General features: G+C 66.7%; 209 protein-coding genes, 4 tRNA genes and 3 pseudogenes (2 of these 216 running past the window's edge). 121 read left to right on the top strand and 95 right to left on the bottom strand.

Annotated features, from left to right (window positions below; translation table 11 throughout):
- A protein-coding gene (locus AC23D6_RS14730; RefSeq protein ID WP_487749966.1) for a DUF2269 family protein crosses the window boundary here: on the top strand, positions 1-252 show its 3' portion. 225 nt of this gene lie to the left of the window's left edge; the window shows 252 of its 477 coding nt (coding positions 226-477); the start codon falls outside the window, past its left edge; its stop codon occupies positions 250-252.
- Positions 253-381: 129 nt separating this feature from the next.
- Here the strand turns inward: AC23D6_RS14730 and AC23D6_RS14725 are convergent, their stop codons facing one another.
- The 3 genes from AC23D6_RS14725 to AC23D6_RS14715 form a co-directional block, all read right to left on the bottom strand.
- Positions 382-948, bottom strand: coding sequence for a cysteine hydrolase family protein (locus AC23D6_RS14725; RefSeq protein ID WP_487749965.1), 567 nt, complete (start codon positions 946-948; stop codon positions 382-384).
- A gap of 32 nt (positions 949-980) precedes the next feature.
- On the bottom strand, positions 981-1748 hold the full coding sequence (locus AC23D6_RS14720) for a DUF72 domain-containing protein (RefSeq protein WP_487749964.1): 768 nt from the start codon (positions 1746-1748) through the stop codon (positions 981-983).
- Between the two features lie 89 nt (positions 1749-1837).
- Entirely contained in the window at positions 1838-2110 is a 273-nt protein-coding gene (locus AC23D6_RS14715; protein WP_487749963.1) for a PQ-loop domain-containing transporter, read from the bottom strand.
- Between the two features lie 139 nt (positions 2111-2249).
- Here AC23D6_RS14715 and xth point away from each other — a divergent pair, with 139 nt between their 5' ends.
- Positions 2250-3041, top strand: a complete 792-nt coding sequence (gene xth / locus AC23D6_RS14710) for an exodeoxyribonuclease III (protein ID WP_487749962.1) — start codon at positions 2250-2252, stop codon at positions 3039-3041.
- 261 nt (positions 3042-3302) lie between these two features.
- On the opposite strand, the gene pdeM is transcribed toward xth, so the two are convergent.
- The 11 genes and pseudogenes from pdeM to AC23D6_RS14655 all read right to left on the bottom strand — a co-directional run bounded on the left by pdeM (position 3303) and on the right by AC23D6_RS14655 (position 14000).
- Positions 3303-3956 (bottom strand): ligase-associated DNA damage response endonuclease PdeM, encoded by a 654-nt coding sequence (gene pdeM / locus AC23D6_RS14705; protein ID WP_487749961.1) that lies wholly within the window; start codon positions 3954-3956, stop codon positions 3303-3305.
- Positions 3946-6408: a ligase-associated DNA damage response DEXH box helicase gene (locus AC23D6_RS14700; protein WP_487749960.1), complete on the bottom strand. Its 2463-nt coding sequence runs from the start codon at positions 6406-6408 to the stop codon at positions 3946-3948. Before AC23D6_RS14700 ends, pdeM begins: the two co-directional genes overlap by 11 nt.
- A complete protein-coding gene (locus AC23D6_RS14695; protein WP_487749959.1) occupies positions 6405-7997 on the bottom strand; it encodes an ATP-dependent DNA ligase in 1593 nt (530 codons plus the stop codon). The genes AC23D6_RS14700 and AC23D6_RS14695 overlap by 4 nt, the downstream gene beginning before the upstream one ends.
- Positions 7994-8995, bottom strand: a complete 1002-nt coding sequence (locus tag AC23D6_RS14690) for a ligase-associated DNA damage response exonuclease (RefSeq protein WP_487749958.1) — start codon at positions 8993-8995, stop codon at positions 7994-7996. The genes AC23D6_RS14695 and AC23D6_RS14690 overlap by 4 nt, the downstream gene beginning before the upstream one ends.
- A 53-nt stretch (positions 8996-9048) precedes the next feature.
- Entirely contained in the window at positions 9049-9654 is a 606-nt protein-coding gene (locus AC23D6_RS14685; protein WP_487749957.1) for a DNA-3-methyladenine glycosylase, read from the bottom strand.
- A gap of 127 nt (positions 9655-9781) precedes the next feature.
- Positions 9782-10138 (bottom strand): annotated as a pseudogene (locus AC23D6_RS14680) (excinuclease ABC subunit A); the annotation flags it as partial.
- Positions 10139-10232: 94 nt separating this feature from the next.
- The gene (locus AC23D6_RS14675; RefSeq protein WP_487749956.1) at positions 10233-11132 is read right to left on the bottom strand and encodes an NAD(P)H-hydrate dehydratase; all 900 of its coding nucleotides are present in this window, start codon (positions 11130-11132) and stop codon (positions 10233-10235) included.
- Between the two features lie 8 nt (positions 11133-11140).
- A complete protein-coding gene (locus tag AC23D6_RS14670) occupies positions 11141-11908 on the bottom strand; it encodes a histidine phosphatase family protein (protein WP_487749955.1) in 768 nt (255 codons plus the stop codon).
- A gap of 80 nt (positions 11909-11988) precedes the next feature.
- Complete coding sequence (locus AC23D6_RS14665; protein ID WP_487749954.1) at positions 11989-12939, bottom strand: NAD(P)/FAD-dependent oxidoreductase; 951 nt, start codon at positions 12937-12939, stop codon at positions 11989-11991.
- 3 nt (positions 12940-12942) lie between these two features.
- The gene (locus AC23D6_RS14660; RefSeq protein WP_487749953.1) at positions 12943-13671 is read right to left on the bottom strand and encodes an SOS response-associated peptidase; all 729 of its coding nucleotides are present in this window, start codon (positions 13669-13671) and stop codon (positions 12943-12945) included.
- A gap of 26 nt (positions 13672-13697) precedes the next feature.
- Positions 13698-14000, bottom strand: a complete 303-nt coding sequence (locus AC23D6_RS14655; protein WP_487749952.1) for a hypothetical protein — start codon at positions 13998-14000, stop codon at positions 13698-13700.
- 358 nt (positions 14001-14358) lie between these two features.
- Between AC23D6_RS14655 and rfbB the strand changes: the two genes are divergently transcribed.
- From rfbB to AC23D6_RS14630, 5 genes and pseudogenes are all read left to right on the top strand, one after another.
- Entirely contained in the window at positions 14359-15414 is a 1056-nt protein-coding gene (gene rfbB / locus AC23D6_RS14650; RefSeq protein WP_487749951.1) for a dTDP-glucose 4,6-dehydratase, read from the top strand.
- A 10-nt stretch (positions 15415-15424) separates the two neighbouring features.
- Positions 15425-16312 carry a glucose-1-phosphate thymidylyltransferase RfbA gene (gene rfbA / locus AC23D6_RS14645; RefSeq protein WP_487749950.1) on the top strand — a complete coding sequence of 296 codons (888 nt, stop codon included), beginning with the start codon at positions 15425-15427 and terminating at the stop codon, positions 16310-16312.
- Positions 16309-16866, top strand: coding sequence for a dTDP-4-dehydrorhamnose 3,5-epimerase (gene rfbC / locus AC23D6_RS14640; protein ID WP_487749949.1), 558 nt, complete (start codon positions 16309-16311; stop codon positions 16864-16866). The genes rfbA and rfbC overlap by 4 nt, the downstream gene beginning before the upstream one ends.
- Positions 16863-17750 (top strand): dTDP-4-dehydrorhamnose reductase, encoded by an 888-nt coding sequence (gene rfbD, locus AC23D6_RS14635; protein WP_487749948.1) that lies wholly within the window; start codon positions 16863-16865, stop codon positions 17748-17750. The genes rfbC and rfbD overlap by 4 nt, the downstream gene beginning before the upstream one ends.
- Before the next feature lie 449 nt (positions 17751-18199).
- Positions 18200-19819 (top strand): annotated as a pseudogene (locus tag AC23D6_RS14630) (alpha/beta hydrolase family protein).
- Between the two features lie 48 nt (positions 19820-19867).
- Here the strand turns inward: AC23D6_RS14630 and AC23D6_RS14625 are convergent.
- On the bottom strand, positions 19868-21679 hold the full coding sequence (locus AC23D6_RS14625; protein WP_487749947.1) for a peptide MFS transporter: 1812 nt from the start codon (positions 21677-21679) through the stop codon (positions 19868-19870).
- Positions 21680-21795: 116 nt separating this feature from the next.
- On the opposite strand from AC23D6_RS14625, the gene AC23D6_RS14620 reads away from it, so the two are divergent.
- The 3 genes from AC23D6_RS14620 (at position 21796) to AC23D6_RS14610 (ending at position 27262) form a co-directional block, all read left to right on the top strand.
- Entirely contained in the window at positions 21796-23784 is a 1989-nt protein-coding gene (locus tag AC23D6_RS14620; protein WP_487749946.1) for an OPT family oligopeptide transporter, read from the top strand.
- Positions 23785-23877: 93 nt separating this feature from the next.
- Positions 23878-25944 (top strand): dipeptidyl-peptidase 5, encoded by a 2067-nt coding sequence (locus AC23D6_RS14615; protein ID WP_487749945.1) that lies wholly within the window; start codon positions 23878-23880, stop codon positions 25942-25944.
- A gap of 61 nt (positions 25945-26005) precedes the next feature.
- Positions 26006-27262: a DUF819 family protein gene (locus AC23D6_RS14610; protein ID WP_487749944.1), complete on the top strand. Its 1257-nt coding sequence runs from the start codon at positions 26006-26008 to the stop codon at positions 27260-27262.
- A 142-nt stretch (positions 27263-27404) separates the two neighbouring features.
- Here AC23D6_RS14610 and AC23D6_RS14605 read toward each other — a convergent pair whose 3' ends face one another.
- The 10 genes from AC23D6_RS14605 to AC23D6_RS14560 all read right to left on the bottom strand — a co-directional run bounded on the left by AC23D6_RS14605 (position 27405) and on the right by AC23D6_RS14560 (position 37531).
- Complete coding sequence (locus AC23D6_RS14605) at positions 27405-27629, bottom strand: YbdD/YjiX family protein (protein WP_093490326.1); 225 nt, start codon at positions 27627-27629, stop codon at positions 27405-27407.
- A gap of 3 nt (positions 27630-27632) precedes the next feature.
- The gene (locus AC23D6_RS14600; RefSeq protein ID WP_487749943.1) at positions 27633-29720 is read right to left on the bottom strand and encodes a carbon starvation CstA family protein; all 2088 of its coding nucleotides are present in this window, start codon (positions 29718-29720) and stop codon (positions 27633-27635) included.
- 111 nt (positions 29721-29831) lie between these two features.
- A complete protein-coding gene (gene corA, locus AC23D6_RS14595; RefSeq protein WP_487749942.1) occupies positions 29832-30845 on the bottom strand; it encodes a magnesium/cobalt transporter CorA in 1014 nt (337 codons plus the stop codon).
- Between the two features lie 136 nt (positions 30846-30981).
- Positions 30982-33003 carry a glycoside hydrolase family 97 protein gene (locus AC23D6_RS14590; RefSeq protein WP_487749941.1) on the bottom strand — a complete coding sequence of 674 codons (2022 nt, stop codon included), beginning with the start codon at positions 33001-33003 and terminating at the stop codon, positions 30982-30984.
- A gap of 45 nt (positions 33004-33048) precedes the next feature.
- Positions 33049-34227: a lipoprotein N-acyltransferase Lnb domain-containing protein gene (locus tag AC23D6_RS14585; protein ID WP_487752649.1), complete on the bottom strand. Its 1179-nt coding sequence runs from the start codon at positions 34225-34227 to the stop codon at positions 33049-33051.
- Positions 34220-35095 carry a CorC family transporter gene (locus AC23D6_RS14580; protein WP_487749940.1) on the bottom strand — a complete coding sequence of 292 codons (876 nt, stop codon included), beginning with the start codon at positions 35093-35095 and terminating at the stop codon, positions 34220-34222. The genes AC23D6_RS14585 and AC23D6_RS14580 overlap by 8 nt, the downstream gene beginning before the upstream one ends.
- 39 nt (positions 35096-35134) lie before the next feature.
- Positions 35135-35713 carry a hypothetical protein gene (locus tag AC23D6_RS14575; protein ID WP_487749939.1) on the bottom strand — a complete coding sequence of 193 codons (579 nt, stop codon included), beginning with the start codon at positions 35711-35713 and terminating at the stop codon, positions 35135-35137.
- 2 nt (positions 35714-35715) lie between these two features.
- Complete coding sequence (gene ybeY, locus AC23D6_RS14570; RefSeq protein WP_093490333.1) at positions 35716-36204, bottom strand: rRNA maturation RNase YbeY; 489 nt, start codon at positions 36202-36204, stop codon at positions 35716-35718.
- Between the two features lie 24 nt (positions 36205-36228).
- Complete coding sequence (locus AC23D6_RS14565) at positions 36229-37212, bottom strand: PhoH family protein (protein WP_487749938.1); 984 nt, start codon at positions 37210-37212, stop codon at positions 36229-36231.
- A gap of 25 nt (positions 37213-37237) precedes the next feature.
- Positions 37238-37531 (bottom strand): hypothetical protein, encoded by a 294-nt coding sequence (locus tag AC23D6_RS14560; RefSeq protein ID WP_487749937.1) that lies wholly within the window; start codon positions 37529-37531, stop codon positions 37238-37240.
- 152 nt (positions 37532-37683) lie between these two features.
- Between AC23D6_RS14560 and AC23D6_RS14555 the strand changes: the two genes are divergently transcribed.
- The 5 genes from AC23D6_RS14555 to AC23D6_RS14535 are packed head-to-tail and all read left to right on the top strand — an operon-like array spanning position 37684 to position 41831.
- Positions 37684-38391: a TetR/AcrR family transcriptional regulator gene (locus AC23D6_RS14555; RefSeq protein WP_487749936.1), complete on the top strand. Its 708-nt coding sequence runs from the start codon at positions 37684-37686 to the stop codon at positions 38389-38391.
- Positions 38381-39340 (top strand): HlyD family secretion protein, encoded by a 960-nt coding sequence (locus AC23D6_RS14550; RefSeq protein ID WP_487749935.1) that lies wholly within the window; start codon positions 38381-38383, stop codon positions 39338-39340. Before AC23D6_RS14555 ends, AC23D6_RS14550 begins: the two co-directional genes overlap by 11 nt.
- Positions 39341-39353: 13 nt before the next feature.
- Positions 39354-40280: an ABC transporter ATP-binding protein gene (locus tag AC23D6_RS14545; protein ID WP_487752648.1), complete on the top strand. Its 927-nt coding sequence runs from the start codon at positions 39354-39356 to the stop codon at positions 40278-40280.
- Positions 40277-41362 (top strand): ABC transporter permease, encoded by a 1086-nt coding sequence (locus tag AC23D6_RS14540; protein WP_487749934.1) that lies wholly within the window; start codon positions 40277-40279, stop codon positions 41360-41362. The genes AC23D6_RS14545 and AC23D6_RS14540 overlap by 4 nt, the downstream gene beginning before the upstream one ends.
- Positions 41363-41399: 37 nt before the next feature.
- Positions 41400-41831, top strand: coding sequence for a hypothetical protein (locus AC23D6_RS14535; protein ID WP_487749933.1), 432 nt, complete (start codon positions 41400-41402; stop codon positions 41829-41831).
- 9 nt (positions 41832-41840) lie between these two features.
- Here the strand turns inward: AC23D6_RS14535 and miaB are convergent, their stop codons facing one another.
- The gene (gene miaB, locus AC23D6_RS14530; RefSeq protein WP_487749932.1) at positions 41841-43277 is read right to left on the bottom strand and encodes a tRNA (N6-isopentenyl adenosine(37)-C2)-methylthiotransferase MiaB; all 1437 of its coding nucleotides are present in this window, start codon (positions 43275-43277) and stop codon (positions 41841-41843) included.
- Positions 43278-43505: 228 nt separating this feature from the next.
- On the opposite strand from miaB, the gene AC23D6_RS14525 reads away from it, so the two are divergent.
- The 6 genes from AC23D6_RS14525 to AC23D6_RS14500 all read left to right on the top strand — a co-directional run bounded on the left by AC23D6_RS14525 (position 43506) and on the right by AC23D6_RS14500 (position 48504).
- A complete protein-coding gene (locus AC23D6_RS14525) occupies positions 43506-44402 on the top strand; it encodes a lytic transglycosylase domain-containing protein (protein WP_487749931.1) in 897 nt (298 codons plus the stop codon).
- A 166-nt stretch (positions 44403-44568) separates the two neighbouring features.
- Positions 44569-45180, top strand: coding sequence for a ubiquinol-cytochrome c reductase iron-sulfur subunit (petA, locus tag AC23D6_RS14520; RefSeq protein ID WP_487749930.1), 612 nt, complete (start codon positions 44569-44571; stop codon positions 45178-45180).
- 3 nt (positions 45181-45183) lie between these two features.
- The gene (locus AC23D6_RS14515; protein ID WP_487749929.1) at positions 45184-46443 is read left to right on the top strand and encodes a cytochrome b; all 1260 of its coding nucleotides are present in this window, start codon (positions 45184-45186) and stop codon (positions 46441-46443) included.
- Positions 46436-47182, top strand: a complete 747-nt coding sequence (locus tag AC23D6_RS14510) for a cytochrome c1 (RefSeq protein ID WP_487749928.1) — start codon at positions 46436-46438, stop codon at positions 47180-47182. Before AC23D6_RS14515 ends, AC23D6_RS14510 begins: the two co-directional genes overlap by 8 nt.
- Before the next feature lie 180 nt (positions 47183-47362).
- The gene (locus AC23D6_RS14505) at positions 47363-47998 is read left to right on the top strand and encodes a glutathione S-transferase N-terminal domain-containing protein (protein ID WP_093490343.1); all 636 of its coding nucleotides are present in this window, start codon (positions 47363-47365) and stop codon (positions 47996-47998) included.
- Positions 47999-48057: 59 nt separating this feature from the next.
- Positions 48058-48504, top strand: coding sequence for a ClpXP protease specificity-enhancing factor (locus tag AC23D6_RS14500; RefSeq protein ID WP_487749927.1), 447 nt, complete (start codon positions 48058-48060; stop codon positions 48502-48504).
- A gap of 21 nt (positions 48505-48525) precedes the next feature.
- On the opposite strand, the gene AC23D6_RS14495 is transcribed toward AC23D6_RS14500, so the two are convergent.
- Genes AC23D6_RS14495 through AC23D6_RS14485 form a run of 3 tightly spaced genes read right to left on the bottom strand, consistent with a single transcriptional unit; the run spans position 48526 to position 49996 of the window.
- Complete coding sequence (locus AC23D6_RS14495; RefSeq protein WP_487749926.1) at positions 48526-48867, bottom strand: DUF3301 domain-containing protein; 342 nt, start codon at positions 48865-48867, stop codon at positions 48526-48528.
- The gene (gene nadC, locus AC23D6_RS14490) at positions 48864-49730 is read right to left on the bottom strand and encodes a carboxylating nicotinate-nucleotide diphosphorylase (RefSeq protein WP_487749925.1); all 867 of its coding nucleotides are present in this window, start codon (positions 49728-49730) and stop codon (positions 48864-48866) included. The genes AC23D6_RS14495 and nadC overlap by 4 nt, the downstream gene beginning before the upstream one ends.
- A complete protein-coding gene (locus AC23D6_RS14485) occupies positions 49727-49996 on the bottom strand; it encodes a Trm112 family protein (protein ID WP_487749924.1) in 270 nt (89 codons plus the stop codon). Before AC23D6_RS14485 ends, nadC begins: the two co-directional genes overlap by 4 nt.
- Positions 49997-50062: 66 nt before the next feature.
- Between AC23D6_RS14485 and purE the strand changes: the two genes are divergently transcribed.
- Positions 50063-50572: a 5-(carboxyamino)imidazole ribonucleotide mutase gene (purE, locus tag AC23D6_RS14480; RefSeq protein ID WP_487749923.1), complete on the top strand. Its 510-nt coding sequence runs from the start codon at positions 50063-50065 to the stop codon at positions 50570-50572.
- A complete protein-coding gene (locus AC23D6_RS14475) occupies positions 50569-51711 on the top strand; it encodes a 5-(carboxyamino)imidazole ribonucleotide synthase (RefSeq protein ID WP_487749922.1) in 1143 nt (380 codons plus the stop codon). The genes purE and AC23D6_RS14475 overlap by 4 nt, the downstream gene beginning before the upstream one ends.
- 68 nt (positions 51712-51779) lie before the next feature.
- On the opposite strand, the gene AC23D6_RS14470 is transcribed toward AC23D6_RS14475, so the two are convergent.
- Together AC23D6_RS14470 and AC23D6_RS14465 are read right to left on the bottom strand one after the other, a co-directional pair.
- A complete protein-coding gene (locus AC23D6_RS14470) occupies positions 51780-52205 on the bottom strand; it encodes a hypothetical protein (protein ID WP_435305337.1) in 426 nt (141 codons plus the stop codon).
- A gap of 155 nt (positions 52206-52360) precedes the next feature.
- Positions 52361-52939: a superoxide dismutase gene (locus AC23D6_RS14465; protein WP_093300497.1), complete on the bottom strand. Its 579-nt coding sequence runs from the start codon at positions 52937-52939 to the stop codon at positions 52361-52363.
- Positions 52940-53096: 157 nt separating this feature from the next.
- Between AC23D6_RS14465 and grxD the strand changes: the two genes are divergently transcribed.
- From grxD to ppnN, 5 genes are all read left to right on the top strand, one after another.
- Positions 53097-53417 (top strand): Grx4 family monothiol glutaredoxin, encoded by a 321-nt coding sequence (gene grxD, locus AC23D6_RS14460; RefSeq protein ID WP_487749921.1) that lies wholly within the window; start codon positions 53097-53099, stop codon positions 53415-53417.
- Complete coding sequence (locus tag AC23D6_RS14455; RefSeq protein WP_487749920.1) at positions 53414-54160, top strand: SDR family NAD(P)-dependent oxidoreductase; 747 nt, start codon at positions 53414-53416, stop codon at positions 54158-54160. Before grxD ends, AC23D6_RS14455 begins: the two co-directional genes overlap by 4 nt.
- Entirely contained in the window at positions 54157-54759 is a 603-nt protein-coding gene (locus AC23D6_RS14450; RefSeq protein WP_487749919.1) for a YhgN family NAAT transporter, read from the top strand. Before AC23D6_RS14455 ends, AC23D6_RS14450 begins: the two co-directional genes overlap by 4 nt.
- 285 nt (positions 54760-55044) lie before the next feature.
- The gene (locus AC23D6_RS14445; RefSeq protein WP_487749918.1) at positions 55045-58434 is read left to right on the top strand and encodes a TonB-dependent receptor; all 3390 of its coding nucleotides are present in this window, start codon (positions 55045-55047) and stop codon (positions 58432-58434) included.
- Between the two features lie 125 nt (positions 58435-58559).
- Positions 58560-59942 carry a nucleotide 5'-monophosphate nucleosidase PpnN gene (gene ppnN, locus AC23D6_RS14440; RefSeq protein WP_487749917.1) on the top strand — a complete coding sequence of 461 codons (1383 nt, stop codon included), beginning with the start codon at positions 58560-58562 and terminating at the stop codon, positions 59940-59942.
- Positions 59943-59946: 4 nt separating this feature from the next.
- Here ppnN and AC23D6_RS14435 read toward each other — a convergent pair whose 3' ends face one another.
- Positions 59947-60990 carry a sensor histidine kinase gene (locus AC23D6_RS14435; protein ID WP_487749916.1) on the bottom strand — a complete coding sequence of 348 codons (1044 nt, stop codon included), beginning with the start codon at positions 60988-60990 and terminating at the stop codon, positions 59947-59949.
- 143 nt (positions 60991-61133) lie between these two features.
- Here AC23D6_RS14435 and AC23D6_RS14430 point away from each other — a divergent pair, with 143 nt between their 5' ends.
- The 6 genes from AC23D6_RS14430 to AC23D6_RS14405 are packed head-to-tail and all read left to right on the top strand — an operon-like array spanning position 61134 to position 67627.
- Positions 61134-61694, top strand: a complete 561-nt coding sequence (locus AC23D6_RS14430; RefSeq protein ID WP_487749915.1) for a GspH/FimT family pseudopilin — start codon at positions 61134-61136, stop codon at positions 61692-61694.
- Positions 61691-62188: a type IV pilus modification protein PilV gene (gene pilV / locus AC23D6_RS14425; RefSeq protein WP_487749914.1), complete on the top strand. Its 498-nt coding sequence runs from the start codon at positions 61691-61693 to the stop codon at positions 62186-62188. Before AC23D6_RS14430 ends, pilV begins: the two co-directional genes overlap by 4 nt.
- Complete coding sequence (locus AC23D6_RS14420; RefSeq protein WP_487749913.1) at positions 62185-63252, top strand: PilW family protein; 1068 nt, start codon at positions 62185-62187, stop codon at positions 63250-63252. Before pilV ends, AC23D6_RS14420 begins: the two co-directional genes overlap by 4 nt.
- Positions 63252-63803: a pilus assembly PilX family protein gene (locus AC23D6_RS14415; protein WP_487749912.1), complete on the top strand. Its 552-nt coding sequence runs from the start codon at positions 63252-63254 to the stop codon at positions 63801-63803. Before AC23D6_RS14420 ends, AC23D6_RS14415 begins: the two co-directional genes overlap by 1 nt.
- 21 nt (positions 63804-63824) lie before the next feature.
- The gene (locus tag AC23D6_RS14410) at positions 63825-67172 is read left to right on the top strand and encodes a pilus assembly protein (protein ID WP_487749911.1); all 3348 of its coding nucleotides are present in this window, start codon (positions 63825-63827) and stop codon (positions 67170-67172) included.
- 32 nt (positions 67173-67204) lie between these two features.
- Positions 67205-67627, top strand: coding sequence for a type IV pilin protein (locus tag AC23D6_RS14405; RefSeq protein WP_487749910.1), 423 nt, complete (start codon positions 67205-67207; stop codon positions 67625-67627).
- A gap of 59 nt (positions 67628-67686) precedes the next feature.
- Here the strand turns inward: AC23D6_RS14405 and AC23D6_RS14400 are convergent.
- Together AC23D6_RS14400 and AC23D6_RS14395 are read right to left on the bottom strand one after the other, a co-directional pair.
- Positions 67687-67763, bottom strand: a tRNA-Asn gene (locus AC23D6_RS14400).
- 106 nt (positions 67764-67869) lie between these two features.
- Positions 67870-68457, bottom strand: a complete 588-nt coding sequence (locus tag AC23D6_RS14395) for a GspH/FimT family pseudopilin (protein ID WP_487749909.1) — start codon at positions 68455-68457, stop codon at positions 67870-67872.
- Positions 68458-68609: 152 nt separating this feature from the next.
- Here AC23D6_RS14395 and uvrB point away from each other — a divergent pair, with 152 nt between their 5' ends.
- The 13 genes from uvrB to AC23D6_RS14330 all read left to right on the top strand — a co-directional run bounded on the left by uvrB (position 68610) and on the right by AC23D6_RS14330 (position 80646).
- The gene (uvrB, locus tag AC23D6_RS14390; protein WP_487749908.1) at positions 68610-70631 is read left to right on the top strand and encodes an excinuclease ABC subunit UvrB; all 2022 of its coding nucleotides are present in this window, start codon (positions 68610-68612) and stop codon (positions 70629-70631) included.
- A gap of 74 nt (positions 70632-70705) precedes the next feature.
- Positions 70706-70780: transfer RNA gene (locus tag AC23D6_RS14385), tRNA-Val, on the top strand.
- A 287-nt stretch (positions 70781-71067) separates the two neighbouring features.
- A complete protein-coding gene (gene thrS / locus AC23D6_RS14380) occupies positions 71068-72972 on the top strand; it encodes a threonine--tRNA ligase (protein WP_487749907.1) in 1905 nt (634 codons plus the stop codon).
- A gap of 50 nt (positions 72973-73022) precedes the next feature.
- Positions 73023-73547 (top strand): translation initiation factor IF-3, encoded by a 525-nt coding sequence (gene infC / locus AC23D6_RS14375; RefSeq protein WP_192311890.1) that lies wholly within the window; start codon positions 73023-73025, stop codon positions 73545-73547.
- A 320-nt stretch (positions 73548-73867) separates the two neighbouring features.
- On the top strand, positions 73868-74065 hold the full coding sequence (gene rpmI / locus AC23D6_RS14370; RefSeq protein ID WP_162110557.1) for a 50S ribosomal protein L35: 198 nt from the start codon (positions 73868-73870) through the stop codon (positions 74063-74065).
- A 10-nt stretch (positions 74066-74075) separates the two neighbouring features.
- A complete protein-coding gene (gene rplT, locus AC23D6_RS14365) occupies positions 74076-74435 on the top strand; it encodes a 50S ribosomal protein L20 (RefSeq protein ID WP_093300456.1) in 360 nt (119 codons plus the stop codon).
- A gap of 220 nt (positions 74436-74655) precedes the next feature.
- Positions 74656-75651: a phenylalanine--tRNA ligase subunit alpha gene (gene pheS / locus AC23D6_RS14360; protein ID WP_487749906.1), complete on the top strand. Its 996-nt coding sequence runs from the start codon at positions 74656-74658 to the stop codon at positions 75649-75651.
- 79 nt (positions 75652-75730) lie between these two features.
- Positions 75731-78118 (top strand): phenylalanine--tRNA ligase subunit beta, encoded by a 2388-nt coding sequence (gene pheT, locus AC23D6_RS14355; RefSeq protein ID WP_487749905.1) that lies wholly within the window; start codon positions 75731-75733, stop codon positions 78116-78118.
- Positions 78119-78174: 56 nt separating this feature from the next.
- Positions 78175-78474: an integration host factor subunit alpha gene (locus tag AC23D6_RS14350; protein ID WP_055936063.1), complete on the top strand. Its 300-nt coding sequence runs from the start codon at positions 78175-78177 to the stop codon at positions 78472-78474.
- Positions 78455-78811 carry a MerR family transcriptional regulator gene (locus tag AC23D6_RS14345; RefSeq protein ID WP_056878218.1) on the top strand — a complete coding sequence of 119 codons (357 nt, stop codon included), beginning with the start codon at positions 78455-78457 and terminating at the stop codon, positions 78809-78811. Before AC23D6_RS14350 ends, AC23D6_RS14345 begins: the two co-directional genes overlap by 20 nt.
- Before the next feature lie 73 nt (positions 78812-78884).
- Positions 78885-78961: transfer RNA gene (locus tag AC23D6_RS14340), tRNA-Pro, on the top strand.
- Between the two features lie 91 nt (positions 78962-79052).
- Positions 79053-79523: a cupin domain-containing protein gene (locus AC23D6_RS14335; protein WP_487749904.1), complete on the top strand. Its 471-nt coding sequence runs from the start codon at positions 79053-79055 to the stop codon at positions 79521-79523.
- A 94-nt stretch (positions 79524-79617) separates the two neighbouring features.
- Complete coding sequence (locus AC23D6_RS14330; protein WP_487752647.1) at positions 79618-80646, top strand: TraB/GumN family protein; 1029 nt, start codon at positions 79618-79620, stop codon at positions 80644-80646.
- A gap of 21 nt (positions 80647-80667) precedes the next feature.
- Here the strand turns inward: AC23D6_RS14330 and dxs are convergent, their stop codons facing one another.
- The 5 genes from dxs to AC23D6_RS14305 all read right to left on the bottom strand — a co-directional run bounded on the left by dxs (position 80668) and on the right by AC23D6_RS14305 (position 87466).
- Positions 80668-82575 carry a 1-deoxy-D-xylulose-5-phosphate synthase gene (dxs, locus tag AC23D6_RS14325; protein ID WP_487749903.1) on the bottom strand — a complete coding sequence of 636 codons (1908 nt, stop codon included), beginning with the start codon at positions 82573-82575 and terminating at the stop codon, positions 80668-80670.
- Between the two features lie 301 nt (positions 82576-82876).
- Entirely contained in the window at positions 82877-83530 is a 654-nt protein-coding gene (locus AC23D6_RS14320; protein ID WP_487749902.1) for an HNH endonuclease, read from the bottom strand.
- 91 nt (positions 83531-83621) lie between these two features.
- On the bottom strand, positions 83622-85415 hold the full coding sequence (locus AC23D6_RS14315; protein WP_487749901.1) for an acyl-CoA dehydrogenase C-terminal domain-containing protein: 1794 nt from the start codon (positions 85413-85415) through the stop codon (positions 83622-83624).
- A gap of 39 nt (positions 85416-85454) precedes the next feature.
- Entirely contained in the window at positions 85455-85928 is a 474-nt protein-coding gene (locus tag AC23D6_RS14310; RefSeq protein WP_487752646.1) for an LEA type 2 family protein, read from the bottom strand.
- An 86-nt stretch (positions 85929-86014) separates the two neighbouring features.
- Complete coding sequence (locus tag AC23D6_RS14305) at positions 86015-87466, bottom strand: glycoside hydrolase family 30 protein (RefSeq protein WP_487749900.1); 1452 nt, start codon at positions 87464-87466, stop codon at positions 86015-86017.
- Between the two features lie 219 nt (positions 87467-87685).
- On the opposite strand from AC23D6_RS14305, the gene AC23D6_RS14300 reads away from it, so the two are divergent.
- From AC23D6_RS14300 to AC23D6_RS14285, 4 genes are all read left to right on the top strand, one after another.
- Positions 87686-90460, top strand: a complete 2775-nt coding sequence (locus AC23D6_RS14300) for a TonB-dependent receptor (protein WP_487749899.1) — start codon at positions 87686-87688, stop codon at positions 90458-90460.
- Between the two features lie 129 nt (positions 90461-90589).
- Positions 90590-93130, top strand: coding sequence for a glycoside hydrolase family 3 protein (locus AC23D6_RS14295; protein WP_487749898.1), 2541 nt, complete (start codon positions 90590-90592; stop codon positions 93128-93130).
- A 121-nt stretch (positions 93131-93251) separates the two neighbouring features.
- On the top strand, positions 93252-94706 hold the full coding sequence (locus AC23D6_RS14290; protein ID WP_487749897.1) for an MFS transporter: 1455 nt from the start codon (positions 93252-93254) through the stop codon (positions 94704-94706).
- 152 nt (positions 94707-94858) lie between these two features.
- Entirely contained in the window at positions 94859-95953 is a 1095-nt protein-coding gene (locus AC23D6_RS14285; protein ID WP_487749896.1) for an alpha/beta hydrolase, read from the top strand.
- On the opposite strand, the gene AC23D6_RS14280 is transcribed toward AC23D6_RS14285, so the two are convergent.
- Positions 95904-96236: a hypothetical protein gene (locus AC23D6_RS14280; protein ID WP_487749895.1), complete on the bottom strand. Its 333-nt coding sequence runs from the start codon at positions 96234-96236 to the stop codon at positions 95904-95906. The genes AC23D6_RS14285 and AC23D6_RS14280 overlap by 50 nt on opposite strands.
- A gap of 194 nt (positions 96237-96430) precedes the next feature.
- Between AC23D6_RS14280 and AC23D6_RS14275 the strand changes: the two genes are divergently transcribed.
- On the top strand, positions 96431-96940 hold the full coding sequence (locus AC23D6_RS14275) for a Rid family hydrolase (protein WP_487749894.1): 510 nt from the start codon (positions 96431-96433) through the stop codon (positions 96938-96940).
- 16 nt (positions 96941-96956) lie between these two features.
- On the opposite strand, the gene AC23D6_RS14270 is transcribed toward AC23D6_RS14275, so the two are convergent.
- Positions 96957-97358, bottom strand: a complete 402-nt coding sequence (locus AC23D6_RS14270) for an antibiotic biosynthesis monooxygenase family protein (RefSeq protein WP_487749893.1) — start codon at positions 97356-97358, stop codon at positions 96957-96959.
- Between the two features lie 392 nt (positions 97359-97750).
- Positions 97751-98461 (bottom strand): rRNA pseudouridine synthase, encoded by a 711-nt coding sequence (locus tag AC23D6_RS14265; RefSeq protein ID WP_487749892.1) that lies wholly within the window; start codon positions 98459-98461, stop codon positions 97751-97753.
- 313 nt (positions 98462-98774) lie between these two features.
- Here AC23D6_RS14265 and AC23D6_RS14260 point away from each other — a divergent pair, with 313 nt between their 5' ends.
- From AC23D6_RS14260 to AC23D6_RS14170, 19 genes are all read left to right on the top strand, one after another.
- Positions 98775-100112, top strand: a complete 1338-nt coding sequence (locus AC23D6_RS14260) for a tyrosine-type recombinase/integrase (protein ID WP_487749891.1) — start codon at positions 98775-98777, stop codon at positions 100110-100112.
- On the top strand, positions 100099-100434 hold the full coding sequence (locus AC23D6_RS14255; RefSeq protein ID WP_487749890.1) for a hypothetical protein: 336 nt from the start codon (positions 100099-100101) through the stop codon (positions 100432-100434). Before AC23D6_RS14260 ends, AC23D6_RS14255 begins: the two co-directional genes overlap by 14 nt.
- A gap of 84 nt (positions 100435-100518) precedes the next feature.
- Complete coding sequence (locus tag AC23D6_RS14250) at positions 100519-100734, top strand: helix-turn-helix transcriptional regulator (protein ID WP_487749889.1); 216 nt, start codon at positions 100519-100521, stop codon at positions 100732-100734.
- An 82-nt stretch (positions 100735-100816) separates the two neighbouring features.
- Complete coding sequence (locus AC23D6_RS14245; protein WP_487749888.1) at positions 100817-101737, top strand: AAA family ATPase; 921 nt, start codon at positions 100817-100819, stop codon at positions 101735-101737.
- 120 nt (positions 101738-101857) lie between these two features.
- The gene (locus AC23D6_RS14240) at positions 101858-102073 is read left to right on the top strand and encodes a hypothetical protein (protein WP_487749887.1); all 216 of its coding nucleotides are present in this window, start codon (positions 101858-101860) and stop codon (positions 102071-102073) included.
- 10 nt (positions 102074-102083) lie between these two features.
- Positions 102084-102383, top strand: a complete 300-nt coding sequence (locus AC23D6_RS14235; RefSeq protein ID WP_487749886.1) for a hypothetical protein — start codon at positions 102084-102086, stop codon at positions 102381-102383.
- Between the two features lie 21 nt (positions 102384-102404).
- Positions 102405-103073, top strand: a complete 669-nt coding sequence (locus tag AC23D6_RS14230; RefSeq protein ID WP_487749885.1) for a hypothetical protein — start codon at positions 102405-102407, stop codon at positions 103071-103073.
- On the top strand, positions 103070-103690 hold the full coding sequence (locus tag AC23D6_RS14225) for a hypothetical protein (protein WP_487749884.1): 621 nt from the start codon (positions 103070-103072) through the stop codon (positions 103688-103690). Before AC23D6_RS14230 ends, AC23D6_RS14225 begins: the two co-directional genes overlap by 4 nt.
- Positions 103687-103971 (top strand): hypothetical protein, encoded by a 285-nt coding sequence (locus AC23D6_RS14220; protein ID WP_487749883.1) that lies wholly within the window; start codon positions 103687-103689, stop codon positions 103969-103971. The genes AC23D6_RS14225 and AC23D6_RS14220 overlap by 4 nt, the downstream gene beginning before the upstream one ends.
- A complete protein-coding gene (locus AC23D6_RS14215) occupies positions 103961-106453 on the top strand; it encodes a hypothetical protein (protein WP_487749882.1) in 2493 nt (830 codons plus the stop codon). The genes AC23D6_RS14220 and AC23D6_RS14215 overlap by 11 nt, the downstream gene beginning before the upstream one ends.
- Positions 106453-106875, top strand: coding sequence for a DUF5681 domain-containing protein (locus AC23D6_RS14210; protein WP_487749881.1), 423 nt, complete (start codon positions 106453-106455; stop codon positions 106873-106875). The genes AC23D6_RS14215 and AC23D6_RS14210 overlap by 1 nt, the downstream gene beginning before the upstream one ends.
- Positions 106872-107057 carry a hypothetical protein gene (locus tag AC23D6_RS14205; RefSeq protein ID WP_487749880.1) on the top strand — a complete coding sequence of 62 codons (186 nt, stop codon included), beginning with the start codon at positions 106872-106874 and terminating at the stop codon, positions 107055-107057. The genes AC23D6_RS14210 and AC23D6_RS14205 overlap by 4 nt, the downstream gene beginning before the upstream one ends.
- The gene (locus AC23D6_RS14200; RefSeq protein WP_487749879.1) at positions 107054-107233 is read left to right on the top strand and encodes a hypothetical protein; all 180 of its coding nucleotides are present in this window, start codon (positions 107054-107056) and stop codon (positions 107231-107233) included. The genes AC23D6_RS14205 and AC23D6_RS14200 overlap by 4 nt, the downstream gene beginning before the upstream one ends.
- A gap of 194 nt (positions 107234-107427) precedes the next feature.
- The gene (locus AC23D6_RS14195) at positions 107428-107907 is read left to right on the top strand and encodes a Panacea domain-containing protein (RefSeq protein WP_487749878.1); all 480 of its coding nucleotides are present in this window, start codon (positions 107428-107430) and stop codon (positions 107905-107907) included.
- Between the two features lie 10 nt (positions 107908-107917).
- On the top strand, positions 107918-108355 hold the full coding sequence (locus tag AC23D6_RS14190) for a hypothetical protein (protein ID WP_487749877.1): 438 nt from the start codon (positions 107918-107920) through the stop codon (positions 108353-108355).
- Positions 108356-108645: 290 nt separating this feature from the next.
- The gene (locus tag AC23D6_RS14185) at positions 108646-109260 is read left to right on the top strand and encodes a hypothetical protein (RefSeq protein WP_487749876.1); all 615 of its coding nucleotides are present in this window, start codon (positions 108646-108648) and stop codon (positions 109258-109260) included.
- 29 nt (positions 109261-109289) lie between these two features.
- Positions 109290-109910, top strand: a complete 621-nt coding sequence (locus tag AC23D6_RS14180; RefSeq protein ID WP_487749875.1) for a hypothetical protein — start codon at positions 109290-109292, stop codon at positions 109908-109910.
- Between the two features lie 68 nt (positions 109911-109978).
- Positions 109979-110311, top strand: a complete 333-nt coding sequence (locus tag AC23D6_RS14175) for a hypothetical protein (RefSeq protein WP_487749874.1) — start codon at positions 109979-109981, stop codon at positions 110309-110311.
- A gap of 158 nt (positions 110312-110469) precedes the next feature.
- The gene (locus AC23D6_RS14170) at positions 110470-111300 is read left to right on the top strand and encodes a hypothetical protein (RefSeq protein WP_487749873.1); all 831 of its coding nucleotides are present in this window, start codon (positions 110470-110472) and stop codon (positions 111298-111300) included.
- On the opposite strand, the gene AC23D6_RS14165 is transcribed toward AC23D6_RS14170, so the two are convergent.
- On the bottom strand, positions 111284-111565 hold the full coding sequence (locus tag AC23D6_RS14165) for a hypothetical protein (protein WP_487749872.1): 282 nt from the start codon (positions 111563-111565) through the stop codon (positions 111284-111286). The genes AC23D6_RS14170 and AC23D6_RS14165 overlap by 17 nt on opposite strands.
- A gap of 36 nt (positions 111566-111601) precedes the next feature.
- On the opposite strand from AC23D6_RS14165, the gene AC23D6_RS14160 reads away from it, so the two are divergent.
- A complete protein-coding gene (locus AC23D6_RS14160; protein WP_487749871.1) occupies positions 111602-112264 on the top strand; it encodes a hypothetical protein in 663 nt (220 codons plus the stop codon).
- Positions 112265-112744: 480 nt separating this feature from the next.
- Here the strand turns inward: AC23D6_RS14160 and AC23D6_RS14155 are convergent.
- Positions 112745-112820: transfer RNA gene (locus AC23D6_RS14155), tRNA-Phe, on the bottom strand.
- Positions 112821-113000: 180 nt separating this feature from the next.
- Between AC23D6_RS14155 and AC23D6_RS14150 the strand changes: the two genes are divergently transcribed.
- Complete coding sequence (locus AC23D6_RS14150) at positions 113001-113450, top strand: DUF6491 family protein (protein WP_487749870.1); 450 nt, start codon at positions 113001-113003, stop codon at positions 113448-113450.
- Between the two features lie 12 nt (positions 113451-113462).
- Here AC23D6_RS14150 and AC23D6_RS14145 read toward each other — a convergent pair whose 3' ends face one another.
- From AC23D6_RS14145 to ftsY, 3 genes are all read right to left on the bottom strand, one after another.
- Positions 113463-113732 (bottom strand): oxidative damage protection protein, encoded by a 270-nt coding sequence (locus AC23D6_RS14145; protein ID WP_056878239.1) that lies wholly within the window; start codon positions 113730-113732, stop codon positions 113463-113465.
- Between the two features lie 3 nt (positions 113733-113735).
- Positions 113736-114785, bottom strand: a complete 1050-nt coding sequence (gene mutY / locus AC23D6_RS14140; RefSeq protein ID WP_487749869.1) for an A/G-specific adenine glycosylase — start codon at positions 114783-114785, stop codon at positions 113736-113738.
- Positions 114786-114878: 93 nt separating this feature from the next.
- A complete protein-coding gene (ftsY, locus tag AC23D6_RS14135; protein WP_487749868.1) occupies positions 114879-116012 on the bottom strand; it encodes a signal recognition particle-docking protein FtsY in 1134 nt (377 codons plus the stop codon).
- Between the two features lie 123 nt (positions 116013-116135).
- Here ftsY and AC23D6_RS14130 point away from each other — a divergent pair, with 123 nt between their 5' ends.
- Positions 116136-116432 carry a hypothetical protein gene (locus AC23D6_RS14130; RefSeq protein ID WP_487749867.1) on the top strand — a complete coding sequence of 99 codons (297 nt, stop codon included), beginning with the start codon at positions 116136-116138 and terminating at the stop codon, positions 116430-116432.
- Positions 116433-116638: 206 nt separating this feature from the next.
- Here the strand turns inward: AC23D6_RS14130 and htpG are convergent, their stop codons facing one another.
- Positions 116639-118537 (bottom strand): molecular chaperone HtpG, encoded by a 1899-nt coding sequence (gene htpG / locus AC23D6_RS14125; protein ID WP_487749866.1) that lies wholly within the window; start codon positions 118535-118537, stop codon positions 116639-116641.
- A 141-nt stretch (positions 118538-118678) separates the two neighbouring features.
- Between htpG and rsmD the strand changes: the two genes are divergently transcribed.
- The 6 genes from rsmD (at position 118679) to AC23D6_RS14095 (ending at position 123401) form a co-directional block, all read left to right on the top strand.
- Entirely contained in the window at positions 118679-119323 is a 645-nt protein-coding gene (rsmD, locus tag AC23D6_RS14120; RefSeq protein ID WP_487749865.1) for a 16S rRNA (guanine(966)-N(2))-methyltransferase RsmD, read from the top strand.
- Positions 119320-119826, top strand: a complete 507-nt coding sequence (gene coaD, locus AC23D6_RS14115; protein WP_487749864.1) for a pantetheine-phosphate adenylyltransferase — start codon at positions 119320-119322, stop codon at positions 119824-119826. Before rsmD ends, coaD begins: the two co-directional genes overlap by 4 nt.
- Positions 119827-119870: 44 nt before the next feature.
- Positions 119871-120365, top strand: a complete 495-nt coding sequence (locus AC23D6_RS14110) for a hypothetical protein (protein WP_487749863.1) — start codon at positions 119871-119873, stop codon at positions 120363-120365.
- A gap of 83 nt (positions 120366-120448) precedes the next feature.
- A complete protein-coding gene (locus AC23D6_RS14105; protein WP_093300390.1) occupies positions 120449-120697 on the top strand; it encodes a YfhL family 4Fe-4S dicluster ferredoxin in 249 nt (82 codons plus the stop codon).
- A 75-nt stretch (positions 120698-120772) separates the two neighbouring features.
- Positions 120773-122491 carry a gamma-glutamyltransferase gene (gene ggt / locus AC23D6_RS14100; RefSeq protein WP_487752645.1) on the top strand — a complete coding sequence of 573 codons (1719 nt, stop codon included), beginning with the start codon at positions 120773-120775 and terminating at the stop codon, positions 122489-122491.
- A 19-nt stretch (positions 122492-122510) separates the two neighbouring features.
- The gene (locus tag AC23D6_RS14095) at positions 122511-123401 is read left to right on the top strand and encodes an MBL fold metallo-hydrolase (protein ID WP_487749862.1); all 891 of its coding nucleotides are present in this window, start codon (positions 122511-122513) and stop codon (positions 123399-123401) included.
- Between the two features lie 83 nt (positions 123402-123484).
- Here the strand turns inward: AC23D6_RS14095 and upp are convergent, their stop codons facing one another.
- On the bottom strand, positions 123485-124117 hold the full coding sequence (gene upp / locus AC23D6_RS14090) for a uracil phosphoribosyltransferase (RefSeq protein ID WP_093300383.1): 633 nt from the start codon (positions 124115-124117) through the stop codon (positions 123485-123487).
- Positions 124118-124229: 112 nt separating this feature from the next.
- The gene (locus AC23D6_RS14085; protein WP_487749861.1) at positions 124230-126605 is read right to left on the bottom strand and encodes a TonB-dependent receptor plug domain-containing protein; all 2376 of its coding nucleotides are present in this window, start codon (positions 126603-126605) and stop codon (positions 124230-124232) included.
- Positions 126606-126774: 169 nt separating this feature from the next.
- Here AC23D6_RS14085 and AC23D6_RS14080 point away from each other — a divergent pair, with 169 nt between their 5' ends.
- The 3 genes from AC23D6_RS14080 (at position 126775) to AC23D6_RS14070 (ending at position 130032) form a co-directional block, all read left to right on the top strand.
- On the top strand, positions 126775-127938 hold the full coding sequence (locus AC23D6_RS14080; protein ID WP_487749860.1) for a phytase: 1164 nt from the start codon (positions 126775-126777) through the stop codon (positions 127936-127938).
- 14 nt (positions 127939-127952) lie between these two features.
- On the top strand, positions 127953-129323 hold the full coding sequence (locus AC23D6_RS14075; RefSeq protein WP_487752644.1) for a purple acid phosphatase family protein: 1371 nt from the start codon (positions 127953-127955) through the stop codon (positions 129321-129323).
- Positions 129324-129429: 106 nt separating this feature from the next.
- Positions 129430-130032: an inorganic diphosphatase gene (locus AC23D6_RS14070; RefSeq protein WP_487749859.1), complete on the top strand. Its 603-nt coding sequence runs from the start codon at positions 129430-129432 to the stop codon at positions 130030-130032.
- 72 nt (positions 130033-130104) lie between these two features.
- Here the strand turns inward: AC23D6_RS14070 and AC23D6_RS14065 are convergent, their stop codons facing one another.
- A complete protein-coding gene (locus AC23D6_RS14065; protein ID WP_487749858.1) occupies positions 130105-131601 on the bottom strand; it encodes an aminotransferase class III-fold pyridoxal phosphate-dependent enzyme in 1497 nt (498 codons plus the stop codon).
- A gap of 117 nt (positions 131602-131718) precedes the next feature.
- Here AC23D6_RS14065 and AC23D6_RS14060 point away from each other — a divergent pair, with 117 nt between their 5' ends.
- The 6 genes from AC23D6_RS14060 (at position 131719) to secF (ending at position 137974) form a co-directional block, all read left to right on the top strand.
- On the top strand, positions 131719-132150 hold the full coding sequence (locus tag AC23D6_RS14060) for an Lrp/AsnC family transcriptional regulator (protein ID WP_093300369.1): 432 nt from the start codon (positions 131719-131721) through the stop codon (positions 132148-132150).
- Positions 132151-132209: 59 nt separating this feature from the next.
- A complete protein-coding gene (gene queA, locus AC23D6_RS14055; protein WP_487749857.1) occupies positions 132210-133244 on the top strand; it encodes a tRNA preQ1(34) S-adenosylmethionine ribosyltransferase-isomerase QueA in 1035 nt (344 codons plus the stop codon).
- Positions 133245-133389: 145 nt separating this feature from the next.
- The gene (gene tgt, locus AC23D6_RS14050; protein ID WP_487749856.1) at positions 133390-134529 is read left to right on the top strand and encodes a tRNA guanosine(34) transglycosylase Tgt; all 1140 of its coding nucleotides are present in this window, start codon (positions 133390-133392) and stop codon (positions 134527-134529) included.
- 138 nt (positions 134530-134667) lie between these two features.
- Positions 134668-135006: a preprotein translocase subunit YajC gene (gene yajC / locus AC23D6_RS14045; protein WP_487749855.1), complete on the top strand. Its 339-nt coding sequence runs from the start codon at positions 134668-134670 to the stop codon at positions 135004-135006.
- Positions 135007-135101: 95 nt separating this feature from the next.
- On the top strand, positions 135102-136979 hold the full coding sequence (gene secD / locus AC23D6_RS14040; protein ID WP_487749854.1) for a protein translocase subunit SecD: 1878 nt from the start codon (positions 135102-135104) through the stop codon (positions 136977-136979).
- A 17-nt stretch (positions 136980-136996) separates the two neighbouring features.
- Positions 136997-137974, top strand: a complete 978-nt coding sequence (gene secF, locus AC23D6_RS14035; RefSeq protein WP_487749853.1) for a protein translocase subunit SecF — start codon at positions 136997-136999, stop codon at positions 137972-137974.
- 231 nt (positions 137975-138205) lie between these two features.
- Here the strand turns inward: secF and AC23D6_RS14030 are convergent, their stop codons facing one another.
- Positions 138206-139027 carry an inositol monophosphatase family protein gene (locus tag AC23D6_RS14030; RefSeq protein WP_487749852.1) on the bottom strand — a complete coding sequence of 274 codons (822 nt, stop codon included), beginning with the start codon at positions 139025-139027 and terminating at the stop codon, positions 138206-138208.
- A gap of 94 nt (positions 139028-139121) precedes the next feature.
- Between AC23D6_RS14030 and AC23D6_RS14025 the strand changes: the two genes are divergently transcribed.
- From AC23D6_RS14025 to AC23D6_RS14015, 3 genes are all read left to right on the top strand, one after another.
- Positions 139122-139934: an RNA methyltransferase gene (locus AC23D6_RS14025; RefSeq protein WP_487749851.1), complete on the top strand. Its 813-nt coding sequence runs from the start codon at positions 139122-139124 to the stop codon at positions 139932-139934.
- Positions 139935-140017: 83 nt separating this feature from the next.
- Positions 140018-140926 (top strand): phosphate/phosphite/phosphonate ABC transporter substrate-binding protein, encoded by a 909-nt coding sequence (locus tag AC23D6_RS14020; RefSeq protein WP_487752643.1) that lies wholly within the window; start codon positions 140018-140020, stop codon positions 140924-140926.
- Positions 140923-143043, top strand: a complete 2121-nt coding sequence (locus AC23D6_RS14015) for a putative bifunctional diguanylate cyclase/phosphodiesterase (RefSeq protein ID WP_487749850.1) — start codon at positions 140923-140925, stop codon at positions 143041-143043. The genes AC23D6_RS14020 and AC23D6_RS14015 overlap by 4 nt, the downstream gene beginning before the upstream one ends.
- A 104-nt stretch (positions 143044-143147) precedes the next feature.
- Here AC23D6_RS14015 and AC23D6_RS14010 read toward each other — a convergent pair whose 3' ends face one another.
- A complete protein-coding gene (locus tag AC23D6_RS14010; RefSeq protein ID WP_487749849.1) occupies positions 143148-143774 on the bottom strand; it encodes an exopolysaccharide biosynthesis protein in 627 nt (208 codons plus the stop codon).
- Position 143775: 1 nt separating this feature from the next.
- Positions 143776-145116 (bottom strand): hemolysin family protein, encoded by a 1341-nt coding sequence (locus AC23D6_RS14005; protein ID WP_487749848.1) that lies wholly within the window; start codon positions 145114-145116, stop codon positions 143776-143778.
- A gap of 283 nt (positions 145117-145399) precedes the next feature.
- On the opposite strand from AC23D6_RS14005, the gene AC23D6_RS14000 reads away from it, so the two are divergent.
- Both AC23D6_RS14000 and AC23D6_RS13995 read left to right on the top strand, forming a co-directional pair.
- Positions 145400-146026: a DUF47 domain-containing protein gene (locus AC23D6_RS14000; protein ID WP_487749847.1), complete on the top strand. Its 627-nt coding sequence runs from the start codon at positions 145400-145402 to the stop codon at positions 146024-146026.
- Positions 146027-146038: 12 nt separating this feature from the next.
- On the top strand, positions 146039-147160 hold the full coding sequence (locus AC23D6_RS13995) for an anion permease (protein WP_487749846.1): 1122 nt from the start codon (positions 146039-146041) through the stop codon (positions 147158-147160).
- Between the two features lie 74 nt (positions 147161-147234).
- On the opposite strand, the gene AC23D6_RS13990 is transcribed toward AC23D6_RS13995, so the two are convergent.
- The gene (locus tag AC23D6_RS13990; RefSeq protein WP_487749845.1) at positions 147235-147645 is read right to left on the bottom strand and encodes a hypothetical protein; all 411 of its coding nucleotides are present in this window, start codon (positions 147643-147645) and stop codon (positions 147235-147237) included.
- Positions 147646-147686: 41 nt separating this feature from the next.
- On the opposite strand from AC23D6_RS13990, the gene AC23D6_RS13985 reads away from it, so the two are divergent.
- Positions 147687-148022, top strand: a complete 336-nt coding sequence (locus AC23D6_RS13985; RefSeq protein WP_487749844.1) for an MGMT family protein — start codon at positions 147687-147689, stop codon at positions 148020-148022.
- Between the two features lie 42 nt (positions 148023-148064).
- Complete coding sequence (locus tag AC23D6_RS13980) at positions 148065-148709, top strand: rhomboid family intramembrane serine protease (RefSeq protein WP_487749843.1); 645 nt, start codon at positions 148065-148067, stop codon at positions 148707-148709.
- Positions 148710-148770: 61 nt separating this feature from the next.
- On the opposite strand, the gene AC23D6_RS13975 is transcribed toward AC23D6_RS13980, so the two are convergent.
- Positions 148771-150792 (bottom strand): M13 family metallopeptidase, encoded by a 2022-nt coding sequence (locus AC23D6_RS13975; protein ID WP_487749842.1) that lies wholly within the window; start codon positions 150790-150792, stop codon positions 148771-148773.
- Between the two features lie 205 nt (positions 150793-150997).
- Positions 150998-153079, bottom strand: a complete 2082-nt coding sequence (locus AC23D6_RS13970; protein WP_487752642.1) for a M13 family metallopeptidase — start codon at positions 153077-153079, stop codon at positions 150998-151000.
- Positions 153080-153326: 247 nt separating this feature from the next.
- On the opposite strand from AC23D6_RS13970, the gene AC23D6_RS13965 reads away from it, so the two are divergent.
- Entirely contained in the window at positions 153327-154700 is a 1374-nt protein-coding gene (locus tag AC23D6_RS13965; RefSeq protein ID WP_487749841.1) for an MBL fold metallo-hydrolase RNA specificity domain-containing protein, read from the top strand.
- Between the two features lie 17 nt (positions 154701-154717).
- Here AC23D6_RS13965 and AC23D6_RS13960 read toward each other — a convergent pair whose 3' ends face one another.
- The 5 genes from AC23D6_RS13960 to AC23D6_RS13940 form a co-directional block, all read right to left on the bottom strand.
- Positions 154718-156427: a CHASE2 domain-containing protein gene (locus AC23D6_RS13960; RefSeq protein ID WP_487749840.1), complete on the bottom strand. Its 1710-nt coding sequence runs from the start codon at positions 156425-156427 to the stop codon at positions 154718-154720.
- A complete protein-coding gene (locus AC23D6_RS13955) occupies positions 156424-158073 on the bottom strand; it encodes a FecR family protein (RefSeq protein ID WP_487749839.1) in 1650 nt (549 codons plus the stop codon). Before AC23D6_RS13955 ends, AC23D6_RS13960 begins: the two co-directional genes overlap by 4 nt.
- Before the next feature lie 125 nt (positions 158074-158198).
- Complete coding sequence (locus tag AC23D6_RS13950; RefSeq protein ID WP_487749838.1) at positions 158199-159248, bottom strand: serine hydrolase domain-containing protein; 1050 nt, start codon at positions 159246-159248, stop codon at positions 158199-158201.
- Positions 159249-159298: 50 nt separating this feature from the next.
- On the bottom strand, positions 159299-160075 hold the full coding sequence (locus AC23D6_RS13945; protein ID WP_487749837.1) for a queuosine precursor transporter: 777 nt from the start codon (positions 160073-160075) through the stop codon (positions 159299-159301).
- Between the two features lie 3 nt (positions 160076-160078).
- Entirely contained in the window at positions 160079-160750 is a 672-nt protein-coding gene (locus AC23D6_RS13940; RefSeq protein WP_487749836.1) for a DUF502 domain-containing protein, read from the bottom strand.
- A 65-nt stretch (positions 160751-160815) separates the two neighbouring features.
- Between AC23D6_RS13940 and AC23D6_RS13935 the strand changes: the two genes are divergently transcribed.
- The gene (locus AC23D6_RS13935) at positions 160816-162150 is read left to right on the top strand and encodes a hypothetical protein (protein WP_487749835.1); all 1335 of its coding nucleotides are present in this window, start codon (positions 160816-160818) and stop codon (positions 162148-162150) included.
- A gap of 3 nt (positions 162151-162153) precedes the next feature.
- Here AC23D6_RS13935 and AC23D6_RS13930 read toward each other — a convergent pair whose 3' ends face one another.
- Both AC23D6_RS13930 and trxA read right to left on the bottom strand, forming a co-directional pair.
- A complete protein-coding gene (locus tag AC23D6_RS13930; RefSeq protein ID WP_487749834.1) occupies positions 162154-162618 on the bottom strand; it encodes a DUF4442 domain-containing protein in 465 nt (154 codons plus the stop codon).
- Between the two features lie 46 nt (positions 162619-162664).
- The gene (trxA, locus tag AC23D6_RS13925) at positions 162665-163519 is read right to left on the bottom strand and encodes a thioredoxin (protein ID WP_487749833.1); all 855 of its coding nucleotides are present in this window, start codon (positions 163517-163519) and stop codon (positions 162665-162667) included.
- 262 nt (positions 163520-163781) lie between these two features.
- Between trxA and AC23D6_RS13920 the strand changes: the two genes are divergently transcribed.
- Both AC23D6_RS13920 and AC23D6_RS13915 read left to right on the top strand, forming a co-directional pair.
- The gene (locus AC23D6_RS13920; protein WP_487749832.1) at positions 163782-164372 is read left to right on the top strand and encodes a hypothetical protein; all 591 of its coding nucleotides are present in this window, start codon (positions 163782-163784) and stop codon (positions 164370-164372) included.
- Positions 164373-164450: 78 nt separating this feature from the next.
- Positions 164451-165047 carry a DUF998 domain-containing protein gene (locus tag AC23D6_RS13915; RefSeq protein ID WP_487749831.1) on the top strand — a complete coding sequence of 199 codons (597 nt, stop codon included), beginning with the start codon at positions 164451-164453 and terminating at the stop codon, positions 165045-165047.
- Between the two features lie 21 nt (positions 165048-165068).
- Here the strand turns inward: AC23D6_RS13915 and AC23D6_RS13910 are convergent, their stop codons facing one another.
- Complete coding sequence (locus tag AC23D6_RS13910; RefSeq protein ID WP_487749830.1) at positions 165069-166379, bottom strand: amidohydrolase family protein; 1311 nt, start codon at positions 166377-166379, stop codon at positions 165069-165071.
- Between the two features lie 105 nt (positions 166380-166484).
- Between AC23D6_RS13910 and leuS the strand changes: the two genes are divergently transcribed.
- The 5 genes from leuS (at position 166485) to rsfS (ending at position 171941) form a co-directional block, all read left to right on the top strand.
- Complete coding sequence (gene leuS / locus AC23D6_RS13905) at positions 166485-169133, top strand: leucine--tRNA ligase (protein ID WP_487749829.1); 2649 nt, start codon at positions 166485-166487, stop codon at positions 169131-169133.
- Between the two features lie 90 nt (positions 169134-169223).
- Complete coding sequence (locus AC23D6_RS13900) at positions 169224-169769, top strand: LPS-assembly lipoprotein LptE (RefSeq protein WP_487749828.1); 546 nt, start codon at positions 169224-169226, stop codon at positions 169767-169769.
- Positions 169769-170803, top strand: a complete 1035-nt coding sequence (gene holA, locus AC23D6_RS13895) for a DNA polymerase III subunit delta (protein ID WP_487749827.1) — start codon at positions 169769-169771, stop codon at positions 170801-170803. The genes AC23D6_RS13900 and holA overlap by 1 nt, the downstream gene beginning before the upstream one ends.
- 12 nt (positions 170804-170815) lie before the next feature.
- On the top strand, positions 170816-171493 hold the full coding sequence (nadD, locus tag AC23D6_RS13890) for a nicotinate-nucleotide adenylyltransferase (RefSeq protein WP_487749826.1): 678 nt from the start codon (positions 170816-170818) through the stop codon (positions 171491-171493).
- A gap of 31 nt (positions 171494-171524) precedes the next feature.
- On the top strand, positions 171525-171941 hold the full coding sequence (gene rsfS / locus AC23D6_RS13885; RefSeq protein WP_056878289.1) for a ribosome silencing factor: 417 nt from the start codon (positions 171525-171527) through the stop codon (positions 171939-171941).
- 63 nt (positions 171942-172004) lie between these two features.
- Here the strand turns inward: rsfS and AC23D6_RS13880 are convergent, their stop codons facing one another.
- Complete coding sequence (locus AC23D6_RS13880; protein ID WP_487749825.1) at positions 172005-173540, bottom strand: alkaline phosphatase PhoX; 1536 nt, start codon at positions 173538-173540, stop codon at positions 172005-172007.
- Between the two features lie 122 nt (positions 173541-173662).
- On the opposite strand from AC23D6_RS13880, the gene rlmH reads away from it, so the two are divergent.
- Positions 173663-174133, top strand: coding sequence for a 23S rRNA (pseudouridine(1915)-N(3))-methyltransferase RlmH (rlmH, locus tag AC23D6_RS13875; protein WP_487749824.1), 471 nt, complete (start codon positions 173663-173665; stop codon positions 174131-174133).
- Positions 174134-174322: 189 nt separating this feature from the next.
- On the opposite strand, the gene AC23D6_RS13870 is transcribed toward rlmH, so the two are convergent.
- Positions 174323-174982: an energy transducer TonB gene (locus AC23D6_RS13870; RefSeq protein ID WP_487749823.1), complete on the bottom strand. Its 660-nt coding sequence runs from the start codon at positions 174980-174982 to the stop codon at positions 174323-174325.
- 211 nt (positions 174983-175193) lie between these two features.
- Complete coding sequence (locus AC23D6_RS13865; protein WP_487749822.1) at positions 175194-175937, bottom strand: SIMPL domain-containing protein; 744 nt, start codon at positions 175935-175937, stop codon at positions 175194-175196.
- Positions 175938-176098: 161 nt separating this feature from the next.
- Between AC23D6_RS13865 and AC23D6_RS13860 the strand changes: the two genes are divergently transcribed.
- From AC23D6_RS13860 to tldD, 4 genes are all read left to right on the top strand, one after another.
- Complete coding sequence (locus AC23D6_RS13860; protein WP_487749821.1) at positions 176099-176695, top strand: Maf family protein; 597 nt, start codon at positions 176099-176101, stop codon at positions 176693-176695.
- Positions 176696-176708: 13 nt separating this feature from the next.
- Complete coding sequence (gene rng / locus AC23D6_RS13855; RefSeq protein WP_487749820.1) at positions 176709-178202, top strand: ribonuclease G; 1494 nt, start codon at positions 176709-176711, stop codon at positions 178200-178202.
- A gap of 105 nt (positions 178203-178307) precedes the next feature.
- Entirely contained in the window at positions 178308-182138 is a 3831-nt protein-coding gene (locus AC23D6_RS13850; RefSeq protein ID WP_487749819.1) for a YhdP family protein, read from the top strand.
- A gap of 58 nt (positions 182139-182196) precedes the next feature.
- The gene (gene tldD, locus AC23D6_RS13845) at positions 182197-183639 is read left to right on the top strand and encodes a metalloprotease TldD (protein WP_487749818.1); all 1443 of its coding nucleotides are present in this window, start codon (positions 182197-182199) and stop codon (positions 183637-183639) included.
- 158 nt (positions 183640-183797) lie between these two features.
- Here tldD and yjgA read toward each other — a convergent pair whose 3' ends face one another.
- A complete protein-coding gene (gene yjgA, locus AC23D6_RS13840) occupies positions 183798-184343 on the bottom strand; it encodes a ribosome biogenesis factor YjgA (protein WP_487749817.1) in 546 nt (181 codons plus the stop codon).
- A gap of 96 nt (positions 184344-184439) precedes the next feature.
- Between yjgA and pmbA the strand changes: the two genes are divergently transcribed.
- Complete coding sequence (pmbA, locus tag AC23D6_RS13835; protein ID WP_487749816.1) at positions 184440-185798, top strand: metalloprotease PmbA; 1359 nt, start codon at positions 184440-184442, stop codon at positions 185796-185798.
- Between the two features lie 114 nt (positions 185799-185912).
- Entirely contained in the window at positions 185913-186290 is a 378-nt protein-coding gene (locus tag AC23D6_RS13830) for a DUF4870 domain-containing protein (RefSeq protein ID WP_487749815.1), read from the top strand.
- A gap of 69 nt (positions 186291-186359) precedes the next feature.
- Here AC23D6_RS13830 and AC23D6_RS13825 read toward each other — a convergent pair whose 3' ends face one another.
- From AC23D6_RS13825 to tilS, 3 genes are read right to left on the bottom strand one after another with little or no spacing between them, the layout of a single operon-like run.
- A complete protein-coding gene (locus tag AC23D6_RS13825; RefSeq protein WP_487749814.1) occupies positions 186360-187238 on the bottom strand; it encodes a polyprenyl synthetase family protein in 879 nt (292 codons plus the stop codon).
- On the bottom strand, positions 187228-187488 hold the full coding sequence (locus AC23D6_RS13820; RefSeq protein WP_487749813.1) for an exodeoxyribonuclease VII small subunit: 261 nt from the start codon (positions 187486-187488) through the stop codon (positions 187228-187230). The genes AC23D6_RS13825 and AC23D6_RS13820 overlap by 11 nt, the downstream gene beginning before the upstream one ends.
- A 44-nt stretch (positions 187489-187532) precedes the next feature.
- Positions 187533-188831, bottom strand: a complete 1299-nt coding sequence (tilS, locus tag AC23D6_RS13815) for a tRNA lysidine(34) synthetase TilS (protein ID WP_487749812.1) — start codon at positions 188829-188831, stop codon at positions 187533-187535.
- Positions 188832-188956: 125 nt separating this feature from the next.
- On the opposite strand from tilS, the gene AC23D6_RS13810 reads away from it, so the two are divergent.
- Positions 188957-189892: a GAF domain-containing protein gene (locus tag AC23D6_RS13810; protein ID WP_487749811.1), complete on the top strand. Its 936-nt coding sequence runs from the start codon at positions 188957-188959 to the stop codon at positions 189890-189892.
- Between the two features lie 5 nt (positions 189893-189897).
- Here AC23D6_RS13810 and AC23D6_RS13805 read toward each other — a convergent pair whose 3' ends face one another.
- Positions 189898-190086: a hypothetical protein gene (locus tag AC23D6_RS13805; protein ID WP_487749810.1), complete on the bottom strand. Its 189-nt coding sequence runs from the start codon at positions 190084-190086 to the stop codon at positions 189898-189900.
- Positions 190087-190200: 114 nt separating this feature from the next.
- Entirely contained in the window at positions 190201-190950 is a 750-nt protein-coding gene (locus AC23D6_RS13800; protein ID WP_487749809.1) for a tetratricopeptide repeat protein, read from the bottom strand.
- 225 nt (positions 190951-191175) lie between these two features.
- Here AC23D6_RS13800 and AC23D6_RS13795 point away from each other — a divergent pair, with 225 nt between their 5' ends.
- Positions 191176-193992, top strand: a complete 2817-nt coding sequence (locus tag AC23D6_RS13795; RefSeq protein WP_487749808.1) for a di-heme oxidoredictase family protein — start codon at positions 191176-191178, stop codon at positions 193990-193992.
- Between the two features lie 63 nt (positions 193993-194055).
- Here the strand turns inward: AC23D6_RS13795 and AC23D6_RS13790 are convergent, their stop codons facing one another.
- From AC23D6_RS13790 to AC23D6_RS13710, 17 genes are all read right to left on the bottom strand, one after another.
- Positions 194056-195015 (bottom strand): acetyl-CoA carboxylase carboxyltransferase subunit alpha, encoded by a 960-nt coding sequence (locus tag AC23D6_RS13790; RefSeq protein WP_487749807.1) that lies wholly within the window; start codon positions 195013-195015, stop codon positions 194056-194058.
- Positions 195016-195111: 96 nt separating this feature from the next.
- Positions 195112-198669, bottom strand: coding sequence for a DNA polymerase III subunit alpha (dnaE, locus tag AC23D6_RS13785; protein WP_487749806.1), 3558 nt, complete (start codon positions 198667-198669; stop codon positions 195112-195114).
- A gap of 161 nt (positions 198670-198830) precedes the next feature.
- Complete coding sequence (locus AC23D6_RS13780; protein ID WP_487749805.1) at positions 198831-199148, bottom strand: hypothetical protein; 318 nt, start codon at positions 199146-199148, stop codon at positions 198831-198833.
- Between the two features lie 137 nt (positions 199149-199285).
- Positions 199286-199891, bottom strand: a complete 606-nt coding sequence (gene rnhB, locus AC23D6_RS13775) for a ribonuclease HII (protein WP_487749804.1) — start codon at positions 199889-199891, stop codon at positions 199286-199288.
- A complete protein-coding gene (lpxB, locus tag AC23D6_RS13770) occupies positions 199888-201066 on the bottom strand; it encodes a lipid-A-disaccharide synthase (RefSeq protein ID WP_487749803.1) in 1179 nt (392 codons plus the stop codon). The genes rnhB and lpxB overlap by 4 nt, the downstream gene beginning before the upstream one ends.
- Positions 201066-201854: an acyl-ACP--UDP-N-acetylglucosamine O-acyltransferase gene (gene lpxA / locus AC23D6_RS13765; RefSeq protein WP_487749802.1), complete on the bottom strand. Its 789-nt coding sequence runs from the start codon at positions 201852-201854 to the stop codon at positions 201066-201068. Before lpxA ends, lpxB begins: the two co-directional genes overlap by 1 nt.
- Before the next feature lies 1 nt (position 201855).
- Complete coding sequence (gene fabZ / locus AC23D6_RS13760; RefSeq protein WP_487749801.1) at positions 201856-202311, bottom strand: 3-hydroxyacyl-ACP dehydratase FabZ; 456 nt, start codon at positions 202309-202311, stop codon at positions 201856-201858.
- Positions 202311-203330 carry a UDP-3-O-(3-hydroxymyristoyl)glucosamine N-acyltransferase gene (lpxD, locus tag AC23D6_RS13755; RefSeq protein WP_487749800.1) on the bottom strand — a complete coding sequence of 340 codons (1020 nt, stop codon included), beginning with the start codon at positions 203328-203330 and terminating at the stop codon, positions 202311-202313. Before lpxD ends, fabZ begins: the two co-directional genes overlap by 1 nt.
- Before the next feature lie 107 nt (positions 203331-203437).
- A complete protein-coding gene (bamA, locus tag AC23D6_RS13750) occupies positions 203438-205921 on the bottom strand; it encodes an outer membrane protein assembly factor BamA (RefSeq protein WP_487749799.1) in 2484 nt (827 codons plus the stop codon).
- Positions 205922-206040: 119 nt separating this feature from the next.
- The gene (gene rseP, locus AC23D6_RS13745; protein WP_487749798.1) at positions 206041-207402 is read right to left on the bottom strand and encodes an RIP metalloprotease RseP; all 1362 of its coding nucleotides are present in this window, start codon (positions 207400-207402) and stop codon (positions 206041-206043) included.
- A complete protein-coding gene (locus tag AC23D6_RS13740; RefSeq protein ID WP_487749797.1) occupies positions 207399-208604 on the bottom strand; it encodes a 1-deoxy-D-xylulose-5-phosphate reductoisomerase in 1206 nt (401 codons plus the stop codon). Before AC23D6_RS13740 ends, rseP begins: the two co-directional genes overlap by 4 nt.
- A gap of 2 nt (positions 208605-208606) precedes the next feature.
- Positions 208607-209458 (bottom strand): phosphatidate cytidylyltransferase, encoded by an 852-nt coding sequence (locus AC23D6_RS13735; protein ID WP_487749796.1) that lies wholly within the window; start codon positions 209456-209458, stop codon positions 208607-208609.
- Positions 209455-210213: a polyprenyl diphosphate synthase gene (gene uppS / locus AC23D6_RS13730; protein ID WP_487749795.1), complete on the bottom strand. Its 759-nt coding sequence runs from the start codon at positions 210211-210213 to the stop codon at positions 209455-209457. Before uppS ends, AC23D6_RS13735 begins: the two co-directional genes overlap by 4 nt.
- An 8-nt stretch (positions 210214-210221) precedes the next feature.
- Entirely contained in the window at positions 210222-210779 is a 558-nt protein-coding gene (gene frr / locus AC23D6_RS13725; RefSeq protein ID WP_487749794.1) for a ribosome recycling factor, read from the bottom strand.
- Positions 210780-210855: 76 nt separating this feature from the next.
- Positions 210856-211773, bottom strand: a complete 918-nt coding sequence (locus tag AC23D6_RS13720) for a cation diffusion facilitator family transporter (RefSeq protein WP_487749793.1) — start codon at positions 211771-211773, stop codon at positions 210856-210858.
- 52 nt (positions 211774-211825) lie between these two features.
- Positions 211826-212551 (bottom strand): UMP kinase, encoded by a 726-nt coding sequence (gene pyrH / locus AC23D6_RS13715; RefSeq protein ID WP_487749792.1) that lies wholly within the window; start codon positions 212549-212551, stop codon positions 211826-211828.
- Positions 212552-212606: 55 nt separating this feature from the next.
- The gene (locus AC23D6_RS13710) at positions 212607-212963 is read right to left on the bottom strand and encodes a cupin domain-containing protein (protein ID WP_487749791.1); all 357 of its coding nucleotides are present in this window, start codon (positions 212961-212963) and stop codon (positions 212607-212609) included.
- 64 nt (positions 212964-213027) lie between these two features.
- Here AC23D6_RS13710 and AC23D6_RS13705 point away from each other — a divergent pair, with 64 nt between their 5' ends.
- Positions 213028-213723 (top strand): AIM24 family protein, encoded by a 696-nt coding sequence (locus tag AC23D6_RS13705; protein ID WP_487749790.1) that lies wholly within the window; start codon positions 213028-213030, stop codon positions 213721-213723.
- Between the two features lie 15 nt (positions 213724-213738).
- Here the strand turns inward: AC23D6_RS13705 and AC23D6_RS13700 are convergent, their stop codons facing one another.
- The 3 genes from AC23D6_RS13700 to rpsB form a co-directional block, all read right to left on the bottom strand.
- The gene (locus tag AC23D6_RS13700; protein ID WP_487749789.1) at positions 213739-215238 is read right to left on the bottom strand and encodes an HDOD domain-containing protein; all 1500 of its coding nucleotides are present in this window, start codon (positions 215236-215238) and stop codon (positions 213739-213741) included.
- 211 nt (positions 215239-215449) lie between these two features.
- On the bottom strand, positions 215450-216328 hold the full coding sequence (tsf, locus tag AC23D6_RS13695; RefSeq protein WP_487749788.1) for a translation elongation factor Ts: 879 nt from the start codon (positions 216326-216328) through the stop codon (positions 215450-215452).
- A 197-nt stretch (positions 216329-216525) separates the two neighbouring features.
- Positions 216526-217329 carry a 30S ribosomal protein S2 gene (rpsB, locus tag AC23D6_RS13690; RefSeq protein ID WP_487749787.1) on the bottom strand — a complete coding sequence of 268 codons (804 nt, stop codon included), beginning with the start codon at positions 217327-217329 and terminating at the stop codon, positions 216526-216528.
- A 317-nt stretch (positions 217330-217646) separates the two neighbouring features.
- Here rpsB and map point away from each other — a divergent pair, with 317 nt between their 5' ends.
- The 6 genes and pseudogenes from map (at position 217647) to asnB (ending at position 225384) form a co-directional block, all read left to right on the top strand.
- Positions 217647-218423, top strand: coding sequence for a type I methionyl aminopeptidase (map, locus tag AC23D6_RS13685; protein ID WP_487749786.1), 777 nt, complete (start codon positions 217647-217649; stop codon positions 218421-218423).
- Positions 218424-218458: 35 nt separating this feature from the next.
- Positions 218459-221062 (top strand): [protein-PII] uridylyltransferase, encoded by a 2604-nt coding sequence (glnD, locus tag AC23D6_RS13680; RefSeq protein WP_487752641.1) that lies wholly within the window; start codon positions 218459-218461, stop codon positions 221060-221062.
- 47 nt (positions 221063-221109) lie between these two features.
- Positions 221110-221937 (top strand): annotated as a pseudogene (gene dapD / locus AC23D6_RS13675) (2,3,4,5-tetrahydropyridine-2,6-dicarboxylate N-succinyltransferase); the annotation flags it as partial.
- A 3-nt stretch (positions 221938-221940) separates the two neighbouring features.
- Positions 221941-222303 (top strand): Spx/MgsR family RNA polymerase-binding regulatory protein, encoded by a 363-nt coding sequence (locus tag AC23D6_RS13670; RefSeq protein ID WP_487749785.1) that lies wholly within the window; start codon positions 221941-221943, stop codon positions 222301-222303.
- Entirely contained in the window at positions 222300-223442 is a 1143-nt protein-coding gene (gene dapE, locus AC23D6_RS13665) for a succinyl-diaminopimelate desuccinylase (RefSeq protein ID WP_487749784.1), read from the top strand. The genes AC23D6_RS13670 and dapE overlap by 4 nt, the downstream gene beginning before the upstream one ends.
- A 253-nt stretch (positions 223443-223695) precedes the next feature.
- Positions 223696-225384: an asparagine synthase B gene (gene asnB / locus AC23D6_RS13660; protein WP_487749783.1), complete on the top strand. Its 1689-nt coding sequence runs from the start codon at positions 223696-223698 to the stop codon at positions 225382-225384.
- A 43-nt stretch (positions 225385-225427) separates the two neighbouring features.
- Here asnB and AC23D6_RS13655 read toward each other — a convergent pair whose 3' ends face one another.
- Positions 225428-227320: the 3' portion of a penicillin acylase family protein gene (locus AC23D6_RS13655; protein ID WP_487749782.1), read on the bottom strand. The gene runs 486 nt beyond the window's last position; only the last 1893 of its 2379 coding nucleotides appear in the window; the start codon falls outside the window, past its right edge; it ends in the stop codon at positions 225428-225430.

Below are 227320 nucleotides of genomic sequence, written 5' to 3'. Positions count from 1 at the left end.
CCGCTGACCACGCCGTGGCTCTACTGGTCGCTGGTGGCCTTCGGACTCGCCGCCCTGTGCTGGCTGCCGGTCGTCTGGCTGCAGATGCGCCTGCGCGACATCGCGAACGAGGCGGACAAGGCTGGCGAAGCGCTTCCCGCACGCTTCGGCGCCTATCTGGGCTGCTGGGCCGCCTTGGGCGTGCCGGCGCTGGTGTCATTCCTCGCGATCTTCTTCATGATGGTCGCCCGGCGCGTGCCTTTCATGCCGTAAAGCGGCGCCGGCCATCGGACCTCGCGGATTCACAGCCTCGTCAAATCGATGCGTCGATCATCAGATCGCGCCCGATGCGTCACCGACGCCACGAGGGTGCGGATAGGGCCGATGTCCCCTGCATCGGCCCTATCCTTTTTTCGGGAACAGCCCCCGCGTCCGGCGGCTACTCCCGACCTGCGCACCCAGTGACGCCGCCATCAGCGTCAGGGCACGCTGGTGGCGCTGCGGCGTGATGGCCGCGACCGCGTCGGTGGGGCACCACACTTCGAGCTCTCGCATGTTGGCGTCCTGCGCGGTGGCCAGGATGCAGGAATCGGTCGAGACCCCGGTGAGCACCAGGTGTCTGGCGCCGAGTTCGGAGAGCAGCAGGGGCAGCGGCGTCGCCAGGAATGCGGAATGCTTCGGCTTGAGGATGTAGTAGTGCCCGGCCTTGGGCGACAGCGTCGACGCGATTGCGGACGGTGCTCCCGGCAGGGTGCTGCAGTGTGCGACCAGATCCCGGAAGTCGCCCTGCCAATGAGCGAAGTTGTCGTTGATGTAGATGACCGGAGCGCCTACCCGGTCGAAGCGATCCCGCAACCGGGCGATGGCCGGCGCGATCGCCACCGCCTGCCTGGCCAGCCGCGCCCCGTGCTCGAAGGCGAAATGGTTGAACATGTCGATGATCAGCAGGGCGGGAGTGGAATGCGGCATGACGTTGCGTCTGGCGTGGATGGGCGAGCGGGTCAGTCGGTGGGCCGGGAGCGTCGCGCCGGCGCGGAAGACGCCAGGCCGAGCAGCGTCTGCAACAGGGCGGCGTCAGCCGTCGCGTGACCATGCGCGGTGTTGTCGAAGATGACCCAGGGGCGCGCGCGTGGCTCGAGTGCACGGATGTCCCGCGCGAATTCTTCCAGGCGCTCCCTGCCATAGGCGCTGTAGTACATGCGGGGCGATCCGTGCAGCCGCCAGTAGAACCAGGAGGGCGACGGCGACACCGGCGGCGGATGGATCGCCTGCGGATCGGCGATGACGCGCGCGGCATCGTGGCGGGCGAGCAGGGCGTCCAGCGATGGCGTCGCCCAGCTTGCATGACGGGGTTCGCAGGCCAGCCGCGCATCGGTGCGGGCCCGGAACATCCTCAGGAAGGTCGACACGGTACGCATGTCGAGCGCCAGGCTGGGAGGAAGCTGGAGCAGATAGCCACCGAGCCGGTGTCCCAACCCCGCGGTCTCTTCCAGGAAGCGATCCAGCAACGGTCCGACGCCGCGCAGTCTGGCTTCGTGCGAGATCGTTCTGGGCAGCTTGACCGAAAAGCGGAACGTCCGCGGCACGGCGGCGGCCCAGCGCGCGTAGGTCTCCCTGCGGTGTGGCCGATAGAACGAGGTATTGATCTCCACGACCGGAAAACGCGTGGCGTACCGCATCAATGCGCTGTCGCCCTCGCCGAACAGAGCGGCGTGCGTGCGCGGTACCGACCAGCCTGCGCAGCCAACGACGGCACTCCGAGTGCCCATGATCCCTCCGTCAACGACCCATCGTCAGTGAAATCGATCTGCGGTGAACGGAGAGTGCACCCGACGTTGGGGAGCTGACCGCGTAGCGCTCATTCCGCCTGATCTGGCGTGTGTCGGGCCGCCCGCTTGACGAGCCACTGGCCGACGATCGCCGTGACCAGCAGGCAGCTGTTGGTCACCGTGAACACCCAGTTCTCCAGCAATACCGAATAGACGACGAACAACGCGGAGGCGGTCGCCTGGCCCAGGAACAGCCAGGTGGATACGGCCTCCGTCTCGCGATGCCGCGCCTGCTTCACGATCTGCCGCACGAGGGTGGCGAGCAGGATGGCGGAAGCGAGCCAACCGATGGCGTCCACCATGCGAGCGATCTCCCGGTAGAGGTGATGCCGCCAGAGTGTGGGCATCGCAGGTCGGCACGTCGTGAAGGGGGACGGTCGGTTTCACGCCGGGGACATGGCCTAACGCCTAGCGTGGTGGCTTAGCTCCACGGACGCTGCCATGCCTCGCGCCAAGACCCTGAAACTGGCCACGTTCAACGTCAACGGCATCGGCACGCGCTTGGCGCACCTGCTGGCCTGGCTTGAGGCGGAAAAACCGGACGTCGTTGCGCTGCAGGAGCTCAAGGCCGTCGACAGCGCATTTCCTGCGCAGGCGATCGAAGACGCGGGATATGGCGCGATCTGGCAAGGACAGCGCAGCTGGAACGGCGTGGCCTTGCTCGGCCGCGGCGTGCAACCCGTCGAGTCGCGGCGTGGATTGCCGGGCGAGCCGAAAGACACGCAGAGCAGGTACCTGGAAGCGGCCGTGCATGGCATCGTGGTCGGTGCGCTCTATCTGCCGAATGGCAATCCACAGCCAGGGCCGAAGTTCGACTACAAACTGCGCTGGATGGCGCGTCTGCACCGGCATGCGCAAGGCTTGGTGAAGCTGCCTCACCCGGTCGTGCTGATGGGCGACTTCAACGTCATCCCCACCGACGACGATGTCTACGACCCGAAGGCGTGGCGGAAGGATGCCCTGATCCAGCCGGAGGTCCGCGAGGCCTACCAGCGGCTGCTGGCCCAGGGCTGGTGCGACGCGTTGAGGACGAAGGCGGGCGACGCGCGCATCTACACGTTCTGGGATTACTTCCGCCAGCACGCCGAGCGGGACCGCGGCCTGCGGATCGATCACCTGCTGCTCAACCCGCCGCTGGCCAAGCGGCTGAAGGACGCGGGCGTGGACCGATGGGTACGGCTGCAGGAGAAGGCCAGCGACCATGCGCCGACGTGGGTGACCATCTCGAAGTGAGCGTCGGACAATACGTCGCGCACGACGTCATGTGCGCCATGGCAGCCGCCGCACGAGATCCGCAGGCTGGGATGAAGCGAAGCGCGATCCTGGCAATTGTCCATGCACCGACACGCTGCGCGCGCCGGGTTCATCAACCCAGCCACGAGGATTCCGTCGAGGTTTCCGCCAAGCACTCCGTAGGCTGGGATGAAGCGAAGCGCAATCCCAGCGCTTGTCCATGCCCCGGCACGTTGCATGGCGTTGGATTCGCAACCCAGCCTATGGGCTTCGACCTCCGGGCGGTACCACGGCGACAAGGCCATCAAGGCATGCGACGGCCTGCTCGTTCTCTTCAGGAGGCGTGCAGGCGCCACCCGTGAACAGAGAGAAGGCCGGCAGAACGGTCTGCTGAGGCCGCAGGAGGAACGCGGGCCATCGGCCCGGAAGTCCCGGATAGCGGACGCGCGGATGGACGTGGCCGGCGATCACGTGCGCCCCAGCGCCCGGTGCATGCCGCAGGTGGAAGGGTGCTCGCTGGACGCCTTCCTCCAGCAGCGTCAGCTGCCAGGCCGCTGCATGCCGTGCGAGCTGGCGGTCGTGGTTGCCGGCGACCACCGAGATCGGCAAGTCCGCGTGCTGCATGCGCCAAGCCTGCCAGTCCTCGCGCCACGTGCCCTGCGCGGGACCATGGAGAAAGTCGCCGAGTACGCAGAGTTCGGTAGCGCCGGTACGCGCGAGCAACGCATGCAGGCGATTCAGATCGCTGCGCGTACCGCCGCGCGGCACCGCAATGCCGCCACGCCGCAAGGCCTCGCCCTTGCCCAGGTGCAGGTCCGCGATCAGCAACAGGCGTTCGCTTGGCCAGAACAGCGCACGGTCGGCGAGCAACTCCACCGTTTCTCCGGCGCGCTCCACGGTCAGGCTAGCGTGCATGCCGGCGCTCCAGCTGCTCCGCCGCGCGCCGCACGCGCACCTGCCAGTCCTCGGTACTGAGCTGGGCGCGCATGCCGTCGGCCCACAGGGGGAAGGCGAGGGGTGTCAGGCTCTCGGGGCGTTCCAGCGCGAACGTATGGTCGCGCAACCGCAGGAGCAAGCCTTCGAGGGTTGCGACCTGGAGATCTTCCTCGAGTGCTTCGCGCCGGGCCAGTTCCAGCAGCAGGTGGCCGGGGTCGTGCTGCGACAGCACGTCGAACAGCAGACCGCTCGATGCCTGCAACTGCCGGAGGCTGCGGGGCGTGCGGCCCGGCAACGAAGGCGGCAGCAGGCCAGCCACGCGTGCGATGCCACGGAACTGCCGTCGCGCCAGCTCGGCCAGATTGGCGCCCTGCGCCAGATCGTCGATCAGGCCGGCTGGCGTCAACAGTCCGTGCAGCAGGCCGGCATCCAGCGTGATCGGCACTTGGGCCGACAGCATGAAGCCAAGATCATTGGCGGACAGCGAGAACGTATTGGGCTGCCGTTGCCCGAGCCGCCACGCGAGCAACGCCGCCAGTCCCTCGTGGGCACGGCGTCCGGCGAAGGGAAACACGAACAGGTGCTGCCCATCGCGCCGCCGCACCAGTTCCGCCAGCAGTACGCCAGGGGCGGGAATGCGGCTGAGGCGGACCTGCACGGACAGGAGCGGCTGCAAGGCCTGCATCTCGGGCGACGTGGTGTCCTCCCCCAGGGTCGCCTGCACCTGCGCCGCCAGGCGCGAGGACAGCGGCATCCTGCCGCCCATCCAGCGCGGCACCACACCGTCGCCCTGCTTGACCAGGCGTACGTAGGCGGTCATGTCCTGCAGTTTCACCAATTCGAGCAGGCGGCCGGCGAAGCGGAAACGGTCGCCTGGACGCAACCGGCTCAGGAAGGCCTCCTCGACGGCGCCCAGTCCGCCACCGCGCAGGAAACGCACAGCCACGTTGCCGTCGCTGACGATGGTGCCCACGGACAGGCGGTGGCGCATCGCCACCTGCCGGTCGTAAACGCGATGCATGCCATCGGCGTCCCGCACGATCCGGCGATACTCGGGATAGTGCTCCAGCGCGCTACCACCCCGCACGACGAAGTCCAGCACCCGTTGCCAGGTGGCAGCATCGAGCGAGGCGAAGGCGTCGGTGGTGCGGACTTCATCGAGCAGATCGTGCGGACGGAAGCCGCCCCCCAGCGCGACGGTGACGCAGTGCTGCGCCAGCACGTCCAATGGCAGGCGCGGCGGCCGTCGCGTTTCCACCACGCCATCGGCGATCGCCGTGCGCGTCGCGGCGTACTCCGCCAGCTCCAGCGCGTGCGTGGGCACGCACACGACGTGGCCGGTCTCGCCAGGACGGTGGCGGGCCCGCCCCGCGCGCTGCAGCAAACGGGCCACGCCCTTGGGGCTGCCGACCTGGATCACCTGGTCGACCGAGGGAAAATCCACGCCCAAGTCGAGGCTCGAGGTGGCCACCACGCAGCGCAGCGTGGCATCGCGCAAACCGGTCTCGGCCTGCTGGCGGACGGTGGGGTCGAGCGAGCCGTGATGCAGCGCCAGCGTGCCGGGATCTTCCGGCCATACCGAGGCCAGCGCCTGATGCCAAAGCTCGGCATGCGCGCGCGTGTTGGTGAAAAGCAGGGTGGTGCGCACGACGAACAGCCGGTCGAGCACGCCGGCGAGTTCGCTCAGGCCAAGATGACCGCTCCATGGGAAGCGGGCGATGTCGCGCGGCAGCAGGGTTTCCAGCGTCATCGGCCTGGGTCGCGCCGCGGAGAGAACGCGGGTCGGCGCGCCCGGCGGCAGCAGCGCGCGGCAGGCTTCGTCGAGATTCCCGAGTGTCGCGGACAGGCCCCACGTGCGCAGACGGGGCGACCAGCGCCGCAGCCGCGCCAGCGCAAGCTGTGTCTGCACGCCACGCTTGCTGCCCATCAGTTCATGCCATTCGTCGACCACCACGCTGCGCAGGTCCGCGAACATGGGCGCCGTGTCGGGATAACCGAGCAACAACGAAAGGGATTCGGGGGTCGTCACCAGCACGTCCACCTTGCCGCCGCGTGCCAGCCGCTTGTCGCGCGCACTGGCGTCGCCCGTTCGTTGCGCCACGGTCCACGCCAGGCCCAGCGCATGCGAGACCTCGGTCAACGCGCGCGTGGTGTCCGTCGCTAGGGCACGCAACGGCGTGATCCACAGGACACGCAGGGGTCGAGCGGCTTTCGCCCGACCGCGTGACGGCGACGGCGAGGTGTCCACATGTTCCGCAAGCGCTTCGATCAGCGGGCCGCCGAAGGCCGCGAGGGTCTTGCCGCTGCCGGTGGGCGTATGGATGAGTCCGGATTCTCCCGCCAGATAATGGCGCCATGCCTCGCGCTGGAAGGGCAGTGGCTTCCATCCGCGTGCCGTGAACCAGTGCGTCAGGCGCTGGCGCGGCGTCATCGGGCCAGTGCCTTCAGCGTCTCCAGCCGATCGGCCTCGGCCGCAGGTTTGTCGTGGCGCCAGCGCAGGATGCGCGGGAAGCGCACGGCAATGCCGGATTTGTGCCGGCTGCTGAGGTTTACGCCCTCGAAGCCCAGCTCGAACACGTGCTGCGGGTCGACCGAGCGGACCGGGCCGAAGCGTTCGCGCGTGTGGGCGCGAATCCAGCGGTCGAGCGACAGGATCTCGTTGTCGTCGAGGCCGGAATACGCCTTGGCGACCGGCACCAGCTCGCCGGCCTCGTTCCACACGCCGAAGGTGTAGTCGGTGTACAGCGTGCTGCGGCGCCCATGCCCGGCTTGGGCGTACAACAGCACGGCATCGATGGTCAGCGGATCGATCTTCCACTTCCACCAGTCGCCGCGCCGACGCCCCGTACGATACGGCGACGCGCGGCGCTTCAGCATCAGTCCTTCCACACCACGCGCGCGCGAAGCGTCGCGCAGCACACCGGCGTCCTCCCACGTGGCGACCGCGACTTCCGGCGACATCTGCAGGCGCGGATCGCCGGCCGCGTCGATCAGTTCGCGCAGCCATTGCCGGCGCAGCGCCAGCGGGTGCTCGCGCAGATCCTCGCCGTCGAGCTCCATCAGGTCATAGGCCAGCAGGCGGGCGGGCGCGGCGGCGAGATGGCGGGCGCCAGGCTTGCGGCGCTGGATGCGCGTCTGCAACGCCGAAAACGGCAGGGGCGCGTCGCCGTCCTGCCAGGCCAGCAGTTCGCCATCGATGACGGCATCGCGTGGCAGCGCCAGGGCGGCCTCCTCGATTTCGGGAAAGCGCCCATCCAGGCGTTCTTCGCCCCGCGACCACAACGCAATCTCGCCGCGCCGGCGGATCAACTGGGCGCGGATGCCATCCCACTTCCACTCCAGCAGCCAGTCGCCGACATCGCCCAGTTGATCGGGCGCGACCTCCAGCGGCGATGCGAGGAAGAACGGATAGGGCTGCTCGCGATCGCTGTCGAGCGCCTCGTTCGACAACAGGGCGCCAAGGAATTCCGGCGTCGGTGGCCAGTCGCCCAGCATGCGCTGCGCCAGTACCGCGATGGGAACCCCGGACAGATCGGCGAGCGCTTGTTGCACCAGGCGCAGCGATACACCTACGCGCAGCGCGCCGGTCAGCAGCTTGTTGAACACCAGGCGTTCGTCATCGGGCAAGCCGCGCCAGGCCTCGATGATGGCGAGTCGCCGTGTCGCCGCATCCGCGCCGGCGACGGGCAGCAGGCGCCGTTCGATCCACACATGGAGGGGGACGTCGGCCTCCACGGTGCTGCCCTCGGGCAGCAGCAACGCCAGCGTTTCCGCCAGGTCCCCGACATGGGCGTAGCTCTCGTCGACCAGCCAGTCCGGCAAGCCCGCCACCTCGCCACCCCACAGGCGAAGCTCGCCACTGCCGGCGATGCGCCGGAGCTTGTTGCCCGACAGCAGCCACAGGCCCCAGGCCGCGTCCGCGGCCGGCACCTGCCGTACGTACGCGCTGATGGCGGCGCGCTTGTCCTGCGTGCCCGTGCTGTGCTCCAGCGCCTGGTAGAGCGCGGCGAACGCCTTCATTCTTCCGCTCCGAAGTCGGTCGCGAACGCATGCGCGTCCACGCCGCGCTCCCGCAACAGCCGGATCAGCGTGTCGGTGCTGCCATGGGTGGCGATGATGCGCTTGGCGCCGGTCGCTTCGATCGTTTCCAGCAACGCAGGCCAGTCGGCATGGTCCGACACGACGAAGCCGCGGTCGTAATTGCGACGACGGCGATTGCCGCGCAGGCGCATCCAGCCGGAGGCGAACCCGTGCTCGGCATCGCGAAAGCGCCGTACCCAGGTCGACCCCGCGGCCGACGGCGGCGCCATCACCAACCGGCCGGCGTAGTCCTTGCCCTTGGGCTGGTCCCCGACGGGCTCGGTCGCGATCATCTCGATGCCCGCCTCGCGATAGACGCGGGCGCCTGCCTCGATGGCGCCGTGGAGGAATACCGGGGGTTCGTCGAACCGCGCAAGCTCGGCGAGCAGGCGCTGCGCCTTGCCCAGCGCATAGACATACAGCAACGCAGGACGGCCGCGTTTCGCGCACGCGCGCCGCCACGCGACGATCCGTGCGACTTCCTCGTGCGTGTCGGGCCAGCGGTAGACGGGCAGGGCGAACGTGGCCTCGGTGATGAAGACATCGCAGCGCAAGACTTCGAACGGCGCACAGGTGGGGTCGGGCTGTCGCTTGTAATCGCCCGAGGCTACCCAGACCTGGTCATCGACCTCGATGCGGACCTGCGCCGAGCCGAGCACATGGCCTGCGGGGTGCAGCGACACGCGCGCCTCTCCCAGCTGGAATATGTCGCCATAGGCATGCGCATGCAGCATCTGCTCGCCCAGCCGCCAACGGAGCACCGGCAACCCCGCCGCGGTCGCGTGATAGACGCCCATGCCGATGCGCGCATGGTCGCCGTGCCCATGCGTGATCACCGCCGTGTCGACGGGCCGCCAGGGGTCGATGTAGAAGCGGCCTGCGGGGCAGTACATGCCCTCGGGGCGCAGGACGACCAAGTCCCTTGGAATCGAAGCCATGGCTGCGAGCCTGCGCAAGCGCGCATTCACGGCGAGTGAAGCGACGATGGAGGTCAGTCGTTGTGTGCCCCGACCTTCGGTCCACGCGACACATGCGGATGGCCGGGCACGTGCCAACGCCAGGGATGCTCGCGTGCCTTCGAGATGCCGACACGGGGCGTCGCCGCCGGATACGCCGGCGGGGGCACGCCGTCGTCGACGATCCAGATGCCGCGATCGGGGACGACCAGGTCCGCCCCGTTGAGTTCACCCGTGATCCCCAATGCCTGCGCCAGCCTGCCGGGTCCGCTGCCCAGTTCCACATCCCGGCGCGGATGCCGTCGCGCCACGCGTATCGCGTCGATGCACTGCACAGGTTCCATCGCACGCAACAGCACACCGAACCCCTGGCCTTCCTCGCCGCAGACGGTGTTCGCGCACCAATGGATTCCATAGCTGAAATAGACGTACAGGTGGCCGGCTTCGCCGAACATCGTGGCGTTCCGCGCCGTTTTGCCGCGCCAGGTATGCGCGGCGGGATCTTCGGAACCGCAATAGGCTTCGACTTCGACAATACGCCCGGCGCGCCCGTCGGCGCGGTGGATCACCTTGTTGAGCAGGAGCGGGGCCACGACCCTCGGATCCCTGCTATAAAACGCACGGGGAAGAGGCTGCGTCATGGTCGGTGGAATGATGCGGACCGTACGCACGGCCGCGGCAGGGGAGACAAGGCGCGACCCCCGGATGAGCGTGAACGTGCAAGGTACACGGGCGCTGTCGACACGCTGTCAACACAACGCATCATGCTCAGGTGCCCAGGGTGCGTCGCAAATAGGGGGCCGTGACGCTTTGCCTGACACGCGACACCCGGTCCGGCGTTCCCTCGGCGACGATGAGACCGCCCTGCTCGCCGGCACCGGGCCCCATGTCGATCACCCAGTCGCTGTCGGCCACCACCCGCATTTCATGCTCCACGACGATGACGGTGTTGCCGGCATCGACCAGGCCCTGCAACTGGATCATCAACCTGTCCACATCGGCGGGATGCAAACCGGTGGTCGGCTCATCGAGGATGTACAGCGTGTCGCCGCGGTGGCTGCGCTGCAGTTCGGTGGCCAGCTTGATGCGTTGCGCCTCGCCCCCCGACAGCTGGGTGGCCGGCTGAGATCCGCTCGCAGCTGTTCGGCGTTCTTGAGGTTGTGTTCCCTCGCGCCGCGCACGTGGATGAAGCCCTGGGCCGCCGCCGGCTTCCGCTTGCTCATGGCGGCGATTCTTCATGTGGCGGCGCGGATGTGTCGGGCTGGAACAGGTCCAGCAGGCGCGGCACCTCGCGCGACAACTCCCGTGCCAGGAAGCCCACGCGACCCACCGAACGCGCGAGCGCCTCGCCGGCTTGGCCATGCACGAACACACCCCACGCGGCGGCCTGTACCGCGGGCGCGCCGCGCGCCACCAGTCCGGCGATCACTCCGGCCAGCACATCCCCCGAGCCGGACGTACCCAGCCCGCTGCAGCCACCAGTATGCCGCCACAGGCGACCATCGGGCGCGGCAATCCACGTCTCCGGCCCCTTCAGTACCACGATGACGCCCGCGCGGGTGGCGAACCGGCGTGCGACATCCGCGGGGTGCGCCTGCACTTCTTCCAGCGGGGCATCGATCAGAGACGCCATCTCGCCGGCATGCGGGGTAAGCACCGGGGTCGAACGGAACGCGTGCGGCCGGCCGAAGGCCCCCAATGCGCCCGCATCCACGACCGCGGTGGTGTCAGACACGGCCGCCAGGCGCGCCACCAGCGCGTGCAGTTCGGAGGTGTCGTCCATGCCAGGACCGACCAACAACGCATCGCTCCGCGCGCACGCCGTCTCGAGCATCGGCGTGGACCCGCATGCGCCGGCAGCTGAGGTCGGAAGCGGCAGGACCTTGGCTTCAGGCAATGCCAGACCCAACGCCGGCGCGATCGCCGCAGGCACGCCCATCTGCAGCTTTCCCGCGCCGGCACGCAATGCCGCCTCGCCCGCCAGCAGCGCTGCGCCTGGTACGGTCGGCGAGCCGCCCACCACCAGCACGCGCCCGCGATCCTCCTTGCTCCGGGTCGCATCGGGATGAGGCAGCGGCCACTGCCGCAACAGCATGGCGTCGAGCGAGATTGCATTCATCGATCGGCTCATTTCGGCCCTGCCGGCGCATCCGCGGCGACGGTGACGGCGGCCGTCGCCTCCAGTTCCGGCGGCACGTAGTTCGCGCGCAGCAGACCGAAGCGCTCGCCCTGGTCGTCGGCACGAAAGCCATACTCGGTGACCGAGCAGTTGGGCACGTCGGCCAACCGGTCGATATCAAGGATGGCGCGCTCGTCCAGGCACTCGAGCAGATAGCGGAAGCAGTTGACGATCACCTGGTGCGCGACCACGACCACGCGATCGCCGACATGGTCGCGGCGGAGGACTTCGACCACGCTGCGAAGCCTGAGGATGACATCGCACCAGCTCTCGCCGCCGGGCGGGCGGAAGTAGAACTTGCCCACCAACGCACGTTGTTCGGCCAGTTCCGGAAACGTGCTGCGGATGCCCTGCACCGTGTAGCGGTCCAGAATGCCGAACTCCTTCTCGCGCAGCCGCTCGTCCACGATGATGTCGTCCGGCCCGGCATCGGCCATGCGTGCGACGGCCACGCAGGTTTGATGGGCGCGGACGAAAGGCGAACTCATGTAATGGGTGGGCCGTTCCGGTGCGGGCAGGTTGGCGAACCACTGCGCGAGGGCCTGCGCCTGGCGTTCTCCCAGCGTGGACAGCGGCGTGTCGGCGTCGCGATGCGCCAAGTCGATCAGCGTTGCGCCGTTCGACTCCGCCATGTCGCGCGCCACGTTGCCGGCGCTCTGCCCGTGCCGCACCACCCACAGGCGGGTGGGCCAATCGGTGTGCTGGAGTCGTGGCATCGGCAGTCCGGCTTTGTGACGAGCTCCGACGCTAACCCTCCCGCCGTGAAAATGCCGGCTACGCAGCCGGCAGTGATGCATCAGCGCGGTTGTGGCGGGAGTGCACGATGGACGGCGGTCGCGGCGATGGCCGCGTGGCCGAAGGCGACGGCGATCTGGTTGAGGTCCGTCACCACGTCACCGATCGCGTAGACCCCCTCGACGGACGTGCGCATGTGGTCGTCGGTGTCTATCTCGCCACTCGTGCGGAGATCGACCCCCGCCTGCCTCGCCAGATCTACGCGTCCTGGGGCGCCCATGGCCGCGTAGACCGTGTCGAAGACATGGCGGTTCGCCTCCGCATCGATCACCTCGCACGTATCGGCTTCGAACGACAGGTCGCGCAGTACGGGCAGGACCGGGATCGCCAGCGCGTCGGCCCTGCTGGCGAGCTCGACGGGCACGGCGGTGGGCGACGAGTGCGTGGGCACCACGGTGACGTGCGCGGAAAAGGCGCGCAGGAAACAGGCATGCCCGAGGGCCTTGTCCAGCGGGCCGACCACCGCGATGCGACGATCCGTTGCTTCGTAACCGTCGCAGATCGCGCACAGGCGAAGTCGCCCGGTTCGGATGGCGTCGGCACCGTCGCTTCCGGCGATCTCGGGCAGTTCATCCACCACGCCCGTCGCCAGGATGACCGTGCGCGCGCGCCATGCCGTCCTGCCGTCGCCGGCCTCCCAACCGTCCTCTGTGCGCCTGAGCGACCGGATCGTCGAGGGAAGAATGTCAGCCCCATACTCGGTCGCCTGCTGACGCAGGCGCAAGAGAAGTCCAGGACCGGAAACACCCTGCGGAAATCCCGGGCAGTTATGCGATTCGGGAATCCAGGCGGCGCGGCTGCGGCCATCATCGAAGACCACGACCGAGCGGTGGAATCGCCGCAGGTAGGTCGCCGCTGTCAGGCCCGCCGGTCCGCCACCGACGACGAGGCAATCCAGCACCGCCTCAACGCCCGTTTTCGCCACGGCAGCTACCGGCGAAGCCACGCCCACGCCTCACTCGTCGTCATCGATATCGTCCTCGGGCCATGCAGGGAGCTCCAGGACGGGATCATCCGGGTCCACGGGTTCAAGCAGCGTGTAGTCGTCGCGTTCGATGTCGCGAATGGCACGGGAGACGGGATAGCTTTCAAGCGAAGGTGTCTGCGCATGGCGCGCCAGGGCTGATGGCGTGCGGTAGCGCCCGGCCAGCCAGGCCAGCGCCTCCTGCGCTCCCAAGAAGACAGGACCATCTTGGGTCAGGGGCGGGGGAATCGATACGTTCGGTCCGGTGAGCAGCGCGAAGCTATGGAGAAAGGCGCCGCCTTCGCCCTCCCAGGTTTCCCAAAGCCCCGCTGCCAGCAGCGCAAGCCCATCGCGTCGCTGGATGAAGCGCGGCCATGCCGGCGTCCGTCGGCGGTCCCATTTGTAATAGCCGTTCAGGGGCACGACGCAGGGGCGCTCCTTCCATGCCTGCGAGAAAATGCGGCTTCTCGGCGCGCGCTCCAGCCGCGCCGTTACGGTCGTGTAGGGCGTCGCGGGCGCCTTGGACCAACGCGGCACCAGCCCCCATGTCATGTCGGCCACGCAGACTCGGCCGTGGACGTTGATGGCCAACACACGCGCCTCTTTCCCCTTGGCCACGTTGTAGCGGTCAGGACCGTCGACCAGGGCGGCAACGAGCACGGCGGGAAGCCCTGGCGGCAGTGAATCGGCGGATGCGATGGCCTGGGCGAAACGGCGCATGCAGGAAACGACGTCGATCGCCGCGATCAGGCACGGCCAAGCGCTTGCGCGCCAGCTTTCGTCCGGTGATGCGCCGTGGCGCGCACGAGGGCTAGTTGCCGGCACTGCGCCCAGCGGGCCGCCCACTCCTTGCCCTGTTCCAACGAGGGCACCGAAATCCGTGACGGGGGCTCGTCCTCGACATCGGTGCCGTGCAGCAGCGTCCTGACCACCCAGCCGTTGCCGGACGCCTCCACCTTCGCCACCGGAATTCCTCCGATGCACAGCGTCACGCGCTCGCCCTCGTCGCGCCAGAAGAAATCGGGGAGAAGCGTGGTGACGCCGGCCATCGAGCCGTCTCGTTGTCGATCGGCTGCACGCTAGTCCTCGCCCTGTGGACGGGATGTCAATCGGGCGGGGAGGCGGTTTTCGTCCCTCTGGGGCGGTGCTGCGAGGCGTCCTGCGATTCACGAGCCTGCCGGAATGACGAACTTAGACGCTAGAATTGGCGTGAAACAGCGTGGAAACAGAGGATTCGGTTCTTCTCCGCAGGTAAGGAAAAAGCGCACGACATTCAATACATATCTTTTAAAATCAATGTCTTGCGTGATTTTGGGTGACGGGTGTAGAGAGGCCTGAATACTTGGGCTTCTGGTGCAATTGGTCACACCACATTTGACATCAACACTATTGGACAGGAGCAGCAGCGTGCCGACATGGCTGGTCACCGGCGGAGCCGGTTTCATCGGGGGTAATTTCGTGCTGCGCGCCATCGCGCGCGGTGTCAAGGTCGTGAATTTGGACGCGCTCACCTACGCGGGCAATCTCGACACGCTGGCGTCGGTCGTGGACGACCCACGGCATGTCTTCGTGGAAGGCGATATCGGGGATCGCGCACTCGTTGCGCGCTTGTTGCACGAACACCGCCCGGATGCGGTGGTGAATTTCGCCGCGGAGAGCCACGTGGATCGTTCGATTGACGGACCGTCCGCCTTCATCCAGACAAATGTCGTCGGTACTCTTGGGCTGCTGGAGTCCGTGCGCGATTACTGGAAGGGTCTGGAAGGCAGCACGCGCGACGCGTTCCGCTTCCTGCACGTCTCCACCGACGAGGTCTACGGATCGCTGGGCGACACCGGCAAGTTCACCGAGACCACCCCGTACGCGCCGAACTCGCCCTATTCCGCGTCCAAGGCAGCGTCCGACCACCTCGTGCGCGCGTTCCACCACACGTATGGCCTGCCGGTCTTGACGACCAACTGCTCCAACAACTACGGGCCCTACCATTTTCCGGAAAAGCTCATTCCGCTGATCATCGCGCGCGCGCTCGCCGGAGAGCCGCTGCCGGTGTACGGCGACGGCAAGAACGTCCGCGATTGGCTGTTCGTCGGCGATCATTGCGAGGCCATTCGCACCGTGCTGGAGAAGGGGCGCGTGGGCGAGACTTACAACGTCGGCGGCAATGCCGAGAAGCAGAACCTGGACGTTGTTCACACGATCTGCGCCTTGCTCGATGCACGCGTGCCACGTGCCGACGGCCAGCCGCGCAGCAGCCAGATCACGTTCGTAGCGGATCGCCCGGGCCATGATCGCCGCTATGCGATCGATGCGTCCAAGCTGCGCGACGAGCTGGGCTGGGAGCCCGCGTACACGTTCGAGAAGGGCATCGCGGAAACGGTTGACTGGTACCTGGCGAACCAGGATTGGGTGAACCGCGTGTTGGACGGTAGCTACCGCCTCGAGCGCATCGGCACGGCCGCCTGAGATGACGACGATGACGACGCGCAAGGGCATCATCCTGGCCGGCGGTTCGGGCACGCGCCTGTACCCGTTGACGCAGGCGATCAGCAAGCAGCTGCTGCCGGTTTACGACAAGCCGATGATCTATTACCCGCTCAGCGTGCTGATGCTGGCGGGTATCCGCGAAGTGCTGGTGATCAACACACCGCATGAGCAGGCCTTGTTCAAGGCGCTGCTGGGCGACGGGTCGCAGTGGGGCATGGACATTCGCTACGCCGTGCAGCCGAGCCCCGACGGCCTGGCCCAGGCGTACCTGATCGGCAGGGAGTTCGTCGCCGGGCAACCGAGCTGCCTGGTGCTGGGCGACAACATCTTCTATGGACACGGATTCACCGAGCAGTTGCGACGCGCGGACGCGCGCCGCGATGGCGCCACCGTGTTCGGCTACTGGGTGAACGATCCGGAGCGCTACGGTGTCGCCGAGTTCAACGACGAGGGCCGTGTCATCGGCATCGAGGAGAAGCCGGTGAATCCACGTTCTAATTACGCGGTGACGGGCCTTTACTTCTACGACGGCCGTGCCAGCGACTACGCGGCGGAGCTGAAGCCCTCGCCCCGCGGCGAACTTGAGATCACCGATCTCAACCGTCGCTATTTGGAAGCCGGCACGCTGCATCTCGAGACCTTGGGGCGTGGGCACGCCTGGCTCGATACCGGCACGCACCAGTCCCTGCTCGAAGCATCCAACTTCATCGAGACCATCGAGGCCCGCCAGGGCTTGCGCGTCTGCTGCCCCGAAGAGATCGCATTCGGCAACGGCTGGATCGATGCTGCTCAGGTCGAACAGCTTGCCGCGCCGCTGGCGAAAAACGGTTATGGCCAGTACCTGCTCTCGCTGGCAAAGCGAGGCGTCGTGCGATGAAAGTAATCGAGACATCCCTGCGGGGCTGCGTCGTGATCGAGCCTGCGGTCTTCGGCGATGAGCGCGGCTTCTTCTTCGAAACCTGGAACGCGGAGCGCTACGGCCAGCACGGTCTTCCGACGGCTTTCGTCCAGAGCAATGTATCGTCCTCCGCGCGCGGCGTATTGCGCGGCCTGCACTATCAGTGGCCGAATCCGCAGGGCAAGCTGGTCAGCGTGCTGGAGGGTGAGGTGTACGACGTGGCCGTCGACATCCGTCGTGGGTCGCCGACCTTCGGGCAGTGGGCCGCCGTGATGCTGAGCGCCGAGAACAAGCGGCAGTTCTGGATTCCCGAAGGCTTCGCACACGGCTTTGCCGTCGTGTCCGAGCGGGCGGTATTCAGTTATCTGTGCACCGCGGTCTACGACAAGGCCGCCGATGCGGGCGTGCGATGGGACGATCCGGCCATCGGCATCGACTGGCCCGTGACCGAGCCGCAGTTGTCCGCCAAGGACGCGGTTGCGCCCCTGCTGGCGGACGTCGCGCCGGAGCGGCTGCCCCCGTATACGCCATGAAGTTCCTGATCTTCGGCGGCAATGGCCAGGTGGGGCATGCGTTGCGGCGCAGTCTTGCGCCGCTCGGCGACCTTGTCGTGACGACCCGCTCCGGTGAACTGCCCGAAGGCCTGCCGTGCGAAACAGCCGATTTCGACCAGCCCGCGTCATTGGGCGCCCTCGTGGATCGCCTGGCGCCGGACATCGTGGTCAATGCCGCGGCCTACACGGCGGTCGACAAGGCAGAGGACGACGCCGACGCGGCCTATCGCGCCAATGCCGAAGCGCCAGGCGTACTGGCACGCGCCTGCGTCGCGCGTGGGATCCCCTTCGTCCACTACTCGACCGACTATGTGTTCGACGGGCGGGGCACGCGGCCCTATCGCGAAGACGATCCCACGGCGCCCTTGGGCGTCTATGGCGCCAGCAAGCTGGCCGGTGAGGACGCGATCCGTGCCGCGGGTGGCCAGCACTTGATCCTGCGCACGGCGTGGGTCTACGGCCAGCACGGCCACAACTTCATGAAGACGATGCTGCGGCTCGGCGCCGATCGCGACGAGCTGCGCGTCGTTGCCGACCAGCGGGGCACACCCACGCCCGCGTCCCTGATCGCGGACGTGACGGCGGAATTGCTGCGCCTGCGGGATGCGCCATCGGGGACGTTCCACCTTACGTCCCGCGGCGAGACGACTTGGCATGGGTTCGCCGAAGCCATTTTCGAGGCGGCCGCAGCGCGCGGCCTGATCGCGCGCGCGCCGAAGGTGCTTCCGATCGACACAGCCGACTACCCGACGCGGGCCCAGCGCCCGGCTTATTCCTGCCTCGATGTCCGCAAGCTGGAAGCACGTCTGGGGCAAAGATTGCCGAATTGGGATGAAGTCTTGCACCAGCTGCTTTCGGGTTGATTGGACTGGGCCTGCACCACCGGTGCCAAGGCGTTGAATACAGAGCATCAGTGTGGAACGATGGCCGCCTGCTTGCCTGGGGAGGCACTATGCGGAAATGGACTTGCGTGGCCGCAACGGCCATGGCACTTGCGTTGTGTGTTGCCGTAGGCACGAATTCGGCCCGTGCGGCTGAGCTGGATCTGGATCCCTACATCCGCAAGGATGTATTCACCGATATCAAGTTGTCTCCGAACGGAGATTTCCTGGCCGCAACCGTGCAGCAGGAGGACAGGACTTCGTTGGTCGTGCTGCGTAGGAGCGACAACAAGGTCACGGGGTCGATATCTCTCGGTCGGCATAACCATGTGCACGATTTCTGGTGGGTGAATCCCGAGCGAGTAGTGTTCTCGGCTGCGCAGAAGTTGGGCATGCTGGACATGCCACAACTCACTGGCGAGCTTTTCGCAATGAATGCGGATGGCTCGAAGAAAGAGAATCTACTCGGCTATCGGGTCGAGAGTGCGGGTCCAGGAACGCGGATTCAGCCGAAGAAAGCGGGTTTCGTGGCGGGGTACCTCGTGGATACGCTCCCGGACGACGACCGCAACGTCGTGGTCATGGTGCGCCCCTTCGCGGAGCTGCCCTACACGACCGCGGAGTTGCTGGATGTGTACACGGGGCGGCGCACTGTGTTGGCGCGCTCTCCTGTGACGGAGGCCGACTTCTCTACGGATGGTCGCGGAGTGGTGCGGTTCGCCTATGGCAGGACGGTGAACAACGCTAATCAGCTTTACCTGCGGGCGGGTGAGGGGCAGGAATGGAAAATTCTCAACGATGAGGACGTTACCGAGCGCGTCGAACTACCCTTGGGATTCAGTGCGGATCAGCGAGTCGCATACCTGAGTGTGGAGCAGGCGAAGGGCGCCGATGCCATCGTAGCGCTGGATCTCGAGAGTGGTCAGCGGACCGAACTGCTGCGCAATCCCCGCGTCGATCCAGAGGAAACCCTCTATTCACGGGATGGGAAGGGCATTCCGGTCGCGGCGGTCTTTTGGGATGGCAAACCCAAGATCGAAATGCTTGACGGTCGTCATCCCGATGGTCGGCTGCTACGTAGCTTGCAAGAGGCGTTTCCGAACGACTACGTGCAGATCACGTCGACGACACGAGATGGCGCGTTGGCGCTCGTCGAGGTGTCTTCCGATACGAACCCGGGCGATTTCTACGTCTTCGACATCGCCGCCAAGAAGATGGATTAATTGTTGAGTCGCCGGAACTGGTTTGATCCGGAGCGGCTATCGCCCTCCCGTCCTGTCGAGATCAAGGCGCGAGACGGATTGCTTCTCCATGGGTATCTGACCGTACCCAAGGGCAGCACTGGCAAAGATCTCCCCATGATCGTGCACCCGCACGGTGGACCGTACGGGATTCGTGATCGATGGGGCTTCGACAGTGACGTGCAGATGCTGGCGGCCGCAGGATATGCGGTATTGCAGGTCAATTTTCGCGGCTCCGGAGGTTATGGACGCGCTTTCCGTCAAGCGGGCGCGCGCGAGTGGGGCCGAGCGATGCAGGACGATCTGACCGATGCGACCCGTTGGGCGATCCAGGCAGGCATAGCGGATGCCAGGAAGATCTGCATCTACGGCGCCAGCTATGGTGCCTACGCTGCGTTGATGGGCAAGGCGAAGGAGCCAGACCTCTATCGCTGTGCCGCAGGCAACGTGGGTGTTTACGATTTACCCATGATGCATACCCGCGGTGATACCCAAGAGCTCAAATGGGGTCGTACCTACCTGCGCGACTGGATCGGCGATGCTAAGGATTTAGCGCCCGCGTCGCCCACCAACATGGCGACCCGCATCAAGTCGCCCGTGTTCATGGCGGCCGGTGGTGAAGACGAGCGCGCACCGGTACAGCACACGGAACTCATGGAGCGTCGTCTCAAGGCCGCGGGCGTCCCAGTAGAAGCGGTTTACTACCGCACCGAAGGCCATGGCTACTACAAGGAAGAAAACCAGCGCGACTACTACACGAAGTTGCTGGCGTTCTTCAGTCGACACCTGGGCGGCGCGACCGCAAAGTAACCGCTGCGGTGGACGGGCGGCGACTCGCCCGTCCACGCGCGGCGCAGATCAATCCGCCGCGCGCATCGCCCGTCGCAACCAGGGCGATGCCAGCAGCGCGATCGCGGCGCAGCCTAGGCCGATCCACATCATCAGCCAGAACAGATCGGCGTAACCCGATGCGGCGCTGGCGATGTCGAATGCCGAGTCGTCCGGTATCTCCACGGCGGCGAGTTTGCCGAATTGCGCCGCCAGCGTTTCCGAGAACGCGGTGGCCAGCAGCCACATGCCCATCATCGAGCTCACCACGCGCGGCACCGACAGTTCGGTGACGGCGGCCAGGCTGACCGGTGCCAGGCACATCTCGCCGATTTCCAGCAGCAGGTAGGCCAGTACCAGCCACCACACGCTCGCGACCGCGCCGGTGTCGCCGACCTGCTGTGCCGCGAGCGCCAGCGGTATGAAGGACAGGCCGCCGAACAGCAAACCCAGCGCGCCTTTCACCGGTTTGGACGGATCCAGGCCGCGACGCCCCAGCGTCGACCACAGCCAGGCGAACACCGGCGCCAGCACCACCAGGAACAACGCGCCCAGGTACGTCAGCGAGCCGGCGGTCTGCTGCAGGACCAGCGAGTCGCGCAACACCAGCATGACCAACAGTGCGGCGCTGGCAAGGAACAACGCACGCGGCGGGCCAGGACGCGAACTGCGCTCCGACCAGCGTGTCGCGACCACGAACGACAGCGGCATCGCTGCCAGTGCCCAGGTGGACCACGGCGCACTGCCGATGAAGAGGCCGATGTTCGCCGCCAGGCTGTCCGACCAGACGACCACCGAGGCGGGCTGCACCAGCGACGGGAACAGGTCCTTGGTCAGCATGCGGTCGGTGAACATCACCCACGAGCCGTAGGTCTGCTCGTACAGGGTGAAGAACACTAGGCACATGAAGATCAATGCCATCAGCGACAGCATCTGCCGCCGCTGCACCGGCGTGCATTGGGTGGTGATGAACCAGGTGAACCACGCCAGCACCACGATCAGCACGAGCAACATCAGAGCCAGCGCGAGCGAGAACTCGCCGCCGAGCGCGAATGCGCCGTTCGCGGCCGCCCACATCAGCCAGGCCACGGGAAGCACGCCGGCGACGGCACCCACGTAGATGAGCCATTCGGGCGGAACGCCCAGCACTCGGGCGCGCAACGCAGCGGGTGAGAGAGGCTCGGCATGGCCGTGCAGGTAGCGTTGGCCCCACAGGAACATCGCCAGGCCCAGCAGCATGCCGATCCCCGCCGCGCCGAAGCCGTATTTCCAACCCAGCGTCTCGCCGAGGTAGCCGCAGACCAGCGAGGCCAGCAGCGCGCCGAGGTTGATGCCGGCGTAGAACAGGCTGAAGCCGCCGTCGCGACGCGGATCGCCGGCGGGATAGAGCCGGCCGACGATGCCGGTGATGTTGGGTTTCAGGAAGCCCACGCCCATGACGATCAGGGCCAGCGACAGGTACATCGTGCGCAGGGCGCCTTCGTCCCGAGTGATCACGCCGCCGTCCATGGTCGCCGCAGCGCCTTCCAAGGCCATGCCAGCGTGGCCGGCGACCAGCAGCAGGCCGCCGAAGACCACCGCCTTGCGCATGCCCAGCCAGCGGTCCGCCAGCACGCCGCCGATGATCGGTACGCAGTAGACCAGACCGCCGTAAGCGCCGATCAGGTCGTAACCCGCGCCATCGGTGAACAGGTGGTACTTGGTCAGGTACAGCAGCAGCAGCGCTTTCATCCCGTAGAACGAGAAGCGCTCCCACATTTCGGTGAAGAAGCAGACGTAGACGCCCTTAGGGTGGCCCAGGAAGTCGTCGCGGCCGGCGGCCACGGGGGCAGGGGAGTTCAAGGGCCGCTCCGGCATCGGAAAACCGGGCGAGTATAGGCGGCGCGCCGGTACCCTCGGCTGGACTTGCCGGGCAGCGGACGCTAGGTTGTCCGCTTTCTGCCATTCGGGAACGCGCCATGAGCTCGCCGGGGACCCCGCAACTTACCTTCCGCGCCGTCGTGCTGGCCATCGTGCTGGCCGTGGTGCTGTCCGCCGCCAACGCCTACCTGGGCCTGTTCGCTGGCCTGACCGTGGCGACCGCCATCCCGGCGGCCGTCGTCTCGATGGGCGTGCTGCGCCTGCTGGGCGGTGGCACGATTCTGGAGAACAACATCGTGCAGACCGGCGCGTCGGCCGGTTCGTCGATCGCGGCGGGCGTGATCTTCACCATCCCCGCGCTGATCATCCTGGGCTACTGGCAGGACTTCCAGTACTCCTGGGTGCTGGCGATCGCCGGCCTCGGCGGCCTGCTGGGCGTGCTGTTCTCGGTGCCGCTGCGTCGCTCGATGATCGTCGAGGAGCCGCTGCCGTTTCCCGAAGGCAAGGCCGCGGCCGAAGTGCTGAAGGCCGGCGAGAATCCGGGCCCGGGCCTGAAGATCCTCGCCTTCTCCGCCGCCATCGGCGCCGTGCTTAAAGTGGCCGCGCACAGCGGCATGCGCCTGATCCCGGACACCGCCGCGGGCGCAGGCTTCTTCGGCAAGTACCTTGGCTACATGGGCACCAACCTGTCGCCGGCGCTGCTTGGCGTGGGCTACATCGTGGGCCTGAACATCGGCATCGTGGTGCTGTCGGGCAGCATCCTGTCCTGGCACATCGCCATTCCGCTGTACCACATGTTCTTCCTGGGTACCGATCCCGCGCTGGCGCAGGGCATCGCGGGTGCGGGCGCCGAGGACGTGGCCGGCGCGATCTGGTCGGCGAAGATCCGTTATCTCGGCGTCGGCGCGATGCTGATCGGCGGCGTTTGGACGCTCTTCTCCCTGCGCAAGTCGCTGCTGTCGGGCGTGAAGAGCGGAATCGCCGCTGCGCGCGCGGGCTCGGGCGGCGCCGATGTCGCCGAGACCGAGCGCGACCTGCCGATGAAGTGGATGCTGGTGGCGCTGGTCGTGTTCGTCTTGCCGTTGCTGCTGCTGTACCAGGCCATCGTCGGCGTGTGGCACGTCAGCATCCCGATGGCGATCATCATGATCGTGGCCGGCTTCCTGTTCGTGTCCGTGTCGGCGTACCTGGCCGGCCTGGTGGGCTCGTCGAACAACCCGGTATCGGGCATCACCATCGCCACCATCCTGTTCGCCTCGGTGGTGCTGCTGTTGTTGTTGGGCGAGAGCGGTCGCATGGCGGTCGGTACCGGCGGCGCGCCGCTGGGTGCGGTGGCCGCGATCATGATCGGCGCGGTGGTGTGCTGCGCAGCGGCGGTGGGCGGCGACAACCTGCAGGACCTCAAGGCCGGTTACTTGGTCGGTGCCACGCCGTGGAAGCAGCAGCTGATGCTCGGCATCGGCGCATTCTCCTGCGCGTTGATCATGGCGCCGGTGCTGAACATCCTGTCCGAGGCCTACGGCATCGGTGCGCCTACGGCCGAGCATCCCAATCCGCTGTCGGCACCGCAGGCCACGCTGATGGCCTCGGTGGCCAAGGGCCTGTTCGGCGGCGAACTGCCGTGGGGCATCATCGGCATCGGTGCGGTGATCGGCGCGATCATCATCGCCATCGACGAGACCTTGAAAGCCAAGGGCAGCAGTTTCCGCGTGCCCGTGCTGGCCGCCGCGATCGGCATCTACCTGCCGCTGGAACTGATGGTGCCGATTTTCCTCGGCGGCTTGCTGGCCTACCTGGTCGAGAAGCGCCATGGCATGGTCGGCACGAAGGACGAGGAGGCGCGCGATCGCATCCACCGCCCCGGTACCCTGTTCGCCGCCGGCCTGATCACTGGCGAGGCGCTGATGGGCATCGCGGTCGGCATCGCCATCTACGTGTCGAAGGATCGCGACGTGCTGGTGCTGCCGGAAGCGTTCCAGCAGGGCGAGATCGTCGGTCTGGTGATCCTGGCGATCGTGGGTTGGCTGCTCTATCGCACTGGTGCGAAGTCGAAGGCGCTGGGCGACGTCGAGCCCGGCCCCCGTTAAGCCACTACACGGCGCAAGGGCGTGACTTCACGCCTTTGCGCCGCGGCGCGCTTAGCGCCTACCATCGGGGTTTTCCTGTTGCCGGAGCCCCGGATGAAGTTGAAATCCGCCCTGTTGCCCCTTTGCCTGCTGGCGGCCCTGCCGTCGCTGGCCGCTGCGCGCGGCCTCGACGTGCGCGATCTGCAGAAGCTCGACCGCGTGTCCTCGCCCGTGCTGTCGCCGGACGGGAGCACCGTGCTGTTCGCCAAGCGCGTGGTCGATGCGGAGGTGGTCAAGGCCAGCAGCAGCCTGTGGGTCCGCAACCTGCTGACCCGCGACATGGGGCCGCCGAAGCGCCTCACGCCGGAAGGCTGGAACGTCAACTCGCCCGCCTTCTCGCCGGACGGCAAGACGGTCTACTTCCTCAGCGGCAAGTCCGGCATCCAGCAGCTCTACTCCCTGCCGCTGGCCGGCGGCACGCCGCGGCAGCTGACCGCTTTCGCGCTCGACGTGGCCAGCTACAAGCTGTCGCCGGATGGCACGCGTGTGCTGTTCAGCACCGACACCTTCGCCGACTGCAAGGCGGATTTCGCGTGCACACAGAAGAAGCTCGATGCCACGGCCGCCAAGAAGAGCAGCGGCGTGGTCTACGACAAACTGTTCGTCCGCCACTGGGATACGTGGGCCGATGGTCGCCGCAGCCGCCTGTTCGTGGCGTCGCTGCCGGGCGCCAAGGCCAAGGCGGTGACCACCGCCACGTCGTTGACGGACAGCCTCGACGGCGACGCGCCGTCCAAGCCGTTCGGTGGCGCCGACGAGTACACGTGGTCGCCCGACGGCGCCTCGGTGGTCGCGGCCGTGCGCGTGGCGGGCAAGGGCGAAGCCTGGTCGACCAACTTCGACCTGTACAAGATCGCGGCCGATGGCAGCAGCGCACCGGTCAATCTGACCGCGGCGAATCCTGCCTGGGACACCGGCCCGGTGTTCAGTGCCGACGGCAAGACCCTGTACTACCGCGCGATGAAGCGCCCGGGCTTCGAAGCCGACCGCTTCGGCCTGATGGCGATGGACCTGGCCTCGAAGCAGGTGCGCGAAATCGCGCCTTCGTGGGATCGCTCTGCCGACGGCATTGTGCTGGCGAAGGATGGCGCGACGATCTACACCACCGCACAGGACATGGGCCAGCACCCGCTGTTCGCTGTCGACGTCGCCAATGGCGCGGTGAAGTCGGTCGTCGGTGAAGGCAGCATCTCCGCCTTCGATATCGCCGGCGATACGCTGGCGCTTACCCGCAACACGTTGAAGAGCGGCGACCAGCTGTTCACTATGACGCTGTCTGGCGCGCCGCTGCGTGCGATCACGCCGAGTGCGCAGGAAACCCTCGGCGATGTCAGCTTTGGCGACTTCGAACAGTTCAACTTCAAGGGCTGGAACAACGAGGCCGTGCACGGCTATGTGGTCAAGCCGCACGACTACGTCGAAGGCAAGAAATACCCGGTGGCCTTCCTGATCCACGGCGGCCCGCAGGGCAGCTTCGGCAACGGTTGGAGTTATCGCTGGAATCCGCAGACCTACGCCGGCCAGGGCTACGCGGTGGTGATGATCGATTTCCACGGGTCGACTGGCTACGGCCAGGCGTTCACCGATGCGATCAGCCAGCACTGGGGCGACCGCCCGCTGGAAGACCTGCAGAAGGGCTGGGCGGCCGCGCAGAAGCAGTACGCCTTCCTCGACGGCAAGAACGCGTGCGCGCTGGGCGCCAGCTACGGCGGCTACATGATCAACTGGATCGCCGGCAACTGGAACGAGCCGTGGAAGTGCCTGGTCAACCACGATGGCGTGTTCGACATCCGCTCGATGGGCTACGTGACCGAAGAATTGTGGTTCACCGAGTGGGAGAACGGCGGGACACCCTACGACGTCCCGAAGAACGTCGAGAAGTTCAACCCGGTCAACCACGTCGCCAACTGGCGCGTGCCCATGCTGGTCGTGCAGGGCGAGAAGGATTACCGCGTGCCGGTCGACCAGGGCTTGTCCACGTTTACCGCCCTGCAGCGCAAGGGCATCGACTCCAAGCTGCTGTACTTCCCCGACGAGAACCACTGGGTGCTGAAGCCGCAGAACAGCATCCTGTGGCACGACACCGTCAATGCGTGGCTGAAGCAGCATATCGGACGCTGAGGTGTTCCGGAAAGGGCCGGTCATGCCGGCCCTTTTCTTTGACTGAAGGAGAGACCCGACGATGGCGATCGAAGCCACCGAACCATCCACTGCGCTGATCCAGAACGACATCGTCCTGTTCGGCCTGATCGCCGCCACACTGGGCATGGTGTTCTGGACGTCCTCGCGCGAGACGGGCTTCTTCAAGAAGTTCTACACCTACGTGCCGGCGCTGTTGCTGTGCTACTTCATTCCCGGCATCTACAACAGCGTGGGTCTGATCGACGGCGGCGCCAGCAAGCTCTACAACCCGGTGGCCAGCCGTGTGCTGCTGCCCGCTGCGCTGGTACTGCTGACGCTGACCATCGACTTGAAGGGCGTGTTGAAGCTGGGGCCGAAGCTGCTGGCGATGTACGCCGGTGCATCCATCAGCATCATGATCGGTGCCTGGGTGGCGTTCTGGCTGATGGGGTTGATCCACCCGGAAACCGTGGCCGGCGACACATGGGGTGGCATGGCGGCGTTGGCGGGCAGCTGGATCGGTGGCGGCGCCAACATGCTGGCGATGAAGGAGATCTTCGAAGTCGACGAAACGACGTTTGGCCAGTTCGTCGTGGTCGACGTCTCCGTGGGTTACCTGTGGATGGCCGTGCTGATCTTCCTCGCCAACCGCGCGCAGGCCATCGATGCGCGCAGCGGCGCGGATACGCGGGCCATCGAAGACTTGAAGCAACGGCTCGCCAGCTATCAGAAGCAGCATGAACGGGTGACGACGTTGACCGACCTCATGGTCATCCTGGGCATCGCGTTCGGCGCTGTCGGTCTGTCCCATGCCATTGCGGGCCCGGCATCGTCCTGGTTCGCCCAGAACGTGCCATGGGCCAAGCAGGTCAGCCTGCATGAGCCCTTCGTGTGGGTCGTTGTGCTCTCCACGTTTATCGGGCTTGGCTTGAGCCTGACGCGAGCGCGCACGCTGGACGGCGCAGGCGCCTCGAAAATCGGCGCCTTGTTCCTCTACATCCTGATCGCCTGCATCGGCATGCAGATGGATATCGGTTCGCTCGCCGACAAGCCCTGGCTGTTGGCGTTGGGACTGATCTGGATCCTGGTGCACATCGTGCTGCTCGTACTCCTCGCCAAGCTGTTGCGCGTGCCGTTCTTCTATTTCGCGATGGGCTCGCAGAGCAACATCGGCGGTCCGGCATCCGCGCCGGTGGTGGCATCGGTGTTCCATCCCTCGCTCGCGCCGGTCGGTGCATTGCTGGGTGCGCTGGGCTACGCGACGGGCACGGTGGCCGCGTACGCGGTGGGCGTTGGCCTCAGGGCGATGGCGGGGTAGGGTTGATATGGGTTCCACTGTAGGAGCGACGTAAGTCGCGACCGGAAACATCAACGTCGCGACTTACGTCGCTCCTACAATGGAGCAATGAAAAAGGGCGAAGCCAGTGGCTTTGCCCTTTTTCATTGTTTGATGGAGTCGATCAACAACAGCGAAACCCGCTCCTGCCGCCGAACCGCGCTTCCTGGCGCTCCCGGAAAAACGTCTTGTAATCCATCGGCTCGCGGTCGGGATGCTTCTCCAGCACGTGTCGCACGTAGTTGTCGTAGTCCGGGATACCGCAGCATAGACGCGCGGTCTGCACCAGCCTCCGCCACACACGCTTGTGCGTGGCGAAGTGCGAAAGCGGGACGAGTTCCGTGCCCATGGCTTACAGCCAGACCTTCTGTTGTTCTTCGGTCAAGGCCATGTAAGGCGTCTCGCGGTCGGTCCGTTCGTTGCTGCGACGGGCCTTCGCGATGGCGCGCAAGGCATACGCCAGCACGCTGAAGACCACAAACAGGAACAGCACGGTGAGGCCGGTGTTGACGTAGCTGTTCACCACCACCTGGTGCATCTGGCCCATGTTCTTCGCCGCGCCAAGCAACTGGCCATCGGCGATGGACGCCTGGTACTTCTTCGCCTGGGCGACGAAGCCGACCGCCGGGTTGCTGTCGAAGATCTTGATCAGGCCGGCATACGTGGTGCAGATCAGCAGCCAGATCGCCGGCACGACGGTGACCCAGGCGTAGCGGTCGCGCTTCATCTTGAACAGCACCACCGTGCACAGCATCAGCGCAATGCCGGCCAGCATCTGGTTGGCGATGCCGAACAGGGGCCACAAGGTGTTGATGCCACCCAGCGGGTCGACCACGCCCTGGTAGAGGAAGTACCCCCACAGCGCGACGCAGCCGGCGGTGCCGATGACGTTCGCGCCCCACGAGTCGGTCTTGCGCAGCGGCGGGATGAAGTTGCCCAACAGGTCCTGCAGCATGAAGCGGCCGGCGCGGGTGCCCGCGTCCACCGCGGTCAGGATGAAGAGCGCTTCGAACAGGATGGCGAAGTGGTACCAGAACGCCATCATCGCGTCGCCGCCGGGCAGCGCGTCGTGCAGGATCACCGCGATACCCACGGCCAATGTCGGTGCGCCACCGGCGCGCGAGATGATCGTGCCCTCGCCGATGTTGTGCGCGGTCTGCGTCAGCATCTCGGGCGTGACCACGAAGCCCCAGCTGCTGACCTTCGCGGCCACGTCCACCGCGGTCGTGCCGATGGCGGCGGCCGGGCTGTTCATGGCGAAGTACACGCCCGGCTCGATGATCGAGGCCGCGACCAGCGCCATGATGGCGACGAAGGATTCCATCAGCATGCCGCCGTAGCCGATGTAACGGATGTGGGTCTCGTTGGCCAGCAGCTTGGGCGAGGTGCCGGAGCTGATCAGCGCATGGAAGCCGGAGACCGCACCACAGGCGATGGTGATGAAGAGGAACGGGAACAGGCCGCCCTTCCACACCGGGCCATCGCCAGTGCTGGCGAACTGAGTCAGCGCCGGCATCTTCAGCGAGGTCACTTCCGGGCTGGCGATGACGATGCCGATGGCCAGCGCGACGATCACGCCGATCTTGAGGAAGGTGGACAGGTAGTCGCGCGGCGCCAGCAGCAGCCACACGGGTAGCACGGCGGCGACGAAACCATAGCCGATCAGCATCCAGGTGATCTGGGTGCCGGTGAAGGTGAACGCCGGGCCCCACGTGGGATGCGCGCCGACCTTGCCGCCGAACCAGATGGCCAACAGCAGCAGGAGGATGCCGACCACCGAGATCTCGCCGATCCTGCCGGGGCGGATGTAGCGCATGTAGAGGCCCATGAAGATCGCGATGGGCATCGTGGCGATCACCGTGAACATGCCCCACGGGCTTTCGGCCAGCGCCTTCACCACGATCATCGCCAGCACCGCCAGGATGATGATCATGATCAGGAACGCGCCGAACAGCGCGATGGTGCCGGCCACCTGGCCCATTTCCTCACGGACCAGGTCGCCGAGCGAACGGCCATTGCGGCGGCTGGAGATGAACAGGACCATGAAGTCCTGCACCGCGCCGGCGAGCACCACGCCGGCGATCAGCCAGAGCATGCCGGGCAGGTAACCCATCTGCGCGGCCAGCACCGGGCCGACGAGCGGACCCGCACCGGCGATGGCGGCGAAATGGTGGCCGAACAGCACGTGCTTGTTGGTGGGCACGTAGTCCAGGCCATCGTTGTTGATGTGCGCGGGCGTCGCGCGGGTCGGGTCGAGCCCCATCACGTTCTTCGCGATGTACAGGCTGTAGTAGCGGTACGCCACCAGGTAGATGGATACCGCCGCCACGACGATCCAGAGCGCACTGATCTGTTCGCCCTGGCGCAGTGCGACCACGCCCAGACATCCCGCGCCGAGCAACGCGAGCGCCGCCCAGCCGATCTTGGAAAAACCATTCATTCCGGAACCCTCCGACAAGTCGGGACAAGGGTCCCCCCATGCGCGGACCCGGTCAATCCGTAACGGCCGATTCAGCCTTCGACTTTGGTCGCAGTCCGGCGGCGTAGGGCGTCAGAGCCAGCGCGAGCGCTTGAACAGCCGATACAGGCCGAAGCAGGCCAGCGCTACGCCCGCGATCAGGACGGGATACGCGAAGCGTCCCCCCAGCTCCGGCATGTGCTCGAAGTTCATGCCGTACCAGCTGGTGATCAGCGTGGGTGCGGCGAGCAGCGCGGCCCACGCGCCGAGGCGTTTGACGATTTCGCCCTGGGCCAGCGTCACCAGCGACAGGTTCACGCTGAGCGCAGTGGTCAGCATTTCGCGCAGGGTGTCGGTGTACTCGTTGACGCGCATCACATGGTCCTGCACGTCGCGGAAATACAGCCGTACTTCCTCGGGGATCAGGGCGCTCTGCGAGCGGGTCAGCTGCGCCAGCACGTCCTGCAACGGCGCCACCGCCAGCCGCATCTGGGTCAGCTCGCGCTTCAGCTCGTACAGTTTCACGACCGTCACCCGCCGGTAGGTGTCGGCGAAGATGTCCTTCTCCAGCGTGTCCAGGGTCTGCTTGAATTGATCGATGATCGGTCGATAGTTGTCGACGATGTAGTCGAGCACCGCATACAGCCCGTATGACGGACCGAGTGCCAGCAGGTCGGCTTCGCGCTGCACGCGCTCGCGCACCGGCGCGTACGACAGCGAAGCGCCGTGGCGCACCGTCACCAGATAGCGCGGGCCGAGGAAGGCGTGGGTCTCTCCGAACCGGATGCGGTCCTCGACCACCTGGGCCGTATGCACGGCCACGAACAAGGAGTTGCCATAGGCCTCCAGCTTGGGACGCTGGTGCGCGTTCTGTGCGTCCTCCACGGCCAGATCGTGGAGGCAGAACTCTTCCTGCAATTTCTCCAGGATGGTGTCGGCCGGTTCGTACAGGCCCACCCAGATGAAGCTGCCGTCATCGACCGCGAGCACATCGCTGATCTCGTCCAGGCTGATGTCACGCCGTTTGCCGCCTTTGTCATAGACCACGCAGTTGATGACGCACTGGGGCAGGGCGGGCTTCGAGAGGGCGGAGGCGACGTCATTCATGGCGTGAATCGTGCGCCAGAAGACCTGCATCCGACAAGTCGGATGCGGGTGTGGGAGCGACGTCAGTCGCGATGGGCCGCCTTGGACACGTCGTTGCCAGTTCGCGACTTACGTCGCTCCCACAGCCAAGTTCATCTCACTGCGCTACGAAGCGGATCGCCTGCCCGCCACCCGGCGCCAGCTTCAGGGTCAGCGTGTCGGCGCGGGTGACGCTGCGCTCCTCGATCACGATGTCCTGCGGTGCGGTCTTCCAGTTGGCCTTGTCGCCGTCGCGGTAGATCTGCGCGGTGTAGCGGCGGTCCTTGTCAAGGAAGGACAGCGGCACGCTCAGCGTGCGGCCGTCCTCGTCGGTCAACGCGCCGAGGTACCAGTTGGGACCGCCACGCTCCTTGCGCGCGATGGTCACGTAGTCGCCGACTTCGCCGTTCAGCACGCGCGTGTCGTCCCAGTCCACCGGCACGTCCTTGATGAACTGGAACGGCGCCGGGTTCTTCTCGTAGTTCTCCAGCAGGTCGGCCGCCATCTGCAGCGGGCTGTAGATGACGACGTACAGCGAGAGTTGCTTGGCCCAGGTGGTGGCGATGCCGTCGGTGGAGCGCGTCTTCATGCCGAAGATGCCCGGCGTGTAGTCCATCGGCCCGGCCAGCAGGCGGGTGAACACCAGATTGGCCTCGTGCTCGGGGGGATTGCCCGGTTGGCCCCAGGCGCTGAACTCCATGCCGCGCGCGCCTTCACGGGTGATCCAGTTCGGATACGTGCGGCGCAGGCCGCTGTCCTTGATCGGCTCGTGCGGATTGACGGCGATGTGGCGCTTGGCTGCCTCCGTCACCACCTTCATGTGGTGGCGCGCCATGTCCTGGCCTTCATGCCAGGCGTAGTGGCGCTTGCCGTCAGTGCCCGTGACCTTCGCCTGGCTGGCGTCGGCCACGTAGCCGGTCTTCACCGCCGGCACGCCGACGCGTTGGTAGAGGTCGAAGGCGGCATCGAGTTGCGACTCGTAATGCGCCGCATTGCCCGAGGTCTCGTGGTGGCCGATGAGCACCACGTTCTTCGAGCGGGCATAACGGCTGAGCGCTTCGAGATCGAAATCGGGATACGACTGCGTGAAGCTGAAATCCTCGCCGTTGCCGAACCAATCGCCGTCCCAGCCCACGTTCCAGCCTTCCACCAGCACGCCGCCGAAACCATGCTTCGCGGCGAAGTCGATGTGCTTGCGGACGTTCTCGTTGGTGGCGCCGTGCTTCGGACCCGAGGCCCAGCTCTTCAGTTCCAGGTGCATTTCCCACCACACACCGACGTACTTCATCGGCTTCACCCACGACACGTCGCCGAGCACGTTGGGCTCGTTGAGGTTGAGGGTCAGGGCGGACATCGCCAGGCCCGCCGCGTCATCGCTCAGCAGCAGCGTGCGCCACGGCGTGTCGAACGGTGCGGCGCGCACCACCTTGCCTTCGCCGATGCCCGGGGTCAGGTCGGCCTTCAGACGGCGGTCCTCGACGCGGGTCAGGTTCATGCCGCTGTAATCGATCAGCGCCGCCTCATGGATCGACAGGTGGGTGCCGTCCGCGAACTTGAAGGTGATCGGCGTCTGCGCATCGCCGACCTGCTGCACGGGGGTGCGGTGGTAGAGGTATTCCTCGCGGTTCCATTCGCCGGCGGGGATCCACCATGCCGTCGCGTCGCGGGCCAGGGAGAATTCCGTCAGCTCCTCGCTGATCTTCACCTGCTCCAGGCCCGCCTGCTTCGGGAAGCGGTAGCGGAAGCCGACGCCGTCGTCGAACACGCGGAACACCACGTCGTAGCTGCGGAAGGGCTTGGCCTTTTCCTTCAGTGTGACCGTCAGCTCGTTGTAGTGGTTACGGATGAAGCGGCGCTCGCCCCACGGCTGTTCCCAGGTTTCGTCGAAGGCGCGCGTACGTGGCTGCACGATCTCGATGTTCCGCTCGAACTTCGGCGCGTCCAGCAGCAGGAAGCCCAGGCGCGACGGCGACAGGACCGGCTGGCCCTTGCGCGAGACGGCATACGAGGGGCGGCCGTCGTTGTCGGTCGACAACTCCACCACGATGGAGCCATCGGGCGAGGCGATGCGCGGTCCCGGTGCCGCATGCGCGGCAGCGCTGGACAGCAGGACGAAGAGCGGAATCAGGAAACGGGACATGCGACCCTCGCGATAAGCAGAGGGCCGCATCGTGCGTGGCGGGGCTCAGGGGGACAAGCGCCGGGGCATGAATACGTATGCAAGCGCCAAGTGGATCGGCAGCAGCAAGGCGATCCAGGACTGGTTGTATTGCAGGCGCAACGGCAGCCAGTGCAGGAACCACGCGAGCAGCGCACCCATGGCGACGGCGATCGCGAGCCACCCCGACCAAGCGGGTGGGATGCGGCGGCGCAGCACGGCAATTGCGCCGGGAATCACCAGGACGCACAGTGGATTGAGCAGCAGCAGATTGCGGTTGGCCCACGCGGCCCAGTGCTCGGTGAAGCCCCACAGATACAACAGCAGCGCGCCGGCCACGAAACAGACCAGCCAGAACGGGATCGCCAGCGCCGCGATCACGCGCGGCTGGCGGCGTCCTGACCACGCGACCAGCGCGGCGATGACCACGCCCGCGAGCAGCCATGGCCACCAACGACGCGGCGTCTCCGCCGGCTCCGGCGCGATGCGATGGGGCAGCAGCTGCATTTCGGACTGCACCAGCGGACGTCCGGCGGCGTTCTTCGCCTCGCGCAGGCTGTCGGCCAGGCGCATCGGCACGTAGGCCTCCTCCCAGCGCGACATCGGTTTGTCCGCCGACGGCCCGAGGCCCACGTCGAAGCCCAGCCACATCCACGTCGCCGGCGAGGCCAGGCGCACCGCTTCGCTACGGAAGGTGTTGCCGCGCGAGCGGCCGGCCAGTTGGGACTTCAGTGCGCCACCGAGTGCGGCATCCAGCGCGTCGCGTACCTGGGTGGAGCAGTTGGAGGTGAAGTAGTCGTAGCGGTAGCGCGCGTTCTCGGGGCGCGCACGTTCGGCCAGCGCGCTGGCCAACGCCTGCGCTTGTGCGGGCGAGAGGTCCAGCCACTGGAGCGACACGCCGCGACCGCTGTCGCGGTATTGCGCCAGATCCTGCTCGAACGGCAGCGCGACGAGGTAGTACATCATGTGGCCGCGGGCGAAATTGCCGACGAAGTCGGCTTCCGATGGATCGAAGAAGCCGAAGTTGTACGAAATCGCATCGCCGTTGGCGGGGTCGACCACGACGATGGCGTTGTGGCCGAAGCGCTCGAAGAAGACCTCGCCCGGCTCCATCGTCGCCACGCCGATGCGCGGCGACGCCCAGGCCGCCGCGGCAAGCAGCCACAACGCGCCCAGCAGCACCAGGCGCGCGGCCACGCTACGCATCCGCCAGCACGCCGACATGGAACGCATGCACGCGTCGCGCATCCGCGCGCGCTACCCGGAACATGAAGCGGCCCAGGGTCAGTTCCTCGCCGGTCTCCGGCAGGTGGCCGATCGCGGCGGTGACCAGGCCGCCGACCGTGTCGTACTCGTCGTCCGGAAAGTCGGCGCCGAAGCGCTCGTTGAAGTCGGAAATCGGCGTCAACGCATCCACGACGAACTGGCCATCGGCCTGCGCCGCGATCAGCGCGGCGCCATCCTCGGCATCGTCGTGCTCGTCATCGATCTCGCCGACGATCTGCTCCAGCACGTCCTCGATGGTGACCAGGCCGGCGACGCCGCCGTACTCGTCCACCACGATCGCCATGTGGTTGCGCGAGAGGCGGAATTCCTTCAGCAGCAGGTTGAGCTTCTTCGACTCGGGAATCAGCACCGCCGGCCGCAGCAGTTCGCGCACGCTGCCGGGGCCGTTGTCGGCCACCACGCCGCGCAGGAGGTCCTTGGCCAGCAGGATGCCGAGGATCTCGTCCTTGTTCTCGCCATGCACCGGGAAGCGTGAATGGCCGGATTCGACGACCTGTTTCATCAGGTCGAGGAAGCGGGCCTCGACGGGTAGCGACACCATCTGCGCGCGCGGCACCATCACATCGCCCACGGTGAGGTCGGCGACCGCAATGGCGCCTTCCATCATCTTCAGGGTGTCGCTGCCGATCAGGCCGTCGGACTGCGCGTCGCGCAGGAGGGCCACCAGGTCTTCGCGTGTGCTGGGTTCGCCGGAGAACGCCGAGCTGAGGCGGTCCAGCCAGGTGCGCCGTTTCTCCGAAGGTTTTTCGGAGCCATCCGGCGCGTGGGTACTGTCGTCTTCTGACATCTCGTGGGGGTGTGCGCCCGGCCGGGCGTGGGCTCCAGTCTAACCCGGTTGCTGGGCGGGTGCAGGCGCGGCGGCGTCCGGCGCTGCTTCCTCCGGCTCCTCGGGCAGGTCCAGGCTGTAGCTGCAGCCCACCAGGGTCTTGCCGGGGTGCGAGGCGACGTTGCTGACGTTGAGCACGACCGACTCGATCAGCACCTTGCCGCTGTCCGCGTCGCGCGTTTCCTCGCTGCGCAGCTCCTTGCCGAACATGGCCTTGGCGGGCGTGTCGATCGCCGTTTCCAGCGCGAGTTCCTGGGCCAGCGGGCGCGGGTCGGAGAGGTCGAGGATCGCCATCACGCTGCCGCCGGAGAAGGCGATGTGGTCGCTGTCGTGGCCGAACACACGGATCGGCGACGCCAAGCGGTACTCGGTCATGAACATGTTCGCCTGCGGCAGCGGCTGCCAGCCCAGGGCGACCGCCTTCAGCGGGTCTTCCAGCGCAGGCGCCAACGCGGTCAGCCCGCCGATGTCGCCACGGCATTCGATCAACGCGGGCAGGTCGGGCGTGCTGGTCTGCGCTTGCACGTCGACGGACAGGGCCAGCGCCACGCAGGGCGCGAGCAACAGGATGCGCAGCATCGTCAGTCTTCCGCGTAGGGGTCGTCGATGCCGAGGTCGGCCAGGATCTCGCGCTCGAGCTGCTCCATGCATTCGGCTTCCTTGTCGTCCTCGTGGTCCCAGCCCAGCAGGTGCAGGGTGCCGTGCACGGTCATGTGCGCGTAGTGCGCGGCCAGCGGCTTCTTCTGCTCGCGGGCTTCGCGGGCAACGACCGGTGCGCAGATCACCAGGTCGCCGAGCAGCGGCATCTTCACGCCCTTGGGCAGCTTCACGCCTTCGGCCATCTCGGCCGGAAAGCTGAGCACGTTGGTGGCGTAGTCGCGACCGCGGTAGTGGCGGTTGAGCGCGCGACCTTCCTTGCTGTCGACGATGCGGATAGCCAGGTCGGCTTCGCGGATGCGGCCTGCCAGCGCGGCTGCCACCCATTTGCGGAAGCTCACCGCCGACGGGATGCCGGCGCGCGGCAGGGCGTAGTTCACGGAGACTTCGAGGCGGACGGGGCCTTGGGTCATGGCGATCGCGGTCGACGGAGGGGATCAGGCAGGGCCGGTCTCGGCGTCCTTGCCATCGCGTGCATCGTAAGCCCGCACGATCTTCGCGACCAGCGGGTGGCGGACCACGTCGCGGCTGGTGAAGAAGGTGAACGAAATACCGTCGACATCGCGCAGTACCTCCAGCGCATCCTTCAGGCCGGACTTCTGGTGCTTGGGCAGGTCGATCTGGGTCAGGTCGCCGGTGACGACTGCGGTGCTGCCATAGCCGATGCGCGTGAGGAACATCTTCATCTGCTCGATGGTGGTGTTCTGCGCTTCGTCGAGGATGACGAACGCGTCGTTGAGCGTGCGGCCGCGCATGTAGGCCAGCGGCGCGATCTCGATGACGTTCTTCTCCAGCAGCTTGACCACCTTCTCCACGCCCAGCATTTCGTAGAGTGCGTCGTACAGCGGGCGCAGGTAGGGATCGACCTTCTGCGACAGGTCGCCGGGCAGGAAGCCCAACTTCTCGCCGGCTTCCACCGCCGGGCGCACCAGGATCAGCCGTTGCACGCGCGATTCGTTGAGCGCTTCCACCGCGCTGGCGACGGCCAGGAACGTCTTGCCGGTGCCGGCCGGGCCGATGCCGAAGTTGATGTCGTGCGTGGCGATGGCGTGCAGGTACTTGGCCTGGTTGGCGCCGCGACCGCGCACGGTGCCGCGCTTGACCCTGATGGCCACGTCCTGCGGCTCGTAACCGTCGTCGGCCACGCGCTCCACGTTCGCGCTGTTGAGGCGCAGGTGGATCGCCTCGCTGTCGAAGGTTTCGCCGGCGGCTTCTTCGTACAGCGAATGCAGCAGTTTTTCAGTCGCCGCGACGGCCTTCTCCGGGCCGGTGACGCGGAAGATCGGGCCGCGGTTGGCGATTTCCACCCCCAGCCGCAGTTCGATCTGGCGCAGGTGCGCGTCGAACGGGCCAGCCAGGTTGGCCAAGCGTTCGGTGTTTTCGGGTTCCAGGGTGAATTCGCGCTTGCTGGGGGCAGTCATGGGGCAGGGGATCGCTGTGTTCGGGTTAGTGGCGCGTCTGGTCGTCGGCGTCGTCGACCGGCCACTGGTTGAAGACGTAGACCTCGTCGTCGACGAGGGCCTGGTCGAAGTGGTCCGCGTTGGGGGCCTGGTCGCGGTCGACCTGGACCGGTTCGTCCTCCACCGCGACGACCACCCACCCCTGTTCGCGGATGAACTCGGACGCGCGCCGCATGGGGTCTTCGGCGAATCCGGGCTTCTGGTAGCAGGTGACGTACGCACCGCCGGCCTCGACGAAGTCAGGGCTGTCGGCGCGAGGCCGGGCTTCCAGCGTGAACACCCACAGGCGGGGGCTATCCGAGGAAATGGCGGCGATCCTGGCAAACGCAAGGCGGGCGCGAAGGGTAGCGCGACCATCCGGGACCGGCCAGCCGGCAGCCGCTCGTCGGAACGGGCTTGAAATTTAATTAATCCATAAATTAAATAACAGACATGACCACCAAGAACCCTCCCGTCCGTCCCCGTTCCCCCGCGAACGCCCCCGCATCCACGCCCCGCAAGCGCGCCCGCGGGCGCCGCCCCACCGCCGAGAACGCCGACCTGCGCGCCAGCGTGCTGGACGCGGCGCTGGCCTGCTTTGTACGTCGCGGCATCGCGGCGACCTCCCTGCGCGACATCGCCACCGAAGCGGCGGTGACACCGGCGCTGGTGCACTACTACTTCGGCGACAAGGCGCAGCTGCAGGAAGCGGTGGTGGCCGAGCGGCTGCTGCCGGTGGTGGCGCAGATGCGTGCGCCGGTCATGCAGGCGGGCGAGGGCGACGTGGCCGCGCTGGTGGCCGGATTCGTGCACGGCATCGCCGGCGTGGTCCAGCAGCACCCGTGGCTGCCGACCCTGTGGGTGCGCGAGATCCTCTGCGAAGGCGGCGCGTTGCGCGACATGATGATCAGTCAGGTCGGCCCGCTGCTGCCGAAAATGATGGCCGGCCGCTTCGCCGCCGCGCAGCAGGCCGGGCACCTCAATCCGGACCTGGACCCTCGCCTGCTGATGGTCTCGCTGATCGGGCTGACGATGTTCCCGATGGCCAGTGCGCCGATCTGGCGCCAGTTGTTCGGCGCCGACGATATCGATTTCAACGACCTGCGCCGGCACACGCTGGTGCTGCTGGACCGCGGACTGGAGCTGGACCATGCGAAATGAACTGCCACGCGCCGCGCTCGCGGCCGCGATCATCACGCTGACGAGCTGCGCCGCCGACACGCCCGCGGCGCTGGGCACCTTGGAATGGGACCGCGTGACGCTGCCATCGCCGGTCGCGGAGAAGATCGTGCGCGTCGATGTGCGCGAAGGCCAGCAGGTGGCGGCTGGCACGCCGTTGTTGCAACTCGAACTGACCCGCACCCAATCCCAACTGGCGGCCGCGACGGCGCAGGCCACGCAGAGCCGCGAAGCCCTGGCGGAACTGCGGGCCGGTCCGCGCAGCGAAGCCATCGCGCAGGCGCGCGCCAGCCTCGCCGCTGCGCAGGCGCAGGTCCGCGATGCCGACGCCTACTACGCGCGCCTGCAGCCGTTGGGGCGCCAGCGCCTGGTCGCCGCCTCGGAGGTGGATCGCGCGCGCGCCGCGTCGCAGAGCGCACAGGCGCAAGTGCGGGTCGCGCAGGCGGCGCTGCTGGAGCTGGAGCGCGGCACCCGCATTGAACAGGTCGCCCAAGGCGAGGCTGCGGTCGCCTCCGCGGACGCCCAGGCGCGCGTGCAGGCGGTGACGTTGGAGAAGCTCAGCATCACTGCGCCGCGCGCAGGCCGTATCGACAGCCTGCCGTACAAGCTCGGAGACCAGGCGCCGGTGGGTGCGTCGCTGGCGGTGATGCTGGTGGGCGAGGCGCCGTATGCCCGCGTCTACCTGCCACAAGCGTTGCGCAATCGGCTGAAGGTCGGCGACACCGTGCAGGTGCGCCTCGATGGGCAGGAGAAGGCGTACGCCGGACGAGTGCGCATGATCCGCAGCGAGCCCAGCTTCACCCCGTACTTTGCGCTGACCGGCCAGGATGCTGCGCGCCTGAGCTACCTAGCGGAAATCAGCCTGGGCAAGGAGGCGGCGGATCTGCCGGTGGGTGCGCCGCTGCAGGTGGTGTCCGATGGCGACGAATGATCCCGGCCTGGCCATCCGCGTCCGCGGACTGACCAAGCGCTTCGGCACGCTGGTGGCGGTGAACGACGTCGACCTCGACGTGCCTCGTCGCAATGTCTATGGCTTCCTTGGGCCGAATGGCTCGGGCAAGTCCACGACCATCCGGATGCTGTGCGGCCTGCTGACGCCCACGGCGGGCGATATCCAAGTGCTGGGTCTGCGCATTCCAGAGCAGGCCGAGCAACTGCGTACGCGCATCGGCTACATGACGCAGAAATTCTCGCTGTTCGAAGACCTCACTGTCCGTGAGAACCTCGAGTTCCTCGCCGCAGTACAGGACATCCCGCGCGCGCAGGCGAGGCGTCGCATCGATGAACTGGTCGAGCAATACCACTTCCAGGATCGGCAGAAACAGCTCGCGGGCACGATGAGCGGCGGACAGAAGCAGCGCCTCGCGCTCGCAGGTGCGGTGATCCATTCGCAGGAGTTGCTGTTCCTCGACGAGCCCACCAGTGCGGTGGACCCGGAGTCGCGCCGCGATTTCTGGGAGAAGCTCTTCGAACTGGCCGATGCCGGCACCACGTTGCTGGTCTCCACGCATTACATGGACGAGGCCGAGCGCTGTCACCGCATCGCGATCCTCGATCGCGGCGTGCTGGTGGCCGACGGAACGCCAGACGCACTCACCGGCGAACTCGCCGGCCGTACGCTCGTCGTGGAAGCCCAGGAGCCCCGGCAGGCGCAGAAGGTGCTGGTCGGCCTGCCCGGCGTGCTCAGCGTGGCGCAGATCGGCAACGTGCTGCGTGTGCTGCTGGCCGAGAACGGACAGGCCGCGGACCGCATTGCGCACGGCCTGCGTGCGGCGGGCGTGGACGCGCAGGTCTCGGCCGCAACGGCCAACCTGGAGGACGTCTTCGTTTCGGCGACGCGCGGCCAGCCCGCGCGCGAGGAGGCCGCATGAACTTCCGGCGCCTGACCGCCGTGATGGTGAAGGAACTGCGGCAGATGCGGCGCGACCGCATCACGCTGGCGATGATCGTCGGCATCCCGGTGATGCAGTTGCTGCTGTTCGGCTACGCGATCAACACCAACCTGCGCGACCTGTCCGCTGGCATCGCCGACCAGGCGCGCACGTCGGCGTCGCGCGCGCTGGTGATGGACATCGTCGCCACCGGCGTGATCGCGCCGACGAAGGAAGCCGCCACGCCGCAAGAGCTGGTGCAGGCGATGCGCCGCGGCGAGATCAGCATCGGCGTGGTCATCCCGCCGGACTACGAGCGTCGCCGCGCCGAGGGGCGCGAAGCGGTGCAGATCTTCGTCGACGGCAGCGACAACGCGGTGCAGAGCGCCGCCGCACAGCTGGCCCAGATGCCGCTCGACGGCAGCAGCAGCCCGTTGACCTCACGCCCGATCAGCGTGGTGGGCTTCTACAACCCGCAACGGCGCTCGGCGGTGAACATCGTGCCCGGGCTGATCGGCGTCATCTTGACGATGACCATGGTGCTGTTCACCGGCGTGGCCATCGTGCGCGAACGCGAACGCGGCAACATGGAGCTGCTGATCGCCACGCCGGTCAGCAGCGCCGAGCTGATGATCGGCAAGGTGCTGCCCTACGTGGCCATCGGCCTGGTGCAGACGACGGTGGTGCTGGCGCTGGGCATGTGGCTGTTCAACGTGCCGCTGGGCGGCAGTTTGTTGAATGTGTATGTCGCCGCCTGCCTCCTGATCGTGGCCAACCTGACGCTGGGCCTGCTGATCTCGACCCGCGCGCAATCGCAGTTCCAGGCCATGCAGATGACATTCTTCGTCTTCTTGCCTTCGATCCTGCTGTCCGGCTTTATGTTTCCGTTCGCCGGCATACCGAAGGCCGTGCAGTGGATCGCCGAGGCGCTGCCGTTGACCCACTTCCTGCGCCTGATCCGTGGGGTGATGTTGCGCGGCGCCAGCGTATGGGAACTGTGGCCCGACGTGCTCGCGCTGCTGGCCTTCACCACGGTGATGATGGCCGCGGCGATCCTGAGGTTCCGCAAGCGGCTGGACTGATAGGCTGGCGCCATCATCCGGGATGGCAGGGCAGACGATGGACGAAACGGCGATCGGTGCCGTGGTGGATGCGATGTACGCCATGATTTCGGGACCGGCGGGGCCACGCGACTGGTCCACCCAGGACGCCGTCTTCCATCCCGACTGCCGGCAGATCCGCACGGGCGTGGATGCGCAGGGCGCGCCGTGGCGGCTGTCGTTCTCGCTGGCGGAATACCGTGCCAATGCGGATGCGCTGCTGACGGGCATGGATTTCTTCGAAATCGAGACCGGCCGGGAGATGCGCGTGTTCGGCAATATCGCCCACGTCTGGAGCGCCTACGAGGCGCGGCATGCGCCCGGCGACGCGGTGCCTGAGCGGCGTGGCATCAACAGCATCCAGCTCTACAAGGGCGCGGACGGCTGGAAAATCATCCACATGATCTGGGACAACGAGCGCGAAGGCGTGCCGCTGCCCGCCGTCGGCTGAAGTGCCGCGTCAGTCTGTGCCGGCGATTCGGCCGCGCAGCGAGTTGGTCAGCGCCTCGGTGATCACCACATCGACGAACTGGCCGACGAGGCGTGGATGGCCAGGGAAGTTCACCGAGCGCATGTTCTCGGTCTTGCCGGTCAACTCGTTCGGGTTCTTCTTCGATGGGCCCTCGACCAGCACCGACTGCACCGTGCCGACCATGCCCTGGGAGATGCCCGCGGCATACGCGTTGATGTGCTTCTGCAGGCGATCCAGGCGCGCGTGCTTCACCTCGTCCGACACGTCGTCGGGCAGGTCGGCGGCGGGCGTGCCGGGGCGGCGCGAATAGATGAAGCTGAAGCTCTGGTCGAAGCCGACATCCTCGATCAGCTTCATGGTCTTCTCGAAGTCGGCGTCGGTCTCGCCGGGAAAGCCGACGATGAAGTCCGAACTGATCGAGATGTCCGGGCGCACCGCGCGCAGCTTGCGGATCTTCTGCTTGAATTCCAGCGCGGTGTAGCCGCGCTTCATCGCCGAGAGGATGCGGTCGCTGCCGGCCTGCACTGGCAGGTGCAGGAAGTTGGCCAGCTGTGGCACGTCGCGATAGGCATCCACCAGCGAGTCGCTGAATTCCAGCGGATGCGAGGTGGTGAAGCGGATGCGGCCGACGCCGTCGATTTCGGCGATGGTGCGGATCAGCAGGCCCAGGTCGGCGATTTCACCGTCACCGTAGGGGCCGCGGTAGGCGTTGACGTTCTGGCCGAGCAGGTTGATCTCGCGCACGCCCTGGGCGGCGAGTTGCGCCACTTCCACCAGCACGTCCTCGAACGGCCGGCTGACCTCGGTGCCGCGGGTGTACGGCACCACGCAGAAGGAGCAGTACTTCGAGCATCCTTCCATGATCGAGACGAAGGCCGATGGGCCCTCGGCGCGCGGTTCGGGCAGGCGGTCGAACTTCTCGATCTCCGGGAAGCTGATGTCGACCTGCGGCTTGTTCTGCTCGCGGCGTGCGCGGATCAGCTCCGGCAGGCGGTGCAGGGTCTGCGGGCCGAAGACCAGGTCGACGTAGGGCGCGCGCTTGACGATCGCCTCGCCCTCCTGGGAGGCCACGCAGCCGCCGACGCCGATGATGACGTCGCGGCCGCCATTCTTCAGCGCCTTCCACCGGCCCAGCTGGCTGAAGACCTTCTCCTGCGCCTTCTCGCGGATGGAGCAGGTATTGACCAGCACCACGTCGGCTTCTTCCGGGTTGTCGGTGAGCTCCAGGCCGTCGGAGGCCGCGAGCACGTCGGCCATCTTGGCCGAGTCGTACTCGTTCATCTGGCACCCGTGGGTCTTGATGAAGAGCTTTCCCTTGACCTGTTCCGGCGCATGGGGGCGGCCGACAGGCAAGGGAACGAGGGTAGGGTCGGTCACGGCGGAGCCGGCCGTGGTCGGCAGTTCGGGGGCTAGCGTCCCGGTCATGGCGCTTAATCCAGGCGGGTGGGGGCGGGCGGGGCCGCGTAGTTTACGCGTCCGGATGCGGGTGGGGGCGGCCGGAACCCGCGCTGGATGGCGTTGATAGCGGGTAACAGGCCATCCCTGGCCGCCGTGCCGCTGGCTGTTGGAACTCCGACCGGCCGCACAGATTGGAGGAAACCTTTGTTGGACAAGGACTTGGCAACCGCTGGCGAATTGGGGACACTGCGCGCCATGAGGGGGACTCTGACGCTTCTGGCCATGCTGGCCGCGTTGACCGCACTGCCGGCCAGCGCGGGCACGCTGTACAAGTGCACCGGCGCTGACGGTGTGCCGAACTACGTCAGCAAGCGCGTCAGTGGCGCCAGCTGCGAAGTCATCAGCCGCTATACGCCCGATCGCAGCCGTTCCGCCCAGGTTTCCAGTGTGTCGCGCCCGGCCACGCCGCCTCCCGCCGTGGGCGCGGCCGTCACCCCGGCTTTGTCCGACTCCGCCAGTGCCGTGGTCCCGGCCTCCGCGCCGCCGGCGGCGGCACCGTCCACCGGCCCGCGCCGCGTGGTCAGTGGGCAGGTCTATTCCTATATCAAGGACGGCGTGCGCCATTACACGAGCACGCGTCCGCGTGGCGGCACCCAGGTCGCCAGCCTGCGCACCATTAAGTACAGCTACATCGAAACCTGCTTCGCCTGCGGCAACCCGAGCGTGGACTTCGGCCGGCTGCGCCTCAACACCGGGGCGTACCAGGCCGAGATCGCCGCGGCCGCGCGGGAATTCGGCGTCGAGGAAGCGGTGATCCGCGCGATCATGCATGCGGAGTCCTCCTACAACCCGCTGGCCCTGTCCCATGCCGGCGCGCAGGGACTGATGCAGCTGATGCCCGCCACGGCGCGTCGGTTCGGTGTGACCGATAGCTACAACGCCGGCCAGAACATCCGCGGTGGCACCCAGTACCTGGCCTGGTTGCTGAAGCGATTCAACGGCAACCTGACCCTGGCCGCTGCGGGCTACAACGCCGGCGAAGGGGCCGTGGACCGTCACGGCGGCGTGCCCCCGTACAAGGAAACCCAGCGCTACGTGGAGCGCGTGGCCGTGCTGGCCGACCGCTACCGCCAGGCCGTCGCCGCGCGCTGAATCATCCCGGGCGCGCCGATGTGCGCGCAACTCCTTGATTTCAAGGCAGCCGTTGTCGGCCGATTAAGCCTTCCGTTACACTTTGCCGTCTTTTGCGGCCCGCACCGATGTTGGGGTGCGGCCTTGGCAGCCTTTTTAGCTACCTGATTGTTTTGCGGAGTGCCGGATGGCCATCGATGGGGTCAATGGGCCTGTGAATACGGGCCGACGCCGGTTCCTGACTGCGACCACCGCGGTGGTGGGTGCAGTGGGTGCCGGCATTGCAGCTGTACCGTTTATCAAGTCGTGGAATCCGAGCGCCCGGGCCAAGCTGGCCGGTGCACCTGTGACCGCCGACATCAGCGGCCTGCAGGAAGGTCAGCGCCTGATCCTGGAATGGCGCGGCCAGCCGATCTGGATCGTGAAGCGCTCCAAGGCCGTGCTCGACGCGCTGCCGACGCTGGACGCCAACCTGCGCGACCCGCAGTCGTCCAACAAGGACCAGCAGCCGTCCTACATCACCGGCGAGACGCGCTCGCTGAAGCCGGAGATCTCCGTGCTGGTCGGCCTGTGCACCCACCTGGGTTGCTCGCCCGAAATGGCCGCCGAGATCAAGCCCGAGCCGTACGACCCGAACTGGAAGGGCGGTTACTTCTGCCCCTGCCACAAGTCGCGTTTCGACATGGCCGGCCGCGTGTTCCAGGGCGTCCCGGCGCCCACCAACCTCGTGGTGCCGCCGCATTACTACGAGAACGACACGACGATCATCGTCGGCGTCGACCCGAAGGGGGGCGCATAAGCCATGGCGAACATCATCACCCGTACCGCTGATGGCCTGATGGACTGGTTCAATGCGCGCGCGCCGGGCTTCATGCCCGTGTACCGCAAGCACATGAGCGAGTACTACGCGCCCAAGAACTTCAACATCTGGTACATCTTCGGCGTGCTGTCGATCGTGGTGCTGGTCAACCAGATCCTGACCGGCATCTTCCTGACGATGCACTTCAAGCCGAGCGCGGCGGAAGCCTTCGCCTCGGTCGAGTACATCATGCGCGACGTGGAGTGGGGCTGGCTGATCCGCTATATGCACAGCACCGGCGCCTCGCTGTTCTTCATCGTGGTCTACATCCACATGTTCCGCGGCCTGATGTACGGCTCGTACCAGAAGCCGCGCGAACTGGTGTGGATCCTCGGCATGCTGATCTACCTGGTGCTGATGGCGGAAGCCTTCCTGGGCTACGTGCTGCCGTGGGGCCAGATGTCGTTTTGGGGCGCCAAGGTGATCATTTCGCTGTTCGGCGCGATCCCGGTGATCGGCAACGGCCTGACCGAATGGATCATGGGCGACTACCTGCCCGGCGACGCCACGCTCAACCGCTTCTTCGCCCTGCACGTGATCGCACTGCCGCTGGTCCTGCTGCTGCTGGTCGTGCTGCACATCTTCGCGCTGCACGAAGTGGGTTCGAACAACCCGGACGGTGTCGAGATCAAGAAGGGACCGAAGGGCAACCGCTGGTCGCCGACCGCGCCGGCCGACGGCGTGCCGTTCCACCCGTACTACACGGTCAAGGACGGCTTCTACGTGGGCGGCTTCCTGATCCTGGCGGCGTTCATCGTGTTCTTCGCGCCCGCGATGGGCGGGTGGTTCCTGGAGCATGACAACTTCACCGAGGCCAACCGTCTGGTGACGCCGGCGCACATCAAGCCGGTGTGGTACTACACGCCCTACTACGCCATGTTGCGCGTGGTGCCCAACAAGCTGGGCGGCGTGCTGGTGATGTTCGGCGCGATCGCGATCCTGTTCCTGGTGCCCTGGCTGGACCGTGCGAAGGTCAAGTCGTACCGCTATCGCGGCCTGCTGTCGAAGGTGCTGCTGGGCGTGTTCGCGATCTGCTTCGTGTGGCTGGGCAAGATCGGTGCGGGCCCGGGTACGGATCCGGTGGAAACCATCATCGGCCGCTTCCTGACCGGCTTCTACTTCCTGTTCTTCCTGACCATGCCGATCTGGACCAAGATCGACAAGACCAAGCCAGTGCCCGAGCGGGTGACGACGCATGACTAAGACTTTCGCCTCTCGCCTAGCTGTATTCGCCAGCGGGTTGCTGATCTCGTTCTCCGCATTCGCCGCCGAAGGCGGGGCCACGCTGCAGGCCGGCAACGACCTGGGCGACCGCGCGTCGTTGCAGCGCGGTGCGCAGCTGTACATGAACTACTGCGCGGGCTGCCATTCGCTGAAGTACATGCGCTACTCGCGCATGGCCGAAGACCTGGGCCTGACCGAAGACGAGGTGATGAAGAACCTCAACTTCACCGGCGCCAAGTTCGGCGAGCAGGTGCAGGTGTCGATGCCGCACGATCCGGCGACGAAGTGGTTCGGCAAGATGCCGCCGGACCTGAGCGTCATCTCCCGCGTGCGCGGCAGCGACTGGATCTACACCTACCTCAAGTCGTTCTACCTCGACGAGTCGCGTCCGCTGGGCTGGAACAACAAGCTGTTCCCGAACGCCTCCATGCCGAACCCCTTGTGGGAACTGCAGGGCCTGCAGCACGCGGAGTTCGGTCCGGCCGATCCGGCCACGGGCGAGCGCCACGTGGAAGGCCTCAAGGTGGCGCAGGCCGGTCGGCAGAACGCGCAGGAGTTCGACCAGACCGCGCGCGACATCACCAACTTCCTGGAGTATGTCGGCGAGCCGGCGGCCCTGAAGCGCCAGAGCATCGGCGTGTGGGTGATCCTGTTCCTGGCGGCACTCACGTTCCTGGCCTACCTCCTGAAGGAGGAGTACTGGAAGGACGTCCACTAAGGGCGCCGCATCTGCCGCCACGGCGCGGGCACACGCCCGCGCCGTAGACGAAGCTGCCGGGCATTGGGGTTGCTTGGCTTTTTCCGGCGGGGATTGCACACTCAGGGACCGGGGCGACCTTCGGCAAGGGGCCGATGGCGTCGGTGCGATCGGCGGATTCCGGTCGTCGGAGAGCCGTGAATGGCTGCGAGCCCACGTATGCGCAATACACTGACGTTGTTTTCTTCCACCGACGATGTGCTCTGCCACCGCGTGCGGCTCGTGCTCGCCGCCAAGGGCGTGAGTTACGACCTGGTGCCGGTGGACCCGCAGAACCCGCCCGAAGACCTCATCGATCTCAATCCCTACCATTCCGTGCCCACGCTGGTGGAGCGCGATCTGGTCTTGTACGCCGCGTCGGTCGTCAGCGAGTACCTCGACGAGCGCTATCCGCACCCGCCGCTGATGCCCGTGGATCCACTTTCCCGCGCGCGCCTGCGCCTGGCCATGCTCCGCATCGAGCACGACTGGGTGCCGCAGGTGCAGGCCATACAACTGGGCAACAAGCAGCAGGCCGAAGCCGGCCGCAAGCGTTTGAAGGAACTGCTGACCGCGTCCGTGCCGCTTTTCAAAGCGAGCAAGTTCTTCCTCAATCCCGAGATGAGCCTGGCCGACTGTGCGATGGCCCCGATCATCTGGCGCCTGCCGTCGCTGGACGTGCCGCTGCCCAAGGACGGCAAGGCGATCGAAGACTATGGCAACCGCATCTTCCGTAATCCGGGCTTTATTCGCAGCCTGACCGACGCCGAGAAGAAGCTTCGCGAGATCCCGGCCTAGCCGGGCGCCCGCCAGGCCGATTCGCACGCAGCCGTACCGCGAGCGGCCCCCGACACACCATGACCGACGAATCCTCCCGCATGACCAGCCACCGTCCGTATCTGCTGCGGGCGTTGAACGAATGGATCGCGGACAACGGCATGACGCCGCACCTGCTCGTGGACGCCACCCAGGCGGGGGTGCAGGTGCCGATGAGCGCGGTGAAGGAAGGCAAGGTGGTGCTCAACATCGCCGAGCGCGCCGTGGTGCGGCTGATGATCGACAACGAGGCGGTGAGCTTCACCGCCCGTTTCGGCGGTGTCAGTCATCCGGTCTACGTCCCGATCAGTGCGGTGCTGGCGATTTATTCGCGCGAAACGGGGCAGGGCATGGCGCTGCCCGACGACGTCGCGCCTGGGCCGGAGCCCGAGGGCGATGACGAGCCGCCGTCCCCGGATACGCCGCCGGGCGACGAGACGCCACCGACGCCGGGCAAGCGACCGCCGTTCCTGCGCGTCGTGAAATAGCGTGCGGCGAACGCCGGGCGATCAGTGCGGATCAAGCGGCGTTATCGACGGCACGACCGGTCCCACGAACGACACCAGTTCACCCTTGCGCAGCACCATGCGACCGACATGGCGGTCGATGCCGTCATGGGAGTACTCGAAGCGGAAGCTGCGTTCGAAGCCCAGCCAACCATCCTCGCCGCGGCATACGCGCAGGCCGGTGGCGTGCACGCTCTGGTCGAGCCAGATGACGCCGGCGGCCTGGCAGGCGTTGCGGCCGACCACGCCGGCACGTTCGGCCGCCGCACGCGCGGCGTTCCAGTAAGCGAAGGCGGCCGCAGCCGCCACCATCCACAGCAACGCGCTGAGCGGCGACATGTTCATGGCGCAGGGCCGAGCTTCATCGACAGATCGATGGCGTGAACGTGCTTGGTCAGCCCGCCGATGGAGACGAAGTCCACACCGTCCGCGGCGATGCCGGCGAGCGTGGACAGGTCCACACCGCCGGACACCTCCAGCGGAATGCGACCGTCATGCGGCGATGCCTTCGCGCGGCGCACCGCTTCACGCCGCGTATCGGCATCGAAGTCGTCGATCAGGATCCGCTCACAGCCTTCCGACAGCGCTTCGTCCAGTTGGGCCAGGGTTTCCACTTCGACAACCAGCGGCAGCGCGGGCTGCGCGGTGCGCGCAGCGCGGATCGCCGCCGTGAGCGAACCCGCGGCACGCACGTGGTTTTCCTTCAGCATCACCGTGTCGTACAGGCCGATGCGATGGTTCTGCCCGCCGCCGCAACGCACGGCGTATTTCTGCGCCAGGCGCAGGCCGGGCAGGGTCTTGCGCGTGTCGAGGATTGTGCAGCCGGTACCGCGCACGGCCTCCACGTAGCTGGCGGTCGTGGTGGCGGTACCGGACAGGGTCTGCATGAAATTGAGCGCCGCACGTTCGGCGGTGACCAGGGCGCGCGTACGGCCGGCCAGCGTGGCCAGCACGGTGCCTGCCGGCACGCGGTCGCCGTCCTGCACGCGCCAGTCAATTTGGACGCCGGGATCGAGGGCATGATGGCAGGCATCGAACCAAGGCCGGCCCGCAACGACGGCCTCTTCCTTGCAGAGCAGGTAGGCGATGTCGGCGGTATCGGGCAGCAGCGCGGCGGTGACATCGCCGGTGCCGACATCCTCGGCCAGCGCGCGCGCGACATCGTCGCGGATCACATCCTCCGGCGGTGGCGTCGGACGCAGGCTCATCGGGCGGGGAAGTCGCCCGCCTGGGCAGTGGCGATGGCTTCTTCCGCGAGCAGCACGGGGATGCCGTCCTCCACGCGGTAGACGGTCTTGCGATCGTGCGTGACCAGTGCCTCACGCAACGGTTCGGTGACCGCAGTGTCGTCGGCACGCTTGACCTGTCCGCTGCCGATCGCACGGTTCAGCGCCTCCAGGCCACGCGCCTCGAGCACGGCCAGCGGTTGGCGGGTAGTGGGGCAGCACAGCAGATCCAGCAGTTTGCGGTCCATGGAGGTCGGGACTCGGTTGGCGGTTCAGTCAGCGGGTAGAATACGTCTTTGCGACCGAGGACGGCCATGACCGCCAGCGTATCCAGCCCCGTGGTGGGCATCGTGATGGGCTCCCGCTCCGACTGGGACACCATGCAGCACGCCGCGCAGAAACTCGACGCGCTGGGCGTGCCGTACGAAGTGAAAGTGGTCTCGGCGCATCGTACGCCGGACGTGCTGTTTTCATACGCCGACTCAGCCGGCGCGCGCGGCCTGCGCGCCATTATCGCCGGCGCCGGCGGCGCGGCGCACCTGCCGGGCATGCTGGCGGCCAAGACCGCGGTGCCCGTGCTCGGCGTGCCGGTGCAGTCGAAAGCCCTCAACGGCATGGATTCGCTGCTGTCCATCGTGCAGATGCCGGCCGGCATCCCGGTGGCGACGTTCGCCATCGGCAATGCGGGTGCTGCCAACGCGGGCCTGTTCGCTGCGGCGTTGCTCGCGCCGGAGTATCCCGCCATCGGCGCGGCGCTGAACGCGTTCCGCGCGCGCCAAACCGACGATGTCATGGCGCACGACGATCCGCGCCAGCCGCTATGACCACGGTCGGCATCCTCGGGGGCGGGCAGTTGGCCCGCATGCTGGCGCTGTCGGGCGCGCCCTTGGGCTCGCGCTTCCTGACGATGGATACCGCGCCCGACGCCTGCGCAGGTCAGTTCGCGCCGCTGCTGGTCGGCGACTATCGCGATGAAACGGCGCTGGCCGAATTCGCGTCGAAGATCGACGTCGCCACCTTCGATTTCGAGAACGTTCCCGCCGAAAGCGCGGAGTGGCTTGCGCAGCGCGTGCCGGTCTTCCCGAATCCGCGCGCACTGGCGGTCGCACAGGATCGGCTGGTGGAGAAAACGCTGTTCCGCGAACTCGACATCCCGGTGGGTGCCTTCGCCGATGTCGCCTCGCGCGAACAACTGCAGGTGGAGGTCGAGCGCCTAGGCGGCGCCTGCATCCTCAAGACGCGGCGGCTGGGCTACGACGGCAAGGGCCAGTTCCGCCTGCGGTCCATCGATGACGTGGATGCGGCATGGGCGGCGTTGGGGGCGCAGGCAACGACCGTCGGTTTGATCGTCGAGGCCTTCATCCCGTTCGAGCGCGAGGCGTCCGTCGTGGCGGTGCGGGGGCGCGACGGCGAGTTCCGCACTTGGCCGCTCACCGAGAATTGGCACGTCGACGGCGTGCTGTCGGCCAGCCTGGCGCCCGCACGCATCGACGAATCGTTGGCGCATGCCGCGCGTGAACATGCGCGCAAGCTGGCCGACGCGCTGGACTACGTCGGCGTGTTCGCACTGGAGCTGTTCCATCGCGATGGTCACTGGCTCGCCAACGAGATGGCACCGCGCGTACACAACTCCGGGCACTGGACGATCGAAGGCGCGGAGACCTCGCAATTTCAGAACCATCTGCGCGCCGTGCTCGGCCTGCCGCTCGGCGATACGCGGGTGCTGGGTCATGCGTGCATGTTGAACTGGATCGGGGAGATGCCTGCCGCCGCGCCGGTGCTGCGGGAAGCTGGCGGTCACTGGCACGACTACGGCAAGGAGTCGCGTGCGGGGCGCAAGGTGGGTCACGCCACGTTGCGGGCCGATGACGCCGAATCGCTCGCGCATGCGCTCGCGCGTGTCGGCGTGGCGCTCGGCCGTCAGGCACAGGTCGCGCCCGTCATCGCACGTCTCACCGACTGACAGGTCGCCATGTTGGGATATCAGAACGGCCGGGTTGACCGGCCGTTCTGCGTTGCGCATCAGACGCGTCAGCGGCAGCGCCCGAAGCGGTCGGGCGATGCGCCCGGTCCGCCCTTCGGGCCCGGCGGATTCTCCCAGTTGGTGCCGCGGCCACCGCGCGGCCCCGGCGGATTGTTGTCCAGGTCGAACCAGCAGCGCTTGGCCTGGTTCCACAAGCCGTAGCGGGGATGCCAGTAACCGTACTGGGGATTGAAGTAGTAACCGTTCTTCACCACGACGAACTCGTAACGCTTGCCGCCATGCCGATACCAGCGGCGGTCCGGCGATGTGCCTGGGCCACCCTTCCAGCCGGGCGGGTTCTCCCAGTTGGTGCCGCGGCCGCCGACGGGGCCGGGCGGGTTGTTGTCGCGGTCGCGTGGCGCGGCATCGGCATTCGCCGACATCGCCAGCAGGACGGTGAGCAGAGATCCAGCCAATCCGTAACGCAGTGCCATGATGTTCTCCTCGGGGTGGGACCACGCCTCCGGGAACGCCTGCGCACTCGCGCCTGTTGACGCGCGGCCGCGCCGCATTCATCGGCCAGCCAGCGTCGCGAAAAGAAAACGGCCGGGTTTCCCCGGCCGTTCGGATGTGCGGTGACGCCGTGCGATCAGCGCAGGTTGCCGGCCACGAAGTCCCAGTTCACCAGGGCCCAGAACGACTCGACGTACTTCGGGCGCGCGTTGCGGTAGTCGATGTAGTAGGCGTGTTCCCACACGTCGATCGTCAGCAGCGGCTTGTCTTCGCCGGTCAGCGGCGTGGCGGCGTTGGAGGTGCTGGCCAACGCCAAGGAGCCGTCCGGACGCTGCACCAGCCAGCCCCAGCCGGAACCGAAGGTGCCGATGGCGGTCTTGGTGAACTCTTCCTTGAACTTGGCGAAGTCGCCGAAGGTCTTGTTGATCAGTTCGGCCAGCTTGCCGGTCGGCTCGCCGCCGCCGTTGGGCTTGAGGCAATTCCAGTAGAAGGTGTGGTTCCAGACCTGCGCGGCGTTATTGAACATGCCGCCCTGCGACTTGCGCACGATCTCTTCCAGCGACGCGTCGGCGAACTCGGTGCCCTCGATCAGCTTGTTGAGGTTGTCCACATAGGTCTTGTGGTGCTTGCCGTAGTGGAAGTCGATGGTTTCGCCGGAGATGTGCGGCTCCAGGGCGGTGCGGTCGTAGGGCAGGGGGGGCAGTTCGATGGCCATGGCTCGGTTCCTTACGCTAGGCGGGTCAAAGGGCATGCCGGGCATCGTCGGAGCGATGCGAAGGCTTACAATGGGCAATCCGCCGGCGAGGCCTGCGGAGCGGACCGAAAGTGTACCCGACGGTGGTTGCCAAACCGTCAAGGAAGGAGAAATCAGCATGCCGGTGATGGAACGCATCCAGGCCGAAGTGGATGGCCACCCGATCGTCCTTTTCATGAAGGGCACGCCGCAGTTCCCGATGTGCGGCTTCTCCAGCCGTGCCGTGCAGGCCCTGCGCGAAGCCGGCGCCGAGCATCCCTACACGATCAACGTGCTCGAAGAGCCGGAGATCCGCGCCAACCTCCCGCGCTATTCGAACTGGCCCACGTTCCCGCAACTCTTCATCAACGGCGAACTGATCGGCGGCTGCGACATCACCCTCGAACTGCACGAGTCCGGCGAACTGCAGCGCATCGTGAGCGAGGCGCTGTCTCCGTGAGCCTGGTCGGATTGCCCACCCGCGCACCACGCCCGCTGGACGGACGCGTCATCCTGGTCAGTGGCGCGCATGGTGGCCTGGGCAGCGCTGCGGCGGTTGCCTGCGCGCAGGCCGGTGCGACCGTGGTGCTGCTGGGTCGAAAGGTGCCGAAGTTGAATCGTGTTTACGACGCGGTCGCGCAGGCCGGGGTTGAGCCGCTGCTGTATCCGCTGGATCTCGAGGGCGCTACGCCAGACGATTACGCCGAGCTTGCCGACCGCCTCCGTGCCGAACTGGGTCGACTGGATGGCGTTTTGCATTGCGCGGTGGAGTTCAAGGGGCTGACGCCACTGGAGCACGCCGACCCGGCCGCGTTCGCACGCGTCATGCACGTCAACCTGACGGCGCCCTGGTGGTTGTCGCAGGCCTGCCTGCCGCTGCTGCGGCAGTCCAGGGATGCGGCGCTGGTGTTCGCGCTGGACGACCTCGACCGCGTCGGCCAGGCTTACTGGGGTGCCTACGGCATCGCCGAACACGGCTTGGCAGCGATGGTCGGCATGCTGCATGCCGAACTGGCGACCTCGTCCGTGCGCGTGTCGGCCCTGCAGCCCGGCCCGATGCGGACCGGCCTGCGTGCGCGCGCCTATGCCGATGACAACGACCTGCAGGCCCGGGATGCGGCCGACTACGCCGGCGCCTGTGTCACTCTGCTGTCATCTTCCGGTGGTGAGCACCGCGGTCAGGTTTGGAAAGTGCGCGCATGACGATCCTGTCGGCGGCAATGCTGCTGTTCCTGATTCTGGACCCGCTGGGCAACATTCCCGTGTTCCTCAGCGTGCTGAAGCCGCTGCCGACGCGCCGTCAGCGCATCGTGATAGTGCGGGAGCTGCTGATCGCGCTGGCCGTGTTGATGCTGTTTCTCTGGTGCGGCAAGTACGCGCTGGAACTGATGCACCTGCGCCAGGAATCGGTGGCGATTGCCGGCGGCATCGTGCTGTTCCTGATCGGCGTGCGAATGATCTTCCCGCGCCCCGAGGGCCTGATGGGCGAAACGCCCGGCGGTGAGCCCTTCATCGTGCCGCTGGCCATCCCCCTGGTCGCCGGCCCCTCGGGCATGGCCGCCGTGATGCTGATGGGCAGCTCCGAGCCGGACCGCCTGGGCGACTGGAGCCTGGCCCTGCTGATCGCGTGGGCCGCCACCGCGGCGATCCTTATCTCGGCCACGGTCCTCTACAAGTGGTTGGGGCGCAGTGTGCTGACCGCGATCGAGCGGCTAATGGGCATGCTTCTTGTCGCCATCTCCGTCCAGATGGTGCTGGACGGGGTGGGCACCTATCTCAAGCTGACGCCTCCCAACATTTGATCCGGCCAGGTCGCGCCGCCCGTTGGACGCCCGCCTAGCGGGGCGTCGCCGCATCGCGACGACTGTCATGCTGCACTGCGGAAAATTGTCATGCCGCGGTCACAAAATGGTCCTATCGTGTTAACCTGTTATTAACCTCCGCGGACGCCGCGTGGGCCATGGGAACCCCTAGCACGCCCTCTTGAACCGACCTTTCCGGCCGGTTCCGCACGTCTTGTCAGCCAGCTCCGCCATCACCACTCCCGTACTGAGGTTTATCCGATGAATCAATCTCGTCGTCTTCGCATGTCCAAGCTCAGCCTTGGCCTCGTTGCCGCGCTCGCCGCCGCGCCTGCCTTCGCGCAGAGCACCTCGGCCGGTGTGGGCGGCCTGGTCACCGACAATGGCGGTCAGCCGGTCGCTGGCGCCGAGGTGACCATCACCCACGTTGAATCCGGTACGGTCAGCCGCGCCACCACCGACGCCAGCGGCCGTTACACCGCGCGCGGCCTGCGCGTCGGCGGTCCCTACCAGGTGACCATCACCAAGTCGGGTGCCGGCACCAAGACCGAAGACAACGTCTTCCTGCAGCTGAACCAGACCAGCACCGTCAACGCCGCCCTGACCGGCGACCTGACCACGCTGGAAACCGTCACCGCCGTGGGCTTCGCTGGCGGCTCGGAAGTGTTCAGCGCCACCAAGATGGGCTCGGGCACCAGCGTCGACCGCGTCACCATCGAGAACCTGCCGTCCGTGAACGGCAACATCCAGGACTACATGCGCCTGGATCCGCGCGTGACCTTCAGTGATCGCGCGTCGGGCAGCATCACCGCCGGCGGCCAGAACCCGCGCTTCAACAAGATCACCATCGACGGCGTGTCTGCCAGCGACACCTTCGGCCTGGAAGGCAACAACATGCCGACCCAGCGCCAGCCGGTCTCGATGGAGGCCATCGAGGCCATCGACATCAACCTGTCGAACTACGACGTGACCATGTCCGGCGCCGCGGGTGCGAACGTCAACGCGGTGACCAAGTCCGGCACGAATGAATTCCATGGTTCGGTTTACGGCACGTACCGCGATGGCGATTGGTTCGGCGACTACCCGGCACGCGTGGCCGGCGCCACCATTGACGTCACCGACCGTCCGTTCGACGAATACGACGACGAGAAGACCTGGGGCATCACGCTGGGCGGCCCGATCATCAAGGACAAGCTGTTCTTCTTCGCCAACTACGAGAAGTTCAAGCAGACCAACATCGGCCCGGCCGGCAAGACCCTGGGCACCAACCCGCTGTCCTCGGGCGGCGCGGATTTCGACGCCGCCGACGTGGCCGAAGTGCAGCGCATCGCGCGCGAGGAGTGGGGTTTCGATGCGGGCGACCTGAGCGGCGGTGGCGACACCGAGCTTGAAGAGTACGCGCTGAAGCTGGACTGGAACATCAGCGATGCGCACCGCGCCAGCCTGCGCTACAGCAAGCTGGAGCAGAACCGCATCCGTCCGGAAGCGTCCACCGCCAGCGTGCTGGCGCTGAGCTCGAACTGGTTCAACCACGTCAAGACCGTGGAAAGCTATGTCGGCCAGCTGTTCAGTGACTGGTCCGAGACGTTCTCGACCGAGTTCAAGGTGTCGTACCGCGACTACTCCGCCGTCCGCGTCAGCCCGACCAACGCGCCGACGATCCAGGTGTATTTCGATGACGGCATCGCGACCAACGGCAACAACAACCCGATCGGCACCAACAGCAACAGCTTCGCCGGCCTCGACGCGATCCGCCTGGGCACCGAGCGCAGCTCGCCCGGCAATGCGCTGCTGACCGAGACCTGGAATTACTTCGGTGCGGCCACCTGGACCCTCGGCGACCACGACCTGAAGTTCGGCGCCGAGTACAGCGAGAACGAGATCTACAACTTCTTCCTGCAGGACTCGTGGGGCAACTACAGCTTCTACGTGCCGTTGGTGAATGGCGTTTCGGATTTCAGCAACCTGATCAATGGCCGCTACTTCGACTACGACCTGCAGACCAATCCGACGAATCCGGATGCGATCGCCGCGCGCTACAAGAACAAGTCGCTCGGCTTCTTCGTGCAGGACACCTGGTACGTCACGCCCAACCTGACGCTGACCCTCGGCGTGCGCGCCGACAAGCCGACGGCCAGCCCGAACCCGCCGTTCAATGAGTGCTTCGCCGCCGCTCCCGGCACGACGAATGCCGCGTGCGGTACCGGCTACACCGGCGGCTTCGGCATCGCCAACAACAACACCTACAACGGCGACTACATCATCCAGCCGCGCTTCGGCTTCAACTACACCTTCGACTGGGAGCGTCCGGCCCAGCTGCGCGGTGGCGTCGGCCTGTTCCAGGGCGATGCGCCGCAGGTATGGGTGGGCAACGCCTACAGCAGCACCGGCCTGAACTACACGTCGTATCAGAACTACACCAACCCGACGCTCGTTCCGTTCAGCCCCGATGGCCTGAACCAGAACGTGCCGCCGGGTGGTTCTGGCGTGCGCAACGTCAACGCCATCAGCGACGACTTCGAACTGCCGTCGGTGTGGAAGGCCAACCTGGCCATCGACGTGGAAACGCCGTGGAACGGCGTGGTCGCGTCGGCCGAACTGCTGCTGACGGACGTCAAGAACGGCCTGTTCTACCGCACGCTCAACGTGGGTCCGGGTTACATCGGTCCCGATGGCCGCGTGCTGTACTGGAACCCGAACAGCGCTCGCCCGTTCGGCAACACCACGGCCGGCACCGGTGCGCTCTCGCCTAATGGCGCGCGCACCGGCCGCAACACCTATTTTGGCGATGTCTTCCTGCTGGAAAACACCAACAAGGGCAAGGGCCAGCAGCTGACCATCTCGCTGAGCAAGCCGTTCTCCAGCGAGAGCGACTGGTCGTGGAACATCGGCTACACCCGCACCAACGCCGAGGAAGTGTCCGCGCTGACCAGCTCCACGGCCGGCTCGGGTTACGGTTCGCAGTACGGGTTCAGCATCAATGAGCCGACCAGCTCCACCGCGCGCTACGAGATCAAGGACCGCTTCAGCGGTGCGTTGAACTGGTCGCACAAGTTCTTCGGCGACTATGCGACCCAGGTCGGCCTGTTCTACGAAGGCCGCAGCGGCCGTCCGTACAGCTACATCTTCACCGGCGACGCCAACGGCGACAACCGCACGTTCAACGACCTGTTCTACGTGCCGGCTGGCCCTGGCGACGTGCTGTTCGGCAGCCTGAGCGCGACCGGCCAGTTCACGCCCGATCCGGTGATGGAAGCCCGCTTCTGGGAGTGGCTGTCGACGCAGGAAGGCCTGAGCCGCTACCAGGGTACCTATGCGCCGGAGAACGGCTTCACCACCGGTTGGGTGAACACGTTCGACATCCGCATCAGCCAGGAGCTGCCCGGCTTCTTCAAGGGTCACAAGTCGAAGATCTGGCTGGACATCCAGAACGTCGGCAACCTGATCAACAAGGACTGGGGCCACGTCATCGACTACGGCTTCAACGCCAACAACGCGGTGGCCAGCCTGCAGGGCATCTACAACGGCAGGTACGTCTACGGCTACCGTGGCAACCTCAACGGCGTGCCTGAGTTCGGCCAGTCCACGGCCCTCGGCCTGCCGACCAACGCGGACAGCCAGACCAACGGTATTTCGCAGTGGTCGCTCCAGGTGGGTCTGAAGTACGAGTTCTGATCCAGCCTCGCACGACGTGTTACCGAACGGCCGGGGCAACCCGGCCGTTTCTTTTTGGGCGGGCTCCTCTTGCCTGCGGGACTGCGCTAAAGTCCCGCTCCTGACGACATGAAACAGGAAAACCCATGAGCGAAACGGCATCGAGGGCGTTGCCGGTGCAGGACGCGCGGATCTACCCGCGCGGTGGCCTGGACGTACTTTCCCGCGCCGAAGTGGCACGTCTGCGCGACGCATCCAGCGGTGGCATGCACGAGCTGCTGCGCCGCTGCGCACTGGCTGTGCTCACCAGCGGCAGCGCCTCGGACGACCCGCGCGCGGCGCGCGATCTCTATCCCGACTTCGACATCCAGGTCCTGCAGCAGGATCGCGGCGTGCGCATCGACCTGATCAACGCGCCGGCGATGGCGTTCGTGGATGGCGAGATCATCCGCGGCGTGGCCGAACTGCTGTTCGCGGTGGTGCGCGACCTGGCCTACACGGCCATTGAGCTGGGGCCGGAGTATGCGGCCGACCTCGAGTCTTCGGCGGGCATCACCAATGCGGTATTCGGCTTGCTGCGCAACGCGCGCATCCTCAAGCCGAGCGATCCGAACCTCGTCGTGTGCTGGGGCGGCCATTCGATCTCGCGCGACGAGTACCTCTACACCAAGCAGGTCGGCTACGAGCTGGGCCTGCGTGGCCTGGACATCTGCACCGGCTGTGGCCCGGGCGCAATGAAGGGGCCGATGAAGGGCGCGACGATCGCGCATGCCAAGCAACGCCGCGCCAAGACCCGCTACATCGGCGTGACCGAGCCGGGCATCATCGCCGCCGAGTCGCCGAATCCGATCGTCAACCACCTGGTCATCATGCCGGACATCGAGAAGCGCCTGGAGGCCTTCGTCCGCATCGGGCACGGCATCCTGGTATTCCCCGGCGGCGTCGGCACGGCGGAAGAGATCCTCTACCTGCTGGGCATCCTGTTGCACCCGGAGAACGCGCACCTGCCATTCCCGTTGATCCTCACTGGCCCGACCATCGCAGCGCCGTACTTCGAGCAGATCGACCGCTTCATCCGACTGACGCTGGGCGACGCGGCCGCGGAACGCTACGAGATCATCATCGGCGACCCGGTGGCGGTCGCGAAGAAGATGGTGGCCGGCATCCGTCGCGTGCGCGAGTACCGCATCGAACACAAGGACTCGTTCTTCTTCAACTGGGCGATCCAGATTCCGGAGGACTACCAGCAGCCGTTCGTGCCCTCGCATGAAGCGATGGCCGCGCTGCAACTGCGACCTGGCCGTGCCGTGCACGATCTGGCGGCCGACCTGCGCCGCGCGTTCTCCGGCATCGTGGCGGGCAACGTGAAGGAAGATGGCATGCGGCGGATCGAGGAGTTCGGCCCGTTCGAGATCCACGGCGACCCGGCGATGATGCAGGCGTTGGACGCGCTGCTGCGCGCCTTCGTCGAACAGCGACGCATGAAGATCGCCGGCGAGTACCAGCCCTGCTACCGCGTGGCAACCTGACCGGTCAGGGCATCGGCAGGCGGAGGATGGCGGTGTAACGGCCGTCCTTCGCCTGGATTTCCACACTGCCCCGTCCCTGGGTCATCGCCTGAACGCGTGCCCTGACGGAACTCAGTCCCACCTGATGCCCGGCCGTGGGTCGCACCGGCGTAGCGGGCAGGGCGTTGCCCACCGTGATCTGCACGACGCCCTCCGTTTCGACGACCTCCACGCTGACGTCGCCGCCGCTGGCAGCCGGTTCCACGCCATGGCGGATCGCGTTTTCGACCAGGGGCTGTACGGACAGCGCGGGTACGGCGATCGCCGGCAAGGCCTCCTCCGGCAGCGACCAGGTCACGCGCAGGCGATCGCCGAACCGCAGGCCCTCGATTTCGAGATAACGCCGCACCAGCGACAGTTCATCCGCCAGGCTGATTTCCCGCGGCCCGGCCAGTGCGGCACGGAACAGGTCCGACAGGTCCAGCAACAGCCGTTCGGCCTCCTCCGGCCGCTGGTGGACCAGGGCGGCACCCGTGTTGAGCGTGTTGAACAGGAAGTGCGGACGAATGCGCGCCTGCAGGGCTTCGAGTTCGGACTGCGCGACCCGCACCGCAAGCTGGCGTGCGCGCCAGTGGTTCTGGAAGGCGGCGAGCCCGAGCAGGCCAACCGTGAGCGTGACCGCGGTGAACCGTAAGCCGGCATCACGCCAGCCCGTGGTGGAGAGGCCCCAGTCCGCCCCGAGGGTGAGCCAGGCGGCGCCCCACGTGATCCACGTTGACGCTACCAGGAACAAGATGGCGACGAAGGCGATGTGCAGCGGACGCCAGTGCGCCAAGTTTCTTCGCAGGCTGTACAGCCCACCCAGCGAAAGCAAGAGCACCCACTGGATCATGAGGGAGGCCAACCCGAACAGAATCCAGCGACCCGACTCGACGCCGGGCGAAAGTGCGAACAACGCGGCCAGACCCTCACCCCCCAGGACGACCCAGATCAGCGTAGCGGGCTGCCACAGCGTCTCCAGGGCGGAGGGCAGGGCCGGGCGGAAGGCGATGGAAGGGCGTGGGATCACGCCGAGATAATGCACGCTCGGCGTGTTTCTTGGCAGACGCCGACCGCTGAGGGCGCCTCTCCGTCCGTTCATCGGGGATCGTATGGCCTGGCCGCAAAGGAGCCGTTAGGTTGGCATCCGGTTCCAATGGGGGCGAACCCTTTATGTCTCGATCTGATGGGAAGTCCGGCGACGTCGCCGGCTCCGCATCTTCCCGAGGATTCACGCTGGTCGAGCTGGCGGTGACGCTCGCGGTGCTGGCTATCCTCGTGACCCTGGCGGTCCCGGCGTTCACGGCGCTCATCAACGGGAACCGGTTGACGGCCCAGGCGAACGAACTCGTGGCCGATATCCAGGCCGCGCGTTCGGAGGCGGTGAAGCTGAACCAGCGGGTCACGTTGTGCCCCAGCACGGACAATGCGACGTGTTCGGGCACCAACTGGGGCAACAGGATCATGACCGCACCCGCGGGCGCGGGCGTGCAGGTCCTGCGTGTCAGTACGGCCAAGGGCGTACTGGTGGTTCGGGGCAATGTAGGGAGCGTGGTGTTCCGCCCTGACGGGTTTGCGCGCGACGCGGCGGGCGGACTGCTCAACACGCAGTTCACCGTATGCCTGCCTACAACGGCGCCAGAAGAGAACACCCGGCAGGTTCGACTCGATGCGGGAAGCCGTCTTGCCTCGTCGTCTGCCACATTCACCACCCCGGGAGCCTGTCCTCCATGAAGACTTATGGCATCGCTCACGTCCGTGGCACCGGACGCGCCGGGTTCTCGCATCCACGCACGGAAGCCGGTGTGGGTCTGCTCGAGGTGATGATCTCAGTGCTCATCATGGGGATCGGTCTGTTGGGTATTGCGGCGATGCAGGCCACCGCGCTCAAGAACAGCCAGAGTTCGCTGGAACGCAGCCAAGCCGTCATCCAGTCGTACGCGATCCTGGAATCGATGCGGGCCAACCGTCAGGCCGCAATTGCCGGCCAATACAACCTGGCCTTGACCTGCAATCCTCCCGCGGCGGGCACGCTTGCGCAGTCGGACATGAACGCCTGGATTGCATCGCTTGAGACGACCCTCGGCAACACACCGAATACCTGTGGCTCGATCCAATGCAATGCCGCGGATTGCACGGTGACGGTCCAGTGGGACGACAGCCGGGCGACCGGTAATGCAGGGGCCGGCAACAGCACCTACCGGATCGCGACCAGGACGCAGATATGAATCGTATCGTTCAGATGAAAGGTGCGCCCCGCGCGATACGTGGCCTGAGCCTGATCGAACTGATGGTGGCGCTGGTATTGGGATTGCTCGTGGTTGCCGCCGCCATCGGCATTTTCCTCTCCAATCGCCAAGCCTATCGCGCCACCGAAAGCGTCGGACGCATCCAGGAGAACGCCCGCATGGCGTTCGAGCTGATGGCGCGCGATGTGCGGGAGGCTGGCGGCAATGCCTGCAACAGCAGCAACAACATGAGTGTCATCAACGTCATCAACGGGCCCGCGACGCGCTGGTGGAGCAACTGGGGCCGCACGCCCGCCAATGTCGCGCTCGGCAGTGCGTTGATGGGTTATGGAGGTGGCGATGTCATTCCGGCCATCGGTGTCGGAGGGGCTCCTGGACAGCGCGTAGCCAATACGCAGGCGTTGGTGACGATGTCCGGCGGAGAAAGGTCGGTAAGTGTTGTCTCGCACGTACCGGGCACCCAGACATTCACCGTCCAGAATGCGAATCATGGCTTCCAGACCGGTGACGTGTTGCTGGCCTGCGGTCAGGATGCGGACGTCGTGTCGCTGGCCAGTGTCCAGGATACGGACGTGGGCACGGTACGCTTCGGTGCCATCTTTCAGATGACCAATGCGGGCGGTACCACCACGATCCGCCACACCGCCGCAGGGACGCCGGGTAATGCGACCGCCAACCTGGGGCCGAATGGAGACGCCTCGACATTCGGTGCGAACGCGACCATTTCCCGCATTCACGCCGCCGCCTGGTACATCGGCAACGGGACGGGAGGGCCTGCACTGTATCAAGCGCTCCTGACTCCAAACGGCGTGGTGAACCCGCAAGAGCTCATTCCCGGCGTCGTCGCCATGAACCTGGAGTACCTGCTTCCGGGAGCCAACAACTACGTCGCCGCCGGCGCGGTGCCAGCCGCCAACTGGCGTGACGTGCTCGCGGTGCGCATGACACTGACACTGCGAAGCGACGAGAACACGGGAACCGACGGGCAGCCCATCCGTCGTCAGCTTGTCCAGGTGGCCAGCCTCAGGAACAGGAGCCTGTAATGCGTACCGCCCCCAAGTTTGCGAAGCAGACCCGCGGCGCATCGCTCGTGGTTGTGCTGATCCTGCTGCTGGTGATGACCCTCCTCGGTCTTGCCGTCCTGCGCGGTACCCTGCTCGAAGACCGCATGAGCGCGAACCTGCTCGATCGCAGCCAGAATTTCCAGGCAGCGGAAGCGGCGCTTCGCGAAGCGGAGGCGATGATCGCAGGCGGCGTCTGGGGGGCTAACCCTCCGGCGGCCGGCAGCGGCTGCACGAATGGCATGTGTGGCTCGCCGGTCGCCGGTACGGCGGATCGCGCCACCAACGCCGCGTTTGCGGGTTGGCGCAACTCGGTATCCAACCTCAACAACGGCTTGGCCGGCGCCCAAGCGGTGCAGCCGCAGTTCTTTGTCGAACATGCTGGCTGGTCCGAGACCTGGTTCGAATGCAATCTGGATGCGAAGTATCGCGGGACAGATCTTTGTATTCGGCCTGCCTATCGCGTCACGGCCCGCAGCGAGGCAAACGGCCGCGCCAGCGTGATCCTGCAGTCGAACTTCATTGCGCCGTGACCCACGGCATTGGATGAGTGTATGAAGTCTCTCCGCCCCCGTACTCGTCGCGCCTCGCTGGTTGGCGACGTGAGAGCCATCGTGTGCACTTTCGTTGCCACGATGGTTGCGCTGCCCGCGAACGCTGGCATCACGGTCCCCTACGAGCCCATCCAGACGGGTGGACGTGTTCCGCCGAACATCCTGTTCATCCTCGATGACTCAGGTTCGATGGAAGACACGTCGCTGCCCGACAATGTTCCCGCCACCTCGACGGTGAATGTCGCCGCTCAGGCCTACACGCGGAACACCATTCACTACAACCCGGCGATCACCTATCAACCGTGGATGGCCGAAAGCGGCAACGGTACCTTGATGACGGGCGGCACCAATTACAACGCCGTCTATGACAACACGACACTCGCGACCGGCGCGTTGAACCTGTATGAAGCAGTCAGGACGTACTACGTACCGATTGACCTGACCAATACCACGGCGGCATATCTGGGCAACGGTGCGAACTACTACCGGTACCAGATCCTCACCGATGGAAGGGTCATTCGCAGCCAATGGCTGGCCAGATCCGGTAGCGCGCCGAACTACAACAATGGCCCCGCGCTCAATTCCGGCTGTACGAACACGACGAACTCGAGCCAGTGGCGCAATTGCACGCAGGTCACCCCCTCTTACCTTAATGAGCAGGGACAGACCGTCAGCCGAACCGAGGCCGCGGAACGGACCAACTATGCAACCTGGTATTCGTACCATCGCACGCGCATGAAGGTTGCCAAGGCTGGCGCCGGCGCCGCATTCAGTGAGATCGGCAGCAATTTGCGCGTGGGCTTCCGTACTATCTGGAAGCGGAATCTGACGGGGAATGCCATCACATTCAATAAGCCGCTGTTGATTAGTCGCAACAGTGGTCTTTTTGTAGACAGCGGCGCGGACAATAATCGGACAGTCTGGTATCAGCGTCTATATGGCACGACGGCAAGTGGCACAACGCCGCTGCGTGATGCCTTGAATGAGGCAGGTCGTTACTTCCAGAACGACAATTCCAATACGGGACCTTGGGGTCCTGAGTCTGGGGTTAATCAGCTCAGCTGTCGGCAGAATTTCGCGCTCCTGACCACGGATGGCTACCGCAATGACAGCGGCTACACCAACCCGGTGGGCGAGCAAGACAACCTGGCCGGCTCGACCATAACGGGCACCGTGTCGGGACAAACGTATACTTATTCGCCGTCGAATCCGTACAGCAGTGCGTACAGCGACACGTTGGCCGACGTTGCGATGCGCTACTGGAAGAACGACCTGCGCACGGACTTGCCCAACAACGTGCGCTACAGTTCGGCGAATCCGGCTTTCTGGCAGCACATGGTGACGTTCTCGATCTCGATCGGCGCATCGGGCACGCTTAATCCCGACGCAGATCTGCCCGCGCTGACCTCTGGCGCGCTTAGCTGGCCCAACCCTAGCGCCAATCTGACGCCCGAGACGATTGACGACCTTTGGCATGCGTCCGTGAACGGTCGGGGCAGCTTTGTACTCGCGAACGATCCCAATGAATTCACCACAGCGCTTCGCAGAACGCTATCTTCGATTACTGAGCTGACAGGTTCGTTCTCGAATCTTGCGGCGAATTCTACCCGTCTGGACTCGGGTACGCGGTCCTATCAAGCCAGCTTCGTGTCGGGACTGTGGACAGGCAACGTACGTGCGTTTCCGGTTACTGCATCGGGCATCAATACCGCTACGCCTATCTGGAATGCGTCTGCCGGCATCCCGACGACGGGTCGTCGGATCTTCACGAACAGTTTGACTGGCGGGGCTGTCTTCCCAACCGCAGCGCAGCAGTTACTTCTTGCTCGCGTAACGAGCCCGGCGGTGACCGGTGCCGATAATGCAGCGTATATCGCAGGAGATCGCAGTCGGGAACGAGCCAACGGAGGCACGCTTAGGAACCGCAGTCAACTACTGGGCGATATCATCAACTCCTCGCCGGCCTTTGCGCCACGCGAGCAAACGCTGTACGTCGGTGCGAACGACGGCATGATGCATGCCATCAATGTCAACGACGGCACCGAACGGTTCGCTTATGTGCCGGGCGGTATCAATTTCTCCGACTTGTCGACGCTCAGCCATCCGGATTACGAGCATCGCTATTTCGTGGATGGCGCCATCGCGCTCTCGACAAGGGCTCAGACGCCTGCGTCCACGATACTGGTCGGTGCACTGGGGCGTGGTGGCAAGGGCATCTACACCCTGGACGTGACGAGCCCGCAGACCTTCGATCAGACCAAGGTGATGTGGGAACGCACCGAGACACCCGGCACCAACATGGGCTTGGTCGTTGGACAGCCCATCATCACCAAACTCAACAACGGTGATACCGGCGTTATCGTTCCTAATGGCATCAACAGTGCCGGCGACCGTGCGGCGCTGTTGATCTACCGGCTGAGCGATGGTGTCCTGTTGGCGGAGATCAACACCGGGATCGGCAATGCGACGACCCCCAATGGATTGATGGCCGCCACCGTGCGCGACAATGACGGCAACGGCACTGCCGACTTCGTCTACGCCGGCGACATGCTGGGTAACATGTGGCGCTTCAATCTCACCGCCGCCAGTTCCGCGACGTGGGCTGCCGGCGGCAGCCGGGTGATCCTCTATACCGCCACCAATGATGCTGGGCAACGGCAGCCGATCACTGCGGCCCCGGCGGTCGTGCGTGACCCGGCCACCTTCCAGCTGTGGGTGTTCTTCGGTACCGGCCGCTTCATCACCGAAGGCGACCTCAGCAACCTGCAAGTCCAGAGCGTATATGGCATCAAGGATTCCACCTCCACGATCGCAGGCAGGGCATCGCTGCAGCGCAGGACGATCGTTGCGACCGAGAATGGAGCGCGTGCGTTCGAGGCCCCGTCCAACATCGCGGCCGGTGTGCAGGGTTGGTACATTGATCTTGTCAACCCGCCCTATCCGCCAGGGACGACGCTCGGCGAGCGCGTCATCAGTGATACGCAAGTCGTGGCGGGCGTTCTGATCTTCTCTAGCATCATTCCCAGTCAAGATCCCTGTTTGCCAGGGGGAAGCGGCTATCTGAACGCGCTCAATGCCTTCTCTGGTGCAAGCTTGCCGGTCTCGCTCTTCGATCTCGATGGCGACGCTGATTTTAATGACGAGCGGATCACGACAGGCCCCAACACGGGCGTCGCGATCGGATCGGTTCCCTTGGGTGGCATGGGCACCCTGGGTGCTATCTTCGGAGGCACCGGTGGCACCGGTCAGATCTGCCTGAACATTTCGGATGCGAGCATCGAGTGTGAGCGCATTCGGGAGACCAGGCAGGTGGGTCGCGTTTCTTGGCGTGAAATCATCAGAAACTAAGTTCCCGACCACTTCAACAATCTGGGCAGATCATGAGAAAGCTTTCGAAGCGTCAACGAGGATTCACGCTCATCGAGTTGATGGTGACGGTGGGGATCATCGCCATCCTGGCGACGATCGCCTACACCAGCTACAGTTCTTTCATCGTCAAGTCGCGTAGGGCGGCAGCGGCCACCTGCCTGCAGGAGCGCGCCCAGTTCCTCGAGCGCTTTTATGCGACGAATCTGTCCTACCTCGATCCAGCCACGGGCGCCGCGCCTGCGATCGCGCAGTGCGCGCCGGAAGTGGCAAATTTCTATCAGGTCGGCTATGCCGCGGCATCGACAGCACGTACCTTCCAGTTGCGTGCGGTCCCGCAGGCCAATCAGCAGGATCCGCAGTGCGGCACGCTGACGCTTAACTCTGCGGGTCAGCGCGGTGAGAGCGGCACCCGGACGGTCGACGATTGTTGGTAGGACCGCGGGCTGGCAGGCGACAAAAAACCCGCGCTTCGCAGCGCGGGTTTTCTTTTATCTGGCGCCCGAAGTTGGACTCGAACCAACGACCCCCTGATTAACAGTCAAGTGCTCTAACCGGCTGAGCTATTCGGGCGGGGGCGCGTATTGTAGCGGCGGGTTCACGGTCTGGGCAAGTCATCCGCGGTCGAGCGGGTGCGAGCCCGGCGCACGATCTGGGGTTCACGCACAAGGCATTGAATTCAAAGGCTGCCAGCGGCGTTCGCGCACGGCTCGGAGTCATCGGGGCGTGCGGTACGGGCGCGGCCGGCATTGTTGACCACGACCAAGCCGCTGACGACACCGTCGTAGCAAACGCGCAGCGTGAGATTGCTGCCGGAACTGTAGCCCGTAGGCAAGTATCGCAACTCCCGACGCCCGGCCGTGGAACGGATTCGGAGAGAGGGGTTTCTGGGTGCCGGATCGTTCCGATAGATATCGATGGATTCATCGGGCTGCCGGTTGCCATCCGGATCCCGGAACGTCAGCCAATGATCGCTCCAGTCGCTGTCCTGGCGGCACATTCCATCTCCTCGACTGGGGCAGACAACGACAGGCACGTTATGCGTGATCGCGGCGATCCTCGCGGAGGCGAAGTGGGAGGTCAGCAGGTGCAGGGCGGCATCGACCCGACTCCGCTTCGACAATGCCTGGAAGGAGGGTACGGCGAGCGCTGTCAGGACCGCGAGGACGCCCATTGCAATGGTCACCTCGATGAGGGTGACGCCCCGAGAAGGTGCAAGACGCAGAGGTGAAGCGGACGCAACCGTTCGCGCCGGCATCCTTGCCATGGCGTATCTCCTTGATTGTTCGGAACAGCCAGCGTCGGCCCGCCGGGCATGGGTGCACCATCAGGTCAGCTCCTGTCCGCGTGTAGGAAATCACCGGGAAACGATCACGATAGCGCCGCTATACTCATCGGTCGGCTCCCTGGCGACCTGAAATGACCGATCGTTTCCAGCTTGTTTCGCCCTATTCGCCGGCCGGCGACCAGCCCCAAGCCATCGAGAAGCTGGCGGACAACTTCGAGGCGGGCGTGGCCAAGCAGACGCTGCTGGGCGTGACGGGTTCGGGCAAGACCTACACCATCGCCAACGTGGTGCAGCGGATCCAGAAGCCGACCCTGGTGATGGCGCCCAACAAAACGCTGGCGGCGCAGCTGTACGGCGAGTTCAAGGCGTTCTTTCCGCACAACGCGGTCGAATACTTCGTCAGCTACTACGACTATTACCAGCCGGAGGCCTACGTGCCGGCGAGCGACACCTTCATCGAGAAGGACAGCTCGATCAACGAGCACATTGAGCAGATGCGGCTGGCGGCGACCAAGACGTTGCTGTCGCGCCCGGACGCGCTGGTGGTGGCCACGGTATCCGCGATCTACGGCCTGGGCGCGCCGGAAGACTACCTGTCGCTGCGCCTGATCCTGTCGCTGGGCGAGCGCATCGACCAACGCGAGCTGATCCGCCACCTGACCCAACTGCAATACACCCGCAACGAGTACGAACTACAGCGCGGCACTTTCCGCGTGCGCGGCGAGATCGTCGACGTGCATCCTGCGGAAAGCGATGCAGAAGCACTGCGCATCGAGCTCTTCGATGGCGAGGTCGAGGGTCTCAGCCTGTTCGATCCGCTCACCGGCGAATCATTGCGCAAGCTGCAGCGGTACACGGTCTATCCGAAGACGCACTACGCCACCACGCGCGAGCGGGTGCTGTCCGCCATCGACACCATCAAGATCGAACTCAAGGATCGGCTGGAGCAGCTGTACGCGCAGAACAAGCTGGTCGAAGCGCAGCGCCTGGCGCAGCGCACGCAGTTCGACGTGGAAATGATGGCCGAAGTGGGCTTCTGCTCGGGCATCGAAAACTATTCGCGGCACCTGACCGGCAAGGCACCGGGTGAGCCGCCGCCGACCCTGTTCGACTACCTGCCCGCTGACGCCTTGCTGGTGATCGACGAGTCGCACGTGACGATTCCGCAGATCGGCGCCATGTACAAGGGCGACCGCTCGCGCAAGGAAACGCTGGTGGAATTCGGCTTCCGGCTACCGTCGGCGCTGGACAACCGGCCGTTGCGGTTCGAGGAATGGGAAGCCCGCTCTCCGCGCAGCATCTACGTGTCGGCCACGCCGGGTCCATACGAACTGCGCGAATCCGGCGACGAGATCGTCGAGCTGGTGGTGCGCCCGACAGGCCTGATCGACCCGGAAGTAGAGATCCGTCCGGTCGGCACCCAGGTGGATGACCTGCTGTCCGAGATCAACCTGCGGGTATCGTGGGGCGACCGCGTGCTGGTCACCACGCTGACCAAGCGGATGGCCGAGAACCTCACCGAGTATCTGGGCGAACACGGCGTCAAGGTCCGCTACCTGCATTCGGATGTGGATACCGTCGAGCGCGTGGAGATCATCCGCGACCTGCGCCTGGGCAAGTTCGACGTGCTGGTGGGTATCAACCTGCTGCGCGAAGGCCTGGACATGCCCGAGGTTTCGCTGGTCGCGATCCTGGACGCGGACAAGGAGGGCTTCCTGCGCTCCACCGGCTCGTTGATCCAGACCATCGGGCGCGCGGCGCGCAACCTGCGGGGCAAGGCGATCCTGTATGCCGACCGGATCACCCGGTCCATGCAGGCCGCGATCGACGAGACCAGCCGCCGTCGCGAGAAGCAGGTGGAGTACAACCTCGAGCACGGCATCACCCCGAAGTCGGTGGCGCGTCCGATCGTGGACATCCTGGAGGGCGCGCACAGCGAGGCCGCCAACGAGGGGAAGGCGGGTCGGGGCAAGGCGCGCCGCGTGGCCGAGGAGCCGGCGGACTACGGCGTGATGGATCCGGCGAAGGCCGTCGCCCGGATCAAGGTGCTGGAACAGCAGATGTACCAGCATGCCCGCGACCTGGAGTTCGAGGACGCCGCACGCCTGCGCGACCAGATCCAGCGCCTGAAGGAGGCCAGCCTGGGCGGCTGACGGGCGACTGCATCCCCCGGTTGTGGGAAACCCTGCTTCCGGGATAGAATTCGCGCCCCTGCAAAGGGCAGACCGGGCGGTTAGCTCAGCGGTAGAGCACTACCTTGACATGGTAGGGGTCACAGGTTCGAACCCTGTACCGCCCACCACGCTTCCGCAGCGTGGATTCCGGAGTTCTGGGGCCAGCCCGATGCGCCATCCGTATTCACGAGGTGGCCCGCGGAAACGCCGGCCGAGCGTGCGACATGAGCACTACCACCGCCTGACCCTGGTACTGCCCGAGGCACTGCATCCCGTAGGCGCCCTCGTGGCGCTTTTTTATTGGCCGCTGTGCGGCTACGGGATTCGGAATTGGGGATTCGCAAAAGCGAGCCGATACGAGTCCGCGATCCGCCGTTACGAATCCCCATCCCTAATCCCGAATCCCGGCCCCCAAATGATCACCATCACGCTCCCCGACGGCAGCCGCCGCGAGTTCGAGAACCCTGTTTCCGTCATGCAGGTGGCGCAGTCCATCGGTGCCGGCCTGGCCAAGGCCACCGTGGCCGGTGCCGTCGATGGCGTGCTGGTCGATGCCAGCGATGTCATCGACCATGACGCCGCGCTGCGCATCATCACGCCGAAGGACGAGGAGGGCGTGGAAATCATCCGCCACTCCTGCGCGCACCTGGTCGGCCACGCGGTCAAGCAGCTCTACCCCGACGTCAAGATGGTCATCGGCCCGGTCATCGCCGAAGGCTTCTACTACGACATCTACAGCGAGCGCCCGTTCACGCCGGAAGACCTGGCGGCGGTCGAGCAGCGCATGCAGGAACTGATCGCGCAGGACTACGACGTCATCAAGAAGATGACGCCGCGCGCCGAGGTGATCGACGTCTTCAAGGCGCGTGGCGAGGATTACAAGCTGCGCCTGATCGAGGACATGGGCCCTGAAGTGACAGCCATGGGCCTGTACTACCATCAGGAATACGTGGACATGTGCCGCGGCCCGCACGTGCCGAACACGCGCTTCCTGAAGGCGTTCAAGCTGACCCGCATTTCCGGCGCCTATTGGCGCGGCGACGCCAAGAACGAGCAGCTGCAGCGCATCTACGGCACGGCATGGGCCGACAAGAAGCAGTTGGAGGCCTACATCCAGCGCATCGAGGAAGCCGAGAAGCGCGACCACCGCAAGATCGGCAAGCAGCAGGAGCTGTTCCATCTGCAGGAAGAGGCGCCGGGCCTGGTGTTCTGGCACCCGAAGGGCTGGGCCATCTGGCAGGTGGTCGAGCAGTACATGCGCAAGGTCTACCGCGACAGCGGCTACCAGGAAGTGCGCTGCCCGCAGATCCTCGATGTCGCCCTGTGGAAGAAGTCGGGCCACTGGGACAACTACAAGGAAAACATGTTCTTCAGCGAGTCGGAAAACCGCACCTACGCGGTCAAGCCGATGAACTGCCCGGGCCATGTGCAGGTGTTCAACCAGGGTCTGCACAGCTACCGCGACCTGCCGATCCGTTACGGCGAGTTCGGCGCCTGTCATCGCAACGAGCCGTCGGGCGCGCTGCACGGCATTCTGCGCGTGCGCGGCTTCACCCAGGACGACGGCCACATCTTCTGCACCGAGGACCAGATCGAGGCCGAAGTCACGGCGTTCCACCAGCAGGCGCTGAAGGTCTATGCGGACTTCGGTTTCGAGGACATCCAGATCAAGATCGCGCTGCGCCCCGAGTCGCGCCTGGGCGATGACGCCACCTGGGACAAGGCCGAGGCCGCCCTGCGCGCCGCCCTGCGCAGCTGCGGGGTGGAGTGGCAGGAGTTGCCGGGCGAAGGCGCCTTTTATGGCCCGAAGATCGAGTACCACCTGAAGGACGCCATCGGCCGCACCTGGCAGCTGGGCACGATGCAGGTCGACTTCATGATGCCGGGCCGCCTGGGCGCCGAGTACGTGGACGAAGACAGCCAGCGCCAGCACCCGGTCATGCTGCACCGGGCCATCGTGGGCTCGATGGAGCGCTTCATCGGCATCCTGATCGAGCACCACGCTGGTGCATTCCCGTCCTGGCTGGCTCCCCAGCAGGCCGTGGTGATGAACATCACCGACGCCCAGGCCGATTACGTGGCCGAGGTCCGGAAAACCCTTGCAAATCAAGGCTTCCGGGTGGCGGCCGATTTGCGGAACGAGAAGATCGGCTATAAGATTCGCGAGCACACGCTGCAGCGGGTGCCGTACCTGCTGGTGGTCGGAGACCGCGAGAAGGAAAATGGCGCCATCGCCGTGCGTACCCGTTCGGGCGAGGATCTGGGCACGATGTCCGTCGCCGCCTTCGCCGAACGTTTGCGGAACGAGCACGCTGCGTAATTTGGTTCCGGCCCGTGCGGGCCGGTGCACCCCTCCCTGGAGACTGCAACATCAGCACCCCTGACAACAAGCAAAACCGCAAGAACCACGAGATCCGCGTGCCGCGGGTGCGCGTGATCGGTTCCGATGGCGAGATGATCGGCGTGCTCACGCGCGACGAGGCCCTGGCCAAGGCGGAGGATGAAGGTTTGGATCTCGTCGAGATCCAGCCCAACGCGGAGCCGCCCGTCTGCAAGATCATGGACTTCGGCAAGTTCAAGTTCGAAATGCAGAAGAAGGCCAACGAGGCCAAGAAGAAGCAGAAGCAGGTCGAGATCAAGGAACTGAAGTTCCGCCCCGTCACCGACGAGGGCGACTACCAGATCAAGATGCGCAACATCCGCCGCTTCCTGGAAGAAGGCGATAAGGTCAAGGTCAACATCCGCTTCCGTGGCCGCGAAATGAGCCACCAGGAGCTGGGTCGCGAAATGGCCGCGCGTATCGAGGCCGAGCTGGGCGATGAGATCGTCATCGAGTCGCGTCCGCGCCTGGAAGGCCGGCAGATGGTCATGATGATCGCGCCGAAGAAGAAGTGATCTGATCCCGGCCGCCTTCGGGCGCGGGATCCGCAGGAGGGGCGCCGAGGGGCGCCCTTGCTGCTTCCGATAGCCACCTCCGCAGCCTAAGTGGCCGGATTTGCAAGAAAAAACGGCAGCGGGCATAATACGCGGCCCGGTACGCCGGGAGGCTGCTCGCAGCCGATGGACCCGTCGGAGGTTCCTCTTCGGAATCAACGACTTACAAGCCGATATGGGCATGGATGGAAAGAGTGGCCTTTCGATCTTCGCGGCAAAGCCGCAAAGCATTGAAAGGGCGCCGCCCGGATCAGTGACATAAACCCGTCAAGGACATAGCAATGCCCAAGATCAAGACCCACCGGGCGGCGGCGAAGCGTTTCCGCAAGACCGCCTCCGGCAAGTTCAAGGCTGGCCACGCCAACCGTAGCCACATCCTCACCAAGAAAGCGACCAAGCGTAAGCGTGGCCTGCGTGCGACGAACATCGTTCGCGCCGAGGACAGCGGCCGTTTGAATCGCATGCTTCCCTACCTCTGAGGACTGAGACATGGCACGAGTTAAGCGTGGCGTGATGGCGCGTCGCCGTCACAAGAAGGTCCTCAACCTGGCCAAGGGCTACTACAACGCCCGTCGCAAGGTGTTCCGCGTCGCCAAGCAGGCGGTCATCAAGGCGCAGCAGTACGCCTACATCGGCCGCAAGCAGAAGAAGCGCAACTTCCGTTCGCTGTGGATCACCCGCATCAATGCGGCAGCCCGCATCAACGGCCTGAGCTACAGCCGCTTCATGAACGGCCTGCTGAAGGCTGGCATCACCCTGGACCGCAAGGTGCTGGCAGACATCGCCGTGCACGACGCGGCCGGTTTTGCGGCCCTGGCTGAAAAGGCGAAGGGCGCACTCGCGGCGTAAGCCGCGTCTCCACCGTAAAGCACTCCGGCAGTTCATCGCCGGGAACACGTGGGGAAGGGCGCGAGTCCTTCCCCATTGTTTTTTGTGGGTTGCCGTCATTCCGGCGAAAGCCGGAATCCATCTTGATCTTCGCGTGCAAAGCCGCCGAACGCGAAGCAGATGCAACGGCAGAATGGATCCCGGCTTTCGCCGGGATGACGACACGAGGCCCGATCAAGAAATGAGCGATATCGAATCCCTGTCCACGCAAGCCCTTTCCGACATCGCGGCGGCGCAGTCGCCGGACGCGCTGGAACAGCTGCGTGTCGCCCTGCTCGGCAAGAACGGCAGCGTCACCACGCAGCTGAAGCAACTGGGCGCATTGCCTGCAGACCAGCGCAAGGCGGCAGGCGAGGCGATCAATCGCGCGCGCGACGCCATCGGCGATGCGTTGTCGGCGCGCAAGGACGTGCTCGAAGACGCCGCGCTGGATGCCCGCCTCGCCGGCGAAACTGTCGACGTCACGCTGCCGGGCCGTAACGGCACGCGCGGCGGCCTGCACCCGATCAGCCGCACGCTGGAGCGCATCGCCGACATCTTCGGCCGCCTCGGTTACGAACTCGCCGATGGCCCCGAAATCGAGGACGACCGGCACAACTTCGAGGCGCTGAACTTCCCGCCGCACCATCCGGCGCGCGCCATGCACGACACGTTCTATTTCGGCGACGGCCGCCTGCTGCGCACGCATACCTCGGGTGTGCAGGTTCGCTACATGGACGCTCATCAGCCGCCGCTGCGCATGATCGCGGCGGGCAAGGTGTACCGCAGCGACAGCGACCAGACGCACTCGCCGATGTTCCACCAGGTCGAAGGCCTGCTGGTGGACGAGCATTCCACGTTCGCCGACCTCAAGGGCACGCTGGCCGAATTCGTGCGCGCCTTCTTCGAACGCGATTTCGAGATGCGCTTCCGCCCGAGCTACTTCCCCTTCGTCGAACCCGGTGCGGAAGTCGACATCGCCTGGCAGCAGCCGGACGGCAGCACGCGCTGGCTGGAAGTGCTGGGTTGCGGCATGGTGCATCCGAACGTGCTGCGCAACTGCGGCATCGATCCGGAACGCTACACCGGCTTCGCGTTCGGCCTCGGCGTGGAGCGCTTCGCGATGCTGCGCTACGGCGTCAACGACCTGCGCGCGTTCTTCGAGAACGACGTGCGGTTCCTGCGCCAGTTCGCCTAAGAACTCGCCGCGGTTCCGGCATCACGACACCTGACACACGACGACGGCGGGCCATGGCCCGCCCTACGGATCACGAACGATGAAGTTCTCTGAAAACTGGTTGCGCAGCCACGTCCCCACCCAGGCCACCCGCGATGAACTGGCGGCCACGCTGACCGCGATCGGTCTGGAGGTCGAAGACGTCACCGCGTTGGGCGACGGCCTGGCGAACGTGGTGGTCGCGCGCATCGTGGAATGCGCCAAGCATCCTGAAGCCGATCGCCTGCAGGTCTGCCAGGTGGACGCGGGTCAGGGCAGCCTGCTGCAGATCGTCTGCGGTGCGCCGAACGCGCGCCCGGGCCTGCTGGCGCCGCTGGCCATGGTCGGCGCGAATGTGGGCGGCATCGCCATCAAGGCAGCCAAGCTGCGCGGCGTGGAGTCCAACGGCATGCTCTGCTCGGCGAAGGAGCTCGGCATCGACGCCGATGCGTCCGGTCTGCTCGAGTTGCCGGCCGACGCGCCCGTCGGTACGCCGATCGCTGATTACCTGGGCCTGCCCGATGCCAGCATCGAGATCAAGCTGACGCCGAACCGCGCCGATTGCTTCAGCGTGCGTGGCATCGCTTACGACGTCGCGGCCTCGCTTGGCAGCGAAGTGAAGGCACTGGACGCCGCGCCCGTCCCGGCGCAGCGCGCGGTGACGATGGAGGTCGCGCTCGAGGCCGAGGCCAAGGTCCCGCGCTTCGCCGGGCGCGTGATCGAAGGTGTGAACGCACGGGTGGCCACACCGGTGTGGATGGCCGAACGCCTGCGCCGTAGCGGCGTGCGTCCGATCAGCTTCCTGGTGGACGTCACCCAATACGTGATGCTCGAACTTGGCCAGCCGATGCACGCCTTCGACCGCGATACGCTGACCGCTCCGGTCGTCGTGCGTCCCGCGCGTGCGGGCGAACAGGCCAAGCTGCTGGACGGCCGTACCGTCGAGCTGGACGACGACTTCCTCGTGGTGTCCGACAGCCACGAGGGCCGCGCCTCACGCGCCGTCGCACTGGGCGGCATCATGGGCGGCCTGGATACGCGTGTGACCGAGGTGACGACGAACGTCTTCCTGGAAGCCGCGCACTGGATTCCATCGGCCATCATCGGCCGCAGCCGCAAGCTGGGCCTGCACACTGATGCCGGCCATCGTTTCGAGCGCGGCGTCGATCCCGAACTGCCGCGCCTGGCCGTCGAATACGCGACCCGCCTGATCCTCGATGTCGCGGGCGGTACGCCGGGCCCGACGACCGTGGTCGAACACGCCGAGCATCTCCCGGCTCCCGCCGCGATCCGCCTGCGCCGCGCACGCATCGCCCGCGTGCTGGGCGTGGAGATCGCCGACGCCGAGGTCGAACGCATCCTGCGCGCGCTGGGTCTGCAGGCGGAGGCGGTCGCCGAGGGCTGGAGCGTGGTGGCGCCGACGCGCCGCTTCGACATCGCCATCGAAGAAGACCTGATCGAAGAACTCGCGCGCATCCATGGCTACGATCGCGTGCCCACCACGCTGCCCGGCGGCGCGACCCGCATCGCCTCGCCCAGCGAGACGCGCGTGGAGGCGGGCGTCGTGCGTCGCCAACTGGCCGCACGCGACTATCTGGAAACCGTGAACTTCGCCTTCGTCGATGCGCAGTGGCTGGCGCATTGGCAGATGGCGAACGGCGCGGTCCCGCTGGCGAACCCGCTCAGCGCGGAACTCGCCGTCATGCGGACCGCGCTGCTGCCCGGCGTCGTGGCCGCCTTGCAGCGCAATGCCGCCCGGCAGGCGGGTCGCGCTCGCCTGTTCGAACTCGGCAATGTGTTCGCCGCCGTCTCGGGCGACGCACCACGCGAGACCGTCCGCCTTGCGGCTGCGGCCGTCGGCGACGCCCATGCCGAGCAGTGGGGCCAGCCGGCTCGCAGGGTGGATTTCCATGATTTGAAGGGCGATCTGGAAAGCGTCGCCGCCTTGTCCGGCGCCGTCCTGGAATATCGGCCTTCCCGCGCGCCCTACGGGCATCCGGGCCGCTCGGCCGACGTCTATCGCGACGGCGAGCAGGTCGGCTGGATCGGCCAGCTGCATCCGCGGCTGCAGCGCGCCCTCGACCTCGACACCGAGGTGGTGGCGTTCGAGGTGGATTTGCTGCCGCTCAGCGCCCGCGCCCTTCCGCGTGCCAGCGAACTGTCGCGCTATCCGTCCGTCCGCCGGGACCTCGCGTTCGTCGTCGCCGATGAGGTGCCGTGGGCGGCCATCGCGGCGACCGTGCGTACCGCCGCGGGCCCGCTGCTGCGGGACATCCTGCTGTTCGACCGGTACGTCGGGCAGGGGGTCGAATCGGGTCAAAAGAGTCTCGCTATGGGCTTGATTTTGCAGGACAACTCACGCACTCTGACCGACCGCGACGTGGAGCAGGTAGTGGCCGCGGTGGTGGCCGCGATCGGCGAGGCGCATGGCGCCCGGATCCGCGGATGAACGGTGTGAAGGCAGTGGCAAGGCCGGCGACGGCCGCAACGGGGAAGCAGTAATCCATGGCGTTGACGAAGGCGGAGATGGCCGAGCGTCTCTTTGACGAGGTCGGTCTGAACAAGCGCGAGGCGAAGGAATTCGTCGACGCCTACTTCGACGTGCTGCGCGAGGCCCTGGAGCAGGGCCGCCAGGTCAAGCTGTCCGGTTTCGGCAACTTCGACCTGCGCCGCAAGAACCAGCGCCCCGGCCGCAACCCGAAGACCGGCGAGGAAATCCCGATCTCGGCCCGGACCGTCGTGACGTTCCGGCCGGGCCAGAAACTCAAGGAGCGGGTGGAAACGTATGCTGGATCCGGGCAGTAACCGCGAGCTTCCGCCGATCCCGGCCAAGCGCTACTTCACCATCGGTGAGGTCAGCGAACTCTGCGACGTGAAGCCGCACGTGCTGCGTTACTGGGAGACCGAGTTTCCCAGCCTGGAACCGGCCAAGCGCCGTGGCAACCGCCGCTATTACCAGCGCCACGACGTACTGATGGTGCGCCAGATCCGCAGCCTGTTGTACGAACAGGGTTACACCATCGGCGGCGCCCGCCTGCGCCTCGAAGGCGAAGGCGCGAAGCAGGAAGCCGCGCTGAGCCACCAGATCGTGCGTCAGGTGCGCATGGAGCTGGAAGAAATCCTGCAGCTGCTGCGCCGCTGAGCGCGGCGCACGCGCCTAGGAATGGGCGCGGCAATGCCGGTATAATCGACCGCCGCCTCAGGGCGGACCCATCCGGGGTATAGCGCAGCCTGGTAGCGCACTTGTCTGGGGGACAAGTGGTCGTCGGTTCAAATCCGGCTACCCCGACCATTTCGCGGCATCTGTCGCACGAAAGCCCGCGTTGCGGGCTTTTTTGTTTCTTCTACGCGACAAATGCGAGAACGCTGGTTAGGATCGCGGCATGCCCACGCGCGCCGACGAACTGATCCAGACGCTGCAGCTGATGCCGCACCCCGAGGGCGGCTACTTCCGCCGCATCTACGAGTCGGCCAAGCGCACCGAAGTCAACGGCATCGAGCGGCCCACGCTCACCGCCATCAAGTTCCTACTGCCGGCGGGCGTGACCAGCCGCTGGCACCGCGTTGATGCTACCGAGGTCTGGGACTGGAGCGAGGGCGCGGCGATGGAGCTGTCCCTGTTCGATCCCGAGCAGCGGACCTTGAGCCGCGTCCAATTGGACACGTCCGCACGCGGCGGCCAGTCCAGCCAGGTCGTCCCCGCAGGCATCTGGCAGAGCGCCCGTTCGCTCGGTGACTACACCCTGGTCGACTGCTCGGTATCGCCGGGCTTCTCGTGGAAAGGGTTCGAACTGATGCAGGCTGGCAGCGAAGTGGCCCGCCACCTGTTCGATGCGGGCGGCAAGGTCGCCTGAACGGATGCCCCCGGCGCGGCGCGCCGGGTCTGCACGGCACGCAGCATCCGAAGGCACACTCCTGCATCTTTCACATGGAGTCGCCTAGATGCGTATGCCGCTTTATGGGGTGCTCTGCCTGTCTTTGCTGATCGCGAACACGGTCCACGCACAGGAGGCCGGCTTGCCTCCGGATGTGGCGCAGGCCGCCGACAAGGACGGCGTGATCGAAATGGACGCCGTGGTGGTCGCCGGCGTGCAGCCCGGTCCGGGCTTGTGGAAGGTGCGCCGGGGCGATCACCTGCTTTATGTCCTGGGCACGCAGTCGCCATTGCCGAAGAACATCACCTGGCGTTCCGACGAGGTCGACCAGGTCCTGCAGCTCGCGGACGAGGTGCTGGCCTCGCCCGGCGTCAGCGTCGGTGCCGATATCGGCTTCTTCCGCGGACTCACGCTGCTGCCTTCCGCGATGAAGGCCGCCAAGAACCCCGACGGGGAAAAGCTCCAGGACGTGCTGCCACCGGACGTGTACGCCCGCTGGAGCGTGCTCAAGCAACGCTACATGGGCCGCGACGGCGGCATCGAGAAAAAGCGTCCGATGATTGCGGCGTTCCAGCTTTACGCCGAGGCCTTGTCGGACTCCGGCCTGCGCGAGGGCGGCGTCATCGATCCCGTCATCACGGCCGTGCTGAAGCAGCGCAAGATGAAGCGCACGCCCACGGTGCTGGATCTCAAGCTGGAGGATCCGCGGGCGGCGCTGGCGGATTTCCGCAAGGAAACCCTCAAGCCCCAGGATCTCGCCTGCTTCATCAAGACACTCGATGTCATCGAAGGCGATCTGCCGCAGGTGGCGGCGCGCGCCAATGCCTGGGCGGTCGGGGACTGGCCGGCGCTGCGATCCGGAGCGCGACAGGACTGGCAGCAGGCCTGTGCGTCGGCCTGGTTCAACACCGAGACCGCGCGCAAGCGCGGCATTTCCGATGTCGAGGCACGCATGCAGGCGCGCTGGATGGACGTCGCGGAAGGAGCGCTGCAGAAGAACCGGGTCACCTTCGCCACTGTGCCGGTGTGGCAACTCGTCAAGCCGGGCGGTTATCTCGAGGCCCTGCAGGCCAAGGGCTACGAGGTGGAAGCGCCGGAATGATCCAGCGTTCCGCTGCGAGGGTCAGCCCGCGGCGGTCTTCGGTGGCTGCGTGGCTTCGAGTTGCGGCCAGCGCTTGAGTACGCGGGCACGGATGCCGGCGGCGTCGATGCCGGCTTCGGCCAGCAGGTCTTCGCGACTGGCGTGATGCTGGAACTCGTCCGGCAGGCCCAGGTGCAGCACGGGCAGGGCGATGCCTTCGGCGTTGAGCAGTTCGGCGACGCCGGAGCCCGCACCGCCCATCACCACATTGTCCTCGACGGTGACGAAGCCCTGGTGGGTCTTCGCCAGGTCCAGCACCAGATCGCGATCCAGCGGCTTCACGAAGCGCATGTTCACTACGGTCAGGCCCAGTTCGCGGCCGACCTGTTCTGCCGCAGCGACGGTCGAGCCGAACGCCAGCAGCGCAACGCGGCTGCCCTGCGCAAGCACGTCGGCCTTGCCGATCGGTAGCGTGGCGAGCCCTTGATCGAGCGCCACTCCGGGGCCGGTGCCGCGCGGATAGCGCACGGCAGCCGGGCCGTTGAAGTGATAGCCCGTGCTCAGCATCTGCCGGCATTCGTTTTCGTCAGCCGGCGCCATCACCACCATGTGCGGCACGCAGCGCAGGTAGCTCAGGTCCAGGTTGCCGGCATGGGTGGCGCCGTCGGGCCCGACCACGCCGCCGCGGTCGATGGCGAACAGCACATCCAACTGTTGGATCGCGACGTCGTGGACCAACTGGTCGTAACCGCGCTGCAGGAAGGTCGAATAGATCGCGACCACCGGCTTGCTGCCTTCGCAGGCCATGCCCGCGGCCAGCGTCACCGCGTGCTGTTCGGCGATGGCCACGTCGAAATAGCGGTCCGGGTATTCCTTGCTGAAGCGCACCAGACCCGAGCCCTCGCGCATCGCCGGGGTGATGCCCAGCAGCTTCGGTTCGGCGGCGGCCATATCACAGAGCCAGTCGCTGAAGATGTCCGTGTAAGTGGGCTTCTTCGCGCCACCCTTGCTGACCAGGCCCTTCTCGGGATCGAACGGACCGACCGCGTGGTAACCGATCTGGTCGCCCTCGGCGAGTTCGTAGCCCTTGCCCTTGGTGGTCAGGATATGGAGCAGCTGCGGGCCCTTCAGAGTCTTCAGGGTCTTCAGCGCGCCGACCAGCGCTTCCACATCGTGCCCGTCGATGGGCCCGGTGTAGTGGAAGCCCATCTGTTCGAACAGCGTGGAGGGCACGAACATCCCCTTCCAGTGCTCTTCCCAGCGGCGCATGAAGCGCGCCGGTGGTTTCTTCTTGTCGCCGAGCAGTTTCTTGCCGCCCTCGCGCAATGCGTTGAGCGTGCGGCTGCTGCTCAGCCGGCCCAGCATCTTGGTCAGACCGCCGACGTTTTCGGAGATCGACATCTGGTTGTCGTTGAGGATCACCAGCAGGTTGGGTTCGGGCTCCATGCCACCGGCATGGTTGAGCGCTTCGAAGGCCATGCCGGCCGTCATCGCGCCATCGCCGATCACCGCAACCACCTTGCGGTCGTCGCCCTGTTGGGCCAACGCGATGGCCATGCCCAGCGCGGCAGAGATTGAGGTGGACGAGTGGCCCACGCCGAAGGTGTCGTACTCGCTCTCTTCGCGCTTGGGAAACGGCGCGACGCCGTCCTTCTGCTTCACCGTGTGGATGGTGTCGCGGCGGCCGGTGAGGATCTTGTGCGGATAGCACTGGTGGCCGACGTCCCACACGAGCCGGTCGCGCGGGGTCTCGAACAGGTAGTGCAGCGCCACGGTCAGTTCGATGACGCCCAGCCCGGCACCGAAGTGCCCGCCGCTGCGGCCGACCGATTCGATCAGATAGCCGCGCAGCTCCTCGGCGATGGCGGGCAGTTCGGATTCGTCGAACTGGCGCAGGTCGGCCGGTATCTGGATCCGGGACAGGCGGGGGTAGCGGGCGGCGTCGATCATCGGGCTGGTATGGGTCTGGCCCGCTATTTTCCCCCTCTTGTGTGAAGCGGGGCAAGCAAAGGGGTGAAGCCGGCAAGGAGCCGGGCGTGGAGGTTCAGGAAACCGTGCAGGTAACGCGATCGCGTTCGGCGGTCCCGAGGCCGGGAATCAGGCCGAAAGCTTGGGCTTCTTCGGCAACTGGGCTTTCAGGAACGCCATTTGGTCGGCCAGGGTGAACCGGCGCGCTTGCGATCAGCCGGTGGCTGATCGTGCGTTGGCGAACGCCCTCGCGCAAGCGAGGGCAGGGCATCCTGGCAACGGATCAGGCGGAAAGCTTGGACTTCTTCGGCAATTGGGCTTTCAGGAACGCCATCTGGTCGGCCAGGATGTTGCGGTTGGACAAGATCAGATGCTCGATCCAACTGGGCCGGTAGGGTACGGCCAGCAGCGGCATGTGGGCCTGCTGGGGGGTGCGGTTGCTCTTGCGCGAGTTGCAGTGGAAGCACGCCGTGACCACGTTTTCCCAGACGTCCTTGCCCCCCTTGGACAGCGGCAGCACGTGGTCGCGGGTGAGGTGCGGCCGCGAGAACTCATGCCCGCAGTACAGGCACAGGTGTGCATCGCGGGCGAACAGGGCGGTGTTGGTCAGCGTGGGCGTCGGCGAGAGCGCATGCGCGCGGGCATGTCCGCGCGATGCCACGATGGGGTGCAGTTCGATCAGGCTCTGTTCGCCGGTCAGCCGGTTGGTGCCGCCGTGGACGAGCAAGCAAGGATCGCCGAGCGTCCAGGCCACCGCGCCGCGCGCATACAGGCACGTCGCATCCTGCCAGTTGATCCAGTCGAGCACGCGGCCATGCGCGTCGAGCGACAGCAGGCGGAGGGCGGCGGGGTGGGGACGCGGAGACGACGGGGGCGGGGCCGGTATGCGGGACGAACCGGCCTGGACCAGGTGAAGCTGAGCTCTGTCTGCTTCCATGGAGAAGCAGGTTATACCCAAATGTTGACGAAATGTGTATAGCGCGCGGTATTTCTGCGGGGGAGCGCGCATTCGCGCTCCCCCGTGCCCGTCAGTCGCCGAAGCGCGCGTCGTCCATGGCCATCAGCGTGTCCGCGCCGGATTCGATGGCGGCGGCGTGTGCGAGCGTGCGCGGCAGGATGCGCGCGAAGTAGAACCGCGCGGTTTCGCGCTTGGCCTGCTTGAAGGCATCCGCATGCGAGGAGGCGTCGGCCGCCGCCACGCTGCGCGCCCACCAGTACGCCAGCACCACATAGCCGGAATAGAACAGGTAGTCGGTGCTAGCCGCGCCGATCTCCTCCGGATTCGTCGCCGCACGTTCCAGCACCTTCTTCGTCAGGCCCGCCCACTCCGCGGCCTTCTGCTGCAGCGGATCGATAAACTCGCGCAGCGCGGCGTCGTCCTTGTGCTGCTGCGCGAACGCATGCACCTCCGCGAGGAACAGTTTGAGGCCGGCCGCTTGCGTGGCGGCCGTCTTGCGGCCCATCAGGTCGAGTGCCTGGATGCCCGTGGTGCCTTCGTACAACGTCGTGATGCGCGCATCGCGCGCCAGCTGTTCCATCCCGTGTTCGTGGATGTAGCCGTGGCCGCCGAAACACTGCAGCGCGTGGTAGGTGTTCTCGATGCCCCATTCGGTCTGGCAGGCCTTCGAAATCGGGGTGAGGAAGCTGACCAGCGTGTCCGCGCGCTCCCGTTCGGCCGGGTCTTCCGCATGGTTCGCCACGTCGATCAGGCTGCCGGCATGGAGCGCGAGCAGGCGGCTGCCCTCGACCAGCGACTTGATGGTCAGCAGCATCCGGCGCACGTCGGGATGGACGATGATCGGGTCCGCCGGCTTGTCGGGGAACTTCGGTCCACTCAATGCTCGCGTCTGCAGGCGCTCACGCGCGTAACGCAATGCATTCTGGTAGGCGCGTTCGCTCAGGCCGATGCCCTGCAGGCCCACGCCGAGGCGCGCGGTGTTCATCATGGTGAACATCGCCTGCAAGCCTTTGTGCGGCTGGCCCACGAGATAGCCCTGCGCGCCATCGAAGTTCATCACGCACGTGACCGACGCCTTGATGCCCATCTTGTGCTCGATCGAGCCGCAGGACAGCGCATTGCGTTCGCCTACCGTGCCGTCCTTCGCCACCTTGAACTTCGGCGTGACGAACAGCGAAATGCCCTTCGGGCCGGGCGGTGCGTCGGGCAGCTTGGCCAGGACCAGGTGCACGATGTTGTCGGTCAGGTCGTGCTCGCCCGCGGTGATGAAGATCTTGGTGCCGGTGATCGCGTAGCTGCCGTCCGCATTCGGTTCGGCCTTGGTCTTCAGCAGGCCCAGGTCGGTGCCGCAGTGCGGTTCGGTGAGGCACATCGTGCCGGTCCAGCGGCCCTCGACGAGCGGCTTCAGGAAGACCTCCTGCTGCCACGCTTCGCCATGGTGCTTCAACGCTTCCACCGCGCCGTGCGACAGCAGCGGGAAGTTGCCCCACGCCAGGTTGCTGGCGTTGACCAGTTCGTTGAGCGGCACGCCCATCGTGTGCGGCAGGCCCTGGCCGCCGAAGTCGGGCGACGCCGTCAGGCCGGTCCAGCCGCCTTCGACGAACTGGGCATACGCCGCCTTGAAGCCCGGCGGCGTGGTGACCTCACCGGTCGCCTTGTCGAGCGTGCTGCCGATTTCATCGCCCACGCTGTTGAGCGGGGCAAGCACGGTCTCGGAGAAGCGGGCGGCTTCGTCGAGCACCGCATCCAGGATGTCGCGCGTGGCATCGGGATAGCCGAGGCGCTGGAACAGCGGCTCGACGCCGAGCACGTCGTACAGGGCAAAACGGATGTCGGTCAGGGGGGCTTTGTAGGACGCGCTCATGCAGGATCTCGAGATGCGGGGAACGGGACGTCGCGCGGCTCAGCGCAGCACGCCGTCCAGGCCGGGAACGGGGTTGAGGGTATTGCGGGTGTCGACGTCGAAAGTGCGGACCTTGGCATCCTCGGGTGCCGCGCTGGCGGTGCCCTTCAATGCGTAGGGCAGCGCGCGCCGGCCTGCGAGCGCGTCGGCGACGACGATGCGCGCGGCGCTCGGAGGATTGAAGGGGACGCTCACCACGTCCGCGGACTCCGGACCGACCGACAGCGCCGGGGTTGCCTGCAGCGTGCCGGCCGCCTGGTCGCCGACCTGCACGTCGACCTTCACGGTATCGAAGCGCATCGGGATGCTGCTGTAGTTCTGCAGGCGCAGGTCGACCACCCATTGGCCGTCCGCCTTCACCGTGAGCTGCTGCACGCTGACGGCGGGGTCGGACACGCGCCGCACCATGCCGCTGCCGCAGCCGGCCAACAGCATCGACACCAGCACCAGACCCAGCAGGGAAATACGACGCATCATGCCGCGGCTCCATCAAGGAAAGCGGCAGGATACTACGGCGTATGGCGGCCCGGATGACAGTCCGAGCCCGCCGGCGGCACGGCTCAGTCGTGCTGCACTGCGTCAGTCTTCCAGACGAAGGTCGCCAGGCTGCGGGGAGGCAGCGTGTACGAGAAGCGGCGCTCTCCTTGTCCGACCGAGAAGCGCCGGGCCTGCGTGGCCGAATTGGTCACCAAAAGCACCAGCGAGCCGTCGTCGGCATTGCGGAAGGCGACGTTGTCCAGGTCGCCGCCGGACTCGGTGGAGGCGATGCGGCGCGCGCCGGGCCGCACGAACCGGCTGGCGTGCGCAAGCGCGTAGTACTCGTCGGTGCGGGTGATCGCGCCGGTGCGCGAATCGATCGTCACCACGCCACGGCAGGTGTGGCAGCCGCCGGCATACGGTCCGTTGTTCTCGTCCAGTGCCAGGTTCCAGAACAGTGCGCCGCGCGCCCAGTTGCGTGCGCTGCGGATGATGATGTTCTTCGCCTGCAACGGCAGTCCGCCACTGCGGACCGGCTCCCAGTCGCCACCCGAGCATTCGGTCATGTAGGCATCCTTGTCGGGGAACGCGTCGTGCACCGGCGACTGCGCCGCGACGTTGCCGCCATAGCAATGCCAAGCCACCGCGTCGACGTACTTGCCGGCGACAGGGTCGGACAGCACGCCAAGCGGTTCTTCCGGCTTGTCCCAGTTGTGGTCCCAGTCGAACAGCAGGGGGCCGTTGCCGCGGCGGGCGATCATCGGGCCGAGGTGGTCGCCGATCAGGCGCGCCCGCGCGGGCGCGTTGAGGCGCATGCCGGGGTAGTCCTTCGGCTCGTAGTCCGGTTCGTTCTGCACGGTCAGGGCGAAGATCGGCACGCCTTCGGCCGCGTAGGCATCCACGTACTTCAACAAGTAACGCGAAAACGCATCGTAGTACTGCGGCAGCAGGCGACCCTGGATCAGGCTGTTGCTGTCCTTCATCCAGCCGGGCGCGCTCCATGGCGACGCCATGATCTTCAGCTGCGGATTGATGGCCAGCATCGCGCGCGCCACCGGGATCACGTCGCCGCGGTTCTCCTCGATGCTGAAGTGCTTCAGTTCCGGGTCCGGCTTGCCGTCCGGCGTGTCGTTCAGGCTGTAGTGGTGGCGCGAGAAATCGGATGCCCCGATGGTCAGGCGGGAGAAACTCAGCCCCAACCCGTTCCCTTCGCGACCGAACAGTTCCTTCAACAACGCATCGCGCTGGCCGGCATCGAGCTTGTGCTGGATCAGCCATGCGGACGCATCGGTCAGCGATGCGCCGAAGCCGACCATCTCCTGGAAGCGCTGCGCATCGTCCACGGTGATCGACAGGTTCGCCGCCCTCTCGTTGCCGAAACGCGCGGCGGCCGATGGCTTCAGTGCGGTGGTGTGGTCGGCCGTGGTGATCCAGACCGACACGTCCTGGGCCTGTGCGGCCGATCCCAGCGCAGCAGCAAGGGCAGTGATGCCGATGGCCAGCAGCGTTCGCCGCCGGGAAAAAATTCGCGTCATGGTGTTGGCCTCCCGTGGTGCGGATGCGATGCCACGAACCCCTCCCGGAATCCGCGCTGATGGGTGCTGCATTGCAGCGAAATCGTTTACGTGAACTGGCGCGTGTCGAGCAAATTCAATCCTGTGCGCGCATTGCTTCGCGGTTTGTTAGGAATTTGTTGACAGTCCATTTGAGCTTGTATATGACAGCGCTGTCAACAACGGTCGGAGAGGGACCACATGCAGCACTCGAACCACATTCCAGGCGTGGCGCCGCGCGCGCCTCGCCGCGCTTTGCGCAAGCAGCATCTGGCCATCGCGTGCTGCCTGGCGCTCGCGTTCCCGTTGGTCTCCCAGGCGCAGCAGGCATCGTCCACCGACGAGACCGTCGAAACGCTCGACGCCGTGAAAGTCACCGGCATCCGTGCCGCCATCGCGACCGCCGTCGAGACCAAGAACGAATCCACCTCGATCGTCGAGGCGATCTCGGCTGAAGACATCGGCAAGCTGCCCGACATCAGCATCGCGGACTCCATCTCGCGCCTGCCGGGCCTCGCCACGCAGCGCGTGGACGGCCGCTCCCAAGTCATCAACATTCGTGGCATGTCGGAGCAGTTCGCCGGCACGCTGCTCAATGGCCGTGAGCAGGTCAGCACCGGCGACAGCCGGGGTGTCGAGTTCGACCAATACCCGGCCGAACTGATCAATGCGGTCACCGTCTACAAGACACCGGACGCCGCACTGATCGGTCAGGGCCTTTCCGGTACGGTGGACCTGCAGACCATCCGTCCGCTCAGTCTGGGCGAGCGCCGCATCGTGTTCAGCGGCCAGTACGAAGCCAATTCCTTCGGCAAGCTCAGCCAGGACGGCAACGACAAGGGTTATCGCGCGAGTGCGTCCTACGTGGACCAGTTCGTCAACGATACCGTGGGCGTCGCGCTGGGCGTGGCGCGCATCAACTCGCCGTTCCAGGAAAAGCACTACAAGGCGTGGTGGTGGGCCGACATGGACGCGGTGGATTGGGGTGACCCGGCCCAGCCGGGCCGTCCGGCCAACGCGATCGCGCTGCAGGGATCGGAGGGGTGGATCAAATCGCGCGAGCTGACGCGCGACGGCGTCATGGGCGTGTTCGAATTCAAGCCCAACGACAGCTTCCACAGCATCCTGGACGTGTACTACTCCAAGTTCGACCAGGACGAGGTGATGCACGGCGCGATGTGGAGCAACGACCCCTGGGCGCCGGGCGGCGGAGTGTCCTACAGCAATGCGACGACCACGGATTACCACGGCTATCCGGTGGTCACCAGCGGCACGCTGAATGGCGTGCGCCCGGTCATCCGCAACGACAGCAACGTGCGCGAGGACAAGCTGTTCTCGGCGGGCTGGAACAACACGTTCGAATTCGGCGAGGTGTACACGCTGAAGACCGACCTGAGCTATTCGCGCGCCGAGCGCGAGCAGTCCGCACTGGAGCTTTACGCGGGCCGTCTGGGCGGGCAGAGCATCGATTTCTCGATCCGGCCCGTGTCGGGCTTCAACCACTACGGTCTGCCCGACATGGCCGACCCGAATGCGGTGTACCTGTGGGATCCGCAGAACTGGGGCCATGACGGCCGTTTGGAGGATTCGTTCCAGAAGGACGTCATCAAGGCCGGCCGCGTCGAGCTGAACCGCACCGTCGAATCGGACTTCCTCCGCAGCTTCGACGTCGGCTTCAACTACAACCGCCGCACCAAGGAAAAGGTCGCGACCGTCTACTTCGCCGACCTCCCCAACGGGCGCGCGCCCACCCTGGTCGATGCGAGCCTGCTCTATTCGCCCACTTCGCTCGGCTTCGTCGGCATGGGCGATGTCCTCAGCTTCAACCCGCGCGATCTCGTCAATCGCTACTACGACGTTTACGTCAGCGAGAGCAACGACGACCTGCGCAAGGACTTCATCGTCGAGGAAACGGTCAAGACGTTCTACGCGAAGGCGAACCTGGACCTGGACGTGACGGACACGGTGCGCCTGCGCGGCAACGCCGGCTTCCAGTACATCCGCACCGACCAGCAATCCACCGGCTTCAATGCCAACAACAGCACCGTGGTGGGCGCACAGACCCTGGGTGCCAGTTACGGCGACATCCTGCCCAGCCTGAACCTCGTGCTGGACTTCGGCGAAGGCTGGATGGTCCGCTTCGGCGCTGCCAAGACGCTGGTGCGTCCGCCGATCAACTACCTCAGTGCCGACAGCAGCGCGGCGGTGAGCACCACCGCCCCGTTCGTGTGGTCGGGCAGCGGCGGCAATCCCACGCTGGAACCCTACCGTGCCAACGCGTACGACCTGTCCTTCGAGCGCTACTTCGGTGAAGGCAACTACGTGAGCCTGGCGGCGTTCTACAAGAACCTCGAGACCTACATCTATCGGCAGAATTTCCCGAACTGGGATTTCAGCGCCTACGATCCGGACGGCCAGACGCCGATTTCCGACTTCGGCAACTACAGCACCTGGGCCAACGGCAGCGGCGGCTACATGCGGGGCCTGGAACTCAGTGGCGCGATCAGCGGCGATACCTTCCATGCATCGCTCGACGGATTCGGTGCGCTGCTCAACGTGTCGTATACCGAATCGTCCATCGATCCGGACGGTCCCGAGAACGGCGCCAGCACCGATACCATACCGGGCCTGTCCAAGATCGTGGCCAATGCCACGGTGTACTACGAGAAGAACGGCTTCTCGGCTCGCCTCAGCCAGCGCTATCGCGACGCTTACCGTGGCGAATACAGCTCGCTGTTCGGGCAGCGCCAGATCCGCTTCACCAAGAGCGAGCGGACGATGGACATGCAGTTCGGTTACGAGTTCCCGGACACGAGCGCGCTGAGCGGCCTGTCGGTCCTGCTCCAGGTCAACAACCTGACCAACGAGCCCTTCCGCACGGAGGTCAGCGAGAGCACCGGCACGGGACTGCTGTTCCCCGAGGAATACACCGAGTACGGCCGGCAGTACATGCTGGGCTTCCGCTACAAGCTGTGACCATGCGCCACGCTTGAACGCCGCAACCTGACGGGATGCGGGGCACGGCCCTGCATCCCGTCGGACGATCGATGCGGCGCGGATCCTGCCGTGGATCACATGCGTGCCGCCATACAAAGGGAGATGCGAGTGAAGCCGATCCGAATGACCCTGCTGGGGGCCAGCCTGTTGGCCTGCCTGTCGTGTACCGGCCAGAGAGACGCCGAGACGAAACCTGTCGCTGCCGCCGACGCATCGGCCGAGTTGAAGGACTGGCCGGCGTTGAAGAGCCGGTTCGCCCAGGACCCCGCCATCGAGGCGCGCGTGGCCGAGATCCTCGCCAGCATGACGCTCGAGCAGAAGATCGGCCAGATGGTGCAGCCGGAGATCAAGGCGATCACGCCGGATGAAGTGCGCCAGTACTACATCGGTTCCGTGCTCAACGGCGGCGGTTCGTGGCCGGCGATGAACAAGCATGCGACGGTCCAAGACTGGGTCAAGCTCGCCGATGCCTACTACGACGCCTCGATGGGCACGGACGCCAAGATTCCCGTGCCGGTGATCTGGGGCACCGATGCTGTGCACGGGCACAGCAACGTCTACGGGGCCACCATCTTCCCGCACAACATCGGCCTGGGCGCCGCGCACGATGTCGAACTGATCGAGCGCATCGCCGAGGCGACCGGCCAGTCGACCCGCGCCACCGGCGTGACCTGGACGTTCGCGCCCACGGTCGCGGTCGCGCAGAACGCGCGCTGGGGTCGCACGTACGAAAGCTACTCCTCGCAGCCGGCGCTGGTGCGCGAATACGCCACCGCCTACGTGAAGGGCATGCAGGGCATGCTGGACAAGGACGGCAACGTGGTCGCCACCGCCAAGCATTTCATCGGCGATGGCGCCACCGACGGCGGCAAGGACCAGGGCAATGCCACCGTGACCCAGGCCCAGATGATCAACATCCACGGCCAGGGCTACTACGGCGCCATCGAGGCCGGCGTGCAGACCGTCATGGCCTCGTTCAACAGCTGGAACGACGTCGCCGCCGGCAAGGACTACGGCAAGATGCATGGCGCGCGCGATCTGCTGACGGTCGCGTTGAAGGAGAAGATGGGCTTCGACGGCTTCGTCGTGTCGGACTGGAACGGCATCGGCCAGGTCACCGGCTGTGCCGACGACAGCTGCCCGCAGGCGATCAACGCCGGCATCGACATGGTGATGGTGCCGGACAAGTGGAAGTCCTTCATCGCCAACACGATCGCGCAGGTGAAGTCGGGCGAGATCCCGCAGGCCCGCATCGACGATGCCGTCACCCGTATCCTGCGCGTCAAGCTGCGCGCCCGCCTGTGGGAGCACAAGCCGTCGGCCAGCCAGTTCGCCGGCAAGCCGGAATCGCTGGTGCATCGCGACCTGGCGCGCCGCGCCGTGCGCGAATCGCTGGTGCTGCTGAAGAACGACGGCGACACGCTGCCGCTGAAGAAGGGCCAGCGCGTGCTGCTGGTCGGCAAGAGCGCCGACAGCATCTCCCACCAGACCGGTGGCTGGTCGCTGACCTGGCAGGGCACCGACAACACCAATGCCGATTTCCCCAACGCGGACAGTCTCGCCGCCGGCCTGCGCGAGCAGCTGGGCGAGGGCAACGTGATCCTGCGCGAGAGCGCCGAAGGCGTGGACCCGGCCAGCTACGACGTGATCGTCGCGGCGATCGGCGAAACCCCGTATGCCGAGACGAACGGCGACATCGTGCCTTCCGACACGATGGCGCACAGCCGTCGTCATCCGGAAGACCTCGCCACGCTGAAGGCGGCGGCGGCCACCGGCAAGCCGGTGGTCACGGTGTTCCTATCGGGCCGCGCGCTGTACGCCAACGATCTGATCAACCGGTCGGACAGCTTCGTGGCCGCGTGGCTGCCGGGCACGGAAGGCAAGGGCGTCACCGACGTGCTGGTGGCGGGCGCCGATGGCAAGCCGGTGCACGACTTCCGCGGCAAGCTGACGTTCCCGTGGCCGGCCGTGGCGTGCCCGAAGGCCGACAGCGTGCCGCAGTTCCCGGTGGACAGCGGCATGCGCTACGGCGATACCAAGCACATGGACAAGCTGCCGGAAGACAGCGCAACGAGCTGCGGTGAGGCGACGGCACTCGGTATCTTCAAGCAGTCCGACATCGCACCTTTCACCCTGCAGATGGAAGCCGGCGGCGCGACGCAGGCCGTCGGCAACGACATGAACGCCACCCAGCGTTGGCCGCAGGCCAAGCCCGCCCTTCAGGTGGCCACCGTGCAGGTCAACACGCAACAGGATGCGAAGGAAGTGACCTGGCTGGCGCCGGCGCAGTTCTTCGCCCGCAATCCGTCGAAGAACAACCTGGCCGCGATGGCGACCGCGCGCGGCGTGGTGCAGTTCGACGTCGTGGTCAAGCAGGCGCCGACCAAGCCGGTGCAGTTCACGCTGGGCTGCGGAGCGAACTGCGGCGCCAGCCTCGACCTGACGGCGACGTTCTCCGGCGCAGCGGTGGGCAAGAAACAGACCGTCAAGGTTCCGCTGGCGTGCTTCGGCACGCGGGGCGCCGACCTGACGGGCGTGGACACGCCCTTCAGCATCACCGCCGATGCACCGTTTGCCGCCGCGTTCACCGACATCCAAGTGGTGGCGGGTGCCGCCGATGGCGTGGACGTGGTGAAGTGCGCCCCGTGATACCGGCACGTCCCACGGCCATGCCACGGGGCGCTGCTGCCGCAGTGCAAGTTGCAATCGCGCGCCGGCCCCGTAGGCTGGCCGTTCCGTCCGGATACCCTACCAGCAGGCATACCAATCCATGACCACACAACCCACCCGATGGTCGCAGTTCGGCGTGCTGATCACCGTGTTCTTCTTCTGGGGTTTCGTTGCCGCGAGTAACGACATCCTGATCCCGGTGTTCAAGAAAGCCTTCGACCTGACGCAGGCGCAAAGCCAGTACGTCGCGGTCGCGTTCTACGTCGCGTACACCGTGGGCTCGCTGATCTACGTGGCGGTTTCGAAAGTCATCGGCCTCGATCTGCTCAACAAGATCGGCTACAAGAACGGCATCTGCCTGGGCCTGGTGATCTCTGCGCTGGGTACGTTGCTGTTCTATCCGGCGGCCAATACCGGTTCGTTCAACCTGATGCTGTCGGGCCTGTTCATCGTCGGCCTGGGTTTCTCGCTGCAGCAGATCGCGGCGAACCCGCTGGCCATCGTGATGGGGGATCCGAAGACCGGCGCCCAACGCCTGACGATGGCGGGCGGCATCAACAACTTCGGCACCACCATCGGCCCGCTGCTGGTCAGCGTGGCGATCTTCGGCAGTGTGCTGTCGGGCGGCACCGAGGCGAGCATCGAAAGCGTCAAGACACCGTACCTGGTGCTGGGCGTGGCCTTCATCCTGGTGGCGATCTTCCTGAAGTTCTCCTCGGTGCCCAACCACATCGATCTGGAGAAGCTCTCCGAAGCCGAAGCGCAGGACAGCAGCAAGCTGATCCACAAGAAGTCGGCGCTGGGCTATCCGCAGCTGGTGCTGGGCATGATCGCCATCTTCGTCTACGTCGGCGTGGAGGTGTCCACGATCAGCAACCTGCCGGCCTACCTCGAGTCGCCGGAGGGTCTCGGCCTGGAGACGTCGCAGATCGCGCCGTTCGTGTCGCTGTACTGGGCCAGCCTGATGATCGGACGCTGGGGCGGCGCCGCCGGCGCGTTCAATGTCGGTGCGGGCGCCAAGCGCTGGCTGACCCTGCTGCTGCCATACGTGGCGTTCGGCGTGTTCCTGGCCGTCAACGCGATCATGAAGCACGAGGTCTCGCAGTTCTTCGGCTACGCCGCAGTCATCGTGCTGATGATCCTGGCCACGCTGGCGAGCAAGGGCAATCCGGCGCGGATGCTGCTGTACTTCGCCGCCTGCGGCATCGCGGCGCTGCTGATCGGCATGTTCACCACCGGCTGGACCAGCGTGGTGGCCTTCATCAGCGTGGGCCTGTTCTGCAGCACCATGTGGCCGTGCATTTTCGCGCTGGCCATCACCGGCCTGGGCGACAAGACCAACCAGGGCAGCAGCCTGCTGATCATGATGATCATGGGCGGCGGCGTCGTGAGCCTGGTGCAGGGCCTGCTGGCCGACCAGGTCGGCGTGCACTTCAGCTTCATCGTCGGCGTGGCGTGCTTCGCCTACCTGGCGTTCTACGCCATCGCCGCTACCCGTACGCTGCGCAACCAGGGCATCGACCTGGACAAGCTGGCCGCCGGTAGCGGCCACTGAGTGAGATGCGCGCCGGAGAGAGGCTGGCGCGCATCCCCCAAGCCACCGGGCAACTCTCCAGCCCGGTGGCTTTTCTTTTTCCGATGCCCGTGCTTGCGCGCGGAACGGAAAGGAGGAACATCCGCTCCGGGCGTCGGTGACCGGGGACGGAAATGGCGACGAAAGACGGCAGTGGGCGGTGGCGCCGGTGGGCGGTCCGGCTGGTCGTGATGCTGGGCCTGCTCGGCCTGGGCACCTGGGTCGCGTTCCAGGTCAGCCCCTGGCCCTCGGTGTGGGCGATCCGCTGGGTCTTCGATCGCGGCGCCGCTGATGCCAGCGACGCCCTGCGGAAGCACCTGCCTCAGGGCGTGACCGAGCAGCGCGGCCTGCGCTACGACGCGCAGGACCCCGATGCGCTGCTGGACGTGTACTTCCCGCCCAACGTGCAAGGCAGCGCACAGCGCCTGACCACCGTCGTGTGGGTGCACGGCGGCGGTTTCGTGTCGGGTCGGCGTGAGGATGTCGCCCACTATCTGCACATCCTCGCCGCGCGCGGCTACGTCGTGGTGAACGTGGATTACAGCATCGCCCCGGGCGCGACCTGGCCCACGCCCACGCGCCAGCTCAACGCGGCGCTGGCTTACCTGCAACAGCATGCGGGTGCATTGAACATCGACCCCACGCGCATCGTCCTGGCAGGCGATTCGGCGGGAGCACAGATCGCCGCCGAGACGGCCAATGCGATCACGTCGCCCGCGCACGCACGCCGCGTCGGCGTGACGCCGGCCCTGCAACCGTCGCAGGTGGCGGGCGTACTGTTGTTCTGCGGGCCGTACGACGCCGAGTTGGTGCGATGGGACAGCCCGTTCGCCGGTTTCATGCGCACGGTGTTGTGGGCATACATGGGGCGCAAGGACTTCCTCGACGATCCCCGCCTGGATGCGTTCTCGGTGGCGCGGCACGTCACGCCCGCGTTCCCACCCGCCTTCATCAGCGCCGGCAATGCGGATCCGCTGGAGCCGCATTCGCGCGCGCTGGCTGATGCGTTGCGCGCCCAGGGCGTGCGCGTGGACACGTTGTTCTTTCCGAAGGACTACACCCCTGCATTGGCGCACGAGTACCAGTTCAACCTGGATACCGACGCGGGCCGGCAGGCGATGGATCGGAGCGTGGCGTTCCTCAACGGGTTGCAGATCCGCGAAGCCGACGGCGCGGGCGTCAGATCGCCACCGCCAACGGAGCAGGATCCCTTGCCGGAGCGGCGATGAGCGTTTCGGCACGTTGGCGATCGACGTGCCGGCACAGCAGCCCCGCGCGTTGCCGCGCCCACTGCGTAGCCCATCCGATCGCGCGTTCCTCGCAGCGCACGGCCATCTCGAACGGCGCGATGTCGCCGGTCCGCACCTGCACGCTCAACACGAGCCCCGCATTGAGCGGCCGCACTTCCGCGATCAGGACGTCATCCAGACGCAACTCGCAGCCGGCGGGAGTGCGGTGCCACGCGAAGCGTTCGGGCAGGGTGTGCTGGGCGTTCTTCATCACGATGTCCAACGTGGCGGGCTCCGAAGGATGGCTGGCCAGACCTTGCGGCAGGCCCCGTGCAGGCGGCGTCAAGCGCGCGTGGGAGGCAGGTGGGGGCACCCTGGCGTTCAGTGGTCCGTGAATGTCGTGGTCGGGGCGTGACGGATGGGACATGGCGGCCGAGGCGGCGCAGGAAAGACTCGGCTGCCCACCGGAGCCCGCCCATGTCCCTGCGCCTGACCTGCCTGCTGCTCTCGCTCGCCGCCCTGCCTGCGCTCGCCCAGCAAGCCCCCACCCGGGAACACTTCGCCAGCCCCGGCCATGAAGCGGCCTACCACGACTGGCACTACACGCCGGTGGTGAAGGTGGGCGACATGGTCATCGTCTCGGGCATCCCGGCGGCGGGCCCGGGCACCTACGAGGAGAAGGTGCGGCGCATGTTCGTCGCGTTGGGCAAGGAGCTCGAACAGGCGGGCGCCAGTTACGCCGACGTGGTCGAGCTGACCACCTTCCATACCGGGCCCACCGATCCGAAGAGCTTCCAGGAGGAGTTCGCGCGGTTCGCGCCGATCCATCACGCATTCTTTCCCACGCACTACCCCGCGTGGAGCGCCGTCGGCACCAGCGCGCTGCTGGCGCCCGGCGCGGTGGTGGAGATGCGCGCGGTGGCGATGATCGGTTCGGGACGCGCGCCGAAGGCGGACATTCCGACGCCGAGGGCGCCGACGCCGTGATGCGCCTGCAGCGCCGCTAGGCGACCGGCGCCAGCGCCTTCTGCTCGAAGTAGTCGATCAGGGGGGCGCAGCGTTCGATCAGCGCCGCGATCGCGGGCAGTTGGAGGGCGCCGCGTTGATCATCGAAGCTGCGCCAGAACTCCGTGATGAAGACGCCATCGGGATCGTCGGGTACCTGGCTGATGATGTATTCGAGACAGCCGGGGCTCTGGCACGCGACGCTGGCCACCTCGCCCAGCACCTCGACGAAGGCATCGCGCGCGCCGCGATGCACCTTGATGAAGGTGGCAAGACCATAGGAATAGCTCGTCGAAAGCGGCGCGGCAGCGAGATACATGGCGTAGAAGTCTTTCGTGGCCAGCCTGCGTCGTCGCGGGCCATAAGTCACAAAGAGGTGTTGCCCACGCGCGTCGAACATTCATCTTTGTGCAGGGGTGGCATCACGCGCCTGTGGCCGGTCGGGCGCTGGGGGCTACGAGATCCAGTGTTGCCCTTTGGCGGTATTTCTTCTCTCACTAAGGTCCAGCGTTGGATGTTTTTCGGCCGTTCTTCTCACACCAAGGTCCAGCGTTGGATGTTTTTCGGCCGTTCTTCTCACACAAACATCCAACGTTGGATGTTTTTCGGCCTTTCTTCTCACACAAAGGTCCAACGTTGCATGTTTTTCGGTGTTTCTTCTCACACAAAGATCCAACGTTGCCCCTTTTTGATGCAACGCTGGATGTTTTTCGGTGTCGCGACCCTCTTTTTCGTCCGATGGCGCATGGCCGCGGCGGACGCCGGTCGTCGCGCGGGGCGGCTGGCGCGGTCTTAGAAGCGCACGCCCACCGGCAGATAGCGCCACTGGCCCACCGGCATCTTCGCCAGCGCGACCCGGCCGATGCGGAGGCGGCGGATCGATACCACCTCCAGCCCGCCTTCGCGACACCGGTGGCGCAGCTCGCCGGGTTGCACGTTCTTGATCGCGAACCTCAGCCGCACCTCGTTCTGCCAGCTGACCTTGCACGGCGCCAACCCACGGCCCTGGTAGGTGGCCGCGTGGCCGATGCGGCTGAGCGTATACGGCCCGGTCTCGCCGCGGACTTCCACCACGAACTCCTGTTCGATCTGCGCATAGTCCTCGGTCAGGCGGCGCCACACGCGACCATCCTGGCTGAGCACCATCAGTCCGCTGGCCTCGGTATCCAGCGGCACGAGCGCGGTGAGGCGGTGCAGGTGGCGTTTCAACGGGCGCACGCCGCTGTCGTCGTCCGCCATGTGCGTGGCCGGCACCGCCAGTGCCGCGGCCTCCTGCCAGGCGATGCCGTCGGGCTTGTGCAGCAGCAGCGTGGCGGGCTCGGCAGCGCCAAGTTCGGCGGTCGGATCGATTTCCACCCGCTCTTCGGTGACGGGATGCTGAGGCGCTTCGATCGTTTCGCCGTCCACGGTGACCCAGCCGCCTTCGATGTACTGCTCGGCTTCGCTGCGTGAGCAGCCGGCCAGTTCGGCGACGCGCTTGGCAAGGCGGATGGGCTCGGACATGGGGCCGGACAACTCGGAAGGGGAGGCGCGGGCGTCGGGGTGGACGGAAGCCGCAGGAAGGCGAGGCGGGTGCCGGCAGACATGAAAAAGGCCCGCATCGCTGCAGGCCTTCCAGAATCAAACATGGTGGCCGGGGAGGGAATCGAACCCCCGACACAGGGATTTTCAATCCTGCGATCCGCTTGTCGGTCAGATACGGGGATATGCCGTTACCCCTTGTATAACAATGGCTTGAGGCGCATTATAGTCCGGCATTCGCTGGGGTCTGCGGTGATGGAAGTTACCCCGGTGTTACCCCAAGGCAGAGAACGCTATGGATGTTGTGCGCTTTACAGAGGCCCGGGTGGGCAAGATCCGGGCCGACGTCAAATCGGGGCGCCGGGAGTATCAGGACGAGGACGTATCTGCTTTGCGCTTGCGCGTCAGCCCGACCGCAGCCTCCTGGTACGTCTTAAAGCGCTCGCCCGGCGGCAGCCTGCTTCGGGTCCTGCTGGGGCGGTCTGATGAACTGTCCGTGGAGCAAGCCAGAAAGCGCGCCATACGCACCGTTGCGGCGATCCTGGAGGGGAAAGATCCGGGGCAAGAGAAGCGACAGCGAAGGCAGCAGGAAATTCGCGAAGGGCTGACCTTGGCTGACGGGCTGAAGATCTACATGGCGGAGAAGGACAACCTACGCTCGGCTACGCGAATGACTTATGAGCGGGACATCCGGACAACCTTTGGGGATTACCTCGACCGTCCGCTCATCGAACTCACTCCGGACAAGGTGCGCGACCGCCACAGGGATCGAAAGACACGTCCAATCCGCTCACAGGCGCGTGTTGCGAGCAGCCAGGCGCGCGAGCGCATCACCGCGAGCCCGAGCAGGGCAGATGGCGCCGTGAGGGCCTTGAGGGCCGTGGTGAACTACCTTCGGATCACTCGCGAATTGGATCTGCCGGACGTGGCGGCAAAGATCACCGCTACTCGCGGCTGGGGCAATGTGGCTAGGCGCAAGCGCGCCCTCCTGGGTGAGAATCTGCGGGAGTTCGTTTCAGCCGTGCGAGCGTTGCCCGACGACCTGCCGCCGGATCTAACTGGAACCCAGCGGGATCTGACGCTGTTTCTTCTCTGCACGGCGCTGCGGTGGTCTAGTGCCGCGGGCTTGGAATGGTCGGAGATCGATTTCCGAGCTAAGACGATTTCGGTGCCCGCCGACCGCATGAAGGGCAAAGCCCAGCATTCCCTGCCGTTGGGTCCGGCGATGATCGCCATGCTTAAGGTGCGGCAGCAGACGGCAAGGTCAGAGCGCTTTGTCTTTCCGGGTCTGGGAAAATTGGTCAGAGGTCGGCCAACGCATGAACCTCTGGCCCGTCTATCTGTTCGTTTCCTGAGCAAGATTCTGGACAGTGACGGTCAATCTATCGCTTGGTCGCCCCATGATTTGCGACGGACCGCGCTAACTCTGCTGGAGGCGATGGACGTCAGTGCGTATGCCCTAAAGCGCATCGCCGCGCATAGTCAAGAGGGTGATGTGACAGCCGGATATCTTACGGATGATGTGAACCGGCTTCGTGCTCCCATGGAGCGGTTGGAGGCTGCTGTGTTTGGGCTAACCAGTTCTGGCGGCGTGGAGTCGATTGAGGCGAGGAGGAGTCGTGGCAATCAATAAGGCGCGGATCAAAGAGATCTTTGATCGGTGGGCGCATCTTTCTCAGCCCGAACGTGAGGTGTTCATTGTGCGGGACATCGAGTACCTCATGGCCAACCCGAAGACAAAGTTTGGGCACTACCAAAGCCAACTGGTCGCTGACACGGATCTGCTAGTGAAGAGGCACTATCCAGACCTCTCGCCAGAGGAGCGCGCCAGCTTCATGGTCGAGCGCGGGCTGGTGCCCAGACTGACCGTGCAGGAGGGCAACGAAGACTCTGTTGCCAGACAGATTCGGCGGCATAAGTCGAACGCGGCGCGACGTAACGGGGGACAGAAATAGGGCCTTTCGTGTCCGTGATCCAATAGCGCTCACATCATAAGGTCATCCCACACCGTCAATGACGGGAAGTCACTGGGATGATCGATGAATACCAATTCGCATGCCTCTCGCCGGCTCTCGGAACGAGAGACCGCCGCTTACCTCGGCGTATCTCAACGAACGGTTGCCGACTGGCGGCTGAGGTCCGTCGGTCCGGCATACAGCAAGCTGGGCACTAGTCGCCGCGCCCGCATCGTCTACGACGTCACTGACCTCGACGCCTTCCTGGCTGCCGGTCGAGTTGAACCGAAGGCCGCCTGATGTTGCCCGTGCGCCGCAAAGCGCTCGTGGTCGCCATCTGGGAGGCGATCATTGAGCGTCTCTGGTGGGAACGGAGGCGCAAATGAAAGCGCCCCAGGTCACCTGCGTCCCTCTCGATGTTGTCATGAGTATCGAGTTTCCACCTCGTAGGACCCTGCTTTCCCCTTGGCTCGCAGCGAGCAGCATCAACATGCTGACGGCCTACCGGGGGACCGGAAAGACGTGGACCGCCCTTTCCATTGCCCTAGCCGCCGCGAGCGGTGGGCAGTTCCTGCGTTTCGCTGCTCCGGAGCCGTGCCGTGTTCTCTACATCGATGGAGAGATGGCGGCGACTGAGCTTCAGGGCCGGCTTGGGCAACTTCTCCCGATGTTCCCGGACTTCGATCACGCCAACTTCTGCCTGATCACGCCTGATCTCCAAGAGTCCGCGCTCCCGGATATCTCGACCAAGCGGGGCCAAGAGGAGCTCAATCCTTGGACGTCGCAGGCCGATTTGATCGTGGTCGACAACCTGTCTTCGCTGGCCCGTACCGGGGTTGAGAACGAGGCGGAGTCTTGGTCGGCGGTTGCGACGTGGGCCCTGCGGATGAGGCGAGAGGGCCGCGCGGTCCTTTTCATTCATCACACGGGCAAGAACGGCCAGCAGCGCGGCACAAGCAAGCGCGAGGATCTGCTGGATACCAGCATCGTCCTGAGCCGGCCGGACGATGCGCAGCCAGGCGCTGCATTTACTTGGGAGTGGTCCAAGGTCCGCGGCCTGCACGGCGCGGAGATCGAACCGCTCAACGCCCAACTCATCACCAACGCCCACGGGCGCCTCTCATGGTCATGCCGGTCAGCCGGGGACGCGCGCTCGGACCAGGTGCGGGAGCTTCTCGCCGAGGGGCGGACGGTCTCACAGATCGCAGAGGAGCTCGGCGTCTCCCGCTCGGTGGCCGGCCGCTACGCCAAAAAGGTCAGGGATTCGTCCCAGTCATACCAGGAGGCTTCCAGTGGCTTCTGATCCCAATTTGCAGGGCGTCCCAGCATCCCACCCTCTAAAGAGGGGTGGGATGTGGGACGGCACCTATCCCAGCGTCCCAGCGGGTCAGTGGGATGGGCTGGGACGAGTGGGATGCCTGCCATGACCAGCTATCTCGACCGCCTGTTGACCGCCTGCCTACTGGGCCCGCTGCGGCCAGGGGAGATCTCCCACGTCGAGGTGGTCCACGAAACCGCGTGCGCCTTTCTGCAGGACGGGCCTTGCAATTGCACTCCCGAAATCACCGTCCACGGTTCCAGCCGTGTCTACGCCATCGGCCCTGATGGCAAACCCACCCACACGCAACGACACCAGTAGAGGATCAGACATGCAGACCTACTCAGTTGAACTCGCGAAGAACAGCGGCGCCGGTAACGGCACCCCCCAGTCCTGGTCCGGTGGCCATGGCGTCATTGCCGTGGAGGCCACCTTCGGCGGGGGCAGTGTCGCCCTTCAGTTCGTCGGCCCCAATGGCGCGTGGCTTCCGGTCCTGGATGCCATCACGGGCGTGGCCATAAGCCTCACGGCAGCCGGCAGCGCTCGGTTCTTCCTGCCGCCGGGATCCATTCGCGTTGTCGCCACGACTGCAACGGCGGTGTATGCCATCGCCGCCCGTGTGCCCGCCTGAAAATTACAGGAGATACAGGTGATGAAAGACTTGCTTACAAGCATTCGGAAGCGATTTTCAGGACGTCGCCGCGACGACGTGCAGGTTGTCGAAACCATCCTGGCCGAGCTGGAAGGTGAGATCGCAACCGTCGAGGCCGTACTCACCCGGAGCCGCGAGACGTACGGCGCGGCGTTGATTAGCGGAGAAGCCAAGGAAGGCGACGCAATCGAACAGGCCATGCAGGAGGCTGAGGGGATGCTTCATCGGCTGCGGGTTGCCCGCGATGCCGTCCAGATGCGTCTGGAAGAGGCCAAGGCCGCGAGGGCCAGGGCAAGTCTTGGTGAGCGGTGGGCTCAGACGAGTGCAGCCCTTACGCGCCGCCAGGAGGCGTTTGTAGCGCTTGAGGAGTCCGCCAAAGCCTTCGGCGCCGCTTACCGACGAGCAGAAGAGGCGGCCACGGCTGCCTATGAAGCGCTGCCGGTGCGGCAACGTCCGGCGCCAGGGTGCGCCCCGGTCTACCTGCAGCCCGAATACACCGATTTGCGTGGCGAGGTGGGCTTACTGCTTTCGTTGGCTACCGACGGCCGGTGGGGCGGTCAGACCGGCTCTGTTCTGCACGAACTGCGCGAGCAGCCCACATTGACCGCGCGCAGTGCCGCGGCAGCCGCTGAGTGGCTTGCTTTGCAAGACCCGAAGGAGGTCGCATGACCATCGAGCACCAGCAAGCTCCTGCGGGCTCGGAGTCCACGGGTGTGCGTGTCACTGCGAACGTCACGGGAACGTCTTCCGGGCTTCCCAGTTGGGCGCCGACGCCTCCCGAACTGCCTCCGGTCAATCCCTACGAGCAGCAGGATCCGGCGACCTTGGGGGAGGCTGCGCAGATAGCTGCCATGGATGCGCCCGCGGCACGGCCAAGCCACTACGCCATTGAAGTGCACCCCGATCACGCGGGTACGCCGGAGGCCATGGCGGAAGTGCAGGGGCTGCAATCTCTGCTCTATGCGGCGGGAATGCCGGCCAACGAGGGCACAGGCCTAATGCAGGCCATTGCCGTCGAGCTGAAGGCATCACCCGAGCCCATGGCCGACGCTGCTTTCGAACAAATGGCCGCACAGACCCATGCGCTGCTCAAAGGACGATTGGGAGAGCAGGAGTTCGTCCGGCGGCAGGAGGCCTTGGGTCGCCTACTCACCGAACTGGACTCGCAAAGCGGTGGACGGCTCGGGGACTACCTGGAAGAGAACGCCCATGTCTTGCTGAAGCCGTTGGTGTACTCGCGCCTGCTGGCCCATGCGGCCCGTCTCGATCAGAGGAAGCGCCCATGAACACCTCGAATATCTCGACGCTCCATCCGCGGAGTGGGCTCAGCGCCATCGATCGCCTCGACTACAGCAACCTGACCCCGCTGGAAGCGGCCCGATTGGTTGAGGAGAACGTGGATTTGGAGAGGCGCCTGCGCGCTCAGATTGAAGCGTCTGGCGGAGACGCGTCGGCCCTGGACGCCATCGCCGCCGAGTTCAAGCAACTGGAGGCCGAGGCGGAAACGGAAGCCTGGGCGCTGCGCCTGATGGCCTTCTGCATGACGAGGAAAGCCCATGGCTCGTGAACTATGCCGAGAGATCTTGCGGAACATCAGCGGTCGGGACTTCTCAGAGGCGGACATTGAGCGGATGTCGGCGACCGTCGAGCGTAGGGCTAAGGCTCTGCTTCGAAAGGATGGCCTGCTGTCGCCCAATGACGCGATCACCTTGGCCGCCGAACGCCTTGTGGCTGACAAGCAGCGCAAGGCCATGGAGCTCAAGCGCGTCACCCTGATCAATGAGCGCAAGCGCTTGGAAGCCGTGTCCAACATCAGCGAGAACTGGGGCACCCAGCTTGGGCTGGGCCTGCGCTCTCTGGTGACGGGTACACAGCGAGGGGTGAAGGGCGCCCGCATCTCGGCTGCGGGTCAGCAAGACGCCCTGCGCGCGGAGCTAGTGGGTGGTCTGCACGCCAGCCTCGCCAAGCTGGGTCCGGATGATCTAAGGCTATTCACGACAGATGTCGTTGAGGACGACATCGCGCGAGGCCTTTGGCACCTGTCGCAGGAGGAGCCTGATGCTGCCCAACTGGCGAGGCTGTCGCCGGCGGCTGTACGCCTGGCCGGGGTGGTGAACCAGTACCAGGAACTCGCCAGGCTGCTCGCCAACAAAGAGGGGGCGAGCATCGGCAAATATCAGGGCTACGTCTTTCGGGCCACTCACGATCCGCAACGCATTGCCGGCAAGGAGTCGGCATGGCGCCGCATTGCTCAGGAGTCCTTCGATCTGCCCAGGATGATGGAAGAGATGGGCGCGGACGACGAGCAAGCCATGCTGGACTCCCTGTTCCTGGCTCTATCGACAGGCTTGCACCTGCGTTTCACTGCACCGATGGATGGCAAGGGCACGCCCAACGTTGCCAACCGTGTGTCGCAGGAGAAGGTTGTCCACTTCAAGTCGGCGGACGACTTCATCAAGTACAACCGAGAGTTCGGGTACGGCAACCTGCGCGAGACCATCGTGGCTGGCCTGGAGCAGAGCGCCCGCAACACTGGGTTGATGCGCGTCATGGGTACGAATCCCGGCTCCTTCGTGGAGAGCCTGGAGGGGCAGCTTGCCAAGCGCATGCGGCAGAAGGGCGCCAGTCCTGCCGACACCAAGCGCTTCCGCAAGGACGTGCAGGACGCCCGCAACCGGCTTGCCGAGGTCGATGGATCTTTGGACGTGCCCGGCAATTCAACTCTGGCGACGTACTCCCAAGCGATCCGCGCGGTGCAAACCATGTCGAGCCTGGGCGCCAGCCTCATCTCATCGTTCACTGATCTCGGCTTCTTCGCGCTGTCGGCTCGTCACAACGGGATCAACATCTTGCAAGCGGCAGGGTCTGCTGTCAGCGGCTTGTTCAAGGGGAGGCCGCAAGCTGAGCGGATCGAGCTGGCCTCGGCGTTGGGTGTCGTCTTCGAAAGCATGGCGGGCAAGCTCGCCTCTCGCTTCAGTCTGGACGATGGCGGCCGAGGTGCTATCGCGTCCGCGCAGCAGCAGTTCTTCAAGTTGAACCTGCAGCGCTGGTGGACCGATAGCCTGCGTTTCGCGGCTGCCGAGATGCTGTCGCACAACCTGGCTGCTCAAGCCTCAAAGGCCTTCACTGACCTCGATCCGCGCCTGGTCAAGACACTTGGCCTCTACGGGCTTGATGAGGCTGGCTGGAACGTCGCCCGGAAGGGCGTGCAGGTTGCTGAGGACGGCACCGCGCTGTTATCCCCCGCCAACATCCAAGATGAAGCCGTAGCGCGCGCGTTGAGGGCGTACTTCACGGACCAAAACGGATATCTGATGTTGTCCCCGGATGCGGAAACTCGCTACCTCACCAAGCTGGGAACCCAGAAGGGAACGGTGGCCGGTGAAGCAGTCCGTTTCGCCATGCAGTTCAAGTCCTTCAGCGTCGCGTTCTCGCAACGCATGATCGGGCGCGAGCTGCTGACCCACATTGACCCGAACGTGCGCGGCGCCGGCGTCTACGGCACGGCCATGACCAACGGTGCCGCTCTGTTGGGGTTGTCGCAGCTCTTCCTCATGTCGACCGTGATGGGCTACCTCGCCATGTCGATGAAGGATGTGCTGAAAGGCAAGGAACCTCGGGATCCGGGCGACATCGAAACCATGCTGGCCGCCATGCAACAGGGTGGGGGCCTCGGCATCATGGGGGACTTCCTCTTTGGCCAGGCCAACCGTATGGGCGGTGGCTTCATTGGGACCATCGTCGGCCCGACCGCTGGCGATCTGGAGGCGGTGGCCAATATCTACTTCAAGGGTCGCGAAGCGGCGCTGGATCCGGACAAGAGCGTCGAGGTGGGGGATCAACTCTTCCGCCTGACCTACGGCAACCTCCCCGGGAACAACCTTTTTTACGTGAAGCCGGTGGTGGATTACCTGTTCATGTGGAACCTCAACGAGTCTATGAACCCGGGCGCCATGCAGCGCATGGAGAGGCGGGCCGCTGAGCAGGGCCAGGAGTTTTTCATTAGCCCGAGCCAGCGCGTGGCCGAGCAGCAGGCGGGAGCCCGCTGATGGCGCGCTTCCAGCCCGGCCGGTCCGGTAACCCGAGCGGAAAGCCCAAAGGGGCGCGCAGCCACACAGCCCGCGCCTTCGATGGGTTGCTCAGCAAGAAGGATCAACTGGCGATCATCCAGGCGGTGGTCGACAAGGCCAAGGCCGGTGACGTCTCCGCCGCCAATGCCCTGATGGATCGCTTTTGGCCCAAGCGGCGAGCGGCCGCCGCTGATGTCCAGTTGGATATGCCAGCCGGCTCCCTGACCGAGCGAGGGGAGGCCGTCATCGGCGCCGTATGCGCAGGCGAGCTGACCGTAGACGCCGGCGCAGACCTTCTGCAGGCGTTGAGTGCGCTTGCCAAGCTGGTCGAAACCACCGAGTTCAGTGAACGGTTGGCAGCCTTGGAGGCCAAGCTGACCCCCAAAGGAGAACGCAAATGAGAACCCTAGATACCCGTCTGGCACGCCTGGAACACGCCGCCCCGCTGCACTGTGGCTATCGGTTCCTGTCCGTGGCGGAGAGCCCGGAAGAGGCCGCCCGGATCCGCAAAGAAGCTGACGCCCATGGCGTCACCATCGGCCTCCTCATCCACACTTACCTGCGACCGGAGAAGATCCTATGAAGACCGAACACCTGCGGCGCGTTGAGCGCCTGGAGGCCCAGCAGGACGAGCGGCCGGATATGGTGGTCCTGATGTGCCAGGACGGGAAAACGGACGCCACCATCGCCAGCTATCGCGCGACAACCCCGCCTGACCTCCAAGCCGAGCTGGTGGTATGTGTGAGGAGGTTTACCTGACTCTCCGCTGGTTGCAGGCGGACGCCACTATGACCCCGACATCAGCCGGTCTCAGTGACAGAGACGCGGATCATTCAGCATCTATTTCTTGAGTTCCCGGAAGTTATCCACAGAATTGTCAACAGATTGCTGTTAGGCTTTATCCACAGGGGATGAAGCGCCCAGCGCTTCGGTCATCGAGGGAGATCGCGACTATGACCAACAAGGTCCTGAGCGTCGCAAACACATTCATTGATTTGGGCATCCGGGAAGGACGGCCCATTTCCAACATGAAGTTGCAGAAGCTTCTCTATTTCGCGCATGGGCACAGCCTTGGGTTGCGCGATAGGCCGTTGGTCGATGAAGCGCCAGAAGCTTGGACGTATGGCCCCGTGTTCCCTTCGGTCTATCAAGCATTCAAGGCTTGGGGCTCAGCCAATATAACCGCCCCGGGCCTGTGCTACGTGTGGCAACCGACTGGTGTCGTGCATATGCCACCTCCCCCGGTTGTCGATCAAGGAGACATAGAGCTGATTCACGCAGTGTGGGAAGCTTATAAGGATCGTTCTCCGATAGAGCTTTCCAACATGTCGCACGCGCCAGAGGGGCCTTGGGCGAAAGCGCATGGACAGTATCGAAATGCTGACATTAGTGATGAGTCGCTGAAGGCTTACTTCCGGCCGCAGCCGAACTGAGCACTACGCCATGACTCAATCACGGAAGGAAGAGCCAGGGAAGCATCCAATCAAGCTAGAAGAGCTTGTTTACAACTTCAGTGACAAGCTTGCTGACGAAGCTCGCGCGACCCCAGAAAGCGGCTCGAAGTATCGAGAGGAAAAAGCTTGGTATCAGCATGAGGCTGAAGCGGAGCGGCTTCGAGGAATGGTTGTGGCAAACGACCAGCGCGTGGAAGACATGAAGATGCGCAGCAAGTATGCAGCCAAGGCATTTGGTCTAGCGGAGTGGGCTGTTTGGTTCTGGTGCGCAATGTTCACGGCAGTTGGTATTGCAAATGCCGCTCTGGGAAAGCCTATTCTCAGCGACACCGGTTTGATAACCCTGACGAGCGGCGCGACAGTGAACGTAATTGCCATTTGTGTAATCGTCGTGCGTGGCCTCTTTCCGCAGCCCGCGGCAAAGTAATCATGGCAAAAGCGCTGCTCTGTTATGGGGTTTCCAGCAGTGACTTCACTAACGACTAGCAGCTTGAGGTTCGCTTCAGCGGTACGGGATGGACTGAAGCAGGACAGCAGTGGGCGGCCGCCTAGTCAGAGCTGAAGGTTATTCGGATGGCGAAATGCTACTTGGCCGGGCATGGATCTTGTAGTCCCAAGATCTCACGCGAGCACTATCTATCCGCCAGTGTTTTGAAGGCAATTGCGCCCGGTAATGACCTAAGTGTGGGTGGAATGCCTTGGCAAGAGCCATATACGATGCAAGGTATCGGCATTGGCTCTATGCAATCAAACATCCTTTGCCGGTCACACAATTCTCAGCTTGCAGAACTAGACGCGGAGGCCGGTCGATTCGCCAATGCTTTGGTGGCCGCAGATAAATCTCCTGAATCTATTGCTCCGGAAACCGAAATCAATGGTTCTCTCTTTGAGCGATGGCTCCTGAAGGTGCTTATCGGCGCAACTGCCGCCAAGACATTGACGAACTCGCCGTTCGCCGAAGCTCATTTTGACATTCTGTTAGGCAAAGATTGGCCTGAAGGCTGGGGTCTGTACGTAGGGCCCTCGCCTCAGCCGGAAATATTCACCCGGGACCTACTGCTGGAGACCGTGGTTCACCCGCAGACAAAAGAAGTCAAAGCTGCTTCGTTTCGGCTTGCTGGAGTGCGGCTTTGGTTGTTGCTCGGTAAGCCAGATGACCCAAATTGGTACGGGCTGTATCGGCCAAGGGGGCTGGTTTTTCACAATGATCAACTGACGAGGTCGATTGGCTTTCTATGGCGGAGCCCTGGTAGCAATCGCGCCGTGATTTTTTCAAAGCTAGGGGTGACCGATTCTACGGCGCCTCATCAGTTAGGTTGGCGAAAGAAGTAGCGGTTTTTCCCTTAGGGTGGAGTCATTGAATGAGTGAAGCAGGACTACGAAAGGATCCAACCGCGATAGCCACAGCGCTTGGTGTTGTGGTGGGTGCATTGGTCGCGGTCGCCACCTTCCTGGCAACTTACACCTTTGTCGAGAGGCCAAAGTTGCGGCTGGAAGAGCGAAAGCTTGCTCTTGAAGCGTACAAGCAGGCGGTCTTGTTCCAACCCAAAGTCGATTTCGACTGTTCTCCAACGGCGTTGAATGAATTGACTATCGAGGTGATATGCGAGGCGCGGAACGAAGGGGAGTTTGCCGCCTCATATGAACTTGATTCAGTTGAAATCCTGCCGTTCGACCGGGAAAAGCTATCCATCAAGCCAGGTTCCAATTGGTATTCGGTCGAGAAAAGCGAGACCAGAAGCTTTGTCACTCCCGATGGCGCTAGTAGTCTGAAGTTCTTAGTTCATTTGGGTGAGGACGTGCCATCAGGCACCACTTCCCAACGTTTTATAGCCCACATCACTTTTGTGAGTAGTACCGATCGTGAGTTGACTGACTTGGTGGTAAAGCATTTTCCAGACACTAGTTCGTTGGTGGAGAACAGTAGGTCCGTTAGAACAAAGTTGAGGGTCATTGCGTTGCCTGCCCCGAATCGTAGGTAGTGCGTGGCATTAAGGGTCGAGTTTGTTGAATCTCAGGCGGCGCGACCACTCAAAGGAATGCTTCGTCCATGGACGATCCCGAAGTCAGTTGGAAGCAGGTAGGCGAGGAGGTTTGGCTGGTCTACCGGGGAATGGCCTTGGCTAAGTTCCGGCCGGACGGGCCGGGTTTCCGGGTTTCCACTCGCTCCTATATCGCCGGCTTCCAAGAGAGTCGCCTTTTAGCCACGCGAGGCGGCGCGAAGCGCTACATTGAGGCCTGGTTGGCTAAGTGGGGGGAGAACGCCAAGGCAGAGGTCCGCAACAGGCTCGCCCCGGCCCCACAAAGCTCATCGGGCGATTGCCTTGGTCGTCCATACCCGGAAATCGCGGTGAAGCCAAGAAAGACCAGGAAGAGGCGGTAGGACAACCCCTACAGTAGAGCGCGGCCTTGGCTGGCTTGAAGGTGACAGCAGATTGGGCTGATTCTATTCAAGCCCAGCGCGGGCCGTTGGCAGCTCAACCGCGCTCCCCTTGAGCAAGGGAATGGGCTACCTTGGGGTGGGGATAAGAGGAGGGGCTCATGGTAGGGGAGATCTGGCAGTCGATAACTGACTACTTGAAAGACAAGGCTGTTAGCCCGCTTACGGGGGCATTCTGCTTGAGCTGGTTGGCATGGAACTACAGGTTGCCCATCGCCTTATTCTCAGACCTGCCGATACCCAAGAGGTTCGGCTACATAGATTCCGTCCTCTATCCGGGCTGGGAGGATGTTGCGTTGCGTGGAATTGTGCTTCCAGCGCTTTCGGCAACGATCTACCTGCTGTGGTACCACAAGCCCGCTCTCTGGTTCTACGAAAAGAAGCTTCACCAAAGACGGGCGCTTCTAGATAAGAGAAATCAGGTTGAGAAGACGCGCCTGCTCACTGAGGAGGAGGCGGATCGCCTTAAATCTAGAAGTGCTCGTGATGTCGCACGGCTAGAAAGTCGCTTGCGGGAAGCTACGCAGAGAAACCAGGTTCTCGAAGAAGCCGCTGTGTCCACGACCGAGAGGATGGCATCGTTAGAGACTCGTTTGACAGAGTTCGAGGCGGCGGACCGTACCCTGCCTCGCGGAAGTGTCAGTAGAGATCAAGCCGTCACAAAAATCTTGTTGAATCAAAGTTGGGTTCTGCACTTCAACCCTGCTAGCGGAGGGCGGAAGCCCATCGCCTTTGGCAAGGACGGCGTGGTGCTAGAGGGGCGAAATCACAACGAACATTCGTGGAGTGTCAACGAGGGGCTCTTGCACCTCCACGATGAAGGGGGTGCAATCTTCAGCGTCTTCGGTTTTGATGTAAGCAGAGGTGCATTCTTGATGCTGGATAATGAAAGTCCCAAAGCCATGAAAGGGCAGTTCATTGTTCACCCGTAGGATTTGAGGTAAAACCGTGCCACAGCTCCCGACTGTGAAGCATCAGCTTGAATGCCGCGCGTTCCTTCTTGCCTCCTTGAATCAAGTCGAGTGCTTCCTGAGCGTCCTTCAGAAGCTTGATGCGGTTCGGCACTTCGAATGCCGGGTCACTTTTGAGTGACTCGATGAACTCACTTAGCTCGCCCTTTGCCTCGCCGGTGTAGTCCTGCGCTAGCGACTCAAAGATGGACGAGAGGAAGTTGAGAGTTGGCAGATTGGGGTGCATATTCTGCATAACGTGGGGAGCGCGAAGGATCGGACAATGCGTGCGCTTGAAGCTCGTCTGTCGTGGTCTGAGCGCTGTGCGGCCACATGCTCTGCCGTGCTCGCCAGATATGACATAAAGAAATTGGGGGATCCTAGAGACCGCCTCGCTGCGAAGGCGGCAGATTATGTCGCTGAACTACACAGCGCCCAGCTCATGGCTTTGCGCGGAAAACACTACGCTGCCGCCGCTTCACAGATCAGGTTGCAGATGGAGGGAGCCTTGTCCGCGCTCTATCTACTGCACTTGGAAAGCAAACGAACAGCAGAAGAGCTCGAGGCAGACATGGTCTATCTGCCGTCAGCCAAGTCCATGTGGGCCCACTGCGCTAAGCTCCCAAGGATTGGGCCGAAAATTAGGCAGATCGCCTCGAGTCAAGGCCCGTTTCACAAGTTCACACACGGGGACATGCCTCAGATAAACCGGCGAGACACGCTCGGAAACTGGGCGGCTTCCTTCGTCACGCAGGAAGTGATGGTTCATTCAATCTTGGCTGACACTTTGCTACTGGCAGCGATGGACACGTTCTCATATGCCGTGAATGACAATGGCTTGCGGATGGCAATACGCAGCATCCGAGATGAGATCGTAGACCAGATGGGCGCTATCGGACTATCGATACCTAGCGATCAGATAGAAAGCCCTGAGCCGGTGCGATGACTACCTTTTTGCTTCGAGATAGATTCGTACTAGGTCAGCGCGAAATGCCCTATCTGCCGAGTTCACGAATTGGTGGGCTTGTAGTTTGGCGGTTCGTTCGTTGAGGTCTTTGCCTGCTAGGGCATCATGCGCCAACTTCTCTGCCGCCGCAGACTCGACAAGCTGTCTCCTGCTTGCCTTGCACTTCGAGCCTGCGGCAGTGATCGCCTCATTTGCGGATGATGCCTTTCCCGCGTACGACGCAACTGCGTCTTCTAGGCAAGTTCGGTAGGCAATTGCGTCTGCGCGAAGCATGGGGGTCGCTTCCTCTCCGCTGTTTGCAAGCTGAGCAGCTAGCGGTCCGGACACCACCATCAAGTAGATCGCGATTGCGGCACGAAGCATGCTCATGAGTTACCCCGGTGTTACCCCAGAGAGGACGTGCTCCTCAAACGAAAAGCCCCGCAGTGCCATAAAGCATTGCGGGGCTTACGTTTCACATGGTGGCCGGGGAGGGAATCGAACCCCCGACACAGGGATTTTCAATCCCTTGCTCTACCAACTGAGCTACCCGGCCATGGTTTGTCGCGGTACGGCTGAGCCGGTGCGAAGGCCGCAGATGATACGGATCGCTGCAGGGGAAGGCAAGCCGGATCCGGGCTGAACGCGTCGCGGGCGGGCGTGCGCGGCCTGTCCGCCACGGGCGCATCATCGGCGTTATCGAGGGCCCGTCCCCCGGAACGACAGGACTCCGACCATGAAACGCCTGATCCCCCTGACCCTGCTGGCCGCCACCTTGCTGGCGGGCTGCGCCACCGGCAAGCTCAGCACGGCCGAGAAACTGGCCCTCTACCGCGATCATGCGGGCGAACCGGTCAAGGATTTCCGCTATCTCGGCCATCTGAATGGCTGGGCACCGATCGGCGACGCGGCGCTGGCCGTCTGGACCCGGCCCAGCGAGGCCTACCTGCTGGAACTGAGCGGGCGCTGCCAGGACCTGGAGTACGCCACGGCCATCCGCATCACCCAGTTCGGCAACCGCGTGTCGGCGCGCTTCGACGACGTGCTGCCGCTGGGCGCCGGCACGTCGAGCATCAAGATTCCCTGCCGCATCGAGACCATCCGTCCGCTGGACGTGAAAGCGCTGCGTGCCAGCGAGAAGGAACTGCGCGAGGCATCGGCGGTGGAGCGCGAAGCGAAGGCCTGAGCCAGCCGAGGGTTACGGCGTGGGCACGTAGCCCGCCGGCTTGTCCGCGCCGCCGCCGAACAGGAATTTCTCCAGTTCCGCTTCCAGGAACGCGCGGTGCTTGGGGTCGCGCGGCGACAACCGGTTCTCGTTGATCAGCATGGTTTGGTGCGCCAGCCAGGCGGCCCACGCGGGCTTGCCCACGTTCGCGAAGATGCGCTTGCCCAGCTCGCCCGGATAAGGCACGAAATCGAGGCCTTCCGTTTCGCGGTGTTCGTACTGGCAGAAGACGGTGCGGGCCATCGGTCAATTCCCTAGCAGTTTGCGGATCGGCGCCGGCAGGCCCAGCGTGGCCAGTTCGCCACGCGCGACCCAGCGCAGCGTGTCATTGTCGCGCACCGCGTCGCGCAGGGCGACCTTGCGCAGCCGCAGCGGCTGCAGGTGCAGGCGGTAGTGGCTGAAGGTGTGCACGACGAGCGGCAGCGCTTCGGCCGCGTCGTAATCGCCTTTCATCTCGCGCGCGAACCAGTCGCGCATGCCCGCATCGGTCTCCGCCTGCGGCAGTGTCCACAGCGAGGCCCAGATGCCGGTCTCCGGGCGCCGTTGCAGCAGGACGTCGCCGGCCGGATTTTCCAGCCACAGCGCGGTGGCTTCGCGCTCGGGCAGCTGTTTCGACGGCTTCGGTGTGGGCAGCACGCCGGTGAGACCCTCGCGACGCGCGACGCAGTCGTCCTGCAGCGGGCATACGGCACAGGCCGGCTTCGCCCGCGTGCACAGCGTCGCGCCGAAATCCATTTGCGCCTGCGTGTAGTCGGCCAGGCGGCCGTCGGGTACCTCGCGCAGGTGGTCGTCTGCCAGCGCCCACAGTTGCTTCTCCACGACGGGAAGCGCAGGCCAGCCCGCGATGCCGTGGACGCGCGTCAGCACGCGCTTGACGTTGCCGTCGAGGATCGGGAAGCGGTCGTTCCAGGCCTGCGCCAGGATCGCGCCGGCGGTACTGCGGCCGATGCCGGGCAGCGCGTGCAGCGCATCGAAATCCCGTGGCAGATCGCCGCCGTGCTCGGCAACGCAGGCTTTCGCCGCGGCATGCAGGTTGCGGGCGCGGGCGTAGTACCCCAGGCCGGCCCAGTGCGCCATCACGTCGTCGGTGGAGGCCGCGGCGAGGTCGGGCAGGGTGGGGAAACGGTCGATGAAGCGCAGGAAGTACGGGATGACCGTGGCCACCTGCGTCTGCTGCAGCATGATTTCCGACAGCCATACGCGATACGGCGTGCGCGGATGCTGCCAGGGCAGGTCATGGCGGCCGTGTCGGTCGAACCACGCCAGCAGGCGGGAGGCGAAGGAGTCGGCGCTCACATGCCGCGTTCCGTGGGAGCGACGTCAGTCGCGATCGACCACCGCGATGGCGTCATCGCGACTGACGTCGCTCCCACAAAAGGCAGGCCGATGTCAGCCACCACCCAGCGCTTCCGGCAGCAGCGCGTCGACGAAAGCTTCCGCATCGAACACGCGCAAGTCTTCCACGCGCTCGCCGATGCCGGCGTAGCGGATCGGGATGCCGAACTCGCGCGCCAACGCGAACACCACGCCGCCCTTGGCCGTGCCGTCCAACTTGGTGACCACCAGGCCGGTGACGCCAACGGCGGCATGGAACTGGCGCAGCTGCGAAAGCGCGTTCTGCCCGGTGGTGCCGTCGATGACCATCAGCACCTCGTGCGGTGCGCTGTCGTCGATCTTGCCGAGCACGCGGCGGATCTTGCCCAACTCGTTCATCAGACCGGTCTGGGTGTGCAGGCGGCCGGCGGTGTCGGCAATCAGCACGTCGAAGCCGCGCGACTTGGCCGATTGCAGCGCATCGAACGCGACCGAGGCCGCATCCGCATCCTGGCCCTGCGCGACCACGGGTACGCCGTTGCGTTCGCCCCACGTCTGCAGTTGCGCCACGGCGGCGGCGCGGAACGTGTCGCCGGCGGCCAGCATCAGGCTGTGGCCGTCCTGCTTGAAGCGGCGCGCGAGCTTGCCGATGGTGGTCGTCTTGCCCACGCCGTTGACGCCCACCGTCAGCACGACGAAGGGCTTGCGCGCGGCATCGATCACCAACGGCTTCGCCACCGGCGTGATCAACGCGATCAGATCCTCGCGCAGCGCCTTCAGCAGCGCCTGCGCATCGGCGAACTCGCGTTCCTTCATGCGCTTGCGCAGGTCTTCGATGATCGCCGTGGTGGCGGGCACGCCCACGTCGGCGGTCAGCAACGCGGTTTCGATCTCGTCCAGCAGGTCGTCGTCCAGGCGCGGGTTGCGCGTGAACAGGCCGGCCAAGCCGAGCGCGGCGCTGGTGCGGCGCAGGCGATCGCGCCAGCCGGACTTGCCGGCGGGCGCCGCGGGCAGGGTGTCAGGCTCGGTCGGGGCCGATGCAGCGGGCGGCTCGGGCGTCGCCGCTGCCGCTGCTTCTGGCCCGGCCGCATCGGCGGGCGGCTCGCCCGGACCCCGCGGAAACGCGGCGGCGAGGTCTTCGGTGCTGGGGCGGGGCGGGGCGGCGTCGGGGCCGTCCTGGGGCTTCTTGCGGCGGAAAAAACCGATCATTTCAGGGGGTATCTCGAAGAGGGCGCCATGCTAACACCCGTCCGTCGGCCAGCCGTGGACGCAGGGTTAAAGTGTGGCCGGGAGTGGCCGATATCGAGGCTGGATACCCTGCGGAGTCATCGCATGAGCCCCATCGCCGGCATCGCCACCTCGGGCCTGCGCGCCGCCTCGCTCGGCATGCAGGCGGCGGCGCACAACATCGCCAACCTGGCCACGCCGGACGCGGCGCGGCAGAGCGTGGCGCTGTCGGCCGAGCCCGGCGGCGTGTCCGCGCGCGTGGTCGAGGCGCCTGTCGATCCCGCCGCCCCGCTCGAAGACGTGGTCGCGATGCTGACCTACAAGGCGATGGCCGACGCCAACCTGTTCGTGCTGAAGACGGCCGACCAGACCCTGGGCAGCCTGCTGGACGTCAGGGCGTAGCCCGGGTAGAGCGCAGCGAAACCCGGGGATTTGTCCGTGATCAGCAGCGTAGCCCGGGTAGAGCGCAGCGAAACCCGGGGCCGTGTCCGTGATCAGCGCAGCCCAGATACAGCGCGGTGACACCCAGCGCCGTGTCCGCGAAGTTTCGACCCGGGGACGGGATCGCGTGATCCCGGGTTTCGCCTTCGGCTCTACCCGGGCTACGTTTACGCCGACAGTTCCAGCAGCAACGCATTGAGCCGCTTCACGTAGCCGGCCGGGTCCTTGAGGCTTTCGCCGGCGGCCAGGGCGGCCTGGTCGAACAGCACGCGGGTCAGGCTGTTGAAGCGGTTCGCATCGGTCTCCGCATCCAGTCGCGCGATCAGCGGATGTTCGGGGTTGAACTCGAACACCGGCTTGCTTTCCGGTACCTGCTGGCCGCTGGCTTCCAGCAACTGGCGCATCTGCACACCCAGGTCGCCCTGGCCCATGGCCAGGATGGCGGGGGAATCGGTCAGGCGGTGCGAGACACGCACATCCGCCACGTCCAGGCCCAGCACCGTCTTGATGCGGGCGGTCAAGGCCTCCTTGGCCCTGGCGCTTTCCTCCTGCGCCTTCTTCTCGTCCTCGCTGTCCAGTGCGCCGAGGTCGAGATCGCCGCGGGCGACATCGGCGAACGACTTGCCGTCGAACTCCGTCAGGTAGCCCATCAGCCACTCGTCGATGCGGTCGGTGAGCAACAGCACCTCGATGCCCTTCTTGCGGAAGATTTCCAGGTGCGGGCTGTCCTTGATCTGTGCGTACGACTCGCCGGTGAGGTAGTACAGCTTGTCCTGGCCTTCCTTCATCCGGCCGACGTAGTCCGCCAGCGAGACGACGGGCTCGCCCGAGGCCTCGTGCGTGGAAGCGAAACGCAGCAGACCGGCGATCTTCTCGCGGTTGGCATAGTCCTCGGCCGGGCCTTCCTTCAGCACCTGGCCGAAGTTCGTCCAGAACGCCTTGTAGTCGTCCGGCTTGTCCTTGGCCAGCTTCTCCAGCATGTCCAGCGCGCGCTTGGTCAGCGCCGAGCGCATCGAATCCACCACCGGACCCGATTGCAGAATCTCGCGCGAGACGTTGAGCGAGAGGTCCGACGAGTCCACCACGCCGCGCAGGAAGCGCAGGTACAGCGGCAGGAACTGCTCGGCCTGGTCCATGATGAAGACGCGCTGCACGTACAGCTTCAGGCCCTTGGCGCCGTCGCGATGGTAGAGGTCGAATGGCGCGCGGCCGGGCACGTACAGCAGCGAGGTGTATTCCAGCTTGCCTTCCACCTTGTTGTGGCTCCACGCCACCGGCGCGGTGAAGTCGTGCGCGATGTGCTTGTAGAACTCGGTGTACTCCTCATCCTTGATCTCTGACTTGGGACGCGTCCACAGCGCGCTGGCCTTATTGACGGCCTCCCATTCGGGCGTGGCGGGCGTGTCCTCGCCGTGGTGCTCCTTCGGCATCTCGATCGGCAGGCCGACGTGATCGGAATACTTCTTGATGATGCCGCGCAACTTCCAGCCGTCGGCGAAGCCTTCCTCGCCGTCCTTCAGGTGCAGCACGATGCGGGTGCCGCGCTCGGGCTTGTCGACGGTGGCCACCTCGAAGTCGCCCTCGCCGCCGCTGGACCAGTGCACGCCCTCGCTCGCCGGCAGGCCGGCGCGGCGGCTGAACACATCCACGCGGTCGGCCACGATGAAGGCGCTGTAGAAGCCCACGCCGAACTGGCCGATCAGGTTCGCGTCCTTCTTCTGGTCGCCGCTCAGTGCACGCAGGAATTCGCCGGTGCCGGACTTGGCGATCGTGCCGAGGTGGGCGATGGCCTCCTCGCGGCTCATGCCGATGCCGTTGTCGTCGATGGTCACCGTGCGGGCATCGGCGTCGAAGCCGATCCGGATGCGCAGCGTGGGGTCCTCCCCGAGCAGGCCCGGCTCTTTCAGCGCCTCGAAGCGCAGCTTGTCGGCGGCGTCGGCGGCGTTGGAGACCAGCTCGCGCAGGAAGATCTCCTTGTTCGAGTACAGCGAGTGGATCATCAGCTGCAACAGCTGCTTCACTTCGGCCTGGAAGCCCAGTGTTTCCTTGCGGGTTTCGGTGGTCATCGTGGCGTTACTCCGTGGATCGGTAGGCAGGCCGCAGGCGGCGGCCGATGGCTCCCGGTGTATGGGCCGGGTCCGGCTTTCTCAACCGTGCGCCCCGCGCGGGGGACGTATCATGCGGGACCTCCCATCACCGTCGTGCCGATGTCCCGCAGCCCCCACCGCTCCCCTCCAGCCCCCGCATCCGCCTCGCGCGGAGCCGGCCAGGTGCGGATCATCGGCGGTCGCTGGCGGGGCACGAAGCTGGCGGTGCCGGACCGTCCCGGCCTTCGCCCCAGCAGCGACCGCGTGCGCGAGACGCTGTTCAACTGGCTGCTGCCGGTGGTGTCGGGCGCGCGGGTACTGGACCTGTTCGCCGGTACCGGCGCGTTGGGGCTGGAAGCGCTGTCGCGTGGCGCGGCGCATGCGACCCTGGTCGAACGCGACCCCGGCCTGGCTGCCTCCCTGCGCGAGGCGGCGAACCGTCTGGGGGCCGAGGCCACGGTGGTCGCGCAGGAGGCGCTGGGCTGGCTTGCGGGCCAGCAGGGACGGTTCGACGTGGTGTTCCTCGATCCGCCCTTCGCCGACGGCCTGTGGGAGGGCGCGCTGGCAGCGCTGGCGCCGCGCCTTGCGGTGGACGCGTGGGTCTACGTGGAGTCCCCGGCAGGCCACGCACCCCCGGTTCCCTCGGACTGGGTCCTGCACCGCGAAGGCCAGACCCGTGACGTGCGCTACGCCCTCTACCGCGCCCCCGGGGCGCAGGCCACTGGTACACTGCGCCCCGACGATTCGCCGGCGACGACTGCATGACTGTGGCACGCACCCGGACGGCCGTGTATCCCGGTACGTTCGACCCGATCACCAATGGCCATATCGACCTGATCGATCGGGCCGCGCCGCTGTTCGAGCGGGTGATCATCGGCGTGGCCGAGAGCCCCGGCAAGGGCCCGGCGCTGCCGCTGGCGCAGCGCGTGGAACTGGCGCGCGACGCCGTGGCCAAGCACCCGCATGTGGAAGTGCGCGGTTTCGACGGCCTGCTGGCGCACTTCGTGAAGGATGTGGGCGGCGGCGTGCTGCTGCGCGGCCTGCGCGCCGTGTCCGACTTCGAGTACGAGTTCCAGCTGGCCAGCATGAACCGCCACCTGATTCCCGAGGTGGAAACGCTGTTCCTGACGCCCGCGGAGCAGTACGGCTTCATTTCCTCGTCGCTGGTACGCGAGATCGCGCGGCTGGGCGGCGACGTGTCCGGTTTCGTGCCGCCGGCGGTGGTCGCCGCGCTCAAGGCACAATGGCAGTCCAACAAGGGCGCCTGAGCGCCCGTATTCCGACAACAGATCCAACAGGAGGGGGAAGACCCATGAAGAACATCGCAACCCGCGTGCTGCTCACCGCCTGCCTCGTGCTGCCGTTCGCGGCGTGCAAGAAGCAGGATGAAGCCCCGGCCGAGCCGGCCGAAGTCGCCCTGGTCGCGCCGACCACGACCGAAGACGGTCCGTGGAAGGAGTACCTGAGCAAGGTCGTCGACGCCAACATGGGCACGATCACCAACACGCCGTACGTGTACTACCTGCCCGCAGAGACCGATCCGGAGTTCGAGGCCAAGTACGGCCGCCAGCTGGAGCAGGCCAAGGGCGCCGTGGCGCGTGGCGTCACCAGCGGCAACCTGGTCGCCTTCGGTTCGCCCTCCAGCGTCAAGATCGCCGATCTGGCCGTCGCCGCGTTCGAAGGCGTGCAGGCCGATACGTTCAAGGGCGTGCGCATCCTGTTCATCGGCAAGACCGAGGACAGCGAACGCGTGAAGGCCGCGGTGGCACCGAGCGGTGCCGAGTTCGTGTTCGTCGAAGCCAAGTGACCTTTCCGCGCGTGGCCGCCCATGGCGGCCACGCCTTTGCGGAAAGGTCATCCCGGCGCACGCCGGGATGATGGCAATCCTGCATGTCACTCAAGATCAACGAGCTCTGCGTCAACTGTGATGTCTGCGAGCCGGCCTGTCCCAACCAGGCCATCTCGATGGGCGAGACGATCTACGTGATCGATCCGGCGCGCTGCACCGAATGCGTCGGCCATCATGACGAACCGCAATGTGTCGTCGTGTGCCCCGTCGAGTGCATCGATCCCGATCCGGCGTATCCTGAGACCCACGAAGACTTGCTGGCGAAGATGCTGCGGCTGCAGGCCGGCTGAGCATCGCCTCCGCGCCATCGCTTCGTGCCGGTTTCCGCAACAGGAGCGATCGTGATCCAACGCCGTCTTTTCGCCTTGCTGTTCGTTGTCGCCTTCGCGCCCGCCGCGTGGGCCGCCGATGCTGCACGCACACCGCCTGCCCATCCTCCCGGTACCGCCATCGCCAGTGCGCACGCGCTGGCCACGCAGGCGGGGCTGGACGTCATCGCCCAGGGCGGCAATGCCTTCGACGCTGCCATCGCGGTGTCGTCCACGCTGTCGGTGGTGGAGCCGATCAGCTCCGGGCTAGGCGGTGGGGGTTTCTTCCTCCTGCATGACGCCAGGACCGGCAAGGATGTGTTCGTCGATGCCCGCGAGACGGCACCGACCGCGGCGACGCAGGACAAGTACCTGCTGCCGAATGGCGAATTCAACCGCGACCGTGCCGAGAACGGTCCGTGGGCCGCCGGCATTCCCGGCCTGCCTGCCGCGTTCGTGCACCTGGCCGCGAAGTACGGCCGGTTGCCGTTGAAGACCTCGCTGGCGCCGGCGATCCGTACGGCACGCGAAGGGTTCCCGGTCTATGCGCGCATGGCACGCGGCTATCAGGCGCGTCGCGACGTCATGGAGCGCTACAAGGGCACGCGCGCGGTCTTCCTGGCGAACGGGCAGCCGATCAAGGAAGGCGATGTCTTCAGGCAACCCGACCTGGCGCGCACGCTGGAGCGCCTGGCTGCGCAGGGCTTCGATGGGTTCTATCGTGGCGAAACCGCCAAGCGGCTGCTGGCCGGCGTGAGGGCTGAAGGCGGGCAGTGGACCGCCAAGGAACTCGCCAGCTACACCGTGCGCGAGCGCGAACCGCTGACGTTCGACTACAACGACTGGAAGGTGACCACCGCACCGCCGCCCTCGTCCGGTGGCGTGGCGCTGACGCAGATGCTGCAGATCCTCGATGCCTATGACCTGTCCAAGCTCGACGACGCGCAGCGCACGCACCTGATCGTCGAAGCGATGCGCCGCGCGTTCCGCGACCGCACCTTCTACCTGGGCGATCCGGATTTCGTGCAGATCCCGATGAAGACGCTGACCAGCCCGTACTACGCGGCGGGCCTGCGCGCGACGATCAATCCGCAGAAGGCGACGCCCAGCGACCAGCTCTCCGGCCAGCAGACGCCGTTGGAGGACGAAGAAACCACGCACTTCTCCATCATCGATGCCGAAGGCAACCGCGTCGCCGGCACGCAGACGGTCAACCTGCTGTACGGCTCGGGCCTGGTGCCGCCGGGCACGGGTGTCCTGCTGAACAACGAGATGGACGACTTCGCGCTGAAGCCGGGCACGCCCAATGCCTTCGGTGTGATGGGCTACGACGCCAACGCGCCGCAGCCGGGCAAGCGCATGCTGAGTTCGATGACGCCGACGTTCATGGAGTCGCCGGACAAGGTCGCGATCCTGGGCACGCCGGGCGGCAGCCGCATCATCACGATGGTCCTGCTGGGCATCCTGGGTTACGACGCCGGACTGGAGCCGCAAGCGGTCGCCGCGCTGCCGCGTTTCCATCACCAATGGATGCCGGACCTGATCGAGATGGAGACCGACGCGTTGACGCCGGCCACGCAGCAGACCCTGGAGGCCATGGGCCATCGCCTCAAGATCGCGGGCTACAGCGCGCAGGGCGGTCGCGGTTCCAGCCACGTCTGGGGCAACCTGCAGACGGTGGAATGGGACAAGACCACCAACACGCTGCATGGCGGCAGCGATCCGCGCAATCCCGTCGGTGCGGCGAAGGTGGTCGAAACCGCGGCCTCGCCCTGACAGGCGTAGAATCGGGGCCATGAAACTCTGGTCGCTGCTGGGCAATTCCCAGAAACTCGATGGCGGCGCGATGTTCGGCAACGCACCGCGCGCCATGTGGGAAAAATGGTCGCCGCCCGATGCGGAGAACCGCATCGAGCTGGCGTGCCGCGCGCTGCTGGTGCAGCCGCTCAACGGCAAGACCGTGCTGTTCGAAACCGGCATCGGTGCATTCTTCGAACCGAAGATGCGCGCACGCTTCGGCGTGCAGGAAGAGCGCCACGTGCTGCTCGATTCGCTGCGCGAAGCCGGTTTCTCGCACGAGGACATCGACGTGGTGGTGCTCAGCCATCTCCACTTCGACCATGCCGGCGGCCTGCTGGCGCCGTGGCAGGAGGCACGCGCACCGGAATTGTTGTTCCCGAACGCGACCTTCATCGTCGGCGCCGATCACTGGCAGCGCGCGCTGAAACCGCACCCGCGCGACCGCGCCAGCTTCATTCCCGAGTTGCAGCCGCTGCTGGAAACCAGTGGGCGGTTGGAACTCGTTTCGGGCGAGCACTCCGAGGCGCTGGGAGATGCAGTCCGTTTCAGCTTCAGCGATGGCCATACGCCGGGCCTGATGCTGGCCGAGATCGTCGGTCCGGAGCGCATCGACGGCCAGCCGCACGGCGGTGTGGTGTTCTGCGCCGACCTGATTCCCGGCCGTTCGTGGGTGCACGTGCCCATCACCATGGGCTACGACCGCAACGCCGAACTGCTGATCGACGAAAAGCGCGTCTTCCTCGAAGACAAGCTCGCCCGCAACGTCCACCTGTTCTTCACCCATGACCCGGGCTGCGCGCTGGCGCAGGTCACCCGCGACGAGAAGGGCAAGTTCGGCGTCGCGCACGAGGTCGCCGAACTGCACGCGCGCCCGCTGGCCGCATAACCGGGTAAGGCGGTGGGAGCGACGTCAGTCGCGACGCGGCGGCTTGTCGTCGCGACTGACGTCGCCCCCACAACAGCGGGGTTTCAGCCGATCCGCGTGCCGAAGATGCGGTCGCCGGCGTCGCCGAGGCCGGGCAGGATGTAGCCCTTGTCGTTGAGGCGTTCGTCGATGGCCGCGGTATAGACCTCGACGTCCGGATGCGCAGCTTCCAGTGCCTTCAGGCCCTCGGGGGCGGCGACCAGGAAGATGCCCTTGATCCGCTTCGCGCCGGCGCGCTTGAGCATGTCGATGGTGGCGATCAGCGTGCCGCCGGTGGCCAGCATCGGGTCCAGGATCAGCGCGTCGCGCTCCTCCAGCCGCCCGGTCAGTTTTTCGAAGTAGGGCACCGGCTGCAGGGTTTCCTCGTCGCGCTGCAGGCCCACCACACTGACGCGCGCGGTGGGGATTAGCGCCAGCACACCGGGCAGCATGCCCAGGCCCGCGCGCAGGATCGGCACCAGGGTGATCTTCGCGCCGGCGATCTTCTTCACCGTCACCGCGCCGGCCCAGCCGGCCATCGTTTCATCGCCCAGCTCGAGGTCGGCAGTGGCCTCGTAAGCCAGCAGCGTGCCCAGTTCGGTCACCAGTTCACGGAAGTCCTTGGTGTTGAGGCTGGCATTCCGCAGCAGGCCGATCTTGTGCTGCACGAGGGGATGGCGGACTTCGACGGTCTTCATGGCGGGGCGCGGCGACGGGAGATGCGGGAAGTCTGCATCAAATGCCGGGGCCCCACAAAGCAGGAAGCCGGCATGCGCCGGCTCCCTGTACGCCATGCGGTGGCCGGGACGATCAGAACGCCCAGCGCATGACCACCTGGTAGCTCGGGCCGGCTTCTTCGCTTTCGAGCTCGTACTCGTCGTAGTCGCGGTCGACCTGGTCCTGCAACGTGTCGAACTTGCCGAAGAATTCGTCCTTGCTGGCATCCAGCAGGTTGTTGGCGCTCAGGCGCACCGACACGCTCGTGCCGAAGCGCTTCTCGACGAACACGTCCAGCTCGCCCCCGTAGCGGATGACGGCTTCCTCGCCCAGCACGCGCGTGTAGGCGTCGCCCTGCTTGCGGTAGGTCGCGCCGAAGCTCGCGCCCCAGGCCGGGATGTCGTGGATGAAACCGATGTTGTAGACCGACTTGGCCTGGTCGTTGAAGCGGCGCTCGCCCAGGAAATCATCCACCTTGGACTTCACCCACGAATAGTTGGCGAAGATGCCGGTGTTCTCCAGCCCGATCGCCGACAGCGGCGTGGACACGTCGAACTCGAAACCGTAGACCTTGCCGTCGCCGACGTTGTCGGAGGTGTACAGGAAGCTGTCCGCCGGTTCCTGTGCCATGGCATCGGCCAGGTCGACGGCATCGCCGTCCTCGATAAGCTCTTCCCAGGTGTCCTGCATCTCTTCGCTGGGCTCGCCCGTATTGACGAGTTCGATGAGGTCCTTGACGTCGCGATAGAAGAAGTTCACGCCGACCACGCCCTTGCGACCCAGGCGGTGTTCGAAACCGAGATCCAGGCCATTGGCGGTCTCCGGATCCAGTTCCGGGTTGCCGATGTAGTCGTTGTCGCCGAACTCGCCGTCCAGCAGGGCCGGCAGCAACTCGTTGAAGTTCGGACGCTTGACGGTCCTGGCCAGCGACAGGCTGATGCGGTCCGCATCGCCCAGGTTCCAGCGCAGGTTCACCGACGGCAACAGTTCGTTGTAGTCCTTGCTGACGCGTCCTTCGCTCTCATCGTCTTCGAGGTATTCCACCTCGGACTTGGTGGTCTCGTAGCGCAGGCCGGCCTCCCACGAGAACGCCTCGCCCTTGCCGCTGAGCATGATGTACGGGTCGAGGCGTTTCTCTTCGATCACCGACGCCACGCTGCCATCCAGGTCGTAATCCGCCAGGGACGCTGGCGTCTGGCCTTCATCGTCGGCCTCCCATTCGTAGCTGACGACCAGGCCTTCTCGCTTCTTCCGGCGGTAGTCCACGCCGAATTCCAGTTCGGCGCCGCCCACCGGGCGCACGTGGCTGACCGTGAAGCCGGTTTCCTCGTCCTTGGCGGTGACGGATTCGGCCTCATAGGCGGTTCCGTCCCACTCCGCGTCCGCCGGGATGCTCCACGTGTCGTCCCAGTTCTCCGCACCGCTGACGTAGACCTCTTCGCCCTCGGTGGTGGCCTGGTCGTTCTCGAAGCGCGCGTAGTCCACGCTCGCCGTCGTGGTGCCGCCGGCCATATCGAAACGGTACTCGGCGCCCACGCCGTAGTTCTTCTGGTCGTACGGATCCAGGCCCGGCACGCGGATGTTGATGGTCTCGTCGTCGTCCAGTTCCTCTTCGAACGACACTTCGGTGACGTCGCGATCGGTCTTGACGTAGAAGCCATCGAGGCTGAAGCGGCCGTTCTCGCCGATATCGGCCGTGTAGGAAAGATTGGCCGAATAGTCGCGGCCGTCCTTCACTTCGGTCTGGTCTTCCCAGCTGACCTTCTCTTCGCGCGTGTTGTCGGTGAAGCGGTCCGAACGCTTGGTCTTGGCGCGATAGCGGTCCTGTACGTTCACGCCGGCCAGCAGGCGCCCACCCAGCGCTTCGAACGACGTCACGGCGCCGAAGGTCGGGTTGACCTCGCCATCGTCCCAGCGGTTCACGCCGACGCGGATGTAGCTGCCGGTGAACTCGTAGGCATCGCGCAGCACGATATTGATCGCGCCGGCCATCGCATCGCCACTGCGGTTGGCGCTGGCGCTGCGTTTGATCTCGATGTGGTCGACCATCTCGGCCGGAATGCGGTCGACGTAGAACGAGCGGTCATCGCCCGCGCCCGGCACCTTCTTGCCGTTGATCAGCACCTGCGTGTAGCCGCCGCCGAGGCCGCGCAGCTGCACGCCGTCGTACTCCATGATGTCCGAACCGACGAAGCCGGCGCCGGGCACGCGCTTCAGCATGTCGCCCACGGTGTTCGGCTCGAAGCGCTGGAAGTACTCCAGGTCGTAGACCAGGGTGGGCGCGATGTCGTCGGTGCGGTCGCGGTAGGTGATCTCCGGCTGCACCACCACGGTGTCCAGCTGCTTGGGATCGCCGGCGGTGCCGGCGTCCGGTGCCTGGTGCTGGGCGGTGGCGGCGAGGCTGGCCGGGAGCAGGGCAGCGCAGAACAGCGCCTGCGCGAGCGAGGCGGCCAAGGCATTGCGTTTCATCGTGTGTCGTCCCCGTGACGAAAGTAAACGGCACTTTGTAAGCACGTCACATGGCCGAAACATGACACGCAGGTTCCCGCGCGATGACAGGTATCCGCGTGCAGTGCGCTGACACGAAAATGTCATGGCGCCTGCGTAGAACATGGCAGTTTGTTGACGCCTTCATGTCATGGGGACACCGGTGAAACCACGCCTCGCCTTGCTTGCCATTCCTTTGCTGGTCGCCGCATGCGGCGGAAAACCCGAAGTGCCCTCCGCAACTGCCACAGCGGCGGAAACGCCGGCACGGGAGAAGGAGCCGGACGAGAACGTCGAGAAGGATCCGCTGCTCAGCGAAGCGAAGATCGCCCATGTCGTGGTGCCCGAAGCCTTCATCACGCCGGCGACGCCGGCGGAGAACGTCGATTCGCCGGCCAGTTGGCGCGCGGCCGACGGCACGCGCTGGCTGATCGCCACCGCCAAGGACACGCACCGCCTGGTTGTCTACGACGGCAGCACCGGCAAGCCACTGCGCACGGTGTCCGGCCCCGGCACCGAGCTCGGCCAGATGCAGCGGCCGAACGGTATCGCGGTGATCGACGACCTGGTGCTGGTGGTCGAGCGCGACAATCGGCGCGTGCAGGTGTTCCATTTGCCGGACTTCAAGCCGCTGCTCGTGTTCGGTGCGGACGAGCTGAAACAACCGTACGGTCTGTGGGTGCGCCCGCAGAAGGACGCGTACGAGGTCATCGTCAGCGACAACTACATGTCGCCGCAGAACGAGGACGTGCCGCCGCCGCTGGCCGAGTTGGGCCAACGCTTCAAGCGCTACCTCCTGCAGCGCACCGAGGGTGGCTGGAAAGCCAAGCTTGCTGGCACGTTCGGTGACACCGGCGAGGCGGGCGCGATCCGTATCGCGGAATCCGTGTTCGGCGATGTGGCGAACGACCGCCTGCTGCTGGCCGAAGAGGACGTCGCCGTCGGCACGCGCCTGCGCGAGTACGGCCTGGATGGCACGTACCGCGGCCGCGATATCGGCGCAGACCTGTTCAAGGCGCAGGCCGAGGGCATGGCGCTCGCCCAGTGCGAGGGGGACGCCGGTTACTGGATCGCGACCGACCAGTTCAAGGACCGCAGCGTGTTCCATGTGTTCGATCGCGCGACGCTGGCCTACAAGGGCGCGTTCGCCGGCAACAAGACCGCGAATACCGATGGCGTATGGCTGGACCAGAGCGCCGATGCACGCTTCCCGCAGGGTGCGTTCTACGCGGTCGACGACGATCAGGCGGTGGCGGCGTTCGACTGGCGCGACATCGCCAAGGCCTTGTCGCTGCCGGAGTGCCGCGCCGAATGAAGCGAGCAGGGGATATGGGCTTGAAGTGGGGGCTGGCCGTGCTGTTGCTGGGGACCTGCGCGACGACGCTCGCGCAGGAGGCGACGACACGCCAGCCCGAGCCGAACACGCGCGTGCCGAAGGGCGTCGTGCGCTATGCGCCGAGCGGCTTTCCGGACCGGATCGTGGCCTCGCCGGCGCAGGACGCCGCCACCGCGTTCTCGGTCGCATGGCGCACGCATGCGGATGTCGCTACGCCGCTGCTCGAGATCGTCGTCGCCGGCGATTCGCCCGACATGGGCGAGCCGCGCAGGGTGACCGCCACGAGCACGCCGCTAAAAACCGAGAACGGCAAGGCCCACTACCATCGCGCGGATGTGGACGGTCTGCAGCCGGATACGCTGTACGCCTGGCGCGTGCAGGGCGACCGCACCTGGAGCGCCTGGCACCATACCCGTACAGCGGCCGGCGCAGCGGCGTCGCTGACGCTGCTCTACTTTGGCGACACCCAGAACAAGAACGTCAGCCTGACCACGCGGGTCGTGCGCGAAGCGATGCGGGCCGCGCCCGATGCACGCTTGGCGTTGTTCGCCGGCGACCTGGTCAGCGGCGGCGACGGCGAAGATGACACCGAGTGGGGTGAGTGGTTTGAGGCAAATGAGGTGCTGCCGACCTCGCTGGTCGTCGCGCCGGCAATAGGCAATCACGAGTACTTCGAGGAATTCGAAGACACCCCGCAGGAGCGCCGCGTACTCGGTGCGCACTGGCCGGTGACGTTTGCGCTGCCGGGCAATGGCGTGGCGCAGGCGAAGCGCACCACCTACTGGTTCGATTACCAGGACGTGCGCGTGGTGGTGATCGACGGCACGTCGGCGCTCGACCTGGGCACGGCGAAGGCGCAGGCGGCGTGGCTGGACCAGGCGCTGGCGTCGAGCCCGCGCCGCTGGAGCATCGTGATGACGCACCAGCCGTTCTTTTCCCCGCGCGAAGGGCGCGACAACGTGCTGCTGCGCGAGCACCTGTTGCCGGTGATCCGCAAGCGCAAGGTCGATCTCGTGCTGCAGGGCCATGACCATGTCTACGGCCGACTCAAGAACGAAGCCCCAACACCGGTGTTCGTCGTGTCCGTCACCGGTGCCAAGCAGTACCGGCTGTCCGACGAGGCGCGCAAGACGATGCGGCCGGTCGCCGAGGACACCCAGCTCTTCCAGGTGCTGCGTTTCGACGGTCCGCGCCTGCGTTACGAAGCGCGCACGGCGACCGGCCGCCTGTACGACGCCTTCGACCTTGTCGATGGTGGGACCGCCGGCAAGCAGCTTGTCGAGCATGCGGAAGGCCGCATCGAAGAACGCACCTGCACCCGTGCCGAGACCCTGAAGGGCCGCGCCGACCGGTGTTGGGAATGACTTAGCTCCCGTAGAGCCGAGTTTGCTTGGCTCCGTCGTCCGTCAAAGAAAGCTTGTACGTCCATCAAAGCAGCGGAGCAAGCTCCGCTCTACACAGGAATACGCCATGAAGCGTGTTGTCGGGTTCGCGTTGTTGTTCGTTTGCGTCACCGCCCTTGCGCGGGAGTCCCATATCCGCCATCCGTTCCTCGCCCAGCAGCCGAAAGCCGCGCCGGAAGAGGTGCTGCTGGCGGTGGAGATCCCCGCGGGCAGCTTCACCAAGTACGAGATCAACGACGAAGGGCTGGTCTTCGTCGATCGTTTCCAGTCCATGCCGGTGGCGTATCCCGCCAACTACGGGTCGATGCCGCGCACGTTGGCCGGCGACGGCGATCCGCTGGACGCGCTGGTGCTGACGCGCGAGCCGCTGCATCCGGGTGTGCTGGTGAAGTTCCGGCCGATCGGCGTGTTGCGCATGCTCGACGACGGCAAACACGACGAGAAGATCATCGGCGTGCCCACCGACAAGATCGACCCGACCTACGCCGGCATCCGCGACCTGGCCGATCTGCCGGAAATCGAACGCCAGCGCATCGAAGCCTTCTTCCGCGTCTACAAGGACTTGCCGAAGGGCCGCAATCCGGTGCAGCTCAACGGCTACGGCGATGCGAAGGAAGCAAAAGGGCTGATCCAGGCCTCGCTGGAGCGCTTCGCCACCCAGAAGCCGTAAAGCGAGGCGGGCGGCTGCAGGAACGAAAAAGGCGAGCCGAAGCTCGCCTTTTTCGCGAAGCGTCCGCGGAGATCAGGCCGCCGCGGCCTGGTGGATGCGCGGGCCTTCGCGCAGCGCCTTGCCCACCATGCTGACTAGCAGGTCGAGTTCCTCGCCATCGATGGCGAAATGCGGGGTGAAGCGCAGCGAGTTGGCGCCGCCGTGGATGACGTTCAAACCCTGCTGGCGCAGCCATTCCTCGGTGGAGCCGGCGCCGTAGCACTTGAAGGCCGGCGACAGTTCGCACGAGAACAGCAGGCCGGTGCCCTGCACGTTGGTGATCAGGCCGCCGAGCTCCGCCTGCAGTTGCTGTAATTTCTGCACGGCCTCGACGCCGCGCTTGCGGATGTTCTCGCGCACCTGCGGGGTCAGCTGGGATAGCGTGGCGCAGGCCACGTCCAGCGCACGCGGGTTGGTGGTCATCGTGTTGCCGTACACGCCCTTGCGGTACAGGCCGGCAGCGCGCTCGTTCACCGCGAGCACCGACAGCGGGTACTGCGCGGCGTTCAATGCCTTGGAGTAGGTCTCCATATCCGGCGCATCCAGGCCTTCGAAGCCGGGGTAGTCGACGATGGACAGCACGCCATGCGCGCGCAGGCCGGCCTGGATCGAGTCGACCAGGAACAGGCTGCCGTGGCTGCGGGTCAGCTCGCGCGCGCTGGCGTAGAACGCCGGCGGTACCGAGCGGCCCGGGTCGCCTTCGCCCATCACCGGCTCCAGGAACACGGCTTCGACGAACCAGCCCTTGGTCTCGGCATCGGCGAAGGCCTGCTTCAGCGCATCCACGTCGTACGGCGGGATGGCGATGACCGAATCCTCGCCGCGGTAGCTGGCCAGGTGCTGCTGGTAGGACTTGCGCGAGGAATCGGAATACAGCGCCGGGCGTTCGGTGCGGCCGTGGAAGCTGCCCTTCACCACGATGCGCTTGATGGTGCGGCCGGCGTGGCGACCGTCCGGATCGGTCATCAGCTTGCTGTTGATGTCGGCGATGCGCGCGGCCAGGCCGACGGACTCGGAGCCGGAGTTCAGGCACAGGAACTTCGCGAACGGACAGCCGCCGCGGGTGTGGCCGATTTCCTTGCGCAGGGCGCGGTCGAAGCGCAGCTGCGACAGGCTGGGCGTCATGATGTTCGCCATCACCTGCGGGCGCGCCATCGCGTCCAGCACGGCGGCGGGGGTGTGGCCGAAGCCGAGCATGCCGTAGCCGCCGGCGTCGTACAGCACCGCACCGTTGAGGGTGACCACCCACGGGCCGCGCGCGACCAGCGCGATGTAGGGGTTGATCGCGTCGTCGGCGTAGAAATTGACGTAACCGGCCTGCACGGCGCGCAGTTGTTCGGTCTCGTCCAGGTCGAACAGCTCGGCGAATTCGTCCTTCAGGCGCGCGTGTTCGGCGGCGGCCGCTTCGATGACGGCCACCAGGTCCGGATGGCCCTTGGCCAGGCGTTCGACGGCGGCATCGTCCAGGCCGAGGGTCAGGCGCTGGCCCTGGTGGGCACGCAGGGGGGCGAGGGCGTCGGTCAGGGCCATGGGAAGCTCCGGCAGAGAGGGCAAACCCCTATTATCTGGATAAACTCGTCGCTTGACAGTTGTGATCTGCGCTAAATTCATGGATATTTCGTCGATTCGACGAAACGTACCGGTCCCATGAAGCTCACCGACGCCGACCAGCAGCTGCTCTCAGTGCTCCGTGAGAACGCGCGCGCTTCCACCGCCCAGATCGCCCGCCGCCTCAACCTGTCGCGGACCACGGTGCAGAGCCGGATCGAACGACTCGAGCGCGAGGGCGTCATCAGCGGCTACACGGTGCGCGTCCACGACGAATACGACCGCAGCCACCTGCGAGCGCACATCATGATCGCGGTGCATCCGAAGCAGATGACCTCGGTCGTCGCCGCCCTGCGGGCCATGCCCGAACTGCGCGTGCTGCACTCGATCAGCGGCAGCCACGATCTGATCGCGGTCGGCGCGGTGCCCAGCGTGGGCGACATGGACGTGCTGACCGACCGCATCGGCGCGCTCGATGGCGTGGAGCGGACCACCTCATCCATCGTGCTGTCGACCAAGTTCGAGCGCTGAGCGGCCTCGGGCCGCGAGGGCCTGTCCCGTACAATGCACGCCCCCGCAAGGCCCCGACCGTGAAGAAGTCCGATTTCCATTTCGAGCTGCCCGAGGCGCTGATCGCCCAGGCGCCGCTGCCGGAGCGCTCCGCCAGCCGATTGCTGGTCGTGCCGCCGGGTGATGCGCCGTTCGCGGACCGTCACGTGCGCGACCTGCCCGAATTCCTGCAGCCTGGCGATTTGCTCGTCTTCAACGACACGCGCGTGATTCCGGCGCGTTTGTTCGGGCAGAAGGAAAGCGGCGGGCGGGTGGAGATCCTGATCGAGCGCCTGCTGCCGGACAACGCCGCGCGTGCGCAGGTCGGCGCCAGCAAGTCGCCCAAGCCCGGCAGCCGCATCCAGCTGGATGCCGGCGGTGAGGCGGAAGTGATCGGTCGCGACGGCGAGTTCTACCAGTTGCGCTTCCACGTGCCCGGTGCGCTGGAGAGCTGGCTGCAGAAGGCCGGCCGCCTGCCGCTGCCGCCCTATATCCAGCGTGCGCCGGGGCAGGACGACGACGAGCGCTATCAGACCGTGTTCGCGCGCGAACTGGGCGCGGTGGCCGCGCCCACCGCAGGCCTGCATTTCGACGACGCGCTGCTGGCCACGTTGCGCGAAGGCGGCGTGGAATTCGGCCACGTGACGCTGCACGTCGGCGCAGGCACCTTCCAGCCCATGCGCGTGGACAACATCCACGAGCACCACATGCACAGCGAGTGGCTCAACGTCGGCGCGGCGCTGGTCGAGCAGGTACGTGCCGCGCGCGCGCGCGGCGGTCGGATCATCGCGGTGGGCACCACGGTCGTGCGCGCGCTGGAGTCCGCCATGCGCGACGGCGAACTGCAGCCGTTCGCTGGCGAGACGCAGATCTTCATCTTCCCCGGCTACCGCATCCGCAGCGTCGATGCGATGGTCACCAACTTCCACCTGCCGGAAAGCACGCTGCTGATGCTGGTCAGCGCGTTCGCCGGCAAGGAGCGCATCATGGCCGCTTACGCCCACGCGGTGCGCGAGCAGTATCGGTTTTTTTCGTATGGGGACGCGATGCTGCTGTTTCCGGAGTATGCCAAGTGAAGCGCCAGCAGATTGGCCTTCTGCCGTCATTCCGGCGAAAGCCGGAATCCATTTGGCTCTTGCCGTTCGGCTTGGATGCCAGGATCAAGAGGGATTCCGGCTTGCGCCGGAATGACGGAGATGGGTCGCGCGGTAGGGTAGCCGCATGAGCCGCATGTCCTTCGATCTGCTGACCACCGACGGCGCGGCCCGCCGCGGCCGCCTGACCTTCCCGCGCGGCACCGTGGAGACGCCGGCCTTCATGCCGGTGGGCACGTACGGCTCGGTGAAGGGGATCCTGCCCGAGCACGTCGAGGACCTGGGCGCCGAAATCATCCTGGGCAATACCTTCCACCTGTACCTGCGGCCCGGGCTGGAGGTGATCGGCGAGCACGGCGGCCTGCACGGGTTCGCGCGCTGGAACAAGCCGATCCTCACAGACTCCGGCGGCTTCCAGGTGTTCTCGCTGGCGCATCGCCGCAAGATCACCGAGCAGGGCGTGACGTTCGCGTCGCCGGTGGACGGGGCGAAGGTGTTCCTCGGCCCCGAAGAAAGCATGCGCATCCAGAAGGTGCTGGACAGCGACATCGTGATGATCTTCGACGAATGCCCGCCGGTGAACGTCAACGGCAAGCCGGTGGACAAGCGCGTGATCGAACGGTCGATGGAGCTGTCGCTGCGCTGGGCCGAGCGCTCGAAACGCGCGCACGAAGGCAACGACGCGGCGCTATTCGGCATCGTCCAGGGCGGCGTGCACCACGATCTGCGTTCGCGCTCGGCGGACGGGTTGAAGGCGATCGGTTTCGACGGCTACGCGATCGGCGGCCTGGCCGTCGGCGAGACCGAGGACGAGCGCAACGCAATGCTCGAGCACACCTGCCCGCAGCTGCCGTCGGACCAGCCCCGTTACCTGATGGGCGTGGGCCGGCCGGAAGACCTGGTGGAAGCGGTGGCGCGCGGCGTGGACATGTTCGATTGCGTCATGCCCACCCGCAACGCGCGCAATGGCCACTACTTCACCTCGTTCGGTACCGTCCGAATCCGCAATGCCAAGTACGAGCACGACCTGCAGCCGATCGAGCCGGGCTGCGGCTGCTATGCCTGCCGCAACGGCTTCACCCGCAGCTACCTGCGCCACCTGGACCGCTGCAACGAAATGCTGGCGCCGATGCTCGGCACCCTGCACAACCTCTGGTACTACCAGCAGGTGATGGCGCAGATGCGGGCGGCCATCGCGGAGGGCCGGTTCCAGGCGTTCCGGGAGGGGTTCTACGCCGCCCGCGGGGTCGCGGTGCCGCCCCTCTGAGCCCCCTTCCACCCGTTGCCGGGGAACCATCCGGCGCCGGGGCGGTCTTTTCCAGTCCGGGCCAGGGGGATGCCCGGACGGCCCCCGGCGGCGCGTGGCATAATCCCCGGCTGCTTACGATACCGACTGGACAAGTCCATGAATCTGCTTGATTTCTTCGTTGCCCCCGTATTCGCCCAGGCCGCTCCGGCCCAGCAGGGCATGGGCGGCTTCGGCCTGCTGATGCCGATCGCGCTGATCGCCATCATGTACTTCCTGATGATCCGCCCGCAGATGAAGCGCGCCAAGGAGCACCGCTCCATGCTGGACAAGCTGTCCAAGGGCGACGAAGTCATCACCTCCGGCGGTATCGCCGGCACCGTCACCGACATCGGCGACAACTTCGTGACCATCGAAGTGGCCGACAACGTGCGCGTGCGCGTGCAGAAGGCCGCCGTCGGCAACGTGCTGCCGAAGGGCACGCTGAAGTCCGCCTGATTCCTCCCGTTCCGTCGCCCGCGGCGGACGGTTCCCGTTCCATTCCGAACCACTGTTGAGCGCATGCCCGGGAAGGGCCTGTGCGGGTCGCCCCGATGCTTGAATTCCCACGCTGGAAATACGTCCTGATCCTGATCGTCGTGTTGGCAAGCGCGCTGTATGCGCTGCCCAACCTGTACCCGCAGGATCCCTCCGTGCAGATCACCGCCAACCGCGGCTTCGCCATCGACGCCGCCCTGCGCGGCCGCGTGGATACCGCACTGAAGGCCGCCGGCGTGCAGCCCAAGGCGATCGAATCCGAAACCGCCAGCATGCTGGTGCGGCTGCCGAGCCTGGACGCGCAGACCAAGGCCAACGATGCATTGCGCAAGGCGCTCGGCGAGGACTACCTGGTCGCGCTGAACCTGGCCTCGACGGTGCCGGACTGGCTGGGCGATGTGGGTGCGCGTCCGATGGTGCAGGGCCTGGACCTGCAGGGCGGCGTGCACTTCGTGCTGCAGGTCGACCAGAAGGCCGCGCTGGACAAGCGCATCGAAGGCTATCTGGAAGACACCCGCGTCACCCTGCGCGACAAGGGCGTGCGCTACACCGCCGTCGAGCGCCGTCCCGACAACAGCATCGTCGTAACCCTGGCCGAGGGCCAGGACACCGCCGCCGCGCAGAAGGTGCTGGCGGCGACGCTGAGCGCGCGCGGCAGTGCGAATGCGCTGCCGGGCACGGGCCTGTCCTACCAGACCAGCGGCAACCAGATCATCATCGGGCTGCCGCAGGCGGAACTGGACCAGATCGCCGGTGAGGCGATCGAGCAGAACCTGACCACGCTGCGCAACCGCGTCAACGAGATCGGCGTGGCCGAACCGATCATCCAGCGCCAGGGCAACGACCGCGTGGTGGTGCAGTTGCCCGGCGTGCAGGACACCGCCGAAGCCAAGCGCCTGATCGGCGCGACCGCCACGCTCGAATTCCGTGCGGTGGTCGACGGCAACGCCGCCGATGCCGTCGCCAGCGGCCGCATCCCGCCGGAAGCCAAGGTCTACCAGCTGCGCGACAACGCCGGTCCGGTGCTGTTGAACAAGCGCGTGCTGGCCTCCGGCGACGAAATGGTCAACGCCCGCGTCGGCGTGGACAACAACGGCCTGCCCGCGGTGGACGTGACCCTCAACAACATCGCCGGCCAGCGCATGTTCGACTACACCAGCGCCAACGTCGGCAAGCTGATGTCGGTGGTCTACATCGAGCGCGTGCCGACGGTGACCGTGGTCGACGGCAAGGAAGTGCGCAGCGTGCGCGTGCGCGAAGAAGCGCTGGCGCCCACGCGCATCGCCGGCGTGTTCGGCAAGAACTTCCAGACCACCGGCCTGGAAAAGACCGAGGCCGAGAACCTGGCCAAGCTGCTGCGCGCCGGTTCGCTGGCCGCGCCGATGGACTTCATCGAAGAGCGCGTGGTCGGCCCGAGCCTGGGCGCGGAGAACGTCGCCCGCGGCACCAAGGCGGTGGTCTACTCCTTCATCTTCGCACTGGCGTTCTTCCTGGTGTATTACCGGATGTTCGGTCTGATCACCTGCGTGGCGCTGCTGCTGAACCTGGTGATGGTGGTCGCGGTGATGTCGCTGTTCGGCGCCACTATGACGCTGCCCGGTTTCGCCGGCCTGGCATTGACCATCGGCATGTCGGTGGACGCGAACGTGCTGATCAACGAGCGCATACGCGAAGAGCTGAGGGCCGGGGTACCGCCGCTGGCCTCGATCGCCACCGGCTACGAGAAAGCCTCCGGCACCATCTTCGATTCCAACATGACCGCGCTGCTGGCGGGCGTGGCGCTGTATGCGTTCGGCACCGGTCCGCTGAAGGGCTTCGCCGTGACCATGGTGATCGGCATCCTGACCTCGGTGTTCACCGCGGTCACCGTCTCGCGCGGCCTGGCCACGCTGATCTACGGCCGCCGTCGCAAGCTGAAGTCGCTGGCCATCTGACGAGAGCATACGAACCCATGAGCCTCTTTCCCCTGCATCTCGTCCCGAACGACACCCACATCAATTTCATGCGCCTGCGGTGGGTGTCCATCACCATCGCCCTGATCATGGCCGCCGTCGCAATCGGCGCCATCGCCGTCAAAGGCTTCAACTTCGCGCTGGACTTCACCGGCGGCACGGTGGTGGAACTCCGCTTCCAGAACCCGCCCGACGTGGACCAGGTGCGCGCGCGCCTGGAGGCCGCCGGCTACGGCAGCGCCCAGGTGCAGACCTTCGGCACCGGTAGCGACCTGCTGGTCCGCCTGCAGCCGCGCGAAGAAGGCGCCGCCGCGCCCGATGCCGCCGCGGCCACCGACCAGACCGCGCAGGAGGTGGTCCGGCTGGCCTCCAGCGACGGCAACACGGCCACGGTGATGCGCAGTGAATTCGTCGGGCCCCAGGTTGGCAAGGAACTGGCGCTCAACGGCCTGTACACCCTCTTGTTCGTGGTGGCCGGCTTCCTGATCTACATCGGCTTCCGCTTCGAGTGGAAGTTCGCCGTGGCCGCCATCGTCACCACGCTGCACGACGTGCTGATCTGCGCGGGCTTCTTCGCGCTGACCGGCCGCGAGTTCGACCTGACCATCCTGGCCGGCCTGCTGTCGGTGATGGGTTTCTCGATCAACGACACCATCGTGGTATTCGATCGCGTGCGCGAGAACTTCCGCAGCCTGCGCGTGGAGCCGGTGGAAGTGCTGAACCGCTCGGTCAACCAGACGCTGTCGCGTACGATCATCACTTCGTTCGTGGCCTTCCTGACCGTACTGGCCCTTTATCTGTACGGCGGCGGTTCGCTGGAAGGCATGGCGATCTCGCAGATGATCGGCATCGTGATCGGCACGATCTCCTCGATCTTCGTCGCCTGCCCGCTGCTGACCATCGGCTTCCTGAAGGTCACCAAGCAGGACCTGATGCCGAAGGCCAAGGACGAAGCCGCGCTGGCGCGTCGCCCGTAAGCGGCGTCGTTCAGGTGCGAAAAAAGGCCACGCATTGCGTGGCCTTTTTTTGTTGGCGTCGTTTTTTGTAGGAGCGACGTGAGTCGCGACCGCACGGCCAGATCAATCGGTTCAAATAGTTTGGAATGGCCGATGAGGCCAAGAAAGCCCCTTGGCTGATCGTATTCCGAGCGTTCCGGTTTCCGGTCGCGACTTACGTCGCTCCTACAGAAAGCAGAACCGTGTCGTGTTTCAGCCGTTGAACGAAGCCGCGTAGCCGGACGAGACGATGGTCTTCTGCAGCGCTTCGGCCACCTTCAGGTTGCCGGCGACGATCTGGCGGGGCAGGGCGGTGCGGCCGTCGATCTTGCCCAGCGCGGCGCCACGGAAGTCGCAGACCTTGCCGCCGGCCTCGCGCACCAGCAGCACGCCGGCGGCGATGTCCCAGTCCTTCACGCCGGCCTCGAAGTAGACATCGGCGCGGCCACAGGCCACGTAGGCCAGGTCGAGCGCGGCCGAACCGGTGCGGCGGATGTCCTCGGCATTCACCAGCAGTTCGCGCACGCATTCCAACTGCGCACCGGCCCGGGCACGCTCGCGCGGGGGGAAGCCGGTGGTGATGACGGTGCCGGCCAGTTCCTTGCGGTCGGCCACGCGGATGCGCCGCTCGTTGAGCTGCGCGCCGGCGCCGCGGCTGGCGGTGAACAGGTCGTTGCGCAACGGGTCGAAGATCACCGCATCGGTGGGTTCGCCGTTGTCGACCAGGGCGATGGACACGCAGTAGTGCGGGAAGCCGCGCAGGTAGTTGCTCGTCCCGTCCAGCGGGTCGATCACGAAGGTGTAGCGGCCGTTGATCTGCGGGCCGCTTTCCTCGCCGACGAAGCCGTAGTCGGGGTAGGCCCGGCGCAGCTCCTTGATGATGACCTTCTCGGCGTCGGAATCGACTTCGCTGGCGTAGTCCATTCGCTCCTTCTGCACCACGTTCAGCGCATCCAGCTTGTTGATGCTCCGCAACAGCACGTTGCCTGCAAGGCGGGCGGCCTTGACCATGACGGTGACGACGGGCTTCTGCATGCGAACGGACCTCGGACAGGCGTGGGGCGGGCGAACAAGTGGAAAAGAGCAGCGCGGCGCAGCGGCCGGCCCGCGCAGTTTACCATTTGCCCCCATGAACACGCCCCCCTCCGACACCCCTACCGCTGCGGCCGATCCCGTTCCGGCAACGCTGGCCGCCCGTCTTCGCGTCGTGCTCGTGGGCACGCAGCACCCCGGCAACATCGGCGCGGCCGCCCGTGCGCTCAAGACCATGGGCCTGGGGCGGCTGGTGTTGGTGGCGCCCGAGGACTACCCGGCGGACGAAGCCTTCCGGCGGGCCGCTGGCGCGGACGACGTGCTCGCCGCCGCGCCCGTGGTCGCCACGCTGGCCGAAGCGGTCGCGGACTGCCACCTGGTGATGGGCTGCACGGCGCGGAGCCGCCGCGTCCAACTGGAGGAGCATCCGCCCCGCCAAGCGGCGGGTGTGGCCATCAGCCGCGCCGAGACCGGGGGCGAGGTGGCCCTGGTGTTCGGCCGGGAGCGCACCGGCCTGACCAACGAGGAGTTGCAGCTGTGCCAGGCGGCGGTGCATATCCCCGCCAACCCGGACTACAGCTCGCTGAACCTCGCGGCCGCGGTCCAAGTACTGACGTACGAACTGCGCATGGCCCTCCTGGAGCGGGTCCAAGTAGCCCCGGTCGCCGGCAGTATGGCGCCGGACGAGGCTCCGGCCAGCCATGCGCATCTGGAGGGCTTCTACGCCCAGTTGGGCGACACGCTGGACGCGATCGACTTCCACAAGGGCCGGACCCCGGATTCGGCCATGCGAAAGCTGCGCCGGCTGTTCCACAAGGCGGCCCTGAACGAGCAGGAGGTCCGGCTGCTGCGGGGCATCCTGGCCGATGCCCAGCGGATGGCCCGCCTGGCCGGTGGCGCAGACCGCTGATGGCTGTCTAACTCACACGATTTCCGATAGGCTGCCGCCATCGTTTCGGCGGGCACCTATCGTTGCGTACAACCTGGTTCAGCCTGGCGCTGGCCGCGATCGGCGCAGCGCTGATTCCCGCCAGCATCGCGCCCGCCAGTGCGGCCGGCGACGACCGCGTCCTCGTCCTGGGACGCATCAGCGACGATCCGAAAGCGCATTACGAGCAACTCAAGCCGCTGCTGGACTACGTGATCCCGCGGATGCGCGACGTGGGCATCACCGAGGGCCGCATCCTGATGGCCCGCGACACCCAGCAGATGACCAGTTACCTGCGTCGCGGGCGCGTGGACTGGGTCACCGAGACCGCGGGCACCGGCATGCGCCTGCAGGAACGCGCCGGCGCGCGACCGCTGCTGCTGACCGAGCGCGGCGGCGTGAGCCGCTATCACGGCGTGTTCTTCGTCCGCCGCGACAGCGGGCTGGAACGGCTCGACGACCTCGAAGGCCGCACGGTCGCTTTCCAGAACACTGCCTCGACCAGCGCCTACTTCGCGCCGGCGACGGCGCTGCTGGATGCTGGCCAGCGGCTGGAGATTCTGCTCTCGCCGATGGATCGCCCTTCGGCCGACTCGGTCGGCTACGTGTTCGCGCGCTCCGAACTCAACATCGCCGCCTGGGTGCACAAGCGCCTGGTCGATGCCGGCGTGGTCAGCAACCTGGACTGGGAGGATGTGCGTCGCATGCCGCCGGCATTCCGTCGCGACTTCCGAGTGATCCACGAGACCCAGGACTTCCCGCGCGCGCTGGAGATGGTGCGGGACGACCTTGATCCGAAGGTGGAAGCCCGGCTGCGCGAAGTGTTGCTGGAGGCCGCCAACGACCCGGCCGCGCGCGATGCGCTCAACGTGTTCTTCCGGACCACGCGGTTCATGCCGGTCGACCCGGCCTCGCAGCAGGCGCTGGACAGCCTGCGCCGCGGCGTGGCCCGCGTCAGGGAGCAGGTGGAATGAGGGCGCTGCGCTTCGGCCTGCAGGCGCGCTTCCTGGCCGCCATGGCGATCATGTTGCTGGTGGTGATCGCGCTGGTCGCCACCCTGCTGCACCGGCAGAAGGTGATGCAGAAGGAAGTGGCCGAACTCGGCCGCGACGCGATGCACGGCATGGTCGAGGACAGCCTGCGCCGCCACGGCGAGGCCACCGTCGATCAGCTGGCCGATGCGCTGGCGAACCCGCTGTACTACTTCGACCTGGACGCCGTAGGCGGTCTGGTGCGCTCCGCGCAGAAGGAGCCAGATGTCAGCTACGTGCTGGTCTACGACAACCAGGGGCGGATCATCCACGACGGCACGGCCGACATCGCCGTATACGGCCAGACGATGACCGATCCGCTGGCCTACGAGGCGATCAATGCCCGGGCCATGCATACCCAGTGGTCCAACCAGATCGTCGACGTGTCCGAGCCGATCCTGATCGGCAGCGAGCGGATCGGCGGCGTGCGCGTGGGCTACTCCGTGGCCTCGGTAAGGGCGTACGAGGAAAAGGCGATCAATGCCGCGCGCGCGCGCTTGAACGAATTGGGCGCCCGCCACTTGGGATGGATCGCGCTGCTGCTCGCCGCGCTGGTCGGCGTGAGCGTGGCGGTCATGCTGTACGTGCAGCGCACGCTGGTGCGCCCGATCCGGCAGCTGGCGCGCGCCGCGCACGACATCGAGGTGGGCAACTACAACGGCGAGCGCATGGCGAGCGCCCGCCAGGACGAAGTGGGCGAACTGGTGCGTGCGTTCGGCACCATGAGCGACAGCATCGCGCGGCACGACCGCGACGTGCGTCGCATGGCGTATACCGATTCGCTGACCGGCCTGACCAATCGCCTGGCCTTCCGCGAAAGCCTGGACCATCGCCTGATGATGCTGCGTGGCGCGGGCCGCCAGCTCGCGCTGCTGTTCGCCGATATCGATGACTTCAAGCGCGTCAACGACACCTTGGGTCACGAGGCGGGCGACGAGGTGCTGCAGCAGTTCGCCCACCGCATCCGCGACGCGGTGGAGCAGATCGGCGGCGACGACGCGCTGCTCGCGCGCTTCGGCGGCGACGAGTTCGTGATCCTGATCCAGGACGGCGATGTGCGCGGCAGCGCCACGCGGCTGGCGGAGAAGCTGGTCGCCGAACTCGGCCGACCGATCGTCGTGCAGGAGCGCCAGGTGTTCCTTGGCACCTCCATCGGCATCACCCTGTTCCCCGAGGATGCATCGGGGGCCACCGCGCTGATGAAGAACGGCGACATCGCGATGTACCAGGCGAAGGTGGCCGGCAAGAACTGCTACCGCTTCTACAGCCGCGCCATGGACCAGGCCGTCGAGCGTCGCGTGCGGATGGAGCAGGAATTGCGCGGCGCTTGGGAACGCGGCGAACTGAGCCTGATGTACCAGCCGGTGTTCCGCCTGTCCGACAGCCGCATCGTCGGCGCCGAAGCGCTGCTGCGCTGGCAGCATCCGGAGCTCGGCATGGTGGCGCCGTCGGTCTTCATCGACGTGGCCGAACAGAGCGGTCTCATCGAAAGCATCGGCCCGCGCGTGCTGCGCGCCGCGTGTGCCGCAGCCGCGCGCTGGAGCACCGACCGAGACGCGCTGGATCCGTTGTTCGTCTCGGTCAATGTGTCGCCGCGTCAGCTGCGCAGCGGCGACCTGCCCGACGTGGTGGCGGACTGCCTGCGCGACACCGGCCTGCCGGCCTCGCGCCTGCACCTCGAGCTTACCGAGACGGCCGTGATCGCCGACGAGGCGCATGCCAGCGCGCTGCTGGCCACGCTGCACCGGACCGGCGTGAAGGTATGGCTGGACGACTTCGGCACCGGCTTCTCCGGCCTGAGCCACCTGCGCCGCGTGCCGGTGGATGGCGTGAAGATCGACCGCAGTTTCATCGCCGACATGCTGCGCGACCCGGACGATCTGGCGCTGACGACGGCGATCATCGCGATGGCGCATTCGCTCGGCATCACGGTGGTGGCCGAAGGCGTCGAGAAGGAAGGCCAATTCAACCTGCTGCGCGAGCGCGGTTGCGATCTGGCGCAGGGTTACTGGCTGGGTTATCCGGTCACGGCGGCGGAATTCGCGCAGCTGATCGCCTGACGCGCGTCCGCCGAGGCTGCCGTGGGAGCGACGTAAGTCGCGATGAGGTGCCGCTGCGGAGAAGCTCGCGACTTACGTCGCTCCCACGACAGCGCGACTTTGGGTCAGAGCCAGCTGTCGACCAGCCGGGCCAGCGATTCCACCAGGTTGCCCGACAGGAAGCCGAATACGATCGCGGCGATGCCGCCGGCGATCCACGCCACCAGCAGCAGGGCGCCGTCGCGCTCCAGCAACGCCAGCGCGAACAGCAGCAGGAGGAAGCCGAACACATAGTTGGTCAAGGGGATCGGCAACGCCAGCAGGATACCCAGCAATACCAGCAGCAGGCCGGTGAAGCTGAGCGCGATGCGGTTGTCGAGGAAGCCCGCCATGCGCGGCCGCACCAGCTTTTCCAACCGGCGCAGCCAAGGCGCCATGCGCTGGCGGAAACGGATCATCGCGCTGCGGTGGGGCCCCCGCTTGGCCAGGAAGGCGGGCAGCCACACCTTCCGCATGCCGAGCAGCAACTGCACCCCCACCAGGATCACCATCGGGCCGCCGATCGCGCCCCCGACGCCGGGCACCGGGATGAAGGCGGGCAGCACGCCGATGAAGAGCAGCATGCCGAATGCGGCCGGGCCGAAATCCTTGAGCAGGTCGCCGATCCGCAGCACCTCGTCGGGATCGCCTGCGACGAAGCCGTCGAGCAGCGCGGCGGTGCTGGTGTGGTGCGGCGTGTCGTCGGCGGTCATCTCAGACCGCCAGATCTTCGCCGTCGGTTTCCGGCAGTTTCTGCAGCAGCAGCTTGTCGATGCGCGCGCCGTCGAGATCGACGACTTCGAAACGCCAGCCGGCCCATTCCAGTTGTTCGCCGACATGCGGAATGCGGCCGAAACGCTCGATCATCATGCCGGCCAGCGTGTTGTATTCGTCGTCGTCGGGCAGGGCGACGCCGCCGAGCAGTTCGCGCAGGTCGTCGTTGGGCAGCGAGCCATCGACCAGCAGCGAGCCGTCTTCGCGCACGACCACCAGCGGTGCCTCGTCCACGTTGTGCTCGGCGGCCTGCAGGCGACCGACCACGGCGCCCATCAGATCGCTCTGGGTCACCAGGCCCTGGATCTCGCCATATTCGTCCACGACCAGCGCCAGCGATTGCTGTTCTTCGCGGAAGATCTCCAGCAGTTTCATGGCATGGGTGGATTCGGACACGAACAGCGGCTCGCGGAGCTTGATGAAGAGGTCCGGCTTCGCGGCGCCGAGCGCGGGCAGCAACGATTTCACTTCCAGCACGCCGACCACGTCCTGGTCGCTGCCGCGGTAGACCGGGAAGCGCGAAAACGCAGACGCGTGCATGGTTTCCAGGTTGTCCTCGTAGGCGGCGGCCGCGTCCAGCCAGACGATCCTCTTGCGCGGCGTCATCAGGCTGTCGGCGGTGCGGTCGCCCAGGCGCAGCACGCGGTTGACCATGTTGCGTTCGTCGGCGTCGATCACGCCCGCCTCGTGCCCCTCGGACACCAGCATGCGGATTTCCTCTTCGCTGACCGTGGTCGCCTCGTCGTTGCCCAGGCCCATCAGGCGCAGGACCAGGCGGGTGCTGTGCGAGAGCAGCCATACGAACGGGAACGCGATCTTCGCCAGCCAGCCCATCGGTACCGCCACGATGCCGGCGATCTTTTCCGGCGCGGTAATCGCCAGGCGCTTGGGGACCAGTTCGCCGAAGATCAGCGTGAGGAAGGTGATCAGGGCCACGGCCAGCGTCTTGCCGATCAGCTCGGACCAAGGCTGCGGCTCGCCCACGAGGGTGAAGCTGGCGGAGAGCGAGGGAAACATGCCCTGCAGCCAGCCCGCGATAGCCATGCCGATGGCTTCACCACCGAACAGACCGGTGAGAACGCCGATCAGCGTGATGCCGATCTGGACGGTGGACAGGAAGCTCTCGGGTTTCTCGGACAGGTCCAGCGCGCGCTGGGCGCGGTGACTGGTCTGCGCCATCTGCTTGAGCCGACTCTTGCGCGACGTCATGACCGACATTTCGGACATGGCGAAGAAGCCGTTCAACAGCACCAGGGCGAACACGATGATCAGCTCGAGCACGGCGCCTCCCGGTCAGCGGGGAGGAGGGCCGGCGAGGCGGGCGGGGTCTGTCGCGGGGGACAGTGGGGGGGAGTAGGGTCGTCGTCCATAGGGTGCACCCCTTGGGGGCGCGGGTCGAGTTTAGCAAACGGCCCCGTCGACAAGACGCGAAGCTGAACGCGACGTTCGGCTAATGCGGCCGTACAAGCCCCGCTGCTGGGCGCGCCGGGCTGTCCGTGCGCGTCATGAAACCGTCATAATTCCGCCCCTGAAGCCGTCCATCCCGTGACGGTGGGACCGCCCGATGTTCTCCCTCCAGACGATCTTCGGCTCCGGCCAGCAGTTCTACACGCTGTTGGACGAGGCCGCCCAAGCCGCCCACGACAGCACCAAGGCCCTGCATTCGATGATGAAGGCCACCGATCGCCAGCCGGCGCTCGACGCCTTCAAGCTGGCGCGCCTGCGCGAGCGCGCGGCGTCGGACAAGATCGGCAAGGCGCTGGTGGACAGCTTCATCACGCCCATCGAGCGCGAGGACATCGAGGCGCTGGGTTCGGCGCTGTACAAGATCCCGAAGCAGGTCGAGAAGTTCGCCGACCGCTATTCGCTGGCCATCCAGCACCTGGACGGCATCGACTTCGCGCCGCGCGCGGCGATGCTGGAGCAGGCGGCGTCCGTGGTCGTGGAGATGGTCCACGAGATCAAGAAGATGAACATCGATCGCATGACCTCGCTCAACGAGAAGCTGCGCGCGATCGAGAACGAGGCCGACCGGCTGATGCTGGAGCTGTACCGCGACATCTATTCCGGGCGCCTGGACCACCTGCAGATGTTCCTGCTGAAGGAGTTCTTCGAGATCCTGGAGAAGGCCATCGACCGCTGCCGCGAGGCCGGCGTGGTGGCGTACCAGATCGTCCTCAAGAACAGCTGACGGGTCGCGCCCATGCTTACCCTCGTGCTGGTGGTGATCTTCGCCGCGCTCGTCTTCGAGTTCATCAACGGCTTCCACGACACCGCCAACTCCATCGCCACGGTCGTTGCGACCAAGGTGCTGTCGCCGGGCCAGGCGGTGATGCTGGCGGCGGTGATGAACCTGATCGGTGCACTGACCGGCACGGCCGTTGCGAAGACGATCGCGTCCGGCCTGGTCGACACCAACGTGGTGCAGGTCACCTCGCAGGTGATCCTCTGCGCGTTGCTCGGCGGCATCATCTGGAACCTGATCACCTGGTGGAAAGGCCTGCCGTCGTCGTCCTCGCACGCGCTGATCGGTGGCCTGTGCGGCGCCGCGCTCGCGGCTGCGCACAACGACTGGGGCGCGCTGATCTGGTCGCAGGTGGCGGGCGACTGGACGCAGAACAAGGGCATCCTCTGGAAGGTCGTGCTACCGATGATCACCTCACCGGTCGCGGGCTTCCTGCTCGGCATCGTGGTGATGGTGCTGCTGTGGGGCCTGATCGTCCTGCTGGCGCGCATCGGCGGCTGGCTGGGCCGGCTGGCGCGCCCGCACTTCGTCAACAAGTTCTTCGGCAAGGCGCAGATCCTGTCCGCCGCCTACATGGGCTACGCGCATGGCCACAACGATGCGCAGAAGACGATGGGCATCATCGCGCTGACGCTGTTCGGCGCGGAGGCCACCGGTGCACTCGACAACCTGCCGGGCTGGCTGGCGTTCCTGCACCCGGGCAGCGCCGGTGAGCAGGACATCGCCACCTGGATCGTCATCACCTGCGCCATCGTGATGGCGCTGGGTACGGCGTCGGGCGGCTGGAAGATCATCAAGACCCTCGGCCACAAGATGGTGAAGCTGCACCCGATCAACGGCTTCGCCGCGGAAACCAGCTCGGCCACCATCCTGACCGTGGCCGCGCATTTCGGCATGCCGGTGTCGACCACGCACAGCATCTCCACCGCCATCATGGGCGTGGGCTTTGCCAAGAACCCTCGCGCGCTGAAGTTCAGCGTGATCGAACGCATCCTGTGGGCGTGGGTGCTGACCATCCCGGCCGCCGGCGGTATCGCCTACGGCCTTCTGCGCCTGCTGGAAGCCATCGGGTGGGCGTGATCCTCCCGCGCGGTCGCTGAAACAAAAACGCCGGGCACTGCCCGGCGTTTTTGTTTGTCTGGCAGCGTGAGCTGTCAGAGCAGGTCGCCCTCGGCCGACAGAGCGCGTTCCATGCTGTCGCCGAGGCCGCCGATCTCCAGTACCAGCCGGTCCACTTCGGCCGGGTTGAGGCTTTCGTAGGGGCGGTTCTCGCACAGCTGCAAATACGGCACGCCGTCGAGCTCACCGATGGCCAGGTAGCCGACGCTGCTTTGCCAGTTGAACTTCAGCGCGCGTTTGGCATCGATGCCGGTCATCGGCGCGATCACCGTGCTCACGCGCAGGTAGCCGCGTTCGTCGTCGTTGCCCAGCTCGGACAGGAAGATGGCCTGGTGGCGCTTGCCGTTGCCCAGCGACAGTTCCACGCAGGCGACGAACGGGTCGTGCATCGTGACCTTGTAGCCCGAAGAATTCAGGTGACCGCGGACCTGTTCGAAGTTTTCCATGGTGTGCTCCGGTGTTGCCGATGCCGCTATGCTAATCCGGCATGAGCGCCAAGTCTCCCGAAGACCGCATCCTCGCCGCGATTCGCGCGATCCCGCGCGGACAGGTGGCCGGGTATGGCGAAGTGGCGCACCGTGCGGGCCTGCCCGGACGCGCGCGGTTGGCGGCGCGCATCCTCAGCCAGAACGACGACCCCGCGCTGCCTTGGCATCGCGTGCTGCGCTCGGATGGGCGCATCGCCTTCCCGGAAGGTTCCCGCGCCTACCGCGAGCAGAGCCAGCGCCTGCGCGCCGAGGGCGTGAAGGTGGAGAACGGGCGGGTGAAGCGCCGTAAGGCCGACACGCTGGACGAGGCGCTCTGGGGCCCGGGCCGGTCTTAACGTGAGGCACGTATCATGGCGGCAGATGCCATGAGGATCCCCATGTTCCCCCGACTGCTTCCCGTCACCCGCAACCTGCTGATCGCCAATGGCGTCGCTTACCTGCTGCAGCTCGTGCTGGGTCCCGTGCTGGTTCAGTGGCTGGCCTTGTGGCCGGTGGGGTACGGTTTCATGCCCTGGCAACTGCTCACCTACGGCTTCCTGCACGACCCCAGCAGCATCGCGCACCTGGCCTTCAACATGCTCGCGCTGTGGATGTTCGGCAGCCCGCTGGAGCAGACCTGGGGCGCGAAGCGCTTTCTTACCTACTATCTGGTCTGCATCATCGGCGCCGGCCTGCTGCAGTTGGGCGTGGGCGCGTGGATGGTGAGCCAGGGCGGCATGCCCTATCCCACGCTGGGCGCCTCTGGCGGCGTGTTCGGCCTGTTGCTCGGCTACGGCATGATCTTCCCGAACAACCGCATGATCATCTTCCCGCTGCCGATGGAGATCCGCGCGCGCACGCTGGTGATCATCTATGCCGTGCTGGCGTTGCTGATGGGGTTCACCGGGCTGCAGCCCGGCGTGGCGCATTTCGCGCATCTGGGCGGCATGGTGTTCGGGTGGCTGATGATCCGTTACTGGCGCGGCCAGCCCCCGTTCGGGCGCGGCCGAAAAGGTCCGCCGCGCATGCGCATCGTCAAGTGATGCACCACTAGAAAAACGGCGCGGAATTCCGCGCCGTTCTCGTGACACCTTCGCGACAGGCTCAGCGCCAGACGCGGATTTGTTCGGCCTCGTTCGCCTGCATCGGCTGACCGGCCTTGCAGTTGAAGGCCTGCGCGAATGCGGGTTGCTGCGTCAGCGGCCCGTTGGCGCGCCACTGGCCCGGGGCGTGTACGTCGACCGCGGCGCGCTGGGCGGCTTCGGTTTCCGACAGGTTCTGTGCCCACAGCGTGGCCCACGCCTTGTAGAACGACTGTTTCGATGCGGCGCTCGCCTGTGGCTCGGCGGTGGAGAACGCATCCCACGCCAGCTCGACGCCGGCCAGGTCGGCCAGGTTCTCGTCCTGCGTCAGTGCGCCGTTGACCTTGACGTTCTTCAGGCCGGGATACGCGTACGCGCCGTACTGCGCGGTGACCTTGCTGCCCAAGGCATTCCAGGCGGTCACGTCGGCCGGACTCCACCAGTCGCGCAGCTGGCCCTTGGCGTCGACCATGCGGCCCTTGCCGTCGAAACCGCGGCTCAGCTCATGGCCCACCAGCGCACCGAACGCACCGTACTGCACGGCGGCGGGCTGCTTGGCGTCGAAGATCTCTTCCTGCAGGACGGCGGCGGTGACGATCAGGCGGTTCTGCGCCAGGTCGTAGGCCAGCGCCGGCTGCTGCGGCAGCACGTCCCAGCGGCGGTCGGCGTTGCCCTTGCCGATGCGCTTCATTTCTTCGCGGTGGCGCCACGTGGACGCGATGAGGATGTTGCCGCCGAAGCTGCCGCGGCCCATCGGCTGCACGGTGTAGTCCAGGTCGCGCCTGGGCGTGCTGACTTCGATCTTCAGCTTGTCCAGCTTCGCCTTGCCCTCGGCCTTGGCGGTCCCGCTCAGCCAGCTGCTGCGCTCGATGCCGCGGCCCAGCGCATCGCGCACCTGGCCGGCGATCTGCTCGGCACGACGCTTGTGGTCGGCGGGCACGTAACGCTCGGCGTATTCCTTGCCCAGCATCGGACCGGCGGCGAGGTTGATGGCGTCCAGCACCTGTTGCCAGCGCGGCGCGGGTGCGGCTTCCCCACGCAGCACGCGACCGCGGAAGTCGAACTCCGCATCGCGAAACGGCTTGGCAAGGTAGGGCGCCATCGCATCACCCACGCGCCAGCGAAGGTAAGCCTTCCACTGGTCGGGCTTGAGGCTGGCCACGAGGCCGTCGAGGCGCTTGAACAGCGCGGGATCGGCGAGCGAGACGGTGTCGTCGGTGACGCCCTGCGCCTTCAGGAAGGCATCGAGCTGGAGGTTGCGGTACTGCTTGCCCAGGTCCTTGGTCGGCACCGGCGCATAGTTGGCGAACGGGCTGCGCAGGTCGACGATCGGCTTCGACACCTGCGCCAGGCGGCTTTCCAGATCGATCACCAGGGCAGACTCGGCATCGAGCTTCGCCGCCGGTGTGCCGGTCAGCGCCAGCACTTGCTTCACGTAGGCGCGGTAGCGCCCCAGCAACGCGCGGGTATCGGCATCGGTGCGGGTGTAGTACGCCGGGTCCGGCAGGCCCAGGCCGCCCTGCATGAAGTAGCCGATGTGCCGGTCCAGCGCCTGCAGGTCCACGTCCGGGCTGAAGTTGAAGGCCACCGGGATGCCAACCTGATGCAGCGCGGCGATCGCCGGCGCGACGTCCTTGGGCTTCTTGATGGCGTTGATGCGGTCCAGCAGCGGTGCGATCGGCTTGGCGCCGTCGGCCTCCACGGCCGCTTCGTCCAGGCCGCTGGCCCAGAAGTCGCCCAGCAGCTTCTGCACATTTCCCTGTGGCGACTTCATCGCCGCATCGAGCAGGGTGCGCTGCTGCTCCAGCGTGCGCTCGCGGAAGGCGCCCAGCACGCTGACGGCGCCCTGGCCAGCGGGCACCGGGTTGTTCTTCAGCCAGGTGGCGTTGGTGGCGCTGTAGAAATCGGTGCACTCCGCGCTGACGGCAGGGGCGCGTGCGGCGCGCTTCTTGCGCTGGGCATCGGCATCCGGGGCGCCCAGGGCCAGGACCAGGGCGAAGGCGATCAGGGTGGGACGGCCGAGTGCGGTGCGCGGGAGGGACATCAGGGGCTTCCGTGATTCAGGGGTCGGGCGATTCTAGCAAGCGCACCGCAAGCGGCCGGGCACGCCATCGTGCAAATCCCGCCGCATTTGGCGGCGACAACCGGCCCTGTGTCACAGACTCCACCGCTTGCGGCGTTCCGGGACGGTCGCGGAAAGGAAAAGGCCCGGACATGCCGGGCCTTTTCGGGTCACGCCAGAGCGGGGCTTACCAGATCACGACCTGCTGGTCGCCGCCGCGCACCATCGCGTCACCTGCCTTGCAGGAGAACGCCGCAGCGAACGTCGGCAGGTTCGACGGCGCACCGATGGCGCGGAATTGCGCCGGGGCGTGCTCGTCGGTGGCGATGCGGTTCTTCAGCTCTTCCGGCGTGAAGTTGCGGCGCCACACCGTGGCCCAGTTGAGGAAGAAGCGCTGGTCGCGGGTCAGGCCGTCGGTCATCGGGTCCGGGGTGCCTGCGGTGGCCTTCTTCATTGCGTCATAGGCCGTGGCCAGGCCACCGAGGTCGGCGATGTTCTCGCCCAAGGTGTGGTTGCCGTTGATCTTCTGGCCGTCGGCGGTGCGGTAGCCGTCGAACTGCGCCACCAGCTTGCCGGTCAGGGCCTTGAAGCCCTTGGAATCGGCCTCGCTCCACCAGTTCTCGAACTTGCCGGTCGGACCGAAGCGGCTGCCCTGGTCGTCGTAGCCGTGCGTCATCTCGTGGCCGATCACCGCGCCGATGCCGCCGTAGTTCATCTCATCCGTGGCGTTCGGGTCGAAGAACGGCGGCTGCAGGATGGCGGCCGGGAACACGATCTCGTTCTGCAGCGGGTTGTAGTACGCGTTGACCATCTGCGGCGGCATGCCCCATTCGGTCCGGTCGACCGGCTTGCCGATCTTCCCGAGGTTCCACTTGTAGTTGAACTCCATCGCCGACAGGACGTTGCCGATGTAGCTGTCGCGGCTGGTCGACAGGCCGGCCCAGTCGCGCCACTTGTCGGGGTAGCCGATCTTGGTGGTGAACGCGGCCTGCTTCTCCATCGCCTTGGCCTTGGTCTGGTCGCTCATCCACGACAGCGCCTGGATGCGCGCCTTCAGCGCGTCGCCCAGGTTGGCCACCAGCTTCTCCATCTTGGCCTTGGATTCTTCCGGGAAGGCGACCTTCACGTACAGCTGGCCCAGTGCTTCGCCGCTCTGGCCCTCGATGGTGGACAGCACGCGCTTCCAGCGGGGTTCGATCTCCTTCTGGCCGCGCAGCGTCTTGGCGTAGAAGTTGAAGTTCTCGTTGGCGAAGGCATCGCTCAGGTAGGGCGAGGCGCCATCGATCGTGTGGAAGCGCAGGTAGGCACGCCATGCCGCCGGGTCGGTGTCGCCCAGCATCTTGCTGACTTCCTGGTGGAAAGCCGGCACGGCCAGCGAGAATTTCTCCTGCGGCGCCACGCCCTGCGATTCGAAGAACTTCGTCCAGGAGAAGTTCGGCGTCAGCTTGTCGGCGTCCGCCAGCGTGACCGGGTTGTAGTACAGCGATACGTCGCGCGACATTTCCTCGTTCGACTTCGACACCTTCGCCAGGCGCGTTTCGAAGGCCATGATGTCGGTCGCCTGCTTCTGCGCGTCGGCCGCGGCGACGCCAGAGAGCTCCAGCACCTTGGCGATGTGCTTCACGTACTCGTCGCGGATGGTCTTCTTGTCGGCGTCGAAGTAGAAGTTCTTGTCCGGCAGGCCCAGGCCACCCTGGAAGGCATACGCCATGTTGGTGTCGGGCTTGTTGAAGTCGGCCTCGGCGCCGAAGCCGAACAGGAACGCCTGGCCCTTGGCGGCAGACTGGTTGAGGTAAGCGACGATGGCGTCCTTGTCCTGCAGGCCGTCGATCGATTTCAGCATCGGCGCGATCGGCTCGATGCCCTGCGCATTCGCTTTGGCTTCGTCCATGCCGGTGGCCCACAGGTCGCCGACGATCTTTTCGACGCCGGTCGCGCCGGCGTGCGCGGCCGCCTGTTCGGCCAGCTGCTTCTGGATGGCGGTGGAGCGCTCATCCAGCATCTCGAACGCGCCCCAACTGGTGCGGTCGCTGGGGATCGCGTTGGCGGCCAGCCACTTGCCGTTCGCGTAACCGGCGAAATCGGCGCAGGCGTTCTTGGTGGTGTCGAGGTCGCCGATCTGGAAACGGTTGACGCCCGGCAACGTGCTTTCGTCCAGCTTGAGCTGCAGCGCCTCCGGCGCCTTCGCGGCGGTGTCGGCGGGCGGTGCCGCCTCCTCCTTCTTGGCGCACGCGGCCAGCGCGGCGGCCACGGCGAGCGAAAGCATCAGGATCTGGGGTTTGCGGGCAATCACGGTCTACTCCGGCCCTGGGCAGGGCAATGGAAAAAAGGAACCCCCGGGCGGGGGCGTGCGGCGACTCTACGCCTGCCCGGGAGAGGGCAGGTGTGTCGAAGGTCATGGGTACGGGCCCGGAAACCGATGGCATCCGGACCCGCGCGCGCCCTAGGCCGGTTGCGACCGATTCTGCCCCCCTCGTCAGGCGGCATACTCGGCGCAGGACACAGGAGGCGAGCCCATGCAGGTCCATTTCCACGGCGCGGCCGGCGAGGTCACCGGCTCGATGCATCTGGTCGAAGCGGCAGGCAAGCGCGTGCTGCTGGATTGCGGGTTGATCCAGGGCAGCCGCGAGGCGGAAGCCCGCAACGCGGAGTCGTTCCCGTTCGACCCGTCGACGCTCGACGCGCTCGTCCTCAGCCATGCCCACATCGATCACATCGGGCGCGTGCCGTTGCTGGTCAAGCGCGGGTTTCGCGGGCCGATCTTCACCCAGCAGGCCAGCGGCGAGCTGATGCCCATCATGCTGATGGATACGGCATCGCTCTCCGAGTCCGAGGCCGAACGCGCCAATCGTCACCGTCGCAAGGGCGAGCCGCCCGCCGTACCCCTGTTCGTCGCCGAAGACGTGCAACAGGCGATGCGGCAGGTGCAGCCGCTGCCCTACGACGTGCGCACGATGATCGTGCCTGGCGTGGACATCGCCTTGCGCGATGCCGGCCATATCCTGGGTTCGGCGATCGTCGAGCTGTGGGCCGAGGGCCGCAAGCTGGTGTTCTCCGGCGATCTCGGCCCGAAGGGCACGCCGATCCTGCGCGATCCCGCCGTGGTGCGGCAGGCCGACCTGCTGCTGATGGAATCGACCTACGGCGACCGCAACCATCGCGATCGTCCCGAGACCGTGCGCGAACTCGGCGACATCTTCGAGCGCGCGTGGCGCGACCGCGGCAACGTGATCATTCCCGCGTTCGCGGTGGGCCGCACGCAGGAGCTGCTGTACTGGTTCGCGCGGCATTGGGAGGCCTGGAAACTCGCGCGCTGGCGGATCTTCCTGGACAGCCCGATGGCGGCCAAGGTGGTGAACGTCTACGCGCGCCACCACGGCCTGTTCGACGAGGATGCGCGCCGGGTATGGGCGCAGGCGCCCAATCCCTTCCGCCTGCCGAACCTGCATGTCGCCGAGACCACCCAGCAATCGATGGCGATCAACCAGGTCGAGAACGGCGCGATCATCATCGCGGGCTCAGGCATGGCCAATGGCGGCCGCATCCAGCACCACCTGCGCTACAACGTCGGACGGCGCAATGCGCACATCGTGTTCGTCGGCTACCAGGCCGAAGGCACGCTGGGCAGGCGCCTGGTCGATGGCGCGGCCTGGGTTCGCATCCACGGCCGCGACTATCGCGTCAATGCGCAGCGGCATACCGTCGGCGGACTCTCCGCACACACCGACCAGCATGGCCTGATGGAGTGGTATGGGCACTTCCAGCCCTCGCCACCGTTGGTGCTGGTGCATGGAGAGGACAGGGCGCGCGAAGCGCTCGCGGGCGAGATCGGCGAGCGGCACGGCGCGCCGGTGGATCTGGCGCGGCCGGGAATGATCGTGGAGGTCTAGCGCAGGCGTCCCGCGCTTCAGCTGCGCGTGGCGGACACGCCGACGGGCTCGTGCTCGCCGGTATGGCTGAAGCTGCGGTTCCGGCCGGTCTGTTTCGCGCGGTAGAGCGCGGCGTCGGCGCGGTCGAACACGTCCTCGGGGCCGAGGTCGTCGCCCGACTGGAACGTGTGGATGCCGATGCTGGCGGTAAAGGGCGGCGATGCGCCTGCGTTCGCGCCGTGCGGCTTGCGGCCGAGGTTGGCGAGGTCCACGTGGATGGTCGTGGCGATGGTCGCGGCGGCCTGGGCCGAGGTTTCCGGCAGCAGCACCGCGAACTCGTCGCCGCCGAGCCGGGCGACGAGATCGCGCGGACGCCGCGCGCGGCTGCGCAGCACGCGGCCCAACGCCTTCAATGCGGCATCGCCCGCGGTATGCCCCTGGCTGTCGTTGAGTTGCTTGAAGTGGTCGATGTCCATCACCAGCAGCGACAACGGCTGGCCGCTGCGGCGGGCGACGCGCAGTTCCTGGTCCAAGGTCTGGTCGAATCGCGTGCGGTTGGCCAGGCCGGTCAGCGCGTCGGATTGGGCCTGCTTGTGGGTACGCCGCAGCAACCGGTAGATCCACAACGACGCGCCGAGCGCCAGCACGAGCAGCGCCGGCACCGGCGAGAACCACGCATGGCCATAGCGCAGCATGAGCACCGACAGCAGCAACGCGGCCACCATCGTCATGACGGTGGGCAGCCATACGCGACGCAGGCCGGGCAGGGCGGACAGCAGCAACGGCAGCGCGGCGAGCAGGGCGGACAGCAGCGCTTGCCAGCCTTCGCCCATCGGTGTGATGGCCGCTTCCTTCAACAGCATGTTCAGCAGGTTGGCCTGGTAGTCGGCTCCGCTCATGCCGGCATTGAGCGGCTGACCGGGCGCGCGCGCGTATTGGCCCATGCCGGTGGCATTCACGCCCACGATGATCCAGTTCCCCCGCAGCATTGCGGGCGGAATGCGCTGGTTGAGCACGTCGGTATACGACACGTGCCGGAAGCCGTTCGGCGGCGAGGCGAAGGGGATGCGTACTTCGTGGTCCCTCACCCAGTCGTCGTGCGCCGGTGCGGGGACGTCCGTGGTCACCAAGCGCCGGCCCGGCAGTTCCGGCGCACCGCCGTTGGGCTGGTCGAGCTGCAACAGGGCCAGCGCCAGGGCAGGCCAGTGCGGGGAGCCCAGGCCGGCACGGAGGTAGACGCTGCGCGCCACGCCGTCTTCGTCGAGCACCATTTCCGCGTGGCCCAGCGAGGCGGCCGAGGCGGCGAACTCCGGGATCGGCATCAACTCCACGCTGGCGCCGTTGCGCTGGACGGGTTCGGCGAGCACCGGCAGTACCACGCGGCCGCTGCGACCGATCGCGCGCGCCAGCAGGGCGTCACCTTCGGGATCGAAGAGCGCGGGCTCCGAGAGCAGGATATTGAAGGCGATGCCCTTCGTCTCCGCCAGCCGCAGGCGCTCGACCAACTGTGCATGCACCCGGCGCGACCACGGCCAGCGGCCGAGTTCCGCCAAGCTCTTCTGGTCGATATCGACGACGACGATGCGCGGGTCCGGCTCAGGCGCCGTGCCACGCACCAGCCTGTCGTAGACCCAGGCGTCCGGTGCCGTGGTCAGCCCCGACAGCGTCACCAGCACGGCGAGCGCCGCCGCCCCCACCGCGGTCAGCAGGCGGGGTTTCCATTTGGGCAGGGGCGCAGGGGTGCTCACAGGGCGAGCAGTATGAGCAACGCCCCCGCCCCAGCGCCAATCCTGCAGAGGCGGCATGGCACTTCGACCACCTGGGGACGGGGGAACGGGCCTTCGAAGCCGTCGACGTCGATGGTCTGGGCGCGCAGATACCAGGTGCCGCTGCGCAGGCGGGGCAGGGTGATTTCCGCTTCGTCGACGGTCTGATCCACCGCGAGTACGCTGAAATCGGCCGTCCGCGACATCTGGAAGCGATAGCGCTGCCCCGGCTGGCCGGCGGGCCAGCGGAACGTCACCTGCCGGGTATCGCCTGCTTCGGCGGCGCTGCCGTCGATGGCGGTGACCTCGGCCAGGGGACGCAGGGTGAAGGCGATGGCGTCGCCGAACGGCCCCGTCGTGCCCGCGCGGTCCACACTGCGAATTCGCCAGGTGTAGTCGCCCGGCGGCAAGCTGGGCAACGCGACCGAGGTGCCATCCTTCACGCGGGCCTGCGCGACCGGCTGGGCGAAGCCTGCGGCGTCGGCTACTTCGTAGTCGTAGGCCACCGCGCCCGGCGCCTGGGTCCAGCTCAATGCGACGTTGGCTTCGCGCACCACGCCGGCGGCGACCGGCGAGATGGAGTACGGCGGCGGCAGCAGCCCGTCGACCTGCAGCTGCGCGACCGCATCGCGACCCTCCAGCCCCTGTGCATCGATGGCGCGTACGCGCACGTGGTAACGGCCTTCCTCAAGCGGCGGCAGCGTGTAACCGGGTGCATCGACTTGGGCATCCACCTGCAGGCTGTCGAAACGCGGGTGCTCGCTGATCTGGACGCGGTACTGGCGAGCGCCCGGCACGGCCCGCCAGGCCAGAGGTGCCCGCGTCACCTGCGGGGGCGGCAGGTGACCGGACAGGTCGGGGGCAGGCAACAGGGCCACCGGTGTCACCGCGTGCTGGTCGAGCGCCACCGCAGTGCCGTAGCCGCGCTGTATGAGGGCGCTGCGCGCGCCGGCGCTGACCGCCACGCGCCCCTCCAGCACCTCGGTATGCGTGCCGGTGGCATGTGCCTCGACGCGGAAGCGCGTGCCCCGCACGGCGGACGAAGCGCTAGGCGTATCGACGATGAAGTTCGCCGCAGGCCCGCGCAGGTGGCGCACGTCATTGCCGATGCGGCCGCGCTGCAGGCGCAGGCGCGTATCGGCGATGCCGGATCGTCCCAGGCGCGTCAGCCGCTCCAGCAGCAACTCGCTGTCGCCGAGCAGCAGCAGACGCGAACCGTCGGCGAACTGCAGGCTGAGCGTGGCCTCGGGCGAGGTCGTCACCACCGCGCCAGTGCCGAGCGACATGCCGGCCGTGACCGGCGTGGCCTGGCCGGCCTGACGTTGCGCCCGCGCTTCACCGCGCACGGCGATGACCTTCGCGCGCGCAGGCTGGCGGTGCAGCCACTGCACGGGGATGCGCAATGTGCTGCCGGGGGCGAGCTGGTAAGGGTTGGCGACGCGGTTGTGTTCCTGCAGGCGTTGCCACGGCACGGAAGGCGCGAGGTATTCGCCCGCGACATCCCAGAGCGTATCGCCCGGTCGAACGCGATACGACCAGTCCTGCGCCTTCGCCGGGCACACCAGCGCAAGGAGCAACAGCAGGCCCCACCCGCGCCACCCCGCCCATCGAATCGCCTCCCTCTGCATTGCTGTCCCCCGCTGTCACAAAAGTGTTGCGTCGGTCACAATTATAGAAGAAACGTTGCGGACGGCTGGCCGGCGAACGGCCTTTCTCACGTCACATTAGCCCTGATCGTGCACCCCGTCCCAAGTCAGGGCGTTGTACCCCACAGGGCGGCGATCCGTCGTGCCAACGGATAGGGCTCCGGCCCGTTGCGATTGGTCAGCACGATGACGGTGAGGCGCCTGTCCGGAAAGCGCAGCATCACGTTGCGGAAGCCGATGCTCTCGCCCGAATGCCACTGCATGCGCCCCTGCAATCGCCATCCCAAGCCGTAGTGCGCGACATCCGCCTCGTCGGTCGTGGTGGCCGGGTGCACTGCCAGGGCGCGAGATGCGGAAGACAGCAAGCGATCGTCGTACCATGCGGCATCCCAGCGCGCGAGGTCGCGTAGCGACGAATAGATGCCGCCATCGCCCAACACTGCGCTGGTCGTGCTCTGGTCCGTCCGTTGCCAACGTCCTTCGACCAGGCTGTAGCCGTAGGCGCGCGCGTCGACGGCCGGTCCACCGTCTTCGCGCGCAAGCGTGCCGTGCATGCCGAGCGGTGTGAATACCGGCGTGCGCAGGAAATCAGCGAACCGCGTGCCGGACGCACGTTCGACCACCAGGGCCAGCAACGCATAACCGCTGTTGCTGTAGCGATACGCAGTTCCAGGCGCAAAGTACAGGCGATTCTCTCGCTCCAGCAGGCGCAGCACGTCGGCATCGCGCACCTGCTGGGTCTGGCCTTCGGGTACCAGATCCTCGTAGTCGACCAAACCCGAGGTGTGGCTCAAGAGATGCCTCAAGGTCACCGCACGGGTGGCCTCCGGCAGCGTGGGCAGCCACTTCTGCACGGAATCGTCCAGTGCGACGGTTCCGTCCTCCACCAGCAAGAGCACGCACGTCGCGGTGAATTGTTTGGTGATGGAGGCCAAGCGGTAGCGGGTATCCGACGTGGCGGCGCGTCCCGTCTCGCGTTCGGCCATGCCGTAGCTGCGTTCGAGCGCGGCCTCTCCGTCCTCCAGCACCAGCACCGAAGCGCCCGGCGCGTCGCCGCCGTAGTCGCGCATCCACCCGTCGATCGTGGCATCGCGCGATGTCGCGCCCGCTTCGCCCATCGCCATCAGCATCGCTCCCAGTACCCATGCCTTCGTCATTGCCATCCCCGAGTGGAACGGAATGCCAGCAGCCTGACGCACCCGCGGGGTCAGTCTGTCGACGCTTCCTCGCGCAAGGCCTGCTCGCGCGCGCGGCCCAGGTAGAGGCGGATGCCGTGGCGCATGAGGTACAGCAGCGGGATCAGCGCGATCGCCGCCAGCATCTTGTAAGCGTAGTTCACCGTGCTCACGGCCAGAAATAGCGACGTGGGCCATTTCTGCGGCCCCAGCACGAAGGCGATGTAGATCACCACGAAGCTGTCCACCAGTTGCGAGATCGCGGTGGAGCCGGTCGCGCGCAGCCATACCCAGCGTTCGCCTGTGGCTTCGCGAATGCGGTGGAAAACGGAGACGTCGATCAACTGGCCCACGAGGAACGCCACGACGGAGCCGGCGATCGTCCACATGCCCTGGCCGAAGATCGCAGCGAACGCTTTCTGGTAATCCGGCACGCCCTGCGCCTGGGCGGCTCCGACCCACCAACCGGCCGGCGCCAGCGCAATGGCGGCGAAGGCGAACAGGAAGCCGTAAACGATCAGCGCCACCGCCAACCACGAGATGAAGCGCACGCCGCGCTTGCCGAAGAACTCGTTGATGGTGTCCGTCAGGATGAACACGAACGGCCACAGCAGCGTGCCCGCGGTGAAGCTCAGCGAACCGGTCTGGCCGAACAGGTTCCATTCCAGCGGCGCGATGCCGAGCGTGTCCTCCAGCGCGAAGATCTTGACGCCGATGAACTCGGCCAGCACCGCGTTGGCGCAGAACACCGCCGCCAGCACGATGAAGAGACGGACCGCACGATCATCCAGGGTGCGCGGCGTGGTCATGGCTCAGCGGTCCCCGGCGCGGGTGAATGGCATGGCATCCGGCGCCACGGCGCCACCGGAGATGATGAAGCTCATAGCCTGGTCCACGGTCCAGTCGGTCGGGGTCAGCAGCTCCACCGGCACGATTTCCAGGTAGCCCGAGGTCGGATTGGGCGTGGTGGGCACATAGACCGCCGCCAGTTCGCGCCCGCTGCCTTCCTCGCGGATCACGCGCGTCACCAGCCCAACCGATTTCATGTCCCGGTGCGGGAAGTCGATCAGCACCACGCGCTGCGTGCTGCCGGGCTTGGTTTCCAGCATGTCGAGCAGCTTCCGCGCGCTGGTGTAGATGACGTTGGCCAGCGGCACGCGGGCGATCAGCGCTTCGAACCAGCTCAGCAGCCGTTGGCCGACGACGCGACGCGTGAGCGCGCCCACCGCGAGGATGACGAACAGCGTGGCGACCATCGCGATGGTGTTCTGCACCCATAGGCCGTTGAACCAGCCCAGCGACTGCGGGAACGTCGCCGCGATCCGATGCGACAGCGGCTCCACCCACGGCTTGCTGATGTCCGAAAGCAGGACGAACACGAACTTGATGACCACCCACGTCAGCCAGATGGGCAGCAGGGTCAGCAGGCCGGTGATGAAAAGCTTCTGCACCGAGGCGCGGTGCGGGGGATGATCGGGGGGCATACGCCTATTGTAGGCTGGGGAACGGCAACGGCTATAGTCAACGACAGGACGATGGGGGACAGGGAATGGGAAAGTTGTTGAAAGGGTTTGGCGCGGCCGTGTTCGGGCTGGTGGCCTTGGTCGCGCTACTGTACGTGGTCAGTCGCGCACTGCCGATCCCGAAGGACGAGGTCGCGGCGCTGGCCAGGATCGAGGCACTGCCGGTGCTGGAGGGCCGGAACGGCTTTGCCGCCCTGTGGTCCCTGACGCACGATGTCGATGCCTCGCAAGCCGAAGCGTTGCTCGCACAGGAAGCCAGCAGGACGGCGGCCGTACCCTCTGTGCGCGGAGAGAGCGAGTCGCAAGCCAGCGTCAGCGTCCTCCAGCGGTTCCCCACGTTGCCTGCGGTTTCGGGGAAAGCAGACGCTTTCTGCGGCTTGCAGGAAGCAGCGTGCCTGGCAAAAGTACGAAGCGATCCCGCCGTTTACGCTTCGGTGGCGGAAGTACAACAGCGGACCGCCGCGAAGGTGGCTGCGCTTGATGCGTACGACTATTTCCTCAACCCGTTGCCTCCGCGAATGGATGCGGCGCTACCGCCTTTCCAACCACTGATCCACGACCTTACCCTGCACGCGCAGCGGTTCTCGGTCGGTGACGTGGATGCTGCCCTGGAGGGCGTATGCCGCGATGCTTCCCTGTCCCGCAAGCTGATCGCCAGCGGAGACAGCCTGATCGCATCGATGATCGGCGCTGCCTTGCAAAAGGGCAGCGCCGCGTTGTTCGTGGGCATGCTGTCCGAACTGCCGCCGGATCATCCTTTGCCGGCGATCTGCCATCAGGCGTTCCGCGTGGACGAGATGCATGTCCAGGCCATCTGTCCAACGCTCCGGGCTGAGGGCAGGTGGTCCACCGACGCCTATCGCGCCCTCACAGGCGGAGATGAGCGCAGGAAACTGCTCACATCGCTTTTCCTCGACGTGGACAAGACCGTCGCACGTGGGACTCGGAATTTCGAGTGGTACTGCGGAAAGGAAGTCGACGCGGCCATTGCTGCGGATCTTCCCGTCCCGCTGCCAGCGCCGCCCTCGCGCCTCTCGTTCGCCTGTATCGCCAACGCCATCGGGTGCACGCTGGTCAGCATCCAGGCGCCGGCGTATGCCGACTATGCGCTGCGTCTGCAGGACGCAGGGATGCGGCAGAAGGCGGTAGCGACCTGGTTGTGGTTGCGCGCCCGGGCGGCGAACGATACGCGGCCGTTGGTGGAGCGGCTGCGTTCACGGCCCGATGCGTTCAAGAGCGCGGCGCGCGACATCACCGTCGAGGGCGCCACGCTGGAGATACCCATGTACGAGCGACGCCCGGACCAAGGCGACGCATGGCGACTCCCCGTGCCTGCCTGGATGGCGGGCGAAGAGCGCTAGGACTCAGGCCGCCCTCGTGCGTGCCTCGGGCTTCAGCCGCACATAGATCTGCTTGCGTACGCGCGCCACTACTTCGTTCTGGGCGTTGAAGACGTCCGCCGGCAGCCAGCGGAGGTGTTTCTGGCCGCTGGCCGCTTCGGCGCGGATCTCGTCCAGCACGCGGTCGTCCAGGCGGAACTCGGCATGCAGCGTGCCCTTGCCGGGCTTCACGAACTCGATCTCCGCGGCCTTGTCCCAGACGTAATAGGCGCTGCCCAGGCGTTCCTTGGCCAGGATCATCCAGAACGGATCGGTCATCGAGAACAGGCTGCCGCCGAAGTGGGTACCCACGTAGTTGCGGTTCCACGGGCGCATGCGCAGCTCGACGCGCGCGAAACTCCAGTCGTCGGACATCTCGGTGACGTGGACGCCGCTGAACAGGAAGGGCGGCCAGATATTGAAGATGTGCCGCAGGGTGTTGGCTTTCATGGGTACTGCGCGTGCGAGTGGGGCCAGGTAGGGAAGGCTTCGGCAATCAGAACAGCAGCGAGGACATCTTCCTGCGGTACTGGCCGACCAGGGCCTCGTCCTCGATCACCCGGAAAGCGTCGATGAGACTTTTCCGCGCGAGCCCGTCCTCGTAGGCGCGGTCGCGCTTGAGCATCTCCAGGAACTGTTCCAGCGCCTGCTCCGAATCCCCGGCCACCAGGGCATGCACGCCCAGCAGGTGGCGTGCGCGCAGGTCGTCCGGGTTGGCCTGGACGGCCACGCGCAGAGCCTCGGGCGCGGGCGCGTCCTTCAGGGCGGCGGCGAAGCCCAGCCGGGCGCGCGCCTTGACGGCGCGATCGTCGGTGGCCAGGTTGGCCGGCAGCGCGTCCAGCAGGCGCTCGGCCTCGGGTGCCTCGCCGGTCTTCAGCAGGGCGAGGACCAGGTCGAGCTTGAGCTCGTCCTTGTCGGGTTCGGCGCTGATCGCCTCGCGCAGGGCGGCGACCTGGGCCTGCGGATCCAGCGGCGCCGGCGCCTCTTCAACGGGCGCGCCCTCGGCCGGCACGATGCCGTGCGAGGCGAGGAACTCGCGCAACTGGCCCTCAGGCAAGGCGCCGGGGAAGCCGTCGACCAGCTGTCCCCCCTTCACCAGGAACACCGTCGGCACCGAGCGGATCTGGAAGGCTGCGGCGATCTGCTGCTCCTTGTCCACGTCCACCTTGGCCAGCACGAACGCGCCGTGGTACTCCGCGGCGAGCTTTTCGAGAATAGGCCCCAGCGTCTTGCAGGGGCCGCACCACGTCGCCCAGAAATCCACCAGGACGGGCACCTCCAGCGACTTGCGCAGGACCTCGGCCTCGAAGGTCTCGGTGGTGGCGTCGAAAACGTGGGGCAGCTCGCTCATCGGGCAGGTTCGTGGCTACGGGGAATCGCCTCCAGATGGTGGCGCGGCGGACAGGATACAAGGTGAGGGCAGCACGCGTTGACATCGGTATCACGGACGCGGCCGGCACGTGGCTCTTGATCGCGGCGGTGACGGGCACGGTTCGCGGCCCGCCCGGATCGACCCCGCCCGCAGGCACTTCCGGCAGGGGGCGTCGCTGATCGGGCTTTGTTAAGGTCCGGCGGCGGCATCCGCCGCGTCATTGACAGGAAGGGAGGCGGGGATGCACTTACGTCGTTTTGTGCTGGGCATGTTGCTCGCGGGGGCCTTCAGCGGCCATGCGCTGGCGAAGGACGAGATCCAAGCCTCGGCGGAGGTGAATCCGCCTCCGGCGGAGGCGCTGGCTGCGTTCGATCGCTATGAGCTCAAGCCGGCCACGCTGTCCGACACTTACGCCGGGCACAAGGCCAACCAGGAGGCGCTGGCCTCGTTCCAGCGCAATCTGGATGAGCGCGTCGGCGCATGGGTGGCGGAACGCAACGCGGCACCTGCGACGCACGCGTCGGTGCGCACGCTGGTGATCGAGCCCCGCATCGAGAAGATCCGCTTCATCAGCGGCGGCGCGCGGTTCTGGGCGGGCGCCTTCGCCGGCAGTTCGCGCATCCTGGTGAAGATGAAACTCACCGACCAGGCCACGGGTCAGGTGATCGCCGAACCCGAGTTCTACCAGCATGCGAAGGGCATGACCGGCGCGTGGACGTTCGGCGCCGCCGACAACAGCATGCTCGTGCGCAGCGCCTCGCTCGCGCTCGACTACCTGAAGGATAACCAGGCCACGACGCAGGGCGGTCGGACCGGCTGGGAGAAGGAATGACGCGCCGGCGTTAAGATGCGTCACCGAACGGGCAGGCCAGCACGGTCTGCCCGTATCGTTTCAACGTCGCGAGCCCGCATGATCTCCCGCCTGACCCGACTCCTGCCCCTGACGGGCGCGCTCGCCGCCATCGCCTTCATCGCGGCCGTGGTGGGATTCGGCATGACACTGTCGGGTTACTCGCAGGTCTGGCATCCGGTCGCGGTGCTGGGCGCGAGAGGCGTGCCGCACGCCCTGGGCTTCAATCTGCTGGGCTTCGTCCTGACGGGGCTGCTGGCTGCGGTGGTCGCGCTGGACCTGCGGCATCGGCTGCCGGCCGATGCAGGCTGGGCCGCGCGCGTGGGCGCGCAGTTCCTGCTGTTATCCGCGCTCGGTTTCGTCGGTCTGGGCGTGCTGCCGCTGGATCCCGATGACCTGCACAACGATGCCAGCAGCCTGCACGCGACGGCATGGTTGCTGTGGTGGGTGGCGTTCGTGCCGGGTGCGGTCTTGTTTGCTTTCGGGATGCGCGGACGCCGTGGGTGGCGTCCGGCAGTGATCGCAAGCGGCGTGGCGGCCGCGATCGTGTTGTTCAGTGCCTTGGTCGCGGTCGCCCTGATGCCGGCCGGCATCGCGCAGCGGCTGGGCTATGCCGCCTGGCTGCTGTGGCTGTGCGTGGCGGCCCGGCGGAGCTAGTCCGCCAGGCACCATGGTCGATCACGGACGGCGATAGACCTTGCCGTCCTTCATCACGAAATCCACCTTCAACACGGCGTTGATGTCCTCCACCGGATTGCCCGGCACGGCCACGATGTCCGCACGCTTGCCGGCTTCGATCACGCCCTGGTCGTCCACGCCGAGCACTTCCGCCGCGCGGATGGTCGCCGCCTGCAGGGCGTAAGCTGCCGGCATGCCGGCTTCGACCATGTAGAGGAATTCGCGCGCGTTGTCGCCGTGCGGACCCACGCCCATGTCCGTGCCGAAGGCGATCTTCACGCCGTTGCGGTAGGCCACGCCCGCCGTCTGCTGGATCAGTGCGCCGATGCGTTCGGCCTTCGGGCGCACCACCGCCGGGAAGTAGCCATCGATCTTCGCCTTCTCGGCGACGAACCGGCCGGCCGAGATCGTCGGTACGTACCAGGTACCGTGCTGCTTCATCAGTCGCATCACCTCGTCGTCCATGTAGGTGCCGTGCTCGATGCTGGTCACGCCACCGAGGATGGCGCGCTTCATGCCCTCCTTGCCGTGCGCGTGCGCCGCCACGCGGAATCCATAGTCGCGGGCGGTATCGACGATGGCCTTCACTTCCTCGACGGTGAACTGCGGCGCGTCACCGGACTTGGCGTAGCTCAGCACGCCGCCGGTGGCGGTGATCTTGATGACGTCGCTGCCATCCTTGTAGCGCTGGCGTACGGCCTGGCGGGCGTCGTCGATGGAGTTGATGACGCCTTCGGTCGGGCCGGGCGGGCCCATCAGGTGCGCCAGGTGCGTGTTGAAGCCGTTGGTGGGGTCGGCATGGCCGCCCGTGGTGGCGATCGAGATGCCGGCAGCGAAGATGCGCGGGCCCTTCACGGCGCCCTGGTTCACCGCATCGCGCAGGTGCAGGGTAACGTCGCCCCCCAGGTCGCGCACGCTGGTGAAGCCCGCCATCAGCGTCTTTTCGGCGTAACCGACCGAGCGGTAGGCGAAATCGACCGGGTCCAGGCGGAAGCCTTCCGAATAGCTCTGCGGGCTGGACTCGCCATCCAGGTGCACGTGCAGGTCGGTCCAGCCCGGTGTGCAGGTATGGTCGGCCAGGACGATCGATTCGGCATCGGCCAGCTTGGCACGGCCGGGGATGACCTCGGCGATACGGCCGTCGCGCACCAGCACGGTGTGCTCGCCCAGGATCTTGCCGCTGCGGGCATCGAAGACCCGGTCGCAGTGCAGCGCCAGCGTGGTGGTCGCGGCGGGTTCGGCCGCAAGGGCGGTCGTACTGGCGGACAGCCCGCAGACGGCCACGGCGAGGGCAAGGAAAGTTCTGTTCATCTGGGATCCCCGGTTTCGACCCCCTCATGCTAACCGGTGGCGTGGCGGGGCATGGTGCGCTGCGGTACCCTTGGCGGCTTTGCCGTAGCCGTTGCCGCAACCGCCATGTCCACCGCCGCCGAACCCGTTTCCTACGATCCGAAATCCGTCGAGTCCCAGGCCCAGGCCTTCTGGGAGGCCCGGCGCGCCTTCGAGGTCGACGAGCGGTCGGACAAGCCGAAGTACTACTGCCTGTCGATGTTGCCGTACCCGTCGGGCGCGCTGCACATGGGCCACGTGCGCAACTACACCATTGGCGACGTGATCAGCCGCTACAAGCGCATGACGGGCCACAACGTGCTGCAGCCGATGGGCTGGGACGCGTTCGGCCTGCCGGCCGAGAACGCCGCGATCAAGAACAAGACCGCGCCGGCCAAGTGGACCTACGCCAACATCGACCACATGCGCAGCCAGCTGAAGTCGCTGGGCTATGCGATCGACTGGTCGCGCGAGTTCGCCACGTGCCGGCCCGACTACTACGTGCACGAGCAGCGGATGTTCACCCGCCTGCTGCGCAAGGGGCTGGCCTACCGCAAGAACTCGGTGGTGAACTGGGATCCGGTGGACCAGACCGTGCTGGCCAACGAGCAGGTGATCGACGGCCGCGGCTGGCGCAGCGGTGCGCTGGTCGAGAAGCGCGAGATCCCGCAGTGGTTCCTGCGCATCACCGACTACGCCCAGGAACTGCTGGACGGCTTGGACGATCTGCCGGGCTGGCCGGATGCGGTCAAGACCATGCAGCGCAACTGGATCGGCCGGTCGGAAGGCCTGGAGATCCAGTTCGCCGTCGACGGCCACGAACCGCTGACCGTCTTCACCACGCGGCCGGACACGCTGATGGGCGCGACCTTCGTGTCGATTGCCGGCGAACACGCCCTGGCGCAGAAGGCCGCCGCGTCGAATCCGGCGCTGGCCGCGTTCCTGGCCGAGCTGAAGCAGGGCGGCGTGTCCGAAGCGGAACTGGAGACCCAGGAAAAGCGCGGCATGGACACCGGCCTGATGGCCGTGCACCCGATCACCGGCGACCGGATCCCGGTGTGGGTCGCCAACTTCGTGCTGATGGGCTACGGCACCGGCGCCGTGATGGCGGTGCCGGGGCACGATGAGCGCGATTTCGAGTTCGCCACCAAGTACGCGCTGCCGATCCGCCAGGTGATCGCGCTGAAAGCGCCGAAGAACGAGGAAGAAAAGACGTACGACCCGACCACCTGGCGCGACTGGTACGGCGACAAGACCCGTGACGACCTGGAGCTGGTCAACTCGGGTGAGTTCGACGGCCTGGACTACCGCGGCGCCTTCGAGGCGCTGGCCGAGCGCTTCGAGCGCAAGGGCCAGGGCCAGCGCCGGGTGAACTACCGCCTGCGCGACTGGGGCGTCAGCCGCCAGCGCTACTGGGGCTGCCCGATCCCGGTGATCTACTGCGACACCTGCGGCGCCGTGCCGGTGCCGGATTCGGACCTGCCCGTCGTGTTGCCGGAGAACGTCACCCTGGACGGCGTGAAGTCGCCGATCAAGGCCGACCCGGAATGGCGCAAGACGAAGTGCCCGCAGTGCGGCGCCGCCGCCGAGCGCGAGACCGACACGTTCGACACCTTCATGGAATCGAGCTGGTACTACGCCCGCTACACCTCGCCCGGCGCGAAGGACATGGTCGACAAGCGCGGCAACTACTGGCTGCCAGTCGACCAGTACATCGGCGGCATCGAGCACGCGATCCTGCACCTGATGTACTTCCGCTTCTACCACAAGCTGCTGCGCGACGCGCGGCTGGTGGACAGCGACGAACCGGCGACCAACCTGCTGACGCAGGGCATGGTGATCGCCGAGACCTTCTACCGCGACAACGCCGACGGTTCGAAGGAATGGATCAATCCGGTGGACGTCGAAATCCAGCGCGACGACAAGGCGCGCGTGATCGGCGCCACGCTGAAGGCCGACGGCCAGCCGGTGAAGATCGGCCCGGTCGAGAAGATGTCCAAGTCGAAGAACAACGGCGTGGATCCGCAGTCGATGGTGGACAAGTTCGGCGCGGACACCGTGCGCCTGTTCTCGATGTTCGCCGCGCCGCCCGAGCAGTCGCTGGAGTGGAACGAAGCCGGCGTGGAAGGCATGGCGCGCTTCCTGCGCCGCCTGTGGACTCAGGTACAGCGACATGCCGACGAAGGCCGTGCCGCCGACGGCGCCGTGCCGGCCCTGGACGTGGCGGCGCTGAGCGCCGAGCAGAAGGCGATACGCCGCAAGACCCACGAGACCATCGAGAAGGTCGGCAACGACTACGGCAAGCGCCACAGCTTCAACACCGCCATCGCGGCAGTGATGGAGCTGTCGAACGCCCTGGGCAAGTTCGACGATGCCACCGCGCAGGGTCGCGCCGTCCGTCAGGAAGCGCTGGAAGCGGCAGTGCTGCTGCTGAACCCGATCACCCCGCACGCCAGCCACGCGCTGTGGCAGGTACTGGGCCATGCCGAAACGCTGATCGAGGACCAGCCCTTCCCGCAGGTCGATGCCGATGCGCTGGTGCGCGACACGGTGACGCTGGCGGTGCAGGTCAACGGCAAGCTGCGCGGCACGATCGACGTGGCCGCCGATGCGCCGCGCGACCTCGTCGAGTCGCTGGCCAAGGCGGAACCGAACACGGCCAAGTTCCTCGACGGCCTGGCGATCCGCAAGGTCATCGTGGTGCCGGGCAAGATCGTCAACATCGTCGCGGGCTGAGCACGGGCGCTGTTGGCGGCTTGCCTCCGTGTTCACCTGCGGGCGGGCTACGCTATTGCCGCCCATGACGGCCTCGTCCAGACTTCGCCCATGACCCGATTCCGCCTGCCGTTGCTCTTCGCCGCCCTCATCCTGCTGGCCGGCTGTGGCTTCCACCTGCGCAACCAGATCGCGTTGCCGGCCGACCTGGGGCCGGTCCGGGTGGTGGGTGCCACGACCTCGTACAGCGCGCTGGTCACCAGTCTCTCGCGCGGCCTGCAGGCCGCCGGTGCGACGCTGGCCGCGCCGATCGGCGAAAACGAGGACGCCACCGCCGGCGAACAGGTCGCCACGCTGCGGATCATGTCCGAGCGCTGGGGCGACCTGCCGATCGCCGTTGACCAGTTCGGCCGCGCGCAGGAATTCAGCCTGCGCTACGCCGTCGTGTTCGCCTTCACCAAGGCGGACGGGACCGATCTGGTCCCGCAGCAGGTCGTCGAACTGTCGCGCGACTACGTGTCGCCCCCGCAGGACGCGACCGGCACCACAACCGAGCGCGAAGTCCTGGCCGAGGAACTCCGTCGCGAAATGGCGGCGTCCATCCTGCGCCGCGTCGACGGCGTGGTGCGGTCCGGCCAGGTGAACACGGCCCGCTGATGGAGCTCAAGCCGGAACAGCTGGCCGCGCGTGGCGCGTCCGAGCCGCTGCATCCGGTCTACCTGATCGCGGGTCCCGAGATCCTGCGCGTGCTCGAGGCCGCCGACGCGGTGCGTGCGCAGGCGCGGGCACAGGGCATCGGCGAGCGTGAAGTCTTCGATGCCGACGGGCGTGACTTCGACTGGGGCCAACTCGATGCCAGCTTCAATGCACCCAGCCTGTTCAGTGCGCGGCGACTGGTGGAAGTGCGCCTGCCGGGCGGGAAGCCGGGCAAGGAAGGCGCCGAGGTCATCAGTGCGTTCTGCGCCAACCCGCCGCCGGACGTGGTGCTGATGATCACCGCGGGCGAGTGGGGCAAGGCCTACCAGGGCAAGTGGAGCGACGCCATCGCGCGCGTCGGCGTGGTCGCCGTGGCCTGGGCCATCAAGCCGCACGAACTGCCGGGTTGGATCGAGAGCCGCTTGCGCAGCAAGGGCCTGCGGGCCGAGCGCGACGCAGTGCAACTGCTGGCCGAGCGGGTGGAGGGCAACCTGCTCGCCGCGGCGCAGGAGATCGACAAGTTGGCCCTGCTCAGCGATGGACAGACGCTGGACGCAGACCGGATGGAAGCGCTGGTCGCCAACGCCGCGCGCTACGACGTGTTCCGCCTCACTGACGCCGTGCTGGCCGGGCAGGGTGCGCAGGTCTCGCGCATCGTTGCCGGTCTGCGGGCCGAGGGCGACGTGGTCGCCGGCCTGATGCCGATGATCGTCAAGGAACTGCTGCGCACCGCCACACTGGCGCGCGTGCAGGCCGGCGGCGGCAATCTCGCGGCCGAGATGAAGGCGCAGGGCATATGGGAAGCGAAGCAGGCGCCATTCAAGCGCGCACTGCAACGGCATGCATCGCCCGCGCGCTGGGACCGCTTCGTCGCCGAAGCCTCGAAGATCGACCGCACCGCGAAGGGCCGCGGCGAGGGTGATGCCTGGGTGGCGCTGGAGCGCCTGCTGCTGGCCATCGCCGAGGCCAAGGCCGTGCGGCTGCTGGTGGCCTGACGGTCGCGCCGGATGCTGCAGCTCTTCTACGGCGGCACGTTCGATCCCATCCACAACGGGCACCTGGCCATCGCGCGTGCCGCGCGCGACGAAGTGCAGGCGCCCGTCCGCCTGATGCCGGCGGCGGATCCGCCGCACCGCGCGCCGCCGGGTGCGAGCGCGGCGCAGCGTGCACACCTGCTCGACCTGGCGGTGCGCGACGAAGCCGATCTTTACGTCGACCGCCGCGAACTGCGACGCGCGGAACGCACACCGGAGGCACGTTCCTACACCGTCGACACGCTGCACGAACTGCGTGCCGAACTGGGCGACGTGGTGCCCGTGGCGCTGCTGATCGGCGCCGACAGCCTGCTGGGCCTGCCGACGTGGCGGGCATGGCGATCGCTGTTCGCACTCACTCACTTCATCGTTGCCGACCGGCCGGGCAGTCCGCTGGATGGGGGCCTGCCGGGTGAACTGGCCGACATGCTGGCCCCGCGCTGGGCATCCCGCCCCGCGGTGCTGACCGACGCGCCTGCCGGCCGCGTGTACCGGCTGAGCCACCCGCTGCAGCCCGAATCGGCCACCGATATCCGGCGGCGGATCGCGGGCGGCGAACCCTGGCGGCATCTGGTGCCCGCGCCCGTCGCGGCCACCATCGCCGACGAAAGGCTCTACCTTGACCGGGTCACCACGTCCGGTCCGCTATAATCACGGCCGTACCTCCGGAGCCACCAAGCCTTTGTCCAGCCAAGCCCACGTCATCAAGACCCGCCTGCCCAGCCCGCCCCCGGCCTTGCCGGACCTGCTCGCCACGGTGCATGCCGCGGTCCAGGAGCTGAAAGCCAAGGATGTCGTCGAGATCGACGTGCGCGGTAAGTCCAGCGTCGCCGATTACCTCGTCATCGCCTCGGGCACCTCGACCCGCCACGTCAAGTCGATCGCCGACGAAGTGGTGAAGTTCGCCAAGAAGCTCGACGTGATGCCGCTGGGTGTGGAGGGCGAGCGCGAGGCCGAATGGGTGCTGGTGGACCTGGGCGACGTTATCGTCCATGTCATGCTGCCGCGCGTGCGCGAGTTCTACGCGCTGGAGCGCCTGTGGACGGTCGGCGACCAGCCGCCGGAAGATGTCGAGACCGCCGACGAATCGCGGCTCTGATGCCATGCGTCATGCAACGAAGAACGGCGCCCCAGGGCGCCGTTCTTCGTTCTGCCGATCCCGTCAGAGCGGACCGCGCTCCCAGGGACCGGTGATCGCCACGGTGATGCCCGGCGACTGCAGGTTGACGAACAGCGTGCGCGAGAGCGGGTCCCAGCACGCGCCGCAGAACTCGCTGTCGCGGTAGTCACCTTCCGGCACCGATTTGCCGGCATTGGCGATCTGCGTCGACGTCAGCTGCACGTTGTTCTTGCACAGATAGAACGACTCGCCTGCGCGGGTCAGCCCGATCAGTCGCGCGCCGGGGCCGTATTCGTCGGGGCTCTCGCCGCCGTCCTCGCACAGCACCACGCCGCCTCGCCCGCTGACCGTGATGTTGTCGGGGTTGTGCGCGGCGAGCTGGTTGCCGCTGACGAACAGCGCCTTCAATCGCTGCGTGAACAGGTCGAGTACCCAGACCGATCCGTTGCCGCGGCCCTTGCGACCCTGCGCGTCCACGCCCGTGCTGGTGTCGACGATGAACATCTTCCCGTAGCTGTGCCAGATGCCTTCGCCCCGGCTCATCCGCAGCGCGCCCTCGCTCCATGCCTGCGCGAACGGTCCGCTCAGCGTCTCGCCTGCGGAGATGTCGGGGAAGCCGCTCGGCGCCACGATCGTGTCTAGGTCCGGATCCGGGATGTCGACCCACTCCAGGGCGTATTCGTCGCCGATCGCGGCCACGCTCAGGTCGACGTTGCGCTTGCCGCGCACGCGCGCCGCCTGCAGGCGCCCGCCGTTCTCCAGCGAGCCATTGCGGCCGCGGCGATCGTTCGGGATGAAGCGGTACAGGCCCGACTTGTTCCGATCGTCTTCGGTCAGATAGACGATGCCGGTGCGCGGATCCACAGCCACGGCTTCGTGGCTGAAGCGGCCGAGGCCCACTAACGGCCGCCCCGTCGTGCGTTCGCTTTCCGGATCCACTTCGAACACGTAGCCATGCTTGCGACCGGTGCTGGAGGTGGCATCGGTCTTGATCTCTTCGCAGCTCAGCCACGTGCCCCACGGCGTCAGGCCGCCCGCGCAGTTCACCAGCGTGCCGCCCAGGCTCGGCTCCATGCGCGTCCATTCGCTGTGGCGCCAGCCCAGCGTCGTCGTGCCGCCGCCCGCGACCTGGGTGCCGCTGACGGTGCCCGTGTCGTACATGCCAGGGGCCTGGATCGGCGTGCCGGCACCCCGCTCGTGGTTGCGGATCAGCACATACTCCAGGCCATGGCCATGGCCCTTGCTGCCGCGGCCGTGGCGCGGGTGCCGCACGCCGACGACGGCCATGCCGTCGTGGCGGTCGGGGCAGGGCTGGCCGTCGTCCATGCGGTCGCCGCTCCACCCGAACGAGCGGTAACGGAAGCCGCGCGGCAACTGCAGCAAGGGGAGGCCGGTGGCCTCGTCCGCGACCGGCGCGAGCGGGCCATATCGGCTGGGGACCGGTGAAAGTTGCGTCGCGGCCGTGGCGGCGTGGGCCTGTCGCGCATACAACGCGCCGAGACTGCCAATGGCACCCATGGCGACGGCGGCGGCACTGCCTTTCAGGACCTGGCGGCGGGAGGGATCGAACATCGTCATCGTGCGGCTCCTGCGGGGCGGGGGAAGTCCGCGACGCTAGGCAGCGCATGTAACCGCCGCATGACAGAGGCATGACCCTTGCAGCCGGACCGACGGACGTGTGACGCCGCTATCATGTCGAGATGAAATGTCGTCTCATCGCTACCGGCGAGCGCGCGCCCGCGTGGGTCGCCCAAGGCTTCGCCGAGTACCAGAAGCGGCTCTCGCACTGGCTGCCGTTCGAACTGGTCGAGATCGAACCCGGCCTGCGCGGCAAGGGGCGCGATCCGCAGCGCGCGATCGAGGACGAAGGCAAGCGTGTGCTGGCGGCGCTGCCGAAGAACGCGCATATCGTCGCGCTGGAAGTGACCGGCAAGCCGTATTCGTCGGAACAGCTCGCGCAGCGGCTGGAACACTGGCGCACGCTGGGGCGCGACATCGCGCTGCTGATCGGCGGGCCGGAAGGCCATGCGCCGGACGTGGTTGCTGCGGCGCACGAGAAGTGGTCGCTCAGTCCATTGACGCTACCGCACATGCTGGTGCGGCTGGTCGTCGCCGAGCAGGTGTACCGCGCGGCGGCGATGCTGGCGAACCATCCTTACCATCGGGCGTGAGCCATGCCGCTCTTTGTGGGGCCGGCGTGAGTCGCGAACGCGCGGTGTATGCGCCGAAAGTGGGAGGGTCGGCTGCCCGCCGCGAGGTTTGCCGATGGCCTCCGATCTGGGGTCGCGACTCACGTCGCTCCTACAGAAGCACAGAAGCCCGCCTTTCGGCGGGCTTCTGCATGCTGCCTGTTGTCGCGGTCACTGCAGGCTGAAGGCGATCGGTACCAGGCCGTAAGCCTGCACCGCCTGCCCGTTCTGCATGGCGGGTTTGAAGCGCCAGGTCTTCAGCACGTGCTGCAGCGCGGCCTTGTCCAGATTGCGGTTGCCGCTGCTGCTCTCGACGGTGACGCTGAGCGGCGTGCCATCCACATCCACCAGCACACGCAGCATCACCGTGCCCTGCACGCCGTTGCGCAGTTCGTTGACCGGATAGCGCGGCGAGGTGGCGCGGACGTACTCCAGCGTTGCCGAGGGCAGCGGACCGGCCACGACCGGGCCGGTGATGTCGCCGCTGTCCGCGACTGACGCCTCGACGACGGGCTCGCTGCCGCCTTCGACGATCACGGGCGCATCGACGATCGGCGTGATCGTGGTTGGCGTCGGCGTGGTCACGGGCTTCGGCTCGACCCGCTTGACGAGCTGCTGCTCCTTGATCTCGACGACTTCAGGCGGCGGCGGATCCTTCTCGATCCAACGGACCACGGGCTTGGGATCGGCGACGGCCTGCAGCGGCGGTGCCGCCATCGGCATCAGCAACATCAGCAGGGCGACGGCGTGGACCGCGAGGGCGGCGGCGATGGCGGCGATGCGGCCGACATCGATGCGGTTGTCGGAACCGTGGGGTAGTGCGCGAACCATGATCCACCTCCTGAGGGCTGTGAACGGAACAACGCTCGGCCGCGGAGAGTGGGGTTGCAACGTCTCCGCGCCGCACGTCCAGACTGTACTCCGGCGCATGGCGTCCGCAAGAGGGCAGGGGGTTCGACCTTCGGCGTAGTCCTTTTCCGGGCTCCGGCAACGAAAACGGCGCCCACAGGGGGCGCCGTCAGAAGGCATCGCACGGATGGGCTTACTTGCCCAGTTCGAACACCACATCCAGGTTGACCGAGACCGTGGTTTCGCCGGGCGAGACTGGAGGGGCGCCGCCGGCATCGCGGGCTTCCATCTTGGCCATCGCCATCATCGGGACCGGGCGGAAGCCGCCGTTGCCCTCCGAGATGCTGACGATCCGGCGCACTTTCAGCCCCAGCGACCTGGCGTAGGTCTCGGCGCGGCCCTGGGCCTTCTTCAACGCGGCCAGGCGGGCCTCGTCGTAGACCGGCTCGGGGTTGTCGATCTCGAAGCTGGGGCCGTTGATCTGGTTCGCGCCCACGCCGGCCAGGGCGTCCAGCACCTTGCCCAGCTTGGCGATGTCGCGGACCTTTACGCTCACCGTGTTGTTGGCCTGGTAGCCGGTGATCTTGGGGGCCTCATTCTCGGCGTAGCGGTACTGCGGGTTGAGGCTGATCCCGCTGGTCTGCACGTCCTTGTCGGCGATACCGGCAGCCTTGATGGCCGCGACCACCTTCGCCATCTGCTCGCTGTTCTGGCGCATGGCGGTATTGCCGTCCACGGCCTGGGTGACGACGCCAGCGGAGATCGAGGCGATGTCCGGCACGCGCGAGGCCTCGGCCTGGGCCGACACGTTGAGCAGGGTGCCGTCGGACGGGATCGTGTAGGCGGGGGCGGTCTGGGCGTGCGTGGTCATGGCGGCGGTGGTTCCCAGGGACAGGGTCAGGGCGAGCAGCAGCGGGCGGATCAGGGGCAGACGCATGGGATCTCCTTTTCGTGATTCGGGTGGCGGGACACCCGGTCGTCGTCGACGCGCAAGGGTGTTCACGATGACATGAACGAGCCGTGATCTGCGGCAGGGTTACGGCGATCAGGCCGTCATCAGGACCCATTCAGTCAGGTGCCGCGGGTTATTCTTCCTTGATGCTCTATCTGGCTTCCCAATCCCCCCGCCGCGCCGAACTGCTGACCCGCCTGGGCTTCTCGTTCGGTCGGATCGACCTCGACATCCCCGAACACCGCCAGCCCGGCGAGCCCGCCACCGACTACGTGCGCCGAGTCGCCCGGGAGAAGGCCGGCGCCGGATTGCTGAAGGTCGTCGCCACCCCCGGCGCCGTCGTGCTGGGCGCCGACACCGAGGTCATCCTGGACGAGGAGGTCTTCGGCAAGCCGAACGACGAGGCTGAAGCCGCCGCGATGCTGCGTCGCCTCTCGGGCCGTACCCACCAGGCCGTGTCCGCCGTGTCGGTGGTCAGCGCCGGCCGCGAGGCGCAGGCGCTGGTGGTCACCGATGTGACCTTCGCCGAGTTGGACGACGCCGACATCGCGGCCTACGTCGCCAGTGGTGAAGCGATGGGCAAGGCCGGCGCCTACGGCATCCAGGGGCGCGCCGAACAGTTCGTCACCCGCCTGGCGGGCAGCTACTCGGCGGTGATGGGCCTGCCGCTGCACGAGACCGCGAAGCTGCTGCGCGAATTCGGCATCCACCCGGCGCCCAGCGCCGTTGCCCCCCCAGCCTGAGGGAAGGACCCCGATGTCGGAAGAAATCCTCGTCAACGTCACCCCGCGCGAAACCCGCGTCGCGGTGATCGAGAACGGCATGCTGCAGGAACTGCACATCGAACGCGGCTGGCGTCGTGGCGTGGTGGGCAACATCTACAAGGGCAAGGTGCAGCGGGTGATGCCCGGCATGCAGGCGGCCTTCGTCGAGGTCGGGCTCGAGCGCGCCGCGTTCCTGCACGCCAACGACATCGTGCGCTCCTCGCCGGGCGCGGTCGTGGAGGGCGAGGATGCAGCGCTGCCTGCCCCTCCGTTGGCGCCGGCGCCGATCATGGACCTGCTGCGCGACGGCCAGGACATCGTCGTGCAGGTGGTGAAGGATCCGATCGGCAGCAAGGGCGCGCGCCTGACCACGCAGATCAGCATTCCGTCGCGCTACCTGGTGCTGCTGCCGCAATCCAAGGTGATCGGCGTGTCCGCGCGCATCGAGGACGAAGCCGAGCGCCATCGCCTCAAGCAGGTCGTCACCGAATTGGCCGGGCTGCATGGCGGCCACGGCTACATCATCCGCACCAACGCCGAAGGCCAGCCGGCCGAGGCGTTGGCCGAAGATATCGCCTACCTGTCGCGCGTCTGGAACGTCGTCGAACGGCGCGGCCGCGAATCGCCTTCGTGCAGCATCCTGTACGAAGACCTGAGCCTGCCGCTGCGCGCGGTGCGCGACCTGATCCGCAAGGACGTGGAGAAGGTGAAGGTCGATTCGAAGGAAACCCACGAGCGGTTGCAGGCCTTCGTCGCCAAGTACATGCCGGTGCTGGCCGAGCGCATCGAGTTGTATTCGGGCGAGCGCCCCATCTTCGACCTGTACGGCGTCGAGGACGAGATCGGCCGCGCGCTGGACAAGCAGGTGCCGTTGAAGTCGGGCGGGTACCTGGTGATCGACCAGACCGAAGCGATGACCACGGTGGACGTGAACACCGGCTCGTTCCTCGGCCAGCGCAACCTGGAAGAAACCGTCTACCGCACCAACCTGGAAGCTGCGCAGGCGGTCGCGCGCCAGCTGCGGCTGCGCAATCTGGGCGGCATCATCATCATCGATTTCATCGACATGACCGATCCGGAGCACCGGCGGCAAGTTCTGCGCACGCTGGAGAAGTCGTTGGCGAAGGACCATGCCAAGACCACGGTGTACGAGTTCTCGCCGTTGGGCCTGGTCGAGATGACCCGCAAGCGCACGGTGGAAAGCCTGGCGCGCCAGCTGTCGGAACCGTGCCCCGAATGCAGCGGGCGCGGCAGCATCAAGACGACCGAGACGGTCACCTACGAGATCTTCCGTGAGATCACCCGTGCGGTGCGCCAGTTCGATGCGGCGCGCCTGCTGGTGATCGCCTCGCCGAAGGTCGTGGCGCGGATCACCGACGAGGAATCCGCGGCCGTGGCCGAACTGGAGGAGTTCCTCGGCAAGTCGATCCGCTTCCAGGCGGACGACCAGTACCTGCAGGAGCAGTTCGATGTCGTGCTGCTTTGAGGCCGGGATTGGAGATCGGGGATTCGGGATCCGCAGCCTGCGCCGCGGCCTGCTTTTCCGAATCCCCAGCCCCCAATCCCCAATTCCTGCGAGCGCAGCGAGCTGATGCCTACGCCGCTGCGCCGCCGCCTGCGCCTGGCCCGCCGGGGTGCCGTCTACGGCATCGCGGTCGTGCTCGTGTGCATGGCTGTGGTGCTCGGCATTGCCAGCCAGGTGTTGCCGTTGGCCGAGCGCCATCCGGACCGCATCGCGGCGTGGCTGAGCGAACGCGCCGGCCGGCCGGTGGCGTTCGATGCGGTCAAGACGCAGTGGACGCGCCGCGGACCGCTGCTGCAGCTCGACGGCCTGCGTCTGGGTGAAGGCGATGCGGGGGTGCGCATCGGTCAGGCCGAGGTGCTGGTGTCGATGTACGGCGGCCTGTTGCCGGGACGCTCCTTCACCGAATTGCGGTTGCGCGGGTTGGCGTTGACCCTGCAGCGCGGCGACGATGGCGCATGGTCGGTGCGCGGTCTTCCGGGTCAACAGAACGCCGGCGACGACCCGCTGGAAAACCTGGAAGGGCTGGGCGAACTGCAGGTCATCGATGGCCGGCTCGCGATCGTCGCGCCGTCGTTGGGCTGGGACATCCAGGTGCCCGATGTCGACCTGCGCCTGCGCGTGCAGGGCGACCGCGTACGCGCCGGCACGCGCGCCTGGATCCGCAAGGACGCCGCGCCGCTCAACGTGGCGGTGGATTTCGACCGCAAGGCCGGTGATGGCCGTGCCTACCTCGACGTGGTGGCCGACGACATCGGTGTTTGGGCGCCGCTGCTGCGCTACGCAGGCGTGGTGGCAGAGCGAGGCAACGGCCGCGTGCGCGCCTGGACGGAACTGCGGCGGCACCGCGTGGTGATGGTGACGGCGGATGCGCAGCTGCGCAAAGTCGGCTTGCATGGTGCGCCGCTGCCCGCATCCGCGGCGCCGACGCGCGTCGCGTTCGACCAAGTGGAAGGCCGCATGCGCTGGCGGCTGGTGCGGGGCGGCTGGCGACTCGATGCGCCGCACCTGCGCGTGGGCAGTGCGCCGGCCGTGCAGACACTGGACGGCCTGGTGCTGGCCGGTGGCGCGCAGTACGCGCTGCTGGCCGACGAAGTGGACGCCGCACCGCTGTTCGCGGTGCTGGGATTGAGCGACAAAGTCGATGCGGGCCTGCGTCGTTGGCTGGTGCAGGCCAAGCCTGGCGCTCGGCTCGCGCGGTTGGCATTGGCCGGTCGTCGCGATGGCACCATGCAGGGCGAAGGCACGCTGCGCGACATCTCGTTCGCGCCGGTCGGCGACGCGCCCGGCCTCAGGGGTCTGGCCGGCGACTTCGACGGCGATGCGGCCGGCTTCCGCCTCAAGCTCGACCCGGCCTCGCGCATGCGCTTCGACTGGCCGAGCGGCTTCGCCGTCGTGCACGACGTCAGCCTGCAGGGTGACGTGCTGGGTTGGCGCGAAGGGCAGGGCTGGCGCGTGGGCACGCCTGCGTTGCGCGTGCAGGGCAGGGATTATGCGGCCGACGTGCGTGGCGGCATGTGGTTCCAGGGCGATGGCACGCGGCCGTGGATCGACTTGGCCGCCGATCTCGACGACGCGCCGGTGCCGGCGGCGAAGGGCTTCTGGATCCATCACAAGATGTCGAAGGCGGCCGTGGACTGGTTGAACGGTGCGCTGGTCGGCGGGACGGTCAGCGACGGGCGCGCCATCGTCACCGGCGATCTGGACGACTGGCCATTTACGCGCCAGAACGGGCGATTCGAAGCCGTGGCGCGGATCGAGGGCGGGCAGTTCAAGTTCCAGCCCGACTGGCCGCAGGTGGAGCAGGTGCATGGTGACATCGCCTTCATCGGTAACGGCTTCCAGCTGAAGGCGCGGGGCCAGTTGGCGGAGGTCGCGATTCCCGCGTTCGAGGCGGGCATCGCGGATTTCGGCAAGGGCGATCTGAAGATCGTGGCGCGTACCGAGACCGATTCGGGCAAGTTGCTCGCGCTGCTGCGTCGAAGTCCGCTTCACAAGACCTATGGCGAGACGCTCGACCACCTGCAGGCGAAGGGGCCGGTCGCGGCCACCTTCGACCTGCTGCAGCCGCTGCACGCCGCCGAGCAGGCGCGTAAGACGCTCACGGGTACGGTGGAGTTGAAAGGCGCACAGCTGGCGGAGAAGCGCTGGGACCTTGTATTCGACAACGTGCGTGGCAAGGCGAAGTACGACGACGGCGGCTTCGCATCGGGGCCGTTGCAGGTCGTGCATGACGGACAGGCCGGCGTGCTCGGCTTGCGCGCCGGCAGCGGCGCGCGCGACCGCAACCAGGCATTCGAAGCGGACCTCACGGCCATCGTGGACGCCGACCGACTGCTCGACCGCGCGCCGGAGATGGCTTGGCTCAAGCCCTACATGGCCGGGCGCTCGTCTTGGACGGTCGGCGTGAACATCCCGCGCACCGCCGCCGGCAAGCCCGACGCGCCCACCCAACTCAACCTCACCTCCGATCTCGTGGGCACGGCGATGAGCCTGCCGGCGCCACTGCGGAAAACGGCGACATCGCCCCTGCGGACCACCGTGCGTGCGCCATTGCCGATGGGCAGCGGCCAGATCGACGTGGCGTTCGGCGACCTGCTCGCCTTGCGTGCGCGCGAGAACAACGGCCAGACCGGCGTGCGCGTCGTGCTGGGCAGCAACGAAGTGAAGGAGCCCGCGCCCGTGTCCGGCCTCGTGGCCACCGGCCACACCGGCACACTCGACGCGATGGAGTGGGTGGCGCTGGCGAAAGGCGGTGGCGAAGGCGGTTCGTTGCCGCTGCGCCATATCGACGTCACCGCCGAGCGGCTGCTGATGATCGGTTCGGTCTTCCCCGATACGCGACTGCAGCTGGCGCCCGCACAACAGGCGCTGGCGGTATCGCTGGATGGCGACGCCCTGTCCGGCGCGTTGCTCGTTCCCGAGGCGAAGGGCGCGGCGATCGCCGGCAAGCTGGCGCGGGTGCACTGGCGCAAGGCGCCCGCGGCCGATACCGGCGGCACCGTCGCGACCGCGCGCAGTGCGACCGATGACATCAACCCCGCCGACATTCCGCCGCTATCGCTGGATATCGAAGACCTGCGCTTCGGCGATGCGCAGCTGGGTGCGGCCAAACTGCGCACGCGCCAGCAGGCCGACGGAATGCACGTGGACCAGTTGCAGTTGCGTTCGCCGGGCCAGCACATCGACGTGAGCGGCCAATGGACCGGCACGGGCGACGCCGCGCGTACCCGCTTCGCCGCCGAGGTGAAGAGCGAGAATTTCGGCGTGCTGCTGGACGATCTTGGGCTGGGCGATCGCGTCGGCGGCGGGCACGGCCAGATCACCGCCAACGCGAGCTGGCCGGGCAGTCCGGCGGCGTTCCGCCTGGCGGCGCTGGAGGGCAGCGTGAAGCTTGCCGCGCGCGATGGCCATCTGCTGGAAGTGGAGCCGGGCGCGGGTCGCGTGCTCGGCTTGCTGAGCGTGGCGGAAGTACGCCGGCGCCTGATGCTGGATTTCAGCGACTTCTTCTCGAAGGGTTTCGCCTTCAATCGCATCGACGGCGACATCCGCATCGCGGGCGGTCTGGCGCGCAGCGACAACCTGATGATCGACGGCCCCGCCGCCGAGATCCAGATCCGCGGCGATACCGACCTGCGCAGCGAGCGCTTCGACCAGACCGTCGACGTGAAGCCGAAGTCCGCCAACGTGCTGACCGCCGTGGGCGCGGTCGCCGGTGGCCCCATCGGCGCGGCGGTGGGAGCGGTGGCCAATGCCGTGCTGAAGAAGCCGCTGGCCGAGATGGGCGCCAAGACCTACCGGGTCACCGGCCCGTGGAAATCGCCCAAGGTCGAGGTCGTGGGCCGCGAGCAGTCGCGCGTCGTCAACGACACCCGGACCGATGCCGCTGGCGCCCCCTGAACCGGTCCGACGCGCGTCCGCCTTGCCGTCGCCGTCCACCACCCCCATTGTGATGTCCATGACCCTGCCGATCGCGCTCGCCGAATCCCGCCTCCTGCTGCCCGCCGGGCTGGCGTCCTCCAGCCTCGACCGTGCGTTCGGCGCCCTGTTGGGCCCCGGCGTCGATTTCGGGGACCTGTATTTCCAACACACGCGCCGCGAAAGCTGGACGGTGGAAGACGGCATCGTGAAGGACGGTGCCCACTCCATCGAACAGGGCGTGGGCGTGCGCGCGATCTCGGGCGAGAAGACCGGCTTCGCGTATTCCGACGACATCAACGCGCAGGCGTTGCTCGGCGCGGCGAAGTCCGCACGCGCCATCGCCCGTGACGGCGCCGCGCATGCGCCGCGCACCTTGGTGCGCAGTGAAGGGCGCGCGCTGTACGCCAGCGACGACCCGATCGATGCGATGGGCAACGAGGCCAAGGTCGAGGCGTTGCGTGCGGTGGACCGCTTCGTGCGTGCGGCGGACCCGCGGGTGAAGCAGGTGACGGTCAGCCTGGCCGGCGGCATCGACACGGTGCTGGTGGCGCGCAGCGACGGCGTGCTCGGCGCGGACGTGCGGCCGTTGGTACGGCTCAACGTGCAGGTGATCGTGGAGCAGAACGGTCGCCGCGAATCCGGTTACGCCGGCATGGGCGGCCGCTACGGCTATGCGGAACTGTTCGCCGACGGCAAACCGGAAGACCTCGCGCGCGAAGCCTTGCGCCAGGCGCTGGTGAACCTGGAGGCGATCGATGCACCGGCCGGCATCATGCCGGTGGTGCTGGGCAGCGGCTGGCCGGGCGTGCTGCTGCACGAAGCCGTCGGCCACGGCCTGGAAGGCGACTTCAACCGCAAGGGCACCAGCGTGTACGCCGGCCGCATCGGCGAGCAGGTCGCGTCGAAGGGCGTCACCATCGTCGACGACGGCACGCTGCCGGGGCGTCGCGGTTCGCTCAACATCGACGACGAAGGCACGCCGACGAACTGCACCACGCTGATCGAAGACGGCGTGCTGGTGGGCTACATGCAGGACTCGCTCAACGCGCGCCTGATGGGCATGGCGCCCACCGGCAACGGCCGGCGCGAATCGTTCGCGCACCTGCCGATGCCACGCATGACCAACACCTACATGCTGGCCGGGCAGGACGATCCGGAAGACATGATCCGTTCGGTGAAGAAGGGCCTGTATGCGGTCAATTTCGGCGGTGGCCAGGTCGACATCACCAGCGGCAAATACGTGTTCTCCGCCACCGAGGCTTACCTGATCGAAGACGGCCGAATCACCGCGCCGGTGAAGGGCGCCACGTTGATCGGCAACGGTCCGGAGACGATGCAGAAGGTGAAGAGGGTCGGCCACGACCTGGCGCTGGACGCCGGCGTGGGCGTGTGCGGCAAGGACGGGCAGAGCGTGCCGGTGGGCGTGGGACAACCGTCGCTGCTGATAGAAGGCCTGACGGTGGGTGGCACGAAGGCGTGAGCAGACGCCGCCGGTCGCTCGTGGACTTCGTGGAACGCAGGCAACGGCCCGTCCCGTCATCCTGGCGAGAGCCAGGATTCATTTCCCTCTTGCTGCCGCCTCGGCGTTCGCGTCCTGCGCGAACGTCACCATGGATTCCAGCCTGCGCTGGAACGACCTCAGGATTGATCGTCGCCGGCGTCTTCGGCTCCGGCAAGGAGTTCCTTGACCTCGCGGAAGATCTCGCGGAACGCGCGCGGCGGCTTGTTCTTCGCCCGTTCGTCGAGGGCGTTGCGGACCAGCTGGCGAAGCTTCTGCCGGTCCGCGGAGGGGAACTCCTCCAGCAGCTCGGCCAGGGTGTCGTCGCCACCGGCCAGCAGGCGCTCGCGCCACTGTTCGGCGCGATGCAGCAGGGCGGTCTCGCGACGCGCCGCGTCGCCGCCTTCGTCCATCGCATCGCGGATGGCTTCCAGCACCTCGTCTTCCTCGCGCCGCATCTGCTTGGCGAGGAACTGAAGCTGGCGCTTGTGGGCGATGTGCGAGGTGATGCGCTGCGTTTCCACGATGTGCGGCATCAGCTCCTCGGGGATCGGCAGGCGCGCCAGTTGCGCGGCCGGCAGGGCCACCAGCTTCTCGGCCAGGCTGCGGATCTCCAGGGCTTCGACTCGCTGCTGGGTTCGGCTCGGGCTATAGAATTCGCCGGTGTCGGGGTCGCGTCCGCGCATGGTGAAACCTCACTATCGCTTCCGCATCGCGCGGAAGCCTGACCAGGGTACCGATCCGGCGCCATCGCGCGGATCACAGGACACAAGGATAAAGCATTGAACGCCACCCTCCCGACCACCGCCGACGACAGCCTCGCCCGGCTGGAACGCCTGGAATCGCTGTCGCAGCGCCTTCTGGCGCGCGCGAAGGCAGCAGGTGCCACCCAGGCGGAAGTGAGCTGCAGCGAGGAAACCGGGCTCAACGTCAACGTCCGCTTGGGCGACGTGGAGACGGTGGAGTCCACCCGCGACCGCGGCATCGGCGTCACCGTGTACTTCGGCCAGCGCAAGGGCAGTGCCAGCACCGCCGACCTGCGCGAGGAGAGCCTGGAGGCGACCGTCGCCCAGGCCTGCGCCATCGCGCGCTTCACCGAGGACGACGAGGCCGCCGGCTTGGCCGACGCAGCGCGGATGGCGCGCGAGTTCCCGGACCTGGACGTGTGGCATCCGTGGGCACTGGACATGGACCAGGCCGTGGACCTGGCGCTCGCCTGCGAGGCGGCGGGTCGCGACCTGGATGCGCGCATCGCGAACTCCGACGGCGCGTCGGTGGGCAGCGGTGAAAGCCTGTCGGTGTACGCCAACTCGCACGGTTTCATTGGTCGCGAACGCGAAACCCAGCACACGATCGGTTGCGCGTTGATTGCCGGGCAGGGCGATGCCATGCAGCGCGACGGGTGGTACAGCACCGCGCTGTCGCATCACGCGCTCGAAGCGCCGGATGCCATCGGCCGCAAGGCGGCCGAACGCACGTTGGCGCGACTGGAGCCGCGCTCGCTGGCCACCGGCCAGCATCCCGTGCTGTTCTCCGCCGAGGTCGCGCGCTCGCTGGTCGGGCACCTGCTCGGCGCGATCTCGGGCGGCGCGCTGTACCGGCGCGCCAGTTTCCTGCTGGACCACGTGGGCCAGCGGATCTTCCCGGACTGGTTCGCCATCGAGGAACTGCCGCTGCTGCCACGCGGCCTGCGGTCGGCCGCTTTCGACGCCGAAGGCGTCGCGACCCGGCGCTCGCACATCATCCGCGACGGTGTGCTGGAACGTTATCTGCTGGGCAGCTATTCGGCGCGCAAGCTCGGCCTGGAAAGCACCGGCAATGCCGGCGGCGTGCACAACCTGCAGGTGAAGGCGAACGCGGGCGGCTTCGACGACCTGCTTGCCGGGATGCGGACCGGCCTGCTGGTCACCGAGCTGATGGGTCAGGGCGTGAATGGCGTGACCGGCGACTACTCGCGCGGCGCGGCCGGGTTCTGGATCGAGGACGGCACGATCGCTTACCCGGTCGACGGCATCACCATCGCCGGCAACCTCAAGGACATCTTCGCCGGGATCGAAGCCGTGGGTACCGACGTCGACCGCCGTTCGCACGTGGCCATCGGCTCGGTCCTGGTCGGTCGGATGACGGTGGCAGGGGAGTGAGCGGCGACTCGGGGAGGCCCTGACCGAAAGCGACCCTGATTGCCGTTATCCTTGCCGAGGGACCCGCGGCGCAGTCGCAGGGTCCGACCACCATCACTTTTCGGGGAACCTTGAATGAGCGAATTCGACAACGTCACCGCACCGCCGCCGCCGCCGTCCGGCGTCGCGCCGCAGGAAGACCGCACCATCGCCCTGCTGACGCACCTGTCTGGCATCCTGTTCGGCTTCATCGTGCCGCTGATCATCTGGCTGGTGAACAAGGACAAGACCGACAAGGGCTGGTTGAACGATCAGGCCATCGAAGCGTTGAACTTCCAGATCACCGTCTTCATCGCCTTCGTGGTGGCGTGGGTTTTGATGTTCGTCCTGATCGGCTTCCTGCTGCTGCCGCTGATCGGCATCGCGAACCTCGTGCTGTGCATCATCGGCGGCATGAAGGCGAACAACGGCGAAGCCTATCGCTACCCGTTCGCGCTGCGTCTGATCAAGTAAGCGACACGGGCATCGCCCATGAAAAAGCCCGGCATCGCCGGGCTTTTTCTTTGCCGCCTGCGGCACGGTTCAGTGCGAACGGCGCACGGTCAGTTCGCCGAGCGCACGCAGGGCGTCGGCGCGTGCGTCGCAGGTCGCCAAGGCGGCGCGCATCGCGTCGGCCAACTCCCCGAGCTTCGCCTTCGCCCCGTCCATGCCCAGCAAGGCGGGGTAGGTGGACTTGGCCTGGGCCTGGTCCTTGCCGGCGGTCTTGCCGAGTTGTTCGGAACTGGCCTCGATGTCGAGGATGTCGTCGCGTACCTGGAACGCCAGCCCCAGCGCCGTGGCGAAATCATCCAGTCGCGCGAGCAGCGTGGCATCCGCGCCGCCCGCCAGCGCGCCCATCCGCACCGATGCGCGGATCAGTGCGCCGGTCTTCAGTGCATGCATGCGCTGCAACGCGTCCAGCGACTGCTGCGTGCCGGTCGCGTCGATGTCCAGGGCCTGGCCGCCGCACATGCCCGCGGCGCCGGAGGCCTGCGCGAGCGCAGCCAGCCAGTCCACGCGCAGCGCGGCCGGTGCCGTCGCCGTGGCCAGGTGCTCGAAGGCCAGGGTCTGCAAGGCGTCGCCGGCGAGGATGGCGGTGGCTTCGTCGAAGGCGACGTGCACGGTGGGCTTGCCGCGACGCATGGCGTCGTCGTCCATCGCCGGCAGGTCGTCGTGGACCAGCGAATAGGCGTGGACCAGTTCGACAGCGGCGGCCGGGGCGTGCAACGCGGCGGCGTCGGCGCCGAGCAGCGTGCCGCTGGCATAGACCAGCAGGGCACGCATCCGCTTGCCGCCGCCCAGCACCGCGTGGCGCATCGCCGCGTGCAGCCGCAGCGGTGCCACGTCTGCCGGTGGCAACACGTGGTCCAGATAGTGTTCCAAGCCCGCCGCCCATGCGGCGAAGCGGGGATCAGCGGCCATCGGGCGCCGGGGCGAAGGGTTCGCCGCTCTCGGGCTGTTCCGGATCGCTGAGCAGCCTGACGCGCAGTTCGGCCTGCTCCAGCGCGCTCTGGCACTGGCGGTAAAGGCCGACGCCGCGCTCGTACGCCGCGAGCGATTCTTCCAGGCTCATGTCGCCGTGTTCCATCTTGTCGACCAGCTTCTCCAGTTCGTCCAGCGACTGTTCGAAGTGGGCGACGGGAGAGGCGTCGGGGGTGTTCTTCTTGGCCATGCGGCAAGTGTGGGGATCGGCCCCGGCCAGGTCAAACGCGGATGTCAGCCGCGCTGCCACGCGAGGCGGGCGCCTTGCGCGCGCAGCCAGGCGTCGCCGTCCGCGGAGAGCACGAGGTCGCCCGCGGCCCATAGCTGGCCCTGGTGCCACAGCAGCGGCAGTTGGCGGCGCTCCCAGGGCGGCACGCCGAGCGACTGCAGCACGTCTTTCAGCGCGTGCGTATGCGATCGCCCCGGCAACGCGATGCGCTCGCCGCCCCGGCGCGCGGTGAGCGTCATCGGCGTGTCGAAGCCGGCGCCGTCGCTTTCCAGGACGAGCCGGCCGCCGTCGGGCAGCAGGCAGGGCGCGACGCCATCCCACGCCGTGCGCCAGTCGGCCGGTAGCGCAGGACGCTGGCGCTCGGCGTGCAACAGGTCGCGCCAACGCCGGACGACCGCGTCCTGCCACGCGAACAAGGGCTGCGAATCGGCGCGCGCGTCCAGCAGGTGGGCCTCGATATGCGCCACGCCCTCGGCGGGCAACGGCGGCAGCGACAACCCCGCGATCCACCGGCGAAGCATGCGCGCTCGCTGCGCAGCGCTGGCCGCCCGCAACGGCTCGACGCGCATCGCGGCGGGATCCGCGGTCGCCGCACGTGCGAGCCACGACGCGTCCTGGTCCGCCAACAGATCGGCCGCGTCGGCGCTCAGCGTCGCGCTGCGGGCGAAAGCGGCCTTCGCCTGCGGCCAGCGCCGTTCGAGCAACGGCAACACGTCGTGGCGCAGGAAGTTGCGGTCAAGATCGATGCGCGCATTGCTGGGGTCCTCGATCCACGCGAGCGCATGCGCGCGCGCATACGCGTGCACGTCGTCGCGCGGCGTCTCCAGCAGCGGCCGCCAAAGCCATCCCGGCGCGAACGTGCGCCACGGCCGCATGGCGGCCAGACCGTCCGGCCCGGACGCACGCAACGCGCGCAGCAGGAAGGTTTCCGCCTGATCGTCGCGATGGTGCGCGATCGCCAGCACGTCGCCATGCCCCATCGTCGCCGCGAGCGCGGCGTGGCGCGCATGGCGTGCGGCGGCTTCCAGGCCGTCGCCTCGTTCGCGGTCCACCTGCACGTGCACGGTGCGCAGCGTTACGTCGAGCGCGTGGCATACCGTCGCGCAATGCGCCGCCCAGGCATCGGCTTCGGTCTGCAGGCCGTGGTGCACGTGCACGGCGGAAAGCCCCTGCCGCCGGATCACCGCATCATGCGCGAGCCGATGCAACAGCACCGTGGAATCCAGACCGCCGCTGAAAGCCACCCACACATGGCTTGCCGCGTGCGCGGGCAGCAGGTTGAGCGAGGGGAAGCGGGCGTCCATGCGCGCATGCTAGCGGGCGCAGGCCATATCGCACACTGTGATGGAGGTTCGGTTTTGCACACGCGTTGACGGAATCTGAACCGGGACGCCGCGACCATCGGCACGACTACCCCGCAGGAGCCTCCGTGAAGCCGAACGATACCGCCGACCGCGAACGCACGCGCCAGCACACGCTGGATCGCTACCACGCCCTGGATACTCTGCCGAGCACGGTCTACGACGACCTGGTCGCGCTGGCCGCCGCGGTCTGCGGCACGCCCATCGCCCTGGTGTCGTTGGTCGACCGTGAGCGCCAGTGGTTCAAGGCACGCATCGGGCTGGACGACCACGAGACCACGCGCGACACCGCGGTGTGCGATCACGCGATCCGGCAACCGGAGGAACTATTCGAAATCCCGGACCTCGTCGAAGACAGTCGCTTCTCCGGCTTCCCCATCGTGACCGGGGACGTGAAGGCGCGGTTTTACGCTGGCATGCCGCTGGTCACCGACAACGGCGAGGCCCTGGGCACTGTCTGCGTGATCGATACCCAGCCCCGTCGCCTGAACAATCAACAGAAGACCTCGTTGCGCGCGCTCGCACGGATCACGGCCACCTTGCTGGACGCACACCGCGTACGGCACGAACGCCAGGCGCTCGTAGCCCTGCGCGGCGATGAAGCGCCGCCTGCCGCGACCGAGGCCTACAGCGTGGCACTGATCGAAGTGCAAGGCATGGCCGACGCAGCGCGGCGACTGGGCGAACGTACGCTGGAAAAAACCCTGCAGGCGTTGGAGCCGGTCTTCGACACCTGCCTCAATCACGCGGAGGGCGACCACGTCAGCCGGGTGACCGACAGCGCCGAGTTCGTCGTGCTGTTGAAGGGCGGCGACGTCGCTGCACGGATCGACGCTCTGCGCGCGGCGGCGCATCAGGCCGGACAGCGACAAGGGCTGGTGCTGCTGGTCGGTGCCGCCGCCTCGACCTCGGCGGACGACGCCTTGCTGCAGGTCTACCTGCGCGCCGAAGAAGACCTCAGCGACCAGAAGGACGCGCTAGCCGCGGGTCGTCAGGCGGCCTGAGGGGGTCAACGCACCTGCTGCAGGATCACGATCAAGGCGGCCATCCAGCAGGTGCCGACGAACAGGCCCAGCACCAGGTGCTGGCTGACCCCCGTGCGATGGAAACACCATCGGTTGACGCCCAGCGCGACCAGGATCGGCAGGGTGAAGAGGACGGCCGGCAACAGCCACCAGGGCAACGCGAGCAGGTCCATGGCGATCCTCCGCGGGACGGCGGCAGGGCCGTCCGTTGTCGCCATCATCGCGCCGGGCCAGAGCGGCGGCCTTGATCCCGATCAACCGTCCGTCTGCACGCCTGCCTCACAGGGTCAGCGCGGCAGGGCGGCAAGTTCGCGCTTGGCCAGATCGATCCAGTCCTGCTGTTCGCGACGGTAGTAGCGCGGTGCAGCATCGGACCGGTCGAGGATCTCCTGGAACACGGCGCGTGCGCGGGCGTCTTCGCCGGCGCGCCTGAGCAGCAGGCCGAACCGGGCGCGCGCCTCTTCGCCAGGATATCCCTGCACGACCGCTTCGTACTCGTGGATGGCGGCCGCGGCATCGCCGGTGTCCTCCACCGTGCGCGCATAAAGCAGGTGGCCGTCGGCGGAACGGAAGGACGGGTTCGCGGCGATCAGCGCATCCAGCGTGGCGCGCGCCCGCTGCGAATCGCCCAGGCCGAACTGGGCCTTCGCCAGCCCCAGCATCAGGTCGGGATCGGTCGCGTACAGGCCTTTCAATGCCTGCTCGTACAACTCTGCGGCCTGCGCATAGTCGCCGCTGCGCAGGCTTTCTTCGGCGAGCCGGCGGCGGTTCTCGGGCGTGTCGGCCGCCTTCAGCAGCTTGGCGGCGTCGCGCCGGTCCCGGTCGGGATCGATGCGGTTGCGCACATTGCGGACGGTGCGGCGTGCCGAGGGGTTGTGGCGCAGATCCGGGAGGATTTCGGCGACGACGTACACGATCACCGCGATGAAGGAGAACAGCAGCAGGATGAAGACCCAGTAGAGCGGCCGCCCGGTGCGGACCACATGCACGCAACAGGCGATCTGCAGGACGAGGGACAGCAGGATGAGAGGGCTCATGCAGGTGGGCGGGCGCCGGAGGCGGGCGCCCAGCATCGGATATCGGCGGGGCGCACGCCAGCGTCGCCCCTCGTGCCCCGGCGCGGTTTGTGAGGCAAGGGTCACAGTGGCGGATCGCCCGCTCTGCGACGATGCCCCGTCCTGCCTCGGATGGCGGGCCATGGCCTCGGGGAGAGGCCGGGTTCGCCGACGTTCCCCACGCGTCCCCCATGGAGTTGGCCCCCGATGCACGTCCCCTGCCTTGCCCGTGCGTGGCGTCGCTGCGCACCCGCTGCGTTCGCCATTGTTTCGCTGGCCGCCTGCTCCGCGCAGACGGAGGACGCGGACGGGGACGCGCCGTTCTGGAGTCGCGCGCGCCCGATGCTGGCATCGACGCAGGCGACCGCGCAGACGGCCGCCTCGAGCGCTCCCGTGGCGGCGGCCGCGCCGCAGAACATCGACGTCGATCCCGTGCCGTCGGGGCGCTACCGGATCGCCAGCGTCGCCAGCGGCCTGTGCATCGAAATCCGTGACGGCAGCGCGGCCAACGGCACGCCGCTCGTGCAGTCGGCCTGCGATGCCACGCTGCATCGCCAGTTCTTCGACATCGCCGAAACCACCACGGGCCAATATCGCCTGCGCAACCTGCATACGCAGAAGTCCGCGGACATCCCCGGCGGCTCCGCGGCCGACCACGTGATCGTGCAGCAGTGGGACGACAACGGCAGTGGCGCCCAACGCTTCCGCCTGCAACGCATCGATACCAGCGACCGCTACCGCATCGTCAACGTCAACAGCGGCAAGTGCCTGGGCATCGTCGGGGCGTCGACGTCGCCGGGTGTGTCGGTCGAGCAGGTGGCCTGCGCGGTGGTAGCGGCGCAGCAGTTCCGTCTCGGCGCGGGCGAACCGCAACCGGTCCGGCTCAACGGCGCGCACCCGTTGCTCCCGCCGCCACCCGCGGTGCCGCCGTCGGCGAACTACCAGCCGCTGCTGTGGCCCGACGAGGCTGCGCCCGTGCAGTACACGCAGGACGACGGCACACTGGTGACGCATGTCGGTGGCCGCGTGCGCGACCGGCATGCGCGCGAGCCCATCGTCGACGACAGCTATCAAGTGTTCCCGCCGCACTACTTCGAGCGGCGCACGCACGAGATCATCATCCACGACGATGCGGTACCCGGCACGTCGGGCGAGCAGCGCATCCTGACCATCGTGGTGAAGCCGCAGCACTACTGGTACGGCACCAACTTCCGCCACGGCTACATCGGGCGGCGCAGCGAGGACCCGTTGGAGCCGACCTCGGTGGCGCTGTATGCCGACAACGGCGGCATGAAACTGCTGCCCGGCGGCGTCGCCACGCAGACGCCGATCCCCGGCTACGCGCAGCTCGGGCAGGATCCGAACACCAACTACACGCCGCCCGCAGGGGCGCCCGGCAACGCCTTCGTGCTGGTGAAGGAAATCCGTACCGCCGCCAACGAGGCGCATCGCGCGCTGCGCAAGGGCGACCTGGTGGAGTTCGAGCTGGGCATCTTCCTGGCCGGCAATCCCGATGTCATCGGCCGCTTCAACTACTACGCCGAGGCGATGGTGTACCGCGCCGGTTCGCACGGCATCGTGTCCTGGTTCCGCGGGCCGGGTTACGGTGTGCAGCGGCCGTTGGACTCGCTGGCGATGCCGGCCGAGGCGCTCAGCGCCGGTCCGTGGATGACGCTGCACGAAGACACGTCCAGCGAGCCCTACCGCATGCTGCAGCAGGCCTCGCACAACATCGCCGGCTACAACATGCAGCCGTGGGCGGAAGGGCGCCGACTGATCCACACCTCGTTCGCGAGTGGCCGTCACTCCGAGGAAAGCAACACCGTCTTCACCGCGCATGCCGGCAAGACCGCGCCGCATTTCTCGCAGACGCGCTGCGTAGACTGCCACACGGGCAATGGCCGCAGTTCGCCGGTCGCGGGCGCGCCGTTGAACCGGCTCGGCGTGTTCGTCGGCGTGGCTGGCACGGGCACGCAGGCGGCAGATCCGCGTTTCGGCCTGCGCCTGCAGCAGGGCACCTATCGCGAAGCCGGCGCGAACATCGACGGACGGGAAGCCGAACTCGTGCTCACCGGCTACACCGAGATCCCGGGCCGCTATGCGGACGGCACAGGCTATGTGCTGCGCCGTCCGAACTACGTCTTACGCGATCGCGCTGGCCAAGCGCTGGCGATGCCGACCGCGTTGTCGGTGCGGGTGGCGCCGTCGCTGATCGGCCTGGGTTTGCTGGAAGCGGTCCCGGAGCAGCAACTGGAGCGTCTGGCGCTGGCGCAGCAGGGCGATCCCGATGGCGTCGCCGGCCGCCTGCAGATCGTCGCCGATGCGCGCGACGCCGGTGTCAGCCGCGTAGGCCGCTTCGGATGGAAGGGCGTCGCCGCCACGCTGGAGCAGCAGGTGTCGCTGGCCTTCAATACGGACATGGGGGTGGCCACGCCCCTGATGGCGTCGCTGGAATGCGCGCGTGGCAGCGAAGGCGTGGCCTGCGCGCAGGCGAACACCGGCGGCGCCCGGCTCACCGCCGCCGACATCCACCAGACCACGCTCTACCTCAGCCTGCTGGGCGTGCCGCCGAAGCGCGATTTCGATAATCCGCTGGAGCAGGATGCGCAGGCGCGGGCGCGACAGTTGCGGGTCAAGCGCGGCGCCCAGATATTCGAGGCCGCGCGCTGCGGCACCTGCCATGCACCGGAGCTGCGTACCGGGCACCACCGTTTCGTCGAACTCCGTTACCAGACCATCCGCCCCTACACCGACTTGTTGTTGCACGACATGGGGCCGGACCTCGCCGATACCTACGTCGAAGGCCGTGCCACCGCACGCGAATGGCGCACGGCGCCGCTCTGGGGTCTGGGCCTGGCCGCGTCGATCGATCCGAACGCGCGCTATCTCCACGACGGCCGTGCGGCCACGCTGGAGGAGGCCGTGCTGTGGCATGGCGGGCAGGGCGCGGCGGCGAAGCAGCGGTTCGAGGCGATGAGCGCGGAGGACCGCCGCGTGCTGATCGATTTCCTCAAATCGCTCTAGGCCACGCGCAAAGAAAAGCGCCGGACGAACCGGCGCTTCGTTCGGGCTGCGGAGGAGAACCGCTCAGGCCGCTTCGTAAGCGCCGTAGCCACGCAGGCGCGCGTAGCGCTTGGTTAGCAGCTCCTCGATGGGCAGCTGTTCCAGCGCATTCAGCTCATTGAGCAGCACGGCCTTCAAGCGGACCGCCATCTGCCGCGGATTGCGGTGCGCGCCGCCGATCGGTTCGCGCACGACCTTGTCGACCAGGCCCAGGCCATGCAGGCGCTTGGCGGTCAGGCCGAGTTGCTCCGCCGCATCCTTCGCCTTGGCGGCGTCCTTCCACAGGATCGACGCGCAGCCTTCCGGCGAGATCACCGAATAGGTGCCGTACTCGAGCATCAGCGTACGGTCGCCGACGCCGATGGCCAGCGCGCCGCCGCTGCCGCCTTCGCCGATCACCGTGCAGATGATCGGGATCTTCAACTCGGCCATCTCCATCAGGTTGCGGGCGATGGCTTCGGACTGGCCGCGCTCTTCCGCGCCCACGCCCGGATACGCGCCGGGCGTGTCGATGAAGGTCAGCAGCGGCAGCTTGAAGCGCTCGGCCATCTTCATCAGACGCAGCGCTTTGCGGTAGCCCTCGGGACGCGGCATGCCGAAATTGCGCGCGATCTTGCTCTTGGTGTCGCGGCCCTTCTGGTGGCCGATGATGACCACGCTGCGGCCATCGATGCGGCCAAGACCGCCGACGATGGCGGCGTCGTCGGCGAACGCGCGGTCGCCGGCCAGCTCCTGGAATTCGTCGCAGAAGACCTTGATGTAGTCGAGCGTGTAGGGGCGGGCCGGGTGGCGCGCCAACTGCGACACCTGCCAGGGCGACAGGTCGCGGAAGATCTGCGCGGTGCGGATGCGGAGCTTGTCCTGCAACGCATGCACCTCGGCATCGACATTCACCGCCGGACCGGTGCTGGCGGCGCGCAGATCCTGGATCTTGGCTTCCAGATCGGCGATGGGCTGTTCGAAATCGAGGTAGTTCGGGTTCATCTGCGGGCCATGGGCCGGAAAGGGGCAAAGTGTAGCCGAAGCCGCCGGACGGTCACGTACGGGGGGGTAGGGCCGTGACGCCGCGCACGGCCCGCGTCAATTCGCCCAGGGACGATAGAACGCGGGCTTGGCGGTGCGCACGCCGGGCATGGCGCGTAGCGCGTCCAGCAGTTCGGCGTCCACGCGCACGGCCTTCTGCCCGTTGAGGTCGAGCATGCCGGCGATGGTGTTGCCCCCGGCGCCCATCAGCAGGTCCAGGCGCAGCGGCGTGCCGCCGGGTCGATGGCGCGACAGCAGCGCGTCGACGCGCTCCCACAGGCCCGGCACGCGCAGGTCCAGCCGCAGCTGCAGGCGCTGGGCATGCTGCTGGCACAACGCGGCGTAGTCCCAGACCTGGCGGATGCGCAGGCTGTAGCCGCCGCTGAATTCGTCTTCGCGCAGACCGCCCTTGATGACCAGCACGCGGTCGCGCGTCATCAGCGCGCCGAATTCGTTCAGTGCATCGGAGAACGCGCTGCACTCGATGCGCCCGCGCCCATCCTCCAGTTGCACGAAGACCTGGCTGTCGCCCTTGCGGCGCACGCCGACCACCTGGCCGGCGACGATCGCATTGACCTCGGGGCGCCAGCCCTTCTTCTCGCCGCTGGAACCGCTCGACCAGATGCGGTCCAGCTCGCTCAGGTCGCTGCCCACCAGCGAGCGCAGGTCTTCGCGATACGGGTCCATCGGATGGCCGCTGAGGTAATGCCCCAGCGTCTCGCGTTCGCCATGCAGCTTCTGCGTGAGCGGCCACTCGTCGGTCACCGGGAGGTCGACGTGGATATCGTCGCTGCCCGCACTGGCGCCGAACATGTCGACGATGCCCGCGTTGCGGTTCTTGTTGATCTGGTCGATGGCCTTCAGCACTTCCGGCAACTGCAGCGCCAGCGAGGCACGGTTGCGGCCGAGGGCGTCCAGCGCGCCGGCGTTGATCAGCGCTTCCAACGCCCGCTTGTTGAGCTTGGAGGAATCGACGCGCTTGCAGAAATCCAGCAGGTCGCGGAACGGCCCGCTTTCGCCGCGCGCCTCGACGATGCTCTCGCACACGCCCTGGCCCACGCCCTTCACCGCGCCCAGGCCGTAGCGCACGGTGTTGGCGTCGGTGGCGACGAACATGAAGTCCGAATGGTTCACGTCCGGCGGCAGTACGTTCAATCCCAGGCCGCGCGCTTCGTCGAGGAAGCCGACCACCTTGTCGGTCTTGTCCATGTCCGACGACAGCGTGGCCGCCATGAACTCGGCGGGGTAGTGCTTCTTCAGCCATGCGGTCTGGTAGGCGACCAGCGAATACGCGGCGGCGTGCGACTTGTTGAAGCCGTAGCCGGCGAACTTCTCCATCAGGTCGAAGATCTCGTCGGCCTTGCGCTCGTCCACACCGCCCTTCGCGGCACCCTCGCGGAAGATCTCGCGGTGCTTGGCCATCTCGGCCGGCACCTTCTTGCCCATCGCACGGCGCAGCAGGTCGGCGCCGCCCAGCGAGTAGCCGCCGACGATCTGCGCCATCTGCATGACCTGCTCCTGGTAGACCATGATGCCGTAGGTCTCTTCCAGCATGGTCTTGGTGCGGGGGTCCGGGTAGTCGAACTGTTCGCGCCCGTGCTTGCGCTCGACGAAGGACGGGATCATGTCCATCGGGCCGGGGCGGTACAACGCGTTCAGCGCGATCAGGTCCTCGAACCGGTCGGGCTTGGCTTCCTTCAGCGCACGCCGCATGCCAGAGGATTCGAACTGGAACACCGAGCCGGTGTTGCCGTTGGCGAACACGTCCCGGTACACGCTGGCGTCGTCGAGCGGGATCGTGGCGATGTCGATCGGCGCCACGCCGAGGTGCGCGCGGCGCGCGTTCACCGCCTTCACCGCCCAGTCGATGATCGTCAGCGTGCGCAGGCCGAGGAAGTCGAACTTCACCAGGCCGACGGCCTCCACGTCGTCCTTGTCGAACTGGGTGACCGGGTTCCTGCCGCGCCCGCCTTCGTCGTGTTCGGCGAACAGCGGGCAGAAGTCCGAGAGCGGCGTCGGCGCGATCACCACGCCGCCGGCGTGCTTGCCGGCGTTGCGGGTCAGGTCCTCCAGCTGGCGCGCCAGGTCGATCAGGTCGCGGACGTCGTCCTCGTCGCGGTAGCGTTCGATCAGCTCCTGCGAGGCCATCTCGCTGCTGCCTTCGCCCATCGCATCCTTCAGCGTCACGCCCAGGATGTTGGGGATCAGCTTGGCGACGCCGTCGACGAGGCCGTACGGATAACCCAGCACGCGGCCCGCGTCGCGCACCACGGCCTTCGCGGCCATGGTGCCGTAGGTGATGATCTGGCTGACCCGGTCGCGCCCGTACTTGCGCGCGACGTAGTCGATGACTTCGTCGCGACGGTCCATGCAGAAGTCGATGTCGAAGTCGGGCATCGACACGCGTTCCGGGTTGAGGAAGCGTTCGAACAGCAGGCCGTAGGGCAGCGGATCGAGGTCGGTGATCTGCAACGCCCACGCCACCAGCGAGCCCGCGCCGGAGCCGCGGCCCGGGCCGATCGGGATGCCGTGGTTCTTTCCCCACTGGATGAAGTCGGCCACGATCAGGAAGTAGCCGGGGAAACCCATCTTGCAGATGGTATCCAGCTCGAAATCCAACCGCTTCTCGTAGTCCTCTCGGGTGTGGCCGGGCGCGAGCGGGTTCTTCTCGAGACGCGCCTTCAGGCCCTCGTGCGACAGGCTGCGGATCCAGCTGTCCAGCGTTTCGTTGTCCGGCACCGGGTACGCGGGCAGGAAGTACGTGCCCAGCCGCATTTCGATGTTGCAGCGTTGGGCCAGCGCTACCGTGTTGTCGATCGCGTCGGGCACGTCGGCGAACAGCTCGGCCATCTGCGCGGCCGATTTCATGTATTGCTCGGGGCTGTAGTCGCGCGGCCGCTTGGGATCGTCCAGCACGCGGCCCGACGCTATGCACACGCGCGCTTCGTGCGCGTCGAAATCGTCGGGCGAGAGGAAACGCACGTCGTTGCTGGCGACTATCGGCAGGCTGCGAGTGCCCGCTGCATGCAGGGCGAAAGCGTTGAAGGCCTCTTCGCCATCGCGCTGCGTGCGCGTCAGTTCCAGATGCAGGTCCTCACCGAAGCTACGCTGCCAGTCGGCGAGATGCTGCTCGGCCAGATCGTGGCGGCCGCCCAGCGCCATCCGGCCGGCCAGGCTCTGCCGTCCCATCAATGCGAACAGGCCGGCATGGTCCTGGCGCAACCAGTCCGGATCGATCGCCACGCCATCGGTGCGGTGGCCTTCCATCCAGGCGCGCGTCAACAGGCGCGACAGCGACAGGTAGCCGTCGCGGTCGCGGCACAGCAGCGTGACCGTCCATGGCGCCTCGTTGCCTTCGGCGACCAGCAGATCCGCACCGGCGATGGGCTTCAGGCCCACGCCTTCGGCCGCCTTGTAGAACTTCACCAGCGCGAACAGGTTGTTGCGGTCGGTGACCGCCAGCGCAGGCATGCCCAGTTCCACCGCCCGGCTCAGCAGGTTCGGTTGCTTGGCTTTCTTCGGGTCGGCCTGATCCGGCTTCTCGGGCACGCGGATGATCGAATCCGCCAACGAAAATTCGGTGTGCAGGTGGAGATGGACGAAACGGGAGGACATGCCGGCTCGGGGTACTGTCGGGCCAGCGTAACGGCGGGGGTGGGGTGGGGCAAGGCTTGACATTCCGCCACTGCCGGCAGGCTCTTGAGCGCAAAAAAAAGAGCCGCCCAGGGGCGGCAGGGGGAAGCGGAAGGCGCGCCGTCTGGGCGGCGTCGCGGGGGTCAGTGCGTGCGGGGCGCGACGTGGTATGCGGTGCCTTCGTGCAGGCCGCGCAACTGGCGCTCCAGGCTCTGCTGGCGGCGGAATTCCAGGTAGCGCGCCGTCTCGTCGGCCAGCAGCGTCCATAGGTCTTCATCCAGCGTCGCCAGTCCCGGGGCGCGCAGCGCGGCCTGCACCTGCTGGAGGCGCGCGCGCTGGCTGGCGTCCTGCGTCCAGGCGCGGTCTGCCAGCAGGCAGCGCAGCAGGGCCAGGCGTTCGTCGTCGGCGTGGTGGCTACGGTAGGGCGTCGCGGGTACGCCCTGGGAATGCATCAGCGTCATGCAGGCCTCGTGGGGGAGAGGAGCCCGCAATCCAGGGGGAGGGAACGGGCATGAGGGTCATGCTGCCGGGGTGCGCCCCGCGGCGCGCCTGCAAGAAGCCATCGTGACCATGAGCACGGTGCCGATGGTCATGGGATTCAGGACGGTCGCAGCGCCTCGCGTACCGGGGCGAAACTGCGCCGGTGGTGCGTGCAGGGACCGTGTTGCGCCAGAGCCGACAAGTGCGCCGGCGTGGGGTAGCCCTTGTGCACGTCGAAACCGTACTGCGGGTACGCCGAGTGCAACTGCACCATCAGCCGATCGCGCGCCACCTTCGCCAGGATCGATGCCGCCATGATGGCGGGCTCGAGGGCGTCGCCGCCGATCAGCGTCTCGGCCATGCAGTTCAGACCCTTCGGCGCGCGGTTGCCGTCGATGCGCACCAGGTCCGGAAACGGCTGCAGCGCCATCACCGCGCGGCGCATGCCTTCCAGCGTGGCCTGCAGGATGTTCAGGCGATCGATCTCGTCCGGTTCGACGAATTCCACCCGCCATGCGAGTGCGCGTTCCTGGATCAACGGGAACAGGGCCTCGCGCTTGCGCTCGCTGAGCTGCTTGGAATCGTTGAGGCCGCGAATGCGACGTCGCTTGTCGAGGATCACCGCGGCGACGGCGACCGGACCGGCCAAGGGCCCGCGCCCGGCTTCGTCGACGCCGGCGACGAGGTGCACCTTCGGCATCGGGAAAAGGCCGCCCATGCTCATGGACGCAGGCCATCGCCGATCAGGCCCGCGACCGCGTCGGCCGCGCGCGCCGACGCATCCTGCCGCAGCAGCGCGTGCAGCCGGTCGTACGTGGGCTGGAGAGCGGCGACATCGGCGGGGGAGTCGAACCAGCGCATCACGTCTGCGGCCAGGTGCTCCGGCGTGCACTCATCCTGCATGCGCTCCGGCGCGATGTCCTCGCCCGCCAGCACATTGGGCAGCGCGTAGCGCTCGACCTTCAGCAGGCCCAGCCCTTTGACGATGCGGTAGGTCAGCGGCGCGATACGGTACCCCACCACCATCGGGCGCTTGCAGAGCATCGCTTCCAGCGTGGCGGTGCCGGAGGCCAGCAGGACGACGTCGCTGGCGATCAGTGCCGTGCGCGCCTGGCCATCGAGCAGGTGCCAGGCAGCATCGGCGCCGTGCGCGGAGAACTGCGCCTCCAGTGCCTGCCGGCAGGCCGCATTCGCCGCCGGAACGACAACCTGCAGTCCGGGGATTTCCGCAGCCACGCGTCGGGCGGCGTCGAAGAACGCCGGGGCCAGGCGTTGGATCTCGCCGAGCCGGCTGCCGGGCAGTACGGCGAGTATCGGCGCATAGCTTGGCAGGCCGAGGGCGGCGCGGGCTGCGGCACGATCCGGTTGCAATGGGATGTCGTCGGCCATGGGATGGCCGACGAAGCACGCATCGATGCCGTGCCTGGCGTAGATCGGCGGTTCCATCGGGAACAGGCAAAGCACCCGGTCGGCGCTAAGCCCGATCTTTTCGGCGCGCTTTTCGCGCCAGGCCCAGACGGACGGGCTGACATAGTGCACGGTGCGCGCGCCGCGCTCCTTCAGCCAGCGTTCGATTCCCAGGTTGAAGTCGGGCGCGTCGATGCCGACGTAGACGTCGGGTTTCCAGTCCAGCACGCGCTGCCGGAACGCCTTGCGCAACCGCAGCAGGCGCGGCAGGTGGCGCAGTACTTCGGCCAGGCCCATCACCGCCAGCGCGTTCGCATCGAACCAGGTGTCGCAGCCGGCCGCACGCATCGCGTCGCCGCCGATGCCGGCGAACTCGGCATCGGGAAAGCGTTGCTTCAACGCTTCGATCAGCCCCGCGCCCAGCCCGTCGCCGGACGCCTCGCCCGCGCACAGCGCGATGCGGAGCGGCCGGGCCGCAGGTGTGGCGTCCATCAGCGCTGCAACGGCCGTTCGCCGCTGTCGATGAAATGCAGCAGGGCCTTCACGTCGTCGCTGGCCTGCGCCTGTTCGGCGAGTTGCTGCTTGGCTTCCGCCAGCGGCAGGCCGGCCACGTACAGCGTGCGGTAGGCGCGCTTGATGGCGGCGATGCGGTCGGCATCGAAACCGCGCCGCTTCAGGCCTTCGCTGTTGATGCCGCGCGGCCGGCCGGAGGCTTCGCCCGCCACCATGGTGAACGGCGGCACGTCGCCGCTGAGCAGCACGCCCATGCCGATGAAGGCATGCGCGCCGATCCGGCAGAACTGATGCACGCCGGAGAAGCCGCTCATGATCACCCAGTCCTCGATGGTGACGTGGCCGGCCAGCGTGGCATTGTTGGAGAACACGCAGTGGTTGCCCACGATGCAGTCGTGCGCTACGTGCGTGTAGGCCAGCAGCATGTTGTCGTCGCCGATGCGGGTGATGCCGGTCCCGGTGACGGTGCCGCGGTTGACGGTGACGAACTCGCGGACCTGGTTGCGGTCGCCGATCACCAGCTCGACGCGTTCGCCCTTGAACTTCTTGTCCTGCGGATCGCCGCCGATAGCCGCATGGCCGATGAAATGGTTGTCGCGGCCGATGCGCGTCGGGCCGGTGACCGTGCAGTGCGGGCCGATGACGGTGCCATCGCCGATCTCGACCTCCGGGCCCACGTACGCGAACGGCCCGATGCGCACGCCTTCACCCAGCGATGCGCCGGGATCGACGACCGCGCTGGGATGGATGGCGCTGGGGGCACCCATCTCAGCGCGTGTCCTCGGCGCACAGCACGTCGGCGCAGGCGACCTGTTCGCCGTTGACAGACGCCACGCCGGTGTAGAAGGCCATGTTGCGGATCAGCCGCTTCAGGGTCACGTCCAAGTCGAGACGGTCGCCCGGCACCACCATCTTGGTGAAGCGCGCGTTCTCGACCTTCACCATGTAGAACATGCGGCCGGCCGTATCACCCTGGTGCGAGAGCTGGGTCAGCAGGCCACCCGCCTGGGCCAGCGCTTCGATGATCAGCACGCCGGGCATGATGGGGCGGTCCGGGAAGTGGCCGGTGAAAAAGGGCTCGTTCTGGGTGATGTTCTTGTAGGCCAGTACGCGCTTGTCCTTCTCGAACTCCACCACGCGGTCCACCAGCAGGAACGGGTAGCGGTGCGGCAGCAGCTTGCGGATGGTGGCCGAGTCGACGGGCAGTTGCAGGTCCAGGGTCATCAGGTTTCCTTGTCGGCCGCCAGCACGCGTCGTGCCAAGGCGTCCAGTTGCTTGAAGCGGGCGGCGTTCTTGCGCCAGGTACGATTGTCGGTGAGCGGCGTGCCGCTGGAATACTCGCCGGGCTCGGTGATCGAACTGGTGACCAGCGACATCGCGGTGACGACGACGCGGTCGCAGATCTCGAGGTGGCCGAGCACGCCCGCCGCGCCGCCGATCAGGCAGTAGCGGCCAATGCGCGCGCTGCCTGCCGCGGCGCTGCAACCCGCCATGGCGGTGTGGGCGCCGATGCGGACGTTGTGGCCGATCTGGATCTGGTTGTCGAGGCGGACGTCCTCTTCCAGCACGGTATCGTCCAGCGCGCCGCGGTCGATCGTGGTGTTCGCGCCGATCTCGCAGTCGTCGCCGACCACCACGCCCCCCAGTTGCGGCACCTTGATCCAGTGGCCGCTGTCCATCGCCAGGCCGAAGCCGTCGGCGCCGATCACGGCGCCGGGATGGACGAGCACGCGCTTGCCCAGCCGCACCCGGGTGACCAGGGTCACGCGTGCGAGCAGTTCGCTGCCATCGCCGATCGTGCAGTCGTCGCCGATCACGCAGCCGGGGCCGATGATGCAGCCGTCACCGACCACGCTGTGCGCGCCGACGGTGACGAACGGGCCGATGTGCGCGCCCGAGGCGATACGCGCGGTGGGATCGATCACTGCGCTCGGGTGGATGCCCGGCGTGCGCACGGGCTTGCTGTCGAACAGCGCCGCCATCTTGGCGAAGGCGGTGTACGGATCTTTCGCGACCAGCACCGCACCGCGCGCGGCCTCGGCATCCTCGGCGCGCAACACGACCAGGCTGGCCCGGCTTTCGGCCAACTGGCCTCGATAACGGGTGTTGGCCAGGAAGGCCAGTTGCCCGGGCTCGGCCCGCGCCAGGGTGGCGACGCCTTCGATGGACAAGTCGGGATCGCCCCGGAGCTCAAGGCCGAAACGGTCGGCCAGCGCGCGGGCGGTGTGGATGGGCGGCGTCATAAGGCGCGTAGTTTAGCGCCAGCCGCCGCCAAACCGCTTTCACGGGGGCGTATGGTGGGTTGGCCGTCGGGGGCGGTTGCCCCCGGCCGGCCAGCGCATGGCAGGCGTCAGAACGCGCCGCCGAAGGTGAACTGCAGGCGCTCCAGTTCGTCGCCCTCTTCCTTCTTGATCGGGAAGGAGTAGCTGATGGAGATGGGGCCGACCGGAGCGCGCCACAGCAGGGCGACGCCTGTCGATGCGCGCAGTTCGCCGGCATCGAAATTGTCGACGCCATCGAACACGTTGCCGAAATCGAAGAACGCCGACACGCGCGCCGCATTGGAGTCGAACAGCTTCGGGAAGATCAGCTCGACCGAGCCCGTGGTCTTCAGCGACCCGCCCAACGGCTGTCCGCGGTAACCACTGATGACTTCCGAACGCGGCCCCAGCGTGTTGTCGCGGAAGCCGCGTACCGAGCGCGTGCCGCCGGCGTAGAAATTCTCGAAGAAGGGCAGGCCGCTGGCGACCAGGGTCCTGTCCAGCGTGCCGCCATCGGCACAGGTGCCGTCCGCCGAGGGTGCGGTGGTGGTGTTCGACTGGCCCGGAATCTGCGGATTGGAGCCGTTCGTGCGGCAGATGTACCGGTAGATGTCGGAGCCGTAGCTGTCGCCGTAACCGACTTCCGCGCGGGTGTTGAGCACGAACGACGGGCTTAGCGACCAGTACTTCGAGAACTCGTAGTTGAGCTTGTAGTACTCGACGGTGGAGCCTGGCAGTGCGATCTCGGCCGACACGCGCTGGTAGGTGCCGCCGGTGGGCATGAAGTAGTCGTTGCGCGTGTCGCGCGCCCAGCCCACTTCGGTACGCCAGGCGTGGAACGTGCGCTGGCCAACCGCATCGATGTAGTCGATGATCGACTGCGGCGTGGAGCCGCCGAAGGTCAGGATCTCGTTGCTGTCGACGCCGAAGAGCAGCGAGACGGTATCGTTCTCGGTGATCGGCAGGCCGAGCACGCCCTGCGCGGCCGCGCTGGTGGTGGAGTACTGCGCGGTGTTGAAGTCAGAGTAGTCGAACTCGCGCCACCACAGGTTGTAGCCCAGCGACATGCCTTCGTCGGTGAAGAAGGGATTCGTGTACGAGAACGAATAGCGCTGCAGGTAGTCGCTGCGCTGCGCCTCGACCGCGACGCGGTTGCCGCCGCCGAGGAAGTTGTTCTGCGACAGCTGGATGGACGTGGTCAGGCCGGAGAGCTGCGAATAGCCCAGGCCGAACACGAAGCTGCCGGAGGTGGTTTCCTTCACCGTGTACACGACATCCACCTGGTCGGTGGTGCCCGGCACCGGCGTGGTCTCGACATCCACCGTCTCGAAGTAGCCCAGGCGGCGCAGGCGCACGCGCGAACGGTCCACCGCGACCTGCGAGAACCAGCTGCCTTCGAACTGGCGCATTTCGCGGCGCATCACTTCGTCGGAGGTGCGCGTGTTGCCCTTGAAGACGATCCGGCGCACGTTGACGCGTGGGCCCGGTATGACCTGGAGGTTGATCGCGACCGTGCGGTTTTCGCGGTCGATCGTCGGGATCGGGTTCACCTGCGCGAACGCGTGGCCGATGTTGCCCAGCGTCGCGGTGATCGAGTCGGACGTCATCTCGAGCAGGATGCGCGAGAACGTCTGCTCCGGCTTCACGATCACCAGCTTCTCGATCTCTTCCTTCGGCAACACCGTGTCGCCGGTGACCTTCACGTCGGAGATCTTGTACTGCTCGCCTTCGGTGATGCCAGCGGTGATGAACATGTCGCGCTTGTCAGGACTGATCGACACCTGGGTGGAGTCGATGTTGAAGTCCACGTAGCCGCGGTCCAGGTACCAGGAATTCAGGCGCTCCATGTCGCCGGAGAGCTTCTCCTTGGAATACTGGTCGTCGCGGCGGTACCAGGACAGCCAGCTCGATTCCTTGGACTCCCAGTTCTCCAGCAGGTCTTCGGTTTCGAACTTCTCCGCGCCGACGACGTTGACGTGCTTGATCTTGGCAGCCTTGCCTTCCTTCACCGCGATCGTCACGTCCACGCGGTTGCGGTCCAGTGGGCTGACGGTCGGCGTGATCTCGACGTTGTACTTGCCGCGGTTGTTGTATTGGCGCACCAGTTCCTGCGTCACGCGGTCCAGGCTCAGGCGGTCGAAGGTCTCGCCTTCGGCCAGGCCGATGTCCTTCAGGCCCGACATCAGGTCGTCGGTCTTGATGTCCTTGTTGCCGGTGAGCGTCAGCTTGTTGATGGCCGGGCGCTCGGTGACCGTGACGACCAGGATGTCGCCCTGGCGGTCGAGCTTCACGTCCTCGAAGAAACCCGTCTTGTAGAGGGCGCGGATGGATTCGGACACGCCGGAAGGCGTGACCTGCTCGCCCCGTTCGATCGGCAGGTAGGTCAGCACGGTACCGGCCGAAATGCGCTGCAGGCCGTCGATGCGGATGTCGGTGGCGGTGAACGTGTCGCTGCTCAGCGGTGCGGCCGCCGCGGGCGCGGGAGCGGTTTCCGTCGTCTGGGCCCATGCCGGCATGGCGATGGCCGAGGCCAGGGCGAGGGCAAGCAGGCGGCGGGAGGGCAGTCGCGTCATCATCACTTCCGATTGGGGTAGTTCCTGCGATGCAGGAGTGGGGCGCAGGGCTGCGTTCCCGGGGCTTGCCGGCGGGGCGCGACCCTTGGAGCGGGCCGGCCCGAGAAAGTTCAGGGGCATCAGGTCACCAGACGCAGGATGTCGTTGTAGAACGCCAATCCCATCAGGCCCGCCAGTGCGGCCAGGCCCACGTATTGTCCAGCCACCATGTGGCGCTCGCTCAAGGGACTGCCCTTGACCAACTCGATAAGGTAATACAGGAGGTGCCCGCCGTCCAAGACGGGGATCGGCAGCAGGTTGATGATGGCCAGGCTCAGGGACATCGCCGCCAGGAACCACAGGAACCAGTCGGGCCCGCGCTTGGCCGACACATTCGCCACCTGGGCGATGGTGATCGGGCCGGATACGTTCTTCAGCGACGCGTCGCCGGTCAGCATGCGACGGATCATGCCCAGCGAATCGGCGGTCAATTTGCCGGTCTCGCGGAAGGCCGCGGGGATGGCGGCCAGCGGACCGTAATGCAGGAGGGCGTCATAACCGGGCATCTGAGCGGCATCCGGCGGCGCCAGGCCCAGGCCCCAGTACTCCTGGCCGTTGTCGGGACGCTTCATCCGGCGTGGCGCCAGTTCGAAGGCCATGCGCTCGCCCGCGCGATCGACTTCCACCATGGCCGGCCCGCCGCGCTTGCCCAGCGCATCGACCTGGGTGGCGATGTCGCCGAAGCCGTGCACGGGCTGGCCGTCCACGGCGGTGACCACGTCGCCAGGCTGCAGCACGCCATCGGCCGGCGCCCCGGGGCTGACCTTGCCGATCGTGGCCGGCACGACCCAGTGCCGCCAGGTCAGGCCGGTCAAGCTGATGACGTTCTCCTGGTCGAAATCCACCGGCAGCCGCGACAGGGCGAGCTGGCGCGTGACCATCGTGCCGGCAGGCGTCTCGACGTCGACCGGCACGTCCTTGCCGTCGATGGCGGCCTTGGTGAGCACGATGGAGGCATCGGTCCAGGTGTCGATCGCGCGGTCGCCGATCCGGACGATGCGGTCGCCGCGCTGCAGGCCCGCCGCTTCGGCGATGCCCGTGACGCCCCCCAGGGTGGCCGAATAATCCTGCTTGCCGAGGACGAACATCGCCCAGAGCAGGGCGACGCAGAGCACGATGTTGGCCGCGGGGCCTGCGGCGACCACCGCGATGCGCTGCCAGACCGACTTGCGGTTGAATGCCTGCTCACGCTGCGTGGCGGGGACCTCGCCCTCGGCTTCGTCCAGCATCTTGACGTAGCCGCCGAGCGGAATCGCGGCGATCGCGAACTCGGTGCCGTGGCGATCGCGCCGCGACCACAGTGGCTTGCCGAAGCCGACGGAGAAACGCAGCACCTTGACGCCGCAGCGGCGCGCCACCCAGTAGTGGCCGAACTCGTGGAACGTCACCAGGACGCCCAGCGCGACGATCATCCACCAGATGGAGCCCAGCAGGTCGCTCATCGGATCTCGGCGCTCATGGGAGAGAGGTGGCCTGCGAGGTTGCGTTCGGTCAGTCGTCGGGCCTGCGCGTCCGCTTCCAGCAGCGCCTCCAGCGAATCGGCCGGCGTTGCAGGCAGCGCGGCGAGGGCGTCCTCGACCAGCGCGGGAATGGATAGGAAACCGATGCGGCCCTGAAGAAAGGCTGAAACCGCGACTTCGTTCGCAGCATTCAGCACCGCAGGCGCGGTACCGCCGAGCTCCATGGCCTCCCAAGCCAGCCGCAGGCAGGGGAAGGCGTCCATGTCGGGCGCCTCGAAATCCAGCCGCGGGTGCGCCAGCAGGTCGAGCCCGCCCACGCCGGAGTCGATCCGTTCGGGCCAGCCCAGCCCGACGGCGAGCGAGGTGCGCATGTCGGGCAGACCCAGTTGCGCCAGGGTCGACCCATCGACGAACTCCACCAGCGAATGCACCAGGCTCTGCGGGTGCACCAGTACATCGAGCCGCTCGCGTCCGACGCCGAACAGGTGATGGGCTTCGATCAGCTCCAGTCCCTTGTTCATCAAGGTGGCCGAATCGACTGAAATCTTGGGCCCCATCGACCACTTCGGATGGGCGATGGCCTGCGCGCGCGTGACCTTCGCGAGTTCGGCCCGGCTGCGCCCGCGGAACGGACCGCCGGACGCGGTCAGCACGATGCGCTTGACCTCGCCCTGAGCCTGTCGTGAACGCAGGCACTGGAAGATCGCGTTGTGCTCGCTGTCGATCGGGATGATCTCTGCGCCCGCGGCGTCCGCGGCGGCGGTCATGAGCTCGCCGGCGAGGACCAGCGACTCCTTGTTCGCCAACAACAACCGCTTGCCGGCGCGCGCGGCGGCAAGCGTCGAAGAGAGGCCGGCGGCGCCCACGATGGCCGCCACGACGGTGTCGCAGGACGCATCGGCGACGAGCGCGTCGAGCGGTGCATCGCCTGCATGCGGCTGCGTGGCCAGACCGGCCGCGGCGAGGCCCTCGCGCAGGCGCGGATAGCACGCGGTATCGGCGATGACCGCATGGTCGGGACGGTGGGCGAGGCATAGCGCGACCAGGGCGTCGACGTTGCGGCCGGCCGCCAGCACGCTGGCCCGGTAGCGATCGGGATGGCGGGCAATCACGTCGAGCGCCGAGGCGCCGATCGAGCCGGTCGCGCCCAGGACCGCCACATTGCGGGGTGCGTGCGCAACCATGCTCAGAACCCGAAGACTTCCTTGCCGAGCACGAAGATGGGCAGCGCAGCCAGCACGCCGTCGATGCGATCCAGCACCCCGCCATGGCCGGGGATGACGTCGCCGGAATCCTTGGCGCCCACGTGCCGCTTGAGCAGGCTTTCGAACAGGTCGCCGACGACCGAAAACAACACGGTGAAGATGGCGACCAGCAGCACGCCCGGCAGTTGGGTAACGCCGGCTCCCGCGATCAACGCACCGACACCGGCGACCAGCAGGCCCGCCGCCAGGCCGCCGAGCACGCCCTCCAGCGTCTTGTTGGGACTGATGCGCGGCGCCAGCTTGCGGCCGGCAAACCAGCGCCCGCCGAAATGGCGGCCGGCGAAATAAGCGCCGCTGTCCGCGGCCCACACGATCGCCAGCGCGATGAACAGCCAGAGGTGGCCGTTGGGCTCGGAGGAATGGATCAGACCCAGTGCACACCATGCCGGCACCACCGCCAAGGTGCCCGCCGCGAGCTTGAACACGCGTGCCCACGTCTCGTGATCGGAGGCGAAATGGAAGAAGCGCAGCCACAGCAGCGCGAGCAGCCACCAGACCGCGCCGGCCAGCGCCATCAGGCGCAAGGGCACCAGGTCGGTCGATCCGCGCGAGGCCCACACCAGCAGCACCATCAGCAGCAGGTTGGCAGTCAGCAGCACGGTCCGCTGCAGGGTGTCGTCGATCTCGGCGAGCTTGAACCACTCCCATAGGCCGACCAGGAACACCAGCGCGGCAAGCATGACCAGCCAGGAGGTCGGCAGTAGCAGGATGGCGCCGATGGCGAAGGGAGCCATGACGAGCGCGGCGATGACGCGGGTGCGGGTGGCGCTCATGCGGGCGTGTCCTCGATGGCGCCATCGGCCACTTGGGCGCTGGTCAGGCCGAAGCGGCGCTCGCGCCGCGCGAAATCGTCCAAGGCGCGCTGCAGCAGCGCGGCATCCAGGTCGGGCCACAGCACGTCGGTGAACCACAGCTCGGTGTAGGCCAGCTGCCACAGCAGGAAGTTGCTGATCCTGTGGTCGCCACCGGTGCGGATGAAGAGGTCCGGTGCCGGCAGGTCGGCCAGGGCCACGTAACGTCCGAGGGACGTCTCGTCGATGTCCTGCGGCTGCAGGCGGCCCGCGGCGACATCCTCGGCCAGTGCGCGCGCCGCGTGCGCGACGTCCTGGCGGCCTCCATAGCTGGCGGCGATCACGAGGTGCAGGCGCGTGTTGCCGAGGGTCAGCGTTTCGGCTGCGTCCATCCGCGCACGGATGTCGGCGGAGAAGCGCGCGCGGTCGCCGATGAAGCGCACGCGCACGTGACGGCGATGGAGTTCCTCCACCTCCCGGTCCAGCGCGTTGAGGAACAGCTTCATCAGCGCGCCGACTTCCTCTTCCGGCCGGCCCCAGTTCTCGCTGGAGAACGCGAACAGGGTCAGCGCGCCGATGCCGCGTTCGAGGCAGAAATCGATGCACACGTTGACCGCGCGGGCGCCGGCGCGATGGCCGATGACGCGCGGACGCCGGCGGCGTTCGGCCCAGCGCCCGTTGCCGTCCATGATGACGGCCAAGTGCCGGGGCACGGACGGGGAAGCGGCAGGGGACATGGCAGTCCTCAGACCGCCATCAGTTCCTGTTCCTTCGCCTTGACGACGTCATCGACGTCCTTGATGGACTTGTCGGTGAGCTTCTGGATCTCTTCTTCGGTCCGGCGCTCTTCGTCTTCGGTGATCTGCTTGTCCTTCAGCAGGTCCTTGACCTGCTGATTGGCATCGCGGCGGATGTTGCGGATGGCGACCTTGGCGTCCTCGCCTTCGCTGTGCACGACCTTCGAGAGTTCCTTGCGGCGCTCCTCGGTCAGGGCGGGCAGGTTCAGACGGATGGTGGTGCCGGCCGTATTCGGCGTCAGACCCAGGTCCGAAGCGAGGATGGCCTTCTCCACCGCACCGACGATCTGTTTTTCCCAAGGGGTGATCGTCAGCGAACGGGAGTCCGAGATCGTCACCGTGGCGACCTGGCTCAGCGGCACGTCGGAACCGTAGTAGTTGACCTTCAGGTGCTCGACCAGGGCCGTGGAGGCGCGGCCGGTACGGACCTTGACCAGCGTGTGGCGGAGCGCCTCGATGCTCTTGGTCATGCGCGCCTGCGCGTCTTTCTTGATGTCGTTGAGCATCGCCCTTTCCGTTGCAAAGCCTGTAAACGTCCGATTATAGGGCGATTCGGCGCCGTTGCCGACCGCCGGGCTCCGCTCAGTGGGAATGATGCGGCGCGGCATCGTGCAGGTCGTGGCCGCAGCTGGCGCCACGTTCGATCTGCAGGGTCGCGTGGTTGATGCCGAAGCGATGGTCCAGCGCATGCACCGTGGTGTCGATGAAGGCGTCGTGGTCGTCCTCGCGGGGCCGGACCAGGTGCGCGGTCAGGGCGATCTCGTTCGCGCCCAGCGACCAGATGTGGAGGTGGTGGACGGCCGTCACGCCGGGCTGTTCGCGCAGGAAGGCCCCCACTTCGTCGGGGTTCACGGTGCCCGGCACGGCGTCCATGGCCGCATCGAAGCTGGCTCGCAGCAGCCCCCACGACCCGACCGCGACGACCAGCGCGATCAGCAGTGCCGTGGCGGGATCCAGCCAGGCCCAGCCCAGTGTCGCCATGCCCACGCCCGCCAGCACCGCGGCCAGCGACACCGCAGCATCGGCGATCAGGTGCAGGAACGCGCCACGCTTGTTCAGGTCATGCGCATGCCCGTCGCGTACGAACCACGCAGCGCCCAGATTGACCAGGATGCCCAGCACAGCGACCACGATCACGGGCGTGGCGGGAATCTCGGGCGGTGCGCTGAACCGGCGCACGGCCTCCCAGCCCAGCGCGCCGGAGAACACCACCAGCAGCAGGGCGTTCGCCAGCGGGGACAGCAGCGTGGCGCGCCGCCAACCGTAGGTATGGCGGCCCCGTGGGGGCCTTCGCGCCAGGGCGGCCGCGCTCCAGGCCAACGCCAAGCCCAGCACATCGCCCAGGTTGTGGACCGCGTCGGACAGCAGGGCCAGCGAATTGGTGTAGAAGCCGTACCCCGCCTCGAGGGCCGTGTACGCCAGGTTGATCAGCGTGACCAGCGCGAAGGCGCGCGTGGTCGAGCCGTGAGGATGCGCGTGTGCGCCATGTCCGTGTCCCATGAAGTCAGGGTGCCGGCGGACCGGCACGGACACTATTACAACGGCAAGGGTCTCAGTTGCGGCCTTTGACCAGGGTGCCGATGGGCTCGCCGCGCAGGATGCGCATCAGGTTGCCCGGCACCGACAGGTCGTAGATGCGCAGCGGCACGTCGCTGTCGCGGCACAGTGCGAATGCGGCCGTATCCATCACCTGCAGGTCGCGGGCGATGACCTCGTCGTAGGTCAGCTGGTCGAAGCGCGTCGCGTCCTTGTGCTTGCTGGGGTCCTTGTCGTACACGCCGTCGACCTTGGTGGCCTTCAGCAGCAGGTCCGCGCCGATCTCGATCGCGCGCAGCGCCGCGCCTGAGTCGGTGGTGAAGAACGGGTTGCCGGTGCCGGCGGCGAAGATCGCGATGCGCCCCTTCTCGAGGTGGCGGATGGCGCGGCGGCGGATGTAGTCCTCGCACACATCGTTGATCTTGATGGCGCTCATCACCCGGCACTTGGCGCCAAGCTTCTCCAGCGCGTCCTGCATGGCCAGCGCATTGATCACCGTGGCGAGCATGCCCATCTGGTCGCCGGTGACCCGGTCCATGCCGCCCGCGGCCAAGCCGGCTCCGCGGAAGATGTTGCCGCCGCCGATGACCAGGCCGATTTCGGCGCCGGCATCGCGGGCCTCGATGATCTCCTTGGCGATCCGCGTGATCACGGCCGGGTCGATGCCGTAATCCTCTGCCCCCATCAGCGCTTCGCCGGACAGTTTGAGCAGGATGCGGCGATAGGCGATGGGTGCGGTCATGGGGGTCTCGGCGTGGGGCAAACGTCGCAATTCTATCCGAGCGCCACCGCGCGCGTCAGTCGCCGGGTTCGTAGATCGCGTACAGCTTGCGTGCGGGCGCGAGGACTTCCCACGTGCCGCTGAAACCGGCAGGCACCACGAAACTCTGGCCGGCGTCCCAGACGCTCTCTTCACCGTCGTCGCCGATCAGCCGCAAGCGGCCGGCGATCAGGTGGCAGAACTCGTGCTCGGTGTAGTGGACGCGCCACGCGCCGGCGTCGGCCTCCCACACGCCGCAGTGGAAGCGCGCATCCGGGGATGAAAACGCATTGGCCACCGCTTGTGTCGGCTGTCCGGACAGCAGCCGGTCGGCCGCGACGGATTCGCGCGGGGCATCGTCCAGTACGTGGGGGACGGGCAGGATGCGGGGCATGGCGGAACCTCCGGGAATGCGGCTTATGATGGCGTCCCCGTCAGGCGACCATCAAGGCATCGACATGAGCGTGCGCACGTTGCAGGAGTTCCTCGCGTCTTCCAAGGAAAAGGACGCCAGCGCGGAGGCTTTCGAACTGGAGAGTCCGCATCTGCTGGAGGTCCGCCTGGACGGGCTGGTCTGGGCCAAGGCGGGTGCGATGGTCGCGCGCAAGGGCGCGGTGAAGTTCACCCGCCAGGGCGTGCTGGAGCAGGGCTTGGGCAACCTGCTGAAGAAGGCGGTGAGCGGCGAAGGCATGCAGCTGATGAAGGTCGAGGGCCAGGGCCGCGTTTACCTGGCCGATGCCGGCAAGAAGATCACCCTGCTGCGCCTGGCGGGCGAGTCGATCTTCGTCAACGGCAACGACGTGCTGGCCGTGGAGTCGGGCATCGAGAGCCGCATCACCATGATGCGCAAGGTGGCCGGCATGCTGTCGGGCGGCCTGTTCAACGTGCGCCTGAGCGGCCACGGCATCGTCGCCATCACCTCCCACTACGAGCCCCTGACATTGCCGGTGACCGCGCAGACCGGCCCGGTCTTCACCGATCCGAACGCGACGGTCGCGTGGTCCGGCGGGCTGACGCCGGAAATCATCACCGACATCTCGCTGGGCACGCTGTTCGGCCGGGGCTCGGGCGAAAGCATCCAGCTGCGGTTCGCGGGTGAGGGCTGGGTCGTCGTCCAGCCCTACGAGGAAGTGGTGCTGCAGCCCCGGCAATAGGGCGCGGATGCGGTGTCAGGGCGCGCTGCCGAGCGCGCCGATCGCCACCCGGTTGCGGCCCTGCCGCTTGGCGCCGTAGAGCGCTTCGTCGGCCGCACGCAGCAGGTCGTCGACGTGGCGGAACTGCTCCAGCGTGCCTTGCGTGGCCAGGCCGGCGGAGAAGGTCACGTGCAGCGGCTGCCCGCTGACGTCGGCCATCGCGGCGCCCGAGACTTCCGACAGGATGCGGCGCACGACCTGGGCCGCGGCGTCTTCGCCGATGCCCGGCAGGACCACGAGGAATTCCTCGCCGCCGTAGCGGGCCACGATGTCGCTGCTGCGCACGCGACGCATCAGCGCCTTGGCGAAGTTGCGCAGGACCTCGTCGCCGACCAGGTGTCCCCAGCGGTCGTTGACCTGCTTGAAATCATCGAGATCGATGAAGGCGATCGACAACGGCCAGCCGTGGCGTGTGGCGGCGTCGAACTCCTTCTCCAGCACTTCTTCCAGCTGGCTGCGGTTGTAGGCGCCGGTCAGCGGATCGCGGCGCACCTCCTCGGCGAGGCGGCGCGCGCGGTCTTCGTGCTCGTCGGCTTCCTTGCGCGCCCGCGCGGCTTCCTGGATTTCGCGCAGGTTGCGCACCACCAGCAGTTCGCGCGCCTGGTCCAGCAGCGCCTGGATGCGCGCGGGCGGCGCCGGCGGTACGTCGAACATCGCGCACACGTCCGGCAGCGCGGCCACCATCTCCTCGGTGAGCGTCAGGAACGCGGCATAGTCCAACCCCAGCCGGGTGGCCGCGTGCAGGGCAGCCTCGCGATGTGCGGCTTCGGTGCGTTCGGCATCGCCGCTGGCGAGCCAGATGTCGGCGACATGGCCGGACACGGCCACGCACGCGTTGAATCCGGTATCGGAGGCGGGCTGTTCACTCTCGATTATCGCTTCGCGGAGCAGCGCGGGCAGGTTCCACTGCCGCGCCAGCCAGCCGCCCACGGTGGCGTGGTCGCAGCCCAGCCAGTCGCGCTCGGCGGCGAGCAGGGCGGCATTGTCCTCGGCGTGCTCCACCAGGCGGGCGTAGTCTTCGCCCAGCACTTCCAGCAGGGCCAGCATGCCGATGTCCTGCAGCAGGCCGGCCAGCATCAGTTCCTCGGCCTTGCGGATGCCCGCGTGCTGGCCGAGCAGGCGGCTGGCCAGCGCAGCGATCACGCTGCGGCGCCAGACACGGCCCTGCGCCACCGGATGGCTCCCGGTACCGCAGCGTGCCAGCGAGAAGCCCAGCGCCAGGGTGAGGGTGGCGTTCAGGCCGAGCACCGTCAGCGCCTGCGAGAGGTTTTCCACACGGCGGCGGCTGGCGTAGAGCGGCGAGTTGGCGATGCGCAGCATGCGCGCGCTGAGGGCGGCGTCCAGGCCGATCGCATCGGCGGCGGTCGCCATCACCACCTCGGGATCCTGGGCGAGCTCGATGATGCGCAATGCCACGCCCGGCGGGCTCGGCAGGTTGCGGCAATTCAGGAGCTGGGCTTCGAGTTCGGGACGCATCCGGGTGCGCACGGCGGTGATAGGACGTTGCAGGCAGCATGCCAGCAAAGCGTGACGAAGTGTCACCTTTTGTAACCAGTGTCGGCGTAGGCGCGACAAACTTGAGCCGTGCGCGACGAACGGTATCGATGCGCGGATCGCATGCGTCTTCCGGAAACAGGAAAGCCGCGGTTTCCCGCGGCTTTCCTGCGTACCACAGGGGGGCGATGGCTTACGCCAGACCGGCCTGCTTCATCACTTCGGCGGCGTAGTCTTCCACCACCTTCTCGATGCCTTCGCCGACCACCAGGCGCTGGAAACCGACCACGTCGGCGCCGGCGGCCTTGACCACCTGCTCGACGGTCTTGTCGCTGTCCAGCACGTACGGCTGGCCGTACAGGGTGACTTCGTTGACGATCTTGTTGATCTTGCCGGAGATGATCTTCTCCAGGATGTCGGCCGGCTTGGCCTTGTCCTTGTCGGACATCTTGGCCAGCTCGATCTCCTTTTCCTTCGCCACGAACTCGGCCGGCACGTCGGAGGCCTTGTTGTGCGGGGGGTTCATCGCGGCGATGTGCATCGCCAGGCCGCGCGCCAAATCGGCGTCGCCGCCCTTGACCTCGACCAGCACGCCGATCTTGCCGCCGTGCACGTAGGCCGCGACGTTGTTGGCGCTGTCGATGGCGACCAGGCGACGGATCTGCATGTTCTCGCCGAGCTTGGCGATCGCGGCGGCGCGGGCTTCTTCGACGGTCTCGCCCGACGACAACTTGGCGCTCTTCAGGGCGTCGACATCGGCGGCGCCGGAGGTCAGCGCGGCCTGTGCGATCGCGTCGGTGAAGGCGATGAAGTTGCTGTCCTTGGCGACGAAGTCGGTCTCGGAGTTGATCTCGACCAGCACGGCCTTGCCGCCGTCCTGGGCCACGGCGATGCGGCCTTCGGCGGTGACGCGGTCGGCCTTCTTGTCGGCCTTGGCCAGGCCCGACTTGCGCAGCCACTCGGCGGCGGCATCGATGTCGGCCTTGTTCTCGGTGAGTGCCTTCTTGCACTCCATCATGCCGGCGCCGGTGCGCTCGCGCAGTTCCTTGACCAGGGAAGCGGTGATTTCCACGGGATTACCTCGGTTTAGATTGGCAAAGCCCCTCTCCCGTCGGGAGAGGGGTTGGGGTGAGGGTCCGGCGGAACCGCGACGCCTGCAGCGCCGACATGCTTGCCGCACCCTCATCCGCCCTTCGGGCACCTTCTCCCGACGGGAGAAGGGAAAAACAGGGCCGCCGCGCAGCATGGCGCGACGGCGTTGCAGCCGGATTACTCGGCAGCGGCTTCGTCGGACTTCTTGCTGGCGGCCTTCTTGGCCGGGGCGCGACGGGCACCCTTGTCGTCGCCGCCCTCGGCGAACTCTTCCTCGCGCACGGTGGCCGAGTTCGGCGCGGCGGCCTTGCCTTCCAGCACGGCGTCGGCGGCGGCACGGGCGTACAGCTGCACGGCGCGGATGGCGTCGTCGTTGCCCGGGATGGCGTAGTCGACCAGGGCCGGGTCGTAGTTCGAGTCGACCACCGCGATCACCGGGATGCCGAGCTTCTTGGCTTCCTTGATGGCAATGTCTTCATGGCCGATGTCGATGACGAACAGGGCGTCCGGCAGGCGGTTCATTTCCTTGATGCCGCCGAGCGAGGCTTCCAGCTTCTCGCGCTCGCGGCGCAGACCCAGCACTTCGTGCTTGACCAGCTTCTCGAAGGTGCCGTCGGTTTCGGCGGCTTCCAGTTCCTTCAGGCGGGCGACCGACTTCTTCACGGTGGCGAAGTTGGTGAGCGTGCCGCCCAGCCAGCGCTGGGTCATGTACGGCATGCCGCAGCGCACGGCTTCTTCCTTCACGGCCTCGCGCGCGCTGCGCTTGGTGCCGAGGAACAGGATGGTGCCGCGCTTCTGGGCGACGCCCGAGATGAAGTTCATCGCGTCGTTGAACAGCGGAACGGTCTTCTCGAGGTTGATGATGTGGATCTTGCCGCGGGCACCGAAGATGTACGGCGCCATCTTCGGATTCCAGTAGCGCGTCTGGTGGCCGAAATGGACGCCGGCTTCCAGCATCTGGCGCATGGTGACTTGGGGCATTGCTCTACTCCTGATAAGGAACCCGCCGCCAGGCAAAAGGAAGGCGGTGCCCGTGAGGGCCAGGTTCCGGGGTTGGGCCTCCCTGTCGCTTCCGTGACCGAACCCTTCGGACGAAGGGCACCCCGGCACGGGCAGTGGCGACAGGTGTGGATTCGTCGGTGACGCCCGACGTGGGCGGTCCGGCCGGGGGTGCCCGGGCGCGAAGCCGCGGGAGTATAGCGGTTCAGGCCGTCCGGCCGCAAACCGAAGCGCAACGTCCGCCGGGGCGGGACGGCCGGGGCGTTCAGCTGGTGGGCCAAATGGGGGATAATCGGCCAATGGCCATCCAGCTGAAAACCCCCGAAGACCTCGCCCAGATGCGCATCGCCGGCCGGCTGGCCGCCGAGGTGCTTCAGGTGGTCGCCCCGTACGTGAAGCCCGGCGTGACCACCGCCGAACTGGACCGCATCTGCCACGATCACATCGTCAACGTGCAGAAGGCGATCCCGGCGAACGTGGGCTACAAGGGCTTCCCCGCGACCGTCTGCACGTCGGTCAACAACGTCATCTGCCACGGCATCCCCAGCGAAGGGAAGGTGCTCAAGGACGGCGACATCCTCAACATCGACGTCACCGTCATCAAGGACGGTTGGCACGGCGACACCAGTCGCATGTACGTCGTCGGTACCCCGTCGGTGATGGCCAAGCGCCTGGTGGACGTGACGCGCGAGGCCATGTTCCGCGGCATCCGCGCGGTGAAGCCGGGCGCGACCCTGGGCGACGTGGGTCACGCGATCCAGCAGTACGCCGAGTCAGAGCGCTTCAGCGTGGTACGGGAATACTGCGGACACGGCATCGGCAAGGTCTACCACGACGAACCGCAGGTGCTGCACTACGGTCGTCCGGGCGAGGGCGTGGTGCTCAAGCCTGGCATGACGTTCACCATCGAGCCGATGATCAACGAGGGCGCCCGCCATACCAAGGTGCTGCCCGATGGCTGGACCGTGGTGACCAAGGACCGCAAGCTGTCCGCCCAGTGGGAGCACACCGTGGCGGTCACCGAGGAAGGCGTCGAGATCCTGACCCGCGTGCCGGGCGACGACAACGACCTGTGAGCGCCCCCGCAGCCGCGAACGGACAGGCGACGCGGCTGCCGGACATCGGGCCGGACGTTGCCGACGACGCCGCCTGGTCGGCCGCGGCGCGCGCCTCCCTGGCCCACACCGATGCGCGGCTGGACAAGCGGTTCGATCAGGACGACGGCATGGACCGCATCCTGGCGCTGCGCGCGCGCGCGGTCGACCACCTGCTGAGGGACGCCTGGCTGCGCTGCATTCCCGAACACGCGCCGATGGCGCTGTTCGCCGTGGGCGGGTACGGGCGGGGTGAATTGTTCCCGCAGTCGGATGTCGACGTACTGGTGCTGGCCGGCAGCGACGTGCAACAGGCTTACCACGATGCGGTGGCGCGCTTCTTCGCGACCCTGTGGGATGCCGGCCTGCCGATCAGCCACAGCGTTCGTTCGGCCGCGGAATGCACGGCCGCCGCCGCGGCGGACCAGACCGTGCTGACCGCGCTGATCGAAGAGCGCCTGATCGTCGGCGAGCCGGTCGACGAAGGCCTGCTGATCGATGCGATCGGTCCCGCGCGGGTCTGGCCGCCACGCGATTTTTTCGTGGCCAAGCGCGAGGAGCTGCGCATCCGCCATGCGCGCTTCGGCGACACCTCCGACAACCTTGAACCGAACATCAAGGACGGCCCCGGCGGCCTGCGCGACCTGCACACCCTGGGCTGGATGGCGCTGCGCACGTTCGGCGTGCGCGACCTGGAGCCGCTGGTGGGCATGGGCCACCTGGGCCAAGACGAAGCCGCAGCGCTGGCACGCGAGCGGCGCGCACTGGGCCGGCTGCGCTACGGGCTGCACCGGGTCGCTGCACGGGCGGAGGAACGCCTGCGCTTCGACTACCAGAAGACCCTGGCCCAGCGCCTGGGTTTTGTCGACGACGCGGAAAACCTTGGCGTCGAGAAGATGATGCAGGGCTTCTATCGCAGCGCGGCCATCGTGCGCCGGATCAGCGACCGCCTGCTGCAGCGCTTCGAAGAGCAGTTCGACGGCGAAGCGCTGGCCGAGCCGCTGGACGCGCATTTCGCCCTGCGTCGCGGCTACCTGGCCGCGCGCGACGCGACGTGGCCGGCCGGCGATGCGACCCAGGTATTCGCCCTGTTCGCGGCGTGGGCGGCGAATCCGCAGGTGCGCGGCCTGCACTCGCGCACCGCGCGCGCGCTGGCCGAGGCGCTGCCGAAGCTGCCGGCTTATCCCGATGCCGGGCGCGCGCAACGCGATGCCTTCATGGCCTTGCTGCGCGGGCCGCGTGCGGTCGAAACGCTGACCCGCATGGCCCGGCTGGGCGTGCTCGGCCAATGGATCCCCGCGTTCGCCCGGGTATCGGGGCGGATGCAGTTCGACCTGTTCCACGTCTACACGGTCGACCAGCACACCCTGATGGTGCTGCGGAACATCGCGGCCTTTGCCGCCGGCCGCGCCGACGAGCGCTTCTCGATCGCGCACGAGGTCTGGCCGCGCCTGCGCAAGCCCGAACTGCTGTTGCTCGCCGGGCTCTTCCACGACATCGCCAAGGGTCGCGGCGGCGACCATTCCGAACTCGGCGCCGTCGATGCGCGCGAGTTCTGCGCCGTGCATGCGATCAGCGAGTCGGACACCGATCTGGTGGCCTGGCTGGTGGAGCAGCACCTTCGCATGTCGGTGACCGCGCAAAAGCAGGACATCGCCGATCCGGACGTGATCCACGCCTTCGCCGCGTTGGTGAAGGACCGCGAGCGGCTGGATTATCTCTATCTGCTCACCTGCGCCGATATCGCCGGCACCAGTCCCAAGCTCTGGAACGCGTGGAAGGACCGGTTGCTCGCCGATCTCTATTTCGCAGCGCGCCGCGTGCTGCGCGAAGGGTTGGAGAATCCGGTGGCGGTGGACGAACGCCTGTTCGAAGCGCGCGGCAGCGTGCGTGCGCTGCTGGAAGTGCAGGGCATGACGGCGGCGCAGGCCGACACGTTGTTCGCGACGATGCCGGAGGAGAGTTTCCTGCGCTTCCGCCCGGAACAACTGGCCTGGCAGGCGCACGCGATCCGCGGCGCGACGCCGGGCGAGACGCGCGTGCGTGCGCGCCGCATCGCGGACGACGCCGATGCGATGGAAGTCTTCGTCCATTCGCCGGACCGCGACGGCCTGTTCGCCGCCATCCTCGCCACGCTGGACCGGATGGGCTTCGCCATCCACCAGGCGCGCGTGCTGGTCGGGCCGCAGGGCACCATCTTCGATACCTTCGAAGTAATGCCCGCCGACGCCTATGCGCCGCGCGATCCGGCCGACATCGAGCGGGGCCTGGGCGAGGCGCTGGCGCGTCCGCTGGACAGCGTGCGCACGTCGCGTCGCGCGGTGCCGCGGCAGTTGAAGCATTTCCGGTTCGCGCCGCGGATCGAGTTCGGGGCCACGCCGGACGGTCGCCGCACGATCCTCGGCCTGGTCGCGCCCGACCGCCCCGGCCTGCTGTCCGACGTCGCCCAGGTGCTGCGCCGCCAGCGCCTGCGCGTGCACGACGCGCGCATCGCCACCTTCGGCGAGCGCGCCGAGGACGTGTTCCAGATCACCGACGAGCACGACCAGCCCCTCACCGATACCGCCCAGCAGGATGCGTTGCGCGACGCACTGCGCGCCGGCCTCGATACCCCCACCTGAGCAAGCACCCAGCAGGACGTTTGATGACCCGCAAAGCCACCAAGACCGAAGAACTGAAGTCCACCATCGAGAGCGCGTTCGAGCGCCGCGCCGAGCTGACGCCGGCCGAGATCGAGGGCTCCACCCGCGATGCCGTCGAACGGGCCATCGAAGGCCTGGAGGCGGGCAAGCTGCGCGTGGCCGAGCCCGATGGCAAAGGCGGCTGGAAGGTCAACGAGTGGTTGAAGAAAGCGGTGCTGCTGTACTTCCGCGTCAACGAGATGGAACTGGTCGAGGCCTATCCCGCGCCGTTCTGGGACAAGGTCGAGGCGCGTTTCGGCGCCTTCGACGAGAACGATTTCCGCAAGCTCGGCGTGCGCGTCGTGCCGGGCGCGATCGCCCGCCGCGGCACCTATTTCGGCAAGGATGTCGTGCTGATGCCGAGCTTCGTCAACATCGGTGCGTACGTGGGCGAGGGCACCATGGTCGACACGTGGGCGACCGTGGGTTCGTGCGCGCAGATCGGCAAGCACTGCCACCTGTCCGGCGGCGCCGGCATCGGCGGCGTGCTCGAACCGCTGCAGGCCAGCCCGACGATCATCGAGGACCATTGCTTCATCGGTGCGCGCTCCGAGGTCGTCGAAGGCGTGGTGGTCGGCCACCACAGCGTCATCGGCATGGGCGTGTTCATCGGTCAGTCCACCCGCATCTACAACCGTGCGACGAAAGAGATCACCTATGGCTACGTGCCGCCGGGGAGCGTCGTGGTATCCGGCTCGCTGCCGGCCGCCGACGGTTCGCATTCGCTGTACTGCGCGGTGATCGTCAAGCAAGTGGACGAGAAGACCCGCAGCAAGACCAGCGTCAACGAGCTGCTGCGCGGGTTGGCGGACTGAGCGATGGCGACGACGCTCTACGGTCTGAAGAACTGCGACACCTGCAAGAAGGCGACGAAGTGGCTGGACCGCTTCGGCGTGGCTTACACGTTCGTCGACTACCGCGACAACCGACAGGCGCCCGAGACATTGAAGGATTGGGCGGAGCAAGCGGGTGGCTGGGACGGGCTGATCAACAAAGCATCGACGACCTGGCGGCAGCTGCCGGAGAACCGCAAGTCGCCGGGTTCCGACGCGGAATGGAAGCTCCTGCTGAAGGAATACCCGCAGCTGATCCGGCGCCCGGTGGTGGTCGATGACGTGGCGGGTTTTTCACAGGGTTTCAGCGACAATGGCTTCAAGAAGCTGTTCGGAGCGGGAAAGTGAGTGATGTCGTCGAACTCTCCAGCGAACTGATCCGTCGCCACTCGGTGACGCCCGATGATGCCGGTTGCCAGCAGGTGCTGGCGACGCGCCTGAGCCAGTGGGGCTTCCACTGCGAGCATCTGCGTTTCGGCGAGACCGACAACCTGTGGGCGACCCATGGCAGCGGTGCGCCCGTGCTGGTGCTGCTGGGACACACCGACGTGGTGCCGCCGGGTCCGTTGTCGGCCTGGACCAGCGATCCTTTCGTGCCCACGGTGCGCGATGGCGTGCTCTACGGGCGCGGCACGGCGGACATGAAGTGCAGCGTGGCCGCATGCACGATCGCGCTGGAGCGCTTCGTCGATGCGCATCCCGACCATCCGGGCACGGTGGCGCTGCTGGTGACCTCGGATGAGGAAGGCGACGCCCACGACGGCGTGAAGAAGGTCGCCGCGTTGTTCCGCGAGCGCGGCCAGCGGATCGACTGGTGCATCACCGGCGAGCCGTCGTCGAAGGAAACGCTGGGCGACCTGCTACGGGTCGGTCGGCGCGGCACGCTGACCGGCACGCTGGACGTGCATGGCGTGCAGGGCCACGTGGCCTATCCGCACAAGGCGCTCAACCCGATCCACAAAGCGCTGCCGGCGCTGGACGAACTCGCCGCCCGCCAGTGGGACGAGGGCTACGAGACCTTCCCGCCGACCAGCCTGCAGATCTCCAACATCCACGCCGGCACCGGCGCAAGCAACGTCATTCCCGGCGAACTGCAGGTGGTGTTCAACCTGCGCTTCAATCCGTCGTGGACGGCGGAAAGGCTGGAGCAGGAGATCGAAGGCATCTTCCGTCGCCATGGGCTGGACTACAGCATCAAATGGCTGCGCGGCGGCGAGCCGTTCTATACGCCGGAAGGCCACCTGCGGGCGACTGCGCGCGCGGTGCTCGGCGAATTCGCCGGCGCGCCACCGGAAGAAAGCACCGCGGGCGGCACGTCGGATGCCCGCTTCATCGCGCCTCTGGGGGCGGAGTGCATCGAAGTCGGGCCGGTCAATGCGAGCATCCACAAGGTCGACGAGCATGTGCGGGTGGCCGACCTCGAAGCGCTGCCCGGTCTGTACCAGGCGCTGGTGCAGCGATTGATGCTGACCCAGCCCACCGGCTGACCGCTGGCGCCGCCATACCCTTGCGAATGAAACAGTTGCACGCCCCCGGCCGGACCGGTTACGGTCGCTCCATGCCCTGCCGCAACGCCATCAATAACAACCGCAACAACCTGCGCCCGAACAACGGGACGCGGGTGGTGCGGCTCTGCGATTAGGCAAAGAAAGATCTGCCGGATACCAGAAACCCGCATCGCAAGATGCGGGTTTCTTCGTTTCCGGCGCCCGATTCCGAATCCACCAGGAGTTTCCACCCATGTGTTCCATCTTTGGCATCTTCGGGCTGCAGCCCGGCGACGATAGTGCGGCCCTGCGACGGCAATCGCTGGAGCTGTCCCAGAAGCAGCGCCACCGCGGCCCGGATTGGAGCGGTGTCTACCACGACGAGGGTGCGATCCTGGTGCATGAGCGGCTGGCCATCGTCGATCCGGCCGGTGGCTCGCAACCGCTGCGCTCGACCGACGGCGACCTGGTGCTGGCCGTCAACGGCGAGATCTACAACCATCGCGAGCTGAAGGGTGAACTGACGCAGGACTATGCCTTCCAGACGGGATCGGACTGCGAAGTCATCAACGCGCTGTACCGCGAAGACGAGCCGCTGTCGTTCCTCAACCGCCTCAATGGCATCTTCGCGTTCGCGCTCTGGGATCGTGCGAAGGGACGTGCGCTGATCGCGCGCGACCCGATCGGCGTGTGCCCGCTGTACTGGGGGCACGATCGCGAGGGCCGCTTGTGCGTGGCGTCGGAAATGAAGGCGCTGGCGCCGATCTGTGCCGACGTGGCGCAGTTTCCGCCGGGGCACTACTACGACACCGCCACGCGGGAACTGGTGAAGTACTACCGGAAGCCATGGCGCGCCTACGAAGCCGTGGCGGGCGTGCAGGTGGACAAGAGCGAGCTGCGTGAAGCCTTCGAACGCGCCGTGCACCGGCAATTGATGACCGACGTGCCCTATGGCGTGCTGCTGTCCGGTGGACTGGATTCGTCGCTGGTGGCGGCGGTCGCCGCGCGCTATGCGCGCCATCGCATCGAGGACAACGACACCACGGAGGCCTGGTGGCCGCGCCTGCACTCCTTCGCCATCGGCCTGGAGGGATCGCCGGACCTGGCCGCCGCGGAGGTCGCCGCGAAGGCCCTGGGTACGGTGCACCACGGCTTCACCTACACCTTCCAGGAGGGCCTGGACGCGATTCCCGAAGTGATCCGCCACATCGAGACCTACGACGTCACCACCATCCGCGCGTCCACGCCGATGTATCTGCTGGCGCGGCGCATCAAGGCGATGGGCGTGAAGATGGTGCTGTCGGGCGAGGGCAGCGACGAGATCTTCGGCGGCTACCTCTACTTCCACAAGGCGCCGAACGCGCGTGAGTTCCACGAAGAGCTGGTGCGCAAGCTAGACGCGCTCCACAACTACGATTGCTTGCGCGCCAACAAGTCGATGATGGCCTGGGGCGTGGAGCCGCGCGTGCCGTTCCTGGACGTCGAATTCCTCGACGTCGCCATGAAGATGGATGCCGCGCACAAGATGATCGACAAGACCCGCGCCGGTGCGCAGCGGATGGAGAAGGGCGTGCTGCGCGAAGCCTTCGACGGCTATCTGCCGGAGTCGATCCTGTGGCGGCAGAAAGAGCAGTTCAGCGACGGCGTCGGCTACGGCTGGATCGACGGGCTGAAGGCGCATGCCGAAGCGCAGGTCAGCGATCGCGAGCTCGCCGCCGCCGACAAACGTTTCCCGGTCAATCCACCGCAGACCAAGGAGGCCTACTTCTACCGCACGCTGTTCGAGCAGCACTACCCGGGGCAGGCCTGCGCGGAGACGGTGCCGGGCGGCAAGTCGATCGCCTGCTCATCGCCAGCGGCGATCGCGTGGGATGCGAGCTTCGCAAAGATGGCCGACCCGTCGGGTCGTGCGGTCGCAGGTGTGCACGCGTCTGCGCTCTAGGCCACGTCTTCTCCCCATCGCATCCCATGGGGAGCAAGGCGCATCACGGACGCAGCGTGAGCGTATGCGTGGCAGGCCCCGGCAGGAACGGCGTCGGTCGACCATGCACCCAGTCGTCGTGGCCGGCGCCCCAGAACGGCGACATCGGGTGGCCGCTCTGGCCGCCGGGCATATGGATGATGCCGTCGGCCTCATGGCCGGGCGACACCACCATGCGTTCGGATGCGCCGAAGGACGGGCCTTGCACGCGCGGCATGGCGCCATCCCCGGCGAGCGGTTCCCCCGGCATGCAGAGGCGCGGTTTCAGGAAGGCGGGCAGGGCATTGGCCAGCGGATGGCAGATCTTCGCCGTGTTGCGTTCGCCCCAGCGGCGCTCCGCGAGCGGTCCCTGGCCGGTGAGATCGTCGCGCACTTCCTTCGCAGCATCCTCCAGCAGCGCGTCCCAGGTGGCGTAGCGGCGCGACAGCAGGTGCGCCGGGCGCTGTTCGAGCAGCGGCCACACCACGCCTTCCAGCTGCGGCAGGTCGGGCATGATGAAGGCGTCGCCCAGCGCCGCCTGCGCGGGCGCGGTGAGGCCGTCGGCCACGCGCGCATGCACGGCCAGGCGCCAGGCGCGGACCAGCCGGTAGCTGACCGAATCGATGTTGGCGGTGCCATCCCAGGTCTTACCGGCGTCGGCGAGCGCCTTAAGAGAGGCGTTCGCCGGCCGCTTCTTCGCTTCGGCCTGCAGCAGCGTCCACCAGCGCTCCAGGAACAACGCGCGATCGTCGAGCTGGATCGCCAGCAGGTCCTTTTCGGTAAAGCGGTCTTTCGCCATCAGCCCATCGCGGATCTGCTTCGCACGCGCGCCCAGCGCGTAGCCGCCATCGCCGACGCGGGCCAATGCCGCGCCGTCCAGCACGCGCGCATTGGCAGTCCAGAGCCGGTGGCTTTCGGGCGACGTCAGCACCGGCGAGAGCTGGTAGGACAGATCCCAGGGCTTGCAGGTGGCGGCGTCGCTGGCGGGCGCCTCGGTGGCAACCCCGTCGAGGCCGTGCACGCAGGCACCGGCACGCGAAGGCAGCGGGCCGAGGATGCGCCAGGCAATCCGGCCATTGCGATCGGCGACGACCAAATTCTGCGCCGGCGTGGCCGTACGTTGGGCGACGGCGAGCGCGGCGGACAGGTCGTCGGCGCGCGCGAGTTCGGACAGGCCGAAGTTCAACGCGCCGGGCAACTGCGCCACCCAGCGCAACGCCAGTGCGGGGCGTTCGCCCTTGGCCGGATGCACGACGGGACCATGGCGGGTGTCGAGCACCTCGAACGCCACGTCTTCGCCGCCCGCCACCTTGATGGTCTCCGCATGGCGCTCGACGGCGTCGCAGCCCGTCGTCGCGGCGCCCTTGCAAGGGTTCACCGGATACCAGTCCGCCGTATCCGCGTAGCTGTTGGTGAAGCCCCAGGCCACGTGTCCGTTGCTGCCCACAATGATCGCGGGCAGACCCGGCAGGCTGAAGCCGGACACGTCGACCTTGCCGCCCGGCGCATGCGGGTCCGGATAGCGCAGCCGCACGCGGAACCAGATGCCGGGCGCGCGCAGGCCCAGATGCATGTCGTCGGCGACGATGGCGCGGCCATCGGCGGTCAGCGCGCCGGCGACCGCCCAGTTGTTGCTTCCCGGCGTGCCCTTGTCGGCCAGGCGCTGGTGTGAATCCGTCTTCGGCATGGGCAGCGTGCGCAGGTCCACCTGGCTGGCGTCAGGCAGGGGCGCGTTGCCACGCGGTTCGCCGAACAGGGGCGCGTCCCATTCGGTGCCGTCGTGCGCGAGCAGATCGTAGAGGCCCTGCGGTACGTGCTGGCGGATCTGCCACAGGCCCAGTTCGCGTACGTTCTGCGCGTCCTGCAGATCGAAGTACATCGCGTAACCGGTCAGCGCCGAATCCAGCACGTCCCATTC

This window comes from Pseudoxanthomonas sp. G3, assembly GCF_057654715.1.
The sequence above is the reverse complement of the archived record's forward strand: the minus strand, read 5'-3'. Positions and strand labels throughout refer to the sequence as shown.

What these genes read in the sequence shown, in the direction of transcription:
- AC23D6_RS14725 (WP_487749965.1), bottom strand. Translation starts at nt 948, where the DNA reads ATGCCGCATTCCACTCCCGCCCTGCTGATCATCGACATGTTCAACCAT.
- AC23D6_RS14720 (WP_487749964.1), bottom strand. Translation starts at nt 1,748, where the DNA reads ATGGGCACTCGGAGTGCCGTCGTTGGCTGCGCAGGCTGGTCGGTACCG.
- AC23D6_RS14715 (WP_487749963.1), bottom strand. Translation starts at nt 2,110, where the DNA reads ATGGTGGACGCCATCGGTTGGCTCGCTTCCGCCATCCTGCTCGCCACC.
- xth (WP_487749962.1), top strand. Translation starts at nt 2,250, where the DNA reads ATGCCTCGCGCCAAGACCCTGAAACTGGCCACGTTCAACGTCAACGGC.
- pdeM (WP_487749961.1), bottom strand. Translation starts at nt 3,956, where the DNA reads ATGCACGCTAGCCTGACCGTGGAGCGCGCCGGAGAAACGGTGGAGTTG.
- AC23D6_RS14700 (WP_487749960.1), bottom strand. Translation starts at nt 6,408, where the DNA reads ATGACGCCGCGCCAGCGCCTGACGCACTGGTTCACGGCACGCGGATGG.
- AC23D6_RS14695 (WP_487749959.1), bottom strand. Translation starts at nt 7,997, where the DNA reads ATGAAGGCGTTCGCCGCGCTCTACCAGGCGCTGGAGCACAGCACGGGC.
- AC23D6_RS14690 (WP_487749958.1), bottom strand. Translation starts at nt 8,995, where the DNA reads ATGGCTTCGATTCCAAGGGACTTGGTCGTCCTGCGCCCCGAGGGCATG.
- AC23D6_RS14685 (WP_487749957.1), bottom strand. Translation starts at nt 9,654, where the DNA reads ATGACGCAGCCTCTTCCCCGTGCGTTTTATAGCAGGGATCCGAGGGTC.
- AC23D6_RS14675 (WP_487749956.1), bottom strand. Translation starts at nt 11,132, where the DNA reads ATGAATGCAATCTCGCTCGACGCCATGCTGTTGCGGCAGTGGCCGCTG.
- AC23D6_RS14670 (WP_487749955.1), bottom strand. Translation starts at nt 11,908, where the DNA reads ATGCCACGACTCCAGCACACCGATTGGCCCACCCGCCTGTGGGTGGTG.
- AC23D6_RS14660 (WP_487749953.1), bottom strand. Translation starts at nt 13,671, where the DNA reads ATGCGCCGTTTCGCCCAGGCCATCGCATCCGCCGATTCACTGCCGCCA.
- AC23D6_RS14655 (WP_487749952.1), bottom strand. Translation starts at nt 14,000, where the DNA reads ATGGCCGGCGTCACCACGCTTCTCCCCGATTTCTTCTGGCGCGACGAG.
- rfbA (WP_487749950.1), top strand. Translation starts at nt 15,425, where the DNA reads ATGACGACGCGCAAGGGCATCATCCTGGCCGGCGGTTCGGGCACGCGC.
- rfbC (WP_487749949.1), top strand. Translation starts at nt 16,309, where the DNA reads ATGAAAGTAATCGAGACATCCCTGCGGGGCTGCGTCGTGATCGAGCCT.
- rfbD (WP_487749948.1), top strand. Translation starts at nt 16,863, where the DNA reads ATGAAGTTCCTGATCTTCGGCGGCAATGGCCAGGTGGGGCATGCGTTG.
- AC23D6_RS14620 (WP_487749946.1), top strand. Translation starts at nt 21,796, where the DNA reads ATGAGCTCGCCGGGGACCCCGCAACTTACCTTCCGCGCCGTCGTGCTG.
- AC23D6_RS14615 (WP_487749945.1), top strand. Translation starts at nt 23,878, where the DNA reads ATGAAGTTGAAATCCGCCCTGTTGCCCCTTTGCCTGCTGGCGGCCCTG.
- AC23D6_RS14610 (WP_487749944.1), top strand. Translation starts at nt 26,006, where the DNA reads ATGGCGATCGAAGCCACCGAACCATCCACTGCGCTGATCCAGAACGAC.
- AC23D6_RS14605 (WP_093490326.1), bottom strand. Translation starts at nt 27,629, where the DNA reads ATGGGCACGGAACTCGTCCCGCTTTCGCACTTCGCCACGCACAAGCGT.
- AC23D6_RS14600 (WP_487749943.1), bottom strand. Translation starts at nt 29,720, where the DNA reads ATGAATGGTTTTTCCAAGATCGGCTGGGCGGCGCTCGCGTTGCTCGGC.
- corA (WP_487749942.1), bottom strand. Translation starts at nt 30,845, where the DNA reads ATGAATGACGTCGCCTCCGCCCTCTCGAAGCCCGCCCTGCCCCAGTGC.
- AC23D6_RS14590 (WP_487749941.1), bottom strand. Translation starts at nt 33,003, where the DNA reads ATGTCCCGTTTCCTGATTCCGCTCTTCGTCCTGCTGTCCAGCGCTGCC.
- AC23D6_RS14585 (WP_487752649.1), bottom strand. Translation starts at nt 34,227, where the DNA reads ATGCGTAGCGTGGCCGCGCGCCTGGTGCTGCTGGGCGCGTTGTGGCTG.
- AC23D6_RS14580 (WP_487749940.1), bottom strand. Translation starts at nt 35,095, where the DNA reads ATGTCAGAAGACGACAGTACCCACGCGCCGGATGGCTCCGAAAAACCT.
- AC23D6_RS14575 (WP_487749939.1), bottom strand. Translation starts at nt 35,713, where the DNA reads ATGCTGCGCATCCTGTTGCTCGCGCCCTGCGTGGCGCTGGCCCTGTCC.
- ybeY (WP_093490333.1), bottom strand. Translation starts at nt 36,204, where the DNA reads ATGACCCAAGGCCCCGTCCGCCTCGAAGTCTCCGTGAACTACGCCCTG.
- AC23D6_RS14565 (WP_487749938.1), bottom strand. Translation starts at nt 37,212, where the DNA reads ATGACTGCCCCCAGCAAGCGCGAATTCACCCTGGAACCCGAAAACACC.
- AC23D6_RS14555 (WP_487749936.1), top strand. Translation starts at nt 37,684, where the DNA reads ATGACCACCAAGAACCCTCCCGTCCGTCCCCGTTCCCCCGCGAACGCC.
- AC23D6_RS14550 (WP_487749935.1), top strand. Translation starts at nt 38,381, where the DNA reads ATGCGAAATGAACTGCCACGCGCCGCGCTCGCGGCCGCGATCATCACG.
- AC23D6_RS14540 (WP_487749934.1), top strand. Translation starts at nt 40,277, where the DNA reads ATGAACTTCCGGCGCCTGACCGCCGTGATGGTGAAGGAACTGCGGCAG.
- AC23D6_RS14535 (WP_487749933.1), top strand. Translation starts at nt 41,400, where the DNA reads ATGGACGAAACGGCGATCGGTGCCGTGGTGGATGCGATGTACGCCATG.
- miaB (WP_487749932.1), bottom strand. Translation starts at nt 43,277, where the DNA reads ATGACCGGGACGCTAGCCCCCGAACTGCCGACCACGGCCGGCTCCGCC.
- AC23D6_RS14525 (WP_487749931.1), top strand. Translation starts at nt 43,506, where the DNA reads ATGAGGGGGACTCTGACGCTTCTGGCCATGCTGGCCGCGTTGACCGCA.
- petA (WP_487749930.1), top strand. Translation starts at nt 44,569, where the DNA reads ATGGCCATCGATGGGGTCAATGGGCCTGTGAATACGGGCCGACGCCGG.
- AC23D6_RS14515 (WP_487749929.1), top strand. Translation starts at nt 45,184, where the DNA reads ATGGCGAACATCATCACCCGTACCGCTGATGGCCTGATGGACTGGTTC.
- AC23D6_RS14510 (WP_487749928.1), top strand. Translation starts at nt 46,436, where the DNA reads ATGACTAAGACTTTCGCCTCTCGCCTAGCTGTATTCGCCAGCGGGTTG.
- AC23D6_RS14505 (WP_093490343.1), top strand. Translation starts at nt 47,363, where the DNA reads ATGGCTGCGAGCCCACGTATGCGCAATACACTGACGTTGTTTTCTTCC.
- AC23D6_RS14500 (WP_487749927.1), top strand. Translation starts at nt 48,058, where the DNA reads ATGACCGACGAATCCTCCCGCATGACCAGCCACCGTCCGTATCTGCTG.
- AC23D6_RS14495 (WP_487749926.1), bottom strand. Translation starts at nt 48,867, where the DNA reads ATGAACATGTCGCCGCTCAGCGCGTTGCTGTGGATGGTGGCGGCTGCG.
- nadC (WP_487749925.1), bottom strand. Translation starts at nt 49,730, where the DNA reads ATGAGCCTGCGTCCGACGCCACCGCCGGAGGATGTGATCCGCGACGAT.
- AC23D6_RS14485 (WP_487749924.1), bottom strand. Translation starts at nt 49,996, where the DNA reads ATGGACCGCAAACTGCTGGATCTGCTGTGCTGCCCCACTACCCGCCAA.
- purE (WP_487749923.1), top strand. Translation starts at nt 50,063, where the DNA reads ATGACCGCCAGCGTATCCAGCCCCGTGGTGGGCATCGTGATGGGCTCC.
- AC23D6_RS14475 (WP_487749922.1), top strand. Translation starts at nt 50,569, where the DNA reads ATGACCACGGTCGGCATCCTCGGGGGCGGGCAGTTGGCCCGCATGCTG.
- AC23D6_RS14470 (WP_435305337.1), bottom strand. Translation starts at nt 52,205, where the DNA reads ATGGCACTGCGTTACGGATTGGCTGGATCTCTGCTCACCGTCCTGCTG.
- AC23D6_RS14465 (WP_093300497.1), bottom strand. Translation starts at nt 52,939, where the DNA reads ATGGCCATCGAACTGCCCCCCCTGCCCTACGACCGCACCGCCCTGGAG.
- grxD (WP_487749921.1), top strand. Translation starts at nt 53,097, where the DNA reads ATGCCGGTGATGGAACGCATCCAGGCCGAAGTGGATGGCCACCCGATC.
- AC23D6_RS14450 (WP_487749919.1), top strand. Translation starts at nt 54,157, where the DNA reads ATGACGATCCTGTCGGCGGCAATGCTGCTGTTCCTGATTCTGGACCCG.
- AC23D6_RS14445 (WP_487749918.1), top strand. Translation starts at nt 55,045, where the DNA reads ATGTCCAAGCTCAGCCTTGGCCTCGTTGCCGCGCTCGCCGCCGCGCCT.
- ppnN (WP_487749917.1), top strand. Translation starts at nt 58,560, where the DNA reads ATGAGCGAAACGGCATCGAGGGCGTTGCCGGTGCAGGACGCGCGGATC.
- AC23D6_RS14430 (WP_487749915.1), top strand. Translation starts at nt 61,134, where the DNA reads ATGTCTCGATCTGATGGGAAGTCCGGCGACGTCGCCGGCTCCGCATCT.
- pilV (WP_487749914.1), top strand. Translation starts at nt 61,691, where the DNA reads ATGAAGACTTATGGCATCGCTCACGTCCGTGGCACCGGACGCGCCGGG.
- AC23D6_RS14420 (WP_487749913.1), top strand. Translation starts at nt 62,185, where the DNA reads ATGAATCGTATCGTTCAGATGAAAGGTGCGCCCCGCGCGATACGTGGC.
- AC23D6_RS14415 (WP_487749912.1), top strand. Translation starts at nt 63,252, where the DNA reads ATGCGTACCGCCCCCAAGTTTGCGAAGCAGACCCGCGGCGCATCGCTC.
- AC23D6_RS14410 (WP_487749911.1), top strand. Translation starts at nt 63,825, where the DNA reads ATGAAGTCTCTCCGCCCCCGTACTCGTCGCGCCTCGCTGGTTGGCGAC.
- AC23D6_RS14405 (WP_487749910.1), top strand. Translation starts at nt 67,205, where the DNA reads ATGAGAAAGCTTTCGAAGCGTCAACGAGGATTCACGCTCATCGAGTTG.
- AC23D6_RS14395 (WP_487749909.1), bottom strand. Translation starts at nt 68,457, where the DNA reads ATGGCAAGGATGCCGGCGCGAACGGTTGCGTCCGCTTCACCTCTGCGT.
- uvrB (WP_487749908.1), top strand. Translation starts at nt 68,610, where the DNA reads ATGACCGATCGTTTCCAGCTTGTTTCGCCCTATTCGCCGGCCGGCGAC.
- thrS (WP_487749907.1), top strand. Translation starts at nt 71,068, where the DNA reads ATGATCACCATCACGCTCCCCGACGGCAGCCGCCGCGAGTTCGAGAAC.
- rpmI (WP_162110557.1), top strand. Translation starts at nt 73,868, where the DNA reads ATGCCCAAGATCAAGACCCACCGGGCGGCGGCGAAGCGTTTCCGCAAG.
- rplT (WP_093300456.1), top strand. Translation starts at nt 74,076, where the DNA reads ATGGCACGAGTTAAGCGTGGCGTGATGGCGCGTCGCCGTCACAAGAAG.
- pheS (WP_487749906.1), top strand. Translation starts at nt 74,656, where the DNA reads ATGAGCGATATCGAATCCCTGTCCACGCAAGCCCTTTCCGACATCGCG.
- pheT (WP_487749905.1), top strand. Translation starts at nt 75,731, where the DNA reads ATGAAGTTCTCTGAAAACTGGTTGCGCAGCCACGTCCCCACCCAGGCC.
- AC23D6_RS14350 (WP_055936063.1), top strand. Translation starts at nt 78,175, where the DNA reads ATGGCGTTGACGAAGGCGGAGATGGCCGAGCGTCTCTTTGACGAGGTC.
- AC23D6_RS14345 (WP_056878218.1), top strand. Translation starts at nt 78,455, where the DNA reads ATGCTGGATCCGGGCAGTAACCGCGAGCTTCCGCCGATCCCGGCCAAG.
- AC23D6_RS14335 (WP_487749904.1), top strand. Translation starts at nt 79,053, where the DNA reads ATGCCCACGCGCGCCGACGAACTGATCCAGACGCTGCAGCTGATGCCG.
- AC23D6_RS14330 (WP_487752647.1), top strand. Translation starts at nt 79,618, where the DNA reads ATGCCGCTTTATGGGGTGCTCTGCCTGTCTTTGCTGATCGCGAACACG.
- dxs (WP_487749903.1), bottom strand. Translation starts at nt 82,575, where the DNA reads ATGATCGACGCCGCCCGCTACCCCCGCCTGTCCCGGATCCAGATACCG.
- AC23D6_RS14320 (WP_487749902.1), bottom strand. Translation starts at nt 83,530, where the DNA reads ATGGAAGCAGACAGAGCTCAGCTTCACCTGGTCCAGGCCGGTTCGTCC.
- AC23D6_RS14315 (WP_487749901.1), bottom strand. Translation starts at nt 85,415, where the DNA reads ATGAGCGCGTCCTACAAAGCCCCCCTGACCGACATCCGTTTTGCCCTG.
- AC23D6_RS14310 (WP_487752646.1), bottom strand. Translation starts at nt 85,928, where the DNA reads ATGCGTCGTATTTCCCTGCTGGGTCTGGTGCTGGTGTCGATGCTGTTG.
- AC23D6_RS14305 (WP_487749900.1), bottom strand. Translation starts at nt 87,466, where the DNA reads ATGACGCGAATTTTTTCCCGGCGGCGAACGCTGCTGGCCATCGGCATC.
- AC23D6_RS14300 (WP_487749899.1), top strand. Translation starts at nt 87,686, where the DNA reads ATGCAGCACTCGAACCACATTCCAGGCGTGGCGCCGCGCGCGCCTCGC.
- AC23D6_RS14290 (WP_487749897.1), top strand. Translation starts at nt 93,252, where the DNA reads ATGACCACACAACCCACCCGATGGTCGCAGTTCGGCGTGCTGATCACC.
- AC23D6_RS14285 (WP_487749896.1), top strand. Translation starts at nt 94,859, where the DNA reads ATGGCGACGAAAGACGGCAGTGGGCGGTGGCGCCGGTGGGCGGTCCGG.
- AC23D6_RS14275 (WP_487749894.1), top strand. Translation starts at nt 96,431, where the DNA reads ATGTCCCTGCGCCTGACCTGCCTGCTGCTCTCGCTCGCCGCCCTGCCT.
- AC23D6_RS14270 (WP_487749893.1), bottom strand. Translation starts at nt 97,358, where the DNA reads ATGTTCGACGCGCGTGGGCAACACCTCTTTGTGACTTATGGCCCGCGA.
- AC23D6_RS14265 (WP_487749892.1), bottom strand. Translation starts at nt 98,461, where the DNA reads ATGTCCGAGCCCATCCGCCTTGCCAAGCGCGTCGCCGAACTGGCCGGC.
- AC23D6_RS14260 (WP_487749891.1), top strand. Translation starts at nt 98,775, where the DNA reads ATGGATGTTGTGCGCTTTACAGAGGCCCGGGTGGGCAAGATCCGGGCC.
- AC23D6_RS14250 (WP_487749889.1), top strand. Translation starts at nt 100,519, where the DNA reads ATGAATACCAATTCGCATGCCTCTCGCCGGCTCTCGGAACGAGAGACC.
- AC23D6_RS14245 (WP_487749888.1), top strand. Translation starts at nt 100,817, where the DNA reads ATGAAAGCGCCCCAGGTCACCTGCGTCCCTCTCGATGTTGTCATGAGT.
- AC23D6_RS14240 (WP_487749887.1), top strand. Translation starts at nt 101,858, where the DNA reads ATGACCAGCTATCTCGACCGCCTGTTGACCGCCTGCCTACTGGGCCCG.
- AC23D6_RS14235 (WP_487749886.1), top strand. Translation starts at nt 102,084, where the DNA reads ATGCAGACCTACTCAGTTGAACTCGCGAAGAACAGCGGCGCCGGTAAC.
- AC23D6_RS14230 (WP_487749885.1), top strand. Translation starts at nt 102,405, where the DNA reads ATGAAAGACTTGCTTACAAGCATTCGGAAGCGATTTTCAGGACGTCGC.
- AC23D6_RS14225 (WP_487749884.1), top strand. Translation starts at nt 103,070, where the DNA reads ATGACCATCGAGCACCAGCAAGCTCCTGCGGGCTCGGAGTCCACGGGT.
- AC23D6_RS14220 (WP_487749883.1), top strand. Translation starts at nt 103,687, where the DNA reads ATGAACACCTCGAATATCTCGACGCTCCATCCGCGGAGTGGGCTCAGC.
- AC23D6_RS14215 (WP_487749882.1), top strand. Translation starts at nt 103,961, where the DNA reads ATGGCTCGTGAACTATGCCGAGAGATCTTGCGGAACATCAGCGGTCGG.
- AC23D6_RS14210 (WP_487749881.1), top strand. Translation starts at nt 106,453, where the DNA reads ATGGCGCGCTTCCAGCCCGGCCGGTCCGGTAACCCGAGCGGAAAGCCC.
- AC23D6_RS14205 (WP_487749880.1), top strand. Translation starts at nt 106,872, where the DNA reads ATGAGAACCCTAGATACCCGTCTGGCACGCCTGGAACACGCCGCCCCG.
- AC23D6_RS14200 (WP_487749879.1), top strand. Translation starts at nt 107,054, where the DNA reads ATGAAGACCGAACACCTGCGGCGCGTTGAGCGCCTGGAGGCCCAGCAG.
- AC23D6_RS14195 (WP_487749878.1), top strand. Translation starts at nt 107,428, where the DNA reads ATGACCAACAAGGTCCTGAGCGTCGCAAACACATTCATTGATTTGGGC.
- AC23D6_RS14190 (WP_487749877.1), top strand. Translation starts at nt 107,918, where the DNA reads ATGACTCAATCACGGAAGGAAGAGCCAGGGAAGCATCCAATCAAGCTA.
- AC23D6_RS14185 (WP_487749876.1), top strand. Translation starts at nt 108,646, where the DNA reads ATGCAAGGTATCGGCATTGGCTCTATGCAATCAAACATCCTTTGCCGG.
- AC23D6_RS14180 (WP_487749875.1), top strand. Translation starts at nt 109,290, where the DNA reads ATGAGTGAAGCAGGACTACGAAAGGATCCAACCGCGATAGCCACAGCG.
- AC23D6_RS14175 (WP_487749874.1), top strand. Translation starts at nt 109,979, where the DNA reads ATGGACGATCCCGAAGTCAGTTGGAAGCAGGTAGGCGAGGAGGTTTGG.
- AC23D6_RS14170 (WP_487749873.1), top strand. Translation starts at nt 110,470, where the DNA reads ATGGTAGGGGAGATCTGGCAGTCGATAACTGACTACTTGAAAGACAAG.
- AC23D6_RS14165 (WP_487749872.1), bottom strand. Translation starts at nt 111,565, where the DNA reads ATGCACCCCAATCTGCCAACTCTCAACTTCCTCTCGTCCATCTTTGAG.
- AC23D6_RS14160 (WP_487749871.1), top strand. Translation starts at nt 111,602, where the DNA reads ATGCGTGCGCTTGAAGCTCGTCTGTCGTGGTCTGAGCGCTGTGCGGCC.
- AC23D6_RS14150 (WP_487749870.1), top strand. Translation starts at nt 113,001, where the DNA reads ATGAAACGCCTGATCCCCCTGACCCTGCTGGCCGCCACCTTGCTGGCG.
- AC23D6_RS14145 (WP_056878239.1), bottom strand. Translation starts at nt 113,732, where the DNA reads ATGGCCCGCACCGTCTTCTGCCAGTACGAACACCGCGAAACGGAAGGC.
- ftsY (WP_487749868.1), bottom strand. Translation starts at nt 116,012, where the DNA reads ATGATCGGTTTTTTCCGCCGCAAGAAGCCCCAGGACGGCCCCGACGCC.
- AC23D6_RS14130 (WP_487749867.1), top strand. Translation starts at nt 116,136, where the DNA reads ATGAGCCCCATCGCCGGCATCGCCACCTCGGGCCTGCGCGCCGCCTCG.
- htpG (WP_487749866.1), bottom strand. Translation starts at nt 118,537, where the DNA reads ATGACCACCGAAACCCGCAAGGAAACACTGGGCTTCCAGGCCGAAGTG.
- rsmD (WP_487749865.1), top strand. Translation starts at nt 118,679, where the DNA reads ATGTCCCGCAGCCCCCACCGCTCCCCTCCAGCCCCCGCATCCGCCTCG.
- coaD (WP_487749864.1), top strand. Translation starts at nt 119,320, where the DNA reads ATGACTGTGGCACGCACCCGGACGGCCGTGTATCCCGGTACGTTCGAC.
- AC23D6_RS14110 (WP_487749863.1), top strand. Translation starts at nt 119,871, where the DNA reads ATGAAGAACATCGCAACCCGCGTGCTGCTCACCGCCTGCCTCGTGCTG.
- AC23D6_RS14105 (WP_093300390.1), top strand. Translation starts at nt 120,449, where the DNA reads ATGTCACTCAAGATCAACGAGCTCTGCGTCAACTGTGATGTCTGCGAG.
- AC23D6_RS14095 (WP_487749862.1), top strand. Translation starts at nt 122,511, where the DNA reads ATGAAACTCTGGTCGCTGCTGGGCAATTCCCAGAAACTCGATGGCGGC.
- upp (WP_093300383.1), bottom strand. Translation starts at nt 124,117, where the DNA reads ATGAAGACCGTCGAAGTCCGCCATCCCCTCGTGCAGCACAAGATCGGC.
- AC23D6_RS14085 (WP_487749861.1), bottom strand. Translation starts at nt 126,605, where the DNA reads ATGAAACGCAATGCCTTGGCCGCCTCGCTCGCGCAGGCGCTGTTCTGC.
- AC23D6_RS14080 (WP_487749860.1), top strand. Translation starts at nt 126,775, where the DNA reads ATGGGGACACCGGTGAAACCACGCCTCGCCTTGCTTGCCATTCCTTTG.
- AC23D6_RS14075 (WP_487752644.1), top strand. Translation starts at nt 127,953, where the DNA reads ATGGGCTTGAAGTGGGGGCTGGCCGTGCTGTTGCTGGGGACCTGCGCG.
- AC23D6_RS14070 (WP_487749859.1), top strand. Translation starts at nt 129,430, where the DNA reads ATGAAGCGTGTTGTCGGGTTCGCGTTGTTGTTCGTTTGCGTCACCGCC.
- AC23D6_RS14065 (WP_487749858.1), bottom strand. Translation starts at nt 131,601, where the DNA reads ATGGCCCTGACCGACGCCCTCGCCCCCCTGCGTGCCCACCAGGGCCAG.
- AC23D6_RS14060 (WP_093300369.1), top strand. Translation starts at nt 131,719, where the DNA reads ATGAAGCTCACCGACGCCGACCAGCAGCTGCTCTCAGTGCTCCGTGAG.
- tgt (WP_487749856.1), top strand. Translation starts at nt 133,390, where the DNA reads ATGAGCCGCATGTCCTTCGATCTGCTGACCACCGACGGCGCGGCCCGC.
- yajC (WP_487749855.1), top strand. Translation starts at nt 134,668, where the DNA reads ATGAATCTGCTTGATTTCTTCGTTGCCCCCGTATTCGCCCAGGCCGCT.
- secD (WP_487749854.1), top strand. Translation starts at nt 135,102, where the DNA reads ATGCTTGAATTCCCACGCTGGAAATACGTCCTGATCCTGATCGTCGTG.
- secF (WP_487749853.1), top strand. Translation starts at nt 136,997, where the DNA reads ATGAGCCTCTTTCCCCTGCATCTCGTCCCGAACGACACCCACATCAAT.
- AC23D6_RS14030 (WP_487749852.1), bottom strand. Translation starts at nt 139,027, where the DNA reads ATGCAGAAGCCCGTCGTCACCGTCATGGTCAAGGCCGCCCGCCTTGCA.
- AC23D6_RS14025 (WP_487749851.1), top strand. Translation starts at nt 139,122, where the DNA reads ATGAACACGCCCCCCTCCGACACCCCTACCGCTGCGGCCGATCCCGTT.
- AC23D6_RS14015 (WP_487749850.1), top strand. Translation starts at nt 140,923, where the DNA reads ATGAGGGCGCTGCGCTTCGGCCTGCAGGCGCGCTTCCTGGCCGCCATG.
- AC23D6_RS14010 (WP_487749849.1), bottom strand. Translation starts at nt 143,774, where the DNA reads ATGACCGCCGACGACACGCCGCACCACACCAGCACCGCCGCGCTGCTC.
- AC23D6_RS14000 (WP_487749847.1), top strand. Translation starts at nt 145,400, where the DNA reads ATGTTCTCCCTCCAGACGATCTTCGGCTCCGGCCAGCAGTTCTACACG.
- AC23D6_RS13995 (WP_487749846.1), top strand. Translation starts at nt 146,039, where the DNA reads ATGCTTACCCTCGTGCTGGTGGTGATCTTCGCCGCGCTCGTCTTCGAG.
- AC23D6_RS13990 (WP_487749845.1), bottom strand. Translation starts at nt 147,645, where the DNA reads ATGGAAAACTTCGAACAGGTCCGCGGTCACCTGAATTCTTCGGGCTAC.
- AC23D6_RS13985 (WP_487749844.1), top strand. Translation starts at nt 147,687, where the DNA reads ATGAGCGCCAAGTCTCCCGAAGACCGCATCCTCGCCGCGATTCGCGCG.
- AC23D6_RS13980 (WP_487749843.1), top strand. Translation starts at nt 148,065, where the DNA reads ATGTTCCCCCGACTGCTTCCCGTCACCCGCAACCTGCTGATCGCCAAT.
- AC23D6_RS13975 (WP_487749842.1), bottom strand. Translation starts at nt 150,792, where the DNA reads ATGTCCCTCCCGCGCACCGCACTCGGCCGTCCCACCCTGATCGCCTTC.
- AC23D6_RS13965 (WP_487749841.1), top strand. Translation starts at nt 153,327, where the DNA reads ATGCAGGTCCATTTCCACGGCGCGGCCGGCGAGGTCACCGGCTCGATG.
- AC23D6_RS13955 (WP_487749839.1), bottom strand. Translation starts at nt 158,073, where the DNA reads ATGCAGAGGGAGGCGATTCGATGGGCGGGGTGGCGCGGGTGGGGCCTG.
- AC23D6_RS13950 (WP_487749838.1), bottom strand. Translation starts at nt 159,248, where the DNA reads ATGACGAAGGCATGGGTACTGGGAGCGATGCTGATGGCGATGGGCGAA.
- AC23D6_RS13945 (WP_487749837.1), bottom strand. Translation starts at nt 160,075, where the DNA reads ATGACCACGCCGCGCACCCTGGATGATCGTGCGGTCCGTCTCTTCATC.
- AC23D6_RS13940 (WP_487749836.1), bottom strand. Translation starts at nt 160,750, where the DNA reads ATGCCCCCCGATCATCCCCCGCACCGCGCCTCGGTGCAGAAGCTTTTC.
- AC23D6_RS13935 (WP_487749835.1), top strand. Translation starts at nt 160,816, where the DNA reads ATGGGAAAGTTGTTGAAAGGGTTTGGCGCGGCCGTGTTCGGGCTGGTG.
- AC23D6_RS13930 (WP_487749834.1), bottom strand. Translation starts at nt 162,618, where the DNA reads ATGAAAGCCAACACCCTGCGGCACATCTTCAATATCTGGCCGCCCTTC.
- trxA (WP_487749833.1), bottom strand. Translation starts at nt 163,519, where the DNA reads ATGAGCGAGCTGCCCCACGTTTTCGACGCCACCACCGAGACCTTCGAG.
- AC23D6_RS13920 (WP_487749832.1), top strand. Translation starts at nt 163,782, where the DNA reads ATGCACTTACGTCGTTTTGTGCTGGGCATGTTGCTCGCGGGGGCCTTC.
- AC23D6_RS13915 (WP_487749831.1), top strand. Translation starts at nt 164,451, where the DNA reads ATGATCTCCCGCCTGACCCGACTCCTGCCCCTGACGGGCGCGCTCGCC.
- AC23D6_RS13910 (WP_487749830.1), bottom strand. Translation starts at nt 166,379, where the DNA reads ATGAACAGAACTTTCCTTGCCCTCGCCGTGGCCGTCTGCGGGCTGTCC.
- leuS (WP_487749829.1), top strand. Translation starts at nt 166,485, where the DNA reads ATGTCCACCGCCGCCGAACCCGTTTCCTACGATCCGAAATCCGTCGAG.
- AC23D6_RS13900 (WP_487749828.1), top strand. Translation starts at nt 169,224, where the DNA reads ATGACCCGATTCCGCCTGCCGTTGCTCTTCGCCGCCCTCATCCTGCTG.
- holA (WP_487749827.1), top strand. Translation starts at nt 169,769, where the DNA reads ATGGAGCTCAAGCCGGAACAGCTGGCCGCGCGTGGCGCGTCCGAGCCG.
- nadD (WP_487749826.1), top strand. Translation starts at nt 170,816, where the DNA reads ATGCTGCAGCTCTTCTACGGCGGCACGTTCGATCCCATCCACAACGGG.
- AC23D6_RS13880 (WP_487749825.1), bottom strand. Translation starts at nt 173,540, where the DNA reads ATGACGATGTTCGATCCCTCCCGCCGCCAGGTCCTGAAAGGCAGTGCC.
- rlmH (WP_487749824.1), top strand. Translation starts at nt 173,663, where the DNA reads ATGAAATGTCGTCTCATCGCTACCGGCGAGCGCGCGCCCGCGTGGGTC.
- AC23D6_RS13870 (WP_487749823.1), bottom strand. Translation starts at nt 174,982, where the DNA reads ATGGTTCGCGCACTACCCCACGGTTCCGACAACCGCATCGATGTCGGC.
- AC23D6_RS13865 (WP_487749822.1), bottom strand. Translation starts at nt 175,937, where the DNA reads ATGCGTCTGCCCCTGATCCGCCCGCTGCTGCTCGCCCTGACCCTGTCC.
- AC23D6_RS13860 (WP_487749821.1), top strand. Translation starts at nt 176,099, where the DNA reads ATGCTCTATCTGGCTTCCCAATCCCCCCGCCGCGCCGAACTGCTGACC.
- rng (WP_487749820.1), top strand. Translation starts at nt 176,709, where the DNA reads ATGTCGGAAGAAATCCTCGTCAACGTCACCCCGCGCGAAACCCGCGTC.
- AC23D6_RS13850 (WP_487749819.1), top strand. Translation starts at nt 178,308, where the DNA reads ATGCCTACGCCGCTGCGCCGCCGCCTGCGCCTGGCCCGCCGGGGTGCC.
- tldD (WP_487749818.1), top strand. Translation starts at nt 182,197, where the DNA reads ATGACCCTGCCGATCGCGCTCGCCGAATCCCGCCTCCTGCTGCCCGCC.
- yjgA (WP_487749817.1), bottom strand. Translation starts at nt 184,343, where the DNA reads ATGCGCGGACGCGACCCCGACACCGGCGAATTCTATAGCCCGAGCCGA.
- AC23D6_RS13830 (WP_487749815.1), top strand. Translation starts at nt 185,913, where the DNA reads ATGAGCGAATTCGACAACGTCACCGCACCGCCGCCGCCGCCGTCCGGC.
- AC23D6_RS13825 (WP_487749814.1), bottom strand. Translation starts at nt 187,238, where the DNA reads ATGGCCGCTGATCCCCGCTTCGCCGCATGGGCGGCGGGCTTGGAACAC.
- AC23D6_RS13820 (WP_487749813.1), bottom strand. Translation starts at nt 187,488, where the DNA reads ATGGCCAAGAAGAACACCCCCGACGCCTCTCCCGTCGCCCACTTCGAA.
- tilS (WP_487749812.1), bottom strand. Translation starts at nt 188,831, where the DNA reads ATGGACGCCCGCTTCCCCTCGCTCAACCTGCTGCCCGCGCACGCGGCA.
- AC23D6_RS13805 (WP_487749810.1), bottom strand. Translation starts at nt 190,086, where the DNA reads ATGGACCTGCTCGCGTTGCCCTGGTGGCTGTTGCCGGCCGTCCTCTTC.
- AC23D6_RS13800 (WP_487749809.1), bottom strand. Translation starts at nt 190,950, where the DNA reads ATGAGCCCTCTCATCCTGCTGTCCCTCGTCCTGCAGATCGCCTGTTGC.
- AC23D6_RS13795 (WP_487749808.1), top strand. Translation starts at nt 191,176, where the DNA reads ATGCACGTCCCCTGCCTTGCCCGTGCGTGGCGTCGCTGCGCACCCGCT.
- AC23D6_RS13790 (WP_487749807.1), bottom strand. Translation starts at nt 195,015, where the DNA reads ATGAACCCGAACTACCTCGATTTCGAACAGCCCATCGCCGATCTGGAA.
- dnaE (WP_487749806.1), bottom strand. Translation starts at nt 198,669, where the DNA reads ATGTCCTCCCGTTTCGTCCATCTCCACCTGCACACCGAATTTTCGTTG.
- AC23D6_RS13780 (WP_487749805.1), bottom strand. Translation starts at nt 199,148, where the DNA reads ATGACGCTGATGCATTCCCAGGGCGTACCCGCGACGCCCTACCGTAGC.
- rnhB (WP_487749804.1), bottom strand. Translation starts at nt 199,891, where the DNA reads ATGAGCATGGGCGGCCTTTTCCCGATGCCGAAGGTGCACCTCGTCGCC.
- lpxB (WP_487749803.1), bottom strand. Translation starts at nt 201,066, where the DNA reads ATGGACGCCACACCTGCGGCCCGGCCGCTCCGCATCGCGCTGTGCGCG.
- lpxA (WP_487749802.1), bottom strand. Translation starts at nt 201,854, where the DNA reads ATGGGTGCCCCCAGCGCCATCCATCCCAGCGCGGTCGTCGATCCCGGC.
- fabZ (WP_487749801.1), bottom strand. Translation starts at nt 202,311, where the DNA reads ATGACCCTGGACCTGCAACTGCCCGTCGACTCGGCCACCATCCGCAAG.
- lpxD (WP_487749800.1), bottom strand. Translation starts at nt 203,330, where the DNA reads ATGACGCCGCCCATCCACACCGCCCGCGCGCTGGCCGACCGTTTCGGC.
- bamA (WP_487749799.1), bottom strand. Translation starts at nt 205,921, where the DNA reads ATGACGCGACTGCCCTCCCGCCGCCTGCTTGCCCTCGCCCTGGCCTCG.
- rseP (WP_487749798.1), bottom strand. Translation starts at nt 207,402, where the DNA reads ATGAGCGACCTGCTGGGCTCCATCTGGTGGATGATCGTCGCGCTGGGC.
- AC23D6_RS13740 (WP_487749797.1), bottom strand. Translation starts at nt 208,604, where the DNA reads ATGGTTGCGCACGCACCCCGCAATGTGGCGGTCCTGGGCGCGACCGGC.
- AC23D6_RS13735 (WP_487749796.1), bottom strand. Translation starts at nt 209,458, where the DNA reads ATGAGCGCCACCCGCACCCGCGTCATCGCCGCGCTCGTCATGGCTCCC.
- uppS (WP_487749795.1), bottom strand. Translation starts at nt 210,213, where the DNA reads ATGTCCCCTGCCGCTTCCCCGTCCGTGCCCCGGCACTTGGCCGTCATC.
- frr (WP_487749794.1), bottom strand. Translation starts at nt 210,779, where the DNA reads ATGCTCAACGACATCAAGAAAGACGCGCAGGCGCGCATGACCAAGAGC.
- AC23D6_RS13720 (WP_487749793.1), bottom strand. Translation starts at nt 211,773, where the DNA reads ATGGGACACGGACATGGCGCACACGCGCATCCTCACGGCTCGACCACG.
- pyrH (WP_487749792.1), bottom strand. Translation starts at nt 212,551, where the DNA reads ATGACCGCACCCATCGCCTATCGCCGCATCCTGCTCAAACTGTCCGGC.
- AC23D6_RS13710 (WP_487749791.1), bottom strand. Translation starts at nt 212,963, where the DNA reads ATGCCCCGCATCCTGCCCGTCCCCCACGTACTGGACGATGCCCCGCGC.
- AC23D6_RS13705 (WP_487749790.1), top strand. Translation starts at nt 213,028, where the DNA reads ATGAGCGTGCGCACGTTGCAGGAGTTCCTCGCGTCTTCCAAGGAAAAG.
- AC23D6_RS13700 (WP_487749789.1), bottom strand. Translation starts at nt 215,238, where the DNA reads ATGCGTCCCGAACTCGAAGCCCAGCTCCTGAATTGCCGCAACCTGCCG.
- rpsB (WP_487749787.1), bottom strand. Translation starts at nt 217,329, where the DNA reads ATGCCCCAAGTCACCATGCGCCAGATGCTGGAAGCCGGCGTCCATTTC.
- map (WP_487749786.1), top strand. Translation starts at nt 217,647, where the DNA reads ATGGCCATCCAGCTGAAAACCCCCGAAGACCTCGCCCAGATGCGCATC.
- AC23D6_RS13670 (WP_487749785.1), top strand. Translation starts at nt 221,941, where the DNA reads ATGGCGACGACGCTCTACGGTCTGAAGAACTGCGACACCTGCAAGAAG.
- asnB (WP_487749783.1), top strand. Translation starts at nt 223,696, where the DNA reads ATGTGTTCCATCTTTGGCATCTTCGGGCTGCAGCCCGGCGACGATAGT.